Raw genomic sequence first — 222,383 nt, 5'->3', positions numbered from 1 at the left:
GGGCCGCGCCTGCCGCAGTCGAACATCTCGCCAGCCTTGGGGTTGCCTTCGACCGGTGGCCCGACGGTGGGTGGCGGCTTGGCCTCGAAGCCGCCCACGGCCGCAACCGGATCGTGCACGCCACCGGCGACGGCACGGGTCGCGAAATCATGCGTGCGCTGATTGCAGCGGTACGCCGGTGTCCGTCGGTCACGCTGCTGGAGGGCGTCGAAGCGCGCAGCCTGATCGTCGAGGATAACGCCATCAGGGGCGTGCTCGCGGTGAACGCGCAGGGGCCGCTGGTGATCGATACCGGTCGTGTCGTGATCGCGACGGGCGGTATCGGTGGACTGTTCGTCGACAGCACTAATCCTGCCGGCTGCTACGGCCAGGGACTGGCGCTGGCGGCGCGCGCAGGCGCGCTGCTCGCCGATCTCGAGTTCATCCAGTTTCACCCAACCGCCTTCGACGGGCCGTCGCGCCCGATGCCGCTGGTGACCGAGGCCGTGCGCGGCGATGGCGCCGTCCTGATCGACGATACCGGGCAGCGCTTCATGGCGGATCAGCCAGGTGCCGAACTCGCGCCGCGTGACATCGTCGCGCGCGCGGTCTGGCGCCGTCGCGCGGAAGGGCATCGCGTTTTCCTCGACGCGCGCAAACATCCGGGAGCGGAATTTGCAAAACGCTATCCCGTGATCTCCGCCTTCTGCAAAATGGCCGGGGTCGATCCCGCGGCCGATCCGATTCCGGTGAGGCCGGCGGTGCACTACCACATGGGCGGTATCGCCGTTGATGGCGAAGGCCGCAGCAGCGTGGACGGCCTCTGGGCCTGCGGCGAGGTCAGCCGCACCGGGCTGCATGGCGCCAACCGGCTCGCCAGCAATTCGCTGATGGAAGCCATCGTCTGTGCGCAATGGGTTGCAGAGAGCGTCACCGGCGCGAGCCACGGCCCGCTGAAAGCGCGCGTGGCCAACGCACCTGCGCCCGCGTCCGATCCTTCGGCCATACGGCCGATCCTGTCGCAAGGCCTTGGCGTGCTCCGCGACCGGCACGGCATAGAGCGCGCGATCCGCAGCCTCCATCCGCTCGCCAACGGCAGAAGTGCGGCAGCCGATCCCGCGCTGGTGGGATTGATGATCGCGGTCGCCGCCTGGCGGCGCGAGGAAAGCCGCGGCGGGCATTTTCGCACCGACTTCCCCGATGTCCTGCCTTCGGCCGTATCCTCATCCATCTCGCTCGCGGACGCACTCGACGCCGCGCGCGACATCGTTGAAACCGGTTCGCTGTTTGCCGGGAGTGCCCAGCCTTGACACTAACCCCGCTTCTGCCTGTCGTGTACGAGCCGGCGGTTCGAACCGCCCTGCTGGAAGACTTGGGCCGCGCCGGCGATATCACCGCAGACGCGATCGTTCCGGCGGACAAGCGCGCCTCGCTGGTGCTGCGCGCGCGCCACCCCGGCGTCGTGGCCGGGCTCGACATCGCGTGCTGTGCATTTCAGCTCGTCAATCCTGCCATCCAACTCGAAGCGGAGCGCCCTGACGGCAGCGTGGTGGCGCCGGGAGACGTGATCGCCGCGATCGAGGGGCCGGCACGCGGACTATTGACCGGCGAACGGACAGCGCTGAATTTTCTCTGCCACCTCAGCGGCGTCGCGACCGCAGCGGCCTCGCTGGTATCGGCCGCGCAAGGCACCAAGGCGCGCATCGTCTGTACCCGCAAGACGACGCCCGGGCTGCGCGCGCTGGAAAAATATGCGGTCCGCGCCGGCGGTGGCAGCAATCACCGCTTTGGGCTCGACGACGCCATTCTGATCAAGGACAACCATATCGCACTGGCCGGCGATATCAGGATCGCGATCGAACGCGCAAAGGCGCATGCCGGCCACCTCGTCAAGATCGAGGTCGAGGTCGACACCCTGGCGCAACTCGAACAGGCCCTTGCGATCGGCGTGGATGCCGTCCTGCTCGACAACATGGCGGTCGAGGAGCTGCGGCAGGCGGTGGCGATGACCGGCGGTCGGGCGATCACCGAAGCCTCCGGCCGCATTACGGCCGAGACGGCCAAAGCGATCGCGGCAACTGGCGTCGATCTGATTTCCGCCGGCTGGCTGACCCACAGCTGCGCCGCGCTCGATATCGGCCTCGACTATCTCGGACTCAATCGGCAGGCGGCGTAGCTTTGGCGGATCACTCGGCCGCGCGCATTGCCTTGTCCTCGCGCATCAGGCGGTTGTTGCGCTGAACCACCGAATAGCTCGCCAGCGCAAACAGGATCACCAGGCCCTGGATCGACAGTGCTTCCATGGAAGGATTCAGGCCGATCGCTGTCAGAAACGTCGAGCCCTTCACCTCGGTGACCGTGATGATCGCCTGTTCCTGGAACTCCTGCACCGCTTCCCCGATGAACTTGATCGCCATCACGAACAGGAACGCCGAGGTGACGATGAACAGTGGCCGCAGCGGAAGCTTCCGCGCAATCAGGTTGATGAAATAGAACAGCACGGCGAGGCCCACCGTCGCCACCGCAAGCCCGGCGAACAGGCCCGCGCTCCAGCCGCCCTCGGTCTTCGCCAGCGCATGGATGAACAGCACGGTCTCGGCACCCTCCCGGAACACCGCGAGGAAAGCCAGTGCGCCGACCGCCCACACCGTGTCCTGCGACAGCGCGCGGTCGGCTTTATGCGCGAGGTAATCCTGCCAGCCGCGCGGGTCCTGCTTCACCATCAGCCAGCCGCTGACATAGAGCATCAGGGCGGCGGCGGCGAGAATGATGACGCCCTCGAGGATATCGCTGTGGTCGCCGGAGTTCAGCACCGCAAACAGCCAGGCGGCGATGAAGCTGGCGCCGACCGCGGCCAGCGCGCCGCCGTACAGCGCCTGAATGCGGTGGGCGGCACCGGCCTTGGTCAGGTAGCCCGCGAGTGCCGCGATCACCAGCATGGCTTCGAGCCCCTCACGAAGCAGTATGATGGCGGCCTGGATGAAAGCTGACGACATGAAACTGAACCTTTGTTTTGGCTCGTTTTATCGTCCAAACGATTCAAGTAAAGCGGTCGCACGCCACCCAAATGCGTCAAGGCCGTCGCGCAGCAAGAAACCCCTGCAAATCGGGCACTTCCCGCAATGACAGCAGATTAGAATTGCTCAATTTCAGCCGGGCTGTCCGAGCGGCATCGCCAGCTTCTGCCTATCGTGCTCGGTACGCCGCGCAACTAGGCGCTCGGTCTGCAGAACCGCCAGCGTCAGGACCACGATGGCTGTGGCCTGATGCGCCAGCGCGAGATCGATCGGCACCTGATGCAGTAGCGTCAGAATGCCGAGCCCGGCCTGCAGCGCGATCGCCGTCACCAAAGACCAGGCGCCGCCGACCACGGCAACACCGGCCCGTGACCTCACGCTATCGACCGCATGAAAGACCGCCAGCGCCAGCAGTGCGTAGGCAGTCATGCGGTGTTCGAACTGCACAGTGAGCGTGTTGTCGAACAGATTGCGCCACCACGGCTCTTCGAAGAACAGCCGCGCCGCTGATGGAATGAAGGCGCCATCGATCTCGGGCCAGGTGTTGTACACCCGGCCAGCGCGCAGGCCCGCGACCAGCGCGCCGAAATAGAGCTGTAAGAAGGTCAATCCCAGCAAGGCCACCGCGGTTATCTTCAGTCGTGGCGCCGCCGCAGGTTGCGGACGCGCACGCATCCGCCGCAGCGTCCAGATGATCGACGCAAAAATGATCAGCGCCAGCACCAGATGCGTCGCCAGCCGATATTGAGATACCTCGGTCCGTTGGGACAGGCCGGAGGCGACCATCCACCAGCCGACCGCCCCCTGCAGCGCGCCGAGGCCGAAGATCAGCCACAGCCGTTTCTTCAATTCAGCGCTGAACGCGCCACGCCACAGAAAGTACAGGAACGGCAGCAGGTAGACCGCGCCGATCACGCGTCCGAGCAGCCGATGGCTCCATTCCCACCAGAAGATGGTCTTGAACTCGGCAAGGCTCATGCCGGCGTTGAGTTCGCGGTATTGTGGAATGGCCTTGTAGCCCTCGAACGCCTGCGCCCATTGCGCCTCGTTGAGCGGCGGCAGCGTGCCGGTAACCGGCTTCCACTCCACGATCGACAATCCGGATTCCGTCAGGCGCGTAGCGCCGCCGACCAAGACCATGACCGCAATCAGCGCGGCAACCACGATCAGCCACCATCTGACGGCGCTGGCATGCGGGGCCTGCTGTGCGGAACTAGCGGTCATAAAACCCGTCTGAAAATCCATCCTGGCTCGCCCCGAAAGGCGCGCTTGATTGAATTGGCGCGCTCCTTATAGTCCGCCCCTTCCCGCGCGCAACCCGCCACGAGCCTCTGATATATCCGACATGACGATACGCACCCGCAAATTCTTTGGAACCCTCGCTTTGCTGGTGCTGGTCGTGGTGTGGTCGCTGTTGGGCATGACCATCGCCCAGACGCCGTGGTTGGCCAGCTCAGGCCTGCTGCAAGCGATCTTCTATGTCGTGGCAGGGCTTGGATGGGTGCTGCCGGCGATGCCGATCGTGAGCTGGATGTCGCGGCCCGATCGCGCCGCTTAGGCTAGACCCAATTGTCCCGGGCCGGCCTGACCGCGGGAAACATCATCCCTGACAGCAACACCCGCATCGTGCGCAGCGAACCCTGCCGGCCGTCCCAGGCGATCCGCGGCAATGCATGCAGGTTCGTATATCCTTTGGCCTCGACGACGCCAGGGATCGTCGATACCGCGCTGGCGAAACCTGCCTCCTGCGCCATGACGACGTGCTCCCGGCGCCAGGATTGCTGGTCGCCGAACGGATAGGCGAAATGCCTGACGGGCTGGCGCAAGGCGGTCTCCGCAACCGCCTTGCCCATCGTCATTTCGCGCTGCGCGTCCGCCCCTTTCAGGTTGGACAGTGCGGAATAGTTCACCGTTGCGCTGCCGATCGTCACCAGCGGATCGGCTGCGAGCTTGGCCAGATCGTCCCAATCCATCGAGGCGGCGCGCGACAGCGCCGCGAGATCGACGGAGTAGCGCGTGCAGAGGTCGTGGATCGCGAACGAAAGATCCGGCGGCGCCAGCGTCCGCATCCAGTTCGTCAGAAATTCGAACGTGTCATGCTTCTCGGGCGTGCTGCCCGTTGCGAAACGCCGTTCCTTGCGGTCGATCACCAGGCTGATGCGATCCTCGCGCGCGATCATCTCTTCCAGAGCGAGCCACCAGGCTTCGCCGAGCCCATCCGGAAACGCGGTGGGCAGGTGGACGGTGAAGGGCGCGCCCTGCTTCGACAACACCGGATAGGCCTGCGTGATGACATCCTTACAGCCGCCGTCGAACGTCAGGCAGACAAACCGGTTGGCCCTTGGCAGCGTGACCGCCCGCCGGCACACCTCGTCCATCGTGATCAGGTCGAAGTTCCAGCGCTTCAGCGCACGGATCGTCCGGTCGAGAAATTCCGGCGTGATTTCACGCCACCGGTTGGGCTGAAACGGCCGGGAATCCCGCGGACGCACGCGCTCGAACCGCAAAATGACGCCGGCGCCACCGCGCTGCCGCTGCTTCAGCCTGAAATAGCCGCTGAAATAGGCGAGCTCCATCCCGGCCCGCCGCAAAATTCCGAAATCCGACGCCAAACGTACCGCCCTCACCATGCGGTCGCGCTGCCCCCGCCGCGCCCCGCATCGTATTACCCTTTGTTGACATTTCCCTGCGAAGGTCGGCCAAAGCCGAAATCGTAAACAAATTCATATAACACGGGCTCTGCGATGACCATGGCTGCCGCGATTGAAGGCCGGACGGCGGATGCAGATGGGTGGTCGAAGGCGAGCCGTATCGCCGGCATCGACATCGTCCAGGACCTCGCCGCGGCCGAAGCCGTCTGGCGCAACCTGGAAGGTGGGCAAACCTTCTTCACGCCGTATCAGCGGTTCGACTTCCTCAGCTCCTGGCAGCGGCAGGTCGGCGCGCGCGAAGGCCTCGTTCCCTTCATCGTGATTGCCCACGACGCGGAACGCCGTCCGCTGGCGCTGCTTCCGCTCGCACTCAGGCACGCTTATGGCGCGCGCTGCGCCAGTTTCATGGGCGGCAAGCATTCCACTTTCAACATGGCGCTGTTCGATCGCGATTTCGCCGCAAGCACAACGCAAGCCGATCTCGAAGGCCTGATATCGGCGATATCGCAGCGGTCCGAAGCCGACGTCCTCGCGCTGCACCAGCAACCGGTTCGGTGGCGCGATCTGCCCAATCCACTTGCCTTGCTGCCGCATCAGCCGTCCGCCAATGATTGCCCGCTATTGGTGATGGAGCCTGGCGCCGCGCCCGCGGCGCTTGTTAGCAACTCGTTCCGGCGTCGCCTCAAGGGCAAGGAACGCAAGCTCCAGTCCTTGCCCGGCTATCGCAGTCATATTGCGTCGTCAGAGGCCGACATCACCCGGCTGCTTGACTGGTTCTTCCGCGTCAAGCCGCTGCGGATGGCCCGAGCAGAAGCTGCCGAATGTGTTCGCCGATCCCGGCATCGAGGAATTCGTCCGCAGCGCCTGCACCGCGCCGCTCGCCGACGGCAGGCACGCCATCGACATCCACGCGCTGGAATGCGACGAGGAAGTGATCGCGATCTTTGCCGGCGTCGCCGACGGGCATCGGTTCTCGATGATGTTCAACACCTACACGATGTCGGCGAATTCAAAGTACAGCCCCGGCCTGATCCTGATGCGCGACATCATCGACCACTATGCCGCACAGGGTTACCGCGCGCTCGACCTCGGAATCGGATCGGACGATTACAAGCGGCTGTTCTGCAAGAGCGACGAGCCGATCTTCGACAGCTTCATCCCGCTCAGCCAGCGCGGCAAGCTTGCCGCCAGCGTCATGTCGGGCCTCAACCGCACCAAGCGGCTGGTGAAGCACAATCCGGCGCTGCTGGAGATGGCGCAAAAGCTGCGCAGCGCGTTTGGCTAGTCTAGGCAAACGCTCTCACCCGTCATTGCGAGCGCAGCGAAGCAATCCATTTCGCCGCTTGCGGAGGCATGGATTGCTTCGTCGCTGCGCTCCTCGCAATGACGTGGCCACATCACCCCCTCACGCCGCGACCACGCGTGGACCCGGCTCGACGGCATCGGAAGGCTGACACGGTCCGCTCAGCATCGTCACCTCAAAGAAGCCGACCGCCTTGAGCTGATCGCACATCAGCGCGCGCGCGTCCTGCGCCATCGACGCTTCGGGCACCACGACCGCGCGCGCCTGCGACGTCAGGAGTTCGGCCGGCAGATCGGACGCGGTGCCGGCATCCAGCAGCACATGATCGTAGACCCGCAGCAACGCGTCGATCGCAAGCGTCAGCCGCGGTGACTGAAGCTGCGCACGGTCGAAGCTGGGGCGTCCCGCGCTCACGAGATGAACGCGCGACAGCCGGTCCTTGGTGATGATCTGCGCAAACGAGGCCTCGCCCTGCATCAGTTCGGCAAGCCCCGGCGCCACCGGATCGACCGACGCCGCCGTCATCGTCGGCGAGGACGCCACGAGATCGACGACTACGATCTTTGCCTGCTGCGCCATCAGCCGCGCCAGCGTCAGTGCGGTCTGTGTGATGCTCTCGCTCGATGCCGTGCCGAGCACGGTGACCTTGCGCGCCGCGGGGCCTGCGCCAACCAGATCATCAGCCAGTTGCTCGATCTCGCTGTCCCCTGCCGCAGCATCCATGTGAGGGGCGTCGGCATGCGGCTCATTCAACGTTGGCTCTGAAACGTGATCCGCTTCAGCGAGGTTCGCCACGGGAAGCTCGGGCGCGATCGCCGCCGCACGTACCGGTTCCGGCGCAGAAGCCAAGACGACTTCGGGCACGACTTCGGGCACGATTTCGGGTGCAATTTCCCGCACAACGTCCGGCGGAGCAGCACCGGGCGTCCGCGGCGCGGTCATGCGTAGCAATTCACCGGTCGCGATCGCGCCCGAAGTGAGCAGCAGGGTAGCCAGTGTCGCGATCAAGATGATCGGCAGCTTCTTCGGATAGGCCGGGGTGTTGGAAACGGTGGCACGGGAGATGATGCGACCGTCGGCCGGCGCCGCCTCGATATTCTCGCGGGTGTTGGCCTCGCGGTACTTGGCGAGATAGGATTCCAAGAGGTCCCGCTGGGCCTTGGCCTCGCGCTCGAGCGCGCGGAGCTGCACGTCCTGGCCGTTGGTCGAAGAAGCCTGTTTTTTCAACTGATCGAGGCTCGCCGTCAGGCCTTCAACCCGGCCGCCGGCGATGCGGGCGTCGTTCTCCAGCGAGCGAGACACCTTGCCCGCCTCCTCGCGCAACTGCCTATCGAGATCGGCAAGCTGGGCCTTCAATTCCTTGATGCGGGGATGACCGCCGAGCAGCGTCGAGGATTGCTCGGCGAGCTGCGCACGCAGCGTCACGCGCTGCTCGGACAGCCGGCGCACCAGTTCGGAATTGAGCACCTCGGAAGCCTCGATCGGCTTGCCGCTCTGAAGCATCTCCTTGATCAGCCGCGCCTTGGATTCGGCGTCCGACTTCAGCGCGCGGGCGTTGTTCAATTGCGTGTTGATCTCGCCCATCTGCTGGTTGGACAGCGTGGTGTTGTTGGTGCCCACGAACAGGCTCGACTTGGAGCGAAAATCCTCGACCCGCGATTCGGCTTCGGCCACGCGCTTGCGCAAGTGTTCTATTTCGCCCGAGAGCCACTGGCTGGCGGACTTCGCTTGCTGCTGCCGCGCGTCCTGCTGCAGCACCAGGTAACCTTCCGCGATCGAGTTGGCGACACGCGCGGCGAGTTCGGGATCGCGCGACTGGAATTCAATGACAATGACCCGCGACTTGTCGACCGCATAGGCCGTGAAGCGCTCATAATAGGCTTCCAGCACGCGCTCTTCCGGCGTCAACGAAAACGGATCGCGCCCGATGCCGACCAGCGCCAGCAGCGACTTCAGCGGCGACAACCCCTGCAGCACCGGATCGAATTCCGGACGCTCGGCAAGCTTGTTCTTTTTGATGATCTCGCGGGCCAGATCGCGCGATTGCACCAACTGCACCTGGCTGGTGACGGCCTCGGCGTCGAGCGCACTGCGCTCCTCGTTGCGCTCGCCGTTCGGCCGCAGGAAAACGTTCTCGCGCCCGTCGACCAGGATGCGTGCTTCCGACTTGTAGCGCGGCGTGATCATGTTGACCGCGGCCAGCGACAGCACCAGCGCCAGCAATGTCGGAACGATGATCCAGCTCCGCCTGCGCATCAACGCCTGACCAAGCGCATGCAGATCGAGATCGCCGGAATCAGATGCGGCGACGGGCTTCGGCGCCGAAGCCACAGGCCTTGCCATTGCCCGCTGCACCACCGGCTTGTCCTTGCCTGCGCGCCAGAACGCCAAACGCATCGCACACTCCCGTGGACGCAACTATCGGTCCACTCGACAGGGGTCGATTACACTTCATTATGGTTGCCGCTGGGTTAATTTGCCTTGTCTGCGCGCCCGAGCAGCACCTCGCGCGCGCAGTCATTTTTTGTTAACCATCAAAGCCCTTAATCGCGGCATACTTTTCCAGGATACCTGTAATGCGAGGCATGCTTGCCCCTATTCCATATCTGATTGCTGCGCTGACGCTTGCGGGCTGCCTGACCCCGACCGCGCAGGTTCCGGTCGCATCTGAAGGCGGTCTCGATGCCTGTCGTTGACGGTCAGCCGCTTCGTATCCTGCACGCGACGCGCGCGCCGGTCGGCGGCATCTTCCGCCATATCCTCGATCTCGCCAACGGCCAGGTCGACCGCGGCCATCACGTCGGCATCATCGCCGATAGCCTCACCGGCGGCGAACGCGCCGAGCAGGCGCTGGCGGAAATCGCCCCGCGCCTCAAGCTCGGCGTTCACCGCACCGCCATTCGCCGCGAGCCGCTGCCGTCCGACTTTCTGGTGTGGGCCCGGTTCCAGCGCATGATCCGCCAATTGAAGCCGGACGTGCTGCACGGTCACGGCGCCAAGGCCGGCACCTTCATGCGCCTAAAGACCGCTTCCCGCGACAGGATCAGGGTCTACACTCCGCACGGCGGCTCGCTGCACTATCCGCTGTCGACGCTGAAGGGCAACATCTATGCCCGTGTCGAACGCGCCCTGATGAACGATACCGACCTGTTCCTGTTTGAAAGCGCGTTTGCTCGCAACACCTACCAGCGCACCATCGGCACGCCGAAGGGACTGGTGCGATGCGTGTTCAATGGCGTCACCGCCAGTGAATTCGATCCCGTCGTCAAGGCGGAGGACGCCACCGACCTGATCTATGTCGGCGAGTTCCGGCACATCAAGGGCGCCGACCTTCTGATCGATGCGGTAGCGCGGCTGCGCGTCAACGGCCGTCCGGTGACGCTCACGCTCGCAGGCGACGGAGAGGAAAGCGAAGGCCTCAAAGCCCAGGTCGCGCGGCTCGGCCTCGGTGAGGCCGTGCGCTTTATCGGCCACGTCAAGGCGCGTTACGGCTTCTCCAAGGGCTCGCTGCTGGTGGTTCCCTCCCGCGGAGACTCGATGCCCTACGTCGTGATCGAGGCGGCGGCCGCCGGCATTCCGATGGTCGCCGCCAATGTCGGCGGCATCCCCGAAATTTTCGGCTCCCATGGCGATGCCTTGTTCGCGCCGAGCAACGCCACCGCCATGGCCGATGCCATCGAAGCCGCGCTGAAGGATCCGGCCGCGACGATGGAGCGGGCCAAATCGCTGCGCGAACGAATCTTCGAGCATTTTTCGCAGAAGGCGATGGTCGAGGGCGTTGTTGCCGGCTACCGCGAGGCGTTTGCCAATCGTTAACCGAAAATTACCAACGTAACTGTTTCTTCCGATTTGTCCCGTAAGTCCGTGGTGTGGGGAATTCCGCACCGGCGGGCACGTTGCTGTGTGCCCGCTCAAGAACGGACGTGGACCAGTGGAACCGATTAACGCACGCTCGATGCTCGATGCCGCGGCGAACGCCAGCGCCGATCGTCCGCAGATCGAACGGCGCCGCAGGCTGTCTCCGGCGGCGCTCGCCGTCACCAATCAGAAAGTTGGCCGCGCCTATTCGCCAATCGTGATCGCAGGCGTGGTTCGCGTGATCGATTTCGCGATGTTGAGCGCGATCGGCGCCGCGCTCTATTTTGGTTACGTCGTGCCTCTCGGAGGCTTTTCCTGGGAATTTCTCGCGGCGATTTTCGGCGTGGCGGCAACGGCCGTGATCTGCTTCCAGGCGGCCGATATCTACCAGGTGCAGTTATTCCGTGGCCTTCTTCGCCAGATGACGCGGATGATTTCATCCTGGGCATTCGTGTTCCTGCTGTTCATCGGCGCATCCTTCATCGTGAAGCTCGGCAGCGAGATTTCGCGGCTGTGGCTTGCGGCGTTTTTCGTGAGCGGCCTCGCGGCGCTGGTCACGGAGCGTGTGTTCCTACGCTCGCTGGTGCGCCGCTGGGCCCGCCAGGGCCGGCTCGATCGCCGCACCATCATCGTGGGCGCGGACCAGAACGGCGAGGAACTCGTCCAAGCGCTCAAGACGCAGGACGATTCCGACATCCATGTGCTCGGCGTGTTCGACGACCGCAACGACGACCGCGCGATGGACACCTGCGCCGGCAGTCCCAAGCTCGGCAAGGTCGACGACATCGTCGAGTTTGCGCGCCGCACCCGCATCGACCTCGTGCTGTTCGCACTGCCGATTTCGGCCGAGACGCGCATTCTCGATATGTTGAAGAAGCTGTGGGTGCTTCCAGTCGATATCCGCCTTTCGGCCCATACCAACAAGCTGCGCTTCCGTCCCCGCTCCTATTCCTATCTCGGCAAGGTGCCTACCCTCGACGTGTTCGAGGCGCCGATCACCGACTGGGATCTGGTGATGAAGTGGCTGTTCGACCACGTCGTCGGCTTCGTGATCCTCGTGCTGGGGCTGCCGGTGATGGGGCTGGTCGCGCTTGCGGTGAAGCTCGATAGCCCGGGGCCGATACTGTTCCGCCAGAAGCGTTTCGGCTTCAACAATGAGCGCATCGATGTCTTCAAGTTCCGTTCGATGTACCACCATCAGGCCGATCCGACCGCCGGCAAGGTCGTGACCAAGAATGACCCGCGCGTCACCCGCGTCGGGCGCTTCATCCGCAAGACCAGCCTCGACGAACTGCCGCAGCTCTTTAACGTCGTGTTCAAGAGCAATTTGTCGCTGGTAGGGCCCCGCCCGCACGCCGTGCAAGGCAAGTTGCAAAGCCGCCTGTTCGACGAAGCCGTCGACGGCTACTTCGCGCGCCACCGCGTCAAGCCCGGCATCACCGGCTGGGCGCAGATCAACGGCTGGCGCGGCGAAGTCGACACCGACGAGAAGATCCAGAAGCGCGTCGAGTTCGACCTGTATTACATCGAGAACTGGTCGGTGCTGCTCGATCTCTACATCCTGCTCAAGACGCCGATCGCACTGATGACCAAGAGCGAGAACGCGTATTGAAGGATCGCCAGCCGTCATTGCGAGCCATACGGCGGCGCTTTGCGCCGACCGGGTGGCTCGCAGTGACGGAAGCAGCGGTTCGATTGTTTTGTTGAGTTGCGTGAGTATGTGATGGCGTATGCGGCGACAGCCGGGGGATCGCTCCCATCGATAACGGCCGCGCCCGGCGTGCTCGCGCTGCAGCGCGCGCTGGTTTGGCTGGTGGGTGCATCCATCGCCATCGTCTTCATCGAGCCGAGCCCCTATGAGCTGGCGACGCTTGCCGCCTCGGTGATCTTCTTCGCAACGGGCGCGCGGATGCGGCTGGTGTTCATGCCGCTGCTGTTGCTCTTGTTCCTGCTCAACCTCGGCTACAGTATCGGTGCGGTCGCCGTCATGGATCGGCCCAACGTGCCGAGCTGGATTGCGACCTCCTGGTATATGGCGATCACGGTCCTCTTCTTCGCGATGGTGATTTCCGAGGATACCGCGGCGCGGCTCGACATGCTCCGGCGCGGCCTCATCGTCGGCGCGATGATTGCGGCGCTCGCAGGCATCGCGGGTTACTTCAATCTCGTCCCCGGCGGGCGCGACCTGCTGACGCTGTATGACCGCGCCCGCGGCACCTTCAAGGACCCGAACGTGTTTGGCGCGTTCCTGGTCCTGCCGGCGCTGCTCGTGCTGCAAAGCGTGGTCACGGACAAATTCGGCAAGGCGTTCCGCAGCGCGATCGTGTTTGGCATCATATCGTTGGCCATTCTCCTGGCGTTCTCACGCGCTGCGTGGGGCATGCTTGTCATCACCTCGGGCTTCGTGCTGGCATTGATGGTGCTGACCAGCCGCTCGCAGTCGCAGCGCTCGCGCATCATCGTGATGGCGCTCGTTACCGTAGTGCTGGCGGCCGCCCTGGTTGCGGTGCTGCTGTCGTTCGATTCGATTGCGCAGCTATTCAAGGAGCGCGCCAGCCTGGACCAGAGCTACGACGAAGGCCGCTTCGGCCGGTTCGGCCGGCATATTCTCGGCGCAGAAATGGCGCTGGGTCTGCCATTCGGCATCGGCCCGCTACAGTTCACCCGCTACTTCCCGGAAGACACCCACAATTCATACCTGAACGCGTTCATGTCGGGCGGTTGGCTCTCCGGCGTCTGCTATCCGGCGCTGGTCTTCGTCACGGTTCTGACGGGCTTCCGGTATGTCTTCGTCCGCGTGCCCTGGCAGCCGGCCTATCTGGCAATCTTCGCAGCCTTCCTCGGCACGGTCGGCGAGAGCTTCATCATCGATACCGACCATTGGCGGCACTTCTGGATGATGCTGGGAACGATGTGGGGCATGTTCGTCGCCGCCGAACGCTGGAAGGCGGGTGCCGATCCGCGCTCATAGTGCCGACGACCCGTGCGACTACAATCCGAGGCTATTGCTCCACCGTGAACGTCAACCCAGCGTGATCAACCAATCGCTTGATCAGCTTGTGCTGCATCGCTGCACCCGGCGTCCAGATGCCGGCCGGGACATCGGGCGCGTCGCGCAGCAGGCAGATCGCGCATTCGGAGATCATCTTCGAGGTCGAACCGTAGGGATCGCGGTCGCCTTTCACGGATGCACGGACTTGGCCTCCATCAGGCGCGATCGCGACATAGAGCAAATCGTAAAGGCCATTTTCCCGCTCTTCCTTCGACGGCCCCTCGCCCGGCTTGCGTGCATTGGGGCCGGTCTTTTCGTTGTTCGCAGCCATCACAAGCTTCGCGTTCGCTTCTCCCTGATCGCCGGGACCGGTCAATACCATCTCGTCGTAGACGAACTCGCGGCCGTACGGGAATCCCATAAGCATGTTAGAGCGATGAACGTTGCGCGTGTTGATCAAGGCCATCATGAAAGGCGCGGCCCAGGATTGAAGATCTTCTTCGTAAACCGGCTTGTTACCGCGCGGCTGTCGCACGCCGCTGAATCCCGGTGTGAGCGCAAAGGGATCGTTCAGGATGGAGATGAGGCTGAGATCCTTGGCGACAGCATCGAACGTCGCCTTGGCGCTTGCGGCAGTACCACCAGAGAGCGTGCCGCGCATATCGCGCACCCGACCTTTGACGCGAGAGGCGGGCACACCCAACACGCGCTTGGCCTCCGTCTGGACGAAGAACGCGCCAAGTTCAAACGGTAGCGAGTCGAAGCCGCATGAGAACATGACGCGCGCCCCGCTTGCTTTCGCCTGCGCCTCGTGCGCGTCGATCATTTGACGCATCCAGATCGGCTCGCCGCAATAGTCGAGATAATCGGTGCCAGTTGCAGCGCAGGTGGCGACTAGATCGCTTCCGTAAAGCTGATATGGACCGACACCCGCAATCACCGATTTCGTCTGCTCCACCATCGCCTTCACCGACGCAGGATCGGCCGCATCGGCCACGATCAACGGTGTATCCTTGGGCGCGCCGATCGCGTCACGGACGGCAGCGAGCTTGTCCTTGCTGCGACCGGCCATCGCCCATTTCAGGCTCCCGTCACCTTTGTAATGCTCGGCGAGATATTCGGCGACGAGCTGGCCGGTGAAGCCGGTGGCGCCGTAGACGACGATGTCGAATTTCGAAGAGTTCATTCTGGATTCCCTGCTGGTCGATAATTATCGCCGTCATTGCGAGGAGCGAAGCGACGAAACAATCCACTCCCGCCTTGCCGCACCATGGATGCTTCGCTGCGCTCGCAATGACGGCTTCGGCTGCATTTCGCAAGCCTATTTCTTTCCGTAGGACACGCCCATCCCGGCGCGCACGTCGGCCTGAATGCCATAGGGCGCGATCGGATAGCGCAGGCCGTTCTTCGCGAGCTGCTTCATGCCTACGATGGCCTTGGCAAGATGCACCGGCTTGAGCGCGATCAGCATCTCCTCATCAGGCACGCCGCCGTAACGCCGTTCCGCAAAGCACGGCAGCGAGAGCGACGGCTCGCCAGTCTTCAGCGCCCTGCCCCAGGAATCCGCGCAGGCGGTCTCGCCGACCACGCCCCATTCGAATTTCTTGTACCCGGTATATTGCAGGCCGTTGATCAGAATGATCATCTGACCGGGCGTGGCGTAGACCAGACAAATATCCGGCGGATTGAGCCGCCCGCTGGAGAGCGGGCTCACTGCCATTGCTTCATACTGGCCGAAGGGCACAACGTCGAGCGCTTCCTGACGCTTGCGTGCGTCTTCGGCGGTGCCATGCCAGACGCCGACGTAGTTTTCCCCCGCGAGCCACTTCTCGTCCTGCGGAGCAAGCCCGATCACCGCACGGCATTGCGCGCCGACCAGATCGTCGCCGGTGATGCCGACGGTCCAGCCGAGCCGCGAAGCCATGCTGACGATCTGATCGGTGGTATGCACCGCCGAGGGACGCCGGATTTTTGGAATTGCCGTCATCTCCTCGACGCTGGCAAACATCTTGATACCGATCACAGTCGTCTTTAGCCGTAGCAGGCTGTTCAGGTCGGCCACCATGCCGGCCAAATCGAACGCTTCCGGCATCTGCTGTTGCATGGCGTCAACTCCCAAATCGGCGCGCTTAGCCGGCGCCTGTCCTTCGATTGTAGCCCGGCTGGCTGCCCGCTGCTACTTTGCCGGACCCGGCAACAACTCGTCGATCTTGCCGGTTGCGCGGTAAGCGATCAGGCCCATCCATTCGCGCACCGCCACGTCGGTCCGTCCCAGTCCATCGATCGCGATATTGGTGAAGTCAAATACATCGTCACGTCCGCCGACCCGCCAGTCGACGGGATAAGGTTCGACCGCAAATCCCGCCTTCCGGAACAGGCCGATCGATCGCGGCATATGGAAGGCCGAGGTCACCAACAGCCAACGCTCGCCTTCCTTGGGCGCAAGCAAGGCTTTGGAGAATTCCGCGTTCTCCTGCGTGTTGCGGGAACCCCGTTCCATGATCAGCCGCGACTTGTCGATGCCGAGGCTTTCGAAGATGGCGCCAGCGAAATCGGCTTCCCTGGCGTCGTTCGAAATCAGTTTCGCACTGCCGCCAGAGAAAACAATGCGCGCCTTCGGGTAGCGGTGTGCCAGCGCGGCAGCCGCGATCAGGCGGTCGGGCGAGCTGCGCACCACCGGCCTGCCGTGCGCAGTGGAAAGATCGGCTTCGATCGACGCGCCGAGCACGATGATGCCATCAGGCGCGCCGCGCGCCCCGTCCCATGGCGGAAAGCGCTGCTCCAGCGGATAGAGCAGCAGGTTCCCGAGCGGCGACAGTCCGCAGATGACGAGCAGTAGAACGGCTGCGATCACCAGCTTGCGGCCGAGCGATGCAAAGCGGGTGAACATCAGGATGGCGCCGACGAAGCCTACGCCGATCAGCAGATTCGTCGGCAACAGCAGAAAGCCGAGCGTCTTGGAGAGGACAAAAAACAAGGGAAGCCTCTGACAATGTCTGGTACAGCGTCATACGACGCCATTGCAGCAACCAAAAGCCTCCGCATGCCCCATCATCACCTGCATTCCAGCCCCGAAACCTGCCACTGGGGCTTCTTCGAAGCCAAATTGAAGCCCGTCCTGACCATCGCCAGCGGCGACGAAGTCACCATCGACACCGTGACCGGCGGCCCGGACGTGGTGCCTGATCGCAGCAAGTTTCACGTACCTCCCGAGCTTGTCGACATTCACGCGCGAAGCGAGCGGATGCTGCCGGGCCACATTCTCACCGGCCCGGTCGCCGTGGAAGGGGCCGAGCCCGGTGACGTGCTGGAGGTCGAGATTCTCGACGTCCAGCTCCGACAGGATTGGGGCTACAATCTGATCCGTCCGCTGGCGGGGACGCTACCCGACGATTTTCACGAAACGCGGATCCTGAACATTCCGCTCGACCGCGAGCGGATGGTGGGACAGATGCCGTGGGGGCTCGATCTGCCGCTCAAGCCGTTTTTCGGCGTGATGGGCGTGGCGCCGCCACCCGCCTGGGGCCGCATCACCTCGCTGATCCCGCGCGCGATGGGCGGCAATCTCGACAACAAGGAGCTGGGCGCCGGCACCAAGCTGTATCTGCCGGTGTTCGTGCCGGGCGCGCTGTTCTCCTGCGGCGACGGCCACGGCGTGCAGGGCGATGGTGAAGTCTGCGTCACCGCGATCGAGACCGCGCTGCAGGGCCGCTTCCGTCTGACGCTGCGCAAGGACCTGCGGCTCGCCTATCCCCGCGCGGAAACGCCTAACCATTACATGACAATGGCGATGGACCCCGATCTCGATCAATGCGTGGTGCGGGCGTTGCGCGACATGATCGTGCTGCTCGGCGAGAAGCGCAATCTGTCGCGCGAGGATGCCTACACGCTCTGCAGCCTCGCCGCCGATTTGCGCGTGACGCAAACCGTAAACGGCTCCAAGGGCATTCACTGCATGATCGCGAAGGCGGTCGTGCACGGCTGATCGGACGACCTGCGCCTCTTCAAAAAGGAGAGCGCAGCTTCAACCGCGCGTAGAACAATACGCTGGTCTTTCCGACCAACGCAGTCCCCTGCACTTGCGCGCCATCGGCGGCGTATGACCCGCTGAAGCCGCAAGTGACTTCGCGCCCGCCGAACAGCGGCAGCGCGCCAACCGATTTCGTGTGCTCGTTGGTGATCAGTTCACCGCGCCACTTGCCGCGATCTGCGGTGTAAGAGCCCGTGTAATAGAAATACGAGTCACCGCCGGCGATCTTGCCGTCGCGCAGCACAATCACGCCGTGCGCGCGGCCATGCCCGCCGTCCGTCATCTCGATATGAATGGTGTAGAGACCGTTCGTTACCGTCATTGCGCCCTTGCCGCCGTCCCAGGACATCATCGGCATTCCCTGCAGCGCGAAGCAATGGGGAAATGGCCCACACGGCTGGATCGTTTCGCCGCGCCTGTAACCGCCGTTAAGACTGCCGCGCGCTGCGCGTCACGGGCGCTTTGGTTAATCCACAAACCCGGCTTCAGCTTTTAATATGTTTTTTCAAATGGATAGAGAGCTATCCACAAGGCGTTTGACTCATGTGTGTAAAACTAAATAGAGTCGAAATAGTAACTTTTCAGTACAGCGTTTAAAAGTTAGCGTTCCCCATGGCTACAGAAAAAGCCGAAACCGACCGCGTTCCCGTGACCTTGGCGCTCTCGACCATCGCTTATATGGAAAGATTGGTGAGACAGGGCACCCACGGCACAAGTGTTCCCGGCGTTGCAAGGACCCTGATCGAGGAAGGCATTCGGCTCGCCATCAAGGATGGGCTGCTTGCAATCCGCGACAACGGCAAGACGTCCTGACGGGAGCAACGCGGCGGTTTTCACAGAATGTGGAACCGAGAAAATGCTTACGAATGTACCGACCTGGACCACCGATCGCGTCGAACTCCTGAAAAGCCATTTTGAAGCCGGCCTCACCTGCCGCGAGATCGCGGCCAGCATCGGCGTCAGCCGTAACGCCGTGATCGGCAAACTCTCGCGCCTGCAATTGACGCGGGGGCCCGCCCCCGCCGAGCCGCGTCCGACCAAAGTTGCCAGGGAGCGCTCCAGGAAATCCGTCCCCAGGCTGCAGTACCAAGTCCTGCAAGCCGTCTACGAAAACGCGCAGCCGCTACAGGAAGAGCCTATCGTAAGCGAACGCCGCTGCTCGCTATACGAACTCAGCAACGAAAGATGCCGCTGGCCGATCAGCACGCCAGGCGCAGAGGACTTCTGCTTTTGCGGCAATACGCCGGTGGAAGGCATGCCCTATTGCTCGGGCCACACCCGCCTCGCCTACCGCCCGGGTTCGCGTCAGCGCGTCTCGCGCGCGTGAGCAGCGTCAGTTGCCGTGACGACGCGTCCAGAGCTTCGGTTCTGATTCCATCAGAACCGATCGTCCACTACCCGAGCCGCCAGCCGACCTCTTCCGTAAAGCTCTTGAAGAACTCCGGCGTGTAGGCCTTCTCCGGGGCCTGCCGTACCCGCTCGTCGAGCTTGTGCGCATCGTCGCCGACGAGAATCCGCCAGCGCTCGGCCTTGACGCCGTCGAGGATGATTTTTGCCGCAGCCGCCGCCGTGGTCGGCGCCTCCTCGCGGAAAGAGCGCGCGCGGTCGAGCGCGATCTTCTGGATGTCGTCATCCGACATCGGCGCGGTGTCGATGCCCATGCCCTTCAGGCGCTGCCGGGTCGCCAGGATCTCGTTCGGGCTGAGTTCATCGGATTCCGAGCCGCTCTGGATCTTGCGCGAATTGGCAACGATCGAAGTGCCGATATGCCCGGGCATCACGACAGAGCATTTGATGTGCGGGGCGTTGAGCCGCAGATCCGTCATCAACGCTTCGGTAAAGCCTTTCACTGCGAACTTGGCGGCGCTGTAGGCCGTGTGCGAGGCACCCAGGCCCACGGATGCCCAGAAGCCGTTGACACTCGATGTGTTGATGATGTGGGCCTCGTCGGCCTTCATCATAAGCGGCAGAAAAGTGCGAACACCGAGATAGACGCCGCCCCAGCAGATGTTGAAGGTGCGCTCCCATTGCTCGCGCGTGTTGGTGAACAGGCTGCCACCGCCGCCGATGCCGGCATTGTTGAACAACAGATGGATCTTGTCGGTCGCCTGCTGCTCGATCAGTTCGTCACGGAAGCGCTGCAGATGCGCCTCGATGGAAACGTCGGCGACATGGGTGGTGACGCGCAGGCCCCGCGGCAGCCTTTCCGCCTCGCACAGCCGCTTGGTCTCGGCCGTCGCTTCCGGCGAGACGTCGCACATCGCGACATTGCAGCCTTCGGCCACGAGCTGACGCGCGAGCTCGCGGCCCATGCCCGTGCCGCCCCCGGTGATCACGGCGAACTTTCCGGCAAAATCCTTCATTGAGACGCTTACCTCGGTTTTCAATTTTTGAGTTGGGGCCCTCATGGCATGGAGCCCGTGCGGAACGACAGTAACAGGTGGGAGCTGCCGGTAAAGCGGTCCGCGAGACGGGCGGCTCGATTGTCTTACAGGGCGTTTTCGCGCAGCGGAATTACTCTGCTGCCTCGCGCGAGCCGCCGAGCGCGCCCAAACCCTCCAGCGCCTTCCGGATCGCGGCCTGCTGCGCGGGCGATGCTTCCGGCATCGGCGCGCGGGAGAATGTCGTCGGCAGCCCCTGCAACGACTGCGCATAGCGCGTGCATGCCGGCAGATTGTCCGAGACGATCACGTTCCACAGCGTCAGCAGTTTCTTGTGCAGCTCTAGTGCGCGAGCGTGGTTGCCTGCCTTGACCACATTCCAGAGCTCGACGGAAGCATGCGGCGCGGCGCTCAGGATCGCCGCGATCGAACCATGCGCGCCGAGCGTATAGGACGGGTACATCAGCGCATCGACCGCGCTGTAGATCAGTTTGTCCGGCGCCATCATCATGAGGTCGGCAAACAGTTTCAGATCACCCGCACTCTGCTTGACGCCGACGATGAGCGGCACCTCGTTCATGATCCGCGTCAGCAGCGCTGGCGACAGATAGGACCAGGGCACGACGTTGTAGATGATGATCGGCATACCGGTTTCGTCGGCCATGCGGCGGAAATGGTCGACCATCGCCTGCTCGTCCGGCTTGAACAAATAATGCACCGGCGTCACCTGCAGCGCTGCAACATCCATGTCGCGCACCAGCTTGCCGCGCCGGATCGCATCACGGGTGGAATCGACGATGATGCCGGCGATCACGGGCGCGCGCCCTTTCGCGGCCTCCACCGTTGCCGCCACCAGATCACGATATTCCTCGTGATCTAGCGTATGCCCCTCCCCGGTCGAACCGCCGGCCGCCATGCCGTGGCTACCGGCCGCGATCAACCAGTCGACCTGGGGAGCAACGAGTTTGAAATCAATCTCGCCGTCCTTTCGGAACGGCGTCGTCATTGGCGGTATCACGCCGGTGGGGCGCATTTTCATGGCCTGCCCTCGCTGTTTCCATCCGGTACGTGCGGGCGTATCTCCCGCTTTCGCAAACCAAGCCTACCGAAGGTCGGAGCGGCGATCCAGTTGCGGAATCGACACGGCAGAGTAGCGGAAACGCCGCGTCTGCATTTGCGCGTGGTCTCGACCCGCGGGGACCACATGCCGCGTTCCCGGCGGTCGGCCGGCTGAGGCAAGCCTATCGAATGTCGAAGCAGCGTTTCCAACGTCAACGCTGACGGTCAGATCGGCGATAATGCATTGCGAGCCGATGCAGGGCGCACTTCACACATTTCGAGCTGATCGTCTCGGGTCAGTGCTTGCAGATGTCGCGGGTTGCTTGCTCGCCGCGCATGACCTGCATTATTTCGGCCGGGGCAAAACTGCCGAAATCGCCGCCCACAAGCGTACCGTAACGACGGTGGTTCTTGAGCATGAGCAATAAGCGATCGCTGACATTTTCGATGTCGCGTGCGTCGCTGGCTGATATCGCCGGCTTGCCCGCGGAAGCGCTGGTCTGCTTCGCGTAGGCAAAGAACTTTGTGGTGGCTTCTACTGCCGCTGCGCGGTTATCAGGATCGCAGAGTTCGCGATCATCCAGCGCGTAAATGCAGCTCGCCAATTGTCCCCATGTGTTGGCCAGATTGAGTGTCTGATTTTCGGACCAGCGGTCTGACTTGCCAAGCATAGAGGAAACGTTTGCCTGCATACTGCCGGCCTTCAGGACGAAGTACGCCGCGCTCGGCTCCATCTTGTTGGCGTCCGGACCGAGGTCCATCACTTTGAAGATACAGCTTCGCACCACCGGCGCGGTTTCCGGCCGCCCGATACGACTGGTGTCGGCGAACAACGAAACACTGGGCCCGACCGAGACGAAACTTGACATCGCACTCGTTACTTTCGGGCCCCAGATCCACCCGCCGACCACGAGGAAACCTCCGATGAAGGCCAGCATGAGGGTGAGAGCCTGACGGATCAATTTTCAAGCTCCCGCTGCTAAGCCCTGGGGCAGTTGTCGGTCGCGCCCTTGTAGCGATCGAGCATCGGCTTTATTGGCGCCGGGACGGTCCAGCCGAAATCCGCGGTGATCAGGCGGCCATTGCTGGCGTCCTGCATCAAGGCCGCGTTGATCGCGCGATTGCGTGGACTGTCCCAGAGATCTCTGACCGTCGACATTTCGGATTCGCCATATCGCTTGGCGGTATTCATCATCTCATCGAATTTCGCAAAATAGCGACCGATGTAATCGACGATGTAGGCGCGATTGTCCCGCTCGCAGACCGCGTTCGGGTGCGTGACGAGATAGCAGTTCAGCGCCGCCGTCATCTCTTTCGCGCTGGTGAGGTCTCGCCAATCGACGCGATGCTTGTCGGTCGAAAGCTTCGGGAGCTGCCCGTCCCTTTCGAGATGTTCAAGCGCGGGGTAACACGCCTCGCGTATTTTGGCCGCTTTCCACTCGCCCATGCGTTCGCCGCCCGGCAGGTAATCCCCGGAATGGCCCAGGACGAAGTAGTTGATCAGGTTCACACCTAGAAATATGCCGCCTAGAACAAAGGCTGCACGCATCAAGAAATTCATGGCCTCACGCACCTGCAGAGGTTGCAATCGGCTCTATATAGCGGCGTCCGGATGTGCCGGGAAGGTTGGCATCAGTTCGATCTGCCGGTTGGGTTAAGCCGGACTTACTACCTGCCGGCATGCCCCAAGATGCCGCGCGTCTCCGGCCCGTTGGGGATGCGCAGGTATCGAGCTTGGTTGGGTCATGAGAGCCGTGGGGGACTATTTCGCGGTCAGCGTCGCTTGAACCTTGAGCGCGCGGCAGCGACCTACATACCGGAGGCAGTATCAATAAAAACGAACAGGAGGCCGCCATGACCCAGTGGCGCGATACCATGGTTGATCGACCGGAAACGAATGGTGCGGCCTATTTGACGGGCTGGACAGTCAGCGGAATAGCTGTGTTGGGGACCATTGTTGCCGTCTGGGTTCTCGGCATCTAGCAGCGATCACAATCGCCACCCGTGAAAGAATTGGTCGGAGCGAAAGGATTTGAACCTTCGACCCCTAGTCTCCCAGACTAGTGCGCTAACCGGGCTGCGCCACGCTCCGATGCCGTTCCATTAGCTGCGATCCGCGCCCGGCGCAAGGCAGGAGAGCGGCCTCATTGCGGCCGGTTGACCGCCAGTTCCGACCGCCCGCTCAGCCGTCCTTCAGCGCGTTATCCAGCAATTGCTTGCAGGCGATCAGGTCCTGCAGCACCCGCTCCAGGCGCTCGCGGTCCGCGTCCGACGGGCCCGGCTTGGCCCTCGCAAACGGCAGCAAAATGCCGTCGTCGTCGGTGTCGACGAAGCGGTAGTCGATTTCCTTCTCTTCGGTCTCGTAGTCCTCATCGTCGGCTGCGACGGTCGGAATCTCGCCCTCATCGGGCTCCTGCAAGCTGAGGCCGATCGCTTCCTCGACTGCACCGAAGGTGACCGCCGAGGTCTGGTCGGCGAGGCCCTGCACCGATTTGATGCCGTGCTCTTTGAGGATGCGCTGCACGCCGCGGATCGTATAGCCCTCGCCGTACAGCAGACGGCGGATGCCCTTCAGCAAGTCGACGTCGTCGGGGCGGTAGTACCGCCGCCCGCCGCTTCGCTTCATCGGCTTGATCTGGGCGAACCGCGTCTCCCAGAACCGCAACACGTGCTGGGGAATGTCGAGCTCTTCAGCGACTTCGCTGATGGTGCGGAACGCATCCGGCGCCTTGTCCAAGTGCCAGCTCCTCTCAACTTATCTCGTTGGTGAAGACGCGGTACTCGCCTTGCTACGCAGCCGTGCTACTCGATCTCGCTAGTCGGTCTTGTTAGTCGGTCTTGCTTTCGCCGTTGCCGGGCGCGTGACCGTTGATCCGCTGCTTCAGAATAGCTGATGGTTTGAACACCATCACGCGACGCGGCGAGATCGGCACTTCAGTACCGGTCTTCGGATTACGTCCGATACGCTGACCCTTCTTGCGCACCATGAATGAGCCGAACGACGACAGCTTCACTGTCTCGCCCTTCTCCAGGCAATCGGTAATTTCTTTCAGAACGAGTTCGACAAACGCTGAAGATTCCGTCCGCGACAGGCCCACCTTCTGGTAGACCGCCTCGCACAAATCGACACGTGTGACTGTTTTTCCGGTCCCGGTCATCGCCTGCCCCGCACTCTCGGCGAACAAAATTTATTCCCTGAAATTATGAGGTTAGCACGCAATGGTCAACAGCGACCATCATGCAGAAGCATGGAACCGCACTACAATTTTAGACAGTACTTTTGCGCTACGTCTACCAGCGCACCAGCGCGGAACCCCAGGTGAAGCCGCCGCCCATGGCTTCGAACAGCACCAGATCGCCTTTCTTCACCCGCCCGTCCTTGACGGCAACCGCAAGCGCCAGCGGGATCGACGCAGCCGACGTGTTGCCGTGCAAATCGACGGTCAGCACCACCTTCTGCGGCGCAATATGAAGCTTATGCGCCGAAGCATCGATGATTCGCTTGTTGGCCTGATGCGGGATGAACCAATCGATGTCCTCGGCCGTCGTCCCGGTCGCATCGAAGGCGTCCACAATCACGTCCGTGATCATGCCGACCGCGTGCTTGAACACTTCGCGGCCCTCCATCCGGAGATGGCCGACGGTCTGCGTCGTGGACGGACCACCGTCCACGAACAGCTTCGACTGGTGCCGGCCGTCCGAGCGCAGATGGGTCGTGAGCACGCCGCGATCCGACGGCAAACCCGGCTGGTCCTGCGCCTCCAATACGACCGCGCCGGCGCCGTCGCCGAATAGCACGCAGGTGCCGCGGTCGTTCCAGTCGAGAATGCGCGAAAACGTCTCCGCACCGATCACCAGCGCGCGCTTGTAGGCGCCGGAGCGCAGGAAATTGTCGGCGGTGGCGAGCGCGAAGACGAAGCCGGAACACACCGCCTGCAGATCGAAGGCGGCGCCATGATGGATACCGAGCCCGCTCTGGACTGCAACCGCGGTGGCCGGAAAGGTGTTGTCCGGCGTCGAGGTCGCGAGCACGATCAGATCGATCGCCTGGGCGTCGAGACCGGCATGTTCCAGCGCCGCGCGCGCGGCGTTGATCGCCAGGTGCGAGGTGAACTCGCCTTCGGCCGCGATGTGGCGCTCCCGAATGCCGGTACGCTGCACGATCCACTCGTCCGAAGTATCGATTCGGGCCGCCAGTTCGGCATTGGTCAGCACCTTCTGCGGCAGGTAAGAGCCGCAGCCCAGCACCACCGAACGTTTCGCAGTCACGAGACAGCCTCCTGCGCGGTCGGTGCCAGCGCACTGCCGTCGCTATTCATCATCTGATTGATCTTGGTGAGGAGATCGCAGCGGACCATCTCATAGCCAACATCGACTGCGTAGGCAAAGCCTTCGGCGCTGATTCCGCCGTGGCTTTTGACGACCACGCCCTTCAAGCCGAGCAAAACACCGCCATTGGATTTATTCGGGTCGAGCTTGTCCCGCAGCGCCTTGAACGCGCTCCGGGCGAATAGGTAGCCGATCCGGGACAGCCAACTGCTCGTCATGGCCTGGCGCAGGAAGTCCGCCATCTGGCGCGCGGTTCCCTCCGCAGCCTTCAGCGCGATGTTGCCGCTAAAGCCTTCCGACACGATCACGTCAGCCGCGCCCGCGCCGATCCCGTCGCCTTCGACGAAGCCGATATAATTGAGCTGCGACGCGCGCAGCAGCTCGGCGGCCTCGCGGATCTCCTCATGGCCCTTGATCTCCTCGACCCCGATGTTGAGGAGGCCGACAGTCGGCCGTTCCCGATTCAACAGCACGCTCGCCATTGCACTGCCCATCACCGCCAGCGCCACGAGATGGTGCGCGTCGCCGCCGATCGTGGCACCGAGGTCGAGCACGACGGAATCGCCGCGCGCCGTCGGCCACACGCCGGCAATGGCCGGACGATCGATCCCTTGCATGGTGTGCAGGTGGAAACGCGCCATCGCCATCAGCGCGCCCGTATTGCCGGCGGAGACCGCGACGTCGGCCTCGCCTCGCTTCACCGCATCAATCGCAAGCCACATCGACGACGTCTTGCGGCCGCGACGCAGCGCCTGGCTCGGCTTGTCGTGCATGCTCACAGTGACGTCGGTGTGGATCACGCGCGACGCCTTTTGCAGCGCCGGGTACTTGGCGAGTTGTTCGTCGATCTGCTTGCTGTCGCCGTAGAGCAGGAATTCGCTGTCGGGATGCCGCTTCAAAGAAATTGCAGCGCCGGGAATGACGACCGATGCGCCGACATCGCCACCCATGGCGTCAAGCGCGATGCGAACCTTTTGCGGCATGAACGTCCCGGAAACCTGATCTCTGGCGGCCCTCGTAGAGGCCGGCGGCGCACTGGAATGGCACCGTTAGGCGGTGCTCGGCGAAACGCGGTACCGCGCCTCCGCCGGGCCGCGACAATAGCGTGTCCCCGGCCCGACACAACCTCTTGACCGCCGTCTTTTGGCAAAAGCGAAGCGGTGTGGCCCGAAACCGAGAATAAGAAATATATTCAGATAATTCAATATCTTATTGAGGATTCCTGGCGAGATAGTGCAGCTACATCAAACCGAATGCGGCCACATAGACTACTTTAACCACCGGCTACTTGCCTTTGGGCTTCCCGGTGCCGGATTTCTTCGGCGCGGCCTTCAACGCCTTGAGCGCCGCGAATGGGTGATCCTCGGGATCGGCGGCTTCAACGATCGGCTCAAATACGACGCCGGGTTTGCGCGGATATGGATCGACCGCGAGATACAATGCATCGGTGGCAACCCTGCCGAGATCGATCATGCCGTTCTCGATCGGCTCGGGCGGATCGGGCGTTTCCTCGTCGCTTTCTTCAGCGTCATCGACCAGCGCGGCCATCTGCGGGATCTGCTCGGGCGGAGCGAACATCAGGTCGATCGGCTCGTCGACCTCGTTCTCGATCTCTTCCAGCGTCACCACGCAGGTCTGCCCGATCCGCGCCCGCACATGGCCGGCCACATGGAAGCGGCCGCCGCTCTTCGGCGTCACGTCGAAGGAAGCCTGCGCCGATAGCACCTCGCGCAAGCCGCCCGTGTCGGCCATGGCTTTGCGGATGGCCTGATCAGCCTCGATGTCGCGATGCAGGCCCGTCTCGGGGATCTGCGCCACCGCAACGGGAACACGCCACGGATCGGGGTTCTCTGTGCCAGTCTTGCTCATTGCTGCGCGCCTGCTTTCTCCGGCGAGGGAAACTTGCCCCGGCCGCTCACCAGCGTCGCCTCGTCGAGGCTGTCGAGCCCCGCCATTGCCGCCTCGGCGTAGGCGGCAAGCAGTCGGGCCTTTTCGATGTTCTCGCCGTTCAGGATATTCTTGCACATCGCCTGCGCCAGTGCCTCGCGGCCCTCGGTTAGCGCAAGATCATAGGCCGCGGTCCGGCCATAGAAGGCTTCGCCGAAGGCCTGCATGCGCTTCGGCACCGCGAGGTCTCCAACCCCCATCTCACGCAGATTGTCGTCCATATCGTTGCAAAAATGGTCGAATAGCCCCTGCGACAGCGTCGCGCCACCCTCCACCGACTTCAGCCGCCGCAGGACCAGCCACAAGTGCAGGAGAAGCAGGTCAAAACGGCCGTTAACCGTGTCCGGAACCCCAAAGTCCCGATAAAACAACGGTTCTCGCGCCTGCGTCACGATCATGCCATAGATGGCCTCGATGGTGCCGCGCAGCGGCGTCCGGGGTTTCCTGAAGTGATTGAACGGCCAAAGCATTGTGGGTTCCGCAAGCGAGCCCTCCCGGGCCGCGCATGTTGCAATCAAGCGTGCTGCCCGGTACGTCAACGCACCGCGCGATGCAAGAGGACGGGCGAATTCCTGAGATGACCGAAATGAGCCACCTGAGCGCCCGCGTGTCCACGCCGCGCCGCCTGACCGCGCGCCGGTGCGGCTTTCGCGCCGCCGCAGCCATTGCACTGGTCTGCGCGGCGCTCGCCGGATGCACCGGCGAGCAGTTCCAGAAGGGCTACATCCTGCCGCCCAACGCGTTGGAGCAGATTCCGATCGGCGCCAGCCAGGACCAGGTGCTGATCGTGATGGGAACGCCATCAACGGTCGCGACCTTGAACGGCGAGGTGTTTTATTACATCTCGCAGCGCTCCGAGCGCAAAGTCGCGTTCATGAATCAGCAGGTCGTGGACCAGCGCGTGATCGCGATCTATTTCGACAAGAACCGCCAGGTGACGCGGCTCGCCAATTACGGATTGCAGGACGGCAAGATCTTCGACTTCATCAGCCGCACCACGCCAACGTCCGGCCAGGAGCTCAGCTATCTGACGCCGCTGTTCAAGCTGCTCAGCTTTAACTAGCGCCAATCGGTTCTGATTGAATCAGAACCAAGCTCCGCACTTTGTCTTTGCGTTGTCGTTAAGCGAACCGCATCTACTTCGCTCGAAAACGTCATGGCGACTTCGCCTGTTCCGCGAGGCGGAAAACCTGTGCCAAGTCGCCCGCTTGCCCTGCATGCGCGCGTTGCCTAGGCTCGCGGCCAATCAATAATGATTCAGCAGGGAGTTAACTTGTGACGATTAAAACTTTTTCTCGCCGCCGTGTGTTGACCGGAGCCGCGGGCATTTCCGCTGCGGCGATCTTGCCGCGCGCGAGTTATGGCACCGACTGGCGCCCGACCGAGACCGTCCGTCTCATTGTGCCAGCGGCAGCCGGCGGCAGCACCGACGTGATGGGACGACTGTTGGCCGCACATCTGCAGACCGCCTGGGGTCAGTCCGCGGTCGTGGAAAACCGCTCCGGCGGCGGCGGCACCATCGGCACCGCCGAAGTCGTGCGGGGCAAGGCGGACGGCCACGTCATCCTGGTCGGTAATCCCGGTCCGAATGCGATTGCCTACAGCATCTTCCGCAACATGACCTACAAGGCCGACCAGTTGCAGCCGGTCAGCAACATGATCCGGATTCCGAATATCGTGTCGGCGCATCCGTCGACCGGCATCAAGTCGATTCCCGACCTGATCGCCTACATCAAGGCCAACCCGGACAAGCTCACCTATGCCTCCTCAGGCGTAGGCCAGAGCCCTCACCTCACGGGCGCCTGGTTCCTGCAGCTCACCGGATTGAAGATGGTGCACGTGCCGTTCCGCGGCGCAGGCCCCGCGCTGCAGGCGGCGCTGGCCGGCGATATCCAGATCCTGTTCGACAATCTCTACCCGACGCTGCCGCAGACCCAGGAAGGCAAACTCACCGCGCTCGCCGTCACCACGCCCGAGCGCAGCACACTCGCCCCGAACGTTCCGACCATGCGCGAAAGCGCGCCGGAGCTTTCGAAGTTCGACGTCTCCTCCTGGTTCGGCATCTTCCTGCCGAAGGCCACGCCCGCTCCCGCCGTTGAATCGCTCAACAAGGAGATCAAGGCGATGCTGGCGCGGGAGGACGTCCAGAAGACGATCGGGAAGATGGGCGCGACCGCCGACTGGGGAACGCCACAACAGTTCTCCGATTTCGTGCAGGCCGAGACGGCGAAGTTCGGCGAGATCATCAAGCGCGAAGGCCTGCAGATGGATGTGAATTAAAGTCCTGTCCCGGACGCGGTGCAGCGCGCTTCGCGCTGCTCCGCAGAGCCGGGACCCACGCTTTCTACCACAGCGATGGCCCCCGGATCAGCAGCACTCCGGGAAACCCCGGTTGAGCTATCCGAAAGACAAGAACCCCGCGGCTTTCACCGCGGGATTCTTTCGATCAGCTTGTCGCCGCTCAGTGCGTCAGGATCACTCACGGGACACGCGCATCCATCTCCGGCCGCATCACCACGCTCTCTTGGGCAGTCGCTTCGCTGCGCGATCCCACGAAGGCCGACGGCGAGGCAGCGCGATTAACCGCAACGTGCAGAACGCCCGCCGGAATATAGATGTAGTCACCGGGGTGTACCTTTTCGCAGTGCTGAAGCTGGTCGCCGGTCCAGATCTCCAGCTCGTCCCCGCTCATCATGTAGAGCGCCGTCTCATGATGCTCGTGGACATGGGCTTTGGTGCGTCGGCCGGCCGGCAGCGTAATGATGCCGAGCCAGATCATTTTCGAACCGACAGTCTCCGCACTGATCCCCGGCTGATAGTCGGAGCCCTGCTCGGCGCGGTAGCCTTTGCTCCCCTTCACGACAAAGCCATTCCCGCCACCGCCCGATTCCACGCCGTGCCGTTCCCGTACGATCATGTTGCTCATTGCCGTCTCTCCGGTTCGGATTGTCTTACCCAACATGCGCAGGATCACTTGTCTGGAGGGCCGGAGTCTCAAAGATTGGTCCGAAAAATTCCAAATTCTTCCAAAGCTCGGTAAGCTCGCCGCATGCCCAGCGAGCCCTTCACCTTTGGCCCGTTCATGCTTGATATGGATCGCGGAATGCTGTCACGGGACGGCCGACCGGTCGTGGTCGGCCACAGGGCCTCCTGCTGTTGCGCGCGTTCCTGGAGTCGCCCGGCAGAATCCTCGACAAAGCGAGCCTGATGGACGTTGCCTGGCCTGGCGTCGCCGTGGAGGAAAGCAACCTGTCAGTCCAGATCGCGGCGCTACGTAAGCTGCTCGGCACCGCCCATGACGGCTCCGAATGGATCACGACGGTCCCGCGTGTCGGCTACCGGTTTGCTGGGCCGGTCGCTTCTCGGGCGCAGAGCGCCACGCCGCAGCGCGCTGAGAGCAATGCCCAGTCGCGCCCGATTATCGCGGTTCTGCCTTTCGACATCATTGGCGAGGTCGACAAAGAATATCTCGCCGATGGGCTGACCGAAGATATCATCACGGCGCTATCTCGGTTTCGCTGGTTCCGGGTCATCGGGCGCGGTTCTGCCTTTATTTTCAAGGGCAAGCAGATCGATGTGCTGCAAGCCGCTCGCGAGCTTGGCGCGCGTTACGTGTTGCAGGGAAGCGTTCGCCAATCCCCCTTCGACTGCGCATTACGGCTCAGTTCATCGACGCGAGCGACGGCAGCAATGTATGGGCGGAGCGCTACGATCTGGAGATGGCTGATGTCTTTGCGATCCAGGACGAGATCGCCGAGCGGGTCGCGGGTGCGATCGAGCCCGAGCTTCTCAAGACAGAATCCCATTTTGCAGCGTTGCGTCATACCGGCAATATGACCCCTGGGACCTCGTGCGTCAGGGAATGTGGCATTTTCACAAGGTCACCCGCGTGGGCCATCTGGCTGCGCGGACGCTATTTCGTCGCGCATGCGCAATCGATCCGGATCTGCCGGAATCCCACATCTGGCTTGGGCGCGTCAGCGCCGGGATAATCGCCTACGGCTGGAGCGACACGCCCGCCGTGGACAGCAAGGAGGGCGTGGATGCCGCGGCGCATGCAATCACCCTCGATCCGAGAGACCCCTACGCGCACTATGCCTTCGCCATCGCGAACGCTTACAACAACGCACCGCTCGTAGCCGTATCGGCAGCCGAGAAGGCGATCGCATTGAGCTCAAGCTTCGCGTTAGGGCATCTGATTCTCGGCCTGGCCCGCTTGTTCGCGGGTCTGGCGCGAGAGGCAATCGAACCGCTTGAACATGGCCTGACGCTAAATCCGAACGATCCCCAGAACCTCGCTTGGTACAATCTGCTTGCCCATGCTCAGCTTCTCGCCGGAGACGCCGAGAGCGCACTTGCGACCGCCAACAAAGCGCTCGCTATTCGCCCGACATTCCGTCCGACGTTTGAAACGCTGACATGCTGCCATATCGCACTTGGCAACCTGGACGACGCACGCCAATGCGCAAGCCGTATGAGCGAGTTGAGAGAGCCTCAGAGTCATTTCCTCGCACCGCTAAGGCAGTTGCATCCAGAATGGGACGAACGGATATCGCAATTGCTGGATTAGGCTCGGGCATGAAAAAACCCCGCGGCTCGCACCGCGGGGTTTTCGTTTTGATCAGCCTCTCGGCCGGCTCAGTGCGCCAGGATCGCAAGCAGCAGCAGCGCCACGATGTTGGTGATCTTGATCATCGGGTTGACCGCGGGACCGGCCGTATCCTTGTAGGGATCGCCGACGGTGTCACCGGTCACGGCTGCCTTATGGGCGTCCGATCCCTTGCCGCCGAAATGGCCGTCCTCAATGTACTTCTTGGCGTTGTCCCAGGCGCCGCCGCCTGAGGTCATCGAGATCGCAACGAACAGGCCGGTCACGATCACGCCGAGCAGCATGGCGCCGACCGCGGAGAACGCCGCCGACTTGCCGGCCGCGCCGCCACCCGCGATCGCGTAGATAGCGAAGTAGACGAAGATCGGCGACAGCACCGGCAGCAGCGACGGAATGATCATTTCCTTGATCGCAGCCTTGGTCAGCAGGTCGACCGCCTTGCCGTAATCCGGCTTGTCGGTGCCCTGCATGATGCCGGGCTTCTCGCGGAACTGGCGCCGCACTTCCTCGACGATCGCGCCGGCCGCACGGCCGACCGCGGTCATGCCCATTGCGCCGAACAGATACGGCAGCAGGCCGCCGAACAGCAGACCGACCACCACGTAGGGGTTGTTGAGCGAGAAGTCGGGCAGCACACCCTGGAAGTACGGATGCTTCGCAGGATTGGCGATGAAGAACTTGAGGTCTTCATTGTAGGCCGCGAACAGCACCAGCGCGCCGAGACCGGCCGAGCCGATCGCATAGCCCTTGGTGACAGCCTTGGTGGTGTTGCCGACCGCATCCAGCGCGTCGGTCGACTTGCGGACCTCCTTCGGAAGGCCCGCCATTTCGGCAATGCCGCCGGCGTTGTCGGTAACCGGACCGAAAGCGTCGAGCGCGACGATCATGCCGGCCAGCGCCAGCATCGTCGTGGTCGCAATCGCGATGCCGAACAGGCCGGCAAGGCTGTAGGTGATGAGGATGCCGGCGATGATGACGATGGCGGGCATCGCAGTCGCTTCCATCGAGATCGCCAGACCCTGGATCACGTTGGTGCCGTGGCCCGTGACCGAGGACGAGGCGATCGACTTCACCGGGCGAAAATCGGTACCGGTATAGTATTCGGTGATCCAGATGATCAGGCCAGTGACGGCGAGACCGACGACGCCGCATTGGAACAGCGCCATGCCGGTGTACTTCACGCCCGCCAGCTCGCCGAAACCGATCAGCCAGTGGATGACGGCTGCGACGCCGAGCAGCGACAGCACGCCGGTCGCGATCAGGCCCTTGTACAAGGCCCCCATGATCGACTGGCTGGCACCGAGCTTGACGAAGAAAGTGCCGATGATCGAGGTGATGATGCAGATGCCGCCGATGGCGAGCGGAAGGGTCATCATGTTCACCAGCAGCGGCGAGGTCGCGAAGAAGATCGCGGCGAGCACCATGGTGGCGACCGCGGTCACCGCATAGGTCTCGAACAGGTCGGCCGCCATGCCGGCGCAGTCGCCGACGTTGTCGCCGACGTTGTCGGCGATGGTCGCCGGGTTGCGCGGATCGTCTTCGGGAATACCGGCTTCGACCTTGCCGACGAGGTCGCCGCCGACGTCGGCGCCCTTGGTGAAGATGCCGCCGCCGAGACGGGCGAAGATCGAGATCAGCGAGGCGCCGAAGCCGAGCGCTACCAGCGCGTCGACGACGACGCGATCGTTGGCCTTCAGCCCCATTATCTGGGTGAGATAGGCGAAGTAGATGGTGACGCCGAGCAACGCGAGGCCCGCCACCAGAAGGCCGGTGATCGCACCCGCCTTGAAGGCCAGTTCGAGGCCGCCGGCCAGCGAAGTAGTCGCCGCCTGCGCGGTGCGCACGTTGGCGCGAACCGAGACGTTCATGCCGATGAAGCCGGCAGCGCCCGACAGCACCGCGCCGATCAGGAAGCCGATCGCAACCAGCATCCCGAGGAAGTAAGCCAGCAGCGCGAAGATCACGACGCCGACCATGGCGATCGTCATGTATTGGCGGCGCAGATAGGCCTGCGCGCCTTCAGCGACAGCCGCCGCGATTTCCTGCATGCGCGGATTGCCGGCGTCCGATTTCAGAACGGAAGACGTGGCCCAGATGGCGTAGACAATCGAAAGCGCTCCGCAGAGCACAATCACCCACAATGCTGTCATTGAATTTGCCTCAGTTTTTTGTTCGTTCCACCCCCGCGCCGTCACCGCGGGTAGCGGCGGACGCATAAAAAGGAGGCCTTCCCTGCCCAGAAGGGCGGCCTCAAATCGGGCGGGACCATGCCAAAATCGTCCCTCCGGCGCAATGTCACGAAGGGCGAAAACCGTCGATTTTTGAAAGGTGTCACCCGGAATACGTCCAGCCAACTGGCGCCCGGGGGCATCGGGTATTCGGCCCGGCCAAAATACAAGAGCCCGCTCAACCCCGGGAGGGATCGAGCGGGCTCACGAGCCATTCCAGTACATCCGTGAAACGACCGTTTCGAGGCCTTAGACCAGCGACAGGTTTTCCGCGCTTACCTTGCCCCGCATCTTGTCAGTCTTGAGTTCGAACTGAACCTTCTGACCTTCGGCCAGCCCGCCAAGGCCGGCGCGCTCGACGGCGGAGATGTGCACGAACACATCCTTGCTGCCATCGCTCGGCTCAATGAAACCGAAACCCTTTTGACCGTTGAACCACTTCACTGTTCCCGTAGCCATTTTCTCTTCTCCAAAGCACATAGGCTTTTCATTCCGCGCGGCGATCGCACGGATTCAAATCCAATCTCGACGATGTCTCTGGAAAGAAGCCCCGTGGGGCGCGTTCAAAAAGGCACGGCGGTAATCGAATGCGCTACAACCTATAGGTTTTCAGCGAAATTGCAATGGCTGGCACGAAATAAAGCCGACGGCATTATACGCCGCCTTCAAAAATGGCTGTAGGACAGCCGTTCCAGCGCGATTTCCTTGCCCTCTTTGTCGACGAACTTTGGAACTGAACTCCCCGCGACGATCGTTCCGATGGAACTAAGCGCAACCCCTGCGCGCTCCGCGGCAGCTTCGAAGGCTTCAACACGCTCTTCCGGAATCGTGCAGAGGATTTCGTAATCGTCGCCACCGGCGATCAATGTCTCCAGTCCGACAATGCCGCGCGACACCAAACCCCGCGCCGCGTCGGACAGCGGCACCTGCTCCAGATCGACCACGGCGGACACGCCGGACACGCCGCAGAGCTTTGTCAGATCGCCTGCCAACCCATCCGAGACATCCATCGAAGCACTGGCGTATTCGCGAACGATTTCGGCCATTGCCACGCGCGGCTGCGGGACGCGATAGCGCCCGACCAGCATCGCCCGCGCGGCCGTATCGGCGGCGGCATGCACCTTCCCCCCGCGGAGGATAGCCAGCCCCAGCCCGGCGTCTCCGATCGTGCCCGTGACCATCACGCGCTCGCCGGGTTTGGCGCCGCTGCGATGGACCATTCCGCCCGGCGGCACGTGGCCGAATGCAGTCACCGAAACCATCAGCGGCCCCGGCGTCGACACCGTATCGCCGCCGAGCAGCGGACATACGAACTGCCTGATGTCCTCGCCCAGCGCCGCCGCGAACGGTTTTAGCCAGGCCTCATCCGCGGTGCGGAGCGCCAACGTCAGCACAAACCCGGCCGGCGTTGCGCCCTTCGCGGCGAGATCGCTGAGGTTCACCCGCAGCGCCTTGCGTGCGACCGCATCGGGCGGATCATCGGGCAGGAAATGCACGCCCTCGACGAGCGCATCCGTCGTCACCACGAGGTCATCGCCGGACGGCTTCAGCGCCGCAGCGTCGTCGTCGAGACCGAAGGCACCGGGATCAGTCGCAAGCGGCCGGAAATAGCGCGCGATCAGCCAGTCTTCGCCGGACACTGGTTTGCCGCTAGCCACGCGTGAACTCGTCGGCGCGGAACTGGCGCGCGATCTGGTCGAGCACGGCATTGACCATGCCGGTCTCGTCCCTTTCGACAAAGGCATGCGCGACGTCGACATATTCGGATACGACCACGCGGCCCGGCACGTCCTTGCGATGCTCGAGCTCGTAGGAGCCGGCCCGCAGCACCGCGCGCAAAATCGCGTCGATCCGCTTCAAGGGCCAGCCCTTCTGCAGCGCGTCGTCGATCAGAGGATCGAGCCTCGCCTGGTCGCGGACCACGCCCGATACGACGTCGCGGAAGAATGCGGCTTCCGCCGGCAGGTATTTCTCGCCCTCGACCTCGTTGCCGAGCCAGTGGCTTTCAAACTCGGCGAAAATGTCGTTGATCCCGGCCCCCGCGATGTCCATCTGGTACAGCGCCTGCACGGCGGCGAGCCGCGCCGCGCCACGGCGGTTGGCTTTCTTGTCGGGAGTTTTGGCGGGCTTCTTCTCTGCCATCGCCTAAGCCTTTGCCAGCCGGCGTTTGATCCGCAGCATCGCCAGCGCCGCGCGCGCGGCGTCGCCGCCCTTGTTCAACTCGCTGGCGCGCGCCCTCGCCCAGGCCTGCGCCTCGGTATTGACGGTAATGATGCCGTTGCCGAGCGGCACCTTTCGCGCGACCGCAAGGTCCATCAGGGCGCGGGAGGATTCGATCGAGACGATCTCGAAATGGATGGTGTCGCCGCGCACCACACAGCCGAGCGCAATCGCCGCATCATACGGCTTGCCGTTCCGGTCGGCGGCATCGAGCGCGATGGCGATGGCAGCCGGAATCTCCAGCGCGCCGGGCACGGTGATGACGTCGTGCGTCACGCCGGCGGCCTTCAGTTCGGCGACGGCGCCTTCCAGCAGCGCGTCCTGGATGTCGTCATAAAACCGCGCCTCCACGATGAGCGCGCGCGCGCCTGTGATGTCGGTCTGGTCTTTCAGCGGTGCGCGCCGTGCGTCTGCCATCAACTATCTTCCGTCTTGCTAGGTCCTCATCCTGAGGAGCGGCCTCTTGGCCGCGTCTCGAAGGATGGGGTTACTTCCGGGCCCATGGTTCGAGACGGCGCGGGTGCGCCTCCTCACCATGAGGGGTTGGGCCGGCGTTTTAAGCGCCGTATGTTACCCTGTCACTTCATTTCCGACAGCCGCGCCGCGTAGCGGGCCATCAGGTCGACCTCGATATTGACCTCGCTGCCTGCTGCCCAGCCGCCAAGCGTGGTGACGCTGAGCGTGTGCGGGATAATCAACACCGAAAATGTGACATCCTCGACCGTATTCACGGTCAGGGACACGCCATCCAGCGTCACCGAACCTTTGGCGGCGATGAAACGCGCCAGCTCTCGCGTCGTGCGCAGTTCGAACCGGGCCATATCGGGCAGATCGTCGCGCCCGGCGATGGTGGCCACGCCGTCGGCATGGCCTGCAACGATATGACCACCGAGTTCGTCGCCGATCTTCAGCGCACGCTCGAGATTGAGCTTTGTTCCCTTGGCCCAATGCTTGGCCGTGGTCATGCCGAGCGTTTCCGCGGCGGCATCGACGTCGAACCAGGTCTTGCCGCCTTCGACGCCGGAAGCGACTACCGTCAGGCAGACGCCGTTGCAGGCAATCGAGGCCCCGTCGGCGATGGTCGTCTGGTCGTAGCGGCAGGCGATCCGCATGCGATGCAACTGGCCCTGCGCCGTTGGCGTGAGGGCGACGATTTCGCCGATGTCGGTGACAATTCCGGTAAACATTTTTCCACCACGAATTTAGGCAGTGCGCTCGTAAATCGTAAGCGTGTCGTTATCCAGTGTTTCGCTAGCACGTGCCTTGAACGCGGGCGACCCGGTGATTGCCGACAGCGGCAATGCGTCCAGCGCGGGAATGCCGTCAGCGCCGACTTTATCAGGACCGCGCAACAGCCAGATTTCATCGACTAAGCCGCTCGCGACGAAGGATGACGCCACCCGCGATCCGCCCTCGACCATCAGTCTTGTGATGCCCTTGTCGGACAGCGCGTGCAGCACCGCCGATAGATCCAGCCACGGCGGCTGCGCGGTAGCCGCAACGCGTATCACCGGCGCGCCTGCCGCACCGAGTTTCACGGCGGCCGGCGCCTCGGCAAAATCTGAGGTCATCACCCAGAGCGGCGTCTGCCGCGCGGATTGAACCAGCTTACTTGTGCCGGGAATGCGCAGCGCGCGATCCAGCACCACCCGTACCGGCGACCGTGCTTCCATGCCGGGCAGGCGGCAGGTCAGCAGCGGATCGTCCGCCAACACAGTGCCGATGCCAATCAGGATGGCGTCGCATTGCGCGCGCAACAGATGTACCCGCGTTCTCGCGGCCTCGCCCGTAATCGCAACGGGCTTGTGGCCGGCGGCAGCGATCTTGTCGTCGGCGGAGACGGCGAGTTTCAGGATCACATGCGGACGCTTGTCGCGGACGCGGCGGAAATGCCCGGCGTGATCGCGCGCGGCTTCCTGAGCACCGAGCCCGACATCCACTGATATTCCGGCCGCGCGGAGTTTTGCATGTCCCTGCCCGGCCACCTCCGGATTGGGATCCTCGATCGCCGACACCACGCGCGCAATGCCGGAGGCGATCACGGCGTCGACGCAAGGCGGCGACTTGCCGAAATGCGAACAGGGCTCCAGCGTCACATACAGCGTCGCGCCCCGCGCCGCCTCGCCGGCACGCCTTAAGGCTTCCGGCTCGGCATGCGGTCGGCCGCCCGGTTGCGTCCAGCCGCGCCCGATGATGACGCCATCCTTTACGACGACTGCCCCGACGGCCGGGTTGGACCAAGTGCGCCCCAGCCCGCGCCGGCCGAGCGACAGCGCAAGCTGCATGAAGCGCTGGTCCGCCGCTTTGGACTCCCTGATCTTCTGCCCGTACTGGTCTTCCAGGATGCGGAAGATCATTTGCGCAACGTGGCGATCCGCGCTTCGTCCTCGCCCGAGAGCTCGCCGAGCACGGTCTCAAAATCCTTGGCCTCGCGGAAATTGCGATAGACGGAGGCGAAGCGCACATAGGCGACGTCGTCGAGCTGGCGCAGATGCTCCATCACGATCTCGCCGATCGCCTCCGAGGAGACTTCCGCCTCGCCGCCGCTCTCGAGTTCGCGCACGATCGCTGAAACCATCTTCTCGACCCGCTCAGGGTCGACCGGCCGCTTGCGGAGACTGATCTGCAGCGAGCGGACCAGCTTGTCGCGGTCGAACGGCACCCGGCGCCCGTTGCGCTTGATCACGGTCAATTCGCGCAACTGCACCCGCTCGAAGGTGGTGAAGCGAAAGTTGCAGGCAATGCATACCCGCCGCCGCCGGATCACGGCCGAGTCCTCGGTCGGACGCGAATCCTTCACCTGCGTATCGAGACTGTTGCAGCTAGGACAACGCATCCAACGGGACCTTCGACTTGCTAGACCTTACTGATAGATCGGGAAGCGGTCGGTGAGCGCCTTCACGCGTTCCTTGATCGCGGCTTCGACCAGCGGCGCCTTGCCGTCCTCCGACTGCGCCAGCGCGTTGAGCACCTCGGCGATCATGCCGCCGACTTGCTTGAACTCGGCGACGCCGAAGCCGCGCGTCGTCGCCGCCGGCGTGCCGAGACGCAGGCCCGAGGTGACGAACGGCTTTTCGGGGTCGAACGGAATGCCGTTCTTGTTGCAGGTGATGGCGGCGCGCACCAGCGCCTTCTCGGACACGTTGCCCTTCAGCCCCTTCGGCCGAAGGTCGACCAGCATCAGATGGTTGTCGGTGCCGCCGGAGACGATGTCGAGGCCATGGCCGCGCAGCGTTTCCGCCAGCGCCTTGGCGTTCTCGACGACGTTCTTCGCGTAGACCTTGAAGTCCGGACGCAGCGCCTCGGCGAACGCCACCGCCTTGGCGGCGATGACATGCATCAGCGGCCCGCCCTGCAGGCCGGGGAAGATCGCCGAATTCAGCTTCTTGGCGAGCGCCTCGTCGTTGCAGAGAATCAGGCCGCCGCGCGGGCCGCGCAGCGATTTGTGCGTCGTCGTCGTGGTGACGTGGGCGTGCGGCACTGGCGAGGCATGGACGCCGCCGGCAACGAGGCCGGCGAAATGCGCCATGTCGACCAGGAGGTAGGCGCCGACGCTATCGGCGATCTCGCGGAAGCGCTTGAAGTCCCAGGCGCGCGAATAGGCCGATCCGCCGGCGATGATCAGCTTCGGCTTCACCTGCTCGGCTTGCTTCGCCACCTCGTCCATGTCGATGATCTGGTCTTCACGCCGCACCGTGTAGTGCGCGGCCTTGAACCACTTGCCGGACATGTTGACCGGCGAGCCGTGGGTGAGATGGCCGCCGGCCGCGAGGTCGAGGCCCATAAAGGTGTCGCCGGGCTGCAGCAGCGCCAGAAACGCCGCCTGGTTCATCTGGCTGCCGGAGTTCGGCTGCACGTTGGCAAACTGCGCACCGAACAGCTTTTTGGCGCGCTCGATCGCCAAGGTCTCGGCGACGTCGACCCATTCGCAGCCGCCATAGTAACGCGCGCCCGGATAACCTTCCGCGTATTTGTTGGTCATCACCGAACCCTGCGCTTCCAGCACGGCCCGGCTGACGATGTTTTCCGAGGCGATCAGCTCGATCTCATGCCGCTGACGGCCGAGTTCGCCCTTGATCGCGGCAGCGATTTCCGGGTCGGCCTCGGCGAGCGTGGCCGTGAAGAACGAGTCGGGCGCGGAGGCGGTCTTGGCGCTGTTGGGCGAGGAGGTCATTGGGCGAAATATCTCCACCGCCGCAGGCCCTTAGGGGCGAAGCGGGCGGGTCTGGTGTGGCGGTCGAAAGAAGCGCCTGCGAGATACCACATCGGCCGGAATTGGCCAAGCACTTGCGGTACAGGGCTGGTATTTATGCAAGATATGGTGGGAATGAAGCCCCATTTGTCGTCGCCCCGGCCTTGAGCCGGGGCCCATAACCACCGGCGGTACCTGGAACAATAGGTGTCTGCCAGGGTGTCCCTTCCCAGGGCCGCGGCGTATGGGTCCCTGCGGTTCGCAGGGACGACATCGGGGCTACTACGCAAACCGGTATGGCCCGCCCTTGGCGACCGAGCGCTGGAACGCCGGACGGGCGTGCATGCGCTCCAGCCAGGCGGCCAGGTTCCGATATGGCCCGAGCTTGTCGAACACTTTTGCCAGCTCGCCGACAAAACTCATCTGGATGTCGGCGCCGGTCAGCGACGCCCCGACGAAGAACTCTCGCCCGTTCAGCGCGCGGTCGACATAGCCGAGGTGGTTCGCCAGTTCGCCGTCGATGCGCGGATGCAGCGGCGCACCCGCCTCCTTCAGCCGGCCGACATAGAGGTTCAGCATCAACGGCAACATCGCCGAGCCTTCGGAATAGTGCAGCCACTCGTTGTAGGCCTCGTAGTCCGCGCTACCGGGCGCCGGCATCATCGCGGGCTTGTCTTTTCCCTGGCCGTAGCGGCGGATGATGTAATCGACAATGGCGCCGGATTCGGCGATGGTCATCTCGCCGTCAGTGATGACGGGCGATTTGCCGAGCGGATGAACCTCTTTCAACTCCGGCGGCGCCAGCCGCGTCTCGGCGTTACGCTGATAACGCTTCAGCTCATAGGGCGTGTCGAGCTCCTCCAGCAGCCACAAAATTCGCTGCGAGCGGGAGTCGTTGAGATGATGGACGGTGAGCATGGGGCTTCCTCTTGTTAGAGCGTGGCGGTTCACTTGAGGCCGTCATTGCGAGCGAAGCGACGCAACTCTCGATCGTCATCCCCGCGAAGGCGGGGATCCAGTACGCTGCGGCCTATCGGTTCAATCATCGCGGTCTCTGGAAACTGGATCGTCCGCCTTCGCCTTCGCGGACGATGACAACTGGATATGTGGCGGCGATCTCGCGACGCATGGCGCCCGAGGCGGATAATTTTTGCGGGACCGGCTGGACACAACATCTAGCTGATTTGCCCCGTCGGGCGGCGCGAGACCTTTGCCGGCCGCTGCCGTGAACCAGATCACATGCCGCCGTTTCGACTGAGCTTATAACCGTCCGGGGCTGACAGATGGATTTCCCGACATGGAAAGCTCACTCCCACCGAAAGAGCGTCAGGCCAATTCGCGACGCTGGCTGATAACGGCCTTCCTGATCTACGGTACGATGGTCGGCGGTCTTCTGGGATTTTTCGTGATTTTCCCGAATGCCGCCAATGAACCAGAGGCCGAAAACGCACGCACTGCAACGGCAACGAAACCGATGCGAAAGGCGTGATCGTCAACTGGAACCGCTATCGCACAAAGGACGCGCGGGCGGACGCACGGTAACTCGAATTGGCTCAATCGAGAACCAGGCGGCCGGCAGGCTCAGTGCGTTCGCTTCCGCCTTTGACGACGACGATTTCGCCGCTGGCCGGCGAGACGCCGGTGAGCGCCAGAATGTTCGCGCCGTGCGTCACAATGAGGAGGTTTCCGCGCGACGTCCATTTGGCGATGCGCGCACGGGCGCCCGCCGTTAGCGTCTCTCGTTGATCGCGCAGCACCACGACATTACCGAATGTCGCAACGGTTTCGACCGGCCCCAAGTTCAGCAATTTGGCGGTGTCGATGCATCGGCACCACGGCGAGCTCAGGATCGTTTCAAACGCAATCCCTTCCCGCTTGAGCCGCGCACCGATCTTCTCGGCGTCCGCTCGCCCCTTGGCGCTCAAGTTGCGCTGGGTGGCACAATCTTCAACGCGGAAACCGGGCGGATCGCCGAATCCCCCCGGCGCATCGGTATGCCGCATCAGCGCGACATGCCCCCCGGCGCGCAACGCCTTCCAGGCATTGGCGGCTTCGTCGGCAGTGGCGATCTCCGCCGAACTGAACAAACCGACGAGGAGTGCGAAGATGGCAAAGCGAATGCAGGACATGGCAAACCGGCCTTGCTAAAAATACGCAATCAGGCGCCCCGCGCAGATGACGCCGAGCCACAGCAGGATCGATAGCAGTGCAGTCACCTTGGCTGCGCCGGACGCCTTGTCGCCCCAGTGTTCAACATGACGCCATGGAACGGCGTGCGCGATCACGACGTTGATCAGGGCCGCACCGATCAGAAGCAGCTTGATCTGGAACGCGGGATTTTTCACGACATGCGAAGCATCGGCGCTGAACAGCAAAAAGCCCATGCTGATCGCGAGTAGAAAGCCTGCACGCGACACCGGCAACAGCAATTGCGCCATCGGTTGGATGGCAAGCGTGCGCCCGAGTCCCAGCAGCCTCAAGTCGAGCGCCAGGATCGATCCGACCAGGATGACGAAACCGATAATGTGCAGAATCTCGACCGTAGGATAAAGCGCCGGCGAAGAGCGCATCGCATGACCAAGCGCACTTTCCTGCAGGGCCAGGAATATAGATGCGGCCGGCTCGTGTTCCACTTGCGGCTTACCGCAACTCGATGCGCTTGCCGTCGAGCACGATATATTCGATCCGCGCCTCGTCCGGCTTGCTGCTGTGCGGATAGCCGAACACGGTACAGGTCTTGCCGGGCGCGATCAGCTCGCGCGTTGCGCCACGCGCCTGCATGCGCGACGGCGGCGCCAGGACGAAGTGCCAGTGCTTGCCGTCGACCTCCATCTCGATCCCGCAATGCGGATTCTCGAAGGTCGATTTCAGGATCTTGCCGGTCACGGTGAACGATTTCGACGTATCGTAGCCGCCCCAGCCGTGATGGGCGATGGCGGAAGCCGGCACAAGGCCAGCCGCCAGCGACAGAAACAAACGACGCGTGAGTGAGGTCATGGCGAGCCTCCGTCGATCAGAGACGCAAATCTATGGCGGGGCGCGCGAGGCAGCAAGACTACAATCCCGTATACCCCGCCTTCACCGGATCGTTGCTGCCATCGAGCTGGCGTAGATAGGTGAGCCCGCACACCGTCAGCCGGTGCGGATCATTCTCGCCCGCCTCGACCAGCGTGGTGAGATAGGCCGTGACTTTGGCGCGGGCCTCGTCGCTGGCAGCGGCGCTGCAGTTAAGAAGCAGGTCATAGGTCTGCATGATCCGTTCGATCGCGGCTTCCATGGATTCTCCTGAGTTGCGTGAGCGGGTGATCGTCAGACCAATGCGCGTGCTTCGAACGTGGCGATCGCCTTGTTGGCGAGCCTGAGCGTGTTGAATTCGCCGCGCCGGAACAGCTTCACGATGATTGCGAGCAATCGCTCGTCGGTGACCAAGGTATCGGCAATGGCACCGCTCTTGCGAAGGTAGTTTGAGGCGATCGCGTAGGCATCGCCCACCACCTCAAAATTCATGACCTGAATTCCGCGCTCGACCAGCATGCCCTCACCTGTCTTGTGGCCGGGCCGATAATTCGCAGCTGCGAAGATGGTTCCACCGCGAGAAGAAGATGGTTCCAATGCGAGAAATCGCAATTTCTCTTTAGGAAACAGCGATAGCTGCCCGGAAATGCGGAGGATTTTCCTTCAAAAACAAAGCACACCGGAGCCGGAAGACCGGCGCCGATGCGCGTTGAGCAGGGCTCACTGCCTTGCCAGTTTGTCAGCTTGTTGGCTACCGGTCTTCTAGGCGGCCGGCTTACGAATTCTCAGAGCCGATACAGGATCTGGTCGGTCCAGAACCGCTCGAGGCGGTGCAGCGACTTGTTCAGCGTCGCGAACTCCTCATTCGAAATGCCGCCAACCTGCTCCACCGTCTTGACGTGCTTCTGGTAGAGCGCATCGACGATCTTGCGGATTTCCTGGCCTTGCGCGGTGAGGCGAATGCGGACCGAGCGACGATCGACGCGCGAGCGCTGATGATCGAGGAAGCCGAGCTCGACGAGCTTCTTGAGGTTATAGGAGACGTTGGAGCCGAGGTAGTAACCGCGCGTGCGCAGTTCGCCCGCGGTCAGCTCCTTGTCGCCGATGTTATAGAGCAGCAATGCCTGCACCGAATTGATGTCGGCACGGCCGCGGCGATCGAATTCGTCCTTGATGACGTCGAGCAGCCGGCGATGCAACCGCTCGACCAAAGTCAACGCTTCCAGATAGAGCGGCTGCACCGGAGTTTGACCGGCAGAGCGTTCAGCGGTTTCCACCGCCGTTGCAACGGCTTTGATCATGACACTTCCCCTGTCGTCGTTTTTCGACTTATTTCGACGAAACTTCTGTCCCGCCTGATAGCCTCAACTTAAGGGGGCGGATTGAAGATCCGCTTAAATAAGACAATAAAGAGATCATGAATTTAACAGAGTGAATTGTGGATTAAGCCCATGGATCAAGGCTTTTTGCAACATTTCATTGACGCTGGAAGCGCCCTGTTCACGCTTCGTCTGCAAGCCTTGTCGCATTCGGAAACAGGTGCGTCTGAAATCGAAACGCTCGCGTAAGATGTGTGGTGGAACCCTTTACGGCCTTTAACGGTGACCAAATCGTTACGGAAAAACTTTTTGAAAATTGTACGGGATCGCGTCGCGGATTCTGCACGCGGATGGATTATGGCGAAAAACTGACGCGTTGAAGCAACGATGGCTTCGTCCTTCGAGACGCGGCCACTTGGCCGCTCCTCAGGATGAGGTCTAGCTTCAGGACGAGGTCTAGCTCGTCCTTATGGTGAGGAGCGCGGCAGGGCCGCGCGTCTCGAACCATGAGGCCACCGGACGGGCCGCAGGATCCTACGGCGGGCGCTCGCGCGCGGCCATCCAGGCGAGGGCGAGATAGGCGCCGAGCATCACAGCCTCCAGCGCCACCACCGTCAGGCTGCCGCCATAGATGCCTGGAAACATCAGCTCGATCACCGCCGTCGACACCACCGTGGTGAGCCACACCACGGCGCCCCAAGGCGTCGCGAGCCACAGGCCAACGGCGCCGACGAGTTCGATGACAGCGAAATATACGGTCGCGGTCTGCCAGGCCATCGACTGGTTTTCGAACGCCTCTTCCTCGCCGCCGATGAAACCCGTGACCTGCGCCCAGTGGTACAGGCCCTTCATGATCGACACGACCGCCATGATGCGCAGGAACAGCACCAGCCGACGCGTCCACACATTGTCGTCGGGCTCGATCCGCTCCGACGACATCGCCGCCATGGACATCGCATTGTCCCTGGCATGGTCCCGCCCCTGATCGCGCGCCGAAAGGTCAGACATGGAAGCCGACCCGGAAGCTGATCTGGGGGCTGGCCTCGCAACCGGGGCGCAATGCGTGCTGGAATCTCCTCATGGCCTGATGTCTTGGCCCGGCGAGACGGTAAAATCAATTGCCGATGAGATAGATCAAGGCTCGGTGACGGGGCAGCGGCAAGGTGCTAGAATTGGAACAAATCAAAACCTTCCCGCCGCCTCAAGGAGTACCGTTGACATGGCGATCAAGTTCGGGCGTCCGATCGAAATGCGCGACGCACCGCGGCGGCAGACGGCGCTTGCCTCCACCCCGCTCGACCTGACCATCCGCCCCCGCCGCAACCGCAAGGCGGAATGGGCGCGGCGGCTGGTGCGCGAAAACGTGCTGACCACGGATGATTTGATCTGGCCGATGTTCGTGGTCGACGGCCACAATACGCGCACGCCGGTGGCCTCGATGCCCGGCGTCGACCGCCTCACCGTTGATCAGGCGGTGCGCGACGCCGAGCGCGCGGTAAAACTGAACATCCCCTGCATCGCGCTGTTTCCCTATACTGAGCCGTCGCTTCGCGACGAGCACGGCTCCGAGGCGCTGAACCCGAACAATCTGGTCTGCCAGTCGGTGCGCGCGATCAAGAAGGAATTCCCCGAGATCGGCGTGCTGTGCGACGTCGCGCTCGATCCCTTCACCAGCCACGGCCATGACGGGCTGATCGAGGACGGCAAAATCCTCAACGACGAGACGGTGGCGGTACTGGTGAAACAGGCGCTGGTACAGGCGGAGGCCGGCTGCGACGTCATCGCGCCATCCGACATGATGGACGGCCGCGTCGGCGCGATCCGCGAGGCGCTGGACGAGGCAGGTTTTCTCGACGTGCAGATCATGGCCTATGCGGCGAAATACGCCTCCGCCTTCTACGGCCCGTTCCGCGACGCCATCGGCTCCGCCAAAACGCTGACCGGCGACAAGCGCACCTACCAGATGGACAGCGCCAATTCCGACGAAGCGCTGCGCGAGGTCGAACTCGATATCGCCGAAGGCGCCGACATGGTGATGGTGAAGCCCGGCATGCCCTATCTCGACGTCGTGCGGCGCGTGAAAGACACGTTTGCGATGCCGACCTTCGTCTACCAGGTATCCGGCGAATACGCGATGATCACCGGAGCCGCGGCCAATGGCTGGATCGACGGCGACCGCGCGATGATGGAAAGCCTGCTCGGCTTCAAGCGCGCCGGCGCGGACGGGATCTTGACGTATTTTGCGCCGAAGGCCGCGGAGAAGTTGAAGGCGGAGCGCTAAAGTATCCGCTGTCGTCCGTGCGAACGCAGGGACGACGTAATCATTGTCCCCAAACCACCCGAATATTGCACGCTGTTAATGGTCGCAGGCCCTTGGCGAGCCCGCGGCCGGTTCCCATGTGTCGTCAGGGAATATCGGCCTGGAGGACGGACCATGTCTTATAGCGGCTCTGGCAATACTGGCGGCGGGCCTCAAAGTGCTGGCGGCGGCTGGCGGAACGATGGCGGGGTGCCGCCGCATGCGTTCGATCCCTATTCGCAGCCGGAACTGTTTCGCGGCGTGCTGACGCGGCGGGTATTTGCGTTCCTGATCGACCTCGTCGTGCTGTCGGTGCCCGTCATCCTCGGCTACATCTTCATCGGCCTGTTCGGCATCATCACGCTCGGGCTCGGCTGGATGCTGTTCTGGCTGGCGTGGCCCGCCACCATCGTGTGGGCGATCGTCTATTACGGTACCTCGATCGGCGGCCCGCATTCGGCGACGCTCGGCATGCGCGCGATGGATCTGGAGCTGCGCACCTGGTACGGCGAGCCAGGCTATTTCGTGCTCGGTGCCTGCCATGCCGTGCTGTACTGGGTCTCGATCTCATTCCTGACGCCGCTGGTGCTGCTGGTCGGCCTGTTCAACAGCCGTCGCCGGCTGCTGCACGACATCATCCTGGGAACCGTGGTCATCAACAGCTCGGTTCGTACCCAGGTAGTTCCTTCGCCGCGCAGCAGCTATTGAGCGAGCAGCAAACTATTTGACCGCCCGCCTTTCGGGCGCGATGTTAGAGCCGGTCGGGCCCCAAGATGAAATCGGGGCCGGGCCGGCGCTTTTTTCGTTCCGATGCGTTTTCTTAACGCGAACCGGTGTCTACTGCGTTGGAAAGCGCTATGGTTGATTTGTTTCGGAGGCGTGACGACCCGACGTGACCCAACACTCGCGTGATACCCCGCAATTCTACCTGACGGCGCCCTCGCCCTGCCCCTATCTGCCGGGCCGGCACGAGCGCAAGGTGTTCACGCATCTGGTCGGCGACAAGGCCGGCGACCTCAACGACCTCCTGACCCATGGCGGTTTCCGCCGCAGCCAATCGATCGCTTACCGCCCGGCCTGCGACCAGTGCCGGGCCTGCGTCTCTGTGCGCGTCATCGCCAACGAATTCCGCCCCTCGCGCAACTTCAAGAAAGTTTTGGCACGCAACGCCGACATCGTCGGCGAGCAGCGCAGCGCGGTGCCGACGTCGGAGCAATACTCCGTGTTCCGCGCCTACCTCGACAGGCGCCACCGCCATGGCGGCATGGCCGACATGACCGTACTCGACTACGCGATGATGGTGGAAGACAGCCATGTCGAGACCCGCATCATCGAATACCGCAAGCGCGGCGTCGACACCGGCATCACCGGCCGCGGCGAGGAACTGGTCGCGGTGGCGCTGACGGATGTGCTCAGCGACGGGCTGTCGATGGTGTACTCGTTCTTCGAGCCGTCGCAGCACAGCCGCTCGCTCGGCACCTTCATGATCCTCGATCACATCACCCGCGCGCGCCGGCTCGGGCTGCCTTACGTCTATCTCGGCTACTGGATCGAGGGCTCCAAGAAGATGGACTACAAGGGCCGCTTCCTGCCGCAGCAGCGGCTGGCGCCGTCAGGCTGGCTGCGGGTGGATGCGACGGGCGAAATGCTGTCCGAGCCGCAGGATTGACCCTCTGCTGTCATCACCCGCGAAAGCCGAAAGCGGGTGATCCAGTATTCCAGAGACATCAGTGATTGAATCGAGAGGCCGCGGCGTACTAGGTCGCTCGGTCCGCACATCGAGCCGGGCGATGACAGCCGCGTGGCGCGGTTAGCCGAAAAACGCCTCGAACAACAGCTTCACGTTCAGCGCCACGATGATTCCGGCGACGATCCACGCCACGACGGCGACTGTGCGCGGGATGACGAACTTGCCCATCTTGCGGCGGTCGGAAACGAACTTCACTAGCGGGATCACCGCGAACGGCAATTGCATCGACAGCACGACCTGGCTGAACACCAATAATTGGCCGGTGCCGCGCTCGCCATAGAGCGCGGTGACGATCACGACCGGAACGATGGCGACGCCGCGGGTCAATAGCCGCCGCGCCCAGTTCGGCAGCCGCAGGTTCAAAAAGCCTTCCATCACGATCTGGCCGGCCAGCGTCGCCGTTACCGTCGAATTGAGGCCGGAGGCGAGCAGCGCCACCGCGAACAGCGTCGAGGCAATGCCGAGACCGAGCAGCGGCGACAGCAATTCATAGGCCTGACCGATCTCGGCGACCTCGGTCCGTCCGCTCGAATAGAAGGTGGAGGCGGCAACGATCAGAATCGCGGCGTTGATGAACAGCGCCAGCATCAAGGCGATGGTCGAATCCGTCGTCGCCCATCTGATCGCCTCGCGGCGGCCCTTGTCGTTGCGCTCATAGGCGCGGGTCTGCACGATCGAGGAATGCAGATAAAGGTTATGCGGCATCACGGTAGCGCCGATGATGCCGATTGCGATGTAGAGCATCTCCGGATTGGTGACGATCTCGGGCGACGGCACAAACCCCTTCAGGACGGCAGCAACCGGCGGCGCCGCAGCCACGATCTGAATCGAAAAGCAGATCGCGATCACAATTAACAGCGAGATGACGAAGGCTTCGAGGAAGCGAAAACCCTTGTTCATCAGGAGCAGCAACAGGAAGGCATCGAGCGCGGTTATCAGCGCGCCCCAGATCAGTGGAATGCCGAACAACAGGTTGAGCGCGATCGCGGTGCCGATCACCTCGGCAAGATCGCAGGCGATGATTGCCGCTTCGCAGACCACCCAGAGCAGGAAGTTCACGGGCCGCGAGAAGCTGGCGCGGCAGGCCTGCGCCAGATCGCGGTCGGTGACGATGCCAAGCCGCGCGGCAAGCGCCTGCAACAGGATCGCCATCAGGTTCGACAGCAGGATGACCGCGAGCAGCGTGTAGCCGAACTTCGAACCACCCGCGAGGTCAGTGGCCCAATTGCCGGGGTCCATGTAACCGACCGAAACCAGATAGCCGGGGCCGAGGAAGGCCAGCAGCCGGCGCGACCAATGCCCGCCAAAGGGCACCAGGATCGTGGAGTTGACCTCGGGCAGGCTCAGCCGGGCGTCGGCGGCGGCGTCAGCGCGCCAACCGGAGGCGGTCGTATCGGCCATCAGCAAACCCTTGGCTTCCGGGCCCAACTCGGGCGTGCGCGCATCCATTTCAGCAAGATGGCCGATCTTCGTTCTTATTGCAACTCATTTGCAACTGCATCTGGTGATCACGAAAATGATACCACTGACCATGCTGTAAAGTACTGAGGAAGTGCTTTACAGTTGCAAGTATGATAAAGCTTCCGGTCGAACCCCCAACGGCCACGCTGCGATACGCCCTTGCCCCCGACGAGGCCGGCATCGCCGCCATCGAAGCGACCTTTGCCGCCTATGACCGGATGATGGCTATCCTCGCCGAGGTTGCCCCGGTCGGCGCCAACCTCGTCGCCCTCCACGCCCAGGCCTATGAGCGGATCCGCACCAAGACGGGACTGCCCGCGCGTCTCGTGACGCTCGGCCTGCGCGACCGCGCCAGTTACGTTGCCGGCTCCCCCGCGCGCAAAATCCCGCTCGACGACAAGTTGTTTGCGATCAAGGGACCAACTTCACTGACCATTAGCACTGTCCACGGACGTGTCTTGGTGCCGTTTGAAATCCCCGGCTATCTTGCCGGCTGGGATAGTCCTTTCCCGGCTCATTTGGTTTCGGACGGCCGCGCTTACGAAATCCACATCGCCGTGAAATCGAAATCACCACAGCCGGAGGAGAAGACCATGGTTCACGAGGGTATCCTTGCACGTATGGGCAGACTTCTTGCCGCCATTGCCAGCGAGACGATCGACAATGCCGAGAACAGCAACAAGGTCGCGCTGGTCAAGCAGGCGATCCGCGAGATCGACGCCGGCGCCGACGAAGCGCGCCACGCGCTCGGCAAGTCGCGCGCCGAAGAGTTCCGCCTCAAGCGCCGGCGCGAGGAGCTCGACGCCGAAATCGCCGCGCTGACGGACAAGATTCGTCTTGCGGTTGCAGAGAACCGCGAAGACCTCGCGCGCGCCGGCGTTGCACGGCAAATTGATCTGGAATCGCAGGGTACCGCGCTGGAGCGCGCGATGGATTTCATCGAACTCGAAATCGATGAGCAGACCAAGGCCTTACAGGCGATGCTTGGCGCGCGGCGTGAGGCCGAGACCCGCCTCGCCGATCTCGAGGCGAGTCTCGAAAAACACGCGCCGCACGAAACCGGACGCGCGGCTGGCGCGACCAAAACCGTGAGTCCCGATCGGGCGATGGCGGCAATCGCGCGCGTCACCGGCGTGCCGGCTGCAAGCGTGCCCGGCGACAAGGAGCTCGATGAACTCGACCGGTTGCATCGCGAAAAGGAAATCGCGGCGCGGCTTGAAAGGATCAAATCGCAGCAATGAGTGCCGTGTCCGACCTCCTGCTGGCCCCCGACGTACGTCCCTTCGCAATTGCCGCCGCAATCATGCTGGCGCTCGGCGGCATTGAATTGCTGGCGACGCTGGTCGGCTTCTCGATCAGCGAACTGCTCGGCAAGGAAGTCACCGTCGAGGCCGACCACGCCAATGGCCTCGGCGGCCTGTTCCTCTGGATCAATGCGGGGCGTCTACCGCTTTTGATCCTGATCATTCTCGCGCTCGGCACGTTCTCGATCGCGGGATTCTTCCTGCAAGGGTTGGCGCACGGCGTGGGCATCTCTGTCCCTGTCTCGATCGCGGCGCTCGCCGCGGCGGCCTGCAGCATTCCGGCCATCCGCGTCACCAGCCGCGGCATCGCCAAGATCATCCCGCGCGACGAGACCTATGCGGTGGACGAGGCCGATTTCATCGGCCATGTCGCCGAGGTTTCGATCGGGCCGCTCGACCAGGGACTGCCTGGCCGCGTCCGTCTCAAGGATGTCTTCGGCAACTGGCACTCTCTGGTGGCGCGCGCCAGTCCCGAATCCGTACCCCTCCCGGTCGGCGCCAGCGTGCTGCTGGTCGACCGTGATGCCAAGAGCTTTATCGCCATTTCCGCACCAGCCGACCTCATTGCGCAACAACGTTCAGACAGGGCTTGAACATGTGGGAACTTGCAATACCCGTCACGATTGGCGTTATCGCCGTTCTTGTTATTGGTTTACTGCTTGCCAAACTGTACCGCCGCTCGACCCGTGATGAAGCCTATGTCCGCACCGGACTCGGCGGCCAGAAGGTCGTGCTCGACGGCGGCTCGATCGTCCTTCCTCGAGGAGCTGCAGGAGCAGCGCGCGACCTTCGTCAAGTCGGTGCAGGACGCTGTCGGCGCCGACATCCAGAACAACGGCCTTGAGCTCGAATCGGTGTCGCTGACCCGTCTCGACCAGAGCGATATCAAGCATTTCAACCCGAGCAACTTCTTCGACGCCCATGGTCTGACGACGCTGACCAAGATCACGCGCGAGCGCGAACAGGAGCGCAACCAGATCGTCCGCACCACCGAGGTCAACATCGCGCAGCAGGACCTCGTTGCCCGCCAGACCACGCTGACGATCGAGGCCACCAAGCGCGAGGCGGAACTGGCCCAGCAGCGCGACATCGCCAACAAGACCGCCGCGATGCGCGCGCAGACCGCGCAGGTCGCGCAGACCGCGCTGCAGAACGAGGCCGAGTATCGCATCCAGCAGGAACTGGCGGTCGCCAACAAGCAGACCGAAGCCAACCAGTTGCGCGACACCAGAAAGATTGAAGCCGATCTCGCGGTAAAACGACGCAATACCGAAATGGAGCGCGACCTGCAGATCGTGGCGCAGGAAAGTGCGATTGCGATCGCGACCAAGAGCAAGGAGCAGTCGGAAGCGCAGACCGTCGCCGAGACCGCGCGTGCGCTGGCGATTGCGGCCGAGGAAAAGGTCACCACCGCCAAAGCCGTCGAAATCGCCGAACGCGACAAGATCATCAACGTGATCGCGGCGCGCAAGGCTGCCGAGACCGAGGCGATGCCGATCACCGTGATGGCGGAAGCCGAGAACCAGGCAGCGAACAACAAAGCGGAAGCCATTACCATGCTGGCCAAGGCCGACGCCGAGGCGGCGACCACCCGCGCGGCCGGCGTCAAATCGCTCGGCCAGGCCGAGGCCGAGGTGGCGGCGTTGAAGGCGGAAGCGCGCAACAAGCTCTCTCAGGCGATGGTCGACTACGATCTCACCCTGGCGCGCATCAACATCATCCCGAACGCGCTGGCCGAAGCGGTCAAGCCGATCGAGAAGATTTCCGACATCCGGATCTTCGACACCGGCGGCCTGCTCGGCCGTGGCGGCGGCAATGGCGCGATGAACGGCCATAGCAACGGGCTTGTTCTGGGCGATGGCCTTGCCGCGCAGTTGCTGTCGGTTTCGGCGTTCAAGCCGATCATCGACAAGATCCTCGCCGAAGGCGGCTTCGCCGCTGGTCCGGACGCGCTGACCAGCCTGACCAACGCGCTGGCCGCGCCGCAGCTCGCCAGTCCGGCCGAATTGCCCTCCGCTGTAGATGATGATGAGCTGGCGACGCAGCCGGCGACCATCTCGGGAACGGGCAAGGCGACGCTCGGGCCCAAATCGTAGTCGAACAGAAGCAGCCAAAACGCCGTTCAGATCGAGGCCTGCCGCCCATTCGCGCGGCGGGCCTTTTTCCTGGAGTCGTTCTCTCCTGTCGGTCGTCGGGAAGCACGCGGGCTACGGGCTGTCCGCACTTCCTTATTGCAAATGCCTCTCATTCGTGACACCAATTGCAACTAATTCGCAATTGCAACTGAGGGAGCATCCGGATGCGTCAGTTCAAGCGGACTTGGGAGGCACACCAAGACGGAAACGACGATTTTCACTTCGGCGATTTTCTCGGCCACTTTCATGTGCCGCACCGACCGCACGGCTCGCATGGCCCGGGTGAGCACCATGGCCCTCACGGTTGGTCGTGGCCACCGGATCCAAAGCCGGCAAAAATCGAATACCGCAGCTTCGACGGTTCGCAGAACAATCAATCGGATTCCACTCTCAACGCGGCCGGCACTGAATTCGGACGTATCGGCGAGGCGCATTTTGCGGACGGCATTTCCGTTCCGCTCGGAGGCAACAATCCGCGCACCATCAGCAATCTTGTGGTCGGCGCCGGCGACCCGGACGTGCCAAATCCGGAAGGTGTGTCCGCCTTCATGTACGCATGGGGCCAATTCATCGATCACGACATGACGCTGACCCGGACGGACGGCGTCAGCGATATCAGCGTCGTGGTTCCCGCCGGCGATCCTGTGCTCCCCGCCGGCACCATCATTCCGATCACCCGCGCGATCGTCGATCCCACGACCGGTGCGGGCACGTCCAATCCAGCGATGGCGCTCAATTCCAATACCGCCTGGCTGGACGCCTCGATGGTCTATGGGTCCAGCGCCGCGACCGCCGCCAGCCTGCGCACCGCTGACGGCCACATGTTGACGTCGCAGGGCAACAACCTGCCGATCGTCAACGGTATGGTCGTGGCCGGAGACGTCCGCGCCGCAGAAAATCCGGCGCTCACCGCCCTGCACACGCTATTCGTGCGCGAACACAATTATTGGGGCGACAAACTGCACCTCGAGCACCCGAACTGGAGCGGCGATCAACTCTACAATCACGCCCGCGCTATCGTGACGGCGGAAATCGCCAACATCACCTATTCGGAGTTCCTGCCTAACCTCGTCGGCAAGAATGCGCTAACGCCCTACGACGGCTACGACCCCAGCGCCGATCCTCACCTCACGCTGGAATTCGTCGCTGCGGCGTTCCGCTTCGGACATTCGATCGTGTCGGGCGAAACCGAAGGCCTTGCGGAAAACGGCGAAGTCATCGCCGGCTCCGAGGAAGACCTGAAGGATGTATTCTTCCAGCCGGCCGCAAACTTCAACGACAATGGCGGCGCCGACGGACAATTACGCCACCTGGCCGCCGATCCATCACAAGCACTCGACGCGCGCATCGTCGACGACCTGCGCAATTTTCTTTTCGATCCACCGGTGTCTATGGATCTCGCCGCGATCAACATCCAGCGCGCGCGCGACCTTGGCCTCGGCACGCTCAACCAGACCCGTGAGGCACTCGGCCTCGAGCCCTACACGGATTTCAGCCAGATCACGAGCGACCCGGAGACGCTGGCCGGACTGAAAGCAGCTTACGGCAATGTCAACAACGTCGGCCTGTGGACCGGCGGCTTGTCGGAAAATCATGTGCCCGGCGCGCTCGTCGGCGAAACCTTCCAGGCCATCATCACGATGCAGTTCGAGGCGTTGCGCGATGGCGACCGGTTCTGGTTCGAAAATCAGGGATTTGATGCCAAGACGTTGGCCGAGATCAAAGGCACGACGCTGGCAGATATCATTCTGCGCAATACCGATACCGAGCATATCCAGGACGACGTCTTCGTCACCTATGCGCGGCATACCGGCCTTGCCGGCGGCGTGGAGTCCGAAGACCCCGAAGCCCGCCAGATCGTTATCGGCTCCGATGGCAACGACACGCTGATCGGCGGTCCGCAAGGCGATTATCTGTTCGCCGGAACCGGCAAGCAGACGATGACGGGGAATGACGGCGCGGACCGCTTCGTGTTTGATTTCGGAAGCAGCAAAGCTGAGATCACCGACTTCGATCCGGGCGTCGACATGCTGGTGTTTGAGAATGCCGGCCGTTTGGACTTTCGCGACGTGAGGATCTGGGGCGACCACGGGAATACGGTGGTTCAGGTCGGCGACGACCGGATCGAACTGACCAGCGTGCGGCCGCATGAACTGACAAAGCACGATTTCCTGTTCGACGTTTGACGCGAATTCACGAAACAACTTCTGCGGATTGGAGCGATCATTTTTGCCGGGCATCCGCGTTCTGGCAGTCCGGTCATGCCGGAAGGTGAAAAGCCTCCACACGTTCGCGTGTGGAGGTTTTGTTTTTGGAAGAGGTTGTCGGGAAACGGGTGGGTTTGATCGTCCTCGGGCCGGACAATGGATCAAATCGAATCTGTCAGGAAATTTTGCCATGTCACCCGCTCCGACACCGCGCTTGCCCGCGACCTTCAACCGTCTGGCCTGGTCGAACCTCGCCGCGCAATCGGCCGAGCAGATTGCGCTGGCCGCAGCGCCCATCATTGCAGTGCTGCTGCTTGGTGTTGGCGAAGGCCAGACCGGATTGTTGCAGACCGCGCTGACGCTGCCCTTCATCCTGTTTGCGATTCCCGCCGGTCTCCTTGCCGACCGCATCTCGCGGCGCTGGGTGATGGCGGCCTCCGAAGCGCTGCGGGCGGCCGCGCTTGCGGCGACGCTGCTGCTGATCTGGCTCGGCGCAATCACGCTGCCGCTGCTCTCGCTACTCGGCTTCGTCGCTGTCTGCGGCACCGTGGCCTACAGCGTCGCCGCGCCCGCTTTGGTGCCATCGCTGGTCAATTCGGAGCAATTGCCCGCAGCGAACGCGCGCATCGAACTGGCGCGCACGGTGGCGTTTGCGAGCGGTCCGGCGCTCGGCGGCGTGCTGGTCGGATGGGTCGGGGCAGCGCCTGCCTTCGGCTTTGCCGCCGCATTGTCGGTGATGGCCGTCGTGTTGCTGTCGGGCATCTATGAACCGGCACGCGCCCCTGCCCCGCGCCGCCATCCTTTGCAGGAGATCAGGGAAGGCGCCGCGTTCGTGTTGCATCACGCGCTGCTGCGGCCCGTGTTCATTACGCAGTTCATCTTCAACACGGCGTCGTTCCTGCTGCTGGCCGTGTTCGTGCCTTACGCCGTTCGTCATCTCGGCCTATCGGCCACCGGCGTCGGCCTGACGCTTGGCATGTACGGCGTCGGCATGGTGGCGGGCGCGCTCTCTGCCACGCGGGTGATGCAGCGGCTGGCCTTCGGCACCGTGATCGGGCTCGGCCCGGTGACGGGATTCGTCGCCGCCGCCATCATGGCGCTGACGACGATCGTGCCGGCGCCGTGGCTCGCGGCGCTGAGCTTCTTCCTGCTCGGCGCCGGCCCGATCCTGTGGGTGATCTCGACCACCACACTGCGCCAATCGGTGACCCCGCCGTCGCTGCTCGGGCGCGTATCCGCCATCAACATCATGAGTTACGGCGCCCGTCCGCTCGGCTCGGCGCTGGGCGCCATCGTCGGCGGGCTCTATGGCGCAGAAGCCTGCCTCTACATGGCAGCCGCCATCTTCGCGGCGCAGGCGCTGGTGATCCTGCTATCGCCCGCAGTCTCGCTGGCGCGACAGCCGGAGATGGTGGGCGAGCCGGCGCGGTGCTAGCCGTCTGGTCGAAAACCGTCATTGCGAGGAGCCACCGGGTCCGGCCTTCGGCCGGCCCGATGATAAACTCCGCGACGAAGCAATCCAGCCTCTCTTGCGGCCCTGGATTGCTTCCGCCTTCGCGCTAAAGCGCTGCGGCGAACTGAAGCCCTACGAAGCTTGCGCAGTAAGCATAGAAAAATCGCTTCACTCGCAATGACGGTTTTTAGGGCGTGTGCTCATTAAGCGACTGACTAATGTCCGCTCAAGGCACCGAGGCGTATTGTTTCCTTCAAGAAAGAACCTTGCGGAGGAAAGCAAGCATGACGCTGTTGAATTGCCTCGGCCTTTGCAGCGGCGCGAAATGGCTCACACCAGGCAGGATCTTCAATTCCGCTGTCGCGATACTTCGTGCAAGATATTCGGCATGTTCGGGCTTGATGAACTCGTCGTGCTCGCTCTGCACGATCGCAACAGGCACATGGATGTGGGCGAGCTCGCCTGCAGAATAATTCGGTTCGGTCTTCATCATCTGGCCGACAGCTTCAACCAATGCGTCGAACTGGTCCGGCGTGGCTGATAGCTGGGCATAGTCCTTGGCGTGCCGCCCGAAACACCGGTCGAGAACCGGGCTGGGCTCGATTTCTTTTGTGCCGCTGGGGTCCATGTTACAGCCGAAGAAAAACACGCCCGCAACGTGTTCGGCGGCCTTCATGGCGAGGATCAAAGCGGTACAGGCGCCATCGCTCCATCCGACGACGGCTGCCTTGTCCACTTGCAGCGCATTCATCACGGCCAGAACGTCGGACGCCATCAACTCATACGTGAAAGGCCGCGAATCGCGCGTGCTGCGGCCATGGCCGCGGCTATCGATCAGCACGGCGCGATAACCCGACGCGACCAGCGCCGGAACCTGATAGCCCCAGTTGCCGCTATGCCCAAGGCCGCCATGCAGCAAGATCACGGGAGCTCCCGACCCGTACGTCGCGTACCGGATTCGAGCACCGTCGTGTTCCACAAAGCCTTGATTGATCGCGGTGGGCAGGGGCGCAGCGCCATGCGCCTCGAAACATTTAAGGTCGTCGTCGTATGATTCCATTCGGATTTGACCCAAAGCTTGAGATAGGGAGACCTGCAACCGCCGCTGATATCACCCCGACAAACTGTTGACGGTCGATATAGCACCCCGCGACCTAACTGAATCAAATGTCCGCTTCTAGGCGCTTTCTGCTTACTTCCCATAAACATGATAAGCTCCCAGCATGGGAACGTTGACATACGAAGACCGTGCCGTGAAATACCAATGGGCGAGCGATGTCGACTTCGACGGCATTCGCATGGAAGTCCTTTCGGACAGCGGGGATACACTCCTTGATCTCAAGTGTGCCCGATGACGGTCCGATCACCGTTAACACCTTCGGCAAAGAGGTTGCCGCAGCCCTAATCGAAGCAGCAATCGAGGTCGTGCGCCGTTCAAGATAGATATTGGTTGCGGTGCGGACAGGACCACAACGTTCGCTATGGGTCGGTCAAGAACGACAAAGCTCAGGGTGAGCATAATAGGTCCGCTTTCGGGTGCATAGCGTCCGACCCGCTCCTTGGCGGGCCACATTGAGCCGGACTGTCTTGCCGTGAGTCCGCGCCCTCATTGCCCGGAGCCCATTGGTGCTTTCCCATCGCTTTATATGATATATATCATCTCATATAAAAGCGGGAACCTTCATGGCCGACCAGACTGCAGCAATCGACACTGGCCCTCGTTCGGAAGCTTCTTCCACTGTCCTGCAAATCGCGGTGCTCGCGGGCCTCGCCGCCACGGGAACGCTCGCCACCAACATCCTGCTACCGTCGCTGCCGCAGATGGCGGCGTCGCTCAACGTCACGAGCGCGGCGGTCACCGCAGCGATCACGGTATTCCTCGCGGTGTTCGCGATCGGCCAGCTCGTGGTCGGGCCGATCTCGGACCGCTATGGCCGCCGTTGGCCCGTCCTGGCCGGATTTGCAGTCTTCCTTGCCGGCAGCGTCTGGTGCGGCCTCGCCAATGATTTGCCGAGCCTGCTGATTGGCCGTGTCATCCAGGCGGCCGGCGCCTGCGCCACCTCGGTGCTGTCCCGCGCCATTGCCCGCGACCTGTTCTCCGGCGCGGCACTCGCCCGCGCGATGGCGCTGATCATGATCGCGATGGCGGCAGCACCCGGCTTCTCGCCGCTGCTCGGCGGTGCGCTCGACCACATTTTCGGCTGGCGCTCCGAATTCGCATTCCTCGCGGCTTTCGCCGGGCTCGGCGCCCTCGCCTACGGCATGGTGTTTGGCGAGACCCACCTCGCAACACGCACCCCGCTCGATCCGCAGGCGATCGCAAAAACCTACCTCGCCCTGCTCCGCGACCGCCGCTTCGTGGTGCCGGCGGCAACCGTCAGCCTGATCCTGGGCGCTCTGTTCTCGATTTTCTCGGCGGCGCCCCGCGTTCTGATCGAAGCGATGCACTTTGCGCCGATTCAACTCGGTCTGTTCTTTGCGGGCACGGTGCTGATCGTGTTCGCCGCCGGCATGCTCGCGACCCGGCTGGCGCCACGCTATGGGCTCGATCGTTCGATCCGGGGCGGGCTGTTCACCGCCGCACCCGGCAGCCTCGCGATGCTGCTGGTCTCGCTATACGCCCCCTCCTTTCTTTCGTTTCTTGCGGCCATGAGCGTATTCCTGCTCGGCATGGGCATCGTCAGCCCGTTAGGCACGGCGCAGGCGCTGTCCCCGTTCGGCGACAAAGCGGGCGCGGCATCAGCGCTCATCGGCTTCTCGCAGATGATGACAGCCGCAATCGGCGTCTGGCTCGCGGCGACGATTTCCCCCGATGCGCTATTCGCGCTTGGCGTAGTTCTGATGGTGTTTTCGCTGATGGCCGTGGCGCTTTACACACGGCGAGCGAGACCAAATTAGGACACCAGATATCGCTCGTACTTCCCGGCGACCACCTCGTCCGCCGCAATATCCGGATCGAGCGTGTAGAGATCCTGCGCTCGGCCGATGCCGCGCAGTGCGTAGCGGCCGGTGGAGACCAGGTAGTTTCGCCCCGCGGCATCGAGACCTCCGCGGAACGCCGACGACATCAGCAATTCGCGGTCGACCGAGCGGCACATCGAGGCGATGCGGCTGACCTCGTTGACGGCAGGCCCCACCACCGTGAAGTCGAGCCGGTCGTCGCTGCCGATATTGCCGTAAAAGACCTCCCCGACATGCAGGCCAACATGGGCTGATGTGACTGGTCGGTTCTCGGCCGTACGGCGGGCGTTCAGCGCCCTCATGTTGCGGCGGAAACGATGTTCGGCGCGCAACGCAGCGCGGTTTGCCTTCGCCATGTTCTCATGGGTGAACATCGCCAGCACGCCGTCGCCGATCAGCTTCAGCACCTCGCCGCCGGCGTCGTGGATGGCGTCGATCGAGGCCTGCGCATAATCGTTGAGGAACGGAATGATCTCGCCGGGATCGATACTCTCGCTGATCGCCGTCGAGCCGCGCAAGTCGGAGAACCACAGCACCGTGTTGATCCGCTCGGTGACGCCGCGCGTGATGCGGCCGCGCAGCACCTGCTCGGCGGTGTCGCGACCGAGATAGACCCGGCCCAGCGTCTTGGTGATGTCAGCCTGCGCCGCGGATTTGATCGCCAGCCCCAGCACCGGCACGAGATCGCGGAGCGCAGCTAACCCCTGCGCGCCAAACCCCTCGTCGCGCCGTGTCACCCAATAGGAATAGACGCAGTCCATCTGTCCCATGGTGCCGGCCTCGCCGAACTGGTGCACATAGGCGACCAGATGCTTGTGACCTTTCTCGGCGAGCTCGCCCATGAATTTGAAGTTGTAGGAGGTGCGATTGGCGAGGTCGAGCGGCAGTTCTTCATGGCCGTTCTGGAGCATGTAGTAGAAGATCGAACTGCGCCAGGCCTCCGCGGCTTCGCCCTCGTTGGTCGAGCCATATTCGAACGCGTCGCTTTCGTTGGTCTCGGCGTCGTTCCAGCGAAAGCCGCGGCCCTCGAAAATCGGGTGCAGCGTGTCGATGAAGACCATGCCGCGCGACAGGCCAAGCCCCTCGGCGCAGCAGCGTTCGCAGAAACCGCGGATCAGGTCGTTTTGAGGCAGGCCGGTGAGGCCCTGGCCGACCAGCCAGTTCATCAGGCGCAGACGGGGGGTGAGCTCCATGGGGCTATTATGCCGTGCAATGGTGACAGACGGAAGGCTCTGGCCGCCTGCGTTCCCCGGGACATCAAGCGCTTACTTCCGCGTCACCGCCTCGCCGTCTTCCTTGACGAAGGATTCGACCGGGTTGTCGAGCAGGTCGAGCACGAGCTCCGACGGCCGGCATAAGCGGACGCCCTTTGGCGTCACCACGATCGGCCGGTTGATCAGGATCGGATGTTTCAGCATTAGATCGATCAGCTCGTCGTCGCTCCATTTCGGGTCGGCCAGGCCAAGCTCGGCATAGGGCGTGCCTTTTTCGCGCAACAGCTCGCGCGGCGAGATGCCCAGCGCCTTGATCAGTTCGACCAACCGGGCGCGGCTCGGAGGCGTCTTCAGGTACTCGATCACCTCGGGCTCTTCGCCGCTCTGCCGGATCATCGCCAGCGTGTTGCGCGAGGTGCCGCAGGCGGGGTTGTGATAGATCGTGACGCTCATGGTTGCGCCTCCTTCAACACTGCGTGCGCCTTGTCGCTTTCACGAAGCAGCCAGCCCATGAAGATCAACGCGATGATGGCGCCGCAGGTTTCCGCCGCGATGAAACCCGGAAGATCTGTGGGGCGAATGCCCGAAAACGTATTGGTCAGCGAGCGCGCAATGGCAACGGCGGGATTGGCGAACGACGTCGACGCCGTGAACCAGTAAGCCGCCGTGATGTAGAGGCCGACCAGCCACGGCACCGCGGCGCGGTTGAACCGGATACCGGCCAGAATGGTCGCAACCAGGCCGAACGCCGCGACGGCTTCGGCGAGCCATTGCGCGCCGCCGGTTCGCATTTTCAGCGAGGCATCGAGCAGCGGCAGCGCGAACATCGCATGCGCCAGCATGGTTCCGGCAATCCCGCCCGCGATTTGCGCAGCGACGTAGAGCAGCGCCTCGCGCGGCGTCAGCTCGCGCCTGAGCGCAAAAACCAGCGATACGGCCGGATTGAAATGGGCCCCGGAAATGGGACCGAGAATGGTGATGAGGACGACCAGGATGGCACCGGTCGGCAACGTATTGCCGAGCAACGCGAGTGCGACGTCCTTGGTCAAGGTCTCGGCCATGATCCCGGAGCCGACTACGGTAGCGACCAACAATGCGGTCCCGAGCGCTTCGGCAGCGAGCCGGCGCGGCAGATCGAATTCGGACATTAGCTGGCTTTCTCCTGGCCGGACGTCGCGCCGTCGTTGCGGCCGATGTCGCGCAATTTGGTCCCGAGCGACAGGCGGTCGATACTTTGCAGCGGCAGGCTCGTAAAGGCGGCAATTCTGTTTTTGAGATAGCGGAATGCCGCGACGAATGCCGCTTCCTTCTCGATATCGGTGCCCTCGGCGGCGGCAGGGTCCTCGATACCCCAATGTGCCGTCATCGGCTGCCCGGGCCAGATCGGGCAAGATTCGCCGGCGGCGTTGTCGCAGACCGTAAAGACGAAATCCATTACGGGTGCATCGGGCCGCGCGAACTCTTCCCAACTCTTCGAACGCAATTCGTCAGTGGGGTAATCGAGACGGGTGAGAACCTTGATCGCAAACGGATTGACCGTCCCCTTCGGCTGGCTGCCGGCGGAGAAGGCGCGAAAATTGCGGCGACCGTCCTTGCGCAGGATCGATTCCGCCAGGATCGAACGGGCGGTGTTTCCGGTGCACAGGAAGAGTACATTGTAGATGCGTTCAGACATGCGCTTTCCTCCTCGGCTTCGGGGTGCGGCAAGGCGTGAGGTCTTCGATCAATGGACCGCAGATTTCGGGCCGCCCGTCGCAACAATCCCTGAGCATGAACAGCACGACGGACTGAAAGGCCTTCAGATCGGCGCGGTAGACAATCGAGCGGCTGAAGCGGCGCGCTGTAACCAGCCCCGCACGCGACAAGATCGCCAGATGCGACGACATGGTGTTTTGCGGCACGGCGAGCGCCTTGGCGATGTCACCGGCAGGCAATCCCTCCGGCTCGTGTTTCGCCAATAGCCGAAACACGTCGAGCCTGGTCGGTTGCGCCAGCGCCGCTAGCGCCAAAATGGCTTGTTCGGATTCCATATATCCAGACTTATCGATATATCGGGGGCGTGTCAACTTTTACTGTTGCCGACGTAGGCGTGCCGGCTATTTCGATAGTTCTGGAAATACCGTTGACGAGTTGGCGATGTGCATGCCATGATGCCCGCATGAAACTCGATGACGCCGCCGCCCATCTGGAAGCGCTGGGCAATCCGACCCGGCTCAAGATCTATCGTGCGCTGATCCGCGCCGGCGGCGCCGGACTTGCCGTCGGCCGCCTGCAGGAGAAACTGAAAATCGCGCCCTCGACCCTCTCCCACCACATCAAGGCGCTGGTGGTGGCCGGCCTTGTCACCCAGGTGCGCGATGCGACCACGCTGATCTGCCACGCCAACTACGAGGTGATGCGGGAGCTGGTGGGTTTCTTGGTCGCCGAATGCTGCACGGAAAGCGCCGAAACCGCCGATGCCAAGATCAAAGCCGAGACCAATGCCAAGACCGCGGCTTAGCGCGTCGCGCTTTTTCGAACTGTATTTCGATATTTCTAGTTTTATAGGAGAATGCCATGAGTGGAACCAGGACTGTCGCGATCATCGGAGCCGGGCCGGTCGGCCTTGCCGCCGCCGCCCATGTGCTGGAGCGCGGGCTGCAGCCGATCGTGCTGGAAGCCGGCGACAAGGTCGGCCACGCCATGCGGCAATGGGGCCACGTCCAACTGTTCTCACCCTGGGAATACAATGTCGACAAGGCGGCGGCGCGGCTGCTGGCGGCAACCGGATGGAATTCTCCCGAACCGGATCAGTATCCGACCGGCATGGAGATGGTGGAGCACTATCTCGAACCGCTCGCGACCCACTCGGCGCTCGGGCCCCACATCCGCACATCGAGCCGCGTCACCGCGATCAGCCGGGCCGGCTTCGACAGGATGAAGTCGAAAGGCAGAGAAAAGGCGCCGTTCGAAATTCGCTACCAGAACGGACAAGGTCCGAAAGTCGTCAAGGCCGACGCGATCATCGACGCTTCAGGCACCTGGCATTCGCCGAACCCTGCAGGCGCCAACGGCCTTTCCGCCATTGGCGAGGCTGATACCGCCGACAAGATCGCCTATGGGATGCCCGACGTCCTCGGCAAGGAACGCGCGCGCTATGCCGGCAAGACCGTCGCGGTGCTGGGCGCGGGGCATTCGGCAATCGGCACGCTGATCGATCTGGCGAAGCTTGCGGACCAGGCGCCGGGCACCCGGCCGATCTGGCTACTGCGCGGCAGCGATCCGGCAAAGGCTTTCGGCGGCGGCGCGAACGACAAACTGTTGGCTCGCGGTGAATTGGGCGCGGCCTTTGCCGCGTTGGTGACGGCAGGCAGCATCAAGGTCGAAAGCGAATTTCGCGTTTCGCATCTCGTAGCCGACGGCCCTCGCCTCGTCGTCGGCGCCCTGTCCGGCTGCCGCGCCCGGCAGGCCGTGGTCGATGAACTGATCGTCGCGACGGGTTTCCGCCCCGATCTCGACTTCGTGCGCGAGTTGCGCATCCGGCTCGATCCTGCGATCGAATGTCCGGTCGCGCTGGCGCCACTGATCGATCCGAACGAGCATAGCTGCGGCACGGTGCGTCCGCACGGCGCCCGCGAGCTGGCGCAGGACGAGCCCGGCTTCTATTTCGCCGGCATGAAAGCTTACGGCCGCGCACCGACCTTCCTGATGCTCACCGGGTACGAACAGGTGCGCTCGATAGCGGCCGACATCGCCGGCGACCGAGCTGCCGCAGAGCGGGTCGAACTGGTGCTGCCCGAGACCGGCGTCTGCAGCCGCTCGCTCGCGCCAGATACCGGCAATTGCTGTGGCGGCCCCGCAATATCGGATGTTGACGCATGTTGCGTCGCGGATGAAAAAGCAAAGCAACAAGGCAAATCGGGATGTGGTTGCGCGTCCTCGACATGAGGAGTGAATAGAATTTCGCTGGAAGGCCGGTCCGTCATCGTTGTGATGTGTGTAGGGCAGCTCGGCAGCCTGCTCCCGCACGTCGTCGTACCTTCCATCCTTGCCGCATTCTTGATTCCCGAATGGCACCTGAGCGGCGCGCAGGCAGGCCTGCTGGCAGGCTCGGGCGCCGCCGGCTATATGCTGACCGTGCCGGTGCTGGCGACGCTGACCGACCGCATCGACGCGCGCAAAATTCTGATCGCCGGCTCGGCGGTGAGCGCACTCGGCACGCTGCTGTTCGGCGCCTTTGCCACCGGCCTGTGGTCGGGCGCCCTCTTCAACGCGATCGCCGGCATCGGCTTCGCCGGCGCTTACATGCCCGGCCTCAAGGCGCTGACGGACCGTCTCGCGTCCGGCGACTCATCCCGCGCCATCACGCTCTATACGTCGAGCTTCTCGTTCGGCGTCGGCCTGTCATTCCTGGTTTCGCAGCTCGTCGCAGAAGCCTGGGGTTGGCGGAGTGCCTTTTTTGTCACCGCTGCCGGGCCGCTGATGATGCTCATCGTCTGCTTTCTGCTGCGGCCTATCGAACCGAAACCGACATCGGGCCGGCTTCTGGATTTCGCCCCGGTGTTTCAGAACCGCAAAGCCATGGGCTTCGTGCTCGGCTACGGCGCGCATTGCTTCGAACTCTACGGCATCCGGACGTGGATCGTTGCGTTCTGGACGTTTGTCGCCGCGAGGCATTCGGATGCATCGATCCTGACGCCGGTGGTGGTGAGCGTGGCGTTCTCCCTGCTCGCCATGCCCGCGAGCATTTTGGGCAATGAATTCGCGCTCCGGTTCGGCCGCCACCGGGCCATCACGGCGGTCATGCTCGCTTCCGCTGCCGTGGCGCTTCTGATCGGCGTGCTCGCCGACCAGTCACCCTGGCTGCTGCTGCCCCTGATGCTGGTCTATGCCATCACGGTCCCAGCGGATTCCGGCGCGTTGACCTCGGGCATGTCGATGGCCGCGGAGCCTAGCTATCGCGGCACAACCATGGCGATGCATTCCACCGTCGGCTTCAGCCTGTCCGCCCTCGGCGCCTGGGCGGTGGGCGTCGCGCTGGATGCGACCGGCGGGCCGCAAAATGCATCGGCCTGGATGGCGGCGTTCGCAGTGCTGGCAGCGGGCACCCTGCTCGGGCCGCTGGCGCTGCTGTGGTCTAGAAGAGAAACGGTCCAGTGAACCAGCTTCCCATCATTCTCGCCCTCGGCACGACACAGACCCTGGCCTGGGCTTCGAGCTACTACCTGCCGGCGATCCTCGCTGACCCAATCGCGCGCGATCTCGGCATATCCTCGACCTGGATATTTACCGCTTTCTCCGCCTCGCTGGTGATTTCGGCCCTGATAGGCCCGCGTGTCGGACGGCAGATCGACCTGGTCGGCGGCCGCTCCGTGCTGTCGCTATCCAATCTGGTGCTGGCGGCCGGGCTGGCGCTGCTCGGCTTCACATCATCCATCCCCATGCTCGTCATCGCCTGGCTGCTGCTCGGCGTCGGCATGGGCGCCGGCCTCTACGACGCCGCCTTCGCCGCGCTCGGCCGCATCTACGGCGACGCCGCACGGCGCTCAATCACTGGCATCACGCTGCTCGCCGGCTTTGCCTCGACCGTGGGATGGCCGCTCTCCGCATGGGGGCTGGAGACCATCGGCTGGCGCAACACCTGCTTTGCCTGGGCGGCAGCGCACATCCTGATCGGCCTGCCGCTCAACCTCCTGATGCTGCCGGCTGTAAAGGGCGCGAAGGCGGCGGTGGCGGCAGCCGTCAAGCCGCATATCCCGATCGATCGCACCATGATCGTGCTCGCCTTCGTGTTCGCCGCGGCCTGGACCGTCACCGGCGCGATGGCGGCACATCTGCCGCGCATCATGGAAGCGGCCGGCGCGACCACGGCGCAGGCGGTGTTCGCCGGCGCGCTGATCGGGCCGGCGCAGGTGGCCGCGCGGATCTTCGAGGCGGGCTTTCTCAGCCGCTACCATCCACTGGTCTCGACCAGGCTTGCCTGCATCACCCACCCGATCGGCGCCGCCATCCTCGGCCTGGCCGGCGGCGGCGCGGCCAGCGTGTTCGCGCTGTTCCACGGCTCCGGCAATGGCATCCTGACCATTGCGCGAGGCACGCTGCCGCTCGCGATTTTCGGCCCGGAGAATTACGGCTATCGCCTCGGCATCATCGGCGCACCGGCACGCATGGCGCAGGCCGCGGCCCCGCTGCTGTTCGGCCTATTGATCGAAGCCATGGGCGCGCGGGTGCTGATCGTATCCTCGGCACTCAGCATCTCGGCACTGCTGGCGCTGTTTCTGCTGCGAAAGGGATCGCCGAAGCTGCCAGTTGAGACGTGAGCCTACGGCTTCCTGATCTCCGACGTCGCGATCCATATGCCCGCAAACACGGCGATCAGCCCGACAATGAGGTTGAGCGTGATCGGCTCGCCGACGAGCTGGGTGGCAAGCAGCCCGGCGGCAACTGGATTGACGGTCATGGTGTTGGCCACGCGCGTCGGCGACGCCCGCTCCAGCGCCAGCACCCACAGAATGAAGGCGAGAGCCCCGCCGGCGACGCCGAGATAAAGCCCCGCGATCCATTGCGGCGTTCCGAACTGACCGAGCGATGCGACGCTGCCGGTCAACGATCCGACCAGGATCAGGGCCGCCGCGCCGGTGCCCATGCCCACGGTGAGGAAACCGAGCGCGCTGGACCGCTGGATGAACGGCCGGGACCAGACATTGTAGAACGCCATGCACAGCACCGCGCCAGTCATGATCAACTCGCCGCGCCACGCGCCCGCCGGCGCGGCCGACAATCCCGTTGCGAGTGCGGCGGCGACACCCAGCACCGCGATGCAGACCCCGATCGACTTCCGTTTCGTCAGCGGCTCGATGCCGAGCAGAGCACCAACCACCATGGTGTGCAGCGGCAACGTCGCCAGCGCGAGCGAGGCGCGCGCCGCGGTCGTGAACGTCATCGCAATATTGTAGAGAACGAAAAACACGCCGAAGAAGCAGAAGCCGAGGGCGGCGACGGCCGGCCAGTCCGCGCGTTTCGGCCATCGCGCCTTCATGAGCAGCGCCGCCGGCAGCACGCAGCAGAAGCCGATCCCCCATCGCAGAATGGCAAGCGTGATCGGATCGGTGTTACCAGCGAGATAGCGCGTGATCGCCGCGGCGCTGCCGCCGAGGCTGCTCGAGACCAGCGCGATTGCGACCCCGATCCATTCACCCAACGCCGCCCCCTGTCGCCCGCCTCTATCGCGCGGATCATATGGTGTGGGAAATTGCGCACGCGAGGCTCGACGGCGCTCGGATCAATCTTTCTGTCTTGTGCCGCGCGATCTGCACGCAAATGGCGGCAAATGTCAGCAGCAAATACCGATCTCTCGTCTTGCGCGCGAGGCCATGACGGGCTTAGCCTGCTTGCGGGGGAAATCGCAGCCTCCCCGTCAAATGGCGATTCCATTCAAGCGCTGCTCGCTTTTGCGTGGAGCGGGCACATGGATGGAGCGACACTCGAACTGCCGCTGTTTCTTCTTGCGACCTTCGCCGGCGCGGTTGTCTCCGGTCTCTCCGGCTTCGCCTTCGGCCTCGTCGTCTCGGCGATCTGGCTCTACATCCTCACGCCGCTGCAAACGGCGACGCTGATCATTGCGTTCGGGCTGCTCGTGCAGGGCTATTCGGTCTGGAAGCTGCGCGGCGCGCTTGATTGGCGAAGGCTCTGGCCGTTCGTGGCCGGCGCCGCACTCGGCGTTCCGGTAGGCGTCGGCGTCCTGACCTGGGCGAACCCTGCCCATGTGCGCGCGGGCGTCGGCGCGTTCCTCGTGCTCTACAGCCTCTACGCGCTGCTGCGACCGGCCATCCCTGCGGTGAACGCGGGCGGCGCCGCGGCCGACGCCGCCGTCGGTTTCCTCAACGGCGTGCTCGGCGGCATCACCGGGCTTGCCTGAATTTTGGTGACGATCTGGTGCGGCCTGCGCGGCTGGCCCAAGGACGTGCAGCGCACGGTGTTTCAGCCGGTGGCCGTTGCGATCTTCGCCATGAGCGCCCTGTGGATCGGAGCCAGGGGCGCGATCACGCCTGACACGATCAAACTGTTTCTGATCGGAGTGCCAGCCTTGTTCGCCGGCACCTGGGCCGGGCTCAAGCTGTACGGCCGGCTGGATGAGGCGGCGTTCCGGAAGGTGGTGCTGGTATTGCTGCTGGTCTCGGGTGCGGTGCTGATCATCTGATAGCAGCGGGAAGCGAAAAACGGCTCGATCGCGTCCGGTCAATTGAGCGTGAGTCTGCCGATGTCAGCGCGCGACCGCGTTGACACTCCGCGTCAGTGTGGCTGAATGCGGCCATGGGGGTAGTTGCGATCCCCCCACGAGGCGACATGCCCAAGTATCGCGTCCCGGTTTTTCCGGAGGCGCATACGCATGCCCAAAATATTCTCTCATCCATACCCCGACACTCGGCCGCACTGCATCACGCATTGCGGGATGCCGCGCGCTATCCGGTCGATGTTTGGGGCTCGCGCAAGAAGGAGAACGCCATGAAACACAGGCTCACATTACTCGCGCTCGGCGCCGCACTGCTGCTGTCGCATGCTGCCCGCGCCGATGCTATCGACTGGAAGAAGGTGGATGCCGCCCTCGGCAAGACTGCCACAGTGAGCGGTGAAGTGCATCGTTACGCGCTGCCGCGATCAGATCTGCACGTCACGCTGGACGGCGTCGCGATCAAGCCAGCATTGGCGCTCGGAGGTTGGGTCGCCTTCGCTCCCATGCACGGAGAGGCCATGCTGATGGGCGATCTGGTGTTGCTCGAGACCGAGATTACCCCTGTCATGACGAGGCTGCTGGACAGCGGATTGGATATCACTGCCATCCACAATCACGTTCTCCGCGCCTCTCCCGCGACCTTCTACATGCATGTGGCCGGGCACGGCGATCCCGAGAAAATGGCAACCGCGATCCGTGCAGCGCTTTCATCGGCAAGCAAGACGCCGTTCGATCCACCGGCCACCACCTCCACCGCTGCGCCTGCGGTTGATCTCGACACGGCAAAGCTCGACGAGGCGATGGGCGCCAAGGGCACGGCGACTGGCGGTGTCTACCAGTACGGCATTCCGAGGCGTGATCCGGCCAAGGAAGGCGGAATGCAGGTCAACACGCCGCTCGGCGGCGCCAACGCCATCAACTTTCAGCCGACCGGTGGCGGCAAGGCCGCCATAACAGGCGACTTCCTCGTAACCGGCAACGAGGTCAATCCGCTGATCCGGGCGCTGCGTGCCGGCGATATCGAGGTCACCGCGATCCATAGCCACATGCTCGCAGAAGAGCCGCGGATGTTCTTCATTCATTTCTGGGCCAACGACGATGCCCTGAAGCTGGCACGCAACGTCCGCGCCGCGCTCGACAAGACAGCCGTCGCGCAGCACTGATCGCGCAGACGTCAAAGTCTTGTTCGGCGGCTTGATGCGGCGGGACGCGAATAAGGGCGGCGCCGCGGTCGGCGCCGGCAGGCGGCATTCGCGACCAATCTGGCTACGGATTAGAGGTGCACCCCGACCAGATCCGCGAATTATCGCTTCAATCCGTTCCTAAATTTCAATCAATTGCGTCGAACCGGCATAGCTTACCGTCAAGAAGTTTTTGTCATGAGAAGCTAACCGGAACCCCGGTTTCCGGTGGTTTCGAGGCTCCGGCAGGTTGGAGCCTGCAGGCTCTGGAAGTGGCTATGAAGGAAGCGATCCGCTTACGTGAATTGGAAGCCGAGTGCCGTCAACGCGCGCTGAGCGAACCCGACAAGAAATGGTATTGGTTGGCGCAAGCCGCCAAATACCAGGTGCAGGCAAGCCAGCAACTCGCCTTTGACTCGGAAGAGAGCAACACCCCCCACACGCCGGAGATCAAGCTGGCGCAATGGTCGCATGTGCGAGACGAGCGGCGCGTGATGGACCCCCTCCCCGACGGACGGCGATCGCCCTTGTAGTCACGCGAATCGCGTTGACGCGCCGGTCTCCGCATCGCGTGAGAGCGCGCTACCGCCCTTGCTCCTCCGGCGGCTTGATATGGCGGAACGAGAACAGCAAAGCGAGGTCGTAGGCGATCTTGAGCGTGCCGCAAACCACCAGCGGCAACCCGGTAAACGACGTCATCAAGAGCGCGCCGGAGATCGCCGGGCTGACGGCAGACGCGAGGCTGCGCGGCACGGCGGTGACGCTCGCAGCGGCGGGCCGCTCGGCCGGCGTCACCACAGCCATGACGTAGGAGGTGCGGGTCGGCACGTCCATTTGCGACAGCGCCGAGCGCAACAGCAGCAGGCCGAGCGCGACGTAAAGGTTCGGCGCAAATGCCGCCAGGATCAGGAAGATGCTGGATGGGATATGCGTGAACACCATGGTGTTGACCAGCCCAATGCGCTTCGCGATCCAGGCCGCGACCGGATAGGAGAACGCGCTTAGCGTGCTCGACCAGAAGAAAAACAATCCCGCCGCGGACAGCGAAAGATCGAAACGCTCGAATAGCCAGAGCACCAGCAGGGACTGTGCGACAAAACCGCCGGCAAAGGAATCGATGCTGAACAGCGCCGCGAGCTTGTAGACGGTGCCGCGCGAAGGCCCGAGCGGCGTCGGTGGCGCTCTCTCCTCGCCGCGCTGATGCGGCGCGTGGCGATAAAGCGCCACGCAGGCGATGCCGAGCGCGGCATAGGCGTAGAACATCAGGCGGAATGCGGCGAGTTCCGTGCTGCCGCCCGCCACAAGGAAGTCCGGCAGCGAGGCCGCAAGCGAGCCAACCGCGGTGCAGAGCGCGCCGATCAGGCTGTAGCGCGCGAACACCTGGGTGCGGCGGTCGTCGGTGGCGCTGTGCGCCAGCACCGCATGCTCGAGCGGCACCAGCACGCCGAGATCGCCGCCGGAGGCGTTGATGGTGCCGATGAAGGCGACCAGCGCGATCAGAACAAAATGCTCTACGGCGGGAAAGGCGCTGCCGGTCGCCACCATCAGGCAAGCACCCACGATCAGCAGCGGCCGCAGGTCATGGCGCGGCGCGATCCAGCCAGTGATCAGTGTCAGCAGTGCCGTGCCCAGAAGCGACGCCGTCGCGATAATACCGACTGCGATAGCATCGTAGCCCAGCGCGGTCATGTAGGCCGGCAAAATGATGATGGCAAAGCCGTCGCCGAAACCGCGCAGGCCGCGTGCGACATAGAGCAGCTTGATCAGGGCGGCCCCGGTCGACGCCTTCGGGTCGGTCGCGATATCAGTCATTCCAGCGTCCTCACGGCAAAGCGGTGATCGTTACCTGATCGAAGCGCGTCACGCTGTCGGCCTTGGTCCACAGCGCAACACCGCCTGCATCCTTAAACGTACTGTCTTTCACCTCGAACAGTACCGCTCCGTCATAGCTCACTGTGAACCGGTTGCCCTCCGCGCGCAGGGTAAGCACGTGCCATTCATTCGATGTCACGCGATTGTTTGATGTGCCGAGCTGCTGCCGCCGGCCGGCGACGACCCGATAGAAGCGGACGTTATTCTCGAGCGCGTTGGCGCGGGCGACGTAGTAATTGTCGGGGTCCACAAGCCGCACGACAACGCCGCCAGCCTGATCGATCCTGCCTGCAACGGGTTTAAAGCGGACCTGCATGATGAGGTCCTTGGCTGAAAAGTTTTCGTGAATGGCGAGCGGAAAGCGATAGTCGGTGCGGTCGGCGCTCTGTTGCTCGATAGCGCGGCCTGCTTTGGCGGTCGGATCGGCGACCACGCTCCATTCGCCCTGCGCGCCCTGGCCGGTTCGCGCAAACGAAAATCCGGCCGGCGCGGAACCTATAGCCATGCGGTCGATGGCAATCATGACGGCTTCTCCTGCCATGGACGGCGGGAGTCCAGCGCATGCCAGCGCGGCCGCGGTGAGCGCGACGCGCAGTGTTGACCTGATGGAACAAAAAAATATCAGCCCTAAACCATCCATGTGCGCTCCTCCCGACACGTCGGGTGTGCGCAGAGCTTGGACGATGGGCCGTCTGACGGGGAGCCTGCTTTGTCCCCGATGAGGACAATCTAGGCTCGACCACGCCGTGGCGCAAGCGTCGAGTCTGTAGGATGGGTGGAGCGAAGCGATACCCATCATCGGCGGATTGCGGCAATGATTGATGGGTATCGCTTCGCTCCACCCATCCTACAGACCGTTGACAACCATTGACAGCCGAACAGGAGCGCGCTTAATTCCGGCCATGGGGATGTTGCGATCTCCCCACGAGGCGACATGCCCAAGTATCGCGTCCCGTTTCTTTTGACGAGGGCGCAGCCATGTCATCCTACACCACGATATCTCCCGACAAGCTTTCAAAATTGATCGGCACAGCGAACACGCCTGCGCTGATCGACGTTCGTACCGATGAGGATTTCGCCGCCGACCAGCGGCTGATTCCGGGCGCCGTCAGGCGCAACCACGAGGAAGCTGCCGATTGGGGCGAAGAGTTCTCCGGCCGCTCGGCGATCGTCGTCTGCTTGCGCGGCCAGAAACTGGCACAGGGCACCGCGGCCTGGCTGCGCCATCTCCACGTCTCGGCCGAAGCGCTGGAAGGCGGTTTCGAGGGCTGGAAGGCCGCAAAACTGCCGCTGGTGCCGGCAGCAAAACTCCCGGCGCGCGACGCGCAGGGCCGCACCGTCTGGGTCACACGCGCGCGGCCGAAGATCGACCGCATCGCTTGCCCGTGGCTGATCCGCAGGTTCGTCGATCCCAACGCGGTGTTCCTGTTCGTCACGCCACCGGAAGTGCTTGCAGTCGGCGAGCGCTTCAACGCCGCCCCCTTCGACGTCGAGAACGTATTCTGGAGTCATCGCGGCGAGCTCTGCACGTTCGACGTCATGATCGAGGAATTCGGTCTCGCGACACCGCCCTTGCTGCGGCTGGCGGCGATGGTTCGCGGCGCCGACACCGGGCGGCTCGACCTGTCGCCGGAAGCGCCGGGACTGCTAGCCGCCTCGCTCGGCCTGTCGCGCATGTTCGACGATGATCTCGAACAGCTTGAAGCAGGCATGACGCTGTACGACGCGTTCTATCGCTGGTGCCGCGACGCGACTGGCGAGACCCACAATTGGCCGACCAACAAGGCGAAATCGTAATGGGTGCGACGATGAACAAAGTGGCCGAAGCCGATGCCAGCCGGGAAGTTGGTCACGACATCAGCTTCGGTAAAGCCTTTCGCGTCTGGCTGCGGGTCGCCGTGCTCAGTTTCGGCGGCCCAGCCGGGCAGATCGCGGTGATGCACCGCATCCTGGTCGAGGAAAAGAACTGGATCTCCGAGGGCCGGTTTTTGCATGCATTGAACTACTGCATGCTGTTGCCGGGCCCGGAGGCGCAGCAGCTTGCGACCTATATCGGCTGGCTGTTGCATCGGACCGCCGGCGGCATCATGGCGGGCGGGCTGTTCATCCTGCCCGGCATCATCGCCATCATGGGCTTGAGTTACATTTATGCGGCCTATGGCAATGTCGGTTTCATCGAGGCGCTGTTCTTCGGGCTGAAGGCTGCAGTGTTGGCGATCGTGGTCCATGCGGTCGTCCGGGTCGGCAAGCGGTCCCTACGCAATCGCGTGATGATCGCGCTCGCGGCGATCGCATTTGTCGCGATCTTCTTTTTCAACGTCCCCTTCCCGGTTATCATCATCGCAGCCGGCATGATCGGCTATTTCGGCGCGCGCAGCGGGCGGCCGGAGTTTGCCGCCGTCGAGCATGGCAGCGGGAACAAGATCGCGGCGGTCGACAGCCTCCTCGGTGACGAACTGCCCGACCATGCGCGCCCGAGCGTGGCGCGCGCGCTGAAGGTGAGCTCGGTGTGGCTGCTATTATGGGTAGTGCCGGTCGCGGCCCTGCTGATCGGGCTTGGCCAGGCAAACGTGTTCAGCCAGATAGCGCTGTTCTTTTCCAAGATGGCGCTGGTGACGTTCGGCGGCGCCTATGCGGTGCTGGCCTATGTCGCCCAGCAGGCGGTCGAGCATTATCACTGGCTGCAGCCGCGCGAGATGCTTGATGGCCTTGGCATGGCCGAGACCACGCCGGGGCCGCTGATCATGGTGCTGCAGTTCGTCGGCTTCATGGCCGCCTATCGCGACCCCGGCACGCTGTCGCCGATGTGGGCCGCCACGCTCGGCGGATTGCTGGCGACCTGGGTCACCTTCATCCCCTGCTTCCTCTGGATCTTCCTCGGCGCGCCCTACATCGAGACGCTACGCGGCAACAAGGGGCTTGCGGGCGCCCTTTCCGCGATCACCGCCGCCGTGGTCGGCGTGATTCTCAATCTCTCGATCTGGTTCGGATTGCACACACTGTTTCGGCAGACCACGCCGGTCCGCTCGTTCGCCCTGTCGTTCGACATGCCGGTGTGGGGAAGCCTGGATATTGCTGCCTTCGTGCTTGCGGCGGCCGCGGCCACGGCGATCTTCCGTCTTAACGTCGGAATGCTCATCGTTCTTGCTGCTTCATGCATCACGGGCATCCTGCTGCGGTTGGTGGGCGTCATCTAGGGGGAACACTACGGACTAACCGAACTTCACCTGGGGCAGGATATAACCAGGAGAACGAACATGCGCACACGGACGATCTTTCGGGCAACCATCTGGCTGGCGATCGCGGCAGGATTATCACCCGTTTATGCCCTGACACAGGAGGAGCTCATCGCCAAGATTCAGGCGGCTGGCTACTCGCAGGTCAGCGACATCAAGTCGACGGCCGAAGGTACGACCGCGAAGGCGATGAAGAACGGTAAGGAAGTGCGGCTCGTCGTCGACAGCAGCGGCCAGATCAAAGAGCAAAAATGAGGCTTCCCGCAACGTGAACATGTAGAGTTGACGGCAACCTACCCTACGCTCCTTGCTACACCCGCTCCGCCGGCGCCAGCCTGCACGTCTCGCCGCCCGCCTCGATCTGCAGCGTGGAATGGTGGATGTTGAACCGCTGCGAAAGCTCCTCGCACACGCGATGAAGGAAGGCGTCGTCGGTGCCGGCGGGCCGCACCAGATGCGCGGTCAACGCGGTCTCATTGGTGCTCATGGCCCAGACGTGGAGGTCATGCACCTCGGAGACGCCTTCCAGCCTGCCGAGGTAATCCTTCACATCGGAGAGTTCGATGCCGCGCGGCACGCCGTCGAGCGCGAGATTGACGCTGTCGCGAGCCAGACCCCATCCGCTCCAGAACACCACAGCCGCAATCACAAGGCTGATCGCGGGATCAAGCCACAGCCAACCGGTCAGCATGATGATGCCGGCGGCAACCACCACGCCGAGTGAGACGCCGGCATCGGCCGCCATGTGCAGATAAGCGCCGCGAATGTTGAGATCGCCGTGGCGGCCGCGCATGAATAGAAGCGCGGTGCCACCGTTGATGGCGACGCCGAGCGCGGCGACCAGAACGACGGTCCAGCCTGCAACCGGGGCCGGCGCAAACAGCCGGTTGACCGCCTCGACGACGATGCCGCCGACAGCGACCAGCAGCAGGCCGGCATTGAACAGCGCCGCCAGGATCGAGGCGCGGCGATAGCCGTAAGTATGCCGCTGGGTCGGCTGCTTCTGCGCCAGCCACGCGGCGGCCCATGCCAGCAGCAGCGCGATCACGTCGGACAAATTGTGAACAGCGTCAGAGATCAGCGCCAGCGAATTGGCGGCGTAGCCGAAGATCAGCTCGGCGATAACGAAGGCAGTATTGAGCGTAGCGCCGATGGCGAACGCCCAGCCGAAATTGTCGGGCGCATGTCTGTGGCCGGCGTGACCGTGGGAATGATCATGCGCGTGGGAGTGAGTGTGATGGTGGTGATCGTGCGCCATTCCGCCTCGATGAATTTCGATGGCGATTTATATAGCGCGCGGAATTGGGAATACTATTACAGACGGGATCGTAGGGTGGGCAAAGCGAAGCGTGCCCACCATTCGCGGCGAACATGCCGATAGATGATGGGCACGGCGCTCTCGCGCCCTTGCCCACCCTACATTTACTCCACGCCGCGCAAAAACTTGTTCGACTTCGGCAGGCCGTGCGCGAGGCGGCCGGCGTCGGCGCGGTTGCCGCGCCAGTCGGACAATTCCTTGGCGCTCATGCTCTGCTCGCGGCCGGCCGAATCCTTCCAGGTCAGTCCGGCCTTGAACTCGAACACCGCGACGTCGGACAGCTTGGCGCTGGAATACTTCTGCAGGCGCACGCCGCGGCCGCGCGCCATCTCCGGCACCTGGTCGAGCGGGAACAGCACCATCTTGTGGTTGGTGCCGATCGCGGCCACGGTATCGCCTTGCACGGTCGCGATCGCGCAGGCCTCGTTCGGCATGGTGACGTTGAGCACCTGCTTGCCCTTGCGGGTATTGCTGACGCAATCCTCTTCCTTGACCACGAAGCCCTGCCCCTCGCTGCTCGCGATCAGGAACTTGCGCTCGCCCTTGTTGACGAACAGCGAGACGATCGCCGCGTCCTGCTCGAGGTCGATGAACATGCGGATCGGCTCGCCATGGCCGCGGCCGCCGGGCAGTTTTGCCACATCGAGCGAATAGAATTTGCCGTTGGTGGCGAAGAGCAGGAGCTTCGACGTGGTCTCGGCGAAGAAGGTGTGGTCGAGTTTGTCGTCGGTCTTGAAGGCAAGGCCCGAGATATCCTCGACATGGCCCTTCAGTGTACGCACCCAGCCCCTCTCGGAGATCACGACCGTCACCGGCTCGCGCTCGACAAAGGCTTCCTCGATCGCGGCGAGATCATGCTCGGGCGCGTCGGCGAATTGCGTGCGGCGCTTGCCTAGCGGCGTCTTCGGCCCAAAGATGTCGCGCACCTTCCGAACCTGTTCGCCGACCTTGGACCATTGCTCGGCTTCGGACCCGAGCAGCGACTTGATGCCCTTCAATTCGTTGCGAAGGTTCTTGTCCTCGGTGCGGATTTCGAATTCCTCGAGCTTGCGCAAGGAGCGCAGCCGCATGTTGAGGATCGCATCGGCCTGGACTTCCGTCAGCTTGAACGCCTTGATCAGCGCCGGCTTCGGCTCGTCCTCGGTGCGGATGATCTTGATCACCTTGTCGATGTTCAAATAGGCAATCAGGTAGCCGCCGAGTATTTCGAGCCGGTTCTCGATCTGGGTCTTGCGATAGTTGGAGCGGCGCACCAGCACGTCGCGCAGATGGTCGAGCCATTCGCGCAGGCACTCGGCAAGCCCCACCACCTTGGGGATCTTGCCCTTGATCAGCACATTGAGGTTCAACGAAATCTTGCTCTCGAGCTCGGTGAGCCGGAACAGCGATTCCATCATCAGCGCCGGATCGACCGCGCGGGATTTCGGCTCGATCACGAGGCGAACGTCCTCGGCCGATTCATCCCTGACGTCGCCGACCAGCGGCAGCTTCTTCTCGTTGAGCAGTTCGGCGATCTTCTCGACCAGCCGGGATTTCTGCACCAGCCATGGAATCTCGGTGATGACCACGACCCAGGTGCCGCGCGCGCCCTCTTCCTGGGTCCATTTGGCGCGGGTGCGGAACGAGCCGCGCCCCGTCATGTAGGCTTCGGTAATACTTTCCTTGGAATCGACGATGATGCCGCCGGTCGGGAAGTCCGGGCCCTTGACCCATTTCATCAGCGACTTCGACTTCGCCTCAGGCTTGTCGATCAGGTGCAGCGCCGCGTCGCAGAGCTCGGCGACGTTGTGCGGCGGGATCGAGGTGGCCATGCCGACCGCAATGCCCTGCGCGCCGTTGGCGAGCAGGTTCGGGAAGCCACCCGGCAGAACGACCGGTTCCTTGCTCTGACCGTCGTAATTGGCGCGGAACTCGACGCCGTCCTCGTCGATGCCGTCCAGGAGCAGCCGCGCGACCTCGGTCATGCGCGCTTCGGTGTAGCGGTAGGCGGCCGGGTTATCGCCGTCGATGTTGCCGAAATTGCCCTGGCCGTCGACCAGCGGGTAGCGCGAGGCGAAATCCTGGGCGAGACGCACCATGGCGTCGTAGATCGCCTGGTCGCCATGCGGATGGAACGAGCCCATCACGTCGCCGACGATTTTTGCCGATTTCTTGAACGGGGTACCAGGGTCGAGCCTGAGCAGGCGCATGCCGTAGAGGATGCGCCGGTGCACCGGCTTCAGCCCGTCGCGGGCGTCCGGCAAGGCGCGGTGCATGATGGTCGAGAGCGCGTAGGCGAGATAGCGCTCTTCCAGCGCATCGCGCAGCATGACCTCGTGGATTTCGGCCGGTTCTTCCGGCGGTAGCTGTCGTTTTCCCATGGGGAGGCGTTAAACTTTTGCGGTGAATCGGGCAAGACGCGAATCAGCGTAGTTCCACCAACAATTGCTCAGTGCCGGCCGAATATGGCCATCAGCAGGCCTATGCCGCCGAAAAAAGCAATCGGCAGCCAGAACATGATTCGACGGATCAGCGCCCCCTGACGCGCGATCTGCTGCATGCGATACTTCTTCTGCTCCCGCTTGACCGGATCCGTCATGATGCCTCTAGGTAAGGCCTGTGAGAAATGTGCGGCCGAGTCACAACCACTGTCATTCGCAGGTCTGGGGTCGCCTGGGCGGTCACGGAAGCGCCGCTCTGGCGCGCCGCTTCGTCACCGCGTTGATAAATCCGTCCCTCGCGTCGGAATGGCCCTGCCCGCGCGGCTCCAGCACATGGCGGAGCAGGAACAGGCCGGTCAGGCGAAAACCGTCCAGCAGGTCCTGGTCTGACCAACTGTTCGCCCCGGCCTCGCCTTCGCGCAGGAAGGCCGGCAACCGCAGCAGGCGATCCCGATAGGGCTCGCCAGCCTCCCGCGAGACGGCGCCGCCGGATTTCGGCGAGACGTAGATCAGGTCGGAGGTCGCGCCGGTCGCGGCGCAGTTTTCCAGATCGAGGCCAAAGCCGAGCTCGGCGAGCATCGCGAGCTCGAACCGGATCAGGTGCGCCGCCGCGCCGCCGGCGTCGTCGAAGTCGTCCAGCGTGCGGTCGAGCATCTCGTAAATGTCCTCATGCGGGTCACGTTCCGGCAATAACCGCGCCAGCGCGGCCAGATGGGTAACGCCATAGACCGCATGCGAGGACGCGAGCAGCGTTGCGGCGCGCAGCCGCGTGCCCTCGATGGCGTAGATACCGAGATGTTCGTCGAGCCGCGCCCGCCACACGGCGGTGACGCTGTTGCCGGGCTGCAGCAGCGGCCGCATCCGCGAGGAGGCACCGCCGCGCACCAGGCCGAGATGCCGGCCATGGCCGCGCGTCAGCAACTCGACGATGGCGGAGGATTCGCCATGCCGCCGTACGCCCAGCACGATGCCTTCGTCGGTCCATTCCATGGGCGGGAGTTTACAGGATTTGGCTGGGGAGCGCAGCGGTCTCTCCGTTCGTCATTCCGGGATGGTCCGAAGGACCAGACCCGGAATCTCGAGATTCCGGGTTCGCATCTTCGATGCGTCCCGGAATGACCCTGCTAGGCGTTGAACCACCCCACCGCATCGCCGGTGAACGAAAAATACAGTCCGGCCGCAGTCAGTGCGCAGGAGATCACTTCGATGCCGCTGTCGAACTGAATGCCCTTTTCGCCGATCATTTGCGCGAGCGAAATCACCGACAGCACCAGTACCGCCGCCAGCACCCACCGTGGCCAGTTCTTGCGGTGCTCGGCGGCCAGCCGGACGAGATAGACCAACAGCAGAATCAGGCCGGCCGCCATCAGCGTTCCGGTGCCGATCATCTGCTCCGTCATCTTCGGGGTCGGCGTGCGGTCCTGGAACGCCACCGACACCGCATCCAGCATCAGCGACAGATACAGCAAAACCTCAAACCACAGCACGTTTCTCGGTAGGGTCATCGGGCTCGTTCTTGGTAATTGGTGGGTCATGTTCTTGGCCCGTCATTGCCTGCGACAAACGCGAAGCGCTTGTGCAAGGGAGCAAAGCGACGAAGCAATCCATCTTTCTTGCTGCGGCTGGATGCTTCGCCCGCAAAGACATCCCTCGATCATTCCTTGGGGAATTCCAGCCCCATTTCCCTGTAGCGGTCGGGGTCGTCGCCCCAGTTCTCGCGCACCTTGACGAACAGGAACAGGTGCACGGGCACGCCGACAATTTCGGCGATCTCCTTCCGCGACTCCGCGCCGATCGACTTGATGGTTGCGCCGCCCTTGCCGAGCACGATCTTGCGCTGGCTCTCGCGCTCGACAAAGATCGTCTGTTCGATCCGGACCGACTTGTTCTTGCGCTCGGTCCAGCTATCGGTCTCAACGGTCGATTGATACGGCAGTTCCTGGTGGAGCTGGCGGTAGATCTTTTCCCGGGTGATTTCCGCCGCCAGATGCCGCAGCGGCGCATCCGACATCTGGTCCTCGGGATAATGAAACGGACCCGGCGGCACGCTCTTCGCGAGCGTCTTGCGCAGGTCGGCGACACCATCGCCCGACAGTGCCGAGATCATGAAGGTGTGCTCGAATTTCATCCGCTCGTTGGCGGCCTGCGCCAGCGCCAGCAGTTTTTCGCGCGGGATCAGGTCGATCTTGTTCAACACCAGGATTTTCGGGTGTGCAACCGTCGCTAGCTTGCTCAGGATCGCATCGGCCTCCTCATCGATTCCGGCCTTGGCGTCGAGCAGCACGCAGACCAGGTCGGCATCGTGGGCCCCGCTCCAGGCGGTCGACACCATGGCCCGGTCGAGCCGCCGCTTCGGCAAGAAGATGCCAGGCGTGTCGACCAGAATGATCTGCGCATTGTCCTCGATCACGATGCCGCGGATCAGCGCGCGCGTCGTCTGCACCTTGCGCGAGACGATGGTGACCTTGGAGCCGACCAGCGCATTGACAAGGGTGGACTTGCCGACATTGGGGGCGCCGATCAGCGCGACGAAACCGCAGCGGGTCTCGGCAGACGCGCCGGGTGCGGGTTCAACTGTCATTGCTGCCGACGCCCTCGCGTTCGATCATCACGGAGGCTGCGACCTTCTCGGCTGCGCGCTTGGAGCCGCCGACGCCTTCGGCGGGTGCCAGTCCCGGCAAGTCGACAGCGACGCGGAATTGCGGGTCGTGGTGCGGCCCGGTGCGCTCGATCTCGCGATAGACCGGCGTCGGCAAGCCCTTGCTCTGGGCCCATTCCTGCAGCACCGTCTTGGGATCGCGCAGCGGCCGGCGCGGTTTGCGCATCCGCTCCAGCCAGTTGCGCTCGACGAATTGCGACGCCGCCGCATAGCCGCCGTCGAGATAGATCGCCCCGATCACCGCCTCGCAGATATCGCCGAGAACGGATTTGCGCAGGCGCGCGCCCGCCCCTGCCCCCACCGCGCCGAGCTTGATGTCGTCGAGCAGCCCCAGCGACTTGGCGACGTCGGCGCAGCTTTCCTTGCGCACGAGGTCGGCGAGACGTTTGGACAATTCGCCTTCGTCCGCCCTCGGATAGGCGCGATACAGCATGTCGGAGATAATCAGCCCGAGCACGTGGTCGCCGAGGAATTCCAGCCGCTGATAACTGTCGGCGCGATGTCGGGTCGCGGGCTTCAGGGCCGAGACATGGGTAAAGGCGGTCGTCAGCAGCGCCGGATCGGAAAATTTGTAGCCGATGCGCCCCTCGATCGCGGCAGCCGCAGCCTTCGCGCCGGCTTTGCCGCGCTTCTTCTTCGGCGCAGCTTCGCGGGGCGCATCCGCCTGCTGGCCCGTCTCGCCGGAGGCCGATGTGTCAGGAATGATCGCTGTTTCGTCGTTCATCGCACAATTGTGAATAGGCGATTCCAGCGCACCGCAGTCGGCCAGCGCCAGAACATCCAGGCGTGTTCGCCCTCGGCAATGGAGAAGAAGATCATCTGCGCCCGGCCGACGATGTTTTCGAACGGCACGTAGCCCACCGCCGACAGCACGCGGCTATCGGTGGAGTTGTCGCGGTTGTCGCCCATCATGAAGAAATGGCCGGGGGGCACGGTATAGACGTTGGTGTTGTCGTAGAAACCGTTGTCGACGCAATCGAGCGATTCATAGCTGACGCCGTTCGGCAGCGTTTCCTTCCAGCGCTTGACGCGCGCGGTGGCGTCGGAGCCGCAGGGGTCCTCGCCGATGAAGTCGGAAAGCCGCTCGCGCTTGACCGGCTTGTCGTTGATGTGGAGCAGCCCTTCGCGCATCTGGATGCGGTCGCCCGGCAAGCCGATCACGCGCTTGATGTAATCGGTAGAGTCGTCCTTCGGCAGGCGGAACACGACGATGTCGCCGCGGTTCGGCTCCGACCCGAAGATGCGGCCCGAGAACAGTGGCGGCGACAATGGAATGGAATAGTGGCTGTAGCCGTAAGAATATTTCGAGACGAACAGGTAATCGCCGACCAGAAGCGTCGCCTTCATCGATCCCGAGGGGATGTTGAACGGCTGGAACAGGAAGGTGCGGATCACGAGCGCGATCAGGAGAGCATGGATGACGACGCGGATGGTTTCACCCAAGCCGCTTTCAGATTTTGTGCCGGATGTCACGCTCATCGCTTTCCCAATTCCCGCGGGCCCCAGCCCGCGCGGTGGCAGAACGTTTTCCGCACGCGAATCGCCAGATACGTTCGCGTCAGGAAAATGGTCTAGATAACTGATGTTGAGAGCCAATTCCGACGGTAACCGGAATCGGCCCTGGCTCGAACAGGTCGTTGGCGGCGTTTTTAGACGGTTGTTCGTGGGCGCGCAATCAAGCGCCTTGTCAAAACTTCATAATCCATTGATATCTCAATGGTTTTTAGTTTTCCCGCTTCCCCGGCGCAAACGCCTGCGCGGTTCATGATTTGCCGGGTGTGACCGCCGAAATTATGACGAAGGCCTGCGCCAGCGGCCAGTCGTCGGTGATCGACAGATCGATTCGCGCCTCGAAGCCCTCCGGCGTCAACGCTTCGAGCCGGGCCAGCGCGCCGCCGGTGAGTTTCATGGTCGGCCGTCCCCCCGGCATGTTCACCACCCCCATGTCCCGCCACCAGACGCCACGCCGGATGCCGGTGCCGAGAGCCTTGGAACAGGCCTCCTTGGCCGCGAACCGCTTGGCATAGGTCGCGACCACCATTTTTTCGCTGTTGGCGCGGCGCGCCGCCTTGGCGCGCTCGGTGTCGGTAAAGATGCGGTCGAGGAAGCGGTCGCCATGGCGCTCGATCACCTTGGCAACCCGTGTGATGTCGATCAGGTCGGAACCGATGCCGATGATCATGGCCGGCCCGCGACTTTCTGGCGGCCACGGTCCATTGCGGAGCGCATCTGTCGCACAGTCTCGCCAAGGCCGACGAACAGGGCCTCCCCCATCATGAAATAGCCGATGTTGAGCTCGGCGATCTCAGGTAGCGCTGAAATCGTCTCGGCGGTCTGGTAGTCGAGGCCGTGGCCGGCATGAACCTCCAGCCCCGCCGCGCGCGCCAAGGCGGCGCCCTCGACGATTCGCCGCCATTCCGCCTCGGCCTTGTCAGCGTGGCCGTCGACCACGGCGTCGCACCAGCCGCCGGTGTGGATCTCGATCACGGGTGCGCGCAACTTTGCCGCCATCTCGATCTGCGGCGGGTCGGCGGCGATGAACAGCGACACCCGGATGCCGGCATCGTTGAGCCGCGCGATGAACGGGGCCAGCACGTTGTGCTGTCCGACCACGTCGAGCCCGCCCTCGGTGGTGAGTTCTTCGCGGCGCTCCGGCACCAGGCATACGGCGTGGGGTTTTGTCGCTAGCGAAATCCGCAGCATGTCTTCCGTTGCCGCCATCTCGAAATTCAGCGGTTTCGATATTTCGGCCTTCAGCCGGGCCATGTCGCTGTCGCGGATGTGGCGGCGGTCCTCACGCAGATGCGCGGTGATGCCGTCGGCGCCGGCCTCGATCGCCAATAGCGCGGCGCGCACCGGATCCGGCCGCTCGCCGCGCCGCGCGTTGCGCAAGGTGGCGACGTGGTCGACATTGACGCCGAGGCGGAGCGGGGGAACGGGCATGACCGGACTCACAGGCAAGCTTACGGGCGACTTCGATAGCACAGAACGTCATGCGCGGGCGTGACCTGCGCATCCATCTACTTGAGAAGGATGGATTGCCGGGTCGCTTAGTGCAAGAGACGCGCTTCGCGCTTTTGCCCTGCAATGACGATATCGCCTACCCATTGACACGCTCGACCTTGGCGACGACGGCCTTGGCACGCAATTGAGCGATAATTGCACTGAGATGCTTGAGGTCATAGACCTCGAGATCGATGGTCAGCTCGGTGAAATCGGGCGAGCGGCGCGACATGCTGATATTGTCGATATTGCCGTCGTGCTCGGCGATCACGGTGGCGACCTGGGCGAGGCTGCCGGGCTCGTTGACGTTGTGCACCAGGATCCGCGCCGGGAAACGCTGCGGCATGGCTTCATCGATGTCCCAGCGCACGTCGAGCCAACGCTCCGGCTCCTCCTCGAAATCCTTCAGCGCCGGCGACTGGATCGGATAGATCGTGATCCCCTCGCCCGGCGTGACGATGCCGACGATGCGGTCGCCCGGAACCGCACCACCGTTCGGCGCAAATTTCACCGGCAAATCCGAATTGATGCCGCGCACCGGGATCACGGAGGTGCTGCGCGCCGGATGCGGCGGCGACTTCAGCTTCAATTTTACCGCGAGGCTCTTCTTGGCCGCCCCGTACTTCACCAACCGCTCTTCCTTGTAGTCCGGGTACATCGCGCGGGCGACGTCGGAGGCCTTCAGTTCACCACGTCCGACGGAGGCCATCACGTCCTCGATCGAGGCGCGCGCCAGGCGCGGCAATGCACCCTTCAGCTTGTCGTCGGCGTATTCGATCTTGGCGCGGGCAAACAGGCGGTCGACGATGCGGCGGCCAAGTCCCGCATATTGATCGCGCACCGCGGTACGGGTCGCGCGCCGGATCGCCGCGCGCGCCTTGCCGGTGATCGCGAGCGATTCCCAGGCCGAGGGCGGCGCCGACTGCGCCTGCGAGGTCAAAACCTCGACCTCGTCGCCGTTCTGCAATTCGGACGACAGCGGCGCGAATTTGCCGTTGATCTTGCAGCCGACTGCCGAGTTGCCGACATCGGTATGCACCGCATAGGCGAAGTCGATCACATTGGCTTGCCGCGGCAGCGCGATCAGTTTGCCCTTCGGGGTGAAGCAGAACACCTGGTCGTGGAACAATTCGAGCTTGGTGTGCTCCAGAAACTCTTCCGGATTGGCGCTGTCGGAGAGAATTCCGATAGTATGGCGCAGCCAGGCAAAGGCGTTGGATTCGTGCTTGAGCCGCTCGGTCGGCGAGCCCATGCCGTCCTTGTAGAAGGCGTGCGCGGCAATGCCGAACTCGGCGACCCGGTTCATTTCCTCGGTACGGATCTGCAATTCCACGCGCTGGTTGCCGGGACCGATCACGGTGGTGTGCAGCGAGCGATAGTCGTTCTGCTTCGGCGTCGAGATGTAGTCCTTGAAACGCCCCGGCACCACCGGCCAGGTGGTATGCACCACGCCGAGCGCGCGGTAGCAAGACTCGGCGTCGCTCAGAATGATGCGGAAGCCGTAGATGTCCGACAGTTGCTCGAAGCCGACCGACTTGCGCTCCATTTTAGTCCAGATCGAGAACGGTTGCTTGCGGCGGCCATAGACGCGCGCAGTGATGCCGTTCTTCTGCAGGTTCTTGGAGAGCTGGCTTTCGATCTCGCCAATCAGATTGCGGTTGCGGTCGGCAAGCGCGTCGAGCCGCTGCTTCACCACCGCATAGGCTTCGGGATCGAGCACGTGGAAGGATAGATCTTCCAGTTCCTCGCGCATCTCATGCATACCCATGCGACCAGCGAGCGGCGCATAGATGTCGAGCGTCTCCTCGGCAATGCGGCGGCGCGAGGCGTGCGGCACGAATTCCAGCGTGCGCATGTTATGCAGGCGATCGGCGAGCTTGATCAGGAGCACCCGGACGTCGTCGGCGATCGCCAGCAAGAGCTTGCGCAGGTTCTCGGCCTGCTTGGCTTCGCGCGAGACCAACTCCAGCCGCTTCAGTTTGGTGAGCCCTTCGACCAGCGCGCCGATCTCGTGACCGAAGATATTGTCGATCTCGGCGCGCGTCGCCTCGGTATCCTCGATAGTGTCGTGCAGCAGCGCGGCGACGATGGTGGCGTCGTCGAGCTTGAGGTTGGTCAGGATCGCCGCGACCTCGAGCGGATGCGAGAAATAGGGATCGCCGGACGCGCGCGTCTGCGTGCCATGCGCCTTCATGGCGTAGACATAGGCGCGATTGAGCAGGTCTTCGTTGGTATCCGGATTGTACGAGCGGACGCGCTCGACCAGATCGTATTGCCGCATCATGCGCGAGCGCTTCGGCTTCTCCGCCACAGCCGACCCCGGCGCAACCGCGACCTGGCCGGTCGCGGCCTGCATTTGCCAGGAGCTGCGGCGCCAATACGCCATCACATCACTACCTTCTTCCACCAGACGCGGACGGGTCCCGCCGTTTACGTATCTCGTTTACGTATCTAATGCGTTTTCGAACGGCGATACACGCCGCGCGGGCCGCGATACGGTTCAATTTCGCTTGGGCCTGCGGCCATCCAACGCCCAACCCGATGGCCTGTCGGCCCGGCGAGTCAGCCGTTTTCGGCCGCGCCCGCCAAGGACGCATTGTAACCGCAAAAATGTCAACAAAAGCAAAGGCCCGGACTGGCGTCCGGGCCTTTGGCAGATCGGGAGTTCGGGACGGACCGGAAGGTTCCGGGTTACTCGTCCTCTTCGGGCTGCTCTTCCGGCGGCGCCAGGCCTTCCAGCCCCTTGAGGAGTTCTTCCTCGGTCATGCGCTCGACCGCAACCTCGGTGTCGTCGGCATCGACGCTGGCGCCGGCCGAGCCGATCAAAGGCACGGTATCGGGCTCAGGCTCGTCGACCTCGACGAATTTCTGCAGGGAATGAACCAGTTCCTCGCGGAGGTCTTCCGGGGAAATAGTGGAATCGGCGATTTCCCGCAGCGAAACGACCGGATTTTTGTCGTTATCGCGATCAACCGTGAGTTGCGATCCGGACGAAATCATACGGGCGCGATGCGCCGCCAGCAGCACCAGGTCGAACCGGTTGTCGACCTTGTCGATGCAATCTTCCACGGTGACGCGCGCCATAGACTGTCGCTCCGTTAAATGGGGCCAAATATGTCGGTTATGGGCGCTAGTTATAGTGGCAGGCGGCCTTTCGCAAGACCAAATTTGTGATTTGCCTTCCCAACGGGCTCTGATACGCCAACCCTTGGGGCCAGAAGGGCCGGAGCGTCCAGACGCGGCAGGGTTGCCGTACAGGACAAGTAAATCTCTTCATTGCATGTCAAAAGTATAGGTTTTTCGCCCTCGCCTCACCATAATTGCAGTGGTGACTGTCGTGGGGCACGATTCACCGAACTTTAGGCAACAGAACTGGAAAGTGCGCGCGGTCGTTGGCCGCTGCGCTAGAAAAGCTAACAACAACGTGAGAACCATTTGATGTCACCAGCTTCCAACAAGATTGCGCTCTTCATCGATGGCGCCAACCTCTACGCAACGGCCAAGACGCTCGGCTTCGACATCGATTACAAGCGCCTTCTCAAGGAATTTCAGAGCCGAGGAACGCTGTTGCGTGCGTTTTACTACACGGCAATCATCGAGGATCAGGAATACTCCTCGATCCGTCCATTGATCGACTGGCTCGACTACAACGGCTACACCGTCGTCACCAAGGCAACGAAGGAATTCATCGACGCATCCGGCCGCCGCAAGGTGAAGGGCAACATGGATATCGAACTCGCCGTCGATGCCATGGAACTCGCCGAGCATGTCGATCAGATCGTGTTGTTTTCGGGCGACGGCGATTTCCGCTCGCTGGTTGAAGCGGTGCAGCGCCGCGGCGTTCGCGTTACGGTCGTGTCGACCATTTCGAGCCAGCCGCCGATGATCGCCGACGAACTGCGCCGCCAGGCCGATGTCTTCACCGATCTTGTCGAGCTGCAATCAAAGCTGGGCCGCGATCCCTCCGAGCGCCCTGCCCCGCGCGAGCCGCGTCACCACTCGCCGCAATTCCTGCAGCGCGCGACCACCGTGGCGCCACGCGCCGGCGACGACGATTTCGACGATTGAGCATGAGCCAGTACACTGCTAGAGCCTCGGTTCTGATTGAAAACAGAACCGGGGCTTTTTGTTTTGGCGCGCGCATCTGAGGCGAACCGGTATCGACGCCGGATCAGGTCCGTGACTGGATTTCGCTCGAAAATGCTTTGGACTGATGGCTAATCTCCCCGCCCCTGCGGCCGCCGAACCCGACCGCGACTGCCCGCTCTGCCCGAGACTCGCCGAATTCCGCGCGCAGGCTCGTGCCCGCGAGCCAGGCTGGCACAACTCGCCGGTCGCTTCGTTCGGCGATGCCTCCGCGCAACTGTTGATTGTCGGGCTGGCGCCGGGCCTGCAGGGAGCCAACCGGACCGGACGCCCGTTCACCGGCGACTACGCCGGCGATCTCTTGTATGCGACCCTGCTGGAATACGGCTTTGCGAAGGGCGTCTACCAGGCGCGACCGGACGACGGACTGGAGCTCGTTGACTGCCGGATCAGCAACGCGGTGCGCTGCGTGCCGCCGCAAAACAAGCCGCTGCCGGTCGAGATCAGCACCTGCCGGCAATTTCTGGCGACGACAATTGCGACCATGCCCAAACTGCGCGCGATCGTGCTGCTCGGCCGCATTGCACATGACTCGACCCTGAAGGCGCTCGGCCTGCGCAATGGCGCGGCCCCCTTTGCGCACGGCGCTGTGCACAAGGCGGGCAATATCAAGCTCTACGACAGCTATCACTGCTCACGCTACAACACCAACACGCGGGTGCTGACACCGGAGATGTTTCGCGACGTCTTTGCGAAAGTGCGGAAGGACTTGGACACGTAGAGTCGTAAGGGTGGGCAAAGCGAACAGAACACCTTTACCGCGGATTTTCCCTCAGCCATGCCAGTACGTCGGCGGCGTTCCGGTCGGGCGGGAAAACCGGATAGAACACGTGGGCAATGCGCCCATCGTCCACGATCAGCGCCAGCCGCTTGATCAACGTCAGTCCCGCCACCTCCATCGTCGGCAAATTCAGAGCGCGGGTGAGCTTAAGCTTTTCATCCGACAGAACCGGAAACGGCAAATGCAGCCGTGACGCCATTTCGGTCTGGTAGACGTTGTCCTGGGTCGATAGGCCGAACACCTGCCTGGTGCCGGCCGCTTTCAACTCCCCAAACAGATCGCGGAACGAGCAGGTTTGCGGCGTGCAGCCGCGCGCGCCGGGAATCATGTCCCAGTCGTCGACCAGGCTGATCTTGCCCGGCGACCCGGTGCGGGGATAGGCGAACACCACGGTGCGGCCGGGAAGCGCCGAGAGCGTCACCGAACTATCGTCGGTGGCCAGCAGCGTGATCGGCGGAATCGCCATGCCGACGAGATGCGCCGCCGCGCCGTCGTCGACCGGCGGGGGGATCTTGCTCCAGTCGACTTCATGCAGGTTTTTCTGGTTCATTTCAGGCTCCACTTCCGTCGTAGGATGGGTTGAGCGAAGCGATACCCATCAACATAGAGCTCCAATCAACGAGCGCTTTGATGGGTTTCGCTGCGCTCTACCCATCCTACGAACTATTCGCCCTCTATCCTCTCGCCCGCATCAGGCGGCCTTTTTCCCGGCCCCAGTCGCGCTTCTTTTCGCTCTCGCGCTTGTCGTGCAGCTTCTTGCCCTTGGCGATCGCCAGCAACAGCTTGGCGCGGCCGCGCTCGTTGAAATAGAGCTTTAGCGGAATCAGCGTCATGCCTTCGCGATCGACTGCGCCCATCAGCTTGTTGATCTGCTTTCGGTGCAACAGCAATTTGCGCGGCCGTTTCGGCTCGTGGTTGAAGCGGTTGGCCTGCAGATACTCCGGAATATTGGCGTTTATCAACCAGATCTCGCCGTCCTTGGAATCCGCATAGGACTCCGCAATGGTGGTCTTGCCATTGCGGATCGACTTCACTTCGGTGCCGGTCAGCGCGATGCCGGCCTCAACCGTGTCCTCGATTGCATAATTGAATCGGGCCTTCCGGTTTTCGGCGACGACCTTGATTGGGCGTTCGTTCTTATCAGCCACGGCTAGTGCCCTATTCCGAAGTTCGTACAGTAATTGCGGAGCCCGTTATACGAACTTCGGAAGAAGACAAAGGGCACCAGCAAACTTATGATTGCTAGGGCCGCTTTTCGATTTGAGGTCCCCACGCGGACTCGCGGCAAACACTGTGGTGACCTCAAATCGGCGGCACTAGCCCTTCTTGAGCAGATCGCGGATCTCGATCAGCAGTTCTTCCTGTCGGGTCAACTTCGGCGGCGCGGGCGCAGCTTCGTCCTTGCGCTTCAGCTTGTTCATCGCGCGAATAACGACGAACAGCACAAAGGCGACGATGAGGAAGTTCAGCGTCAGCGTAAGGAAATTTCCCCAAGCCAGTACGGCGCCTTGCTTTTTGGCGTCCGCCAGGTTGCTGGCGTTTACCGCCTTCGACAGTGGCGTGAAATAGTTGGAGAAATCAAGACCGCCTGTGATCGCGCCGATGACCGGCATGATGACGTCGCCGACCAGCGAGGTCACGATGGCGCCGAAGGCCGCACCGATGATCACGCCAACCGCGAGGTCGACGACGTTACCCTTCATCGCGAATTCGCGGAATTCCTTCAGCATGTTGGCTTCCCCTCTTCGTTCTTCAGGCGAAGCGGAACCGACCTAGTTGATCAGGCCGGCATGGACCATGGCGCTGCGCACGGCGAGGCGCGTCGGCTCGGTAACCGGCACCATCGGCAGCCGCAGCTTCTCGTCGATCTTGCCGAGCAGCGAGAGCGCGTATTTCACCGGCGCCGGATTGCTTTCGATGAAGAGGTTGTTGTGCAGCGGCATCAGCTTGTCGTGCAGCTTGAGCGCGGTGGCATGATCTCCCTTCTGCCATGCCGCGTGGAATTCGGAGCACAGCCGCGGCGCGACGTTAGACGTGACCGAGATGCAGCCATGGCCGCCATGCGCCATGTAGCCGAGGATGGTGGCGTCCTCGCCCGACAATTGGTTGAAGTCCTCGCCCATCGCCGCGCGCTGCTGCGATACCCGCACCATGCTGGCGGTCGCATCCTTGACGCCGGCGATGTTCTTCAGCGCGAATAGCCGCGTCATGGTCTCGACCGACATGTCGATCACGGAACGGCCGGGAATGTTGTAGATGATGATCGGAATGCCGATGGCATCGTTGATCGCCTTGAAGTGCTGGTACATGCCTTCCTGGGTGGGCTTGTTGTAGTACGGCGTCACCACCAGCACCGCATCCGCTCCCGCCTTTTCCGCATGCTCGGCAAGCTCGACCGCTTCCTTGGTCGAGTTCGAGCCCGCGCCGGCAATCACCGGCACCTTGCCCTTCGCCTCGTCGATGCACCATTCGACCACGCGCTTGTGCTCGTCATGGCTCAGCGTCGGACTTTCACCGGTCGTGCCGACCGGGACCAGGCCGTGGGTGCCTTCGGCGATCTGCCAGTTCACCAAGCCGCGGAAAGCGGACTCGTCGACCGAGCCGTTCTTGAATGGCGTGACCAAGGCGGTGAACGACCCCCGAAATTTTGTCTTGGCTGCCATGGACTTCCTCCAACGCTTAAGAAACGGCACGACTGAAACTGGATTTCAATTCATATCGGGTCTGGCGACCAGACGAAAGGGCCGTGCATCAGGCGCTTAGCGCCTTGTTCCAACACGCTTTCCTGCCGCGGGCCGACATTTGCCTTTCTCGAAGGCCGATAGCCGCGATTTTGCCGCGGTGATGGCGCAAACAGGTCCAACGCGACGCTTTTAGCATTTTGTCCACATATTCAATCAAAATAGACCAAGGCTGGAGCGATTGAATGATTCGCCGCCGCAGAGGAAAGCCGTGATCCCTTCCGCCCGCGCCGCCGCGTTGCGATCGACCGCACTGGCCACAAGCCTAGCGCTGGCGGTCGGACTGACCTCCTTCCCTCTGGAAAGCTGGGCCAAGTCAAAAGTTCCCGTGCCGAAGCCGCGGCCGATTGCCCGCAACGTCGTTCCCAAGTCCGCGCCGACGGCGAACACCGGCACCCCGGCTGCATCGACTGCGCCGGCGCATGCAGCGCCGGCCCCGCCGCCGCCTGTTCTGGCGCCTGCGACCCGCCAGCATGCTGTCGCGCCGCCTCCGCGCAGACACGCCCCAGCCGCAGTGGCCGCGACCTCCTCGACCTCTCAGGCCGACAAGGACGCGCTGGAGAACGTCATCGAATTGGTGCGCAAGCAGAAGCCCGGCGATGCAACGCAGGTGCAAGCCGCGATCTCGGACCCTGTCGCTCGCAAGCTCGCGGAATGGCTGATCCTGCGCAGCGACAACAACAATGCCTCGGTCGAGCGCTACCGTGCGTTTGTTTCAGCCAATCCGAGTTGGCCGTCGCAGACTTTCATGCGCCGGCGCATCGAGGCCGCGCTGTGGGACGACCGCCGCGACGATTCGACCGTCTGGTCGTGGTTCGAGAACGAATCGCCGATCTCGGCCAAGGGCAAGTTCGCGCTGGCGAAGGCGATGCTCGCGCGCGGCGATCGCGCGAATGCCGAACGGCTGGTCCGCGAGGGCTGGCGTCACGACGGCATGTCGGAAGACACCGAGAACGCCGCGCTCGATATGTTCGGCGCGCTGCTGACGGCGGGCGACCACAAGGCACGGATGGAGTCGCTGCTTTACAGCACCGAGCAGGAAGCCGGCGGCATGCGGGCCGCGAAGCGGCTCGGCTCAGGCCACGTCGCGCTTGCGAAAGCGCGGATCGCGGCCAACAAGAAGTCTTCCAACCTCAGGGCGCTGCTTGAGGCGGTGCCGCACGAATTGCACGGCGAAACCGGCTACATCTTCGCGAAAATCCAGCTCCTACGCCGCGAAGAGAAGTTCAATGAGGCCGTGCAGCTCATGCTGAGCGCGCCGAAAGACCCGAATCGCCTGCACAATCTCAACGAATGGTGGATCGAGCGACGCTTGCTGGCGCGCAAGATGCTCGATGTCGGCGAGCATCGCACCGCGTATCTGATCGCGCGGGATGCGGCGCTGCCGACGCGCGACATCTACAAGACCGAACAGGAATTCACCGCTGGCTGGATTGCGCTGCGGTTCCTGAAAGATCCTGCGGTCGCAGCCCAGCACTTCGCGCGCATCGGCGTCGGCAGCGCAAACCCGACTGCATTGGCGCGCGCCGGCTATTGGCAAGGCCGCGCGGCGGAAGCGGCCGGTCGCGCGCAAGAGGCCCGCGCGGCCTATGGGCGCGCGGCCGAACAATCGACCAGTTATTATGGTCAGCTCGCCCGCGCCAAGCTCGGCCTGCCGCAGCTTCAGTTGAATGGCGTCCCGAGCGCCCGCGGCCGCGGCGTCGAGCGATTCGAGATCGTTCGCGCGGTGCAGTTGCTGTATGACCTCGACGAGCGCGAACTCGCGATCCCGATTTTCGCCGACATGGGTGAGAACGGCGATCCCGAAGCCCTGGTGGGTCTCGGTGAGCTCACCTCGCGCCACCACGACGCCCGCGGCATGCTGCTGCTCGGCAAGGCCGCGCTCAATCGCGGCCTGCCGTTCGACGTCTACGCCTATCCCGTCACCGGCATCCCGTCGTTCAAGCAGATCGGGCCCGAGGTCGAGCCCAGCGTCGTCTATTCGATCGCGCGGCAGGAAAGCGCCTTCAATCCGGCCGTGGTCTCACCGGCCCAGGCCTACGGGCTGATGCAGGTGACGCCGGACGCCGGTCGCTATGTCTGCAAGCGGGCCGGCGTCAGCTTTGACCTTCAGCGGATGAAGACGGACTCGGTCTACAACGCCATGCTCGGCGCGGCCGAGCTCGGCGGGCTGCTCGAGGACTATCGCGGCTCCTACATTCTGACCTTCGCGGGCTACAATGCCGGTCGCGGCAGCGTCAAGAAATGGATCGAGCGTTACGGTGATCCCCGCGATCCCAAGGTCGACGCGGTCGATTGGGTCGAGCAGATCCCGTTCTCCGAGACGCGCAACTATGTGCAGCGGATTATGGAGAACCTGCAGGTCTATCGCGCGCGGTTCGGCGGCGGGACCAAGCTTCAAATTGAAGCCGACCTGCACCGCGGCGCCAGCGTCGAATAGCAGCAGCACAGATTTGATGTACGGCGCCAAGGGCGATGCGACTTCTGCCGCATCGCCCCGGGATCAATGTCAGAAGTTACGCTGGGCGCGGAACTGGAGTAGGACCGTGTCCTGATCCTTGAACTCGTAGAGCGCGTTCGGCTTCGGAGCGGTCGCCGTGAACACCGAGGAGCCCGACATCTTCTGGTCGAGATGGAACCACTGGACTTCGCCCGAGAAGGTCAGGTTCTTGACCGGGGTCCAACGGGTAACGACGCCGAGCTGCGAGACGTTGAAGTCGGGGTTACAGGTATAGCTGCCCGCAGCATTCCCGACCAACGCCTGACCCGGGTGGCTAACGTTGAAAGCGGCGCAGTAAGCGCCCTTGGCCGTCGAGGTTCCTGCACCGAGCAGATTGTCGTTCGCGCCACCATCGTACCTGACGGCAGAGTAGCTGCCGAACAGGCTGGTCGACCAGTTCGGATTCCAGTTGTGGTTGAACGCGCCACGGACGCCCCAGGCCGTCGTCAAAGCGATACCGCCGGTACCGGCCGCGCCCGGGAAATAGACGCCGTCGGTGGTCGCGCCGAAGCCGACGCTCTGATAGCCGAAGCCGCTATCGCCGAACATCGCGAAGTTCGGCGAGGTGCCGCTGGTGGCGATAACGTACTTGGTGGCGCCCTTGGCGTAGGAAACGTCGAGCTTGATGTCGTCGCCTGCACCGGTCGGAATGTTCTTGATCTGCAACGCCGCCATCACCGCGCCGCCCCACTTGCTCTCGGGGTGGCCGCTGATTTCGGAAAGTGCGGTCGGGACAGCGCCCGCGCCCAGCGTGTTGTACGAACCGTTCACTTCATGCGCGGCTGCCGAAAGCTGGAACAGACCCCAGGCCTGATCCACCCGGATTCTGCCGACGATGTCGGGCGCGTGGACGCCGGCATAGGCGTTGGACGGAATCCCCACCGCGTTGACTGAACTGGTCGGATTGGTCGCGAGTGCAGTTGGAGTGGCAGCAGTGGCTGGGAAGAGCGCCAAATATCCGACACTGGTGCGATCCCACACCGTCGGGTCGTCGAGACCGATCGAGGCCGACACGCCGTTTCCGAACTCGGCGGTGTACTGGATGTTGTTGACGCCGGTATCGGTGTTGTGACCGCCGAGCAAGGAGGAGTTGATATTGCCCGGGAAACCCTGCCACGGCGTGGCATAGGCTGAGGCGGACTTACCGAAGGTGAAGCCGGCGAACTGGATGAAAACGAATTCGACCGCGACATAGCCGTTGCCCGCGGTGTCAAGAAGCTGCGGGTTGTTGCCGAGGTTAGTCGCGAGGGAGTTGGGGTTGAACGTGCTGCCGCCGAGCGTGGTGAACTGAATGTCAGCCTGGCCGAAGGTGCGGACGACGCCGTATTCGGTAGCGGTGCGGGTATCGACCGTCAGCGCCATACGGGAGCGGGCCACGAAGTAATTAGCGTAGCGGTTCTGCTGACCGATATCACCGTTCCAGGCGGGGGCGCCGTGCGCACCGCCGTTGAACGTGACGTCCGCGCGCAGGTAGCCGCCGAGCTTGATGCAGGTGTCGCTGCCCGGGATGTAGAAGAAGCCGGCGCCGTAAAGCGAGCAGACCCTGACATATTCGACTGCCTTGGCTTTGACCGGAAGGTCGGCCGCTTGTGCGCCGCTCAGGGCGATCAAGCCTGCCGCCGAGCTTAAAATTAAAGTTCGCGCTGTTTTCATTGTTATATATCTCCTGTTCGCGATGCCCCGCGACTTATGCAAGTTGTGTCCCGCGATGCCCCGCGCTTCATGCAAATGCATGCTGCATACGTAATCCAAAAATTTTTGCGTGGAATGACAACGCCGTGAAGAGTTTCAGTTTAACGCGCCGGTGTGGCTGTTCTGCTACGGAGATTCGACTCACAACAAAAGATGTGGGCTGCAATGAAAAACCCCGGCAGTTGCCTGCCGGGGTTCTCCTAGTGTTTCAAGTCTTTCGGGATCAGAAGTTACGCTGAGCGCGAATGTTCAGGAACACAGTGCTCTGGTCCCGGAACTCGTAGGTGGCAACCGGCTTCGGGCTGGTAGCGCCCGGAGCTTGTGCCGTGATCGCACCCGTCATCTTCTGGTCGAGGAAGAACGCACCGACTTCAGCCGAGAACGTCAGGTTCCTGACGGGGGTCCAGCGGGTGACCGCACCCACCATCGCAACATTGAAGTCCGGGTTGCAGGTGAAGTCGCCACTGAAAGAGCGACCCGTTACAGGGGCTGCGAAGGCCGCACAGTAGTTCGCGGTCGCTGTACCATTGTAGCGAACCTGAGCGTAGCTACCCCAGAGGCTGGTCGACCAGTAGGGATCCCAGTTGTGGTTGAACGCACCACGGACGCCCCAGGCATCCGTAAGCTCGATCTCGCCACCCGGGACGTATACGCCGTCACTGGTGTAGCCAAAGCCGTAGCTCTGATAGGCTCCCGCACGGCTAGTATCGCCGAACATCGCAAAGTTCGGCGAAGTGCCGCTGGTGGAGATCACTGACTTGGTGGAGCCCTTGGCGTAGGTGGCGTCGATCTTGAAGTCATCGCCCGCACCGGTCGGCAGATTCTTGATCTGCAAGGCCGCCATCACCGCACCGCCCCACTTCGAGTCGGGGTGACCGGAGATTTCCGACAGAGGCGTCGGCAAGCCCGCCGAGTTCAGCACGTTGTACGAAGGGTTCACGAGATGCGCCAAACCGCCAATCTGGAACAGACCCCAGGCCTGGTCGACGCGGATGTTGCCGACAATATCCGGAGCATGGACGCCACCATAGGCGTTCGGCGCAACTCCGAGCGTCGAGACCGAACTGGACGGATTGGTTGCGAGTGCCGTGGGAGTAGCAGCGGTTGCCGGGAAAGTTGCCAGATATCCGATGGTCGTACGGTTGTACACGGTCGGTTCGTCCAGGCCGATGGTGGCCGACACGCCGTTGCCGAACTGCGCGGTGTACTGGATGTTGTTGACGCCGGTCACGTAGTCCGGACCGCCGATCAGGTTCGAGTTGTTGTTGCCCGGATAGCCGTTCCAGGGCGACGCAAAGGCCGAAACCGACTTACCGAAGGTGAAGCCCGCGAACTGCAGGAAGATCTGGTCGACCGCGACATAGCCGTTGCCTGCTGAGTCAAGCAGGTTCGTGTTGTTGCCGAGGTTAGTCGCCAGCGAGTTCGGATTGAAGGTGGTGTTGCCGAGCGTGCTGAACTGGATGTTGGCCTGACCGAAGGTGCGGACAACGCCGTATTCAGTGGCGGTGCGGGTATCAACCGTCAGCGCCAGACGAGAACGGGCCGCGAAGTAATTAGCATAGCGGTTGCCCTGACCGATATCGCCGTTCCACGCCGGCGAGCCGTAGATGCCGCCGTTGAACGTGGTGTCGACGCGCAGATAACCACCCAGCTTGATGCAGGTGTCGGTGCCCGGGATATAGAAGAAACCCGCACCATACAGGGAGCAGATCCTCACGTACTCGACCGCTTTGGCCTTGACGGGAAGATCGGCCGCCTGAGCTCCGCTCATGGCGATCAGACCCGCCGCTGAGCCGAGAATAAGGCTCTTAACCATCTTCATGTTAAACCTCCAAGTTGCTCTGTAGGGAAGGTTCCGGATCCGCTGGGTGAAAACACCCTAAGGTTGGTTCCCTTGTCCCCTGAAACCCGCTTAGCCACTTCGCGCCTTCGGACACTCCCGCATGAACGCGAGGGACTTAAGCGAACCACCTAAAACGGGACGACCTCGGGATGCCCCCCTCCGTCGCCCGATCACAATTACCGAGGACTTCTGCACAAGCAACAAAGGAACCGCTTCGAACGGCCCGACTCCGCCCCTTTTCCGAAGGGTGTTGCACAAATAACACGTGTTTGTGATCGAAGTTTTTCTGCAAGACTTTGTTTCTAATAGATATTTTTGATTAGTTCTATTTGACACGTGAATAGTTGCGTGGGCGGCGCAGCAAACGGGTTCTGCCCTCCGAGTGATCTCAATTGCGTCGAATCGAATGGTGGGATTCGCCGAATCCGCATCGAACAAACACGCATAGAAAAGGCGACGCGCGGCAGCCGGTTTGGGCGCGAGTCACGACAAGTATTATTAAGACTAAGCCGGCGCCCCCGCCGTCATGGCCAGTTTCGGCCGGCGGCTCCCAGGGAACCAGCTCACGAGGAACTGCCAAAGCCCCGGGATCGAAATGCATTCGCTTCGGGCGAAGATGACGCTTTATATAAGCGCCTGCTCCCAAGCCCCTTGGTCGGGGGCTACATCCCCAGCGCCGAATCGAATGCGAAGCCTTGAAAAGAAGCGGTGTGAGCTGCTCCGCGGGATACGGGATCGACCGGAAGGAACGCCTGCGGCAGCACCGCCACCAAATAGCCCCGGCGTAACCTGAATCTGCCGCTTGCGGCTCGCCCTCGCGTCGGGCATATCCGCCCTCATGGAGCTGTGGCCGAGTGGCTGAAGGCGGCGGTTTGCTAAACCGTTATAGGGTTGTAAAGCCCTATCGAGGGTTCGAATCCCTCCGGCTCCGCCAGCCCGCCTTATCCAGCCCAAGACGTCGGTAGCAGGTCTTGCCTGACGTCGCGCACCCCATCACCGCGCCATTTGCGATGATGCTGGATCGTCTCTTGCCGTTGCGAGCGCATCCGATCAGCATCGGCCCAGCACGCAGTGGAGCGCAGCATGAAAAAGGAAGAACTCGAAGCAATCCTCGGCGATGGCGAGAACACGCCTGATCTCGGCCCGATCGAAGACCACCTTCATGCCATCGCAACGGAAGCAGACCTTCCTGATTTCGCCATCGCGGTTTGTACGGCGAGGATCGAAGAAGCCGCGCCGAAATTGCGCGCCGTCCTCGAGAGCGCTGCGGATGGCGAGGCCTTGTCAGATGATGAAAGCCTGCTGCTGTTCCGCGGGCTTCATATCCTGGGCGGAGCTCGTAACCGCGAAGCGTGCCAGCCGCTGTTGCGTCTACTGCGCCGGCCCTATGAAGATGTCGACTTCCTGCTCGGCGACACCGTCACCGAGAGCCTGGCCAAAATCGTCGCTGGCGTATTCGATGGCGATACCGACGGCTTGTTGGCCTTGATTGCCGACAGCTCGATCGACGGATTCATCCGTGAAGCATTGTTTGGCGCAGCGACCTTCCTGGCATGGGAGCGCCGCATCGATCGCGATCGGCTAAAGGGATTTCTTGTCCGGTTCCATGAGGAACGGCCGGTAGAAGACGGCGATCAGGCCTGGGTCGGCTGGCTGCGGGCGACCGCCCTGCTCGGCCTGCGCGACCTGGTGCCGCTGGTTGACAAGGCCTTCCACGAAGACCGCATTCCCGAGGAGTGGATCGGTCGCCCTGACTTTGATGAGTATCTTGCCGAAGCCGAACGCGCGCCCGACGACATCGACCGGTTCGCGCAAGCCAATCTCGGATACATCGAGGATGTGCTCGAATCGCTGGCCTGGGTGCGCACGTCCGAAGACGACGTGTTCAAAGGAGACGATGAGAAATCGCCGTGGGCCGATTTCGTGTATCCGAACGAGCCGGTCAGAAATCCCTGGCGCCACGTCGGACGTAACGATCCATGTCCCTGCGGGAGCGGCAAGAAAGCCAAGAAATGCTGCCTTGCCAACGGAGAGCCGCCGGCGTGACGCCGGCGACTTTCAATGCGCAGTCATCCACGCACGCGCCTCGCGTTGCGCGGTGGCGATTTCGGCATCTGACATCATGGCGGCCACCTCGCGGCGCATGGAGATTGCATCCGCGCGTCCCTTCAGCGCGGCGAGATTGAACCATTTGTGAGCCGCGACGAGATTGACCACGCCGGAACGGCCGCTCGCCCAGTAAAGGCCGCGCTCGAACAGCACATCCGGAATAGCGGTCGCCTCCACCGGAATTGCGGTGTCGAGATCGATCTGCGCCTGAAACATCTGTAGCTCCCCTTCTTATCGTTGCCGCCCTCCCCCGAGCGCGGCCCCTGTCCACTGTTGACATCCCCGGCGCGCGATCAGCAAAAGTGGAAACCGGTTTTGCGTCCGATCGCGCAGCCCTTATTTAGAAGAGCGCATGATCTGATCGCCAAACCGCCTACACTTTGGCGGATCATGCGCGTGCCGTTTTTCGGTCTGTTGTTGGGATGATCATGGCTGAACAAATTTGAAGGGCAGTTTAAGGTTCGCGATGAACGGGGTGTAAACGCGCACTTTGCGCCGTCGAACACGGAATCGCAGAAGTATCTGCGGCACAGGGAGAAGTGGCCAATCGTGAAAGTCGGTTTACCCTGCGGCTTCGCGGAACGATAACCATTGCGGCCAATGTCGGTGTCATCATTCACCCCGTCACCCGATCGGGGCGTTGACGGTTCCAGCAGATAACACGGCGTCGCGCAGCGCTGCGGCCATGCGAGTTCAAGGCGTGCCGGATAACCGAAACGCGCCAGAACCGGAGCGACAGGCGGAACCGAACCGGCGGGGCCAACAAACAATGAAGGGAGTTTGGAAAACTTCAGCGCCGGACGCCTGATGCGCGGGCTGTCGGAGCGCTCCAGCGAAAGCGGGCGTTCCGGGGGCAAGTACGCCCCAGGGGAACGAGGGCGTCGGCGAACACGTCAGGACCAGATTTCAAGCCGGGCTTTTGGCCCCGATGAAATTGCGGGCAGTTAAGGATACCCGCACCGAACGAAGAAAACCTGTTTCTTCTGCCGGACCGGTTTGAAAGAGCAAGCTCTTCCGAAATACGATCCAGCCGTTTGACCTGATGTCTCGCCGACACCCTCTTTCGTCGACCAGAGCCTTCAGCGTTTCGTCTTGGGGCTCGGGTGACGTGCCGGCATCGAACCGCCGGCAATTTTCAAAGAAGCGAACTTACTTCTTCTTCTTGGCGACCTTGCGGGTCTTCTTCGCAGTCTTCTTCACTGCGCTCTTCGCTTTCTTCGCCTTCTTAGCCTTCTTAGCCATGTTGCCCTCCTAATGTAGTGAGATGGCTCGTTAGTCGCTGCGTGCACTCGGGAATCGAGATGCACTACATCCCGAATACACCAACACATTCAAAAAAACAGCGTCCCACTTAAGGAAGTGTTGACGCAGCGATCGGAGCGCGCGCGAAGCACTTCGTTCGATGGCACAACGATCGATGCGCATGTCGATGCAAAAAGTGCCGCAACGACCGACATCGGCGTTTGTCAAGATTGCAAGAAGCGCCTGTGCCGCAGCACTTTCTTGAATTCGCGCAAACCACGTTCGATGCACACTCGATGTCGTCGCGACTCACTGATGCCGCGGAAACGTCATGTGCGCGGACTCTGAGTCGCAAATTTTGGCAATAAAAAAATTTTCGTGGGTACAGGGTTGGCGTCTCATCGCCGCTCGCCAAAACCGAACTTTTTTGCGAATCGCGAACACCGATTCGCAACTGCGCTATCGGGCGCGCGGGTGAATGTCAGATCGCGATGGACGATCGAAACACGCTCGCGCGCATCAATCAACGACGGAGTCGTCCCGTTACGGGACGCCTCAGATGCCGAGCTTCGTCTTCAGGAGATCGTTGACTGCTTGCGGATTGGCTTTGCCGCCGGACTGCTTCATCACCTGGCCGACGAACCAGCCGGCGAGCTGCGGCTTGGCTTTCGCCTGCGCGACCTTGTCCGGATTGGCGGCGATGATGTCGTCGACGACCTTCTCGATTGCGCCCAAGTCAGTGACCTGCTTCATGCCGCGCGCCTCGACCAGCTCGCGCGGGTCGCCGCCTTCGGTCCAGACGATCTCGAACAGGTCCTTTGCGATCTTGCCGGAGATCGTGCCCTCGCCGATCAGGCCGACGATCGCGGCCAACTGCGCCGCCGACACCGGCGACGCCGTAATGCCATGGCCTTCCTTGTTGAGGCGTCCGAACAGCTCGTTGATCACCCAATTGGCGGCGAGCTTGCCGTCGCGCGCCTTGTCCGCAAGTCCATCCAGCACGGTCTCATAGAAGACCGCGCTCTCACGCTCGGCCACCAGCACGCCGGCATCGTAGGGCGACAGGCCGAGGCTCTCGATGAAGCGCGCCTTCTTCTGGTCCGGCAATTCCGGCAGCTTCGCCTTGAGCTCATCGACATAGCTTTGCGTGAACTCGAGCGGCAGCAGGTCGGGATCTGGGAAATAGCGATAGTCGTGCGCCTCTTCCTTGGAGCGCATCGATCGCGTCTCGCCCTTGTTGGGGTCGAACAGGCGCGTCTCCTGGTCGATCGTGCCGCCATCCTCGATGATCTCGATCTGGCGCCGGGCCTCGTACTCGATCGCCTGGCCGATGAAGTTGATCGAGTTCATGTTCTTGATTTCGCAGCGGGTGCCGAGCGGTCCGCCGGGCTTTCGTACGGAAACGTTCACATCGGCGCGCAACGAGCCCTTCTCCATGTCGCCGTCGCAGGTGCCGAGATAGCGCAGGATCGAGCGCAGCTTGGTCACATAGGCCTTGGCCTGCTCGGCGTCGCGGATATCGGGTTTTGACACGATCTCCATCAGCGCCACGCCGCAGCGGTTGAGGTCGACATAGGACATGGCCGGTGCCTGATCGTGCAGCAATTTGCCCGCATCCTGTTCCAGGTGCAGCCGCTCGATCCCGATGGTGGCGGTTCTGCCGCCGTCGAGTTCGACCACGATCTCGCCCTCGCCCACCACGGGCGACTTGTACTGGCTGATCTGGTAGCCCTGCGGCGAGTCCGGATAGAAATAGTTCTTGCGGTCGAACACCGAGCGCAGGTTGATCTTGGCGTTAAGGCCGAGCCCGGTTCGGACAGCCTGCTTGACGCATTCCTCGTTGATGACCGGCAGCATGCCCGGCATCGCGGCATCGACCAGCGACACATGGCTATTCGGCTCGCCGCCGAATTCGGTCGAAGCGCCCGAGAACAGTTTTGACTTCGAGGTGACCTGGGCGTGCACCTCCATCCCGATCACGACTTCCCAGTCGCCGGTCTGGCCCTTGATCAGTTTTCCCGGTTTGACTGACACGGTCATGCTTTTCCACCTCCGAGCAGCGCGGACACGATCCGCTCCCATTCGGCTTCCAGAGAATCCTTTGCCACCGGCTGGCCGGCCTGGCGGTACCAGTAGCCGGCGTTGCCGAGATCGCCTTCGACCCGGTGCAGATAGGCGTGCACCCAGGCGGCGTTCGCATCGCTCTCGTCCTGAACGATCTTGTGCGCCCGGTCCCAGTCGCCCTTGGCAGCCCACCACAACGCGGCCAGCGGCGGCTCGAGGCCCGGCGCGGGCGCTGCATCCGTCAGGCTGGCGCGGAAATCCGGCATGTCACCACCAGCGCGACGGCGTGAAGCGGCCGGCCGCCTGCTCCACGACTTCGCCGAGCGAGAACAGCGTCTCCTCATCGAACGGACGGCCGATCAACTGCAGTCCAAGCGGCAGTCCCTGCGCATCCTTGCCGGCCGGCACGGCGATGCCCGGCAGCCCCGCCATGTTCACCGTCACCGTGAAGATGTCGTTGAGATACATCTCGACGGGATCGGCGCCGCCTTTTTCGCCGACGCCGAACGCGGCCGAGGGCGTTGCGGGCGTCAGGATCGCATTGATGCCCTTGGCGAAGCAATCTTCAAAATCCTTCTTGATCAGGGTGCGCACTTTTTGCGCGCGCAGATAATAGGCATCGTAATAGCCGGCCGAGAGCACATAAGTGCCGATCATGACGCGGCGGCGCACTTCATCGCCAAACCCTTCCGCGCGGGTGTTCTCGTACAACTCGCCTATGCTGCGGCCCGGCACGCGCAGGCCGTACCGCACGCCATCGTAGCGCGCGAGGTTGGACGAGGCTTCCGCCGGCGCCACAATGTAATAGGCCGGCAGCGCGTATTTGGTGTGCGGCAGCGACACCTCGACCAGTTCGGCGCCGGCCGCTTTCAGCCATGTCGCGCCTTCGCTCCAGAGCTTTTCGATTTCCGCCGGCATGCCGTCGAGGCGATACTCTTTCGGGATACCGATCCTCATCCCTTTCACGGACTTGCCAACGGCGGCTTCGTAGTCGGGCACGACGATGTCGACCGAGGTCGTGTCCTTTGGGTCGTGGCCCGCCATCGAGCGCATCAGGATCGCGGAATCGCGCACCGTGCGCGCGATCGGACCGGCCTGATCGAGCGAGGACGCGAACGCCACGATGCCCCAACGCGAGCAGCGGCCGTATGTCGGCTTGACGCCGACGGTTGCGGTGAAGGCGGCGGGCTGGCGGATCGAACCGCCGGTATCGGTCGCAGTCGCGCCCATGCAGAGCAGCGCTGCCACCGCGGATGCCGATCCACCGGACGAGCCGCCCGGCACCAGCGTGGTGTTGGAACCCTCGCGCCGCCACGGATTGACCACCGGGCCGAAGCACGAGGTTTCGTTCGACGAGCCCATCGCGAATTCGTCATTGTTGAGCTTGCCGAGCATCACGGCGCCGTCGCGCCAGAGCTGCGAGGTCACGGTGGATTCATACGGCGGCACGAAGTTGCCGAGGATTTTCGAGCACGCGGTGGTGCGCACATCTTTCGTTGCGAACAGGTCCTTGATGCCGAGCGGAATGCCGGCAAGCGGCCCGCCCTCGCCCTTGGCAATCTTCGCATCGACGGTACGCGCCATGGCACGCGCCTGGTCGGGCGTTTCCAGCACGAAGGCATTGAGCGAACGCGCCGCTTCAATCGCGGCGAGATGCGCGTCCGTCAGTTCAAGCGAGGTGAAAGACTTGCTCGCGAGGCCCTCGCGGGCCTCCGCGATCGTCAGAGATGTCAGGTCGGTCATTTATTGATCGGGCTGCAGAAGAACGGAGAAAGCGTCTTGTCGTTGGCGGGGCTGTTCGATTCCTGGGCGCGCGCCTTGTCGGCTGCCTCGAGCTGATCGAGCACGGCATCCATCGCCTTGTCGGGATCGGCGGCCTTGCCCTGCCGCTCCATCGCGTCGAGATAGTTCATGTAGGCCTGATAGGCCTTTTCATCGTCGCAGAGCAGACACATCGGACTTCCGATCTAAAACAGAGTAGATGTTATTCCACCACCTTTGGCACCAGGAAGAAATGGTTTTGCGTCTCCGGCGCATTCCTGACGATGTCGTCGGGAATCTCGCCGTCATTGACCGCATCCTGCCGCTTCTTCATTTCCATCGGGGTCACCGAGGTCATCGGCTCAACGCCGTCGATGTTCACTTCCGAAAGCTGCTCCACGAAGGCCAGCATGGTGTTCAGCTCGCCCTGCAGATGGGGAACCTCGGCCTCGGTGACCGCAATCCGCGCCAGATGCGCGATGCGGCGAACGGTGGCGGCATCAACGGACATAAATATAGGCCTCAAACGGGGAATTCGCACCCGCCGTATAGCAGAGGCTGCTTTTGCGCCGCAACCGCGGGAACAGGCGGCCGGCGCTTTCGGTCGCCCTTGCCCTGATGGACAAGATTTCGTGTGCGAAGCGCAGATTTCTTGCGCAAAAGCGCCCCGACGAAACCATTTTTATCGATTGACGTAGTCATCCTGAAACAGTCGGGGGACGAAAGTCGCGGCCGGAACATCGGGAGGCCGTGTGATGTCGACCATCGAAAATGACCGCGCCGGATCGGAAAGCTGGGATCCGGCCCTCTGGTCCATCGGGACCGTTCTCGGCGTCGCGATCATCTACCTCGCCTGCTTAACCTGACCCAAACGGGAGGAGAGCCATGTCCCAGGCTAAAATCTCCCACGCTGAAATCCTGCGGGAAAAGGCGGAAATGTTCGAACGCCGCGCCGAAAATGCGACCGACCCCATCTCCAGGCAGCACTACAAGGAGATGGCCGCACATTACCGGTCGCTGGCCGCGGAGCATCTGGACGTCAGGCGCGACGAACCGGCGCACTGAGCGGCGAACAGGACTTATCCGCTTAGCGCACCGAACCGCGCCAGCGCAGCGCCTGCGAGCGAGCGGGTCAATTCCGCTGCCGGCATTTCGCGGCCCATCCGCACCGCCTGCCCGGCCCACAGACTGGTGAAATCGACCCTGCCGAGTTTTTCGGCCGCCGCCTTCAGTGGCCCGAGCGCGGTTGCGGCGTGCGGGAACGCCGGCGCGTCCGGCGAGATCGGTCCGACCTCGCGCATGACACGGTTGGCAACGCCACGCGCAGGACGGCCGGTCATGACATTGGTGATGACGGTGGAATCATCATGCGCCCGGGCCAGCGCCGTGCGCGCCGGTCCGATCACCCTGGATTCCGGGCAGCGCAGATAGGCGCTGCCGATCTGCACGCCGGATGCGCCGAGCGCGAACGCCGCCGCAATACCGCGCCCGTCGGCGATGCCGCCGGCCGCGATCACCGGCACTTTCACGGCGTCGGCCACCTGCGGCACCAGCGCAAACGTGCCGGGCTGCTGGGCGATATTGTCGGTCAGGAACATGCCGCGATGGCCGCCGGCTTCCGCGCCTTGCGCGATGATGACGTCGGCGCCGTTCTCCTCCAGCCAGATCGCTTCCTTTACGATGGTTGCCGAGGACATCACGAGGCAGCCCGCCGCCTTGACGCGCTTGACCAGCGCCGGATCCGGCAGGCCGAAGTGGAAGCTGACGATTTCCGGCTTCAGTTCTTCCACCACCGCACACATGGCTTCATCGAACGGCGCGCGGTTGGCGGCGTTGATGGGCGCGGCAGGATCGATACCCAATTCCTTGTAATAGGAGCCAAGCCGCGCCTTCCAACCGGCCTCGCGCGCTGGATCGGCATCGACCGGCTTGTGACAGAAGAAGTTCATGTTGACCGGCGCGGTGACGCGCTGGCGGATGATGTTGACCTGCTCACGCGCTTTCTCGGCCGAGATCATCGCGCAGGGCAGCGAGCCGAGCGCCCCGCCCTGCGCCGCCGCGATCACGAGCTCGGCGTCCACGACGCCGGCCATCGGCGCCAGCACGATCGGAAATTCGGTCTTGAAGAGGTCGATGATCCGGCGGTCTGGCCACATGGTTCTGCTCGCTTGAATGTATTGAAGGTGTTGCGGGTCAGGCGGCGACGGAATTCCGTCGTCCGCCCACTATCTGCTCTGCCTCGGTAACGATCCTGTCAACGATCTCGCTGGCCGGCGGGATATCATGAATCAGCCCGACGGCTTCGCCCGCGATGACGGCAGCGATATCGAAATTGCCCGCCGCTCTCGCCGCCGCATATTCGGCAGCGACCGCTTTGAGGTTCTGCATCAGTTCGACCTCGTGTCCCATCCAGCGCCGCGCATGATCGTTGATCAGGCAGCGGCCGGTAAACGGCGCCGGCCAGACATTGTTGCGCGAGAGATCGAAAATGATGCCGCGGACGCTGTTGCCGCTGGTTGCGGCACAGATGCGCCGCTTGGCTTCGTCCGCTCCATCGCATTCCTGGCTGGCATAAAAGCGGGTGCCGAGCAGCACGCCGGAAGCGCCCAGCATCATCATCGCCGCGAGCCCGCGGCCGTCGCCTATCCCGCCTGCTGCTGCGACTGGCACCCGGCCGGCCGCCAGATCAACAATCGCCGGCACGATGTCGATCGTGCTGCGCGAGGCGCCGTGGCCGCCGGCTTCCGTTCCCTGCGCGATCAGAATGTCGGCGCCTGCATCCAGCGCCTGTCGCGCCATGTCCTCGTCCTGAACCTGGCAGATCAACAACGCGCCCGATGATTTGACGCGCGGTGCGAAAGGTGTGGGATCGCCGAACGAGAGCATGATGGCGCGTGGACCGGCTTCAAACGCGACATCCAGTAGCGCCGGCTGCTTGGCAAGGCTCCAGGTGATGAAGCCGATGCCGAAGGGATCGGATAGATCGGCAAGCTTGGCCGTCTCCTGCTCGAGCCACGCCCGGTCGCCATAACCTCCGCCGAGGATGCCGAACCCTCCGGCAGCACTAACCGCGGATGTGAGACGCGCCCCCGCAATCACATCCATCGGCGCCGACAGGATTGGATGCGGGATGCCCAGACGGGCGGTCAACGGCGTGGAGATCGGCATGTCCATTCCCTGCAAACTGGACAGGCAATCTAGGCCGAACTATCATTCTCTAAAAATGAATACTATAGAACTCTGCCATCTCTAGAACAAAACGGAGCTTGCCATGGAGCTGAGCGATCTCGTCACCTTCTCGGCCGTAGCCCGGCTCGGCGGCATCACCCGCGCCGCCAACGAACTCAACACCGTGCAGTCCAACGTCACCCAGCGCGTGAAGGCGCTGGAAGCCGAGATCGGCACCGCGCTGTTCGAACGGCACAGCCGCGGCATGATGCTGACCGGCGCCGGCCGCCGCCTGCTTCCCTATGCCGACCGGATGGCGGCGCTGTCGCGCGAGGCGGTGCTGGCCGCGCGCGACGATGGCGAGCCGAAGGGGCCGCTGTCGATTGGCTCGATGGAAACGACGGCCGCAGTACGCCTGCCCTCTTTGCTCGCCGAATTCCATCGCCGCTTCCCCGCTGTTCAATTGAGCCTGCGGACCTCGACAACGGCTGACCTCGTGGCCGGCGTGCTCAACGGCAAAATTGATGGCGCATTCGTTGCCGGTCCGATCGAGCATGCCGAACTCGACGCGGCGCTCGCCTTCCGCGAAGAACTGGTGCTGGTCACGGCACGGCGCTGGCAGAGCCTCAGCGCTTTACGCGCAGGCACGCCCGGCTCGGGTCCGACCGCCCTGGTCTTCCGCACCGGCTGCACCTACCGGCAGCGGCTCGAACAGGTATTTTCGGAATTCGGCTGGCCGTCGGCCACGCGCTTTGAGCTCGGCACGCTCGACGGTATGATCGGCTGCGTCGCCGCCGATATGGGCGTGACACTGCTGCCGCGCGCCGTGGTCGGGCGGAACGACACCGTCAACGTCCACACGCTGAACCCGGCGCAGGCACGTGTCGAGACGCTTTTCATCACCCGCCGCACGGCCCATCAATACAGCGCCCTGCAGGGCTTTGCCGCCTGTCTGGAAAATAACGGCGAGGTCATCGCCGCCTGATATGCCAGCGCCGCAGCGCGACGCCGGCCCAGATCGCTTCGACCAGCCCGAACGGCCAGGCGCCCTGCAGAAATCCGTACACCGAGCCGAGCGCGCATGCGCCTGCAAAGGCAAGAATGAACCAGTGGCTGCGGTCCTCCAGCGCGTAGGCCACCAGCATCGCGGTTACCGCGAACAGGCCGAACAGGCTTAGCGCATCCACTGAACTGCCCCATGCGTTCCGTTGCGCGAAAATTCCGCTGCCTCAATTCTGCAACAAGTCGAATTGCGGCGCAGCACTCGCGGCCTTCCATCGCAACACACGCATCGGCTCGAAAAATTTCTAGCCGCCGCGCACCGCTACGTTAGTATGAGCCGCTAGTTACCAAAAACCATAACGTCAACATCTGGGAGGAACTGCGATGCGCAACGCATTCGTGTTGTGCTGTTCTATTGCCCTGTTGGGTACGGTCGGAACGGCAAGCGCTCAAGACTGGACGAAATCGAAATGGGGACCGAACGACGAGATCGGCGCCGCCAATTACATGAAGCCCGAACTCGTTGTGAAGGCAGCGGGTTTGGTCAAGACCGGCAAGACCTACGCACTCGGTATCCCCGTCGATTCCAAGACCCCCGCCTATCCACCGCGGGCCTTCAAGATCACCGTCGTGCAGCCCGGCCAGGCCGGCATTCCCGGACTTGGTCCCAACAAGACCACCTATAATGACGACATCATCGAAGGCTGGGTCGGCGTCGGCAGCCAACTCGACGGCCTCGGTCATCTCGGCATCGAGCACGTCTACTACAACGGCAACAAGCTCGCCGACTTCGCCGACCCCACCGGGTTGAAAAAGCTCGGCATCGAGAAAGTCCCGCCGATGGTGACACGGGGCGTACTGCTCGACATGGCGGCTCACTACGGCACCGAGGTGGTCAAGGAAGGCACCGCCTTCAACGTCAAGGAGATTGAGGAAGTCGCGAAGAAACAGGGCGTCGAAATCCGCCAGGGTGACGTCGTGATCTTCCACACCGGCTGGCTCAGCCTGATCGGCAAGGATGACAAGCGCTATGGTGCAGGCGAGCCGGGCCTGGGGGTCGAAGGCGCCAAGTATCTCACCGGCAAGGGCGTGGTCGCAGTCGGCGCCGATACCTGGGGACTCGAAGTCCTTCCCTTCGAGTCGAAAAACGTCTTCGAGGTGCATCAGATCCTGCTGGCGATGAACGGCACCTACATTCTCGAAAATCTCGACACGGCAGAACTCGCCAAGGACAAGGCCTATGAGTTCCTGTTCGTGCTTGGCCAGCCGCGCTTCAAGGGCGGCGTGCAGAGCATGATCAACCCGGTCGCGATCCGGTAAGACCAAGCGCGGCGTGGCGTTCTCGCATGGATGCCACGCTGCGATCGGCTTTGCGTGCGCGCCGCGACGCGTGTTAAGCGGGGCGATGCCCGCCCCCATCCTCCCCTTGATCGACGCCGTCACCCATTGGCCCGAGCGCGGCGCCCTGATCGGCCTCGATCTCGGCACCAAGACCATCGGCGTCGCGGTGTCCGATCCCGATCGCCGGCTGGCGACCGGTGTCGAGACCATCCAGCGCAAGGCCTTCAAGGCCGACGCGGCGCGGCTGCTCGCGATATCGAGCGAGCGCAACGCGGTCGGCTTCGTGCTTGGGCTGCCCATCAACATGGACGGCAGCGAGGGGCCGCGCGCGCAGTCGACTCGCGCCTTTGCTCGCAATTTCTCCAATCTCACCGGGCTTGCCATTGCCTTGTGGGACGAGCGGCTCTCGACCGCGGCGGTCGAGCGTGAGCTGATCGGAATGGACGTTTCTCGCACCCGCCGCGCCGAAGTGATCGACGAGCACGCCGCGATCTTCATCCTGCAGGGCGCGCTGGACCGGCTCGCAAAACTGCGCAGAGATCGCTGAAGATGGCGGTCGTCATCGCGGCGCTGCTGCCGGTGTTTTTGCTGATCGTGCTCGGCTTCATCCTGAAGCGGACCCTGATCCGGCCCGAGACGCAATGGCATGGACTGGAACGGCTGACCTACTACGTGCTGTTTCCGGTGCTCTTGGTACAGACGCTGGTCAAGGCCGACCTGAGCAAGGTGCCGGTGGCCGGCGTTGGCGGCGCGCTACTGCTCTCGGTGCTGCTGATGTCGCTGCTCTGTCTGGCGCTACGGCCCTTGCTCGCCCGCCTGTCGATCGATGGCCCCGCCTTCACCTCGATCTTCCAGGGCGCCACCCGCTGGCAGACCTATGTGGCGCTCGCCGTCTCCGGCAATCTGTTCGGCGACCTCGGGCTGGCGCTGGCTTCCGTTGCGATGATCGCCATCATTCCGCTGGTCAACGTGTTCAGCGTTTCCGTGCTCGCCCACTACGCTTCACCGGAAAAGCGCTCGCTTGGCACCATCGTCGCGACCGTGGCACTCAATCCGTTTATCTGGGCCTGCGTCATCGGGTTGGCGCTCAACGTCACCCACATCCCGCTTCCCAAACTCTGGCACGAGGTGGCCGATGCGCTCGGACGTTCCTCGCTCGCCATCGGCTTGCTGGTGACCGGCGCCGGCCTGCACCTTGAAGGCATGTTCCGGCCGAGCCTCGCCGCCTCGGTCGCGCTGGTGCTCAAGCTCGTGTTGATGCCCGTCATCGCGGTCACGCTGGCGCTCTGGTTCGGAGTTTCGGGTTCGAACCTTGCCATCGTCACGGCCTGCGCCGCGGTGCCCACCTCTTCCTCGGCCTATGTGCTGGCGCGACAAATGGGCGGCGACGCACCGCTGCTGGCCCAGATCATCACCCTGCAGACCATTTTGGCAGCCATTACGATGCCGATCGCGATCGCGCTGGTGGCCTCGCAATGACGGACGGAAGCATCCTACCCCTGCCCCGCCAGCCAGAACGTCTGAATCGTCGCGGCCAGATTATTGATGCCGTGCAGGACGATCGTCAGCCAGGTCGAGTTGGTGCGGTAGCGCAGATAGCCCAGCAGCAGGCCGATCGAAAACACCTCGCCGAAAAAGAACCAATCGTATTGCAGATGCAGTGAAGTCCAGGCCAGCGAGGACAGGAAGATGGCCCCGGCGACGCCGAGCCGCGACTCAGACCAGCCGCGGTAGAGAAACCCGCGCGCGAAGATCTCCTCCCACATAGGCGCGGCGACGGCAAACGCGATCACCAATAGCCACAGCGCGCCGTCGGCTTGCGCTGTTTTGAGAACCTCGCCCATGAAGCCCGGCGTCACCTCGCGCCCGAGCGCCCGCGACAGCAGGTCCCAGCCGCCGACAAGGATGGCCAGCGCCGCGACGCCGACGAAGAAATCGCGCCATGAGATCCAGCGCAGCGCCAGATAATCAGCAAAGGGAATGCGCGTCGGACGGATCGCGACCCACGTCGCCAACAGCACGGCGGGCAATCCCAGGATCACCGAGAGCGAGATGGTCAGGCCGCCGCCGATGACACGGATCGCCTCGGCGATGTCGAACGATCCGCCCTGGCGCAGCACAAAATAGATGATGACCGTAACCTGGCCGAGGAACATCGCGGCGAAGATGAACAGGCCCCACAACGTCGTGCCCCAGAATTTCCAGGCGCGTGGCGGCCGCTGATCTGGTATCGCGGGCGATACTGCAGTGGGACTTGCGGTGCTGAGGGAGTCCATCAAGTGACTTTCATAGCCGGAGGATTATCTTCGTCATGCCCGGACTTGCCGCTGAAGCTTCGGCAAAGCCGACAAGCCCAGCCATGACGGCGAGACGCATTCATGGTCACGGCAGCGCGCGCTCCATAAGGCCGCGGACATCGCCACTATCCAGATCGACCGCGCCATACATGCCGGCGTGGTTGCCGGCAAGGCGCGTGGCTGCGAACAACTCGGCATGCCGCGGCGAAACGGCATTGAGCGCGGCGGCAGCCGCCAGCAGCGCCAGCTTTTCGACCGCCAGTCGCGCCACGCGCTCGCTGTCCGGCCGGTGGAACGCCTTGCCGATGAACGCGGTTGCTTCACCCGCGCCCGGCAATCCGAGCGTCTCGCCAGTCAGTTCATGCACGATGCCGGAGGCTGCGTCGGGCTCGCGCGACAGCGCGCGCAGCACATCGAGGCACATCACATTGCCGGAGCCTTCCCAGATCGCATTGACCGGCGACTCCCGAAAATGCCGCGCCAGAATGCCCTCCTCCACGTAGCCGTTGCCGCCGAGGCACTCCATCGCCTCATAGAGAAAGCCAGGGGCGCTCTTGCAGACCCAGTATTTGATGGCGGGCGTCAGCAGCCGCATATAGGCGGCTTCCTTGGCGTCAAGGAGAGCGCGATCGAACGAACGGCATAGCCGCATCACCAGCGCGACGGTGGCCTCGACATGCAGCGCCATGTCCGACAGCACCGCCTGCATCAGCGGCTGGTCGGCGAGATGTTTCTGGAACACGCTGCGGTGCCGTGCATGATGCAACGCGTGTGCGAGGCCCGATCGCATCAGCCCGGCGGAAGCAATCGCGCAATCCTGCCGCGTCAACTGCACCATCTGGATGATCGTGCGGATGCCCTTGCCCTCGGCGCCGACACGCTCGGCGTAGGCGCTGTGAAACTCAACTTCCGAGGAGGCGTTCGAGCGGTTGCCGAGCTTGTCTTTCAGCCGCTGGAACCGGATCGCGTTGACCGAGCCGTCCGGGGCAAAGCGCGGCATGAAGAAGCAGGTCAAGCCATCCTTGGCCTGCGCCAGCACCAGAAAGGCGTCGCACATCGGCGCCGACATGAACCATTTGTGTCCGGTGATGCGGTAGACGTCCCCGTCACGCTCCGCCCGTGTCATGTTGGAGCGGACGTCGGTGCCGCCCTGCTTCTCGGTCATGCCCATGCCGAGCGTCATGCCGCGTTTTGTCGGCCACGGTGCAAAGCTCGGGTCATAGGAACGCGTCGCGACGACCGGCATCACCTTCGCCAAGAGGTCAGGCTGTTCCGCAAGCGCCGCCACCGACGCGCGCGTCATGGTGATCGGGCAGAGATGCCCGGTCTCGACCTGTGCTGCCATGTAGAATTTTGCTGCGCGCACCACTTCGGAGGCACCGCCGGCCGGTTTACCCTCAGCAGTCCAGGTCGAATTATGCACGCCGGCATGCGCAGAATGCGCCATCAGCTCGTGATAGGCGGGATGAAACTCGACCTCGTCGCGGCGATTGCCCCTGGAATCGAAGGTGCGCAGTTTCGGCGTGTTCTCGTTGGCAACACGGCCGCGCTCCGCCATTGCCGCAGACCCCCAATGCTTGCCGAACTCCGATAACCCGCTCGCGGCCGACGCGCCGCCATTGGCAGCGACAGCATCGACCAGCGGAGGGTCGGCCACGTATAGATCGACATCCCAAAATGGCGGCGACTGGTTGAAGACCTCGTGGGTCGAAAATGTTGCCTGGCTCATGGCTGATCCTGAAACGGCTAAATTACTTCCACGGCGTGATCGGGAAATCATAGGCCCGCCCGCCCACGCCCGGCAGCGAAAAGTGCCACCACTCCTTCGAATAGTTTACAAATCCTCGCCGCGCCATCACCTGAGCCAGCTTCTCGCGCCAGCGGCGTTGCGCCGCGGTGATGGATTTCGCCGCCGTGTGCGACTTGGTGTCGGAACAATCGTAGCCGGTGCCCATGTCGACGCTGCCTTCCGGCGCGCGCAGGTTCACGTTGGCGATGCAGTCGGCATAATCCTTGGCGGGATCGAAGGTTGCCGAATTGTCGGCCTTCAGATCAACCAATGTGAGATCGAGCGCAGCTCCGGTCGAATGCCCGGAACGTTCGGCAATATAGCCCAGGCGAAACAGGTCGGCCTTGCGGAACGATGGATTGTAGCGCTTCTGCGCCGGTGTTTCGCGGCCATCGCGCGACCACGCCACCAGGTCGGCCACCGCGCGCACCGGGCGGTAGCAATCGAACATCTTTAGCGCCAGGTTCTGCAGCGCGAGTTCTTCCTGAACGCTCTTCAAGCGTATGCCGACCTCGCGCTTCACCACGCATTCGGCAGCCTGATAGCCCCGCAGCGGACGGCCGACAAAATTGTTCGAGCCGGCGTAACGGATATCCTGGATGATGGTCGGATCGATATCGCGCAAATATACGAAACCGGCAGGGAGTGGCGCCTGCGCGGCGGCGCTCGCGATGCAACCCGCCGCGAATATCGCCACGAGTGCCACCCGCCTTCCAGCAGCCCTGCCGACGGTCACGCCGGTGCCCACATAGTCCGAATGCATTGAGTGAATTGCCGCACGTTTTCCCCGATGTATCGCGTGCCAATCCCGGCCATTCTAGTAGAATCCCCCAGGCCCGGAACACTGGCGGCCCATTTACCCTGTCGCGGAAGCGCTAGTGGATAAGTCGGCACCTCGGATTTGAAGCTTGCCCTGCATGGCATCTCTGCCTATAGCTCTCGCTTTAATGACCCCTGCATCGAAATCGACCTTCGTCCTCCGGCACCGGCACTTGCTGGGAATCGAGGGGCTTTCCGCTGCCGACATTACCGGCCTGCTCGACCTTTCCGAGGAATATGTCGAGCTCAACCGCCAGGTGGACAAAAAGCGCACCTCCTTGCGCGGTCGCACCCAGGTGAACCTGTTTTTCGAGGCCTCGACCCGCACCCAATCCTCGTTCGAACTGGCGGGAAAACGGCTTGGCGCCGACGTCATGAACATGTCGGTGTCCTCGTCCTCGATCCGCAAGGGCGAGACGCTGATGGACACCGCGGTGACGCTCAACGCCATGCACCCGGATATCCTGGTGGTGCGGCACCACGCCTCCGGCGCGGTGGAACTTCTGGCGCGCAAGGTTGACGGTTCCGTGATCAATGCCGGCGATGGCGCGCACGAACATCCGACCCAGGCGCTGCTGGACGCGCTGACCATCCGCCGGAATAAAGGCCGGCTGGAAGGCCTCGTGATCGCGATCTGCGGCGACGTCATGCATTCCCGCGTAGCACGCTCCAATATCCTCCTGCTCAACACCATGGGCGCGCGTGTCCGCGTCGTCGCTCCCTCCACGCTGCTGCCACGCGGCATCGAGCGGATGGGCGTCGAGGTCGCGCGTGACATGCGCGAAGGCCTCAACGGCGCCGACATCGTGATGATGCTGCGGCTGCAGCGCGAGCGCATGAACGGCTCCTTCGTGCCGTCGTCGGGCGAATACTTCCACTATTTCGGCCTCGACCAGAAGAAGCTTGCTTACGCCAAGCCGGACGCGCTGGTGATGCATCCGGGCCCGATGAACCGCGGCGTCGAGATCGACTCGATCGTGGCCGACGGCGCGCAATCGCTGATCCGTGAACAGGTGGAAATGGGAGTGGCAGTGCGGATGGCGGTGCTTGAAGCACTCGCCCGCAACCTGCCGAACGCGTGAGATCATGCTGACCGACCGACGCCCGATCCTGCTCGCCAATGCCCGCGTCGTCGATCCCTCCCGGGATTTCGACGGCCTCGGGGACGTTCTGATTGCCGATGGCACGATCCGGGATTCAAGGCGCGGCATCGGCGCCGCCGGCGTGCCCGAAGGTACCGACATCGTCAATTGCGCCGGCAAGATCGTCGCCCCCGGGCTCATCGACATGCGCGCCTTTGTCGGCGAGCCCGGCGCCAGCCATCGCGAAACCTTTGCCTCTGCCAGCTTGGCCGCGGCCGCGGGCGGCATTACCTCCATCATCTGCCAGCCGGATACCTCGCCCGTCATCGACAATTCGGCGACGGTGGACTTCGTGCTGCGCCGCGCGCGCGACACCGCCATCGTCAACATCCACCCGATGGCCGCGCTGACAAAAGGCCTCGGCGGACAGGAGATGACGGAGATCGGGCTGTTGAAGGCCGCCGGCGCGGTCGCTTTTACCGATGGCGACAAGAGCGTCACCAATGCACAGGTGATGCGCCGGGCCCTGACCTATGCGCGCGATTTCGACGCGCTGATCGTGCACCACACCGAGGACCCTGATCTCGTCGGCGAAGGCGTGATGAACGAGGGCGAGTTCGCCGCCCGGCTTGGGCTCGCCGGCATTCCCAACGCCGCCGAGGCAGTGATGCTCGAGCGCGACATGCGTCTCGTGGCGTTGACCGGCGGGCGCTATCACGCGGCCTCGCTGTCGTCGATCGAGTCGCTGGAAATCCTCAAGCGCGCGCGCGACGCCGGCCTCGACGTTAGCGCTTCCGTATCGATCAACCACGTCACGCTGAACGAAAACGACATCGGCCCCTACCGCACCTTCCTGAAGCTTTCGCCGCCGCTACGCACCGAGGAGGACCGCCTCGCCCTCGTCGCAGCGGTCGCCTCCGGCCTGGTCGATGTCGTGATGTCCGATCACAATCCGCAGGACGTCGAGGTGAAGCGGCTGCCGTTCGCGGAAGCGGCTTCCGGCGCGGTCGGGCTGCAGACCATGCTGCCGGCGGCGCTCCGGCTGATCCACAACGGCGAGATGGACTTCAAGACGCTGATCCGGGCGATGTCGACCCGCCCTGCGGAGCTTCTCGGCCTGCCCGGCGGGTCGCTGCGGGCGGGTTCCCCGGCCGACGTGATCGTCATCGACCCCGATACGCCCTGGGTGCTCGATCCCGCCGACCTCAAATCGCAGTGCAAGAACACGCCGTTCGACGAAGCCCGCTTCTCGGGACGCGTCGTGCGTACTATCGTGGGCGGGCGGACAGTTTATGAACACGTCTGATTCGTCCGAACCAGCCCGCGTGGAGTAACGGCGATGTCACCTGAAATATGGCTGCCGTTGGCATTCGTTCTCGGCTATCTGCTGGGCTCGATTCCCTTCGGGGTGGTGCTAACCACGGTCGCGGGCACGCAGGACCTGCGCTCGATCGGCTCCGGCAACATCGGTGCCACCAACGTATTGCGCACGGGGCGCAAGGGCCTCGCCGCTGCGACGCTGATCGGCGATATGCTCAAGGGTACGGTTGCGGTGATGATCGCAGGCTATTTCGGCGGCGCCGATGCGGCGATGCTGGCTGCGCTCGGCGCATTCCTCGGTCACCTCTTTCCGGTCTGGCTCAAATTCAACGGCGGCAAAGGCGTCGCCACCTATATCGGCGTGCTGATCGGCCTGTTCTGGCCGGGGGCCGTGATGTTCTGCCTGATCTGGTTAGCCACCGCCTTAACGACGCGCTATTCGTCACTGTCGGCGCTGGTTGCCGCTTTCGTCACCCCGCTGTTCCTGTGGTGGTTCGGCCACCCTGCGTTGGCGTCACTGTTCGTCGTGCTGACGCTGCTGCTGTTCTGGAAGCACAGCGAGAACATCAAGCGGCTGCAGGCCGGAACTGAGGGGCGGATCGGCGCGAGGTAGCGGGGCAAGCCGCCGATCAGGCTGCCTCTTCCTTACGCGTCGGGCGGATCAGTATCTCGGCAGAAATTCCGAGTTGCTCATGCAGACGCCGGATCATATCGATTGACAGGCTACGCCTGCGATTCATTACCTCTGCGACCCGCGCGCGAGTGCCAATCAACGGCTCGAGATCCTTGCGGCTAAGGCCTTGCTGTTCCATCCGAAATTGGATCGCCTCGATCGGATCCGGCGGATCCATGGGATAGTGCTTCGCTTCATAGGCGTCGATCAGGGTCGCCAGCACATCGAGCCGGTCGCCCTTCGCTGTCCCGCTCTTTGCGCCCCAAAGCCGTTCAACCTCGGCAAGCGCGTTTTTGTAATCCGCCTTGGTGCGGATCGGTTTCAGTTCAGTCGCCATATCGCACCTCCGTCACGTCGATCTTGTCGTATGCTTTATGCGTGCCGATCCATTTGATCCAGACGATGCCCTTTTCGAAATCGACAGCCACTACAAGTCGATAGTCATTACCCTTGATGTTGAAGACGATCCGCTCCGCGCTGACGATACTTGCCGTGGCATAGCGACGCTTGACCTCCGCCGTGCTCTTCCACGAAGCCTTGCTCACTTCGTCGAACCATGCATCCAGCGCCGCTTTTACTGCCGGTTGGTCCTTCCTGCCGGAAAGCCTCTGCACGAATTCTCGCAACGTGCGGCGAGCAATAACTCTCATTCGTTATCACATATCATGGTCCCATTATGGGAGCAACAAGCCCATTGGCATTTATTTCCGGGCAAGCGCCCCCTCCACAAACCGCGCCGCCGCCAGTGCCTGGGCATCAGCGCCGTATCTCGCAATCACCTGCACGCCCACGGGCAAATTGACTTCCGCCACAATAGCCGGAACGTTGACGCAGGGTACGCCCATCAGCGTCCATAGCCGATTGTAACGGGCGTCGCCGGTCGAAGCCAAACCCCGCGGGGCAGCACCTGGTGCCGACAAGGTCAGCAGCACATCGACCTCATCGAACACTTTTTCCAACGCTTGTCTGGCGCGGTCCGCTATTCTAATCGCCGCGTCATAGGCGGCGGGCGTTGTGTCCCTGCTCCCGTCCAGCTTGGCCCGCAAGAGCGGCGCCATTTCCGCGTAATGTTCACGATACTCCCAGGCGAGCGCCCGATGCGCCTCAAACTCTTGCACGACCGGTTGCGCCAACCATGCCTCGGCAACAATTTTGGGCAAATCCAATGCGCGCACCGGGGCACCGGCTTTCTCCACCGCCCGCTTCGCAATCCGCAACGCCGCCTCGCCTGACGCTTCCGGCGCGCCGGCGAAATCCTGGATCACGACGCCGATGCGTGGTGTTGAAATCGTGAGCGGAAGAAGCAATTCGGGCCGGCCGGTCATTGCCGATAACCCGCGCGCGAGGTCATCGACGCTGGCCGCGAACAGCCCGACTGTATCGAGCGTCCACGAATAGCATTTCACCCCGACCGTCGGCAGCACGTGGTAGGACGGCTTGATCGCGGCGACGCCACAGAACGAGGCCGGCCGGATCACCGAACCGCCGGTCTGCGTCCCCAGCGCCAGCGGGATCATGCCGGCCGCAACCGCTGCCGCCGAACCCGATGACGATCCGCCGGGTGTATGACCCTTGTTGTGCGGATTGAGCGTCGGCGTCGGATCCAGCGAGGCGAATGCCGTCGTTGTGGTCTTGCCTATGATGCTTGCGCCCGCCTGCTTCAGCATCATCACGACGGCAGCGTCGCCGCGCGATCGATATCCCCGGTAGATCGGCGAGCCCATCTCGGTCGGAAACTCCGCCGTATCCATGATGTCCTTGATGCCCGCCGTGATGCCGCGCAGCGGTCCGGTGCTTGCCGCGCGCAGATTTTCGGCACGGCAGACGAAAGCGCCGATCGTCCTGTCCTGTGTGGCGATCGCTTCCATCGACTGCGCGACGGCGGCATCGGGTGAAAGCTCGCCAGCACCTATGCGGCGCTGGAGGCCGGCGAGCGAGATCATGGGGCGCGGTTCCCTGCGGCTTTTGATCGTGGCGGCTGGATGGAATATGATTGATCCGCCGCTGTCAAAGTTATCCGTGACTCCTGATGCAGCTTGAATCCATCCTGACCTTTCCGCGCTGCAGTCATCAAGCCTGCGAGCAAATGCCAACGGACGCCTGCCAGTTTTTGTATGTCTGTAAAGGCTGCGGCGAGAGGCTGAAACCGCTGGCGGGCGACTGCTGCGTGTTCTGCTCGTACGGCTCCGTGCCGTGTCCTCCCGTTCAGGAAAGCGGCAAAGCTGCCTGCTGCCGCTAACAAGGTCAGGACGTTTTTACGTCAAACAGGTTGATCGCAATCTCAGGTTGGGCAAAGCTGCGTCCGCATGCATGACCGGACGCCACAAACCCTTCACCTCACCGACGCCGAGCGGATCGACCGGCTGCGCCTGATCCGCAGCGACAATGTCGGCCCGCGCACCTTCAACTCGCTCATCAGTCATTTTGGCAATGCTCGCGCGGCGCTGGAGCGACTGCCCGATCTGGCGCGGCGTGGTGGCGCTGCGCGTTCGGGGCGCATCTGCAGCGAGGAGCAAGCTTGGGTCGAGATCGCGGCGGCAAGCAAGATCGGCGTTTCGCTGGTGGCGCCTGGCGAAGCCGCCTACCCGCCGCGGCTGGCGACGCTCGACGATCCGCCACCACTACTCGGCGTGCGCGGTGCGCCCGACGCGCTGATGCGGCCGATGATCGCGATCGTCGGCTCGCGCAACGCTTCCGGCGCCGGGTTGAAATTCGCCGGCCAATTGGCGCGCGATCTCGGCGACGCCGGCTTCGTTGTCATCTCCGGGCTAGCGCGCGGCATCGATCAGGCCGCGCATCGCGCAACGATCGAAAGCGGCACCGTCGCGGCGCTGGCCGGCGGCCACGACCGGATCTATCCGCCGGAGCATCAAGATTTGCTGGCGATCTTGCTGAAACAAGGCGGAGCGATTTCCGAAATGCCGCTCGGCCACGTGCCACGCGCCCGCGACTTTCCACGCCGCAACCGCCTGATCTCGGGCGCCTCGCTCGGCGTCGTCGTGATCGAGGCCGCGCACCGGTCGGGATCGCTGATCACGGCCCGCATGGCCGCCGAACAGGGCCGCGAAGTGTTCGCGGTGCCCGGCTCGCCGCTCGATCCGCGCGCCGCCGGCACCAACGATCTGATCAAGCAGGGCGCGGCGCTGGTCACCGAAGCGAACGACGTCATCAACGCCATTCAGCCGATCCTCGAACGGCCGATCACGCTCGCGGCGCGCGAGGACGACGAGCCGCTCGACTTCGACACCGATCCAGGCGGACGCGAGCGCATCGTTGCGCTGCTGGGACCGAGCCCGGTCAGCCTCGACGATCTGATCCGGATGTCGGGCCTCTCGCCCACCATCGTCCGCACGGTGCTGCTCGAACTCGAACTCGCCGGACGGCTTGAGCGTCACGGCGGCGGGCTGGTGTCGCTGATTTAGTCCTTCTCGCTGCGTGCGTCGAACTTCATCCGCGCGCGTTGGATCTCTGGCTGATGCTCGATCGCCCAGGTGCCGAGAGCTTTCACCGGCTTGGATAAGCCACGTCCCAGATCGGTCAATTCGTAGTCGACACGCGGCGGAATGGTTGGAAACACCGTTCGCGTCACAAGACCATCGCGTTCCAATCCGCGCAGCGTCAGCGTCAGCATGCGCTGCGAGATGCCGCCGATCATACGCTTGATCTCGTTGAAGCGCTTCGGGCCATCGCCAAGCATCATGATCACGAACACGCTCCATTTATCGCCGACCCGCGCCAGCACGGATGCAGCGCCGCGGCAGTCACTGTCGAGGTGGGGACCGGCTGGCAGGGCAGGCACTTTTTTGTGCTCGGGTCTCATGGATGTGCTCGGGTGTAAAAAATGTGCGTTCTTGCGGGACCTTACGACAGTCACTCATATAGCGCCAGTTACAAACGTATACCAAGGGTGACCCCTCATGAAGCTTCTGCATCTCGATTCCAGCGTTCTCGGCCCCCACTCCGTCAGCCGCCAGGTTTCCGCCGCCATCGTCGACCGCCTGCGTCAATCCACCCCCGGCCTCGAAGTCAGCTACCGCGATCTCACGCTGACCCCGCTGGCGCATCTCACCGGCTCACACCTCGCTGCCGGCCAGGGAGCGGCCCCGGAAGCTGCATTGCGGGAGGATATCGCCGCCGGTCAGGCCGTCATGGAAGAGTTTCTGGCCACCGACATCGTCGTGATCGGCGCGCCCATGTACAATTTCACGATCCCGAGCCAGCTCAAGGCCTGGATCGACCGTATCCTAGTCGCGGGGAAGACCTTCAAATACGATGCCCAAGGTGTCCAGGGGCTGGCCGGCAACAAGCGCGTCATCGTCGCGATCTCGCGCGGTGGCTATTACGGCCCGGGCACGCCGGCCGCGCTCGGCGAACATCTCGAAACCTATTTGCGCTGGGTATTCGGCTTCATCGGCATCAGGAATCCCGAATTCATTTCCGCCGATGGCATTCAGGTCGGCCCGGAGCACCGCGAAAAAGCCGTCGCCGGCGCGCTGAGGGCCGCGAGCGATCTGCACGCGGCGTAGTTTGGAGCGAGAGCGGTTGCCGCTGCCAGGCGCGACGGCAGCCGCTCAATCAAAAAACGCCGTTGATGCGGAGGATAACGACGACCAGCGAGATCAGCAGACCGACCCCGGAAAACAGGGCGACTGAAACAAGTTGAGCGGTATCCGAACTTTGCGACGCCGACGAGGAGATGCCAGCGGTTTTCGGCATGACGGCTCTCCGGTTCTTTGATTGGCAAGAACGCCTGCCTCAAAATGTCCTGCAGTTACACCCCGGGTTCAATGCGCGTTCTGGCTCCGCGCCAATCCGCCGCAGGGCGCCGGAGCCTGTCAGCGCGACGGAGATTAGACCGCTGACCGGCTTGGATCATGCCGGGACCTGCTTACCCCCGATAGATTGGCGCACCGCTCGGAGAGGCCGTGGCGCCACCGTCGACGAACAACTCCTGGCCCTGAACATGGGCGGAATCGTCGGAAGCGAGAAACAGGACCGTCTTGGAAATATGCTCGGGTTCGCCGATCCGGCCGAGCGGCGTCGACAACGCGATGCGCTTTTCAAACGCCTTTTCGGCTTCCGGCGTGGCGATCGCCGCCCCCCAGATCGGGGTGCGAATCGCGCCGGGCGCCACCACGTTGACGCGGATGCCACGAGGCGACAATTCCGACGCCATGATCCGCGCCATCGCGCGCACGCCGGCCTTGGCCGCGCCATAGGCCGAATAGCCGGGGATCCCGAGCACCGAGATCACCGAGCCGTTGAGAATGATCGAGGCGTTGTCGTTGAGATGCGGCAGCGCCGATTGCACGGTGAAGAACACGCCGGTCAGGTTGGTGCTGATGACCTTCTCGAACGCCTCAAGGGTTGAGTCACCAAGCGGCGTGCCACCGGCGATCCCGGCATTGGCGAACAGGATGTCATATTTGCCGAACTTTTCGGCCCCCTTCCCGATCGCGGCTTCGGTCGCCGCGATGTCGGTGGCGTCAGCCGCGAGCGCAAGCGCGCTTGGGCCCAATTCCTTCGCGGCGGTATCGAGCGTCGCCTGATTTCGTCCGGTTATGACGACCCGGGCACCTTCGGCCACGAACAGTTTTGCGGTCGCAAGCCCGATGCCGCTGTTGCCCCCTGTGATCAACGCCGTCTTGTTCGCGAGCCTCATGACCATCTCCGATGGTTGCATTATTAAACTAGATTGATTAGCTAGAGCACCTAGTTTAATATTGCAACCACACAAAGCCGTGATCGGTCTCAAACCCGATCGGAGACTGAAATGGTGAAACGAACGAGCTTTGAGCATGACGATTGCCCGATCGCGCGCTCGCTGGATGCGATCGGCGACTGGTGGTCGATGCTGATCATTCGCGAGGCGCTGTTTGGCATCAGCCGCTTCAGCGAATTCCAGAAGAGATTGGGGCTTGCCAAGAACATCCTCACGGTGCGGCTGCGCGCGCTGGTCGACCAGGGCATTCTGAAAACCGCGCCCGCTTCCGACGGCAGCGCGTATCAGGAATATCTGCTTACGCAGAAAGGCCGTGGCGTCTTCCCTGTCCTGGTCGCCCTGCGGCAATGGAGCGAGGAATTCGACGAGCACCCGGAAGAGATCGCCACCATCCTGGTCGACAAGGAAGAGGGTAAGCCGGTTCGCAAACTCGCACTCTATTCGCAGGATGGGCGGCTATTGAGTGCGGGGGATACCGCGCTGAAGCCACGGGCGGTGGTGAAGCAAGGCGGGCGGGTCACGGCGTAGCCGACCTTCTTCTTCCTCTGCCGTTCTTACGAGGAAAGGGAGAGTGCCCCGTGAGAGGCTGCCGTCGGTTCGAACTCTCACGACAGTTTGCGTTTGCTGCGGGTGCGCAGGCGCTCTTCCGCCTCGAGCTGCGCCATGCCCAGCAAATGGCTGAGCACCTCGAGCCGGTGGCGCTCCGCCAGTTTGACCAGTTCGGCAACGGTCTCCGCGATAAAGGCCACGGCCTCGTCGGGGCCGCCCTCCTCACCTCGTTCAGTGTTACGTTCGTCGGGTGGCGAGCCCTTCTTCTTGCCTGAAGCTTTCCGCTTCCGGCCGCCTGCAGCCTTGCTCAAAAAACTTGCATCCAATTGAATACAGTATTGCCCAGAAATAACCCCTTTGGAGGCGCAACTCTAGGGCGCATTTCGCAACTCCTCAGATATAAGTGGACAGCGAAAGGTTCCCTGGCGGCATTTGCCGATTTGACAGGGGCCGCCTCACCACCCATGTTCGGGTCCAATCGGTGGGCCGCGAGTCTCGCGGAACCCGCCTTTATCTTTTCCCGTAAGCCATTGGAATGACATGAATATCGTCATCGTGGAGTCGCCGGCGAAAGCCAAGACGATCAATAAGTATTTGGGCGCCTCCTACGAGGTTCTGGCCTCGTTCGGCCATGTCCGCGACCTGCCCGCCAAGAACGGTTCCGTCGATCCGGACGCCAATTTTCAGATGATCTGGGAGGTCGATCCCAAGGCGGCCGGCCGGCTCAACGACATCGCCAAGGCCCTGAAGGGCGCCAGCCGACTGATTCTCGCAACCGACCCTGATCGCGAGGGCGAAGCGATCTCCTGGCACGTGCTGGAGGTGATGAAAGAGAAGCGCGCGCTGAAGGATCAGAAGATCGAGCGCGTGGTGTTCAACGCAATCACCAAGCAAGCGGTGACCGATGCCATGAAGGCGCCGCGCCAAATCGACGGCGCGCTGGTCGACGCCTATATGGCGCGTCGCGCGCTGGACTATCTGGTCGGCTTCACGCTCTCCCCCGTGCTCTGGCGCAAACTGCCGGGCGCGCGCTCGGCCGGCCGCGTGCAGTCGGTCGCGCTGCGTCTGGTCTGCGACCGCGAACTCGAAATCGAAAAATTCGTCCCGCGCGAATACTGGTCGCTGGTCGCGACCCTGACCACGCCGCGCGGCGACAGCTTTGAGGCGCGCCTCGTCGGCGCCGACGGCAAGAAGATCCAGCGGCTCGACATCGGCTCCGGCGCCGAAGCCGAAGACCTCAAGAAGGCCATTGAAGCGGCGAACTTCACGGTTTCGACCGTCGAAGCAAAACCCGCGCGCCGCAATCCGCAGGCCCCCTTCACGACCTCGACGCTGCAGCAGGAAGCCAGCCGCAAGCTCGGCTTTGCGCCGGCGCACACCATGCGGATCGCGCAGCGCCTCTATGAAGGCATCGACATCGGCGGCGAGACCACCGGCCTCATTACCTATATGCGAACCGACGGCGTGCAGATCGACGGCTCGGCGATCACCCAAGCCCGCAAGGTGATCGGCGAGGATTACGGCAACGCCTATGTCCCCGACGCGCCGCGGCAGTACCAGACCAAGGCCAAGAACGCGCAGGAGGCGCACGAAGCGATCCGCCCGACTGATCTGTCGCGCCGGCCCGCCGAGATGCGCCGCCGCCTCGATCCCGATCAGGCGAAACTCTATGAGCTGATCTGGATCCGCACCATTGCGAGCCAGATGGAATCGGCCGAACTCGAACGCACCACCGTGGATATCGCGGCGAAAGCCGGCTCCCGCGTGCTGGAGCTGCGCGCTTCGGGCCAGGTCATCAAGTTCGACGGCTTCCTCGCACTCTATCAGGAAGGCAAGGACGACGACGGTGACGACGAGGATTCCCGCCGCCTCCCCGCCATGAGCGAAGGCGAAGCCTTGAAGCGGCAGGCGCTTGCCGTCACCCAGCATTTCACGGAGCCGCCGCCGCGCTTCTCGGAGGCCTCGCTGGTCAAGCGGATGGAAGAGCTCGGTATCGGCCGTCCCTCGACCTACGCCTCGATCCTGCAGGTCCTGAAAGATCGCGGCTACGTCAAGCTGGAGAAGAAGCGGCTGCATGGCGAGGACAAGGGTCGCGTCGTGGTCGCGTTCCTCGAAAACTTTTTCTCGCGCTATGTGGAGTATGACTTCACCGCCGCGCTGGAAGAACAGCTCGACCGCATCTCCAACAACGAGATTTCCTGGCAGCAGGTGCTGCAGGATTTCTGGATCGGCTTCATCGGCGCGGTTAACGACATCAAGGATCTGCGCGTCGCCGAGGTGCTGGATGCGCTCGACGACATGCTGGGCCCGCACATCTATCCGCCACGCGCCGACGGCGGCGACATCAGGCAGTGCCCGACCTGCGGCACTGGCCGGCTCAATCTGAAGGCCGGCAAGTTCGGCGCATTCGTCGGCTGCTCGAACTATCCGGAGTGCCGCTATACCCGTCCGCTGGCCGCCGACTCCGAGGCGAGCGCCGACCGCGTTCTCGGCAAGGATCCCGAAACCGACCTCGACGTCACGGTAAAGGCCGGCCGCTTCGGCCCCTACATCCAACTCGGCGAGCAGAAGGACTATCCCGAGGGCGAAAAGCCCAAACGCGCCGGCATCCCGAAGAACATGTCGCCCGGCGACATGGAGCTCGATCTGGCGCTGAAGCTGCTGTCGCTGCCGCGTGAGATCGGCAAGCATCCGGAAACCGGCCACCCGATTACCGCCGGCATTGGCCGCTTCGGCCCGTTTGTGCGTCACGAGAAGACTTATGCGAGCCTGGAGGCCGGCGACGAGGTGTTCGACATCGGCCTCAACCGCGCGGTGACGCTGATCGCGGAAAAGATCGCAAAAGGCCCGAGCGGCCGCCGCTTCGGCGCCGATCCCGGCAAACCGCTCGGCGAGCATCCGAGCCTTGGCGGAGTAGCTGTCAAGAACGGCCGCTATGGCGCCTATGTCACCGCAGGCGGTGTCAACGCCACGATCCCGAGCGACAAGACGCCGGAGACGATCACGCTGGCCGAAGCCATCGCGCTGATCGACGAACGCGCCGCCAAGGGCGGCGGCAAGCCGAAACGCGGCGCCAAGAAGGCCGCACCGAAGAAGGCCGCCGCCAAGACGGCTACCAAGACTGCCAGCAAGGCTGCCGATTCCGATGCGCCGAAGCCCGCCAAGAAGGCGCCGGCGAAGAAGCCGGCAGCGAAGCCGAAATCGGAGGCCGTGAGCAAGGCGCGCGCGCCGGTCGCCTCCGCCGCCAAGACATCGGCGGCGAAGCCCGCTGCACCCAAGACGCCCGCGAAAAAGCGCGCGGGCAAGGCGCGAGGATAAGTGAAGAGAAAACACGACCATGGCTTTCCGGCCCGGGACGCCATCGTCGCCTTTATTCGTGCCCATCCGGGCAAGGTCGGCACCCGCGAGATAGCCCGCGAGTTCGGCCTGAAGAATGCCGACCGCGCTGAACTGAAACGGATCCTTCGCGAGCTCGCCGACGAAGGTGCCATCGCCAAACGCGGTCGGAAGATTCACGAGACGGCCCTCCTGCCCCCAACCGTGATCGCCGACATCACCGGGCGCGACACCGACGGCGAACTGCTCGCCACTCCCACCGAATGGGACATTGAACAGAGCGGGCCCGCGCCGAAGATCCGCATCCACGTCCCGCGCCGTTTGCAACCCGGCACGGCGGCGGGTGTCGGCGACCGAGCCCTGTTGCGGATCGAGAAGGCCGATGATAGCGAAGGCGCCCCCTATCGCGGCCGCGTCATCAAGATCATCGACCAGGCCCGCACGCGCGTGCTCGGCATCTTCCGCAAGCTGCCTGGCGGCGGCGGCCTGCTCGTTCCCGTCGACAAGAAGCAGGCCGGGCGCGAATTGAACATCGCGCCATCGGACACCGCGGGCGCCGAGGATGGTGACCTCATTAGCGTCGATCTGGTGCGCTCGCGCGGCTATGGCCTCGCCTCCGGCAAGGTGAAGGAGCGGCTCGGCTCGTTGTCGAGCGAAAAGGCGATCAGCCTGATCGCGATCCACGCCCACGAAATCCCGCAAGCGTTTTCACCATCCGCCTTGCGCGAGGCCGAGGCCGCGCAGCCTGCTGACTTGAAAGGTCGCGAGGACTGGCGCGATTTGCCGCTGGTGACCATCGATCCGCCTGATGCGAAGGACCATGACGACGCGGTGCACGCCGCGCCCGATTCCGATCCGAACAACAAGGGCGGCTATGTGGTCCATGTCGCGATTGCCGACGTCGCCTTCTATGTGCGGCCGGGCTCGGCGCTAGACCGCGAAGCGGTGACGCGCGGCAACTCGGTGTATTTTCCGGACCGCGTGGTGCCGATGCTGCCCGAGCGCATCTCCAACGATCTCTGCTCGCTGGTGCCGGGCGAAGCGCGCGGCGCGCTCGCGGTGCGGCTCGTCATCGGCCCCGACGGCCGCAAGCGCTCGCACAGCTTTCATCGCGTGCTGATGCGCTCGGCCGCGAAGCTGCACTACGCGCAGGCGCAGGCCGCGATCGACGGGCGGCCCGACGATATCACCGGCCCGCTGCTGGAGCCGATCCTGACGCCGCTCTACGCGGCCTATGCGCTGGTGAAGCTCGCGCGCGACGAACGCGATCCGCTCGATCTCGATCTGCCCGAACGAAAAATCCTGCTCAAGCCTGACGGCACAGTCGATCGCGTCATCGTGCCGGAGCGTCTCGACGCGCACCGGCTGATCGAGGAATTCATGATCCTCGCCAACGTCGCCGCGGCCGAAACGCTTGAAAAGAAGGCGCTGCCGCTTATCTATCGGGTGCATGACGAACCCACCTTGGAGAAGGTTCATAATCTCCAGGAATTCCTGAAAACGCTCGACCTGCCGTTTGCGAAGACCGGCGCGCTACGCCCCTCGCTGTTCAATCGGGTGCTGGGCCAGGTCCGCGGCGAGGATTATGAGCCGCTTGTCAACGAGGTGGTGCTGCGCTCGCAGGCGCAGGCGGAATACTCGGCAGAGAATTACGGCCATTTCGGCCTCAACCTGCGCCGCTACGCCCATTTCACCTCGCCGATCAGGCGATACGCTGATCTGATCGTGCATCGCGCGCTGATCCGCGCGCTCGGTCTCGGTGAAGGCGCGTTGCCGGAGATCGAGACGCTGGAGACACTGAGCGAGATCGCGGCGCAGATTTCGCTGACCGAGCGCCGCGCGATGAAGGCGGAGCGCGAAACCGCCGACCGGTTGATCGCGCATTTCCTCGCCGACCGTATCGGCGCGACGTTTCAGGGCCGCATCTCGGGCGTTACCCGCGCCGGGCTGTTCGTGAAGTTATCGGATACCGGCGCCGACGGGCTGATCCCGATCCGCACGCTCGGCACCGAGTATTACAATTATGACGAGACGCGTCACGCGCTCGTCGGCTCACGCAGCGGTGCCATGCACCGGTTGGGGGATGTTGTCGACGTGCGTCTGGTAGAAGCTGCACCGGTAGCCGGCGCGTTGCGGTTCGAGCTGTTGTCGGAAGGCCAACTCATTCCGCGCGGCAGAAAACGTGACGGCTCGAAGGCATCGGCAAAGCCATCGAAATCGCATCCGGGCCGCAGCCCGCGCGACAAGGTTCGCAAGCCTCACAAGGGCAAGTCGGGCAAAGCCAAGCCCGGCAAATCGAAGAAAGGCAAGTCATGGAAACGGTGAACGCCGCGACGACATGGACCCGGGACACCGCGCAGACCGAGAAGCGCGACCTCTGGACCGCGATGAAGCGCGGCTTCCGTTGCCGCTGTCCGCGTTGCGGCGAGGGCAAGATGTTTCGCGCTTTCCTGAAGACTGCCGATAATTGCTCGAAGTGCGGGCTCGATTTTACCCCGCACCGCGCCGACGATCTGCCGGCCTATCTCGTGATCGTCGTCGTCGGCCACATCGTGGTACCGGCGGCGCTCTGGATCGAGACCAATTTCTCGCCGGCCGTATGGCTGCAGTTGGCGATCTATTTGCCGGTGACGTTCCTCTTATCGCTCGTTCTGCTGCAGCCCATCAAGGGCGCGGTGGTCGGCATCCAATGGGCACTGCGCATGCACGGCTTTGACGAAAACGCCCCTAGCGACATCCCGCCGGTCTAGCTAAAGCACGAGCAACAAGAGCACTAAAATGGGGATGGGATGAACGACGCCGCGACCGCCGTAAAAGAAGAAAAAGAAGCCGATCACCATCCCTATTTCCGGCCCAAGGATGCAGCGACGCTGATCCTGATCGACCGCTCCGGCGACAAGCCGAAAGTTCTGGTCGGCAAGCGCCACGACAAGGTGGTGTTCATGCCGGGCAAATATGTGTTTCCCGGCGGCCGCGTCGACAAGTCGGACAACCGCATTCCGGTCGCCGCACCGATTTCCCCAGAGCTCGAAGCCAATCTGCTCAAAGGTAGTCCGAAGATTGCACCATCGCGGGCGCGCGCGCTGGCGGTTGCTGCGATCCGCGAGGCCTGCGAGGAAACCGGCCTCTGCCTCGGATGCAAGGTCGACAAGCCCGTAAAACTCGACGGCGCGTGGAAACCGTTTGCGGAAGCAGGCCTGCTGCCCGATCCGTCCGGCCTGTTCCTGATCGCACGCGCGATCACCCCGCCTGGTCGCGTCCGCCGTTTTGATACGCGCTTCTTCACGGCTGACGCGTCCGCCATCGCCCATCGCGTCGAAGGCGTAATCCACGCCGATGCCGAACTGGTGGAGTTGGTGTGGGTCGAGATCGGCTCGCAGCCGCTCGCCGACGCGCACGCCATGACCAAGAACGTGCTCGCCGAACTCGACCGTCGGCTCGCGACCGGCCCCTTGCGCCACGACGCGCCGGTGCCGTTCTTTCACTTCTACGGCGGCAAGATGCAGAAGGACGTGCTGGGGGCGTAAGGGCTCCCGGGACGTAAGGGCTCCGCTCTGTCCCCGTCATTGCGAGCCAACGGGGCGCGCATACGCGCGACCCGTTGGCTCGCAATGACGGTATTGCCACCGTCGAATCGTTCTCCGCCTGTCCCTCAAATTGCAAAATTCTTCTGCGCGCCCCTAATGGCACCGCTCTCACCCGTGCATATCTCTTTCCCAACAATAACAGCTACGGAAACGGGGCAATGGCACAGCGGCAACTCAAGCTCGGCGCGTTCATGCGGCCGGTCTCCATCCACACCGGCGCGTGGCGCTATCCCGGCGCCTGGCCCGATGCCAATTTCAGTTTCCCGCGTATCAAGCGACTGATCCAGAAGCTCGAAGCCGGCAAGTTCGACGCGTTCTTCATGGCCGATCATCTGGCCGTGCTGAACATGCCGATCAATGCGCTCAAGCGCAGCCACACGGTCACTTCGTTCGAACCGTTCACGCTGTTGTCGGCGCTATCAGCCGTGACGGAACATATCGGCCTGATCGCGACGGGATCGACGACCTTCGACGAGCCCTATCACGTGGCCCGGCGCTTTGCCTCGCTCGATCACATCTCAGGTGGCCGCGCGGGCTGGAATATCGTCACCACTTCCAATCCGGATGCAGCGCTCAATTTCGGGCTCGACGATCACATGGAGCACGCCGAGCGCTACAAACGGGCGCGCGAGTTTTATGACGTGGTGACGGGTCTGTGGGATTCCTTTGCCGACGACGCCTTCGTGCGCGACGTCGAACAAGGCCTCTATTTCGATCCCGCCAAGATGCACGTGCTCAATCACAAGGGCAAATATCTGTCCGTGCGCGGGCCGCTCAACATCGCCCGCCCCGTGCAGGGCTGGCCGCTGATCGTGCAGGCCGGCGCGTCCGAGGATGGCAAGCAGCTCGCGGCGGAAACCGCGGAGGCCGTATTCACCGGCGGCGGCAGCCTCGCCGACGGGCAGAAGCTCTATGCCGACATCAAGGGCCGCATGGAGAAGATCGGCCGCGATCCGGAGCACCTGAAGATCCTACCCGGTGCCTTCGTCGTCGTCGGCGACAGCGTCGAGGAAGGCAAGGAGAAAAGGGCCAAGCTCGACAGCATGGTGCATTACGACAGCGCCATCGCTTCGCTCTCGGTGCAGCTCGGCACCGACGCCTCCGGCTTCGATCCTGACGGCCAGTTGCCGCCGATCCCCGAAACCAACGCCAGCAAGAGCGGCCGCCAGCGCCTCGTCGATGCCGCTGCGCGCGACAAGCTGACGGTGCGCCAGCTCGCCCAGCGCGTCGGCGGCTATGGCGGACTGTCATTCGTCGGCACGCCGCAAACCATCGCCGACCAGATGGAGGAATGGCTGATGAGCCGCGGCAGCGACGGTTTTAACATCATGTTCCCGTTCCTCCCGGCGGGATTGGACGGTTTCGTCGACAAGGTGGTGCCGGAACTGCAGCGGCGCGGGATTTTCCGCAAAGAGTATGAGGGCAAGACGCTGCGGGAGAATTTGGGGCTGCCGAGGCCGAAAAACCGGTTCTTTGAAGGTTAACGCGCGTATTTTCGCAAAAGTGGGCACCGGTTTTGCGATCAGAGTGCGCGCAAAACATGGATTCTACCTCGAATCAGGCCGGTTTTTGCCCCGAAAACCTTGACTTTGGGCGATCAGAAGCTAGGTTGCGCGGCAAATGCAGGCCGGTTTGGCCGGCGCCTGACACCCCCATTTTTGAGGTTCTGAACATGGCCAAAGCGGTCACCATCAAGGTCAAGCTCGTTTCCTCGGCGGATACCGGCTTCTATTACGTCGCCAAGAAGAATTCGCGCACCATGACCGACAAGCTGGTCAAGAAGAAGTACGACCCGGTCGCGCGCAAGCACGTCGAATTCCGCGAAGCGAAGATCAAGTAAGCGAGCCAATCGCTGACGGTTTTGAACGGGGCCTTGCGGCCCCGTTTTTGATTCCTGGCTATATCCGTGTCCCGGACGCGGTGCAGCGTTCTTCACGCTGCTCCGCAGAGCCGGGACCCACGATAGCCGCGGATGGACCCCGGATCAGCAGCGCACCACGCCGCAAGAGGGCGTGCTGCGCAGCATCCGGGGAAAGCGGCGCGCCCTACGCCGCTTGCACCTGCGGTGGCCCGCTCGGCCGGATCAGCGCGAACGCGACCTGGACAATGCCGCCGGCCAGGCCAAGCGCGACGCCGATCCGCCACGCCATGGTGTAGGAGCCGAGCGCGTCGTACAGCACCCCGCCGCCGAACGCACCGAGGAAGCTGCCGACCTGGTGGCTCATGAAGGCGAGCCCCTGGATCATCGCCTGCCATTTCAGGCCGAACATTTCCGCCACTGCGCCAGCGACCAGCGGGCCGACGCCCATCCACAGAAAACCCATGATGGCGCCGAACAGCAGCGTGGTTGCCGGCGTCGGCGGCAGCGTGAAATACCAGGCGAGCGCGATCGAGCGGAAGATGTAGATGCCGCCGAGCAACGCCAGCTTATTCCAACGCTGGCCGGCCCAGCCGAAGAAGATGCTGCCGAGCACGTTGAAGCCGCCGATCATGCCGAGCGTCTGCGCGCTTAGCATCGGGTCCATGCCGCAGATCGCCAGATAGGACGGCAGGTGCGTGGTGAGAAAGACGAGCTGCATGCCGCAGACGAAATAGGCGCCGGTCATCACCACGAAAGAAGCATTGGAAAACGCCATCTTCGTTGCGGCGGTGGCCGACGCATCGTCGATCTCGTCTTCTGTCGGCTTGGGCAACGGAATCTTGTCCACCCTGCCCGCGTACCAGGCCGCGGGAATCATCAGGAGCGACAGCACCACGAAGCCGACGAGCCCCATCCGCCAGCCATAACCTTCATTGAGCATCTGCCCGATCGGCGCCGACAACAGCGCGCCGAGGGAGCCGGCGCCCGACACCAGGCCGAGCACTGTGGAGCGCACCGACGCAGGAACGGCGCGGGCCGCAACCGACATCGCAATTGCCGCCGCGGTGCACGCAAGCGACGTGCCGATCAACACGCCCCCGCCGATCATGACGGCGAGAACGCCGTTCGCCCCCGCCATCAATGCAAGGCCGGCGACATAGAGCAGCGCGCCGACCACCATGATGGCGCGAAAGCCGTAGCGCACCGTCAACGCCCCGGCGAGCGGCTGCAAAAATCCCCAAGCTAGGTTCTGCACTGCGATTGCCAGCGTGAAATCGGAAATCGATATTTTGATATCCTGCGTCAGCGGCTGCATGAAAATGCCGAGCGACTGCCGCAGCCCCATGCTCAGCGTCAGCATGATGGATGCGCCGATCAGAATGGGTAGCGTCGGACGCAGGATTTGCAGCAGGGCCATTGTTTTTATTCTTCCTAAGGGGCGCGATTCGAACGCCGCGTCCTGCAATTGGCATCTGAAATAGGTACACAGACCTGTGTACCTGGGCTATAAGGGGCGCTGCTGTCAAGCAAACGGTGACCCACGCATTCGCATTGCTACCCTGCCCGCCAAACCGGCGATGAAGGAACGGATTCTGGAAACCGCGGATAGGCTGTTCTATCTGCAGGGAATTCGCGCGGTCGGCGTCGACACCATCGCGGCCGAAATCGGCATCAGCAAACGCACGCTCTACAATCATTTCCCGTCCAAGGACGCGCTGATATCGGCCTATCTGGCGCGGCGCTTCGTGGCGCCGCGGCCATCCGACAAGTCGCCGGTCGAACAGATTCTTGGCACCTTCGATTCGCTGGAGCGGCGCTTTTCGGCGAAAGATTTTCGCGGCTGTCCCTTCGTCAACGCGGTGGCCGAACTCGGCGAGGATCAGTCGGTCCGAAAGGTTGCGGTCGAGTTCAAGGAAAGCCGCCGCCTCTGGTTTCGCGGCCTGCTGGTACAACTCGGCATCCGCCAAGCGGACGCGCTGGCGACGCAGCTCGCTCTGCTCGTCGACGGCTCGATCGCCCAGGATCTCGTCCGCAACGACCCCGCGATGGCGCGCGCGGCAAAGGAAGCCGCAACGGTGCTACTCAGGAATGCGGGGGTGAAGGTGGGTGCTAGCGGCGCCGCGGAGAAGCGTGCGAGAAGACGTCGGTCATGAGTCGGTTACTTGACGACGCCCTCTCCTTCGTCGTCGTCCCTGCGAACGCAGGGACCCATACGCCGTGGCTTTTCAGTGAGGCGATGTGGTAGTTACCCTTTTCACAACTAGCGCCGGTGGTTATGGGTCCCTGCGTTCGCAGGGACGACAAGCAGCGCGAAGCTGCGACAAAGGGAGCGAGCATGGAAGACCTGAAAGTGACCGCAAACGGTTATGACTTCGAACCGGCACGCGCGGCCATGCAGCGCTATATCGACAACAACCTGCTGTCAGGCATTTCCTGGGCGGTCATGGTCGGGCGCGACCTCGTCGACGTGAATTGCGTCGGCTGGGCCGACAAGGAAGCGCAGACACCGCTCCGCACCGATCACATCTTCCGCGTCTTCTCCAACACCAAGCTGATCACCTCCTGCGCCGTGCTCTTGCTGTTCGAGGAAGGAAAACTCAGGCTCGACGACGCAATCGAAAAGTTCATTCCGCAGCTCGGAAATCGCAAGGTGCTGCGGCCCGGCGCCAGCTCGCTGGATGACACCGAGCCTGCGAAGAGCTCAATCACCATCCGTCAGTTGCTCAGCCACAGCTCCGGCCTGAGCTACGGCTTCTTCGATCCCGGTACCGCCATCTACAAGGCGCTCAACGAGCGCGGCGTCCACAATCCCATGACGACGCTGGCCGACATGGTGGACGTGCTGGCCGGCCTGCCGCTGATCTATCACCCCGGCACGTCGTGGGAATATTCGCTGGCCACCGACGTGCTGGGGCGGCTGATCGAAGTCATCAGCGGCCAGAGTTTCGACAAGTTCATCCAAGCGCGCATTCTGGGTCCACTCGGCATGGTCGATACCGGGTTCGTCGTGCCGGAAAAGGATCAGGGACGGCTTGTCGCCTATTACGCCGGTGCGGACCTGATGGAGCCGATGAAGCCGGGATTGACCCGAACCGACAACTCGCCTTTCCCCGGCGCTTATCTGCGCCCGATCGCAAGACTGAGCGGCGGCGGCGGCCTGGTTTCAACCCTGCCCGACATGGTCGCGCTGATCCGAAGCCTGCTGCCCGGCGGGCCGACCCTGCTCAAGCCCGAGACGATCGCGCTGATGCTGTCCAACCAATTGCCCGAGGGCCAGTGGATCCGCTTTGCCATGATGGGAGAGCAGCCCGGCAAGGCGTTTAGTTTGGCCGGCGGATTGATCTTGAAGCCCTCGGCGTACGATCACCCCGACGCCGCAGGCGAGCTCTATTGGGGCGGCGTCGCCGGCACCCAATGGTGGATCTCGCCGAAGCGCAACATGGCGGGCGTGATGATGGCACAGCGCCAGATGGCGTTCGTGCATCCGTTCTCGTTCGAGTTCAAGCGGCTGGCGCATGAAGCGGTGAAGCAGAATGCCGAGGTCGTTGCTTGACGCGACAACCTATCTGCCGCGATCCCTGCGAACGCAGGGACGACAGTTCAGGCCGCCGCTGATACCACCCGGTTGCGTCCGTCGTGCTTGGCGCGATATAGCGCGGTGTCGGCGCGCTTGAGCACGTCGGCGACCGGCTCGCCCTTGTGATCCAGCGTCGCCAGGCCGATCGAGATCGTGACGTCGATCCGCTTGGTGCCCTTGTTGACGGCAAAGGTTTCGCTGGCGATCGAGCGGCGCAGGCGCTCGGCGACCATGCCGGCGACGGTCAGGTCGGTTTCCGGCATCACGATGACGAATTCCTCGCCGCCATAGCGGCAGGCGAGATCGATGCCGCGGATCGACTTGCGGATGCGCACGGCGAATTCGCGCAGCACGTCGTCGCCGGCGTCGTGGCCGTAGGTGTCGTTGATGGATTTGAAGAAGTCGATGTCGAGGATCATCAGCGCGAGCGGCTTGCCGCGGCCCGAGGCCTGCTCGACGAGCGTCGAGAGATGGCTTTCCATGTAGCGGCGGTTGTGCAGCCCGGTCAGCGCGTCGGTGATCGCCATTTCGATCGAGTTCTGCACGTTGTCGCGCAGGTGGTCGGTATAGCGCCGCTTGCGGATTTGGGTGCGCGCCCGCGCCAGCAGTTCGTTCTTGTCGACGGGGCGCAGAAGATAATCGTTGACGCCGATTTCGAGCCCGCGCAGCAGCCGGGCGTTATTGTCGGCGTCGGAGATGGCGAGAATGGGCAACTGGCGGGTGCGCTCCAGCGAGCGCGCCTGGCTGCACAGCCGCAGGCCGTCGTAATTTTCCAGGCTGAGAGAGACGATCAGCAAATCGTAGTTGCCGTCAGCGGCGTGAAACAGCGCTTCCGCTGGATTGATTTCGACGTCGACGGTGTGCTCGGCGGCAAGGATCGGCGCCAGCCGCTCGTAGGACGACGGCCGGTCGTCGACAAGCAGGATCCGCCCGCCGACGCCCTTGTCGGCAATCGCGCTGCGCTCGGGCGCTTCCATGCCGATCTCGAGCGAGGTGATGGCGCGCATGCGCAGCTCATCGGTCATCATCTTCAGCCGCGTCAGTGACCGAACGCGCGCGATCAGAACGATGTCGGACACCGGCTTGGTGAGAAAATCGTCGGCCCCGGCTTCCAGCCCGCGGACGCGATCGGACGGGCTGTCAAGCGCGGTGACGATCACGACAGGAATGAAATGGGTCGCCGGGTTGGATTTCAGCCGGCGACAGACCTCGAAGCCGTCCATGTCCGGCATCATGACGTCGAGCAGGATGATGTCGCATTCGGAGCGCGAGCAGAGGTCGAGCGCCTCGGCGCCGTTGGAAGCGGTCAGCACGTCGAAATACTCGGCCGACAGCCGGGCTTCCAGCAGCTTGACGTTCGCCGGAACGTCATCGACGACAAGGATACGCGCAGACATCGAAACTCACCCCTACCCGATAAAACGCCGTACGGTTTCAATAAACTTGCCGACGGAAATTGGTTTGGACAGATACGCCTCGCAGCCGCCTTCGCGGATGCGCTCTTCATCGCCCTTCATCGCAAACGCGGTGACGGCAACCACCGGAATGGCGCGCAACTCCGGATCGTCCTTGATCCAGCGCGTCACTTCGAGGCCCGACACCTGCGGAAGCTGGATATCCATCAGGATCAGATCAGGGCGCAGCTTGCGGACGAGATCGAGCGCCTCGAAACCATTGCTGGTGCCGGAGGTTTGATAGCCATGCGCTTCCAACAGATCGCGAAAGAGCTTCATATTGAGCTCGTTGTCCTCCACGATCAGGACGGTTTTCGCCATCCCGTCCCTCCCTCATCCCAGGAAACAAGTCCGGCCTTTCGGCACGTCTTGCACCGACGCCGCCCCCTGTCGAAAACTGAATTCAAACTAGCGCCAGATTCGCTCTAAGCCGTTAAATCGATGCGCCAACTTTTACGAAGCGGTTTCGATTGTTGAACACACTTCGCAGACTCGGGCATGATGGTTCCCAAATTAGAGACCATAAGTTAACGGAAAGGCAAACGATCTATTGAAAAAGCCTGTTCACAACCCCCGCGAAGTGGCTGAAATCGTTGCGGTTCAGGCGCTGAGTTTTATTGCCGGCGATCCTGAGAGGCTAGGCTTGTTCCTGGCTGAAACCGGCATCGGTCCGGAGACACTGCGCACCGCTGCGGCCGACCCGCAATTTCTGGCCTCGGTGCTGGATTTTGTGATGCGGGACGACGCAACGGTGAAGGCATTTGCGAGCGCCTCGCAACTGCACCCGACTAATATCGCCGCCGCCCGCCAGGTGTTCGGCGATCCGCATTGGGAGCGCGACGTGCCGTGAGCGCGCAGGCGCCAACCTTCTTGGATGGTCCGCGCGCGTTCTGCCGGGATTGCCTCGGCGACCTCGATATCAAGGCAAGGCGATGCAATGAATGCGGTTCCCCGCGCCTGGTCCGCCACCACGCCCTGCCCTTGCTGACGCTGGCGCATATCGATTGCGATGCGTTCTACGCCACGGTGGAGAAGCGCGACAATCCGGAACTTGCCGACAAGCCCGTGATCATCGGCGGCGGCAAGCGCGGCGTGGTGTCGGCTGCCTGTTATGTCTCGCGGACCTACGGCGTGCGCTCGGCGATGCCGATGTTTAAAGCGCTGGCGCTCTGCCCCCAGGCAGCCGTGATCCCGCCAAACATGGCCAAATATGTCCGCGTCGGCCGCGAGGTGCGGCATGCCATGCAGACGCTGACGCCGCTGGTGGAACCGCTCTCGATCGACGAGGCGTTTCTCGATCTTTCCGGCACACAGCGTGTTCACGGCATGATCCCCGCAAAAGTGCTGGCGCGCTTCGCCCGCGAGGTCGAGCGCGACATCGGCATCACGGTTTCCGTCGGCCTGTCCTGCAACAAGTTTTTGGCCAAGATCGCCTCCGATCTCGACAAGCCGCGCGGCTTTGCCGCCCTCGACCAGATTGAGGCCCGCGAGATGCTCGCCGAGAAGCCGGTCGGCTTCATCTACGGCGTCGGTCCCGCGACCCAGGAAAAGCTGCTGCAGCGGGGGTTTCGCATCATCGCGGACCTGCAGCGCGCCGACGAGATCGAGCTGATGAAGCAGTTCGGCGGCGAAGGCCGTCGGCTGTGGCGGCTGGCGCGCGGCATCGACGACCGCAGCGTGGTCCCCGACCGCGGCGCCAAGACGATATCGAGCGAAACCACGTTCGAAAACGACATCCGCGATTTCGCCACGCTGGAACGGCTGTTGTGGCGGCTGTCGGAAAAGGTGTCGTCCCGGCTGAAGAACGGCAACCTTGCAGGCCTCACCATCACGCTGAAGCTGAAGACCGCCGATTTCAGGCAGCGCACCCGCTCGCAATCGATTCAAGCGCCGACCCAGCTCGCCGCGAAGATCTTTGCGGTGTCGCGCGAAATGCTGGCCAGGGAGATCGACGGCACCGCCTTCCGCCTGATGGGCACGGGCGTCAGCGCGCTGCGCGAGGGGTCGCGGGCCGATGATATCGACATGCTCGACCGCCGCTCCGCCCACGCCGAGCGCGCGATGGATGACTTAAGGAAAAAGTTCGGCAATGCCGCGGTGATCCGCGGCATTGCGTATCAGGGGCCGGCGAAGGAAGAGGATGAGGAGGAGTAGACCGCTCTCACCCTCAGGTACACGCAGAGACGTCAATCGACGACGGCCACTGCCTCAATCTCGATCAACCATTCCGGGGCCGCGAGCGCCGTTACACCGACGAGTGTGCTCGCCGGCGGCTCCATGCCCTCAAAGAAAACCGAGCGCGCTTTGCCGATGATCGGACGGAGCTCAGGCTTGTAGCCGACGACGAAGGTCGTGATCTTCACGATGTCAGCGTAACTCGCACCGGCCGCTTTCAGCGCCAGGCCGATATTCTGCATCACCTGCGTGGTCTGCGCGGCTATGTCACCCTCGCCGACCACCCGCCCCTCCTCGTCGGTGGAGACCTGTCCCGCGATGTAGATCGTGCGCGCGCCCGAGGCGGCGACGACGTGGGAGTAAGCCGGATTGTGGTGAAGGCCGCTTGGCCGAAGTTTTTCGAGCTTGCTCATGTTTGCGCCTCCCTGACGTGCATGGTTCGGCCGAAGCGTATCCGGGTCCAGCGCTCTCGACCAGACTCGTTGTCGCAGGATGCGCAGCACGCGTCCCAGGGCCTGCCCCAAGGACGAGCCCCCTTAATTGCAGGGCTTGGAATCCCTGACGCCGAATTTTCCCACCCCCCAAGGAAGATACTCAACTATGCGGTCTTGAACCGGCAAGGAATGATCAGATTTCTAATGAGTCTCCAACTTGTAGGGGCCCGTAGGTCGGGATGCGTCCACGAAACCCTACGCGGAAGGAGCGGAACATGGCCTTTTTAAAGCGGGAGTTACATCGGCAGGTCAAAGGCCCGGAAACCACCGAACTGGATCTTTGGAACCTAGTCTTCGACACTGACACCAAGCGCTTGTACGTCGAACATGAGTGGACCTACATGGATCCGCGTATTCGCGGGGCGGCGGACTATCGAACGGACGTAATGGATATCGCGGAGTATCTGTCGCAAGGCGGTCAAACCGCGGGCCACCGTGAACTCTGGCGGTTGCTGCGAGCGATCTTCAAGGAACAGTTCGAACCTGAGGAGGATGACCGCCAAGCGGCGCTTTCGGAGCAGCCCCCTGCTCAGGAAGTCGAGCAGAAGTCGCCAAGTCGCTGACGCAGATTGTGATGAGAGCCTCGCCATCGTCACCCGCGCGGCGTCTTTCCGACGCACAACAGGCCTATCCTCATGGCATGACGGCAAAGCCAGCGCTCGGCTTCAGAGACGGTCGACTTGCGCAGCGGCTGTCAGAGCATCTTGCCGACGACCTCGGTCATGTCCTCCACCGAGAAGGCTCGCAACGTCTCGGTGCGAACATTTCCCAAGGCGCCGAGGCTCAAGCTAAGCGTCATGGCGGAAAATTCATCCGGCGCATCGAGGATCGTCACAATGTCGAAGCGTCCCTGCGTCCAGAATAGTTCCTTTACCGTAATTCCGAAGGTCTCGGCCATTTTCTTGAAAGCCTCTGCCCGTTTCGGCGAGTCCTTTGCGCTCCGGACTCCCTGATCGGTGAAGTTGGCAAGCATAACGTAAGTTACCATCCTGGCTCTCCCTAATTGTCGGGCCTAACCGAACCTCCTGGTCGACTGTTCGCGGCCATCCATAGATCAGCGCTCGTGGATGCCCTGCGCACGGCTGTCTCACGAAAACTGCTCAAGGTCCGCTTTGAGCGCTACCAGGAAGCGAGCGGCTTCGCCGCCTGTCACGACGCGATGGTCGAAGGTGAGCGACAACGGCAGGACGCGCCTCACCGCCGGCTGGCCTCGATAGGCGACCACCCCTTGGGTAATCCGGCCGGCGCCTATGATCGCCACTTGTGGCGGTACGACGATCAGGCCGGCGAAGCGGCCTCCGATCATTCCGAAATTCGACAGCGTAATCGTCGCTCCGCGCAACTCTCCCGGAGGTATCGAGCGCGCGACCGCGTCCGCCCGCATCCGGTCAAGGCCGGCTCGCAGGTCCGATATGTCCCGCTCGGCGACATTGCGCAACACGGGAACGATAAGACCACCCCCGGTATCGACGGCGATGCCGAGATCGATACGGTCGATCAGACGCCGTTCACCGGCGTTGGAATTGTACCAGGCATTGAGCGAAGGCTCCGTCTTGCAGGCGACAGCGATCGCGCGCACCAGTCGGATTGTCACGTCCTCGCCGGTTCGCCAATCATCGATATCGGCCTCGTCGGTGACGCTGGCAGGAACGATCTCGGCATGAGCCGCTGTCATGCGCTGAGCCATCGCGCGCCGCAAACCGCGCAACGGTTCGGCAGGTCCGGTATGGGACAAGCCCTTGGCAGCCCGTTCCACATCCGCACGCGTGATGGTGCCGCCGGGTCCTGTGGCTTCGATCAGATCGAGGTCGACATCGAGCTTGCGGGCGAGCGCGCGCACTGCCGGATACACCTGGGCTTTCTGTCCAGCCGCTGGCCCGGAAGGTGCCGCTGCCGCCGGCGGCGGCTCGCCTGCGCCAAGTTCGCCGACAATGGTGCCGGTGTCTTGCTCGGGGCCTTCGGCAAACTCGACAAGCGGTGCGCCTACCTTCACCACATCTCCCTTGGCGCCAAACAGGTGCAGGATGCGTCCGCTCGAGGGTGACGGCACCTCGACGACGGCTTTGTCGGTCTCGACCGAAACCAGTGGCTGATCGGTAACGACGTGATCGCCTTCGTTGACATACCAGTTCACGATCTCTGCCTCTTCGAGGCCCTCTCCCAGATCCGGCAATACGAACTGGCGCATGGGACAAACCCGCTGGCAATCAGCTGAACTGGCACGCCTTGCGCGCGGCCGTGACGATACGATCAACCGACGGCATCATGTGTTGCTCGAGCCGCGCCATCGGAATGACCGTGTCGTAGCCGGTGACGCGGGCCACGGGTGCGAGCAGAGAGGTCAGAGCGCGCTCGGCGATCAGCGCCGCGATCTCGGCTCCGAATCCGCCGGTGCGTGTCGCCTCGTGCACGATGACACACCGCCCTGTTTTTGCGATCGAACCGAGCACCGTGATTTCATCGTAGGGCTTGAGCGTGGCGAGATCGATGACCTCGGCGGCGATGCCGTCAGCAGCCAGCGTGTCGGCCGCCGCCATGGTTTCCTTCAGCATCGCACCCCAGCTTATCAGCGTGACGTCGCGGCCTTCCCGCAGGACAAAGGCGACATCCAGCGGCAAAGCCTCACCGTTATCTTCCACCTCGCCTTTCGCCGCGCGGTAGATGCGGGTCGGCTCCAGAAATACCACCGGATCGGGATCGCGGATCGCGGCGAGCAGCAGTCCGTAGGCGCGCTCGGGCGACGAAGGAATGACAACGCGCAGGCCGGGGATATGGGCGAGCATCGCCTCGGTGCTTTCGGAATGGTGTTCCGGCGCGCGAATGCCGGCGCCATGCGGCGTCCGCAGAACCATTGGGCAGGTGAGCCGCCCCTGGGTGCGGTTGCGGAATCGGGAGGCGTGGTTCACCAGTTGATCAATGCAGGGATACAGAAACCCCATAAACTGGATCTCGCCGACGGGCTTCATCCCCTGCGCCGCCATGCCGACGCAGAGCCCGCTGATCAGGAGTTCGGCAAGTGGCGTATCGAGGACCCGCTCCGGGCCGAAGCGCGTTTGCAGGCCGACGGTTGCGCGGAAGACGCCGCCATTGATGCCGACATCTTCGCCAAGCACGACGACATCAGGGTCATCCTCCATCGCGCGGGCGAGCGCCAGATTGACAGCCTCGACCAACGTCACCTCAGGCATCGCCCTCTCCCGCAAGTTGGCGGCGCTGCGCGGCGTACGTCTCGGGCAGCTCGGCATAGAGATGATCGAACATGGTTTCGGGTCGGCGTGGCTCCGTTGCCAGATAGCACTCAACCGCCGCCTCGACGCGCTCATGGCACTCTGCGGCGAGCTGTTCTTCCTCCGCCTTGCTCCACATTTTTTGGCTCACGAGATAGTTCCTGAGGCGCGCAATCGGCTCTTCTTTCCAACGGGCCTGGACTTCGTCAGCCGAACGATAGCGTAACGCGTCATCGGAGGTCGTATGATCGCCGAGCCGGTAGGTGACCGCCTCGATGAAGCGCGGGCCCCGGCCCTCACGGGCGGCGGCAATGGCGTCTTCGGCCGCGGCGCGCATCGCCACAACATCGCTGCCGTCCACTTGCTCGCCTATAAAGCCGGCGGCGACGGCTTTCTGCGCCAGCGTTTCGCAACCGGTCTGTAGTCGTAACGGGACGGAAATAGCCCATTGATTGTTGGTGGCGACGAACACGACAGGCAATTTGTGCACGCCGGCAAAATTCATCGCCTCGTAGACATCACCCTTCGAAGTGGCGCCATCGCCGAACATGCATACGGCGACACGCGGCTGCTTGCGAAGCTTGAAGGCATAGGCAACGCCGGCGGCATGCGGCGCCTGCGATCCCACGGGAACGCAAAACGGGAAATCCTCGACCGGTCCGGAGAAGCAATTGCCCCGCTCGTCCCCTCCCCAGAACAGCAGGATCTCCTCCAGCTTAACGCCACGCCAGATCAGCGCGCCATTGTCGCGATAGGAGGGCAACAGCACGTCCTCTTCGCGCATCGCACTGGCTACGCCAACCGATACCGCCTCCTGGCCAAGCGAAACGGCGTACGTCCCGAGCCGGCCGGTGCGCTGCAATGCGACAGCCTTTCGGTCAAAGTTGCGCAGCAGCAGCATCGCTCGATAGAGCGCAGTGAGAAGGTTGGTATCGGAGGCGAATGCAGGGAGCGGCCGATTAATCGAGCCGTCTGGCGCGAGGTAATTGCGGTGGCGCACCTCAAAGCGCGCGATGACGGGAAGTCCTCCGTCTGACAATTTTTTGCTGGCCACGTCCTCGCTCCCGGAGCGATTCTGCATCCCACAATTCGTAATTGGTGCTGGGCCGGAACAATACAAGATGGGCACACCCATCTTGTATTGCTGCACCGCGCTCGCGAGGCGGCCTTTACCACCGTGGAAACGACACCGCGTCAGTGGTATATCAAGCCATGGCAAATGGTCAGGTTGTCCTCGTAACAACTGAACCGTTGGGAGGCGGTGCACCCGTTCGCTCGGTCTACTATGTGGCTGAACGGGATCCGGCAAAGGCCGAGGCAATCATCGCAGCAATGATGGCCCCGAATGAAAGGGTCGAGGCCTGGGGGCCGCTTCCGGCGCCGGCTGTCCAGGCGCTCGGATTGAAGCCCGGCGATTTCATGCGCGGGTGACATCAAGAAAAACTGTGAGACGCCCGCGCGATCTCCGGGCGCGACCGTTTTCAGGATGCCGTCACTTGCAAGGTTTGGAATCCCTGACGTCGAACCGGCCCATGGCGCCGGCAATCACGAAATCGTTGTAATCGAGTACCAGCGCGCGGGAGACGCCGTTTTCAAACAGCTCGAACGACATGGCGTAAACCGGCGTCTGCTCGCCGTCTTTCGCCTTGGCGTCGCGGTCGTAATAGCTCACGGTCACGGGCCAGCGGGTCAGCGCCTTCATCTGGTCGTTCACGGTCGACGGATCGGGCGATGCAATGCTTTGGGTGCCCGGGACCGGCTTCCCGATCACCGACAGCGTGTTGTAGACCTTCTCGCCATTATCCGAGCCGTCATAGACCATCAGCTCCAGCACCGACTTGCCCGCGCGCGCGGCGGCGATGATGTGCTGGATCTGCTCGGTCGGGAACACGACCTTGCCGTCGAGCTCGAACGTCTTGGCAACCGGCTGTTTCAGCTTGACCGTGATGCGGTCGCCGACCCGTTCCGCCACGCCGTCGATCGGCGCGGAGTCGGCATCGTTCATGCGGGTGTCGATCTTGAAGCGATAGCTCTTGCCGGCGGCATCTTCCCAGGAACGCGAGCGAAGATCGCTCAGCGTCAGCCTGCCCTCGCCGCTGTCGAGTTCGGACACCTGGCGGAATTCGGAGGTGTAGCCCTCGCAGACGCTGCCTGAAAAATTGTAGAGAATGCGCCCGCGCGCACCCGATATCGCATTGGATCCGCGCGACTTGACCAGCTTCAATTCATACAGCGCCTGGTGGGCGAGAAATGGCCCGCTGGCACCAGCCAGCGCCGGACCGCTTGTGAAGCCTGAGAGCAACGTGGCGGCAGCCGAAAATACCAGAGCACGAACCGGAATCGGGAACGAGCTAGCCATGTTCTATTTTTTCCTCGAGGGAGATTCGATTACATTAGTGACGGGTCCATTGCGCCGCAACTAGGGCGGTGCCATGAAAACGCAAGAATTCGAGGCCGAGGCGCGCCGTTTTTTGGCTTTTCCGGGCACGATCCGCCGCGATCGTCATGCTGGACAGAAGCTCTGCCGTCGCTTGCAAGACAAAGCGCGATGCGCGAAACAATGCGCGCCTGACCGCAGGTCAGGAACGGTCACATCAAAGCGGGGATGCAAACATGGCGGGTACGGTCGAACAGAAGCTGGCGGCACAAGGTATCGTCGTGAACGAGCCGCGCACCCCCATGGCGAACTATGTCGGCTTCGTGCGCTCGGGAAACCTGCTGTTCGTCTCGGGCCAGGTCTGCGCCGACGCCGAAGGCAAGCTGATCGCCAAGGGCAAGCTCGGGGCCGGCGTCACGATCGAACAGGGATACGCTGCAGCGCAGGGCTGTGGCGTCAATCTGCTGGCCCAGGTCAAGGCGGCGCTCGGCGATCTCGACAAGGTCGTGCGCGTGGTCAGGCTCGGCGGCTTCATCAATTCCGCGCCTGATTTTCTCGACGGGCCCAAGGTGCTCAACGGCGCCTCCGACCTGATGGTCACGGCATTTGGCGACAAGGGCCGGCACGCCCGCACCACGGTCGGCGTCGCTTCGCTCCCCTCGGATGCCGCCGTCGAGGTCGACGCGATCTTCGAGGTATCCTGAAGTGGAGCGGCTCTCGTGCGCGCGCCGGACTGGCTGACGGCAAGGCCGGTCGCTCATCGCGGCCTGCATGATATTTCGCGCGGCATCGTCGAAAACATGCCGGCGGCCGCGCAGGCCGCCGTCGACGGCAATTTCGCCATTGAATGCGATATCCAGCTTTCGTCCGACGGCGAGGCGATGGTCCATCACGACAATGCGCTCGGCCGCCTCACCGACGGTTCGGGCGCGTTGCTCGGTATGACCGCGGCCGAACTCAAGGCCGTCAATTTCAAGGATACGCCGGAGCGGATGATGACGCTCGGCGATCTCTGTTCGCTGGTCGGAGGCCGCGTGCCGCTGGTGATCGAGGTGAAAAGCCATTTCGACGGCGATCGCCGGCTGGTGAAGCGGATGGCCAAGGTGCTCGCCTCTTATGACGGCCCGGCGGTCGGGATGTCCTTCGATCCGGATCAGGTGGTGGCGTTGCGCGAACTGATCCCTGGCCGCGCCCGCGGCATCGTAGCCGAACACGACTATACCGCCGAGGAGTGGCCGGAAGCGTCGGCGGAACAGCGCCGCGGCATGACGCATCTGCGCCACGCTTTTCGCACCCGGCCGCATTTCGTCGCCTATTGGGTGAATGAGCTGCCCGCAGCCGCGCCCTGGATCGCCCGCAACGTCTTAGGCCTTCCGTTGTTAGCCTGGACCGTGCGCACACCGGAGCAGCGTGCGCAGGCGGCACGCTACGCCGACCAGATGATCTTCGAGGGTTTCCTGCCGGGAACCTGATGCTGTCAGCGCCACCTTGAACTCGCCTGCCGGATGCACGATCTTTGCAGGGCGTTGGTCGCCATGCGCGATGGCTGATCGCATGATGGGACCGGTTTGAATTTCTAGATGGCATCATCCGAAATCACTCTCGAAGCCGTCCCCTCCGTCAGCGACATCAAAGCTGCGGATTGGGACGCCTGCGCAAATCCGGCGGGCGACCCGAATGGCCTCGATAGCCTGGACACGCTGGCTCCGCGGAACGGCTCCTGCGCCGCTGCAAAGCCGGCCTATAACCCCTTCGTTTCTCATGCCTTTTTTGTAGCCGCGGAAGCTTCTGGCTCGGCCTGCGCCCGCACGGGCTGGGGTCCTCGGCATCTGCTGGCACGGCTCAACGGCGAGATCGTCGGCGTCGTGCCCTGCTATCTGAAAGCCCATTCGCAAGGCGAATATGTCTTCGACCGCGGCTGGGCGGATGCTTATGAGCGCGCCGGCGGACGTTATTATCCCAAGCTGCAGGCCTCGGTGCCGTTCACGCCGGCCACCGGCCCCCGACTTCTGATCCGCGACGGCGTCGACCGCGAACAGATCGGCTCAGCGCTGGCGCGCGGGCTAATGGCGCTGTGCAACGCGACCCACGCCTCCTCCGTGCATGTGACCTTTGCCCGCGAGGCGGAAGCGAAGTTATTGGGTCAGCATGGCTTCCTGCAACGGAACGACCAGCAGTTTCACTGGCACAACGAGGGCTATGGTAGTTTTGACGATTTCCTGAACTCGCTGAATTCGCGTCACCGCAAAGCGATCAAGCGCGAGCGACGCGAAGCGGTGGCCGCCGGCGTCACGATCCACCGCTTGACCGGAGCCGATATCACCGAGGACGCGTGGGACGCATTCTTCACGTTCTATATGGAGACCGGCTCGCGCAAATGGGGCCGCCCCTATCTCACGCGAAAATTCTTCTCGCTGATCGGCGAGAGCATGAGCCGCGACGTGCTCCTGGTGATGGCCAAGCGAAACGGCCGCTGGATTGCGGGTGCCATCAATTTCATCGGATCGGACACGCTGTTCGGCCGCAATTGGGGCGCCATCGAGCATCACCCGTTCCTGCATTTCGAGGTCTGCTACTATCAGGCGATCGATTTTGCGATCGAGCGCGGCCTCAAGGTCGTCGAGGCCGGCGCGCAGGGCGAGCACAAGCTGGCCCGCGGTTACCTGCCGCAAATCACCTATTCCGCGCATTTCATCGCCGATCCCGATTTACGCCGCGCGATCGCCGACTATCTGAAGCGCGAGCGCGCCTATGTGGCCGAGGTCGGACGGGAACTGACCGAGGCCGGCCCGTTCCGCAAGGCCGCCGACGAGACTTGACCGGTTGAGCTGCCGACGTGAGATTTGAGATCAAACCTTGAGGGAAGAAGCCCATGCCCGCCTACGACGCCAACAATCCCTTCGCAAAAATCCTGCGCGGCGAGTTTCCCTGCCACAAGGTTTATGAGGACGACCATGTGCTGGCCTTCCTGGACATCATGCCGCGTTCGCCGGGCCACACGCTGGTGATCCCAAAAGTCCCTGCCCGCAACATCCTCGACATCGCGCCAGACGATTACGCCCACGTCGCGCGCGCCGTCCACAAGATTGCCGCCGCCGCCATGAAGGCGTTCAAGGCCGACGGCATCACCGTGCAGCAATTCAACGAGCCCGCCGGCGGCCAGGTCGTGTTTCATTTGCACATGCACGTCATGCCGCGCCACGATGGCGTGGCGCTGCTGCCGCCCGCGAGCCGCAAGGAAGATGTGAAGGTGCTGGAGGACAACGCGACCAAGCTGATGGCGGCGCTGGGGTAGCTTTCAACCCCCACGACGTCATTGCGAGCGCGTGGAGAAGCCTAATCCCCCTCCACATCCCCGCTCTTCGCCTCCGCCAGCGGCGAGAACTCGCAGCGGTCCGGCTTGACGTCGAGCAGCGGCGTCTCGTCGAGGCAGTCGAGGCCGCGCACTAGGATCGTGTTACCTTCGACGCCGACGAACTTCACGATCGAGGTGCCGATCGGATTGGGCCGCACCGGCGAGCGCAGCGAGAAGGTGCCGCGGGTTTTCCGGTTGTTCTTCGGGCTCTGCAGCACGAGATCGCGGCGCGAGTGATGCAGCCAATAGATCACTTCGAGATTTTCATAGAAGTCGACGCCCTTGATGGCGGGCACCCAGGGCTCGAAAATCTCGAGCCGGCAAACCGGGCCGTCGTGGCGGCCCTGTCGCGGTGTGTCCAGCCGCGACTTCCAGGGCGTCCGGATGCGGCCGATGAAGACCAGCCCGGCATCGCGGGCCGGCGGCATGTCGACGGTAACTTCGCCCTCGCGGAGTTTGGTGTCCTGAACCATTGCCTAATCCAGTGAGATGGGCACCGATCGCGTGCAACCTTTCTTGTCGGGGCGGGACAGTACCGGATTGTGGGCCATGCAATCAACCGAGCCACCATTTCCCGGCCAGAAGGATGATCTCGCCAGAGACCACGCCGGCAAAGATCGAGCGTCGCGTCAGCATGAACACCGCGAAGCCTGCGGCGACCGCGCCATAGCGCAGCCAGTCCGGCACGCCGGCCAGCGCGCCCGGCGGCTGCACCAGGATTTGCGCTATGACGCCGGCGAGAATCGCGGTCGCCACCGCCCTCACCCACACCAGGACTTCCGAGCCCTCGTCGACGCCGGCGCCGAACCACAGCCCGGCCATCCGCCAGATCTCGTTGGGCAGGAAACCTGCAAGCACGAGGACCAACAGCGCGTGCGGGCTGCCGAAAAACTCGCTCATGCGCGCGCCCTCTCCCGCCACCAGTGCACGCCGTAGGCAATGCTGCCGGCGGTGACGCCGCTGATCAGGATGTCGACGCCGGTATGCAGCATCGACACCAACGGAAACAACGAAAGCCCCAGCACCAGCGCCAGCACATCCGATATCTGCTTGCAGTTGCGCGCCGTCGACAGCAGGAACGCCAGCGGCGTCAGCAGCAGGATCGCCGCAGCGAACAGCGGCGGCAGCTTGGCAGCAAGTGCATAGCCAAACGTAGTCGCGATCATGCAGACGGTGACCAGCCCGCAGCCGAGGCCATGCGTGAACGCAATCCGCCGCTCGCGCGGCACTTTTGGCAGCAGCCGATAGCATTCGACCCAAAGCGTGACGGCGATGAAATGCGTCGCCAGCACGAGGTGACGGCGCCTGGTCTTGGACGTCTTCATCAGCGGCAGCACCGATACCACCATCGGAAACAGCCGGATCGCGCTCACCGTCACCGCAATCGCCGCCTGCACCGCGGTCGCCCCGGAGCCGAGCGTCGAAATCAGGATGATCTGCGCCGGACCAGCCCATACCAGCAGCGTGCTGCCGAGCACCCAGCCGAGGCTGAAATGGCTGTCATGGGCCAGCGCGCCGATGCCGAGATAGGTCGCAAACAGCACCAGCGTCAGCACGGTGGATGCGACCGAACTCACGCCCAATGCGAAGGCGCGAAAGGGGCTTTTCCATTGGGGAGAGTCGAGTGGAGGCAGTGCCACGGATGACCGGATGGAGGTTTGAGTCGTCGCGGGGCATAGGGCTGGCGAAAGCCCCTTGCGTCAAGGAACCTAGCTACAGAGCTGTTATGCGTTGGTAAGCCGTTTCCCCGTCATTGCGAGCGAAGCGACGCAATCCATAGCACGGCATACCTGATAGATGGATTGCTTCGTCGCTAGCGCTCCTCGCAATGACGGGATCAAGCCCCGTAATCTGGTCTCATCACCCCGGCACGCCCCTGTTTCTCAGCACAAAACACGCGCCTCCCGCTTTGCGGATGCGGTTGCAGAGGTCGTCGGCCTCGCCGCGTGTGTCGGCGCCGAAGCGCACCTGGTAGAACGTCGCCGGGCCGCGGCTGCGCAGGCGCGAGGCGAGAATGCTGGGGTCGCGATTGCCGATCGCGCTCGAAAGACGAGAGACCGCGCGCCCATACATCGCAAGCGCCTTGTCGCGGGAAAAGCCGGCGGCGAGCTGCACGCCCCACACCTTCGCGGCGGCGAGCTTCACGCGCTGCTCCAGCCCGGCGATAAAGGGATTGGGCGCTTGTTTCAAAAGCGCCATCAATTCGCGGCAGCTCGATGTCGGGATTCGTTGGGGCTGCTTGCCGCCCTTTCCCGCCGCGGCCCACTCCTCGACCGTGGAGCCGGTGATGGCGATCACGTAGCTGCGGGTTTCCTGCGGCATCCCACCAGTGCCGGCCAGCCATTCCTGCACCCGCCGCGGGCCGGCATTGTACGCCGCGGCGGCGAGCCCGAGATTGCCGAACTGGTTGCGCAGCTCGTCGAGAAACTCGGCCGACTTCGGCAGCGCCTGCACGGGATTGAAGGGATCGAGCAGGCCGCGCTCGTTCGCCGTTCCCGGCATGAACTGCGCAATGCCCTGCGCCCGCGCGCCGCTGCGCGTCACCGGCCCGACAGCATCGGACTGAAAGCGGCTCTCCTGCCAGATCACGCGCGCGAAGAACTCCAGCGGCAGGTCCGAGGCCCTCGCCGCCGACTCGATCATCAGGCACATCGCCTCGCGCGCCTCGCTCTCGCGCGCGGTGGCCGGCCTTTGGCTAGGCGTCGCGCTCGACCGGGTAGCCTCACCCGCGTCCTCGGCGAAGGCGTTCGCTACCGAGGACAAAAGCCACAGCGTGCACCATAGGGAGCGAAGAAACCGACCTTTTTGCATGGCAGTTCGCAATCCGGGAATGCGCATTGCGGTGGAAATGTTGGTCAAACGATCATGGCTTGCAGGTGGGTCCGCCGCCTCTCGGCTGCGCGCCGCCTTTTTTGCGTTGCAATTGCTCCTAAATCCCCGCCATCGGAACCGGCGTTAATTTACGTTAACGCCGCATTTTGCGGCGGCCGGACTTTTACCGGCAACAAAGCGGGGTAAAAGTCTCCTCACTTTTTTGGGAGAACTTTCAATGCAGGACCGGCGCGAGAGCGTGCGCGACAAGGTGATGTATGGCGGCGTCGCCGAGATCGGCGAACACGGCGCGACGCGCGAATGCATCGTCCGCAATATCTCCGATCACGGCGCGACCATCGAATTCAGCAATGACATCCAGTTGCCGAAAGAGCAGCTCTCGCTGCGCATCGCGCGCAAGGGTCGCTCCTTCCTCGCCAGGGTCATCTGGTGGCGCGACAATTTCGTCGGTGTCGCATTCTATGGTCAAAGCCCGGCCGAGCCGGTCTCCGATCTCGAGGAGCGGCTGCGCAGAAGCGAGATCAAGAAGCGGCAACTCGAACGCCGGATCGACGAGTTGCTCGGCGAGCGCTGAGCGCCGACGGGTCTTGTAGGCAACACCATAGACGACTTACGGTGCCGCGGCCCAACCACGGTATTGCTGGAGTTAGCATGTCTCCAAAACCGCCAGACGACCTGCCCGTCTATCGCCTGCTGACCGGCAAGGATGACGCTGCCTTCTGCCGGCGCGTTTCCGAGGCAATTGAGCTCGGATATGTACTGTATGGCTCGCCTTCCGTGACGTTCAACGGTGAATATGTCGTGGCCGCCCAAGCGTTGGTTTGGCCGGGCAGTTAGGGCATCAAAAAGCCGGCGGTCTTGCGACGCGCCGGCTCTTCGTTTCGGATTGAGGCCGCTTATGCCTTGACCAGCGGTCCCTTGGACGCAGGCCCCTTGGAGCCGCCGCCCCCGTTGGGGCCGCCCGGCTTCGGTTTGCGCTTGCGCGCCCCCGGCAGCTTCTCGGGCTTCGGCGTGACCGGGCCCTCGACGAACTCGAAGCCGATCTTGTCTTTGCCCTCGGCGTCCTTGACCAGCACGACGCGGACATGGCCACCGCCCTTGAGCTGACCGAACAGCACCTCGTCCGCGAGCGGTTTCTTGATGTACTCCTGGATCACGCGCGCCATCGGCCGCGCACCCATCTGCTCATCGTAGCCATGCTCGATCAGCCAGGCCTTGGCTGGTTCCGACAGCTCGATGGTGACGTCGCGGTCGGCGAGCTGCGCCTCGAGCTGCAGCACGAACTTCTCCACCACCATACCGATGACGTCGGCGTTGAGGTGAGCGAACGAAACGATCGCGTCCAGCCGGTTGCGGAATTCCGGCGCGAACTGGCGGTTGATCGCCTCATGGTCGTCGCCTTCCCGCTTGTTGCGCGTGAAGCCGAAGGCTTGGCGCGCGAGGTCGGCAGCGCCCGCATTCGTGGTCATGATCAGGATCACGTTGCGGAAGTTGACCTGCTTGCCGTTGTGATCGGTCAGCCGGCCGTGATCCATGATCTGCAGCAGCACGTTGTAGAGATCCGGATGCGCCTTCTCGATTTCGTCGAGCAGCACCACGCAGTGCGGATGCTGGTCCACGCCATCGGTCAACAGGCCGCCCTGGTCGAAGCCGACATAGCCAGGAGGCGCGCCGATCAGACGCGACACCGTGTGCCGCTCCATGTATTCGGACATGTCGAAGCGAAGCAGCTCGACACCGAGCGAGGCCGCAAGCTGTTTTGCAACTTCGGTCTTGCCGACGCCGGTCGGACCGGAGAACAGGTAGGAGCCGATCGGCTTTTCCGGTTCGCGCAGGCCGGCGCGCGCCAGCTTGATCGCGGCGGATAGCGACTCGATCGCCTTGTCCTGGCCGAACACCACGCGCTTCAAGGTCTGCTCAAGGTGCTTCAGCACCTCGGCATCGTTCTTTGACACGCTCTTGGGCGGAATCCGCGCCATGGTCGCGATCGTAGTCTCGATTTCCTTGATGCCGATCGTCTTCTTGCGCCGGTTCTCGGCGACCAGCATCTGCGCCGCGCCGGACTCGTCGATCACGTCGATCGCCTTGTCGGGCAGCTTGCGGTCGTGGATGTAGCGCGAGGAGAGCTGCACGGCCGCCTCGATCGCCTCATTGGTGTATTTCAGCCGATGGTAATCCTCGAAATAAGGCTTGAGGCCCTTCAGGATCGCGATCGCGTCTTCCACCGTCGGCTCGTTGATGTCGATCTTCTGGAAGCGGCGCACCAGCGCGCGGTCCTTCTCGAAATGCTGGCGATATTCCTTGTAGGTGGTTGAGCCCATGCAGCGGATGTTGCCCGCGGCGAGCGCCGGCTTGAGCAGGTTGGACGCGTCCATTGCGCCGCCGGAGGTGGCCCCTGCTCCGATCACGGTGTGGATCTCATCGATGAACAGGATGGCGTTCGGATGCGCCTCCAGCTCCTTCAACACCTGCTTCAACCGCTCCTCGAAATCGCCGCGATACCGCGTGCCCGCGAGCAGCGTGCCCATGTCGAGCGAGAATACGGTGGCCGCAGCCAGCACTTCCGGCACCTCGCTGTCGACGATGCGCTTGGCGAGCCCTTCCGCGATCGCAGTCTTGCCAACGCCGGCATCGCCGACGAACAGCGGGTTGTTCTTCTGGCGGCGGCACAGCACCTGGATGGCACGGTTGATCTCGGCATTGCGCCCGATCACCGGATCGATCTTGCCGTCCCGCGCCTTCTTGTTCAGGTTGACGCAATAGGTCTCGAGCGCCTCGCCCTTCTTCTTGGCGTCCTCGTTGCCCTTGGTCTCGGTCTCCTCGTCGACGCCGCGCACCGGGCGCGCTTCGGAGACGCCCGGCCGCTTGGCGATGCCATGGCTGATGTAGTTGACCGCGTCGTACCGCGTCATGTCCTGCTCCTGCAGGAAATAGGCGGCGTGACTTTCGCGCTCCGCGAAAATCGCGATCAGCACGTTGGCGCCGGTGACTTCCTCGCGCCCCGATGACTGGACGTGTATCACCGCGCGCTGGATCACGCGCTGGAAACCGGCCGTCGGCTTGGCGTCATCGGCGCCGTCAGTCACCAGATTTTCGAATTCGGTCTCGAGATAATTGACGAGGCTGGTGCGCAGCTTGTCGAGATCGACGCTGCACGCGCGCATCACCGCAGCCGCATCCGAGTCATCGATCAGCGACAGCAGAAGATGTTCGAGCGTCGCATATTGATGATGGCGCTCGTTTGCAATCGCCAATGCACGATGCAGGGATTGTTCAAGGCTTTGGGAAAAAGTTGGCATTCGCGTCCTCTATGGCCCCCGGTCATCATGATCGCCATTACCCGGTGAGGCAACAACAACCTTCGTCATCCCCTGTCATATAGTTACACACGATCGTGGCGAAAGACCGGTTCCGCAAGCGTAGTTTTCCTCTAAATTCGCCGCACCACGGCGGCGGCACGCGACCCTCTCCCCTGAAAAAACTGCCGGGAATACGGTCGGCGTCCATCAACACCGATCCATGCAATCCCGTTCCTTATTTCCGGCCGGATCGCGAGCCACGCGCGGCTATTTTTTTTCCATCACACATTGCAGTGGGTGCTGGTGCTTGCGCGCAAAATCCATCACCTGCGTGACCTTGGTCTCGGCAATCTCGTAAGTAAACACGCCGCACTCACCGATCCCGTGGTGATGGACATGGAGCATGATCTTGGTGGCCGCTTCGGCGTCCTTCTGGAAGAACTTCTCCAGCACATGAACGACGAACTCCATCGGCGTGTAGTCGTCGTTCAAAATAAGGACCCGATAGAGGTTCGGACGCTTGGTCTTCGGCTTGACCTTGGTGATGACCGATGTTGATGGTCCGCCGGTTCCGGCGTTGCGGTTCTCGTCATTGCTCATTCGGGGAGCAGAGGGTGACTTTGCCGGCACGGACGGACAAGCTTTGAAGGTTGGCTGCAACATGGCTCAGGCGTTCGAAATTCCAAAAGGGGATGACCGGAGGGCGCATCCTGGCCCACACGCGATCGGCTCTGAGGTGAGCCACCGCCTGGTACCCAGTAACGCTTATTCCAGATCGCCGCTCCCGGTCCGACCCGTTGGCCGGATCGGCACCTGGAATATGGGTCCGCCGCCGGATCGCCGCAAGCGCACTGATGTTGCCCTGCCACGTCCCTCGACCGACCCGATTCCCGGCTCGGCTATCCGGAGCAAGGTTAATCGTTTCTCACGGATTTGACAAAGGACGGCGACGGGTCGTTTAGCCGCCGTTGAGCATGCCGGGGTCTTTTGGCGACCGGTTTGGCGGTGCACCGGGTTTGACCCGTTTTTGGCGGAACCGGTTTACCGCCTGTTTAGCGGCCCGGGCGGAAATGCCCGTAAGAAATCACATTTGCGGTGAGGCCATGCTCGATACAGTCGTATTCCGTCGCTTTCGCACGGCTGCCAGCCGGTTTGTCGGCGCCAATGACGGCAACATCGCGATCCTGTTCGGGATCGCGGTAATCCCGATCATCGCTTTCGTCGGCGCAGCGGTTGATTACACCCGCGCCAACAGCGCCCGCTCCTCGATGCAGGCCGCCCTCGATTCCACCGCGCTGATGCTGGCGAAGGACCTGACCGAGGGCACAATCCAGGCCTCTGAAATCTCGGAGAAGGCAGACGCGTATTTCAAGGCCCTCTATACCACGGACGCCAAGTCGGTCACGATCAAGGCAAGCTATACCCCAACCTCCGGCAACGGCGCGACCATCCTGGTCAACGGCTCCGGCGCGGTGGATACCACACTCATGCGGATCGCCGGCTTCCCGACCCTGGACTTCAATACCAGTTCCACTTCGGCCTGGGGCAGCAAGCGCATGCGCGTGGCGCTGGTGCTGGATAATACCGGGTCGATGGATGCGAATGGCAAGATGGGGGCCATGCAAAAAGCCGCCACGGACATGATCACGGACCTGTCCAAATACTGGAAGAAGACCGGCGACGTTTACATCTCCATCATCCCGTTCGCGAAAGACGTCAATGTCGGCACCGCGAATGTCGATGCGTCATGGATCAATTGGGCAGAGTGGGAGGCTGAGCCTCCGATTCTGAACGACAAATCCAAAAGCATTAATAATGCCTTCAGGACGGCCATAGCTGGTTCGGACTGTCCTTTCTCGAAAAGCACGCACGGCTTTGTTTGTATGGACAGGCCCGCAACACAAAGCGGAGCTCAGACCAGAAGCAAAATACCTTCGAACGGCTACATCTGCCCCGGCCTCGATAACGGCCAAAAGGTGTCCGGCAAAGCCAACATTTACTACAATGGGTGCTACACGACCACGACCGGCTCGAGCGCAAGTTGCGGAGCATTCGGACCGAGCAGATGCACGTGCTTCGGGAGCGGCTCAAGCAAGGTCTGTCACTTTTGGCGTGGTGATGACACCGCGGCGACGGCGCCAGCAAGGCCCGCGCGCAGCACCTGGACCGGCTGCATCAACGATCGCGACCAGGCTTACGACACGACGAACATCGCACCGGGATCAAGTGGCGGCAGCCCATCAACGCAGTTCTATGCGGAACAGTGGTCTCAATGCCTTGACTCAACGGTGACACCGATGAGCGAGAATTTTCAAACTCTCAAGGATCAGATCAACGCCATGGTTGCCAGCGGCAATACCAACCAGGCGGTGGGTCTGGCATGGGGCTGGCAATCCGTCAGTACGGATAATGGCCCTATCAAGGCGCCACCGAAAGAAGCCAACTACGTCTACCAGGACTTCATCGTCCTGCTGTCCGACGGACTGAACACCCAAAACCGCTGGAGTTCATCCACGTCGAGCATTGACGCCCGTCAAAAGATCCTCTGCCAGAACATCAGGGATGATAAGTTGCACCCCGTCACGGTGTTCACGATTCAGGTCAACATCAATAGCGCCGATGCGGAGTCCCAGGTGCTGAAGGAGTGCGCGACTCCCGATGGCAGCTTCCAGATGATCACGAGCGCCACTCAGACTTCGGATGCATTCAAGAACATCCTCACGCAAATCTCCAGGCTCCGCGTCGCGAAATAAGCGCCGCGAAAAGCTCACGAAAAAAGCCCGGCCGTTACGGCCGGGCTTTTTGTTTTCGAAATAGGGAGCCGCGAATTAGTGCGCGGCCGGGGTGAACTTCGCGACCAGGCCTTCATAGGGCTTGTAGGCCTGCTTGGCGAGGTCGGTGTAGAGGCCCGCAATCTTCTGCGACTCCGCGACGAAGGTTTCGTAGGAAGAACGCGCAAATTCGGTCTGGGCTTCGAGCGCCTTGTCCAGCGACTTCACGCCGGAGAGCTTTTCGACAAACGACTTGGTGTCTTCGAACGATTTCTTGGCGTAGTCGCCGTAGGCGGTGGCGATCGCCTGAACGCCGCTCTGCACGTTGGTTGCGGAAGCGGCAACCGATTCGAGATGCTCTTTGCCGTAGTTCTGAATGTCTTCAATTTTGACCATCATGGAGTCCTTTCCCAGACTGAGCGTTCCTATTGCCGGGAGGTCCCGGCTCCCTGACCACAACGCCCCTATATGTGCACCGCACAATAAAGTCAAGGATTCTTGTGCGGCGCACAAATATGGTCAATTAACAAAAACCCCGGGGTCTTACGCAACGGTTAATTAATCTTTTGGAAACTCGCTCCGCCTAACCTGATTCCTGGACTTGTTCGTCTTCCGACAGACAGCCCGAAAGCTGTTTGTGAACAGCATCTTAGCTAGAAAAGCGACCTGATCGGCCACTCCAGCCTCGCACCATGGCCGGACCGGCGCTTCGAACGGGGAACCATCAGCGGCTGGTGGGCACAATTTTGCCTCACGAGCCGGTGATCAAGACTGAAATTGGGACGGGGAAGTAAATGCTTCGTACAACCTTGGCTTCCTCGCGCGCATTGCGAATGTGCGCCCTCGGACTGGTTACCTTCACGACAGCAATATTGATCTCGAGCGAGAGCGCCGAGGCGCGCCGCTCCAAGCACCGTCGCCACCATCACGTCGCGCGCGAAAGCTATAGCCCGCAATTCTCCTCCATCATCGTCGACGGCAATTCGGGCGCGGTGCTCGCCTCCAACAATCCCGACGGCATCCGGCGCCCGGCGTCGCTGACCAAGATCATGACGCTCTATCTGCTGTTCGAGCGCCTGGAATCCGGCAAGATGAAGCTCGACACCGAGATGGAAGTCTCCGAGCACGCCTCCGAGCAGGCGCCGACCAAGCTCGGCCTGCGCCCGGGCCAGACCCTGAAGGTCGAGGACGCCATCAAAGGCCTAGTGACGCGTTCCGCCAATGACGCCGCTGTCGTGGTCGCCGAAGCGATTGCCGGCGATGAAGCCGAATTCGCCAGGCTGATGACGCGCAAGGCGCGCGCGCTCGGCATGAGCAAAACCACCTATCGCAACGCCTCCGGCCTGCCCAACGACGAGCAACTGACCACCGCGCGTGATCAGGCGACCCTCGGCCGCGCCATCCAGGATCGCTTCCCGCGCTACTACCGCTACTTCGCGACCACGGTGTTCAATTATCGCGGACAGTCGATCCGCAACCACAATCGCCTGCTCGGCAATGTCGAAGGCGTCGATGGCATCAAGACCGGCTACACCCGCGCGTCCGGCTTCAACCTCGTAAGCTCGATGCGCCGTGGCAACCGCCACCTGATCGGCGTGGTGCTGGGCGGCCGCAGTGGCGGTTCGCGCGATGCCACCATGCGCAACCTGCTGGCCGAAAACCTCGAGAAGGGCGCGACCAAGCGCACCGTCGTTGCGATCACCGAGCGCAATCCCGCCGACGGCACCGTCGATGTCGCCGCAGCCGAGACCGTTGCGCGTCCGGCCGAAACGGCTCAGTCCGGCGGCGCCCTCGCCGCCGCCGAGCCGGGGCTCGCCGCCATGCCGGCCACCCGCTCGATCGCGCCGGCCAAGCCGTCGCTGATGGCGGCCGCAGCCGCTGCCCTGCCCCCACCGCCCGCCAAGGTCGAACAGAGCAAGTTCGAGCAGCAAGCCAGGCCCGAACCCGCACCATTGACCAACGGCGTCATCCAGACCCAGCCGATATCAGCGATCCCCGGCTCGGCCGAGCCGATGAAGCCGGTCAAGGTCAAGACGGTTCAGGTCAAGGCTGGACCGATGAAGCTCGCTTCAGCCGGCCCCTCGCAGCCCGCGGCGCCGCCGATCACCAACACCATTCCGGCCCGCCCTGAAATCGCCGAGACCTCCAGCGCCGTCGTCGCAAAGGTCGCGGAGACCAAGGCCGAAGCCGCCAGGGTCGCGATGCCGCCGCAGCCTGCCAATCACGGTACCGGACAAGGCGTGCTCGGCGTGTTGCCCGCTTCCAGCCTGACACAGCCCCCCTCGCAAGCCCCGCACTCGCAGGCGCTGGCCTATGCCGATCCGGCACCCCACACCCAGCCACCGGCCGTCCAGCAGAACAGCGCCGTCAAGCCGGCCGCGCCGGCCGTGGTCCGCACCGGCTGGATCATTCAGGTTGGTGCGCTCGAAAGCGAAAGCGAGGCCAAGCAGCGGATCGATCTCGCCCGCACCAAGGCCAGCGCGCTGCTCAGCAAGGCCGATCCGTTCACCGAGCCGGTGGTCGCCAAGGACAACCGCACGCTCTATCGGGCCCGCTTCGCCGGTCTCGATCGCGATCAGGCTGAAGCGGTTTGCAAGACCCTCAAGCGCGCCGACATTTCCTGCATGACCGTTCGCAACTGATCTGGACGGTTCCTTTGAATTTGGCAAAGCCGGCGCCGCAAGCGCCGGCTTTGTTGTTTTCCAAGCACAGTCGCAACGGCTCTCGCGAGATCACGCCCAAGGCGGTCCGCGAAAACTTCTCGTCAAGAATTTCCGGTTAGGTTTCCCTGCAATGAACGATCGACCACGCCGGACAACGGCGGGCGATATGGGGCGTCAGTCAGAGAACGGCATGGAAGCAACTCGCGGTTTGTAGCGTCGGTGGCGTGAGCCGGAGTTAGCTAGAATGCGTGCGAAGAAGAGTATCCTTGGCCTCGTTTACGCGGGCAGCGAGGTACGTCGAGCCCCCCTGGTCGGGATGCAGTTTCTTCATCAGGGCGCGGTGCGCCCGGCTGATGTCGTCACGCCCCGCCCCCGGCTGCAGGCCAAGGATCTGATAGGCTTCCTCGTCCGTCATTTTTCCGCTCGCCGCCGTGCGGCGCTGCCCCCCTGCCGCATCGCCTTGCGCGTTCTGACGCCAAGCGGGAAACCGGCGGTCAAGATAGCTTTCAAGTAAGGCGACGCTCTCGGCGTCGAAGGCCGGTATCATCGCGATCAATTGCGGCAGATCGAACTCGCCGAGCGAACGCCCGGCATTCGGCCCGTCCACGATCCGCCCCGACAGTTCGCCGCTGTCGTGATCGAGACTCATGTCAAGAAACTGCGAGCGGACGCGCGAGGCCTGCCCCGACGAACGCTGCGCGCCGCCGCCGAATATCCCGCCGATATTGCTGAAGCCGCCCGGCCCGAACGGCGACCAGCCGAGCAGGCCGGCGCCGAAGATGCCGAGCGGAATTGCCACCGCAAGCTCGCCGCGCAGCCCGGTGAAAGCTGCGACCGCCAGCGCCACCACGCCGCCCACGATCTTGATCACGCGCGCGAGCACGACCGGGTTGGCTGCACGAAACATCTGCAGCAGCAAGTACAGAACGACAACGGCGATAACGCCGGCAATCAGGGTTGCCATGGCTCCAATATAGCGGCACTGGCGCCGAAAAGCATGGCGCTGGGCCTGGTCGCAACCAAAGTCGTAATCACTTCATCTGGCCGATCAGCGCGGCCGCGCCGCTTGTTGTCTTCGACAGCCGCAGCAGCGCTTCGCGCCCGCCGGCGGCGTAGGCTGCGGCGGCGCGCAGCAGTTCGCGCAACTGCGCCGCGGCGCCAGGGTCGAACCTGCACCATGCGCCGCCGGTGAGCCGCGCAATCTCCCGGAACGCCTGCTCGGCGGTCGGGTCGTGGCCTTCCTGGAACATGAACACGGGTACCTTGAGCAGGCCGAGTTCGCCGGCCTTGGCGCAGAGGTCGTCGACGGATTCCTCCATGGCATCGCCGACGAACACCACGGCGCGCACGCCGGACGCCACCGCCTCGCGGCGCGCCTCCGACAGCACCTTGCCGATTTGAGTGTTGCCGCCCTGGCAACCGATCTTGCTCATCAACCTTGCCAGTTGCGCGGAATCGGAGATCCAGCCCGTGGCGCGGCATTCGTTGAAGCCGCGGTAATAGACCAGCCTTATGTCGAGGCTGCCGAGCGAGGCCGCCTCGCGAAACATGTCGGCCTGCAGCGCGCAGGCCATGTCCCAGGTCGGCTGCCGGCTCATGGTGGCGTCGAGCGCAAACACCAGTTTTCCCCTGGCGCCCGGGCGGTGCGGCGACATCGCGCGCGCTTTCGCCACGAAGGCTGCGATGTCCTCCGACGCCGACGGCTTGGCCTCCGGCAATGGACCGCCTTTACGTGTCTCGGCCTTTGCCGAAGCAACATCGCCTGCCGATTTTGGCTTGATGGGTTCGCCGGCCATGAGCGCTCGCGAGTATGTAGCAAGCTCTATGTGGGACGGTGCACGGCGCCGGTCAATGCGCCGGACGGTGGCGCAGCCGCAAACGCACGATAGCGGTCAGTTGCCTAGTTCGTGACGGACTTGTTCTTCGGCGCTGGGTTGCTGGCCAACGGCACGGACAGCGGCACCGGTCCCGGGCTGCTGGTCAGAACGTCCGGTATCTTGGTCGGCACGGGCTTCAACGTGCCGCTCTTGTCGGATTCGTCTAGGAACTTGTCGAGCATCGACTGGATCGAGGATTTGGCTGCGTCAGGGCCGGTGTCCCGCATATCGTTGTGCTGGAAGCCAGTGTTCACGACGGTGATGCCGGCCTGCTCGCATTGCTCGTCGTCAGGCACGACGCCGGGGTCCGCTTTGAAATGCGTGTCCTGGGAGCGGAACGACAGGATCTTGAACTTGCCGTCGGTCAGGAACGGCACGCGCAAATTGTCCAGCGTCACGACTTTCTTGATCTCATCGGGATACTGCTTGGCGAAATACATCGAGATGTCGCCGCCCATCGAATGGCCGACCATGGTCACCTTTTCATAGTCGGCATTAGGCTGGATCTTCTTCATTTCGTGGACAGCGAAATGGATGTTGGCGACGCCGCGCTGAATCTGCGGCAGACGGCCGACATAGGGTTCACCGATCTTGGTTACCATCGGCGGATCGGTCGGTAGATCGTGCTGCGGGCTGACCGCAAGATAGCCGCGCCAGGCGAACACGGTCGAAAGGAATGAATACTCGGTGTTCTTGACGGTGTTGCCGTGATTGAGGATCGCAACCGGCAGCTTGATCAAGCCGGCATTGGCCTGCATTTCCTTGTCGCGGCGAACGGCGATGCTGACCGCCACTAGACGATTGTCGCGGACGGGATCATGAAACGCGATTGTCTCGTGCCGGATCGCCCACTTGTTCGCGGTGAAAAACGCGACAGCGACCAGCACGGAGAGTGAAAGCAGAACGAGAATTCCACGTTTCATATTTGTCTTCGTCCTCGCGCCCGCTAGGGGCTCAACCCTGTTTGAGACTCTTTCGGTCTCTTGTTGATGATATATGTCACGATGGCGTGACATAAAGGCCAAATGTTGTGTATTGACCGCCTGATCATTGTGCGGTGCATCCATCAATTATGCAGCCGCTCAGTTCCACAAATTCGGCCTCCTTTTTACTTTAAGACGTCTCCTTTCAAGCTTCGGTTCGAGCATCCGATAAAAGTCTAATGAAAATGGCGTAGTGGCGCCCAAGTAACGGCGTAGTGCCGCCCAAGTTCCCGGGAACCCACTGCGTTCACGGTGCATCACGGTGCAGAAATACCAGTGACTTAGACCGTAGTGTAGATGACAAGCTTCAAGGCCGGGTCGTCATTGGCCTGGAAACTCGCATACTCGAGTTTCAGTCGGCCCTTCTTGGGATGGGTCAAGGATTTTCGTCCTGCCGCGACGCCGCTAACGTCGTGGGCTTCCCACCAGCCGATAAATTCCGGACAGCCTTCACGCAGTCGCGCTAGCAGATCGCGAAAGGCTGGATCGCCGGCCCACAGGTCATGCGTCGCCCTGAACTGGGCAACCATGCGCTGGGCCTCATCCGTCCATGACTCACCGAACAGCCGCCTCGTCGCGGGATTGGTCAGTACCGAGAGCAGGCTGTTGCGGTCGGCTTCCGCAAGCCGGCTGAACGCAAAGATTTCGTCGGCGGCTGCATTCCAGGCGAGAATGTCCCAGCGCCGGCCAGTGACATAGGCCGGCAGGTTGAGTTGCTCGACGGTGCGGCGGACGGCGGGCGGAACGGTCTCGCGGACAAAGGCGCGCCGGTCGGCATTTTGCGTCAGCTCTCGCAGATGCCGGTGTTCGGCCCTGGTCAGCCGCAGCGCGCGCGCCAGCGCATCGATCGTTGCTGCCGAAGGGCTGACGGATCGTCCCTGCTCGAGACGGATGTACCAGTCGACGCCGATACCGGCGAGGTCGGCCACTTCCTCCCGCCGCAGGCCGGGCGTGCGCCGCCGACGGCCGCCGGGCAGCAGGCCGGCCGCCTTCGGAGTCAGCTTCTGCCGCCGTGAGCGCAGGAAGTCGCCGAGTTCGCTTTGCCTTGAATTCGTGCCTGGTTCTGCCATGCGCGCCGCGCCCCGAGGAAGAGTTCCTTAGTCCTAGGATAATACCAGGTCTTGTTGGGGCGATGAAGCCTGCGAGAATTCGGCTTCATCAAAACGAGGAGGTCCCATGAAGGCTGCCGTTCTGAACGCGTTCGGATCGCCGCTTGCGATCGAGACCCTTCCCGACCCGCTGTTCGGCACCGGCGAGGTTATCGTCGACGTCATGGCGAGCCGCGTGCTGGCCTATGCCAACGAAGTGCTCGGCGGGCAGCGGAAATACCTGATGGAACTACCCATGGTGCCCGGCCCCGGCGCGATCGGCCGTGTCCGGACCACCGGCCCCGACGCGACCCGCCTTCGCCCTGGCGATTGGGTCTATTGCGATCCGACCGTGCGCTCGCGCGACAACGCACTATCGCCCGACATCGCCCTGCAGGGCCTCACCGCCGGCAGCGAGGGCGGGCTGCACCTGCAACGGTATTTCCACAACGGCGCCTGGGCCGAGCAGATGCGCGTGCCGACCGAAAACGCGGTTCCGATCGGCGACATCGATGAGAAGGATGCAGGTCGTTGGTGTGCGCTCGGCACCTTGCTCGTACCCTTCGGCGGCTTCCTTGCCGCACAACTGCAAGCCGGAGAGATCGCGCTGGTCAACGGCGCCACCGGCAGCTTCGGCAGCGCGGCCGTCGCCGTCGCATTGGGGCTGGGCGCGCAATGCGTGGTCGCGACCGGGCGGAACGAGCAGGCATTGGCTGAGCTAACGCGGCGGTTCGGTGGGCGCGTCCGGACCGTGCCGATGCGTGGCCACGAGGCCGACGATCGTGCCCGCATCCTGCAGGCGGCGCCCGGCCCGATCGACTGCGTGCTCGACATCCTCCCGCCGGCGGCCAACGCCGCGCAGGTGCGAACCGCCATCATGGCGGTGCGGCCTTACGGCCGGGTGGTGCTGATGGGCGGCGTCGGCCTGCTCGGCGGCGTCGGCCTCGATCTGCCCTACCCCTGGATGATGCGAAACTGCATCACCCTGCGGGGGCAATGGATGTACCCACCGCATGCGGCCGCGCTGATGACCGGCCTGATCTGCGCCGGCCTAGTCAATCTCGATCATTTTGAGATCACCGTGTTCGGTCTGGACCGCGCCAACGAGGCGGTCGCGCATGCCGCCGCACACGGTGGTCCGTTCAAAATGACGGTCATCCAGCCGCGATAGGCTGAGCCGGCTGCCGATGGAGATCAGGCGCTGATGATGTCGCCAATGATGTCGTGGACTTCGAGCGGCTTGTCGACCTGGGTGAACCATTCAGCGCGGTTGGCGGCGCGGCGGCGGCCGCGCTCGTCGAGCGGCAGTTTGAGCTGGCGCAACAGGCTGGTCACTTCCTCGCGTGCCGTGACATGGCCCATGCTGGGCCGGGTGCCGAGGGTAGCCTCGTCGATGTTGTCCAGGGCCGTCAGTCCGCGCGGGAAGAATTCGCGGTAGACCACCCGCTCGGCGAATCCATCGATGGAACGGAAGCCGAGCCGCAGCGAAAGGTCCTTCAGGCTGTCGGCGACGAGCTGCTTGTTGCGCGATCCGATCATCGACAAGCGGTTGCGCACCACGATCCAGTCGGTGGTGGCGCCGTCGAGCTGGCGGCGCTTGCGCCTGGTGTCGCGCACCATCTCCGCATAATGGCTCTCGCCGGTTACCGTGTAGGTTGCGGGATCGACGGTGCCGAGCACATCGAAATCGAGGAAGCTGTCGTTGATCGGGGTCACCAGCGTGTCGGCCATCGAATGCGCCAGCCGCATCAGGTAGGAGTCCGAACCGGGCGTATCGATGACGATGAAGTCGAAAGCGCGCTCGACCGTGCCGACCGCCGCCGCGAACTGCTGGAACTCGGAGTTTTCGTTGTCGGCGATCTGCATCGTCTCGCCGAGCTTAATGCAATAGTGCACGGGGATTTCGAGATCGAGACCGGTGCGGCGGGCCCACGCGCTCCGGTTGGCGATGTAGCGGGTAAAACTCTGCTGGCGGCAGTCGAGGTCGATGGTGGCGACGCGCTGCCCGGCCTTCAGCAGGGCAACTGCGATATGCAGGGCGGTGGTGGATTTTCCAGAACCGCCCTTCTCGTTGCCGAGCACGACGACATGCGCCGAACCAAATTGACCCTGACTCGCCTGAAGCAACATGATTCAACCCCCGCTCGATATCTTCAAATCACAGCGCGGCTGCGGTCAAGTGAAATGCGTGACGACGCATTCAATTCGCTCGCGGTGTGTCTTAATCATGAATCCGATGGTGCGGATTTCGTTCCGTTGCAGCGATCTGCTCGCAGCCTTTTCGATCAGCGCGGCGGACACATCTAGCTTTCGCGTTTGAGCTGCCGCAGGCTTGCCATTCCCGAGTAACCTTGGCGGCAAAGCTCTGGCCTTATAAGGTCGGCGCGCCCGCCGAAAGTATCGGGGCCACCGGCCCCCTCACCCCGTCACAAGCTGCAAGAGATCGAGGCCAGATGTCGCGAAGTCCCATGGTCGTCCGTACCGTTCCCGCATTGCGCCGCGCCGTCGAGGCCTTGCGCGCCCGCAAGGCCGCCGTCGCGCTGGTGCCGACCATGGGTGCGCTTCATGACGGACACATGTCGCTGGTCCGGCTCGCCAAGCGTCGCGCACAGAAAGTCGTCGTCTCGATCTTCGTTAACCCGACGCAGTTCGCGCCGACGGAGGATTTCGGCTCATACCCGCGCACCTGGAAGGCCGACCTCGCCAAACTCACCGCCGAGAAGGTCGACCTGGTCTGGAATCCGGACGTCAAGGCGATGTACCCGGACGGCTTCGCCACAAGGATCGTGCCCGAAGGTCCGGCCACCGCCGGGCTCGAGGATCGTTTCCGACCGCATTTCTTCGGCGGCGTCGCCACAGTGGTTGGCAAACTGTTCACGCAGGTCCGGCCGGACGTCGCGATCTTCGGCGAGAAGGACTTTCAGCAACTGCGGGTGGTGACGCAGATGGCCGCCGATCTCGACCTCGGCGTCAAGGTGATCGGCTCGCGCACCGTGCGGGAACGCGATGGGCTGGCGATGTCCTCGCGCAACGTCTACCTCTCGGCCGAGGAACGGCAGACGGCACCGACGCTCCATCGCGCCATGAAGGAAAGCGCAAAACGGCTGAAGGCAGGCGAGGATTTCGAGGCCGCGATGGCGGTCGGCCGCGAACTGATCACCGCCGCCGGCTTCGCGCTGGACTATTTCGAGGCCCGCCACGCCGGAACGCTGGCGCCGATCGCATCGATCAAGGACGGACCGGTGCGGATCCTCGTCGCCGCGAAGCTCGGCACGACCCGCTTGATCGATAACATCGGCGTCTAGGACGTAGCCGCAGCCCCGGTCAGAGCAGCCCCAGATCGCGCAATTCGCGCCGCATCGGTTCCGGCATCGCGGCGACGCTTGCGGCGGAGGATTTGGTGAGGTCCGGAGGTGCTGCGTCCTCGGTCAAATAGCGCCAGCCCTGGAACGGGCGCATCGGCCGCGGTGAGACTGCAAACACCTTGGGCTGCATCACCAGGCGGCACCGCCCGATACCGTCCTTGTCGCGGAACGGTTCGATCGCGATGATCTTTTCGCGGGCGGCGATTTCACCCTTGATGACCCAGTAGAGCGAACCACCGGCGAGGATCTCGCCGTCGCGCTTCGGCGTCATCCGCGTGATGTGGACGTGACGAAGCGGCAGGCCCTTTTTCTTGGCGGTTGCCATCCGTTCGGCAACCCACCCTTTGAGTTCTTTGACCGACTCGCAGCCAACGGCGAGCTTGATGAGATGAAGCGGCATGATCCCGCCGATGTAGCGGCCCAAGCGCGCTTTGAAAAGATCACTGCTTGTGGAGATCACTGCTCGTTGTCGGCAGCCCCCGAAGCCGACGGCGCGAGCTGGACCGGCGCCGCAGTGGACGGGGACGGCCGCTTCGGCGCCGGCGGCGGCTTCTTGGCAGCCGCGAGTGCGGGCGAAGGCGCGGGCGACGGCGGTGTCGCCGCGGCCGGTCGCGGCGCGGCTGGCGATGCCGGCGCAGCAGTGGCCGATGGCGACGGCTTCGCCGGCGGCTCGGGCGTCATGATGCTAACCGGCGGAGTAGAGGCCGAGGTCGGGAATTCGGCATTGGTCGGCTTCCCCGTCGGCTGGGAAGGCGGTAGCGCCGCCATCATGCCGGCCGCAGTCTGCGGCGGCGCGTTCCACGACGCCGCGTGGCGCATGACCAGGCTTTCGTAGACACGGTCTTCCATGTTGGCCGCGACCTGGCGCGTATCGGTCAGCGAGCTGAACGCGCGGCAGGCCGCTGGCGTACAGCGGTCGCGCGCGGTCAGCACATAGGCCATCAACCCGTAACGGTCGCGTTCGACGGCGCGGCGCAGCGCCAGCAAATCGGAGCCGGCCCCCTTGTTCGCGGTGGCGACATCGCCCAGCGAGGTCAACAGGGTGATCTGCGAGGCGGCGTAGGCGACCGCCGCCGCCACCGACTCAGCCGAACCGAACAGTGCCTTCTCGCACGCGGCCAGCACGGCATCACCGGCAAGCTCGTCGATACAGGAAAGCTGCGGCAATGCGGCGGTGGCCGTCAGAACCGGCCGAGCCTCCGCCGGCTGAACCGCGTTTGCAGTGCCGAACCCGCGGAAGGTCACGGCTCCCGCGACGCCGATCGCCAACAGCGTGATGAGCGCCAGCACGCCGTTGGCCACGGATCTCTCCGAGCGCAGCAGCGTGATCAGAACCACAAGCCCGACAAAGCCGGCCGTGGCCAGCGTCAGGTACAGCGGAAGGTTCGCCGAGCGCCAGATCTGATCCAGCGAAGCAGCCCAAGCCCAGTTCATGCGCAGTGTTCCTCAACGCAGCATCAAACGCGATCGAAAGGCGAATGCGTCTTTATCGCATTCGCTTTTCGGCAGAATGGTTCTGCGAACGGGGCCTTTTGACGGCGCTTTGAACGGAACTCCGTCAGCCGGCTGCTTGCGCACAACTGTTTCAGGAAATCGCGAGCTGGCTTTCCTTGGCGACCCGTTCGAAAGCTTCGGTCGAGCTTTTGATGCGATACTGGCAGTCGTCGCCATCAGTCGGCAGCAGCCGGATCACCTCATAGGTGCCGCTGGCGGCCGGACGGGCCACGTTGCTGGCAGTAAAATAGACAGTCTCTCCAACGGAGTACTTATGCTTCAACGCCCTCTCCATTACGCAAGAACGCCGGCCGCGCTCACGGTCCCGCTAGCTTTCGGCCGACTTGAGAACCCTGTGGCAACATAGCACAGGCCATCGCCCAAAAGCCAGCGGCATCGAGGCATGGCAAATGCGCAAATTCTGCATGTTTTTCAGGGCGATAAACGCCAATCCAGGGGGTTCCCGGTCATCCGCCTACCCGGCATCGAAGCCGTCTTTCCCAAAATCGGACAGTCCGGCGGCGGATTGATCGAGGGCCGCAAGCCGCGGGCGGAGCGCAGCACCCGCCGGCTCGCTCCGTCGTCAGACCGTCTCGAACCGATCGATGACAAGCGTTTCGGCAAGGCCGGCGCGGGTCCATTCCTGGAATGCCGGCAACGACATCATCGCATCGAAATAGTGCCTCGCCTCGCCCTCCACTTCGATCGCATAGGTGCGGAAGCGATGCACCACCGGCGCAAACATCGCGTCTGCCCCGCCGAACGCGCCGAACAGGAACGGTCCATCCTTGCCGTAACGGCGATGACAATCGGACCAGATCTCCTGAATGCGCGCCACATTGGCGCGTGCATCGTCCGACAGATCGACGGCACCGATCGGGCGGTGCAGGTTCATGCCGCATTCGTTGCGCAGCGGCATGAATCCCGAATGCATTTCCGCCGAAATCGAACGCGCATGCGCCCGGCGGGCGCGGTCTTCCGGCCACAGCTTCGCCTGCGGGTATTTCTCGGCGAGATACTCGATGATTGCGAGCGAATCCCACACCGTGACATCGCCATCGATCAACGTCGGCACCTTGCCTGAATCCGAAAAGCTCAGGATCCGGTCCTTGTCCGCCTTGTCGTTGGTGTAGAGCGGGATGAACACCTCCTCAAAGGGGATGTCATTGGCGCGCAGCGCCAGCCATGGCCGCATCGACCATGACGAATAGTTCTTGTTGCCGATGACCAGTTTCAACATTAGCGGGGAAATCCTGTTGGGACGGGCATCTTGCCATAGTGCGCCGCACACGTCCAACCTGTACATCACGATCGCACAAGCCATCATCGGAGATGCCGCCACATGGGCGCCTATTGGGTCGATATCGCCGCCGTCGCCTTCTTCGTCGTCGAGTGGCTGGCCTATGGCTTCACGCTCGAACACACGGCTTACGGCCGCGACAGCCTGTCGGCGCGCATGAATACCTACCGCGAGGTCTGGGTGCGCAACATGCTCGATCGCGAGGCACGCATGGTCGACATGCAGATCATGGCCTCGCTGCAAAACGGCACCGCCTTCTTCGCCTCCACCAGCCTGATCGCGATCGGCGGCGCGCTGGCGCTGCTGCGGGCGACCAACGACGCCTTGGCCGTGCTTCGCGAGCTGCCGGTCGATCTCACCCCCTCGCCGGCGCTGTGGGAGATCAAATGCGTCGGGCTGATCCTCATCTTCATCTACGCCTTCTTCAAATTCGCCTGGTCGTATCGCCTGTTCAACTATGTCGCGATCCTGCTCGGCGCGATGCCGCCCTCGTCGCAGCGCGACACGGCGGAAGCAGAAGCCCATGTCATGCGCACGACGCGCCTGTTCGAGGCGGCGGGACGGCATTTCAACCGCGGCCAGCGCGCATTCTTCTTTGCGCTCGGCTATCTCGGCTGGTTCGTCAGCCCCTGGCTGTTGCTGATTACGACCGCACTCGTCGTGATCGTGACCTGGCGGCGGCAGTTCGCCTCGAACGCCTGGCGCGCGATGGGGAACTGACGGGCCGGCGGGCTTTATTGATGCCTCAATCCACCTGTGTTATTCCTCCGGCCACCATGATGATGATCCGCATCTTCAATATCGCTTCGGCCTTTTTCCTCAGCCGCTAACGGCTTGCCCGCGCCGGCGGGCGGAAACGAGCGCGTCGGTGCCGCTTTCGGCGCCAGCGCGATTCAAAGGACCGAATGAGCCGCCCCATTCTCGCTGCGCGCGATGATGCTGGCTGGCCAAGCGATATGAGGATTTCATGCCTTCGAATACCAAGCGACACGTGCGCGCGCTCAGCGACGCACAACTGAACCAGTTTGTTCAAGACGGGTTTGTCCGACTGGACAACGCTTTCCCCGAGCAGCTTGCCGAGGAAGGCCGCGCCATTCTCTGGCGCGACACCGGATGCGATCCCTTCGACAAGAAGACCTGGACGCGGCCGGTGATCCGGCTCGGCTATTACGGACAGGACCCGTTTCGGAAAGCGGTGAACACGCCGGTGCTCCACACGGCCTTCGATCAGCTCGTCGGAAGCGGCCGCTGGCGGCCGCGCGCGGACCTCGGCAGCTTCCCGGTACGCTTCCCGCATGCCGAGGATCCCGGCGATACCGGCTGGCACGTCGACCTCAGCTTCCCCGGCCCGTCGGACGATCCGAACGAGCGCAACGATTTCGCCTCGTGGCGAGTCAACGTGACGTCGCGTGGCCGCGCGCTGCTGATGCTCTTCCTGTTTTCCGATATTGGTGAACTGGATGCGCCGACCCGTATCCGGGTGGGCTCGCACCTCGATATGGCGCGACTGCTCGAACCTGCGGGAGAAGCCGGCATGTCGCACCTGATGCTCGCCGACGTGGCGGCCGATCTGCCGGAAGCGCTGGCCGTCGGAAAGGCCGGCACGGTCTATCTATGTCATCCCTTCCTGATCCACGCCGCGCAACCGCATCGCGGTTCGAGGCCACGCTTCATGGCGCAGCCGCCCCTCCATCCGGCCGAACCTATCCGGCTTGAACGGGAGGACGGCGAATATTCGCCGGTCGAAATGGCGATCCGGCGCGCGCTGCAGGAACATCCGGACTGAGAAGCGAACCGATGCCGCCCGGGTCGGGACTTCCGAACCGGGCGGTATTCACGATGGTCGCTAGCCGCTCGTAAAATCCTGCGGCGTAAAGGAGAGGTCGAGCACCTGCCATTCGCCGTAGCGCTCCACCGGCAGCATGGCATAGGGCTGGCACGCCGAAAGCGCGCGGATGGCGCCCTGCATCAGCTACGGTCGCCAGAATAGCGTTCGGCGGCGCGGCTCCTCAATCCCATTTCGGCGCGAAGCCGAAATCCGTGAGCCGGCCGCTGGCGCTTCCCATGGCGGAGATCTCCTGCATGTCCTCGTCCGACAGCTCGAAATCGAAGATCTCGATGTTCTCCGAGAGCCGTTCGAGTTTCGAGGTGCGTGGAATCGCCGCCACGCCCTGCTGCACCAGCCAGCGCAGGCAGATTTGCGCCGCCGTCTTGCGATAGCGGTCACCAATCCGCTGCATCGCGCGATCGCTTTTGATGCGCCCCTTGGCGACCGGGCTATAGGCCACCAGCGCCATGCCGTAACGTGCGCAAGCCTCCGTCACCTTGGTCTGGTCGAGATAGGGATGATACTCGACCTGGTCGCAGACCAGCGGTTCCGGGCATGCCGCCACCGCCTCCTCGATCAAGGCCACGGTGAAATTGGATATGCCGATGTGGCGGGCGAGGCCCTGCTGCCTGACCCGTGCCAGCGCGCCCAGCGTCTCCACCAGCGGCACCTGCGGGTTCGGCCAGTGCAGCAGCAACAGATCGACCTCGGTCAGGCGCAGCCGCACCAGGCTTTCCTTGGCGGAACGTTCCAGGTCATGGGGCGCGAAATGCGAGGGCCAGACCTTGGTGGTGAGAAAAACCTGATCACGCTTCACGCCCGCAGCCCGCAGCCCCTCGCCGACCTCGCGTTCATTGTCATACGCCTGTGCAGTGTCGATGTGCCGATAGCCGAGCCGCAATGCCTGCTCGACGATCCGCGCGCAGGTGCGTCCACGCAATTCCCAGGTACCCAGCCCGATCGCCGGGATTTTTGCGCCATTGGCTTCGACAAACAGCATTGGTTGTATCCGCGGACCGTTCCCATTATGGGCTGCGGAAACAGCCGTGCCAACAGATAGCGCTTCGAGCGGAGCGAATTCCGGTACGCGTGAGAACGCGCCAAGTAAGCGCTAGGCGGGCTCCGGTTCCGTGGCCAGCGCGGCGAAAACGGTTTCCGGCGAATGGGCGATCACCGCGAGCAGCGCCCGCGCCGGTCCGCGCGGCACGCGCTTGCCCTGCTCCCAATTCCGGATGGTTTCGACGGGCACGCCGAGCCGTGCCGCGAATTCGATCTGGGTCAGGCAGGCGCGACGACGAAGGTCGCGCACGGCGGGCAGCGCGGCGGTTTCGCCCGGCGTTGCGTCAGGCATGACGGTCGCGGTTGAAGGCGGCGCCGGCGCGAGGACGGGCATCGTCGGCGCGATCGGGAACTCCTGCCCGTCACGCAGTTCGACGATCCGTCCGTCCGCTTTCAGCCGCAACCGCTGCATGTTGACCTCGTGAGCCAACATCATCGGCGAAGCGCCTTAAGGTCCGATTAACGATAAATGAGACCTCGTTTTGCTACTTCAGCCCGAACCACAGCGTGGCGATGCCGAGAAACGAGAAGAAGCCGACCACGTCGGTGATCGTCGTGACGAACGTTCCCGACGCCACCGCCGGATCGGCGCGCACCCGGTCCAGCACCATCGGGATCAGGATGCCGCCGAGCGCGCCGGCCACCAGGTTGCAGATGATGGCGAGGCCGATCACGACGCCCAGACCGGGGATCTTGAACCATGCCACCGCCGCGACGCCCGTGATGACGGCAAAGGCGAGACCGTTGACGAGGCCGACCATCGCCTCGCGCATGACAACGCGGAGCGCGTTGTTGGAACCGAGTTCGCGGGTCGCCAGCGCCCGCACCGCCACCGTCATGGTCTGGGTCGCGGCATTGCCGCCCTGGCTCGCCACGATCGGCGCGAGCACGGCGAGCGCCACCATCTTCTCGAGTTGGCCCTCGAACAGGCCGAGCACGGAGGACGCCAGAAAGGCGGTCGCCAGATTGACCAGGAGCCAATTGAATCGGCCGCGCGCGATGGTCCAGACATTGTCGGACAATTCTTCGTCGCTGGTGACGCCGCCGAGCGCCTTCAGGTCTTCATCAGCCTCTTCCTCGATCACGTCGACGACGTCGTCGATGGTGATGACGCCGACCAGCCGGTTGGTGGTGTCGACGACGGGGGCCGCAACCAGATTGTACTTGCCGAACATCCGCGCGACCTCTTCCTGGTCGTCGAGCACCGAGACGCGGCGGCGGTCTTCCTCGATCAGGTCGACAAGCGGCACCGGGCGGCGTGCCCGCAACAGCGTGTCGAGCGAAACCGCGCCCTGCCAGTGCTGTTCGGAATCGACCGCGTAGATCTCGTAGAAGCGGTCAGGCAGATCGGGTGTGTCACGCATGTAGTCGATCGCCTGCCCGACCGTCCAATCCGGCGGCACCGAGATAAACGCGGTCTGCATCCGGCGGCCGGCGGAATTTTCCGGATAGAGCAGCACGCGCTCGATCGCGACGCGTTCGGGCGGCGGCAGCTTTTCGAGGATCTCCTCCTGGTCCTCCTCGTCGAGGCCCTGGAGCAACTGGACGGCGTCGTCGGACTCCAGTTCGCGAACGCCCTCCGCAACCGTTTCCGGCTCGAGCTCCTCAAGGATCTCCTCGCGGACGGCGTCATCGACCTCGTTCAGCGCCGAGAAGTCGAAATCGGTGCCCGTGATCTCGACCAGGGTGACGCGGTCCTCGGGCTCGAGGGCCGCGATCAAATCGCCGAGATCGGCCTCGTGTAGTTCCGCCACCACCTCGCACAACAACGGCCGGTCGGCAGCATGGATCGCGCGCGCAATCTCCTCGACAAACTCGCGGCGGAGCTGCCCTTCCTCGTCCCGCATCAAAAGATGGTCGAGCACCGATCCCTGGTCCGGTCGCGCTTCGGCGGCTTGGGCAACGTCGATATTCTCGGCCATGCCGCGCCTCGCCGGTTTGACAGAATGAGGGAACTCGTCTGAGCTACGCTTGACGCATTACCCAATCGGCTGCGCCATGCGCAATGCCAAATATCACCAACGGCAAATGACCCTGAAATTTGGTGCGGCGCTGTGCTCGGCGGTCGCGATATTGATGACCTCGGCTGTGGCAGCGACGGCTGCCGAATGTCCCCGCAAGGACGCGCTCGGCACCTCACGCGTTCTCGCGGTGGATGCCGCTACCTACCCGCGCGTGGGCCTCAAGAGCTTTCCACAGACGCTTCCGCTGGAAGACCGCGAAGTGGTGCTGACCTTCGACGACGGACCGTGGCCGCCGACGGACCAGAAGATACTGGCTGCACTGGCGCAGGAATGCGTGCGCGCCACCTTCTTCCTGCTCGGAAGGCGCGCCTCCGAACATCCCGAACTGGTGCGAAGAATGGCCGCCCAGGGCCATACCATCGCGCACCACACCTGGACTCACCACAATCTCAAATACATGAAGCCGGAGGCTGCCATCGGCGAGATCGACAAGGGCATCGCGGCGGTCGAAACGGCGCTGCACCGCGCGGCCACCACGACCCCGACCACGCCGTTCTTTCGCTTCCCTTATTTTGAAATGACGCCCGCCACGCTGGAGACCTTGCAAAGGCGCGGCATCGCCGTGTTCGGCGCCGATCTATGGGCCAGCGATTGGAATCATATGACGCCGGCGCAACAGTTGAAACTGCTCACCGACCGGCTGCAAATTGCCCGCAAGGGCATCATCCTGCTGCACGATCCGAAAGCGCAGACCGCGGCCATGCTGCCGGCCTTTCTGCGCTACCTCCGCGACAATCACTACCGCGTGGTCCACCTCGTCCCGGCAGATGCCAAAACCGTGTCCGGCAAGGCACATTAGGGCCAAAATCGGCATGAAGTTCAGTCGATTAAAGCACGATTCATCGCGTCTCGTGTAAGCATGGCCCGCCTGAAAGATTGAACCTTGGTGCTGGTCGTCGGAACCAAGGTTGGAATGAAGCCGGTGTTCAATGATTGTTAGCGTATTCGAAGGCCCCCGATCGCGGCCATGGGCTGCTTTGTGCATGGGAGCGCTGACCTGCCTCACCGTACAAACAGCTTCCGCCGCCGATTGCCCCGGTCATCCCGACGCCATCGGCACGTCACGCACCATCGTGGTCGATCCGCGCGCCCATCCCATCATCGGCACCATGCAATACCGCAAGACGCTGCCACTCGAAGACCGTGAGGTGGTGCTGACTTTCGACGACGGACCGCTGCCGAAATACAGCGACCAGATTCTCGCTATTCTCGCCGCCCATTGCGCGAAGGCGACCTTCTTCCTGGTCGGGAGCCAGGCCAACGCCAGTCCGGAAGGCGTGCGCAAGGTGCGCGATGCCGGCCACACGGTCGCCACCCACACCCAGAACCATCCGGGCGGCATGGATCGCCTGCCGTTCGACCGCTCCAAGCAGGAGATCGAACAAGGCATCGCATCGGTGACCGCGGCGCTCGGCAACGGCACCGCGCCGGCGCCGTTCCTGCGCATTCCCGGCCTGCGCCGCACCGACGAGATCGAGGAATTCGCCGCTTCCAAGGGACTTCAGCTCTGGAGCGCCGATTTCCCGGCCGACGACTGGCGCGATGTGTCCGCCAATCGCGTCTATGAGCTCGCGATGCAGCGGCTTGAGCGAAAGGGCAAGGGCATCCTGCTGCTGCACGACATTCAGCCGCGCACCGTCACGGCGCTGCCGAAGATCCTGAGCGAACTGAAGGCACGCGGCTATCGCATCGTCCATGTGGTGCCGGCGACGCCGGAGCGGCCGGCGACGCCGACCGAGCCGCAGCAATGGCAGTTGCGTCCGCCGTCGGAAGTGGTGGCGATTTCGCGCTGGCCGAAGGTCTCGAAATTCGCTGCTGCCGGCCCCGCCGCGCTGCCCGTCCCGGCCTTGTCCAATCTCGACTGGCACACGGCCGATCTTGGTGCGCACGCCCGGCGACGCGGGCGCGGTGTATCCCTGTCGCCGGCAACGCCGTGGCCGCGCCAGACGAGTTTGCCGCCAGTCGGCACGCTGGCCGCGCTGCCGATTCCGGCGGAGAGTATTTTCAATATCCCGGAATCGACGCGCGTAGCCATGCTGGCCTTGTCCGCGCGGCGGACGACGTCGATTGCGCAAGTTCGGTCAACGGAAGTCTCCTCGGCAAGGCTCGCCGGGAAATCCCGTCGCCACGACCGCGCAGCGACCGCTCAGCCGCCGGTACCCGCCGGACAGACCGCGCAGGCCCCGGAGGGCGCCAGCGGGACCGCGCCGAAGCCCGCTGCACAAGCCAAGCGGAATGCGCGGTCGGTTCGCGTTGCGGGCTTGAAAAAGCGCTGATCGGCCGCGGTCCCGCCCGATCTATTTTCCTGACGCTGGCCGCCATCGCGACAAAGGCTCAACTGGCCACGATCTTGGCAATGCAGAGCAGGATGACGATGGCGAGAAACAGCAGGTCGATATAGGCCTTGATCTCACCGGCTTGGCGAAGCCCGCTGACTTCGGCGATCACCTGCTTGCGCGTAGACGTCGAATTCGGCCCCTCGCCCAGCGCCGCCACCAAACGGCGGGCCTCCAGTTCCAGCCGTTCGATGCGCTGGAAGAAGTGAAACGACCGCAGCGCGGATGCCGCATGCATGCCGGCATAGACCAGCACGAGAACCGCGACGACCACGCGATGCTGGTACTTTTCTAGGAAATTCAGAGCAAAATAGACCAGCGCCAGGAACACGAAGTTGGAGAGGAATCGATAGGCGTAGCTCAGAAACAGCATGAAGATGCTCCGGGTGGTCTTGGTAGTCTCGAACGTCCTGGAAGCGCCGAACCGCGGCGAAGCCGGCGGGAATCAGCAGCCGGCAGGCTCATTCAGTTTACGCGAACGGTGCGACGGCAGGGGTATCACCCGCGCCCCGTCCCACAGGAATTGCTGCGGCGTGTCATTGCGGACACGCACCTGCCTCACCTGAACCGATTGTGCAGAAAAAATCTGCAACTTTTGGTCTGAGCGCAGACCGACCGATCAGGCGTGCGGCCATCGCAGCACTGACGCGGTGCGATCCCTATTGCAGGATACCGCAAAGGAGACCCGCCATTTGCGGCGGGTACAAGTTTAGGGAGGAGACTTCAAAATAAGCTGATTCGTGGCACCAGCCGTGTGCCGTAATTCACACACGCTATTCAAAAACAGGTCTTCCCGTCGGGACGACCAAGCTGATCGATGTTCCGGATGGCTCAACGCGGCTATGGCTTGCCTTCGACCATCTTGAGTTTGACGGTCTCGCAGGTCTTCCGCACCTGTTCTGTGAAGATCGAGCATTCCTCGATGCGCTTGAAGATCTTCTTGGCTTCCTCACGATACGAGGCCGCGGTGTCGCGCATGAAGGCAATGGCATTATGCACTTCGGCAGTCATTGCCTCGCATCTCTTCGCCGCGCTGATCAGCTCTGCTCCCATGGCTTCAATTTCCTTGGCGGCGGCTTCATAGTCACGCACCACGGCCTCGGCTGTGAGCGCGCCGACGCGGGTGACGCCCTCTTCATGCTCGACGTAGTCCGGCATCGGCCCCGATGGAGCCGCCCTGATCGCAGGAAGGCTCCCTACGACATCTTCCTCAAGTTTGGCTAAATCCAGCGGCGCAGTTTTGTGAAGTCGTTCGATACTCGCCATCGGTCATTCTCCATCACTCGATGAAAAACCCCAGCGCATGAGCATGGCGACCGATTCGTGGCGAAATCCCGCATGGAAGAAAGCAACGAAAAGGCAGACGTGTGAATGCAAACACCGTGGGATAGTGCCGGGTCGCTTCTGTTGATCCGAAGCGGCACTGGCTCACGCATTAACCATGCCGGCGCATCAGGCTGCGCGTGGCCTACGCTTAATGCGCATTTAACAGTTTTGCATCATTGATTGAGGATCAGCGCAAACTCCTTCAAGCCGCAAGAATTGCGGGCAGCACTCAACCTCTTCAGGAGGATCGATTGAGGACGCTCCTTATTTGCGCGCTGGCTGTCGCCTTGGTCGGTTGCAGCAGCCAACCACCAACACAGCCATCCTGCGTTGGCCTGAACCCGTTAGCCTGTCTGACCGCGGTTCATGTGCCGATCGAACCTGAGTCGTATGAGAGCGATTCTGCCGCAACGAAACCGGTGTCCGCCGTCGCCTTGCGTGGCGACAGGCCGCCCCGATCTCACGCGGACCACGCGGTCCGTCGAACACCCAAGCCAATCAAGGTCGCGGCGAAAGCTACCATTCCCGTTCCGGTTCCTTCTCCGCAAGCGAAACCAGCAGACGACGGGCAATGCCGTTGCTTCCCAAGCGCCTCCAGCAAGCGCCACAGATCCGCATCCAACGACTGACGTTCCGCCAACCCGAACGACAGAGGAGCAAGTGGCGGCCGCATCTGCCGTCGCGGAGCGAATGTCGGTCCCGACATTGGATGCGTCGCTGAACGCTCTCGTGGCCGTCCTCGTGACAGGTCCCGACGTCAAGTCGGTCCCCGACCTGGCCGGCAAGACAATTGCGATCGACGATAGATATTCCGAGTCGTCGATCAGCCGCGTCAGGACCGCGATGGCGGCAGCGGGTGCGCCCGACGTCCAACTGACCAAAGGTCAAACCACGGCGATCAGCCGGCTGGTCGGCAAAGAAGTTCCGGCCGCGGTCGTCGGGTTAGTCTCTACCAGAGCCGCGGACAGCTTTCCTGAGATCGCGCGATACAAGACGTTCCAAATCCCGCTCAAACCTCGATCGAGCCCGGCCGAGCCGTGACGGGTTTGCCCCTTGCACCCAAACCGTAAGGTGCCCATCAAGGCCCACCCCGGGAGGAAAGCCTGGACGCAGCTGGATTTTTACGTCGAGACTAATTATGACTACTGTAGTCACATCCGATCGAGGGTCGTCATGCGTGAAATTCAGCTTCGGGACGCGAAGTCCGGCCTGTCGGCACTGGTTGATAAAGCCGTGGGCGGCGAGCCAGCCGCCATCACGCGGCACGGCAAGCGAGAGGCCGTGATCTTGAGCTATCAGGAATGGCAGCGGCTGTCGCAAGTGCCCTCTTTCGGCCGCCTACTCATGGCGGCGCCACTCGCGCCGGACGATCTGCCGCCTCGCGACACCGAGCCGCTGCGTCAAACCGAGTTCTAGTCGTCTTGTATCTAGTGGACGCCAATGTGATTTCAGCGGGCGCGCCATTGAGATCGGCATCACCCGCGTTGATAACGTGGATGGATGACCATTCCGCTCATCTCTATGTGTCGGCGGTGACCATCGCCGAGATCGAGGACGGCATCGCAAAGGCACGGCGCGAGGGCGCGACACACAAAGCGGCCGACCTCGACGCTTGGCTCGAGACGCTGCTGCATCTCTATGGCGAGCGTATTCTCGCCTTCGATACCGCGACCGCTCGACGTGCGGGAGTCCTGTCGGATCGCGCGCGCGGACAAGGGCAAGCGCCGGGTTTCGCCGACATCATCATCGCCGCGACCGCGCTCCAGCACGGACTGACGATCCTGTCGCGGAATCTGAAGCATTTCGTACCGCTCAGCGTGCGCGTGCTCGATCCTTTCGCCGCGCTGCCGCCGGCATCTTGTCCCTGATCAGACAGAGACTTTAGACGCTCTTGGCGATGACGATCCAACGCCAACTGCGCCACGAAGAAACGCCAGACGAAAGCCGCCGAAAATTGATGTACCGGCGGAATTCTCCGATCAGGCGATCGTACATTTTTGAGCATCGTGCGCTCGGAGGGCGGTCGCATGTCCATCGCGCCTTCCTCGGGCGTATTTCGATCGCGGAATCGCCTTGCGGTACTTCTCCGCGCATCGTAATTTCAACTACACGTAGCTCGTTCGAAAGCAATCAATCGGGTTCGGCCTAGCGGGAGAGAGCGATGGCGGACGTCCCATGGCACCTTTCCGGTGACTACTTCGAGAACTGCAGTTGCAGCATCGTGTGTCCCTGCCTCGTGTCGGCGGCCCCTCCGTTGACCTCGCGACCGACCGAGGGCTTCTGTAACGTCCCGCTGATCTTCCACATCGAAAGCGGCCGCTATGGCGACATCACGCTCGATGGACTCAATGTCCTGATCATCCTCCACGCACCTGGGGTCATGGCAGACGGAGATTGGTCGCTGGCCGCCTATATCGATCAGCGCGCCGACGATCAGCAGACCGAGGCCCTAGCTGCGATCTTTACCGGCGCTGCCGGTGGTCCTATGGCCGCGTTCACACCGCTGATCAGCAAGAACCTGGGACTGCGCAAGGTCCCAATCACATTCAGGATCGACGGCAAGACGCGGTCCGCTGAGATCCCGGGCATTCTGCACATGTCCGTCGATCCGTTGCCGACCATGCATCCGAGCGGGGAAATGTGGGCGAACATCGGCCATCCGGTTAGCCCCGACAACATGGTGTTGGCAGCCGGCGCCTCCGGCAACACGTTCAGCGATCATGGCATGCGCTGGGATAATTCCGGCAAGAACGGCCTCTATGCGCCGATCCGCTGGTCGAACCAAGCGTGATGCAGTTCCTGGTACGGCCCTGTAACAAGGCCAGCAACATCAGTCGCAAATGACCGACAGCACCCTGGAAATCGTGCTGCGGCGCGATCGCTGGGTCGTCGGCGGCGCGATCGGGATCATTGTCGCGCTGGCATGGGGCTATATGCTCTGGCTCGCCAATGACATGGACATGGGCGGCATGGACATGACCGGGTTCCGCATGATCCCGGCCGGAATCGGAATCATGTTGCCGGCCAACGAGCCATGGCGAGCGATCGAGTTCGCGTATGTGTTCCTGATGTGGGCGGTGATGATGGTCGGAATGATGGCACCCTCGGCAGCGCCCATGATCCTCATGTACGCCCGCGTGGGTCGACAGTGGAAAGCGCAGGGCAAGCCGTTCGCCGCGACCGGCTGGTTTGCGGCCGGTTATCTCCTCGTCTGGAGCGGCTTTTCGCTGGCAGCCACCTTTCTCCAATGGGTGATCGAACGGGCAGCCCTGCTGGATTGCCGGATGACGATCGCCAGCAACCTGCTCGGCGCAATCGTGCTGATCGCGGCGGGAGTCTATCAATGGACACCGCTCAAGGACGTCTGTCTCGCCCAATGCCAGTCGCCGTTTCAGTTCCTGATGCGCCACGGCGGCTTTCAGAACCACCTGCGAGGCTGCTGCCTGCTGCTGGGGCTTCGGCACGGAGGCTATTGTGTCGGCTGCTGCTGGGTTTTGATGGCGCTTTTGTTCGTAGGCGGAGTGATGAACGTGCTTTGGATTGCGCTTTTGGCGCTGCTTGTCCTTTTGGAGAAACTTACGCCGGTTGGACGCTGGATCGCGCGTGCTGCCGGCATTGCATGTGTGGCCGCGGGCGCTTGGCTGCTAGTGTCGTAGCCGCCGTGATGAGAACCTGCTTGCTCAGTTCGAATTGCCATCAGCAACACCGCAAGTGCAACTCGACCTTACTGTCCCTCCATTGCTTTCTGTCCGCGCCTACGAGGTGAGAGCATGGCAACGCCTTCCGGAGCGAACCCGCGGTTGCCAACGCAATCGAGATGAAGCTCCAGGTCATTGTCATGCCTGTTGCGGACGTGGATCGCGCCAAGCCGCCGGCTAACCGCTGCGTGTACGAAATCGCGTGGCGCTCGTTGGTGGTGACGCTCGTTGATGAGAGTGCGAACCCGCCGATTTCTACGCTGGGCTACACCACTGCCCTCTCGTGACCAAACAACGGTTTTCCTTGGCGGGGCATTGGTACAAAGAAGGCTGCGACGACTACCAGAGCAAACGCTCGGCCGGGAGATCAAACATGGAAGGTTAGCGGAAGAGCACTCTAGAATTCGCTGCGGGTAACAACGTGGGAATAGAAAGATCACGAAAACATTTTTCGTATCAATGTCTTATTGCCTTGGTGCGCTCGGAGGGACTCGAACCCCCACGATGTTACTCACTGCCACCTCAAGGCAGCGCGTCTACCAATTCCGCCACGAGCGCTTGGGATACCGGCTGGAAGGATTGCAGCCCGCCGGATCAACGGCTGCGATGTAACAAATCAGGGATGGAGGGACAAGGAAGTTTTGCGCCCCGATAACTACCTGACATCAGGGGATTTCGGCAGCATTTGCTTGACTTCGACCGCGATGCGGTTGCGATCGACCAGCACCACGCCGGAGGCAATGGGCAAGTTATTGGCGAGGATCTTGACCTCGTCCGCCTCGGTGGCGTCCAGTTCGATAATGGCGCCGCGGGAAAGCCGCATCACCTGGTGGATGGGCATGGTGGTGGTGCCGAGCACCACCATGAGATCGACGCTGACTTTATCGAGGGTGGCCACTTCTGAACCGCCAAAGGGGACTAATTGGTGTGGTTCCCACCTGAACACGTTATGGTTAGCCAATGGTTAATGACCGCCAAAGCCTTGATTTAACGACCTTCGCGCAAGCCCAAGGCGGCGGCGGGGTCGAATGGCGGATTTCGGCGGAACCGGTACCCTATCCCGAGGCCGTGGCTGCAATGGAGGCCCGCGCGGCCGAGATCGCCGAGCGGAAGGCGACCGAATTGGTCTGGCTCCTGGAGCACCCCCCGCTCTATACCTCCGGCACCAGCGGCAGGCAGGACGACCTGCTCGAGCCGCGCTTCCCGTTGTTTACCACCGGCCGCGGCGGACAGCTCACCTATCACGGTCCAGGCCAGCGGGTGGCCTATGTGATGCTCGACCTCAAGCGGCGGCGGCCGGACGTGCGCGCCTATGTTGCCGGCCTCGAAGAGTTGATCATCCGCACGCTCGATGCCTTCAACGTGCGCGGCGAGCGCCGCGAGGATCGTGTCGGCGTCTGGGTCAGGCGGCCGGACAAGGGTGTCGGCCACGAAGACAAGATCGCCGCGATCGGCGTGCGGTTGCGGCGCTGGGTGTCGTTCCACGGCATCGCCATCAATGTCGAGCCGGAGCTTTCGCATTTTTCCGCCATCGTTCCCTGCGGCGTCGCCGACCCGCGTTACGGGGTGACCTCACTCGTGGACCTCGGCCTGCCCGTGGCGATGGAAGACGTCGACATCGCGCTCCGGCGGGCATTCCAGGAAGTGTTCGGAACGACCATGGCAGACCTGCCCGCGACAACGGCCTGAAATTGTCGATCGGTACCGCTTCTATCGCGGCTCTCTCTTGAGGTCTTCCGCCACGGCGAGTGCGGCCACATATCAGAGGCAGGCGGTGAACAGCGGAGGTCGCGGTGATGTCGCACAGGCTTCCCTTCGAGAACCGATGGACCAACAGCACGCACGCCTGGGAATGGAATTGCGCACTTGACCGACTGGGCGTGGCGAACGTGCGCGCCATGTTCGCGGATCACGAACTGCATCATCCGACCAGACTTAGCGTCACGATGAACATTCCCGCCGGATTCGTTCGCGACTGGCTGGCATTCCACGATCGCCGCGCGGCGCGTCAGCAACTGCTTTGGCGAGCCACCGTGATTGCGCTCGCGCTTGTCGCAGCAACCGCGGCCGTGCTGGATGTGCTGATCGTGTGAAGCGGAGAGCCGCTCGGCGGACGAACCGCGATGCCGGCGTCGCGCTCGGGCGCGTTCGAAGGTCTGTTCGGCGCCACGAGTCGCGCCTGCGCGTGGAAGCGGCTGTCCAACCGCCGTCAAATGCTCGCCTTAAGGAAATCAACGAAAGCCCGAACCCGCGGGATGGTTTGCCGCCCCGGCAGGATCAGGGCCGTGATCGGTTGCGGATCGGGATCATGGCAGTGCGACAGCACCGGAACCAGCCTGCCGTCCTTCACGGCCGCCTCCCCCAGAAAGTCGCCAAACCGCACGAGACCTGCGCCGGCGAGCGCAAGGTCGAGCAGGAAATCGGCGCTATCAGAGCGGATCGATCCTTTCACCGGCACGATGATCCGTTTGCCTTGCTCGAACATCGGCCATTGCGCGAGCCGCGAGAAGCCGCTGAGCTGCAGGCAATTGTGTCGGGCGAGATCGGCGGCTTGTTCGGGAATGCCATGGCGCTCCAGATATCGTGGGCTGCCGGCGATGACGCGCCTGACTTCGCCGAGGCGAACCGCGATCAGCTCGCTATCGCCAAGCGGCCCGACCCGGATCGTGACATCGACCTGGTCGGCGATCGGATCGATGCGGTGATCGCTCACCGAAAGATCGACTGCTATTTCTGGAAACCGGTCCATGAACGGCGGCAGCAGTCGCGCAAGCCGGTGCCTTGCGAACGCGGTGCCGCTGTTGATCCGCAGGTGGCCGCGCGGACGTCCATGGACGGAGGCGACATCGGCTTCGGCGGCCTCGACCGCAGCCAGGATACTTCTCGCGTGAACCAGGAACGTTTCGCCCTCCTGCGTCAGCACCAGCCGCCGCGTCGTCCGATGCAGCAGTTTGGCCCCGATGCGGCGCTCCAGTCTCGTCACGATCCGGGAGACGCCCGAGGCGGTCAGTTCGATTTCGGCGCCCACGGCCGCAAAACTCCCCAGATCGACCGTTCGGACGAAAACCGTGAGGTCTGACATCGGGTGCATCAGCATATTCATGATTTTTCGGTATCAGTGTCTCGCAAAATCGAGAATTTATCTCTTTTCTTAGCACGAATAGGACGGAGCTCCCAACGATTTGGAGGTCTTCCCATGCCCCTCGCCCGCATCGCCGTTCCGGCCCATCTTGCACCGGCCAGAATTCGCGCCCTTGCCGACGCCGTGCACGAGGGTCTCGTCGAGACCTGCGGCGTGCCGCCCAAGGATCGGTTTCAGCTCGTTTCGACCTACGCGCGCGAAATGATGTTCATTGACCCGACATTCCCGGATGTCGCGCGCACATCGGATGCGTCGATCATCGAGATTTTGTTTCTCGCAGGGCGCACGGTCGATCAGAAGAAAAATCTGTTTCGGTGGATTGCGAATCGGGCCGTCGACGCCGGATTTTCAGCAGACGACATCATGATCGCGCTGACTGAAAATGCGCCGGTCGACTGGTCGCTTGGACGCGGACTTGCATTCGGCGACCACCACGCGCCGATGGCAACCAGCCCAGCGGCCGCCCGCTAACAGCAAGCCGTGCGGACGCGCTCGCGCCGTCCGCACGTCGATCTTCACGCCGCAGCCTTCCGCGGCGCGACTTCGAGCTGGCCGGCGATGTAGCGGCACTCCTGGGTGAGGCCGCCGAAGCCGTAGGCATCGCCCTTCACTTCATCGACATGGGCGTAGCTCTCCTCGTGCAGCGGCCCGAGCAATTCGCCCATGCGCTGGAATAGCGCGGCGAGATAGGCTGCCTTCTCGTCCTTGGTGTTGGTGCCTTCGCTGACGTGAACGTCGAGCCAGAAACTAGCGAGGCTCTGCTCGGCGAGCGATTTGCCGCCGGCGAACCAGTCGGCGGCATCGACTGACTTCACGATGACGGCAGTAACCTTCGGATCCTTGCGCAGGATTCGCGCGGTGAGATCGCTGACAGCAGACGCAATCTCGGCCTGCAGCGACGGGGCCTTACGGACGCTGGAATAGGTGACGGTGATGAGCGGCATGGTCGTTCTCCTTGAGTTGGCGCGCTGGCATTGCGCTTCCCTCTAGCTAGACCCGCGGTCATCATTTTGGTATCTTATCTTTATTCATATCAATGATAAGTCATGTTGATGATGCCGTGAGCACGCTGGATATCGATACAGTGCAGGCGTTCCTGCTGGTCGCCGAACTGCAAGGTTTTACCCGCGCCGCCGAAGCGCTTGGCACGACGCAGGCCGCCGTCAGCATGAAGCTGCAGCGGCTGGAGAGCGTCGTGGGCCGGCGGCTTGTCGAGCGCTCGCCGCGCACCGTCGCGCTGACCGCCGAGGGCGTTGCGTTCCTGCCCCACGCCCGTGCTTTGATCGAGGCGCATGACCGTGCGCTGTCGGGCGACAAGCCCGCGCGTCCCCAATTGTCGCTCGGCATCTCCGATCACGCCGCAGGGCCCGAACTGGTGCCGTTGCTCGAACGGCTGCATGCGGTGTCGTCGCAACTGGCACTTTCCGTGACCATCGGCTTCTCGCGCCAGATACTCGACGCCTATGATGCCGGCGAATTCGATGCCGTGGTGGTCCGCCAGGAAGGCAGCCGCCGCGGCGGCGAGAAGCTGACTGAAGACGGCTTCGGCTGGTTTGCCGCCAAAGCTCTGGCCTGGCGCCGCGGCGAGACGCTGCCGCTGGCGATGCTGGCGCCGCCCTGCGGCGTACGCGCGCTTGCCGTCCGCGCCCTCGACAAGGCCGGCATCGCCTGGAACGAGAGCTTTGTCGGCGGCGGTGTCAGCGCCGTGGCCGCCGCGGCATTGGCCGGCCTCGCGGTAGCGCCACTGGCCCACCGGATCGCGCCACCGGGCCTGGTCGATATCGGGCCGGCCGAAGGACTGCCGCGGCTCGCTTCCTCGAAGGTGATGCTGCACTCGAAGGTCAGCGACCCAGCCAAGCTCGCGGCGCTGCGGACGCTGGCGGCGACATTCAGACGCGTGGCCGCAGCGCGGTAACCCACCATTTCGTTAAAAACCCAAGCGGCCGTGGAACCAATCGGCAGGACATGCGTTTGCGCCAGTTAAATGGGCAGGTCGGATGTTCAAAAAGGATCAGCAGCAGCAGCAAAGGGATCTATTCGAAAGCGAGCGCAACTTCCGACTCCTGGTTGAAGGCGTTTCCGACTACGCGCTCTACATGCTGGATCCGACCGGCGTGGTGACAAGCTGGAACATCGGTGGCCAGCGGATCAAAGGTTACGCCCCCGCCGAAATCATCGGACAGCATTTTTCCTGCTTTTATACCGACGTCGACCGCGCGAATGGCAAGCCGCTTCGCGCCTTGCGCATTGCCCGGGAACAGGGCCGCTACGAGGAGGATGGCTGGCGCGTTCGCAAGGACGGCACGTTCTTCTGGGCCAGCGTCGTCATCGACCCGATTTACGAGGACGGCAAGCTCGTCGGCTTCGCCAAGATCACCCGCGACATTACCGAGCGCCGCGAAGCCCAGCTCAAGCTCGAACGGATGCACCAGCAGCTCGCGGAATCGCAGAAGCTCGATGCGCTCGGCCAACTGACCGGCGGCGTGGCGCACGATTTCAATAATCTTCTCATGATCGTCAGCGGCAGCCTTCACACGTTGAAGAAAGCGGTGGGCAACGATCCCAGGTGCCTGCGGGCGCTGTCGGCGATCGAAGGAGCGACCAAACGCGGCGCCTCCCTCACCAGCCAGTTGCTGACATTCGCGCGGCGGCAGAGCGTCAATCCGCAGGCCGTCGACGTCGCCGAGCAGATCGATGCGATGCGCGAGGTGCTCGACAGCGGCGTCGGCAACGCGGTGAGCCTGCAGATCGCCGTCGACCCGGGCGTCTGGCCGGTGATGGTCGACGTCACCGAGTTCGAGACGGCGCTGGTCAACCTCGTCATCAACGCGCGCGACGCCATGACCGGCGGCGGCGTCATCACGATATCGGCGCACAACGACACGCCAGGTGAGGCCGGGACAGAACATGTCGCGATCTCGGTGGAAGATACCGGCACCGGCATGGCGCCCGATGTGCTCGGCAGGATCTTCGATCCCTTCTTCACCACCAAGCCGATCGGCAAGGGCACGGGTCTCGGACTATCGCAGGTTCACGGCTTCGCCCACCAGGCCGGCGGAACGGTCAAGGTGGCGAGCGAGCTCGGCAAGGGCACGAAGATCACAATCCTGCTGCCGCGAAAGGAGCCCGCTGATGCTGCCGGGGATGTCGACGCGGTTGAAACCGGCGGAAGCGGCACCGTGCTGCTGGTGGAGGACAATCCTGATGTCGCAGCCGTCAGCACCGGGCTGCTCGAACAGCTCGGCTACACCGTGCGCAGGGTAGCGAGCGCCGAGGCCGCGTTGCGCGAAATCGAACTCGACGGGATAGACCTCGTCTTCTCCGACATCGTGATGCCCGGCAAGATGGACGGCCTCGGCCTGGCGCACCACTTGAAGGCCGTCAGACCCGGACTGCCGATCCTCCTGACCAGCGGCTATAGCGATTCCGCGCGGAACGTGCGCGGCGACTTTCCGATTCTGCGCAAGCCCTACGAAATCCACGAACTCAGCCAGGCGATCGCGAAACTGCCGCGGTGATTGCAGCGGTTGCTGTCCCACATGCGGGCGAGCCACCCTTTCATTGCGCGAGAACGGGTATCGGAACACATCTCGCCCTCCTCACAGAATCGCCTCGAAGGCGCTGCGCAGCGTTTCATGCCGGAACACAAAACCGTTGCTGAGCGCCTTGTTCGGCAACACGCGCTGGCCGCCCAGCAACAATTCATTGGCGAAATCGCCGCCGATACGACGCAACAGCCCGCCGGGGATGCGGAACACCGCAGGCCGGCGCAGGCGACGGCCAAGCTCTTCGGTGAATTTCAGATTGGTGACCGGGATCGGCGCCGTCGCGTTGACCGGTCCTGAGATCTCGGGGCGCGCGATCACATGGGCGATCAGGCGGATCAGGTCGTCGCGCTCGATCCACGACATCCACTGCCGGCCCGAACCGAGCGGCCCGCCGAGGCCGAACTCGAACGGCGTCAGCATTCGCGTGATGAAGCCGCCGTCGGTGCCGATCACGAGGCCGATCCGCAAGTAGACCACCCGCACGCCGTACTCTTCCGCCGGACGCGCTGCCTTTTCCCAGGCGTCGCAGAGTTCATGGCTGAAGCAGGCATGCGACTTGGCCGATTCCGTCAGCACTTGGTCCTGCCAGAGCCCGTACCAGCCGATCGCCGAGCCTGAGACCATCACCGCCGGCTTGCGCTCGAGCCGCGCGATCAGACGGATGACATCGCCAGTCATGTTGATGCGGGAATCCAGGATTTTGCGGCGCTTGGCTTCGGTCCACAGCCCGTTGCCGATCGGCTCGCCCGCGAGATTGACGATCGCATCGATACGGGTGTCGGCCGGAAGCTGGTCGAGGCTCGTGATCAGCGTGACCGGCGGCGGCAGCATCTCGATCTTGGCGGGGTTGCGCACCAGCGCGATCACCTGATGCCCTGCCTCGCTCAGGCCTGCCACCAGGCGGCTGCCGATGAATCCGGTAGCGCCGGTGACCAGCACCGTCTGCCGGTCGGGCAGTTTTTCGACCAGGCTTGCCGCCGGCGCACTCGTCATTCGCGAAAGGCGCTTTGACGCGGTGAAATCGCGCAGCCCGCACAAGGCGGCGCCGACGGCCGCAGCCGCCGCGATCAGGCTTAGCCATCCTGTGTAAGCCGATTTGACGCCGGTCGGCTGCCCCGCCCAACCGATCAGGACCGGCAGCAGCAGCACCAGAATGGCGCCGTAATTGATCGCGAGCAGCGTGTGATTGATGCGTTCGCTGGCCGGCAATTTCCGGCTCATGTCCTCCTCAACGAAATCCATCAGCGTGATGACGATTTCCGCAACGAGCACCACGATGATCAGCATGGCAAAGACGCCGTGCACTTCCAGCCAGCCCAGCACCAGGAACAAGAGGGCGTAGAGCATGTTGCGCAACGCATGAAGCTGCAGCTCATAGCGCTGCGATGGTCGCCATGCGAGCCGCTCGGTCAGCTCATGGTGGTAGAACGTGTCGAACACGCCCATCACGACCTGAATGGCGATCAGGATCCAAAGCAACGACGTCATGATGCGGCCTCCATGAACACGGCGGACTGACGAATGAGCCTGCCAAGGCGGGGGTGAACGATCTCGAGCGTGAAACGGAACGTGCCGCCGCCGAGGTCGGAATGGGTCACGGTGAGATCGCCGGGCGTAAGCCAGGGTGGAAGCGGCAACCGCAACGGCCCGATCTGCATGGAATAGCCGACGCTGCGAAACACCAGGGCTTCGTGCTCGACCGCTATGCGCAACGCCATGCTGACGCCGTAGCCGACATATTCTTCCAGCCCGGTGGGCCCGGCGAACCGTTTCGCCGAGTGAATGACCTGCGGAAAGCCGTTGCTGCGCGCGCAGATCCGGGTCCAGATCTGGCCGCCGCTCGCCGCATCTTCGGTCACCATCACGGCCATCGAGACGCCGGTCTCAGTGCATAGCGGAAACGGCCCGCCGATCACGCGCGCGAGCTGCGCCAGCCACCAGCCGGCGCGGCTAAAACTCGCCTCCTCCACCGTGCCGACATAGACGACAGTTTCGCCATCGGCGAAGCGCTTGGAAAATCGCCGCCAGATCGCCAACGACAGTCGGCCCCACTCCTCGTCGGGCAACAGATCGTGGAAGCGGTGGTCGTCGAGCAGGATCGAGGCAGGCGTTGCGGGAAACCCGGGTACTCTCGTGGACACCATCACACGCTCCTGCTCTGCCCCTCTGCCCTATTTGGTTTTCCCCGCCGGCAAGAAGCTGACGATCTTCTCGCCAAGCTTGATCAGCGCGGCCAGCCTCGGCCGCGGCACGTTGAGCATCTGCGCGTACCAGCGGTCGACCAGTTCGGTGAAAGCCAGCATTTCCTTCAGCCGCTTGGCCGCGACTGGGCTGATGGTCGGATCGTCAGCGGCGTCGGAAACGCAGGCACGCAGCGCATCGATGGCCGGATCGATCTCGCGCTCCTTGCGGCGTGCGGCGATCCGCGCCGCCACTTCCCAGATGTCGGTTTCCGCCTCAAAATGATCGCGCCGGTCGCCGAGAATCGGCACCCGCCGGATCAAATTCCAGGCCAGCAGTTCTTTGATGGAATTGGACACGTTGGACCGCGCCATGCCGAGCGTCTCGGCGATATCCTCCGCGGTCATCGGCGCCTCGGCGAGATACAGCAGACCGTGTATCTGGCTGACCGAGCGGTTGACGCCCCACTCGTCCCCCATATCACCCCAGTGCAGGATGAACCGCTCGACCACGGCAGGAAGTTTCTTTTTGTCGGTCTTTTCTGTCATGACAGAAATATCTGACGTTACTGTGCGGCTGTCAAGGCCCCTTGCGGTTTGGAGGACCCTGATCCGCGCATCGAGCTTTCCAAGAGGGTCTTGGTTCCCGAAATGGAACTTGGGTTCGTAGTTCCGTGTTTTCCCGGTCAGCTCGTTAACCGCCCAGTACCGGTCGCGTCTTAGACTCCGCTGGCACGCTGCCAGCAACGAGGTCTGGCGCGGCATCAAGGCACGGAATGCCCCATCGAAATCCCCCAGACCCCGGCGGGCCGCTGCGGCGGGTGACATCGACGTCCCTGGTCATCGCCTTTGCGCTGGTCATGACCGCCTGCATCCTCGGCGTCATGGCCTGGAAGGTGCTCGACGCCAAGAAGGCGGCGCTGGCGAGCGGCCGCTCCGAGATCCAGAACCTCGCGCATTCGCTTTCCGAGCATGCCTCGCACACCATCCAGGCGGTCGATATCGCGATGGGCGGGATGGTCGACTTGCTGAAATACAGGGATCCCGATCCAGACCGGTTCAACAGATACCTCGCTGAAACGGCGAAAACGCTGCCCCAATTGCGGAGCATCGGCGTCACAGATGCCAAGGGCAACTGGACTTATTCGTCATTGGCGGAGACACCGCGCCATACCGTCTCGGATCGCAGCTATTTCGCCTACCATCGTGACAAACCGGACAACACGCTTCGGATCAGCGAACTGATGCAATCCCGTGTGGACGAGCAACCCTCCATGATCGTTCTTTCGAAACGCATCACCAAGCTCGACGGCAGCTTTGGCGGGGTCGTCGCAGCAGCGATCGAAAAGGATTACCTCAATAGCTTTTACCGGACATTCCAGCTCGGCCCCGACGGCGGCATCAGCCTGATACGGAATGATGGTGCGCTCCTGATGCGCTGGCCGCAGTCGGACAAGAGCACGGATCTCTCCAAGACCGACCTATTCAGGAAGCATCTCAAGCAAAGTTCTGTCGGATACTACAAGATCATCTCGCCGTTCGACGGCATCGTGAAGCACCTTGGCTATGAGGAGACACCGCACTACCCGATGGTGGTCACCGTGGCCATATCGGAAGACTGGCTGCTTTCCGAATGGTGGAAGGGATTGCGGACCGACGCCATCGTCGCCGGCGTTCTGCTCTGCATGATCCTGATGCTGGCGGCGTTGGTTGCCCTGCAATTCCGCTTCCGCAGCAAGACGGAGCGCGCGCTGCGCGAGCGCGAGGCGCATTATCGCCTGCTGGCCAACAACATCGCCGATATCATCATCCTCATCGATGCCAACAGCCTGCTCCGCTATGTTTCCCGATCGGCCGAGCCGGTGCTGGGATTGCGTCCAAAAGATCTGGTCGGCAAGTCATGCTTCGACCTGGTCCATCCCGACGACAGGGACAGCGTCAAAGCGGCGACCATCCGGCTCGACGGCGCCGATAGCGTCAGTACGGTCGTGTTTCGGCACTATCGGGGCGACGGGACGCTGGCGTGGGTGGAAAGCAAGTTCAAGATGGCCTCCGCAACCAGCGACCCGGCGCGGACGGAATTCCTCTGCGTCATCCGCGATGTGACTGAACGGAAGCGGATGGAGGATGAGCTGACCCAGCTCAACCGCCGCCTCACCCAGCTCGCCGCGACCGACGGGCTGACCGGGCTCACCAACCGCCGCACCTTCGATGGCTTCCTGCGGCGCGAATACGGAGCCTGCGAAGAGATTTCGGTGCTGCTGTTGGATATCGACAATTTCAAGGGCTACAACGACACCTACGGGCACCAGGCCGGCGACCGTTGCCTGCAGGCGGTTGCAAAAGCCATCGGCAATGCGACCGACAACACGTCAGGCCTGTCCGCGCGCTATGGCGGCGAGGAATTCGCCGTCGTATTGCCGAACAGCTCGGGAGACGATGCCTTGAAGGTTGCCGAATCCATCCGGCTGACGGTTCGGGCGCTCGGCATTCCGAACACGGCCTCGAGCCGAGGCCACATTACCATCAGTGCAGGCGTTGCCGCAAAAACCCGTTCGACGATCGACGAGGCCGCGCTGGTGGGAGAAGCCGACATCGCCCTCTACGAGGCAAAGCGCCTCGGCCGCAACCGCAGCATCGTGTATTCCTCAGTCGATTTGCAATATGTCGACAGCGCCTCCATCCAGCACGACGGCGAGTTCGCGCCGGGCGAACGGACGCATTAGCCAGGGCGCGGAGCTGTCATGTAGCTGTGCAAAAAGCAGCTCGCTCAATATCCGCCTGCTGGACGCGAAAAGCCAACACCGGCCCTACTCCACGATTTTCCAATAGGAGTCCTTGCGGATCACCTTCCCGTTGCGAAACGTGTAGAAGTCACAACCTCGGACCTCCTTTCTCGTGCCCTCGCGGCTGGTGCCTGTGAGTGTCCATTTTGAGATGCCGGTCTCGGCAGTCGAATCCACAAAATGCTCATCGTTGCCGTAGTGGACGTCAGGCAGACCTTCGAAGCGTGTTGCCAGCGCTTCCCGTACGTTCCGTTTGCCCTCGAAACGAGTCCCCCAAGGCTCGCTTCCCCGCGGCATCTCCAGGACGCAATCGTCAGAAAAGAACGCCATGATGCGATCAAGATCGTGCGCGTTGAAGGCATCACATAAACCCGTCAGCGTCGATCGAATGTCCATCGCCCGTCTCCGCCCAGTCGGATGGTTGATATTTGCTCTATGCGTTCGATCTCCGAATAGGCCATTGGCGACTGGGTCGGTCAAGGTCGGAGGCCCCCCCGCGAACGGGCCCTGGTTCAAACAGCCACCGACGTTATATCGTCGGGAGCACCGAGAACCGCTCCCCTGCCCGCCGCAGCTTCAGCATCTCGGGATTGCCGGCGTCGTCGTGTACCGCCTCGACCCGGGCCGATGATGGCCCTCGCCGGCAAGCCGAGATCATCGCGGTCACCGGCTCCGCGGGACCTGCGAACAACGCCTCGACACGGCCGTCCCTGCGGTTGCGCACCCAGCCTTCGAGATCGCGTGCCCGTGCGGTGTCATCGACCCAGGCGCGATAGCCGACGCCCTGCACCCGGCCGCTTATCGTGACATGACGAATTGCATCGCTCATTTTTTCTTCAACCCGAGAAATGCGCCGGCGCGCGACTTTACTTCGGCATCGCGCATGGCCCGGCTGGTCAACTCGGCAGACGCAAGGCCGTTCAAATTTTTCGGCGAGGTTCCCTCACGCAACGCCTTCAGCGTCTGGTAGACGGCCTGCGTCGCGGCGGCGAATGGCGCGTGGCCCTGCAGCGCGATCCGCACGCGCTGACCGGCGAGATAATCCAGCGCCGTCATGTCCTCGGGCGCACCACCGAGCACGATCGGCAATCTCGTCGCGGCGGAAATCGCTTCCAGCTCGCCCCGGCTCTTGATGCCGGTGAAGAACAGCGCATCGACGCCGGTAGCTTCATACGCTTTCGCCCGCGCGATCGCGTCGTCAAGGCCGGTGACAGACACGGCGCCGGTGCGGCCGATGATGACCAGCGAGGAATCGCTGCGGCCGTCGAGCGCGGCCTTCATCTTGCCGACGCCCTCCTCCAGCGGAATCAATTGCGTTCCGGCCTGCCCGAACGCCTGCGGCAAGAGCGTATCCTCAATCGTGAGGCCAGCGGCGCCGGCAGCCTCGAGTTCATGCACGGTACGGCGAACATTGAGCGCATTGCCGTAGCCGTGGTCGGCGTCGACCAATACCGGCAGTGTCGAAGCACGCGACATCCGGCGCATCTGCTCCGCGAGCTCGGTCAACGTGATCAGGGCGATGTCGGGATCGCCGAGAACGGCCAGCGAGGCCACCGACCCGCCGAACATGCCGAGCTCGAAGCCGAGGTCTTCCGCAATGCGGATCGAGGTCGCATCATAGACCGATCCCGGGCGGATGCAGGTGAAGCTGCCGAGGATGGAACGCAGAGCTTCGCGGCGTTTGCGGAAAGACATCAGGAGGCTCCTCATTCGTCATTGCGAGGAGCGCAGCGACGAAGCAATCCATACTTCCTTTGCCGCACGATGGATTGCTTCGCTGCGCTCGCAATGACGGGAGTTTCGTCTACGCAAACTCCAAAATCAACGCGTCCACCGCCAGTGTGGCGCCGGCCGCGGCATGGATCTTCTTCACGGTGCCGTCGCGTTCGGCGCGCAACACGTTCTGCATCTTCATCGCCTCGACCACGGCCAATGTCTCGCCGGACTTGACCTCCTGCCCTTCGGCGACCGCAATCGACACCACGAGCCCGGGCATCGGGCACAGCAGCTTCTTGCCGGTGTCGGCCGCCGAGTTCACCGGCATCAGCCGCGCGGCGGCAGCTTCGCTTTCAGTGAAAACGTTGACTGCAACTTCAAAGCCCTGATGCGCGAGGCGGAAGCCGTTCGGGATCGCGCGCACCTGCATCGCGACCAAGTGGCCGTCGATGGTGCCGTGCCAGACCGGCTCGCCCGGCGTCCAGGCCGAGATCAGGTTGTGCGGATTGCCGGGCAGACCGTCGGCGCCGATGAAACGCACCGCGATGCCGTCGGCCTCCCGCGCCACATCGAGCGCGATTTCGTCGCGGTCGAGCCACACCGCGCGGCGGCGTTCACGCTGCACCAGGCGGCCGGTCAACTGACCGGAAATCTGGCGCTTGCGCTCGCCGAGCACGTGATCGATCGCGGCACCCACGGCGGCCAGCCGCCGCGCGATCTCGCCTTCCGGCGGACGCGCCGAAAACCCTTTTGGAAATTCCTCTGATATGAAGCCGGTGGAAAGCTTGCCTTCGCGCCAGCGCGGATGGTTCATCAGCGCCGACAGGAACGGAATGTTGTGACGGATGCCGTCGACGTAGAACGCGTCGAGCGCCGTGGCCTGTGCCTCGATCGCGGCGGCTCGTGACGGCGCGTGCGTCACGAGCTTGGCAATCATCGGATCGTAATGGATCGAGATCTCGCCGCCCTCCTGCACACCGGTGTCGTTGCGGATGGTAACGCCGTCCTGGCTCGCTTCCGCCGGCGGCCGGTATTTCACCAGCCGGCCGATCGACGGCAGGAAGTTGCGGAAGGGATCCTCGGCATAGACGCGCGATTCCACGGCCCAGCCGGTCAGCGTGACGTCCTTCTGAGTGATGGAAAGCTTCTCGCCGGCCGCGACCCTGATCATCTGCTCGACCAGGTCGATGCCCGTGACCAGTTCGGTGACGGGATGCTCGACCTGCAGACGGGTGTTCATCTCCAGGAAGTAAAAGCTCTTATCCTGGCCGGCGACGAATTCGACGGTGCCGGCCGAATCGTAATTCACCGCCTTCGCCAGTGCCACTGCCTGCTCACCCATCCTGCGGCGGGTGGTTTCGTCGAGCAGCGGCGACGGCGCTTCCTCGATGACCTTCTGGTTACGGCGCTGGATCGAGCATTCGCGCTCGCCAAGATGGATCACATTGCCATGCTTGTCGCCGAGCACCTGTATTTCGATGTGGCGGGGATCGACGATGAACTTTTCGATGAAGACGCGGTCGTCGCCGAACGAGGATTTCGCTTCCGCCTTGGCGAGATTGAAGCCCTCGACGACTTCCTTCTTCGAGTACGCGATCCGCATGCCCTTGCCGCCGCCGCCGGCGGAGGCCTTGATCATCACGGGGTAGCCGATCTCGTCGGCGATCTTCACCGCGTGCTTTTCGTCCTCGATCACACCGAGATGTCCCGGCACGGTCGAGACTTTTGCCTTCGCGGCGGCCTTCTTGGATTCGATCTTGTCGCCCATCGCGGCAATGGCGCCGGGATTGGGGCCGATGAAGACGATACCCGCCTTGGCGAGCTCGCGCGGAAACGCCTCGCGCTCGGAAAGAAAGCCATAACCGGGATGCACGGCCTCTGCGCCGGTCTTGCGGCAGGCGTCGATGATCCGTTCGATCAACAGATAGCTCTCGGCCGCCGCCGGCGGGCCGATCAGCACGGCCTTATCCGCCATTTCGACGTGGAGCGCATCGCGGTCCGCTTCGGAATACACCGCGACCGTCTCGATCCCCATTCGGCGCGCAGTCTTGATGACCCGGCAGGCGATCTCGCCGCGATTTGCGATCAGAATTCTCTTGAACATGTTCTTCTTGCTTGAGCTTTGGGCGGGATCCTCCCCCGCAACGAGACATGCGGGACGCGGGTAACACACCCGTCGTACAGCAAAAATCGATGGAGGCAACGGTCTCGTACCGGCTTCGCGGCGCCGCCCGGCGCTAATTCAGCCGGAATAGGAGTTGAAGCGGCCCCGCGCATAGGCATGGGATACCGCTTTCATCAGCTCGCCGACCTCGGATTCCAGATAGTCGTTGGCCACGATCAACGCGCGGATCGTCGCCCTCATATCCCCACCACAGGCAGAAATCGCCTGATCTACAGCGGCTTCCAGCTCGTCGTTCTCTTCGGACTTCGGCTGTGAAGAGGACGACATGGCAATATTCCGTGTTGAGCGAGGGCCCCATGTTCTTATTTTGTTCTTGTGAAGTCAATGGTGCTCTCATCCCCTTTAGTAGGAGCTTCGATATCGAGAGGACGATCAAATGGATTTATCAGCGATCATCAGAAGAGCGATTGAAATTGGCGACCAATACGGGTTCATCACGTTTGACCAAATTGACGAGCTCGTGCCGTCATCTGCCGACAGGCTTGAGGCCGAAATCATCGAAGCTCTCTTCGAGGCCTTGAGCGTCCGAGGAATAAACGTCAGAGAGGCGTAAGGCCGCCGCGCTTGGTTCCTTGACGCCAGCATGTGCTAGAACGCATCGGTGCGAAATCTATTTAAAGTGAAACAGATGCGGTCACGAATTTTTCTGGTTGCGGCGTTGCTGTCGATCGCCCTTCCGGCCAGCCAGAGTTTGGCCGCAACGGCCACCATTCGAGATGGCAGCTCGCTTCAGCTCGGCAACATTACCTACCGGCTCGACGGCATCGATGCGCCCACCGTTGATCAACTCTGCATCGATCAGAATGCCGATAGCTGGACCTGCGGGATTGAGGCGCGCGATCAACTGACCAAGTTGATCGGCGGCAAACAGGTTCGCTGCGACGATCTGGGTCCCGATCCTACTTACAAGAAACGGCGCATCGGCGTGTGCAAGATCGAGGGCGACACGACCAGTTTGAGCCAACTCCTTGTCCGCAACGGCTTTGCACTGAATGTCGAAGTCTCCGCCAGCGGTCGCTTCCAGGTGGACGAGGCCCGCGCCAAGGACGACCGCCAGGGACTCTGGAAAGGCTGCTTCGTCGCGCCGCGCGAGTTCCGCGCCGGGAAGAAAGACGCTCCCTTGCTCGGCGCCGCGTGCCGCGTCGATCGCGACCGCGAAATCCGCGAGGCGCTGTTCCCCGAGGATCTCGTGATGCCGGCGAATTGCAACATCAAGGGGAGGTACGCGGTGCGCGCGCGCGTCACCGGGAACCTTGGCATCTACCACCTGCAGGCATGCCGCTCCTATCCGGGACTGACCAAGCCGGATCGCTGGTTCTGTTCCGAGGAAGATGCGCAGGCCGCCGGGTTCCGCAGGGCCTATAACTGCCGGTCAACCACCAAGAGCAAATGAGGCTGGCTAACGCGCCGGCTCTTGTGTGAAAGTGCCGCCAGAGGTTGCCGGCACGCATGACACCTTCCGACACCACGAACCTCCTGCCTGAAGCTGCCGCCGCCGAGCGCTTGCGGCAATATCTGCAGGAAATCGCAAGCGAGCGCGACAGAGCCCATCGTGCTTTGCAGGAGCGCGAAGCGGAGCTGGCGCGTATCCAGCGCATCGCCGGCGTCGGTGGTCTCGAAATCGATTTCCGTGACGGCGTCAAGAACCGCCGCTCCCCCGAATATCTTATCGTTCACGGGCTGCCGCCCGAGGCGGCCAACGAGACCTATGAGGAATGGGTCAGTCGAATCCATCCCGAGGATCGCGAGCGAACGGTCCAGCACCTGTTCGGCGTATTGAAAAGCCAGAGCGAGGATTACTCGGCCGAATACCGCATCGTGCGGCCGAACGACGGCGCGGTCCGCTGGATCCGCGTCGTCGCCAAGATCGAGCGCGAGGCCGACGGCCGCGCGCTGCGCCTCGTCGGCGCCGATTGCGACGTCACCGATCAGATGCTGGCGCAGGCAACCTTGCGCGAAAGCGAGGAGCGCTTCCGCCTGATCGCCAACAGCGCGCCGGTCCCGATCTGGGTCACCAAGCTCGACCGCACGCGTTCCTTCGCCAACCAGGCCTATGTCGATTTCCTTGGACTGCCGTTCGAGGAAGCCATCGTGTTCGACTGGCGCAAAAGGCTGCATCCGGACGACGCGGCGCGCGTCGTCCAGGAATCCGTCGCAGGCGAAGCATCGCTCAAGCCGTTCGTGCTGGAGGCCCGCTATCAGCGCGCCGACGGCGAATGGCGGTGGCTGCGCTCGGAATCCCAGCCGCGCTGGGATCCGACCGGCAAGCACATCGGCTTCATCGGCGTTGCCCACGACGTCACCTCGGCCAAGCAGGCCGAGCACGATCTGCGCCGGCTGAACGAAATTCTCGAGATGCGGATCACCGAGCGGACGGCGCAGCTCGAATCCAGCGAAGCCCAGATGCGGGCAATCTTCGAGACCAGCCATCAATATCAGGCGTTGCTCAACCAGCACGGCGAGGTGCTCTATGCCAACAGGACGGCGTTGGCCGGCATCCACGCCGACGCCGGCGCGGTGGTCGGCCAGCCGTTCTGGGAAACGCCATGGTTTGCCACGACCCCCGGCATGCGCGACGCCGTCCGCGACGCCTTCATCACGGTCATGCAGGGCGAAGAGGTCAAGATTGAAATGCTGCTGCACCTGCCGATCGGCGACCGCTATTTCGATTTCGCGATGCGCCCGCTGCACGACCGGCGCGGCACCGTCATCGGGGCAGTGCCGGAGGCCATCGACGTCACCGAGCGCCGCCAGGGCGAGGAAGCGCTTCGCCAGTCGCAGAAGATGGAAGCGGTCGGACAGTTGACCGGCGGCGTGGCGCACGATTTCAACAACCTGTTGACCATCATCCGCTCCGCAACCGATTTCCTGCGCCGCCGCGAGTTGCCGGAAGAGCGGCGCCGGCGCTACATCGACGCGATCGCCGAGACCGTGGAGCGCGCCTCCAAACTGACCGGACAATTGCTGGCGTTCGCCCGCAGGCAGCCGCTCAAGCCGCAGGTGTTCAACGTCGGCACCCAGGTCGAATCAGTCGCGCAATTGATCCGTCCCCTCGTCGGTGCCCGGATCAGGATCGACGTCGAAATCGCCGATCTCAATTGCTTCGCAATCGCCGACGTCGCGCAATTCGAAACCGCGCTGATGAATCTCGCCGTCAACAGCCGCGATGCCATGGACAGCGAGGGCCGGCTGACCATTCAGGTCCGCAAGGTGGATGCGATTCCGCCGCTGCGTGCCCAGCCCGCCCGCCGCGGCGACTTCGTCGCCATCACCGTGACCGACACCGGCTGCGGCATTGCCCCTGCCCTGCTCGAGACGATCTTCGAGCCGTTCTTCACCACCAAGGAAGTCGGCAAGGGCACCGGCCTCGGGCTGAGCCAAGCGTTCGGTTTTGCCAAGCAATCCGACGGCGATATCGCAGTTGCAAGTGAGCCCGGCCAGGGCGCGACGTTCACGATCTACCTGCCGCAGGCCGCGGTGCCGGCCGATACGAGCGAAGCCGCCGCGACCGCCAGCGAGCCTGCTGCCCGCGGCCGCGGCTACCGCGTCCTCGTCGTCGAGGACAATGACGACGTCGGCCAGTTCTCCACCGAACTGTTGGAAGATCTCGGCTACACCGTGCGCCGCGTCGCCAGCGCGGACGCCGCGCTCGCAATCCTGGCCGAGGACGAGTTTTCCGCCGACCTGGTGTTTTCCGACGTCATCATGCCCGGGATGAACGGCGTCGAGCTCGCCGGCATCGTGCGCGAACGCTATCCCGGCCTGCCCGTGGTCCTGACCAGCGGCTACAGCAACGTGCTGGCGGAGAGCGCCCACCGCGGCTTCGAGCTGATCCAGAAACCCTATTCGGTGGAACTGCTGTCGCGAATTCTCAGGAAGGCGATTTCCGAGGCGCGCCGCTAGGGAAGCTCACGCCGCGGCGTCGACGCCGGCCTCCCCCGATGCCAGGAGCGCGCGGATTTCCTGCGCAGGGCGCGCGACGCTGAACAGATAGCCCTGCATCTGCGTGCATCCGAGACTCTGCACGGTCTCGCGCTGCTGCAACGTCTCGACGCCTTCGGCAGTCGTGATCATATTGCGGTCGGCGGCGATGCCGACCACCGCGCGGATGATCGAGGCCGACGAGGAATTGCGCGTCACTTCCTTGACGAAGGAGCGGTCGATCTTGATCTTGTCGAACGGGAAGCGCTGCAGATATTGCAGCGAAGAATAGCCGGTGCCGAAATCGTCGAGTGCGATGTGAATGCCGAGCGCGCGGAGCTGGTTCAGCGCCGCGAGCGCGGCGTCATCGTCCGCCATCAGGACGGCTTCCGTGATCTCCAGCTCCAGCCGGCGCGGATCGAGTCCGGTCTCGGCAAGGACAGCCGCGACTTTCACCGACAGCGTTTCCGACCGGAACTGGATCGGCGAAACGTTGACGGCGATTCGGACATGGGCTGGCCAGGCGGCGGCTTCGGCACAGGCGGTGCGCAACACCCACTGCCCGATCTCCTCGATCAGGCCGGTCTCCTCGGCGACCGGCACGAAATCGGCGGGCGAGATCATGCCGCGCACCGGATGCCGCCAGCGCAATAGCGCCTCGCAGCCGGTGACGCAATCGCCGCGCAGATCGACCTGCGGCTGATAGTGCAGTTCGAACCCGCCCTGCACCAGCGCCTCGCGCAAGTCTGCCTCCAGTTCGCGGCGATGATTGGCCTGCTGCTCCATCTCCGGATCGAAGAAGCGATAGGTCCTGCGGCCGGCGGCCTTCGCCGCATACATCGCGAGATCGGCGTTCTTCAGGAGATCGAAAAGGTCCGAGCCGTCGCGCGGGGCAATCGCGATGCCGATGCTCGCATCGCTGGAAAGCTGATGGCCATGGCAGTCGAACGGGGTACGCAGCGCCTGATAGATCCGCGCGACCAGCGCGTGAACGTCCTCGGCGCTCTCGATGCCGTGCTGAAGGATAGCGAATTCGTCCCCGCCCAGGCGGGCGATGAAATCCTCAGCGCCGACCGACTGGCGCAACCGCTCCGCCACGCCCTTCAGGAACTCGTCCCCGATCAGATGTCCCAGCGTGTCGTTGATGCGTTTGAACTCGTCGATGTCGATATAGAGGATCGCGAATTCCTGGCCCTCGGTTTCCAGCAGCAGTCCCTCCGCATGGCGCTGGAACAGGGTGCGGTTCGGCAGATTGGTCAGCGCGTCGTAATGGGCGAGATGTTCGATCCTGGCCTGGTCGCGCCGCCCTTCGGTGACGTCTTCCAGCGTCGCGGCCCAGCCGCCGTCCGCCGAGCGCTTGAAGATCAGCCGGATCGTGCGCCCATCCGGCGTCGAGGTCACGGTGTCCTGAACGAGACTGCCATTGGGATCGAGGAAGCGGTCGCAATAGGCGTCGACGTCGCCGAGAAAGGAGCCGCGTTCCTGACGGTGCCGGATCAGGTCGCGCAGATGACAGCCGGGTTTGACGACTTCCGGCGAGAGCCCGAACATATCGATATAGCGCCGGTTGCAGATCACGAGACGGCCCGAGGAATCGAACAGCAACAGCCCTTGCGTCATGTTGTTGATGGCGGTGTCGAGATGCTGGCTCTTCTCCGAAAGCTTGCGCTGCGCGGCGGCATGCTGGCGGCGGAGCTGACGCACGATCAGGAAGACCATGCCGATCACGACGATGACCGCCAGCGCCGCCGCGAAAAATTGCAGCCTGGTCTGCGCCCGCCAGTCGGCCAACGCAGCCTCCGTTCGGGTGGTCGCCACGATCAGGATCGGGAAGTGCATGAGCGACTTGACCGCGCCGACCTTGTCTTCCGCCAGCCTCGCGCTGGTGAAGCGCCCGGATATGTTGCCATCCACGGCCAGCGCGCGCCGAAAGGCTTCGCTTCCGGCGACATTGAAGCCGATCACGCTGTCGTCCTTCGGATAGCGGGCAATGATGGTGCCGTTGCGGTGAATCATCGAGATCGCGGTATCGCTGTTGAGCTCCAGCGATCCGACGAAGGCCTCGAAATGCGACGGTTCGACGCCGCGGCTGGCAAATCCGATGATCTCGCCGTTGCGGCCGACAATCTTGCGCGCAAATAGCGTGGTCCAGTTCCTCGTCACCTTGCTGACGACCGGCTCGACGATCACATCGGTGGTCGGTTTTCCCGACGTGAACTCCTTGAAGTACTGACGGTCCGCGATGCTGAGATCGGGGACCGGCCACATCTCGGAGGAATTGATCAGCCATCCCTTGACGTTCCACAGGTTCAGCGCGCCGACATGGGGCAGCGCCGAAAGCTTGCCGCGCAGCATCTCGTGCGCGCTCAAGGTCGACATCCTCTGTTCGAATTCTTCCGACGTATCGACCCCGTCGGCCCGCATGCCGGATACGACGTCCTCATGCACATGCTGGAGATCGTTCAGTTGCTGGTCGAAATGCCGTGACAGCAAGAGCGCGCTGTTGTTGAGTTCGCGCTCGGCGACTTCCAGCGCCCGCTCGCGGTATTGCATGGCGAAATAGCCGGTGCCGAGCATGATCGCGATCACGATCCCCGCAGCACTCAGGATCAGCCACTGGATCGCGCCCAGCCTGATCCGCCACGGCATGCCGCGACCGAACAGCGGCTGGCTCTCCGCGATGACGTCGTCCGATGGATTATTCAGCATTTTCGCTGCCCCCACAGGCGCTCGTTGTAGGGACCACAAGCCAAGGGGGCGTTAGCAAAATGAGTTATCGGGAGGTTAAAGCGGCCGCGGAATCAGGCGGATTCCGCCATCTCGTCTTCCTTGAGACTGCACTCGATCAGCGCCCCGTCGATCGTGAATTTCGAAAACAGCGAGCCCGGCGTCGACGCCAGCAGCGCCGCAAAGAACTGCGAGTCTCCGGGACTGCGCAGGAAAAACCGGATGTGGCTCGCCGACATCGTATCCCTCGACAGCCATACGATGCCCGAGAACAGCGCCACCATCGTCTGGGCGTACTGACCGGCATCGGCGATGCCGAGTTCGTAAACCGGCGACACCACGATAAAGCGCGCGCGGAGGATGGGATCCGGAAATTTGCTCATCATCAGGCGGCTGACCTGGCAGGCCGCATGGATGCGCTCGCCATCGGACAGGCAGTACAGGCTGGGGTGATCGCCTTCCTTGGTCAACCCGTCATAGGCCGCATAGCTTCCCGTCGAAAAGGTCGAAAAGTCCTCGCCGACGCTTTCGGCGTCCTTCTTCCACTGGCCCTTGATCGACCGCCAGGACCTGTCCGGCTCTTTCATCGGCAGAAGGCGCATGACTAACCGGAGGTTAATGCACAAGTTGATGCCGGCATTTTACGGGCAGCGGCTAAACGTTTGCTTACGCTGGCGCCCCGCGCGCAAATAATTTGTGCGACCCGCGAAACGACTACCTCGGCGATCGTTTTGCTGCCGTGTTTCCCTACGGTATCGAACTCCGGCGGGAGCCATGAGGCTCTGGTCCGGAAGTCGAAACAGATTGCCAAGGTGCTCACCTGGACGCCGACGACCCCGTCTGCAGCCTACACCCTTCGAGACGCCCGCTCTGCGGGGCCTTAGGTTGAGGGTTTGAGCAGCTATGACGCGGTAGAACTAGTGGCTCTAGGCCGCGGCCTCGTAATTGACCTCGGTCTCCGCGATCTTGGTCAGGGCTTCGTCTGTCTTTTTCTCTTCGGCGAGCGTCTGATCGATCAGCTTCACGGCTTGCGGATTGTTGAGCTTTTGTGCCCAGGCTTTCAGGGTGCCGTAACGAGAAATCTCGTAATGCTCGACCGATTGGGCGGCGGCCAACAGACCGGCATCGAGCGCGGGCGTGTCGGCATACTGCTCCATGATGTCTTTGCCTTCGTCGATGATGCCCTCGATCGCTTCGCACTTCTTGCCGCGCGCCGGCTTGCCGAGAAGCTCGAATATCTCTTCCAGCCTTTCGACATGCGCCTCGGTCTCTTCGTGGTGCTTTTCGAAGGCGGCCCGCAGATTGTCCGAGGTGGCAGCCTTCGCCATTTTCGGCAGCGCCCTCAGGATCTGCTTCTCGGCGTAGTATATGTCCTTCAGCGTATCCAGGAACAATTCATTTAGGTCCTTGTCAGGCATGGCTTCCTCCATTGATGGGTGCGCCAACAACATGAGACCGAATGAAATGGTTCCTAAAGCGCTCGTCGGATGCGCTACCCGTCCCCCGCCGCAAGATCGATGAGGGCAATTCCGAGGTCGGGCCTCTTCTTGCGTCGAAGCGCTGCCGGCGCTTCGGTCAAGATCACTTCGAGCGTCGGCCTGACGGTTGCTGCCAGCAGATGGCCGCCGCGCGTCGAGCCATCGGCAAGGCCGAGCACGACGTGAACGTGCAGGCTGGGCTTGCCGTCGTCGCCGGCGGCAACATCGCCGATCGCGCTGAGGACTTCGCACTGTTCGTCGACCGCGATCTTCCGGTAGTTCTTTGCGGCGACGTCGAACCAGCCGACCGTCGCCCGTTCGAAGGCGCCGATCGCGGTCAGCGAGGCCGCGAAGACCCCGGATTCGGCTGCGAACCGGGTGAGCGCGGCAAACGCCTCCTCGCCGGTGTCCAGAATGACGACGTGAACCTGCGCCTTGTCGTCGGCGCCGATACGCTTGCTCTTCATGGCGACCTCGCAAATGGCGGTCAGGCTGCGCTGCCGGCTTTTTTCAGCCGATCACGCGGCACTTCGAGTTCCGACTGTTCAAAGCCGTGCGTTACCAGAATTGCGATTTTCTTTCCGTCGAGATCCGTCGGGTGCTCCCTGGGAGTGAGCCGTCCCGGTCAATCGGCACTACAGGGCATCGTTCCCGTCGATCCGAATCCGGCGCCTCTGGCCCGAGAGGCGAGCCGGCGCGGGAACTCGCTATTCCCCGAAAAGTTCGCTCGACCGGCGCTGATCCAATCAAGCCAGACGCCGAAGCTTTGACCGGAAGCGCGTCGCGATCGCCTGACTAGATTCTAGATTGACCGACGAACCAGCTCGCACACGGATTGTAATTTCAACTCTTCGGAGCTGCGTGATCAGGCTCGCTATTGCGGTTGTGCCCCAGCAATCGATCGTAATTGTTACGAACTGTCTCATAGCACTCGCAGGCGCTTTCCCGTAGCGCTTCGACGTTTGTGATCTCGATCTTGCCTCGCCGGTATCGGATCATTCCTGCAGCTTGCAGCGTATGCGCCACCGGGGAAACGGTGGTTCGCCGGACACCCAGCATCTCCGCGAGAAACTCCTGCGTGAAAGGGAGCGTATCGTTTCCTGAGAGGTCGCGCGCACGCAGCAGCCAACGGCACAGCCGCGCCGTCGAATCGTGGAGGATGTTGCAGGCGGCGGACTGCTGCGCCTGGCCATAAACCGTCTGCTCGTGACTGATGATCATCGAAAGCATGCCCGGGCGGTCGAGCGCCACGCGCTTGAATGCGTCGGGCTCACACACCACACCATGTCCGCCGATTTGAACGATCGCGCGATTGAGGGCCAGCTTGCCGTCCAAAGCCGCCGAAGCGCCGACGACACCATCGCGGCCAACCATGGCGGCTTCAACGGTTTCTCCGCCCTCAAGCAGCACCACGAGCGAAATCACCGCATCGAATGGAAAGTAGACCCCGCTAATCTTCTCCCCGGCTTCATGCAGGATCTTGGTGTGCTCCAGCACGACAGGCCTGAGGTGAGGCCGCAATGCCTCGACATCCGGCGGGGCGAAAGACGACAGCAGCAGATTACTCGAAAACGACTGCATGAGAACTCCCGGATTGGCGGGAGCACTTGCGTCTCTCAGTCACGCGGCCGCCGGAGGGTTACCGCTGATTTTAAACGCTATCCTTTTCTCGGGAACGGCGTCTGTCCGGCACCCGACATTGCAAGTCGCTCCATGCTGAACCGCAAGGGCCAATCCGATCGTTGCACGCTGGAGAAGGGCCCGACGCAGTCGGCGCGCGGGGGATCATTGAGGATTGTCGTCTCCGGGATCGCCCAGCTCATGACCGCGAGCATTGATGGATTCAGTGCGCGAAAAATGCCCGACTACCCGGCTGCGAAACTATGGTGCGTTTTGCTGATTGAGCGCCTTGGCAAAACTGGAACGGAAACCTCACATCCGTTTGAAGCGAACCGATCACGATATCGGAACGGTCATAGGCGCCCCCGGTTGGCCCACTGTTGGTACAACGGAGGCAACTCATGAACTTGAAGCTCCTCGCCGCAGCGGCGGTTCTTTCAAGTGCGGTCGCAGCGCCGGCACTGGCGCAGGATGCTCACGGACGGTCGGATGCCATCCGTAAACCGCAGACTCAGGACCGGATCTATCATCGTCACGGCGGATTCTGGCCAGGTGAAATAGCCGCCGGCGTGGTTGGCGGCGCGATCGGCACGGCCGGCGCGATTGCGACGGCGCCGTTCCGAAACGACGTCTACGCCTACAATTATGGCTACGGGCCGCGCTACTACAATAGCGGCTTCGTCTGTCAGCCCGGAACGACATTCATCGGTGCGGACGGCCGGCGCCATATCTGTCAGTAGCTGACAACGGGCATTGGAGAAGAGTCGGTCCAACACCGCCTCTTCTCTTGTTTAGCGATTGCCTGAAGGCTTCTTCCCAGGCGGATCGCCGCCGCGGTCGACCCGGCTCACGCGCTGGGCCCGCTCCTTGTCTTTGGGTTGCTCCTGTCCCCGTTGATCACGGACGATGCCCTGATCATCGTTGCCATCGGATGATCCAGGATCAGCCGGTTCGGGCGCTGTCGCCTGCCGATGTTGCTCCTTACCTTCCCGGACCAGCAGGTCGTCGCCGAGCATTTGCCCGATGATCTGTTTGGTCTGAGCCTCGACCTTCTCATGAAACTTGCTCATGGCGGGCCTCCTTCCATCGAAGAACGATGTCAGGCTGCAATGTTTCCATGTGTTTCCAGGCAGGATTTTGCCCGCCCCGGGGCACTGAGGCCGGTTCCGCACAAATGTAAAATCGTGTCGCAGAGCAAAACTAAACGGGACCCCGCCGCATGTTTATCTGGCTACCCGATGAGCCAATGACCCTTGTGGATATCGAACTTCACCAGACCTTCGTCGCGCATCTTCAGAAGCAGCGATTGGCAGGCTTCCTCATTGGGGAGATTGGCACGCCGCATGAGTTGGTAGGCCTTGAGCGGCTTCTCGCGAAGCGCATTCAGGATGTTCTCGCGATCTTTCAGCATGACTGGTCCTGTAGTAATCCAAAATTGACGTTGATCATGAACTGCTCAGGCAGCCATGACGAGTTTGATCTGGCCGTCTTCAAGATTTCCAGCCGCGAGCGCATCGCGCGCCATCTTTTCGATAACAGGCCAATTTGCGAGAAGAAATTTTTGCGCCAGCGCCTTCGTCGGCAACTCGGTTTGCAGAATGCAGCGCTGCCGCGCAGTTCCGTTCGCGATCTGAAAAGACACCGCTTGCGGCCCCTCGATGATCTCTTGTTCGGTGGGCTTGGCAGCTATCCGCATCCGTTATTCCTTTTTGAGCGTCCGATTAGGTCAGGCTATCGGGATCGATAGTAGCCACCGCGCCTAGTGTGTTTCTTGGCTATTGCGAATGAGCGGCTAGCTAGGACTGATCGTCCTCCGCCTCGGGGGCGCGTTTCGGCTTGTGATCCGCGATTGGCTGCGTATTGCGCACTGCCTCGGTCAGCATCAGGCGCAACTCATCCTTTGTCATCGGTGGTTGCCGCGTGGTTGACGATTTCCATTGTGCCATCAAGTTCATATGGGGTGCCCGAGCGAGAATTAAACCCTCGTGACTCGCTGAATCCGCGGACAATGCGGCCAGGACCGGGCGACCCAGTATTCCAGTGATTGAACCGATAGGCCGCAGCGTACTGGATCCCTCGCATGCGCAGAGGATGACACCAGAGGACCGACGCAGGACTTCAAAACAAAAACGGCGGGTACTGCCCCGCCGCCTTGAAACCGATGATCGCCAAATGAACCTACAGCAGCCCCATATCCAGCATGCCCGGCAGTTGCGCGAGCGGCAGCGCGGCGGCGCCGACCAGGGTAGCGACCAGCGCGGCAAGCCGACGATTGCTATGGCGCTTGCCACGCATCTGGCTGGCGATCCATTCCAGCACCTTGGTGTCGATGTTGGCGGCCTTCACCGGCGCCCAGCTCTCGATCGGCGTATCCGGCGACAGCGCCACCGTGCGCGGCGGCACCGGCAGGCCGGACTCGGAAGCGGCATGGTGGGCGACCGCCTTGGCCAGCAAATCGTCGAAACGTCCGTCGTCGGTGCGTTCCGCAGCCGCATCGCTGATTTCGAACAACGCTTCGATTTCGGCGCGGCTCACCGGCTCATGCTCAACGGCGCTCACGGTGAGGATGCGTGCGCACCAGGCGGCGTCATCGGCATCGAGCGCGCGGGAGAAATGGATACGGCCCTTGGTCGTCGGGCCCTCGCCGGTGATCACACCGTCGCGCACGATGGTGAGCGCATCAGCGGCGGTCTTGCGGCAGGATGGTTGGAGCGATATTTCAGCAGTCGGGGCAGACATAGTTGCACTTCTCAATTTCAATTCCAGTTAGCATTTCCATACGGGCCATGAACGAGCGGTTAACGATTCGAAACCCGCATTTCGAGATTTTTACATGGTTGCCAATTGGTCGCTGTGAGGTCGGTCACGGTTCAGATCAATGCATTCCCGGGTGCAAAGCGGCCGGCGTGATGCGGGCCATAAAAGGCAATATCGGGGCAGCGACGGCAAGAAAGTGGAACGGTTGTGAAAACAAAAGGATGGCTCCCAAATCTGGCTTCCGCCATCGAATGCAGGCCCGCCGGTTCTTTTCGTCGCAGAGGCGCGGACCAAGAGAAGATGCTAGGAGTTCCGGGCTCGCGGAGAAGGATCTCACCTTTTTCGCTAACCGGTTCACTTAACCGCTTCAGACTCCTATAATGTTAAAGGCAAATTTCCCTGTAACTTGAACAACATGAGGTAAAACCATGGCACTTCCGATAGGCGCTGTCGCCCCCGATTTCGAAGCCGAAACCACTGAGGGAAAAATTAAATTCCACGACTGGATCGGAAATAGCTGGGCGATGCTGTTCTCGCACCCCAAGGATTTCACCCCGGTCTGCACCACCGAGCTCGGCTTGCTCGCCAAGCTGAAACCGGAATTCGACAAGCGCGGCGTCAAGCTGATTGGCCTGAGCGTCGATCCTGTCGAGCGCCATTCCAAATGGTCGGAGGACATCAAGGAGACGCAGGGTGCTGCGCCGAACTATCCGATGATCGGCGATACCGACTACAACGTCTCCAAGCTTTACGAGATGCTGCCGGCTTCGACCTCGGGCGATCCCCTCACCCGCACGCCTGCGGACAACCAGACCGTCCGCAACGCGATCGTGATCGGCCCCGACAAGAAGATCAAGCTGACGATCGTCTATCCGATGACCACCGGCCGCAACTTCCAGGAGATCCTGCGCGCGATCGACTCGCTGCAGCTGACCGCAAAGCATCGCGTCGCCACGCCGGCCGACTGGAAACAGGGCGAAGACGTCATCATCGCGGGCTCGGTGTCTGACGACGAGGCGAAGACGATCTATCCGGCCGGCTGGAAGGCGCCGAAGCCCTATATCCGGATCGTGCCGCAGCCGAAGTGACCCGCAGCGGTCATCCCGGAATGGTTCGAAGGACCATATCCGGGATCTCGAGATTCTCTGGTGCGCAATTGCGCACCAGAGTCTGGTGCTAACGCACCATCCCGGAATGACAAACTAAGTTTTCGGCACCGGCTTCCGGTTTCGCGGGCGGCGTGATGCACCGCCGTGACTGCCTCGTCAGGCGGCGCGGACGCGGTCGAGGAATTTTTCGACCTCGGCCTTCAGGTGCAGGCTTTCGCTCGACAGATTCTGCGCAGAGGCAAACATCCGGCTCGAGGTCTCGCCGGTCTCGTCGGCGCCCTGCGCGGCGTTGCGGATGTTGGCGGCAACATCGGCCGTGCCGCTCGCCGCCGCGCGCACGCTCTGCGCGATGTTCTGGGTCGCGCCGCGCTGCTGCTCGACCGCCGCCGAGATCGAGGTGGCGATATCGCTGATGCGCTCGATGGTCTGACCGATCGCCTTGATCGCGCTGACCGACTCTTCGGTCGCAAGCTGCATGCTGCCGATCTGGCTGGAAATCTCTTCCGTCGCCTTCGCGGTCTGGCCGGCGAGGCTCTTGACCTCCTGCGCCACCACGGCAAAGCCGCGGCCGGCATCGCCTGCCCGCGCCGCCTCGATGGTGGCGTTGAGCGCCAGGAGGTTGGTCTGCTCGGCGATCGAGGTGATCAGCTTCACCACGTCGCCGATCCGGGCGCCGGCTTCCGACAATTCGTTGATGCGCTGGTCGGTGGCGGCGGCCTGCTTGACGGCGTCGGCCGCGATGCCGTTCGATTCCTGGACTCGGCGGGTGATTTCGGCGATCGAGCTGGAGAGCTCGTCGGAGGCGGCCGCCGCGGTGCGGACATGCTCGGAGGCGGTCTCAGAAGCGCCGGCCGACTTACCGGACAGGCTTGCGGTAGTCCGCGCGGCGTCGGTGAGCTGCCGCGCGACACGCTCGAACTCGCCGGAGGAGTTCAGCACCTTATCGAGGATGCCGCCGATGCTGGTCTTGAACTCGTCGACGAAGCCGCGCAATTCCGACTTGCGCTGCTCGGCAGCGGCCGCGGCAGCCGCGGTCTGCTCGTCGCGCAAGCGTCGGCGTTCGACCGAATTGTTCTTGAACACCGCAAGCGTACGCGCAATCTCGCCGATCTCATCCGTCCGGTCGTCGCAGTCGATTTCGACGTCGGCGTTGCCGTTGGCGATGGCGGTAAGCGAGGCCGTGACCGACGTCAGTGGCTTGGTCACCTGGCGCACGATCAGCATCGTCAGCATCATCACCAGAAGCGCGGCAATGCCGGCTGCGATCGCCATGTTCTGAATGGCATGCGACAGCATGCTCTCGTAGTGAGCCATGGGAATGCCGACATACAGCAGCCCGATCACCTTGCCGGCCGGATTCAGGATCGGGTAGTAGGCCGTCATGAATGTCTTTCCGAACAGCGTCGCCGGGCCCCGATAGGCCTCTCCGCGGCGCACCACCGCCTGTCCGGGGTGATCGGCCGCGAGCTGGGTGCCGACGGCGCGGTCGCCGTTCTCCTTCTTCACATTGGTGGTGCGGCGGACGTACTGGTTGCTGGCGTCGTCATAGACGAAAAGCGTCGCGTTGCCGCCGGCATAGCCCACCGCGCGATCGACGATCGCATGGTCCTTGAACTCGGGCATCTTCGGAATTTCGGCCCGGGCGACCGCCCCATCCTTGAGTGTGATCTTGGCGTCGCTGTAGGTCTCGGCAAATGCCAGACCCAGCGTGCGCAGGTTGACCTCGATGTCCCGCAGCGCCCGGTCGCCGAATTCGGAGGTCAGCGACCAATGGGCCGCCCCGACCACCAGCGCGGTATTCACCGCGATCAGGAGGATCGCACAGATGACAGCCTTGGTACCGAGGCGCAGCTTGAGCGCCGGCAGGAACTTTCCAGTGGATTGCGTGGTCATGACGAGAAATTCCCCCAAAATCGCACCCAATCTGACCCGTTTTGCTTACGATCGCCTTAATGGGCACAACCCAGGGAAAATACTGATATGCTTCATGAAATTTATGCGTGCAGGAAAGGCAAACGCTCTACTTCAAACTGAGCGGCGGTTGACCACCAGCACGGCCGCCGCGCAGGCGGCCATGCCGGCGATCGAGACCGCGTCCAGCCGCTCGCCGAACAGCACGTAGGCCATCAGCGACGTCACCGCGGGCACCAGATAGAACAGGCTCGCTACCGACGTCGCGGCCGAGCGCCGGATCAGCCAATAGAGCAGCCCGATCGATCCGATCGACAGCACGACCGCAAGCCAGGCCAGCGCCAGGATGAACTCGGTGGTCCAATGCACCACATTGGTCTCGAACAGCCATGCGCCGAGACCGAACAAGATCGTCACCGCGAGGTATTGCACGAGATTGCCGGACCGCCAATCGATCGCGCTGCAGTAGCGGCGCTGGTAAAGTGTGCCGAGCGTGATGCTGATTAGCGAGACAGCCGAGGCGAGCCACCCCCAACCCGCCTCTCCGCTCATCGGCCTGTCGTGCAGGATCAGCACGACGCCGGCGAGCCCGAGCAGCAACCCGCTCCATTGCAGCGGCGTGACGCGCTCGCCGAGCCAGCGGCTCGCAAGCGTCGAGGTGAGGATCGGCTGCAAGCCCGGAATCAAAGCCGAGAGCCCCGCCGGGATCGAGTGCGCAATCGCGATCGCCGTGCCGCCGAGATAGATGCCGTGCACCAGAATGCCGGCGACGGCGCTGTGTGCGATGCCGATGCGATCCGGCCAGCGCGGCCGCGCGACTACGACGATGATCGCCATCAGTCCCACCACGAACGCCATTCGGATCGCGAGATAGGTCAGCGGCTCGGCACTGTTCAAGACATATTTGGTGCCGATAAAGCCGGTGCTCCAGAGCACGACGAAGATCGCGGGCGCCGCGCGCGCGGCAATTTTTTCGAAGTCGCCAGTCATTTGCCGCCCGTGTTGCCCTATCGCATGTTGTGCGGCAAGATTGGTCACGCGGGACCGCCGGCGCGACTTCAGATATCGAAGAAGGAATTGTAAAGCGCAGCGACCTTATCGCGGCATAGTCACGTTCTAGGGGCTTGCGAAATTGGTAAGGGGGCGATCACCACTCTTCCGGACAGGGATCGACGATCCTCCAGAGCTCGCGGCCGTTCCTGATCTTCTTCATCTCGGTGGTGAGCCCGCCGTTGCGGCGGATCCAGTCCTTCACCGTTTCCGGATAATAGGACATCAGGTCCGACGTCCCTTCAGCACTCGTGACCTTGATGCCGAAAGTGAAGGCCTTGTCGTAATAGGCCTGGTGGAAACCAACGCTCGCCTTCGGCGTGACGCAGATCTTGTTCATCGGCACGATGCCGAATACCAGCGTGCAGGCCGAGTTGCAGATGCCGTCGATGATGACCCGCTCCTTGCGGTCGCGGATGCGCTTGTACTTGGCCTTGTACTCCTCGACATAACCGCCGTGGTCGCGCGTGATATGCAAGTCGGCGCGCGCCGGGCTCGCGACCAGGACCGAGAGGGACAGCAAGGCAAGAGACGTGATGCGCATGGGTCGATCGGGAACCGGATAGCCTTTATTAGACGCGGATTGGTCGGCCCTTGAAGTCGGACCGGACAGAACTCTGGCCGGACTGTGTTGGGAATTCGTTAAGCATCCCTTGAGGCCAAAAATGGGCGCGTTAGGATGGCTTTTCGCAGCATTTCTGCCCGATTCTCCTAGAATGGGACGTTGGATCCGCCAAAATGGGAGGGGTTACGGGCTTCGATCGAACCACAGCTTGGGCTTCTATCTTCTTGTTTTAACGCGCTTTCTTCGCACGAATTTCTGCCCGTTCAGATCGAATCACGACAGTTTCAGTGGGACCTCCGGAGAATCGAAATGACCAAAGCAAAGTTTATCGTTGCCGCCGCCCTCCTCGCCACCGCGGCCCTCGCCCCAAACTTGGCGGACGCCCGCCATAATCGGCACCTGCACAATTGGGGCCTGCCTTACGCCATCAGCTTCCTGCACAATTACGGGCCCGGCCCGCAGCCCGGCACCTTCGCCTATTATGACGGTCCCTCCACCATCCTCTGCCGCCAGGGCGCGGCCGCCTATATCGGCCAGGACCGCCGGCGGCATCCCTGCAACTAACCTCCGCTACTGGCTCTGTCAGGCCAAGTCTGATACGAGCCACCGCAGGCGCTCGTAGCTCAGCTGGATAGAGCATCGGATTTCGATTCCGAGGGTCGGGAGTTCGAATCTCTCCGAGCGCGCCATTTCGGTACAGAACTGGGCACACCAAAGCCAGCCGTTTTTGCGCTTGGGGCGGCGACGAGCGTACGCAGAAGTACGCTTTTCGATCCCATGATGCGCAGCTCCTTCTGATCGACTTCGACGCGCTGGGGCGAGCACGCGGAGATGATCACGACGATAGCCGCCGTTCTCGGTCCGCATGCGCTTGCGCGCTGTCCTGGCAAACGTCTTAAGGGTCTGCGGCGTGATGATGGGGCCCGCGCGATCAATCGCGTTCTCGGCCCGCACTGCGTCAAGGCGGGCCTGGTCGCGCGTGGCCTTGAGCTCGGCGACACGGTCTTTCAGTTGGGGATCAGAAAGATCGGCGACACCATTCTCGATGGCGTCATAAAGCCGCCTGAGTTTGGCATCTGCCTCGGCCGCCCGTTTGCGTAAGTCGGCGACATGCGACTTTCGGCGTTCGGCGCGCTCGGTGCGGCGATCGAGCACGTGTGAAAAAAGTCGCTCAAGACGGCTCGGCTGTAACAGACGCTGTTCGATGTACTCCGCAACGAGATTGTCCAGCTTTTCCATGGGAACAGTGCGGCCTTTGCAGCCGGTCTCGCCCTGGCGGGCCTTGGTGCAACAGGTGTAGTAGCGATAACGGCCGCTCTTGCCCGTGCGCAGCGTCATCGCTCCACCGCAAGCAGCACAGAAGCAGATTGGGGCGCGCCGAAGATACGCGAGCGGCTGGCCCGGCTTTATCCGGATGTCCACACCCCGGCGACCCGATGCCGGCGCTCCTCAGCGGCCCAGGCCCGCGCCCGACGCCCACGCCAGCCTGCTGAAGCTGCCACCCCCTCAAATTATTTTTTGTGCCGCGACCCCCGGCGCCGGGTTTGCGCCCTCTTGTCTGGGTGAATGCGCCATAGCGGCGCGTCACGAACCGGAGCACAGAACCATGTGGTATAGGAAGAACGTTGGCGGGTGGGAGCGCGCGGCCAGGCTGATCGGCGGGGGCTTGATGCTCATCTGCGGCGTGGTTGCGCTGCACGCTTCGCCGCTCGGGCTACTGCTCAGCGGCGCGGGTGTCGTGACGCTGGTCACCGGCGTGTTCGGCTATTGCCCTGCCTGCGCCATCGCCGGGCGCGAGCCACTAAAGGGGTGACTGCCTTGGCGCGCGTATCAGACGATCTCTTGCTCGCGGCACGGTCGGGTGACCGGCACGCGCTGACACAGCTATTGGTGGCGCTGCAGCCGGACATTCGACGCTACGCCCGGCGCCTTTGCTACCGCACCTCGGTTATCGAAGATGTGGTGCAAGAAGCACTCATCGTCGTGTACCGGCGCGTGGGCACGATCCGCAGTCCAGCCGCACTCGCCGGCTGGCTGCTGACCGTCATCGCGCGCCTTTGCATGCTGCCGGCGCTGATGCTGATGCGCGGAGTCGAGGAGCTGGCCAGCCTGGAAGAGTCACGCGAGCTCGCAAAGGTCCCGCCGGACGAGTTGCGCATAGACTTGGTCAATGCGATCGAGTCGCTTTCGCCGTCCCATCGCGAAGTGCTGCTGCTGCGAGATCTCGAAGATCTGACGATTTGGGAAATCGCCGGGCGGCTCGGCGTGACGCGCGAAGCGGCCAAAAGCCGCCTGCGCCGCGCCCGCGCACTGGTGCGCGAATACCTGCTCGGCACAAAGGACAGCGGACGAGAGAGCACATGAATTACTTTCGTGGAGTCGGCATGTTCGGGAGCGCCTTCCTGGGCGCACACCTGATGCGCGGCGCAGTTGCGGCGGCGCTACTCGCTTGGGCCATCGTCCACCAGACCGCGCACCCTTGGCTATCCTTGGGCGCGGGCGTTGCCGCCCTCGTCGCGCTACGCGGATGCCCGATGTGCTGGACAGTGGGTCTGGTCGAGACGCTTTCGCAAGGCCGTCGCGATTCAACCGCTGAACGCGCTGACCGGACATGGCTGCATTAACATTGCGACAGGACGGGAAGGAGGTGCCGTGCGGAAAACGATCGCGGTATTGGGCTCTGCCATCTTCTTTGCGGTTGCGCCCAGCTCGGTGGCGGGGCTCGTTCCCTGGTGGATTACGCGTTGGGAGTTTCGGCCGCCCTTCTTCGATCTCGACGCGACGCGCGCCGTCGGGATCCTGTTGATCGTCGCCGGTCTACCCGGGCTTGTCGACTCGTTTGCACGCTTTGCGCTGCAAGGATTGGGCACGCCGGCGCCGATCGCACCGACGCAGAACCTCGTGGTGACGGGTCTCTATCGCTATGTGCGCAATCCTATTTGCTAAGCTATTCTTGTCGGGTCGTGGGAGCACGCAATGTCGAAAGCAATTGCCGTCTTGGGCTCCGCTCTGTTCTTCGTCATTGCGCCGTTGGTGCTGGCAGGCTTCGTGCCCTGGTGGGTCACGCAGTGGGAATTTCGGCCAGCTTTTTTCGGCGTCGATCTAACCCGCATCCTCGGCGGTATATTGATCATCGTCGGAGTGCCCGGACTTGTGGATTCATTTGCCCGTTTTGCGCTGGAGGGGCTCGGGACGCCCGCCCCGATCGCGCCGACACAAAAGCTCGTAGTGACTGGCCTTTATCGCTACGTGCGAAATCCGATCTACATCGCGGTCGTCGCAGTCATTTTTGGTCAGGCCCTTTTGTTTGGTGACTGGCGTCTCCTCTGGTACGGCGCGCTACTCTGGCTTTTTTTTCATGTCTTTGTGGTGATGTACGAAGAACCGACGCTCAAGCAAACATTCGGCACGGAGTACGAGAGCTTTCGGACTAATGTGCCGCGCTGGATTCCGCGGTTGACGCCATGGCGAGCCGCATAAAGGAATCGCTGCAAGCGGCTCGATGCCGGCTGCAACAAACAGTGCGAGACGGCGAAGCGTAGCAAGCGCGCCTAGCGGCCTCGCCCCGGAGGGCCCACTACCTTAGCCGCCAGGTCGAAATAACGCATGGGCCGGGGCAACTGCTCCGCACGCCGTGTCTTTCCGATCCCGGCCGTCTGCGCCTGCGCATTATGAGGACCGAATCTGGCCCATAGGAGAAGAATCCTGATCGTGGCAAATAGGGCTGCTTATTGGGGTACTTCCCCCATCGCCGTGGGCGCGGGCCCGTGATCGCAGATGCGGCACACCGTGACTGCGTGTGGAGGCCGCAATCGCGGTGATGAAGCGTAGCGCTTAATCGTAGGCC

The 222,383-nt window shown here is 63.0% G+C and carries 235 protein-coding genes, 4 tRNA genes and 5 pseudogenes (1 of these 244 cut by a window edge); 104 read left to right on the top strand and 140 right to left on the bottom strand.

Going from position 1 to position 222,383, the window contains the following annotated elements:
* A protein-coding gene (locus V1278_RS20425; RefSeq protein ID WP_334382024.1) for an L-aspartate oxidase crosses the window boundary here: on the top strand, positions 1–1,289 show its 3' portion. It extends 265 nt beyond the left edge of the window; 1,289 of the gene's 1,554 nt are visible here — the last part of the coding sequence; its start codon lies off the left edge, out of view; it ends in the stop codon at positions 1,287–1,289.
* Entirely contained in the window at positions 1,286–2,155 is an 870-nt protein-coding gene (gene nadC, locus V1278_RS20420) for a carboxylating nicotinate-nucleotide diphosphorylase (protein WP_334382023.1), read from the top strand. Before V1278_RS20425 ends, nadC begins: the two co-directional genes overlap by 4 nt.
* A gap of 10 nt (positions 2,156–2,165) precedes the next feature.
* Here the strand turns inward: nadC and V1278_RS20415 are convergent.
* Together V1278_RS20415 and V1278_RS20410 are read right to left on the bottom strand one after the other, a co-directional pair.
* Positions 2,166–2,978: pseudogene (locus tag V1278_RS20415) on the bottom strand (FTR1 family iron permease); the annotation flags it as partial.
* A 150-nt stretch (positions 2,979–3,128) separates the two neighbouring features.
* Positions 3,129–4,220: a COX15/CtaA family protein gene (locus tag V1278_RS20410; protein WP_334382022.1), complete on the bottom strand. Its 1,092-nt coding sequence runs from the start codon at positions 4,218–4,220 to the stop codon at positions 3,129–3,131.
* A 121-nt stretch (positions 4,221–4,341) separates the two neighbouring features.
* Between V1278_RS20410 and V1278_RS20405 the strand changes: the two genes are divergently transcribed.
* A complete protein-coding gene (locus tag V1278_RS20405; RefSeq protein ID WP_057844248.1) occupies positions 4,342–4,554 on the top strand; it encodes a DUF2842 domain-containing protein in 213 nt (70 codons plus the stop codon).
* Between the two features lies 1 nt (position 4,555).
* Here V1278_RS20405 and V1278_RS20400 read toward each other — a convergent pair whose 3' ends face one another.
* Positions 4,556–5,572, bottom strand: coding sequence for a polysaccharide deacetylase family protein (locus V1278_RS20400; protein ID WP_334382021.1), 1,017 nt, complete (start codon positions 5,570–5,572; stop codon positions 4,556–4,558).
* Between the two features lie 168 nt (positions 5,573–5,740).
* Here V1278_RS20400 and V1278_RS20395 point away from each other — a divergent pair.
* Positions 5,741–6,932, top strand: a pseudogene (locus tag V1278_RS20395) (GNAT family N-acetyltransferase).
* A gap of 120 nt (positions 6,933–7,052) precedes the next feature.
* Here the strand turns inward: V1278_RS20395 and V1278_RS20390 are convergent.
* Positions 7,053–9,347: a GumC family protein gene (locus tag V1278_RS20390; RefSeq protein ID WP_334382020.1), complete on the bottom strand. Its 2,295-nt coding sequence runs from the start codon at positions 9,345–9,347 to the stop codon at positions 7,053–7,055.
* Positions 9,348–9,632: 285 nt separating this feature from the next.
* On the opposite strand from V1278_RS20390, the gene V1278_RS20385 reads away from it, so the two are divergent.
* The 3 genes from V1278_RS20385 to V1278_RS20375 all read left to right on the top strand — a co-directional run bounded on the left by V1278_RS20385 (position 9,633) and on the right by V1278_RS20375 (position 13,779).
* On the top strand, positions 9,633–10,766 hold the full coding sequence (locus tag V1278_RS20385) for a glycosyltransferase family 4 protein (RefSeq protein ID WP_334382019.1): 1,134 nt from the start codon (positions 9,633–9,635) through the stop codon (positions 10,764–10,766).
* Between the two features lie 115 nt (positions 10,767–10,881).
* Complete coding sequence (locus V1278_RS20380) at positions 10,882–12,420, top strand: undecaprenyl-phosphate glucose phosphotransferase (RefSeq protein ID WP_334382018.1); 1,539 nt, start codon at positions 10,882–10,884, stop codon at positions 12,418–12,420.
* Positions 12,421–12,531: 111 nt separating this feature from the next.
* The gene (locus V1278_RS20375) at positions 12,532–13,779 is read left to right on the top strand and encodes an O-antigen ligase family protein (protein WP_334382017.1); all 1,248 of its coding nucleotides are present in this window, start codon (positions 12,532–12,534) and stop codon (positions 13,777–13,779) included.
* A 31-nt stretch (positions 13,780–13,810) separates the two neighbouring features.
* On the opposite strand, the gene V1278_RS20370 is transcribed toward V1278_RS20375, so the two are convergent.
* The 3 genes from V1278_RS20370 to V1278_RS20360 all read right to left on the bottom strand — a co-directional run bounded on the left by V1278_RS20370 (position 13,811) and on the right by V1278_RS20360 (position 16,777).
* Positions 13,811–14,986 carry a saccharopine dehydrogenase family protein gene (locus V1278_RS20370; protein ID WP_334363050.1) on the bottom strand — a complete coding sequence of 392 codons (1,176 nt, stop codon included), beginning with the start codon at positions 14,984–14,986 and terminating at the stop codon, positions 13,811–13,813.
* A gap of 135 nt (positions 14,987–15,121) precedes the next feature.
* Positions 15,122–15,904 (bottom strand): DUF169 domain-containing protein, encoded by a 783-nt coding sequence (locus tag V1278_RS20365; protein WP_334382016.1) that lies wholly within the window; start codon positions 15,902–15,904, stop codon positions 15,122–15,124.
* A gap of 72 nt (positions 15,905–15,976) precedes the next feature.
* Positions 15,977–16,777, bottom strand: coding sequence for a YdcF family protein (locus V1278_RS20360; RefSeq protein ID WP_334382015.1), 801 nt, complete (start codon positions 16,775–16,777; stop codon positions 15,977–15,979).
* A gap of 66 nt (positions 16,778–16,843) precedes the next feature.
* Between V1278_RS20360 and V1278_RS20355 the strand changes: the two genes are divergently transcribed.
* Positions 16,844–17,785 carry an acetamidase/formamidase family protein gene (locus V1278_RS20355; protein ID WP_334382014.1) on the top strand — a complete coding sequence of 314 codons (942 nt, stop codon included), beginning with the start codon at positions 16,844–16,846 and terminating at the stop codon, positions 17,783–17,785.
* 19 nt (positions 17,786–17,804) lie between these two features.
* On the opposite strand, the gene V1278_RS20350 is transcribed toward V1278_RS20355, so the two are convergent.
* Entirely contained in the window at positions 17,805–18,182 is a 378-nt protein-coding gene (locus V1278_RS20350; protein WP_334363055.1) for a GrlR family regulatory protein, read from the bottom strand.
* Between the two features lie 260 nt (positions 18,183–18,442).
* Between V1278_RS20350 and V1278_RS20345 the strand changes: the two genes are divergently transcribed.
* On the top strand, positions 18,443–18,643 hold the full coding sequence (locus tag V1278_RS20345; RefSeq protein WP_057845825.1) for a hypothetical protein: 201 nt from the start codon (positions 18,443–18,445) through the stop codon (positions 18,641–18,643).
* 43 nt (positions 18,644–18,686) lie between these two features.
* Positions 18,687–19,157, top strand: a complete 471-nt coding sequence (locus V1278_RS20340) for a GcrA family cell cycle regulator (RefSeq protein ID WP_334375009.1) — start codon at positions 18,687–18,689, stop codon at positions 19,155–19,157.
* Positions 19,158–19,224: 67 nt separating this feature from the next.
* Here the strand turns inward: V1278_RS20340 and V1278_RS20335 are convergent, their stop codons facing one another.
* From V1278_RS20335 to V1278_RS20320, 4 genes are all read right to left on the bottom strand, one after another.
* Positions 19,225–20,193 carry an SDR family oxidoreductase gene (locus tag V1278_RS20335; protein WP_334382013.1) on the bottom strand — a complete coding sequence of 323 codons (969 nt, stop codon included), beginning with the start codon at positions 20,191–20,193 and terminating at the stop codon, positions 19,225–19,227.
* Between the two features lie 151 nt (positions 20,194–20,344).
* Positions 20,345–21,250 carry a dihydrodipicolinate synthase family protein gene (locus V1278_RS20330; RefSeq protein WP_334363059.1) on the bottom strand — a complete coding sequence of 302 codons (906 nt, stop codon included), beginning with the start codon at positions 21,248–21,250 and terminating at the stop codon, positions 20,345–20,347.
* 316 nt (positions 21,251–21,566) lie between these two features.
* Positions 21,567–22,232 (bottom strand): hypothetical protein, encoded by a 666-nt coding sequence (locus V1278_RS20325; protein WP_334382012.1) that lies wholly within the window; start codon positions 22,230–22,232, stop codon positions 21,567–21,569.
* Between the two features lie 17 nt (positions 22,233–22,249).
* Positions 22,250–22,819 (bottom strand): hypothetical protein, encoded by a 570-nt coding sequence (locus V1278_RS20320; RefSeq protein ID WP_334382011.1) that lies wholly within the window; start codon positions 22,817–22,819, stop codon positions 22,250–22,252.
* 305 nt (positions 22,820–23,124) lie between these two features.
* On the opposite strand from V1278_RS20320, the gene V1278_RS20315 reads away from it, so the two are divergent.
* A complete protein-coding gene (locus V1278_RS20315) occupies positions 23,125–23,253 on the top strand; it encodes a hypothetical protein (RefSeq protein ID WP_334363062.1) in 129 nt (42 codons plus the stop codon).
* A 31-nt stretch (positions 23,254–23,284) separates the two neighbouring features.
* Here the strand turns inward: V1278_RS20315 and V1278_RS20310 are convergent.
* The 7 genes from V1278_RS20310 to V1278_RS20280 all read right to left on the bottom strand — a co-directional run bounded on the left by V1278_RS20310 (position 23,285) and on the right by V1278_RS20280 (position 28,016).
* Positions 23,285–23,362, bottom strand: a tRNA-Pro gene (locus tag V1278_RS20310).
* 90 nt (positions 23,363–23,452) lie between these two features.
* The gene (locus tag V1278_RS20305; RefSeq protein WP_334382010.1) at positions 23,453–24,007 is read right to left on the bottom strand and encodes a MerR family transcriptional regulator; all 555 of its coding nucleotides are present in this window, start codon (positions 24,005–24,007) and stop codon (positions 23,453–23,455) included.
* Positions 24,008–24,098: 91 nt separating this feature from the next.
* Positions 24,099–24,428, bottom strand: coding sequence for an integration host factor subunit alpha (locus V1278_RS20300; protein ID WP_057845762.1), 330 nt, complete (start codon positions 24,426–24,428; stop codon positions 24,099–24,101).
* A gap of 133 nt (positions 24,429–24,561) precedes the next feature.
* On the bottom strand, positions 24,562–25,539 hold the full coding sequence (locus V1278_RS20295) for a beta-ketoacyl-ACP synthase III (protein WP_334363064.1): 978 nt from the start codon (positions 25,537–25,539) through the stop codon (positions 24,562–24,564).
* Positions 25,536–26,582 (bottom strand): phosphate acyltransferase PlsX, encoded by a 1,047-nt coding sequence (gene plsX / locus V1278_RS20290; RefSeq protein ID WP_334363065.1) that lies wholly within the window; start codon positions 26,580–26,582, stop codon positions 25,536–25,538. The genes V1278_RS20295 and plsX overlap by 4 nt, the downstream gene beginning before the upstream one ends.
* Positions 26,583–26,883: 301 nt before the next feature.
* Complete coding sequence (locus V1278_RS20285) at positions 26,884–27,468, bottom strand: YceD family protein (protein ID WP_334382009.1); 585 nt, start codon at positions 27,466–27,468, stop codon at positions 26,884–26,886.
* Entirely contained in the window at positions 27,465–28,016 is a 552-nt protein-coding gene (locus V1278_RS20280; RefSeq protein WP_334382008.1) for a ubiquinol-cytochrome C chaperone family protein, read from the bottom strand. Before V1278_RS20280 ends, V1278_RS20285 begins: the two co-directional genes overlap by 4 nt.
* A gap of 80 nt (positions 28,017–28,096) precedes the next feature.
* Here V1278_RS20280 and V1278_RS20275 point away from each other — a divergent pair, with 80 nt between their 5' ends.
* Together V1278_RS20275 and V1278_RS20270 are read left to right on the top strand one after the other, a co-directional pair.
* Positions 28,097–28,609, top strand: coding sequence for an outer membrane protein assembly factor BamE (locus tag V1278_RS20275; protein WP_334384219.1), 513 nt, complete (start codon positions 28,097–28,099; stop codon positions 28,607–28,609).
* A gap of 212 nt (positions 28,610–28,821) precedes the next feature.
* Entirely contained in the window at positions 28,822–29,826 is a 1,005-nt protein-coding gene (locus V1278_RS20270) for a Bug family tripartite tricarboxylate transporter substrate binding protein (protein WP_334382007.1), read from the top strand.
* 199 nt (positions 29,827–30,025) lie between these two features.
* On the opposite strand, the gene V1278_RS20265 is transcribed toward V1278_RS20270, so the two are convergent.
* Positions 30,026–30,463 carry a cupin domain-containing protein gene (locus V1278_RS20265; protein ID WP_334384218.1) on the bottom strand — a complete coding sequence of 146 codons (438 nt, stop codon included), beginning with the start codon at positions 30,461–30,463 and terminating at the stop codon, positions 30,026–30,028.
* A gap of 239 nt (positions 30,464–30,702) precedes the next feature.
* Here V1278_RS20265 and V1278_RS20260 point away from each other — a divergent pair, with 239 nt between their 5' ends.
* On the top strand, positions 30,703–31,383 hold the full coding sequence (locus V1278_RS20260) for a winged helix-turn-helix domain-containing protein (RefSeq protein ID WP_334382006.1): 681 nt from the start codon (positions 30,703–30,705) through the stop codon (positions 31,381–31,383).
* 25 nt (positions 31,384–31,408) lie between these two features.
* On the top strand, positions 31,409–32,116 hold the full coding sequence (locus tag V1278_RS20255) for a tetratricopeptide repeat protein (RefSeq protein ID WP_334382005.1): 708 nt from the start codon (positions 31,409–31,411) through the stop codon (positions 32,114–32,116).
* Between the two features lie 68 nt (positions 32,117–32,184).
* Here the strand turns inward: V1278_RS20255 and V1278_RS20250 are convergent, their stop codons facing one another.
* The 10 genes from V1278_RS20250 to V1278_RS20205 all read right to left on the bottom strand — a co-directional run bounded on the left by V1278_RS20250 (position 32,185) and on the right by V1278_RS20205 (position 41,713).
* Complete coding sequence (locus V1278_RS20250) at positions 32,185–34,305, bottom strand: sodium-translocating pyrophosphatase (RefSeq protein WP_334382004.1); 2,121 nt, start codon at positions 34,303–34,305, stop codon at positions 32,185–32,187.
* Positions 34,306–34,632: 327 nt separating this feature from the next.
* Positions 34,633–34,842, bottom strand: a complete 210-nt coding sequence (locus V1278_RS20245) for a cold-shock protein (protein ID WP_028345703.1) — start codon at positions 34,840–34,842, stop codon at positions 34,633–34,635.
* Between the two features lie 206 nt (positions 34,843–35,048).
* On the bottom strand, positions 35,049–36,041 hold the full coding sequence (gene thiL / locus V1278_RS20240) for a thiamine-phosphate kinase (protein WP_334363071.1): 993 nt from the start codon (positions 36,039–36,041) through the stop codon (positions 35,049–35,051).
* Complete coding sequence (gene nusB / locus V1278_RS20235) at positions 36,034–36,525, bottom strand: transcription antitermination factor NusB (RefSeq protein WP_334363072.1); 492 nt, start codon at positions 36,523–36,525, stop codon at positions 36,034–36,036. The genes thiL and nusB overlap by 8 nt, the downstream gene beginning before the upstream one ends.
* 3 nt (positions 36,526–36,528) lie before the next feature.
* The gene (gene ribH / locus V1278_RS20230; RefSeq protein WP_213255539.1) at positions 36,529–37,020 is read right to left on the bottom strand and encodes a 6,7-dimethyl-8-ribityllumazine synthase; all 492 of its coding nucleotides are present in this window, start codon (positions 37,018–37,020) and stop codon (positions 36,529–36,531) included.
* Positions 37,021–37,181: 161 nt separating this feature from the next.
* Positions 37,182–37,790 carry a riboflavin synthase gene (locus V1278_RS20225; RefSeq protein WP_334363073.1) on the bottom strand — a complete coding sequence of 203 codons (609 nt, stop codon included), beginning with the start codon at positions 37,788–37,790 and terminating at the stop codon, positions 37,182–37,184.
* A gap of 15 nt (positions 37,791–37,805) precedes the next feature.
* Positions 37,806–38,960 (bottom strand): bifunctional diaminohydroxyphosphoribosylaminopyrimidine deaminase/5-amino-6-(5-phosphoribosylamino)uracil reductase RibD, encoded by a 1,155-nt coding sequence (ribD, locus tag V1278_RS20220; protein ID WP_334382003.1) that lies wholly within the window; start codon positions 38,958–38,960, stop codon positions 37,806–37,808.
* The gene (nrdR, locus tag V1278_RS20215) at positions 38,957–39,439 is read right to left on the bottom strand and encodes a transcriptional regulator NrdR (RefSeq protein ID WP_028345697.1); all 483 of its coding nucleotides are present in this window, start codon (positions 39,437–39,439) and stop codon (positions 38,957–38,959) included. Before nrdR ends, ribD begins: the two co-directional genes overlap by 4 nt.
* A gap of 27 nt (positions 39,440–39,466) precedes the next feature.
* A complete protein-coding gene (gene glyA / locus V1278_RS20210) occupies positions 39,467–40,777 on the bottom strand; it encodes a serine hydroxymethyltransferase (RefSeq protein ID WP_334382002.1) in 1,311 nt (436 codons plus the stop codon).
* 300 nt (positions 40,778–41,077) lie between these two features.
* A complete protein-coding gene (locus V1278_RS20205; protein ID WP_334382001.1) occupies positions 41,078–41,713 on the bottom strand; it encodes a glutathione S-transferase family protein in 636 nt (211 codons plus the stop codon).
* A gap of 379 nt (positions 41,714–42,092) precedes the next feature.
* Here V1278_RS20205 and V1278_RS20200 point away from each other — a divergent pair, with 379 nt between their 5' ends.
* The gene (locus V1278_RS20200) at positions 42,093–42,284 is read left to right on the top strand and encodes a hypothetical protein (RefSeq protein ID WP_334363077.1); all 192 of its coding nucleotides are present in this window, start codon (positions 42,093–42,095) and stop codon (positions 42,282–42,284) included.
* Between the two features lie 64 nt (positions 42,285–42,348).
* Here V1278_RS20200 and V1278_RS20195 read toward each other — a convergent pair whose 3' ends face one another.
* The 7 genes from V1278_RS20195 to V1278_RS20165 all read right to left on the bottom strand — a co-directional run bounded on the left by V1278_RS20195 (position 42,349) and on the right by V1278_RS20165 (position 46,137).
* Complete coding sequence (locus tag V1278_RS20195; RefSeq protein ID WP_334382000.1) at positions 42,349–42,924, bottom strand: histidine phosphatase family protein; 576 nt, start codon at positions 42,922–42,924, stop codon at positions 42,349–42,351.
* A gap of 15 nt (positions 42,925–42,939) precedes the next feature.
* Complete coding sequence (locus V1278_RS20190) at positions 42,940–43,428, bottom strand: hypothetical protein (protein ID WP_334381999.1); 489 nt, start codon at positions 43,426–43,428, stop codon at positions 42,940–42,942.
* Positions 43,429–43,435: 7 nt separating this feature from the next.
* Positions 43,436–43,792 carry a DUF6152 family protein gene (locus V1278_RS20185; protein ID WP_334363081.1) on the bottom strand — a complete coding sequence of 119 codons (357 nt, stop codon included), beginning with the start codon at positions 43,790–43,792 and terminating at the stop codon, positions 43,436–43,438.
* Positions 43,793–43,850: 58 nt separating this feature from the next.
* A complete protein-coding gene (locus V1278_RS20180) occupies positions 43,851–44,072 on the bottom strand; it encodes a hypothetical protein (RefSeq protein ID WP_334363083.1) in 222 nt (73 codons plus the stop codon).
* Between the two features lie 32 nt (positions 44,073–44,104).
* Positions 44,105–44,329 (bottom strand): hypothetical protein, encoded by a 225-nt coding sequence (locus V1278_RS20175; RefSeq protein ID WP_334381998.1) that lies wholly within the window; start codon positions 44,327–44,329, stop codon positions 44,105–44,107.
* 266 nt (positions 44,330–44,595) lie between these two features.
* A complete protein-coding gene (gene ldtR, locus V1278_RS20170; protein ID WP_028345688.1) occupies positions 44,596–45,111 on the bottom strand; it encodes a transcriptional regulator LdtR in 516 nt (171 codons plus the stop codon).
* Positions 45,112–45,663: 552 nt separating this feature from the next.
* The gene (locus tag V1278_RS20165; protein ID WP_028345687.1) at positions 45,664–46,137 is read right to left on the bottom strand and encodes a DUF6163 family protein; all 474 of its coding nucleotides are present in this window, start codon (positions 46,135–46,137) and stop codon (positions 45,664–45,666) included.
* A gap of 211 nt (positions 46,138–46,348) precedes the next feature.
* Here V1278_RS20165 and hemB point away from each other — a divergent pair, with 211 nt between their 5' ends.
* The 3 genes from hemB to V1278_RS20150 all read left to right on the top strand — a co-directional run bounded on the left by hemB (position 46,349) and on the right by V1278_RS20150 (position 49,097).
* Positions 46,349–47,410, top strand: a complete 1,062-nt coding sequence (gene hemB, locus V1278_RS20160) for a porphobilinogen synthase (protein WP_334381997.1) — start codon at positions 46,349–46,351, stop codon at positions 47,408–47,410.
* Between the two features lie 153 nt (positions 47,411–47,563).
* Positions 47,564–48,136, top strand: a complete 573-nt coding sequence (locus tag V1278_RS20155; protein ID WP_334381996.1) for an RDD family protein — start codon at positions 47,564–47,566, stop codon at positions 48,134–48,136.
* Between the two features lie 184 nt (positions 48,137–48,320).
* Positions 48,321–49,097, top strand: a complete 777-nt coding sequence (locus tag V1278_RS20150) for an arginyltransferase (protein ID WP_028345684.1) — start codon at positions 48,321–48,323, stop codon at positions 49,095–49,097.
* A 141-nt stretch (positions 49,098–49,238) separates the two neighbouring features.
* Here V1278_RS20150 and V1278_RS20145 read toward each other — a convergent pair whose 3' ends face one another.
* Positions 49,239–50,627 (bottom strand): Nramp family divalent metal transporter, encoded by a 1,389-nt coding sequence (locus V1278_RS20145; protein WP_334363089.1) that lies wholly within the window; start codon positions 50,625–50,627, stop codon positions 49,239–49,241.
* 122 nt (positions 50,628–50,749) lie between these two features.
* Here V1278_RS20145 and V1278_RS20140 point away from each other — a divergent pair, with 122 nt between their 5' ends.
* The 5 genes and pseudogenes from V1278_RS20140 (at position 50,750) to V1278_RS20120 (ending at position 57,720) form a co-directional block, all read left to right on the top strand.
* Positions 50,750–51,880: a PspA/IM30 family protein gene (locus V1278_RS20140; RefSeq protein WP_334381995.1), complete on the top strand. Its 1,131-nt coding sequence runs from the start codon at positions 50,750–50,752 to the stop codon at positions 51,878–51,880.
* Positions 51,877–52,536 carry an OB-fold-containig protein gene (locus tag V1278_RS20135; protein WP_334381994.1) on the top strand — a complete coding sequence of 220 codons (660 nt, stop codon included), beginning with the start codon at positions 51,877–51,879 and terminating at the stop codon, positions 52,534–52,536. The genes V1278_RS20140 and V1278_RS20135 overlap by 4 nt, the downstream gene beginning before the upstream one ends.
* A gap of 2 nt (positions 52,537–52,538) precedes the next feature.
* Positions 52,539–54,039: pseudogene (locus tag V1278_RS20130) on the top strand (flotillin domain-containing protein).
* Between the two features lie 203 nt (positions 54,040–54,242).
* A complete protein-coding gene (locus V1278_RS20125) occupies positions 54,243–56,264 on the top strand; it encodes a peroxidase family protein (RefSeq protein ID WP_334381993.1) in 2,022 nt (673 codons plus the stop codon).
* 211 nt (positions 56,265–56,475) lie between these two features.
* The gene (locus V1278_RS20120; RefSeq protein WP_334381992.1) at positions 56,476–57,720 is read left to right on the top strand and encodes an MFS transporter; all 1,245 of its coding nucleotides are present in this window, start codon (positions 56,476–56,478) and stop codon (positions 57,718–57,720) included.
* Between the two features lie 271 nt (positions 57,721–57,991).
* Here V1278_RS20120 and V1278_RS20115 read toward each other — a convergent pair whose 3' ends face one another.
* On the bottom strand, positions 57,992–58,798 hold the full coding sequence (locus V1278_RS20115) for an alpha/beta fold hydrolase (protein ID WP_334381991.1): 807 nt from the start codon (positions 58,796–58,798) through the stop codon (positions 57,992–57,994).
* A 623-nt stretch (positions 58,799–59,421) separates the two neighbouring features.
* Between V1278_RS20115 and V1278_RS20110 the strand changes: the two genes are divergently transcribed.
* Positions 59,422–60,636, top strand: a complete 1,215-nt coding sequence (locus tag V1278_RS20110) for a multidrug effflux MFS transporter (protein WP_334381990.1) — start codon at positions 59,422–59,424, stop codon at positions 60,634–60,636.
* Here V1278_RS20110 and V1278_RS20105 read toward each other — a convergent pair.
* The 5 genes from V1278_RS20105 to V1278_RS20085 form a co-directional block, all read right to left on the bottom strand.
* Positions 60,633–61,892, bottom strand: coding sequence for an adenylate/guanylate cyclase domain-containing protein (locus tag V1278_RS20105; protein WP_334381989.1), 1,260 nt, complete (start codon positions 61,890–61,892; stop codon positions 60,633–60,635). The genes V1278_RS20110 and V1278_RS20105 overlap by 4 nt on opposite strands.
* Before the next feature lie 72 nt (positions 61,893–61,964).
* Positions 61,965–62,366 carry an arsenate reductase (glutaredoxin) gene (gene arsC, locus V1278_RS20100; RefSeq protein WP_334363095.1) on the bottom strand — a complete coding sequence of 134 codons (402 nt, stop codon included), beginning with the start codon at positions 62,364–62,366 and terminating at the stop codon, positions 61,965–61,967.
* The gene (locus tag V1278_RS20095; RefSeq protein WP_334381988.1) at positions 62,363–63,061 is read right to left on the bottom strand and encodes an MIP/aquaporin family protein; all 699 of its coding nucleotides are present in this window, start codon (positions 63,059–63,061) and stop codon (positions 62,363–62,365) included. Before V1278_RS20095 ends, arsC begins: the two co-directional genes overlap by 4 nt.
* Positions 63,061–63,588: an arsenate reductase ArsC gene (locus V1278_RS20090; protein WP_334381987.1), complete on the bottom strand. Its 528-nt coding sequence runs from the start codon at positions 63,586–63,588 to the stop codon at positions 63,061–63,063. Before V1278_RS20090 ends, V1278_RS20095 begins: the two co-directional genes overlap by 1 nt.
* Positions 63,581–63,943, bottom strand: a complete 363-nt coding sequence (locus V1278_RS20085) for an ArsR/SmtB family transcription factor (RefSeq protein WP_334363099.1) — start codon at positions 63,941–63,943, stop codon at positions 63,581–63,583. Before V1278_RS20085 ends, V1278_RS20090 begins: the two co-directional genes overlap by 8 nt.
* A gap of 128 nt (positions 63,944–64,071) precedes the next feature.
* Between V1278_RS20085 and V1278_RS20080 the strand changes: the two genes are divergently transcribed.
* Genes V1278_RS20080 through V1278_RS20065 form a run of 4 tightly spaced genes read left to right on the top strand, consistent with a single transcriptional unit; the run spans position 64,072 to position 68,212 of the window.
* Entirely contained in the window at positions 64,072–64,413 is a 342-nt protein-coding gene (locus tag V1278_RS20080) for an ArsR/SmtB family transcription factor (RefSeq protein WP_334363100.1), read from the top strand.
* A 56-nt stretch (positions 64,414–64,469) separates the two neighbouring features.
* Positions 64,470–65,840 (top strand): NAD(P)-binding domain-containing protein, encoded by a 1,371-nt coding sequence (locus V1278_RS20075; protein WP_334381986.1) that lies wholly within the window; start codon positions 64,470–64,472, stop codon positions 65,838–65,840.
* Positions 65,841–65,885: 45 nt separating this feature from the next.
* Positions 65,886–67,052, top strand: a complete 1,167-nt coding sequence (locus tag V1278_RS20070; protein WP_334384217.1) for an MFS transporter — start codon at positions 65,886–65,888, stop codon at positions 67,050–67,052.
* Positions 67,049–68,212, top strand: coding sequence for an MFS transporter (locus V1278_RS20065; protein ID WP_334363102.1), 1,164 nt, complete (start codon positions 67,049–67,051; stop codon positions 68,210–68,212). Before V1278_RS20070 ends, V1278_RS20065 begins: the two co-directional genes overlap by 4 nt.
* A gap of 2 nt (positions 68,213–68,214) precedes the next feature.
* Here the strand turns inward: V1278_RS20065 and V1278_RS20060 are convergent, their stop codons facing one another.
* Positions 68,215–69,093, bottom strand: coding sequence for a DMT family transporter (locus tag V1278_RS20060; RefSeq protein WP_334381985.1), 879 nt, complete (start codon positions 69,091–69,093; stop codon positions 68,215–68,217).
* A 267-nt stretch (positions 69,094–69,360) separates the two neighbouring features.
* On the opposite strand from V1278_RS20060, the gene V1278_RS20055 reads away from it, so the two are divergent.
* The 4 genes from V1278_RS20055 (at position 69,361) to V1278_RS20040 (ending at position 71,839) form a co-directional block, all read left to right on the top strand.
* Positions 69,361–69,810 (top strand): sulfite exporter TauE/SafE family protein, encoded by a 450-nt coding sequence (locus V1278_RS20055; protein WP_334381984.1) that lies wholly within the window; start codon positions 69,361–69,363, stop codon positions 69,808–69,810.
* Positions 69,811–69,816: 6 nt separating this feature from the next.
* Positions 69,817–70,092 carry a hypothetical protein gene (locus V1278_RS20050; RefSeq protein ID WP_334381983.1) on the top strand — a complete coding sequence of 92 codons (276 nt, stop codon included), beginning with the start codon at positions 69,817–69,819 and terminating at the stop codon, positions 70,090–70,092.
* Between the two features lie 305 nt (positions 70,093–70,397).
* A complete protein-coding gene (locus V1278_RS20045; protein ID WP_334381982.1) occupies positions 70,398–71,288 on the top strand; it encodes a DUF1259 domain-containing protein in 891 nt (296 codons plus the stop codon).
* A gap of 296 nt (positions 71,289–71,584) precedes the next feature.
* On the top strand, positions 71,585–71,839 hold the full coding sequence (locus V1278_RS20040; protein ID WP_334381981.1) for a hypothetical protein: 255 nt from the start codon (positions 71,585–71,587) through the stop codon (positions 71,837–71,839).
* A 49-nt stretch (positions 71,840–71,888) separates the two neighbouring features.
* Here the strand turns inward: V1278_RS20040 and V1278_RS20035 are convergent, their stop codons facing one another.
* Positions 71,889–73,118: an MFS transporter gene (locus V1278_RS20035; RefSeq protein WP_334381980.1), complete on the bottom strand. Its 1,230-nt coding sequence runs from the start codon at positions 73,116–73,118 to the stop codon at positions 71,889–71,891.
* A 10-nt stretch (positions 73,119–73,128) separates the two neighbouring features.
* Positions 73,129–73,836 (bottom strand): hypothetical protein, encoded by a 708-nt coding sequence (locus V1278_RS20030; RefSeq protein WP_334381979.1) that lies wholly within the window; start codon positions 73,834–73,836, stop codon positions 73,129–73,131.
* Positions 73,837–74,156: 320 nt separating this feature from the next.
* On the opposite strand from V1278_RS20030, the gene V1278_RS20025 reads away from it, so the two are divergent.
* From V1278_RS20025 to V1278_RS20015, 3 genes are read left to right on the top strand one after another with little or no spacing between them, the layout of a single operon-like run.
* Complete coding sequence (locus tag V1278_RS20025) at positions 74,157–74,975, top strand: chromate resistance protein ChrB domain-containing protein (RefSeq protein ID WP_334381978.1); 819 nt, start codon at positions 74,157–74,159, stop codon at positions 74,973–74,975.
* An 11-nt stretch (positions 74,976–74,986) separates the two neighbouring features.
* Positions 74,987–76,375, top strand: coding sequence for a chromate efflux transporter (chrA, locus tag V1278_RS20020; protein WP_334381977.1), 1,389 nt, complete (start codon positions 74,987–74,989; stop codon positions 76,373–76,375).
* A gap of 60 nt (positions 76,376–76,435) precedes the next feature.
* A complete protein-coding gene (locus tag V1278_RS20015; RefSeq protein WP_334363110.1) occupies positions 76,436–76,669 on the top strand; it encodes a hypothetical protein in 234 nt (77 codons plus the stop codon).
* Positions 76,670–76,724: 55 nt separating this feature from the next.
* Here V1278_RS20015 and V1278_RS20010 read toward each other — a convergent pair whose 3' ends face one another.
* The 12 genes from V1278_RS20010 to rpoZ all read right to left on the bottom strand — a co-directional run bounded on the left by V1278_RS20010 (position 76,725) and on the right by rpoZ (position 88,898).
* The gene (locus tag V1278_RS20010) at positions 76,725–77,672 is read right to left on the bottom strand and encodes a cation diffusion facilitator family transporter (RefSeq protein ID WP_334381976.1); all 948 of its coding nucleotides are present in this window, start codon (positions 77,670–77,672) and stop codon (positions 76,725–76,727) included.
* A gap of 164 nt (positions 77,673–77,836) precedes the next feature.
* A complete protein-coding gene (parC, locus tag V1278_RS20005) occupies positions 77,837–80,092 on the bottom strand; it encodes a DNA topoisomerase IV subunit A (RefSeq protein ID WP_334363112.1) in 2,256 nt (751 codons plus the stop codon).
* Positions 80,093–80,160: 68 nt separating this feature from the next.
* Entirely contained in the window at positions 80,161–80,310 is a 150-nt protein-coding gene (locus V1278_RS20000; protein WP_213251992.1) for a hypothetical protein, read from the bottom strand.
* A gap of 82 nt (positions 80,311–80,392) precedes the next feature.
* Complete coding sequence (gene recO, locus V1278_RS19995) at positions 80,393–81,142, bottom strand: DNA repair protein RecO (protein ID WP_334381975.1); 750 nt, start codon at positions 81,140–81,142, stop codon at positions 80,393–80,395.
* A gap of 134 nt (positions 81,143–81,276) precedes the next feature.
* Entirely contained in the window at positions 81,277–81,657 is a 381-nt protein-coding gene (locus V1278_RS19990) for a hypothetical protein (protein ID WP_334363115.1), read from the bottom strand.
* A 149-nt stretch (positions 81,658–81,806) separates the two neighbouring features.
* Positions 81,807–82,733, bottom strand: a complete 927-nt coding sequence (gene era, locus V1278_RS19985; protein WP_334381974.1) for a GTPase Era — start codon at positions 82,731–82,733, stop codon at positions 81,807–81,809.
* On the bottom strand, positions 82,723–83,535 hold the full coding sequence (gene rnc, locus V1278_RS19980) for a ribonuclease III (protein WP_334363117.1): 813 nt from the start codon (positions 83,533–83,535) through the stop codon (positions 82,723–82,725). Before rnc ends, era begins: the two co-directional genes overlap by 11 nt.
* Positions 83,532–84,290 (bottom strand): signal peptidase I, encoded by a 759-nt coding sequence (lepB, locus tag V1278_RS19975; RefSeq protein ID WP_057845708.1) that lies wholly within the window; start codon positions 84,288–84,290, stop codon positions 83,532–83,534. The genes rnc and lepB overlap by 4 nt, the downstream gene beginning before the upstream one ends.
* 283 nt (positions 84,291–84,573) lie before the next feature.
* Entirely contained in the window at positions 84,574–84,993 is a 420-nt protein-coding gene (gene acpS, locus V1278_RS19970; protein WP_334363119.1) for a holo-ACP synthase, read from the bottom strand.
* The gene (locus V1278_RS19965; protein WP_334363120.1) at positions 84,990–85,754 is read right to left on the bottom strand and encodes a pyridoxine 5'-phosphate synthase; all 765 of its coding nucleotides are present in this window, start codon (positions 85,752–85,754) and stop codon (positions 84,990–84,992) included. The genes acpS and V1278_RS19965 overlap by 4 nt, the downstream gene beginning before the upstream one ends.
* A gap of 157 nt (positions 85,755–85,911) precedes the next feature.
* The gene (locus V1278_RS19960) at positions 85,912–88,200 is read right to left on the bottom strand and encodes a RelA/SpoT family protein (RefSeq protein WP_334363121.1); all 2,289 of its coding nucleotides are present in this window, start codon (positions 88,198–88,200) and stop codon (positions 85,912–85,914) included.
* 305 nt (positions 88,201–88,505) lie between these two features.
* Complete coding sequence (gene rpoZ / locus V1278_RS19955; RefSeq protein WP_024512695.1) at positions 88,506–88,898, bottom strand: DNA-directed RNA polymerase subunit omega; 393 nt, start codon at positions 88,896–88,898, stop codon at positions 88,506–88,508.
* Between the two features lie 354 nt (positions 88,899–89,252).
* Between rpoZ and V1278_RS19950 the strand changes: the two genes are divergently transcribed.
* Both V1278_RS19950 and V1278_RS19945 read left to right on the top strand, forming a co-directional pair.
* A complete protein-coding gene (locus V1278_RS19950) occupies positions 89,253–89,882 on the top strand; it encodes a LabA-like NYN domain-containing protein (RefSeq protein WP_028345653.1) in 630 nt (209 codons plus the stop codon).
* Between the two features lie 145 nt (positions 89,883–90,027).
* Positions 90,028–90,681 carry a uracil-DNA glycosylase gene (locus V1278_RS19945; protein WP_334381973.1) on the top strand — a complete coding sequence of 218 codons (654 nt, stop codon included), beginning with the start codon at positions 90,028–90,030 and terminating at the stop codon, positions 90,679–90,681.
* Between the two features lie 34 nt (positions 90,682–90,715).
* On the opposite strand, the gene V1278_RS19940 is transcribed toward V1278_RS19945, so the two are convergent.
* The 4 genes from V1278_RS19940 to dapA all read right to left on the bottom strand — a co-directional run bounded on the left by V1278_RS19940 (position 90,716) and on the right by dapA (position 93,404).
* Positions 90,716–91,291: a peroxiredoxin gene (locus V1278_RS19940; protein ID WP_334381972.1), complete on the bottom strand. Its 576-nt coding sequence runs from the start codon at positions 91,289–91,291 to the stop codon at positions 90,716–90,718.
* 124 nt (positions 91,292–91,415) lie between these two features.
* The gene (gene smpB / locus V1278_RS19935) at positions 91,416–91,889 is read right to left on the bottom strand and encodes an SsrA-binding protein SmpB (RefSeq protein WP_057845702.1); all 474 of its coding nucleotides are present in this window, start codon (positions 91,887–91,889) and stop codon (positions 91,416–91,418) included.
* A gap of 168 nt (positions 91,890–92,057) precedes the next feature.
* Complete coding sequence (mscL, locus tag V1278_RS19930; protein WP_334363126.1) at positions 92,058–92,471, bottom strand: large conductance mechanosensitive channel protein MscL; 414 nt, start codon at positions 92,469–92,471, stop codon at positions 92,058–92,060.
* Positions 92,472–92,513: 42 nt separating this feature from the next.
* Positions 92,514–93,404: a 4-hydroxy-tetrahydrodipicolinate synthase gene (gene dapA / locus V1278_RS19925; RefSeq protein WP_334363127.1), complete on the bottom strand. Its 891-nt coding sequence runs from the start codon at positions 93,402–93,404 to the stop codon at positions 92,514–92,516.
* Between the two features lie 289 nt (positions 93,405–93,693).
* On the opposite strand from dapA, the gene V1278_RS19920 reads away from it, so the two are divergent.
* Positions 93,694–95,922, top strand: coding sequence for a lytic transglycosylase domain-containing protein (locus tag V1278_RS19920; protein WP_442893754.1), 2,229 nt, complete (start codon positions 93,694–93,696; stop codon positions 95,920–95,922).
* Positions 95,923–95,991: 69 nt separating this feature from the next.
* Here the strand turns inward: V1278_RS19920 and V1278_RS19915 are convergent, their stop codons facing one another.
* Both V1278_RS19915 and V1278_RS19910 read right to left on the bottom strand, forming a co-directional pair.
* Entirely contained in the window at positions 95,992–97,635 is a 1,644-nt protein-coding gene (locus V1278_RS19915) for a porin (RefSeq protein ID WP_334381971.1), read from the bottom strand.
* Between the two features lie 262 nt (positions 97,636–97,897).
* Positions 97,898–99,496 carry a porin gene (locus tag V1278_RS19910; RefSeq protein WP_334381970.1) on the bottom strand — a complete coding sequence of 533 codons (1,599 nt, stop codon included), beginning with the start codon at positions 99,494–99,496 and terminating at the stop codon, positions 97,898–97,900.
* 861 nt (positions 99,497–100,357) lie between these two features.
* Here V1278_RS19910 and V1278_RS19905 point away from each other — a divergent pair.
* Positions 100,358–100,451 (top strand) — tRNA-Ser (locus V1278_RS19905).
* 149 nt (positions 100,452–100,600) lie between these two features.
* Positions 100,601–101,563, top strand: a complete 963-nt coding sequence (locus tag V1278_RS19900) for a DUF1186 domain-containing protein (RefSeq protein WP_334381969.1) — start codon at positions 100,601–100,603, stop codon at positions 101,561–101,563.
* 12 nt (positions 101,564–101,575) lie between these two features.
* Here V1278_RS19900 and V1278_RS19895 read toward each other — a convergent pair whose 3' ends face one another.
* From V1278_RS19895 to gatC, 7 genes are all read right to left on the bottom strand, one after another.
* On the bottom strand, positions 101,576–101,842 hold the full coding sequence (locus tag V1278_RS19895; RefSeq protein WP_334381968.1) for a hypothetical protein: 267 nt from the start codon (positions 101,840–101,842) through the stop codon (positions 101,576–101,578).
* A 77-nt stretch (positions 101,843–101,919) separates the two neighbouring features.
* Positions 101,920–102,483, bottom strand: coding sequence for a hypothetical protein (locus V1278_RS19890; protein WP_334381967.1), 564 nt, complete (start codon positions 102,481–102,483; stop codon positions 101,920–101,922).
* Positions 102,484–103,423: 940 nt separating this feature from the next.
* On the bottom strand, positions 103,424–104,908 hold the full coding sequence (gatB, locus tag V1278_RS19885; RefSeq protein ID WP_334363132.1) for an Asp-tRNA(Asn)/Glu-tRNA(Gln) amidotransferase subunit GatB: 1,485 nt from the start codon (positions 104,906–104,908) through the stop codon (positions 103,424–103,426).
* Positions 104,905–105,198: a hypothetical protein gene (locus tag V1278_RS19880; protein ID WP_334363133.1), complete on the bottom strand. Its 294-nt coding sequence runs from the start codon at positions 105,196–105,198 to the stop codon at positions 104,905–104,907. The genes gatB and V1278_RS19880 overlap by 4 nt, the downstream gene beginning before the upstream one ends.
* A gap of 1 nt (position 105,199) precedes the next feature.
* Positions 105,200–106,675 (bottom strand): Asp-tRNA(Asn)/Glu-tRNA(Gln) amidotransferase subunit GatA, encoded by a 1,476-nt coding sequence (gatA, locus tag V1278_RS19875; protein ID WP_334381966.1) that lies wholly within the window; start codon positions 106,673–106,675, stop codon positions 105,200–105,202.
* Complete coding sequence (locus V1278_RS19870) at positions 106,672–106,887, bottom strand: hypothetical protein (RefSeq protein WP_057850177.1); 216 nt, start codon at positions 106,885–106,887, stop codon at positions 106,672–106,674. Before V1278_RS19870 ends, gatA begins: the two co-directional genes overlap by 4 nt.
* Before the next feature lie 29 nt (positions 106,888–106,916).
* Positions 106,917–107,204, bottom strand: a complete 288-nt coding sequence (gatC, locus tag V1278_RS19865; protein WP_334381965.1) for an Asp-tRNA(Asn)/Glu-tRNA(Gln) amidotransferase subunit GatC — start codon at positions 107,202–107,204, stop codon at positions 106,917–106,919.
* Between the two features lie 374 nt (positions 107,205–107,578).
* Here gatC and V1278_RS19860 point away from each other — a divergent pair, with 374 nt between their 5' ends.
* Positions 107,579–107,758 (top strand): hypothetical protein, encoded by a 180-nt coding sequence (locus V1278_RS19860; protein ID WP_334363137.1) that lies wholly within the window; start codon positions 107,579–107,581, stop codon positions 107,756–107,758.
* Positions 107,759–107,772: 14 nt separating this feature from the next.
* Here V1278_RS19860 and V1278_RS19855 read toward each other — a convergent pair whose 3' ends face one another.
* Positions 107,773–108,849, bottom strand: coding sequence for an NAD(P)H-dependent flavin oxidoreductase (locus V1278_RS19855; RefSeq protein WP_334381964.1), 1,077 nt, complete (start codon positions 108,847–108,849; stop codon positions 107,773–107,775).
* Positions 108,850–108,886: 37 nt separating this feature from the next.
* Positions 108,887–109,861 carry an NAD(P)H-dependent flavin oxidoreductase gene (locus V1278_RS19850; protein ID WP_334363139.1) on the bottom strand — a complete coding sequence of 325 codons (975 nt, stop codon included), beginning with the start codon at positions 109,859–109,861 and terminating at the stop codon, positions 108,887–108,889.
* Positions 109,862–109,964: 103 nt separating this feature from the next.
* On the opposite strand from V1278_RS19850, the gene V1278_RS19845 reads away from it, so the two are divergent.
* Complete coding sequence (locus V1278_RS19845) at positions 109,965–110,846, top strand: LysR family transcriptional regulator (RefSeq protein WP_334363140.1); 882 nt, start codon at positions 109,965–109,967, stop codon at positions 110,844–110,846.
* On the opposite strand, the gene V1278_RS19840 is transcribed toward V1278_RS19845, so the two are convergent.
* Positions 110,833–111,048 carry a hypothetical protein gene (locus V1278_RS19840; protein WP_213286452.1) on the bottom strand — a complete coding sequence of 72 codons (216 nt, stop codon included), beginning with the start codon at positions 111,046–111,048 and terminating at the stop codon, positions 110,833–110,835. The genes V1278_RS19845 and V1278_RS19840 overlap by 14 nt on opposite strands.
* Before the next feature lie 199 nt (positions 111,049–111,247).
* Between V1278_RS19840 and V1278_RS19835 the strand changes: the two genes are divergently transcribed.
* From V1278_RS19835 to V1278_RS19825, 3 genes are all read left to right on the top strand, one after another.
* Positions 111,248–112,183 (top strand): cyclase family protein, encoded by a 936-nt coding sequence (locus V1278_RS19835; protein ID WP_334363142.1) that lies wholly within the window; start codon positions 111,248–111,250, stop codon positions 112,181–112,183.
* An 85-nt stretch (positions 112,184–112,268) separates the two neighbouring features.
* Positions 112,269–112,751 (top strand): Holliday junction resolvase RuvX, encoded by a 483-nt coding sequence (gene ruvX / locus V1278_RS19830; RefSeq protein WP_334363143.1) that lies wholly within the window; start codon positions 112,269–112,271, stop codon positions 112,749–112,751.
* Positions 112,752–112,753: 2 nt separating this feature from the next.
* Complete coding sequence (locus tag V1278_RS19825) at positions 112,754–113,683, top strand: AEC family transporter (protein ID WP_334363144.1); 930 nt, start codon at positions 112,754–112,756, stop codon at positions 113,681–113,683.
* A 14-nt stretch (positions 113,684–113,697) separates the two neighbouring features.
* On the opposite strand, the gene V1278_RS19820 is transcribed toward V1278_RS19825, so the two are convergent.
* From V1278_RS19820 to V1278_RS19810, 3 genes are all read right to left on the bottom strand, one after another.
* Positions 113,698–114,480, bottom strand: coding sequence for a CPBP family intramembrane glutamic endopeptidase (locus V1278_RS19820; RefSeq protein WP_334363145.1), 783 nt, complete (start codon positions 114,478–114,480; stop codon positions 113,698–113,700).
* Between the two features lie 106 nt (positions 114,481–114,586).
* Positions 114,587–116,230: an acyl-CoA dehydrogenase family protein gene (locus tag V1278_RS19815; RefSeq protein WP_334363146.1), complete on the bottom strand. Its 1,644-nt coding sequence runs from the start codon at positions 116,228–116,230 to the stop codon at positions 114,587–114,589.
* Positions 116,231–116,252: 22 nt separating this feature from the next.
* Positions 116,253–117,053: a M15 family metallopeptidase gene (locus V1278_RS19810; protein ID WP_334363147.1), complete on the bottom strand. Its 801-nt coding sequence runs from the start codon at positions 117,051–117,053 to the stop codon at positions 116,253–116,255.
* Positions 117,054–117,237: 184 nt separating this feature from the next.
* Between V1278_RS19810 and V1278_RS19805 the strand changes: the two genes are divergently transcribed.
* Genes V1278_RS19805 through plsY form a run of 3 tightly spaced genes read left to right on the top strand, consistent with a single transcriptional unit; the run spans position 117,238 to position 120,124 of the window.
* Positions 117,238–118,191 carry an aspartate carbamoyltransferase catalytic subunit gene (locus tag V1278_RS19805; RefSeq protein ID WP_334381963.1) on the top strand — a complete coding sequence of 318 codons (954 nt, stop codon included), beginning with the start codon at positions 117,238–117,240 and terminating at the stop codon, positions 118,189–118,191.
* 4 nt (positions 118,192–118,195) lie between these two features.
* Entirely contained in the window at positions 118,196–119,497 is a 1,302-nt protein-coding gene (locus tag V1278_RS19800) for a dihydroorotase (RefSeq protein WP_334363149.1), read from the top strand.
* Positions 119,498–119,530: 33 nt separating this feature from the next.
* Entirely contained in the window at positions 119,531–120,124 is a 594-nt protein-coding gene (gene plsY / locus V1278_RS19795; RefSeq protein WP_334363151.1) for a glycerol-3-phosphate 1-O-acyltransferase PlsY, read from the top strand.
* A gap of 16 nt (positions 120,125–120,140) precedes the next feature.
* Here the strand turns inward: plsY and V1278_RS19790 are convergent, their stop codons facing one another.
* The 3 genes from V1278_RS19790 to V1278_RS19780 form a co-directional block, all read right to left on the bottom strand.
* Positions 120,141–120,521, bottom strand: a complete 381-nt coding sequence (locus V1278_RS19790; RefSeq protein WP_334363152.1) for a helix-turn-helix domain-containing protein — start codon at positions 120,519–120,521, stop codon at positions 120,141–120,143.
* On the bottom strand, positions 120,511–120,798 hold the full coding sequence (locus V1278_RS19785) for a type II toxin-antitoxin system HigB family toxin (RefSeq protein ID WP_334363153.1): 288 nt from the start codon (positions 120,796–120,798) through the stop codon (positions 120,511–120,513). Before V1278_RS19785 ends, V1278_RS19790 begins: the two co-directional genes overlap by 11 nt.
* An 87-nt stretch (positions 120,799–120,885) precedes the next feature.
* The gene (locus V1278_RS19780; RefSeq protein WP_334363154.1) at positions 120,886–122,127 is read right to left on the bottom strand and encodes an amidase; all 1,242 of its coding nucleotides are present in this window, start codon (positions 122,125–122,127) and stop codon (positions 120,886–120,888) included.
* Between the two features lie 86 nt (positions 122,128–122,213).
* Between V1278_RS19780 and V1278_RS19775 the strand changes: the two genes are divergently transcribed.
* A complete protein-coding gene (locus V1278_RS19775) occupies positions 122,214–122,423 on the top strand; it encodes a GDCCVxC domain-containing (seleno)protein (protein ID WP_334363156.1) in 210 nt (69 codons plus the stop codon).
* A 67-nt stretch (positions 122,424–122,490) separates the two neighbouring features.
* Positions 122,491–123,606 carry a DNA-processing protein DprA gene (gene dprA, locus V1278_RS19770; RefSeq protein WP_334363157.1) on the top strand — a complete coding sequence of 372 codons (1,116 nt, stop codon included), beginning with the start codon at positions 122,491–122,493 and terminating at the stop codon, positions 123,604–123,606.
* On the opposite strand, the gene V1278_RS19765 is transcribed toward dprA, so the two are convergent.
* Positions 123,603–124,004, bottom strand: coding sequence for a winged helix-turn-helix transcriptional regulator (locus tag V1278_RS19765; RefSeq protein WP_334363158.1), 402 nt, complete (start codon positions 124,002–124,004; stop codon positions 123,603–123,605). The genes dprA and V1278_RS19765 overlap by 4 nt on opposite strands.
* Positions 124,005–124,101: 97 nt before the next feature.
* Between V1278_RS19765 and V1278_RS19760 the strand changes: the two genes are divergently transcribed.
* On the top strand, positions 124,102–124,710 hold the full coding sequence (locus V1278_RS19760; RefSeq protein ID WP_334363159.1) for an FMN-dependent NADH-azoreductase: 609 nt from the start codon (positions 124,102–124,104) through the stop codon (positions 124,708–124,710).
* Positions 124,711–124,759: 49 nt separating this feature from the next.
* Here the strand turns inward: V1278_RS19760 and V1278_RS19755 are convergent, their stop codons facing one another.
* A complete protein-coding gene (locus V1278_RS19755) occupies positions 124,760–124,900 on the bottom strand; it encodes a hypothetical protein (protein WP_176721964.1) in 141 nt (46 codons plus the stop codon).
* Positions 124,901–125,072: 172 nt separating this feature from the next.
* A complete protein-coding gene (locus V1278_RS19750) occupies positions 125,073–125,846 on the bottom strand; it encodes an SDR family oxidoreductase (protein WP_334381962.1) in 774 nt (257 codons plus the stop codon).
* 111 nt (positions 125,847–125,957) lie between these two features.
* Here V1278_RS19750 and V1278_RS19745 point away from each other — a divergent pair, with 111 nt between their 5' ends.
* A complete protein-coding gene (locus tag V1278_RS19745; RefSeq protein WP_334381961.1) occupies positions 125,958–126,434 on the top strand; it encodes a winged helix-turn-helix transcriptional regulator in 477 nt (158 codons plus the stop codon).
* A 77-nt stretch (positions 126,435–126,511) separates the two neighbouring features.
* Here the strand turns inward: V1278_RS19745 and V1278_RS19740 are convergent, their stop codons facing one another.
* Positions 126,512–126,766, bottom strand: coding sequence for a hypothetical protein (locus tag V1278_RS19740; RefSeq protein ID WP_334381960.1), 255 nt, complete (start codon positions 126,764–126,766; stop codon positions 126,512–126,514).
* Positions 126,767–126,995: 229 nt separating this feature from the next.
* On the opposite strand from V1278_RS19740, the gene topA reads away from it, so the two are divergent.
* The 6 genes from topA to rpmG all read left to right on the top strand — a co-directional run bounded on the left by topA (position 126,996) and on the right by rpmG (position 135,218).
* Complete coding sequence (gene topA, locus V1278_RS19735; RefSeq protein ID WP_334381959.1) at positions 126,996–129,773, top strand: type I DNA topoisomerase; 2,778 nt, start codon at positions 126,996–126,998, stop codon at positions 129,771–129,773.
* Complete coding sequence (gene rnr / locus V1278_RS19730; protein ID WP_334381958.1) at positions 129,774–132,116, top strand: ribonuclease R; 2,343 nt, start codon at positions 129,774–129,776, stop codon at positions 132,114–132,116.
* A complete protein-coding gene (locus tag V1278_RS19725) occupies positions 132,104–132,541 on the top strand; it encodes a DUF983 domain-containing protein (RefSeq protein ID WP_334381957.1) in 438 nt (145 codons plus the stop codon). Before rnr ends, V1278_RS19725 begins: the two co-directional genes overlap by 13 nt.
* A gap of 39 nt (positions 132,542–132,580) precedes the next feature.
* Positions 132,581–133,318, top strand: coding sequence for an NUDIX hydrolase (locus V1278_RS19720; RefSeq protein ID WP_334381956.1), 738 nt, complete (start codon positions 132,581–132,583; stop codon positions 133,316–133,318).
* Between the two features lie 218 nt (positions 133,319–133,536).
* Positions 133,537–134,862: an LLM class flavin-dependent oxidoreductase gene (locus tag V1278_RS19715; protein WP_334381955.1), complete on the top strand. Its 1,326-nt coding sequence runs from the start codon at positions 133,537–133,539 to the stop codon at positions 134,860–134,862.
* A 188-nt stretch (positions 134,863–135,050) separates the two neighbouring features.
* Positions 135,051–135,218: a 50S ribosomal protein L33 gene (gene rpmG, locus V1278_RS19710; protein ID WP_007603295.1), complete on the top strand. Its 168-nt coding sequence runs from the start codon at positions 135,051–135,053 to the stop codon at positions 135,216–135,218.
* A 205-nt stretch (positions 135,219–135,423) separates the two neighbouring features.
* On the opposite strand, the gene V1278_RS19705 is transcribed toward rpmG, so the two are convergent.
* The gene (locus V1278_RS19705) at positions 135,424–136,656 is read right to left on the bottom strand and encodes an MFS transporter (protein WP_334381954.1); all 1,233 of its coding nucleotides are present in this window, start codon (positions 136,654–136,656) and stop codon (positions 135,424–135,426) included.
* A gap of 160 nt (positions 136,657–136,816) precedes the next feature.
* Between V1278_RS19705 and V1278_RS19700 the strand changes: the two genes are divergently transcribed.
* On the top strand, positions 136,817–137,392 hold the full coding sequence (locus V1278_RS19700) for a TetR/AcrR family transcriptional regulator (protein WP_334381953.1): 576 nt from the start codon (positions 136,817–136,819) through the stop codon (positions 137,390–137,392).
* 182 nt (positions 137,393–137,574) lie between these two features.
* Positions 137,575–138,792: a serine hydrolase domain-containing protein gene (locus V1278_RS19695; RefSeq protein ID WP_334381952.1), complete on the top strand. Its 1,218-nt coding sequence runs from the start codon at positions 137,575–137,577 to the stop codon at positions 138,790–138,792.
* A gap of 47 nt (positions 138,793–138,839) precedes the next feature.
* On the opposite strand, the gene V1278_RS19690 is transcribed toward V1278_RS19695, so the two are convergent.
* Together V1278_RS19690 and V1278_RS19685 are read right to left on the bottom strand one after the other, a co-directional pair.
* Positions 138,840–140,213 carry a PleD family two-component system response regulator gene (locus V1278_RS19690; protein WP_334381950.1) on the bottom strand — a complete coding sequence of 458 codons (1,374 nt, stop codon included), beginning with the start codon at positions 140,211–140,213 and terminating at the stop codon, positions 138,840–138,842.
* 12 nt (positions 140,214–140,225) lie between these two features.
* Positions 140,226–140,591 (bottom strand): response regulator, encoded by a 366-nt coding sequence (locus V1278_RS19685; RefSeq protein ID WP_027538546.1) that lies wholly within the window; start codon positions 140,589–140,591, stop codon positions 140,226–140,228.
* Between the two features lie 229 nt (positions 140,592–140,820).
* Here V1278_RS19685 and V1278_RS19680 point away from each other — a divergent pair, with 229 nt between their 5' ends.
* Positions 140,821–141,120, top strand: a complete 300-nt coding sequence (locus V1278_RS19680; RefSeq protein WP_334381949.1) for a DUF3572 domain-containing protein — start codon at positions 140,821–140,823, stop codon at positions 141,118–141,120.
* The gene (locus V1278_RS19675; protein ID WP_442893755.1) at positions 141,099–142,424 is read left to right on the top strand and encodes a DNA polymerase IV; all 1,326 of its coding nucleotides are present in this window, start codon (positions 141,099–141,101) and stop codon (positions 142,422–142,424) included. The genes V1278_RS19680 and V1278_RS19675 overlap by 22 nt, the downstream gene beginning before the upstream one ends.
* A 32-nt stretch (positions 142,425–142,456) precedes the next feature.
* Here the strand turns inward: V1278_RS19675 and V1278_RS19670 are convergent, their stop codons facing one another.
* Positions 142,457–142,858 carry a RidA family protein gene (locus tag V1278_RS19670; RefSeq protein ID WP_334381946.1) on the bottom strand — a complete coding sequence of 134 codons (402 nt, stop codon included), beginning with the start codon at positions 142,856–142,858 and terminating at the stop codon, positions 142,457–142,459.
* Positions 142,859–143,154: 296 nt separating this feature from the next.
* Here V1278_RS19670 and V1278_RS19665 point away from each other — a divergent pair, with 296 nt between their 5' ends.
* Positions 143,155–143,502 (top strand): hypothetical protein, encoded by a 348-nt coding sequence (locus tag V1278_RS19665; protein ID WP_334381945.1) that lies wholly within the window; start codon positions 143,155–143,157, stop codon positions 143,500–143,502.
* A 131-nt stretch (positions 143,503–143,633) separates the two neighbouring features.
* Here the strand turns inward: V1278_RS19665 and V1278_RS19660 are convergent, their stop codons facing one another.
* The 5 genes from V1278_RS19660 to V1278_RS19640 all read right to left on the bottom strand — a co-directional run bounded on the left by V1278_RS19660 (position 143,634) and on the right by V1278_RS19640 (position 148,525).
* On the bottom strand, positions 143,634–143,927 hold the full coding sequence (locus V1278_RS19660) for a GYD domain-containing protein (RefSeq protein ID WP_334381944.1): 294 nt from the start codon (positions 143,925–143,927) through the stop codon (positions 143,634–143,636).
* Between the two features lie 99 nt (positions 143,928–144,026).
* Positions 144,027–145,127, bottom strand: a complete 1,101-nt coding sequence (locus V1278_RS19655) for a dihydrolipoamide acetyltransferase family protein (protein WP_334363181.1) — start codon at positions 145,125–145,127, stop codon at positions 144,027–144,029.
* A gap of 19 nt (positions 145,128–145,146) precedes the next feature.
* Complete coding sequence (locus V1278_RS19650) at positions 145,147–146,127, bottom strand: alpha-ketoacid dehydrogenase subunit beta (protein ID WP_334363182.1); 981 nt, start codon at positions 146,125–146,127, stop codon at positions 145,147–145,149.
* The gene (gene pdhA / locus V1278_RS19645) at positions 146,120–147,433 is read right to left on the bottom strand and encodes a pyruvate dehydrogenase (acetyl-transferring) E1 component subunit alpha (RefSeq protein ID WP_334381942.1); all 1,314 of its coding nucleotides are present in this window, start codon (positions 147,431–147,433) and stop codon (positions 146,120–146,122) included. The genes V1278_RS19650 and pdhA overlap by 8 nt, the downstream gene beginning before the upstream one ends.
* Positions 147,434–147,658: 225 nt before the next feature.
* On the bottom strand, positions 147,659–148,525 hold the full coding sequence (locus V1278_RS19640; RefSeq protein ID WP_334381940.1) for a cell envelope integrity EipB family protein: 867 nt from the start codon (positions 148,523–148,525) through the stop codon (positions 147,659–147,661).
* A 254-nt stretch (positions 148,526–148,779) separates the two neighbouring features.
* Between V1278_RS19640 and V1278_RS19635 the strand changes: the two genes are divergently transcribed.
* The 4 genes from V1278_RS19635 to V1278_RS19620 all read left to right on the top strand — a co-directional run bounded on the left by V1278_RS19635 (position 148,780) and on the right by V1278_RS19620 (position 151,838).
* Positions 148,780–149,247, top strand: a complete 468-nt coding sequence (locus tag V1278_RS19635) for a RidA family protein (protein ID WP_028345595.1) — start codon at positions 148,780–148,782, stop codon at positions 149,245–149,247.
* Positions 149,248–149,262: 15 nt separating this feature from the next.
* Entirely contained in the window at positions 149,263–150,015 is a 753-nt protein-coding gene (locus tag V1278_RS19630) for a glycerophosphodiester phosphodiesterase (protein ID WP_334381937.1), read from the top strand.
* Positions 150,016–150,123: 108 nt separating this feature from the next.
* Entirely contained in the window at positions 150,124–151,362 is a 1,239-nt protein-coding gene (locus tag V1278_RS19625; RefSeq protein ID WP_334381935.1) for a GNAT family N-acetyltransferase, read from the top strand.
* Positions 151,363–151,415: 53 nt separating this feature from the next.
* Positions 151,416–151,838: an HIT family protein gene (locus tag V1278_RS19620; RefSeq protein ID WP_334363190.1), complete on the top strand. Its 423-nt coding sequence runs from the start codon at positions 151,416–151,418 to the stop codon at positions 151,836–151,838.
* Positions 151,839–151,879: 41 nt separating this feature from the next.
* On the opposite strand, the gene tsaA is transcribed toward V1278_RS19620, so the two are convergent.
* From tsaA to V1278_RS19600, 4 genes are all read right to left on the bottom strand, one after another.
* A complete protein-coding gene (gene tsaA, locus V1278_RS19615) occupies positions 151,880–152,371 on the bottom strand; it encodes a tRNA (N6-threonylcarbamoyladenosine(37)-N6)-methyltransferase TrmO (protein ID WP_334381934.1) in 492 nt (163 codons plus the stop codon).
* 82 nt (positions 152,372–152,453) lie between these two features.
* Positions 152,454–152,798: an AzlD domain-containing protein gene (locus V1278_RS19610; RefSeq protein ID WP_057845843.1), complete on the bottom strand. Its 345-nt coding sequence runs from the start codon at positions 152,796–152,798 to the stop codon at positions 152,454–152,456.
* A complete protein-coding gene (locus tag V1278_RS19605; RefSeq protein WP_334381933.1) occupies positions 152,795–153,538 on the bottom strand; it encodes an AzlC family ABC transporter permease in 744 nt (247 codons plus the stop codon). Before V1278_RS19605 ends, V1278_RS19610 begins: the two co-directional genes overlap by 4 nt.
* 220 nt (positions 153,539–153,758) lie before the next feature.
* On the bottom strand, positions 153,759–154,709 hold the full coding sequence (locus V1278_RS19600; RefSeq protein ID WP_334381932.1) for a lytic transglycosylase domain-containing protein: 951 nt from the start codon (positions 154,707–154,709) through the stop codon (positions 153,759–153,761).
* 238 nt (positions 154,710–154,947) lie between these two features.
* Between V1278_RS19600 and V1278_RS19595 the strand changes: the two genes are divergently transcribed.
* Positions 154,948–155,304 (top strand): PilZ domain-containing protein, encoded by a 357-nt coding sequence (locus V1278_RS19595; RefSeq protein WP_334381931.1) that lies wholly within the window; start codon positions 154,948–154,950, stop codon positions 155,302–155,304.
* A gap of 77 nt (positions 155,305–155,381) precedes the next feature.
* Positions 155,382–155,567, top strand: a complete 186-nt coding sequence (locus V1278_RS19590) for a DUF1737 domain-containing protein (RefSeq protein WP_028345587.1) — start codon at positions 155,382–155,384, stop codon at positions 155,565–155,567.
* A 59-nt stretch (positions 155,568–155,626) separates the two neighbouring features.
* Here V1278_RS19590 and clpA read toward each other — a convergent pair whose 3' ends face one another.
* Positions 155,627–158,029: an ATP-dependent Clp protease ATP-binding subunit ClpA gene (gene clpA, locus V1278_RS19585; RefSeq protein ID WP_334363199.1), complete on the bottom strand. Its 2,403-nt coding sequence runs from the start codon at positions 158,027–158,029 to the stop codon at positions 155,627–155,629.
* A gap of 267 nt (positions 158,030–158,296) precedes the next feature.
* Entirely contained in the window at positions 158,297–158,629 is a 333-nt protein-coding gene (gene clpS, locus V1278_RS19580) for an ATP-dependent Clp protease adapter ClpS (RefSeq protein WP_028345585.1), read from the bottom strand.
* Positions 158,630–159,132: 503 nt separating this feature from the next.
* Here clpS and V1278_RS19575 point away from each other — a divergent pair.
* On the top strand, positions 159,133–160,782 hold the full coding sequence (locus V1278_RS19575) for a TadE/TadG family type IV pilus assembly protein (RefSeq protein ID WP_334381930.1): 1,650 nt from the start codon (positions 159,133–159,135) through the stop codon (positions 160,780–160,782).
* A gap of 75 nt (positions 160,783–160,857) precedes the next feature.
* On the opposite strand, the gene V1278_RS19570 is transcribed toward V1278_RS19575, so the two are convergent.
* Positions 160,858–161,196 (bottom strand): phasin family protein, encoded by a 339-nt coding sequence (locus tag V1278_RS19570; RefSeq protein ID WP_028345580.1) that lies wholly within the window; start codon positions 161,194–161,196, stop codon positions 160,858–160,860.
* Between the two features lie 398 nt (positions 161,197–161,594).
* Here V1278_RS19570 and V1278_RS19565 point away from each other — a divergent pair, with 398 nt between their 5' ends.
* Complete coding sequence (locus V1278_RS19565; protein WP_334381929.1) at positions 161,595–163,442, top strand: serine hydrolase; 1,848 nt, start codon at positions 161,595–161,597, stop codon at positions 163,440–163,442.
* 256 nt (positions 163,443–163,698) lie between these two features.
* Here the strand turns inward: V1278_RS19565 and V1278_RS19560 are convergent, their stop codons facing one another.
* The 4 genes from V1278_RS19560 to V1278_RS19545 form a co-directional block, all read right to left on the bottom strand.
* Entirely contained in the window at positions 163,699–164,427 is a 729-nt protein-coding gene (locus V1278_RS19560; protein WP_334363203.1) for a DnaJ domain-containing protein, read from the bottom strand.
* Positions 164,428–164,494: 67 nt separating this feature from the next.
* Positions 164,495–165,259, bottom strand: coding sequence for a VWA domain-containing protein (locus V1278_RS19555; protein WP_334363204.1), 765 nt, complete (start codon positions 165,257–165,259; stop codon positions 164,495–164,497).
* A 104-nt stretch (positions 165,260–165,363) separates the two neighbouring features.
* Positions 165,364–166,263: an alpha/beta hydrolase gene (locus V1278_RS19550; RefSeq protein WP_334363206.1), complete on the bottom strand. Its 900-nt coding sequence runs from the start codon at positions 166,261–166,263 to the stop codon at positions 165,364–165,366.
* A 341-nt stretch (positions 166,264–166,604) separates the two neighbouring features.
* A complete protein-coding gene (locus V1278_RS19545) occupies positions 166,605–167,393 on the bottom strand; it encodes a helix-turn-helix transcriptional regulator (protein ID WP_334381928.1) in 789 nt (262 codons plus the stop codon).
* Positions 167,394–167,499: 106 nt separating this feature from the next.
* On the opposite strand from V1278_RS19545, the gene V1278_RS19540 reads away from it, so the two are divergent.
* Positions 167,500–168,582, top strand: coding sequence for a zinc-binding alcohol dehydrogenase family protein (locus V1278_RS19540; RefSeq protein WP_334381927.1), 1,083 nt, complete (start codon positions 167,500–167,502; stop codon positions 168,580–168,582).
* A 23-nt stretch (positions 168,583–168,605) separates the two neighbouring features.
* On the opposite strand, the gene V1278_RS19535 is transcribed toward V1278_RS19540, so the two are convergent.
* On the bottom strand, positions 168,606–169,541 hold the full coding sequence (locus V1278_RS19535) for a division plane positioning ATPase MipZ (RefSeq protein ID WP_213286404.1): 936 nt from the start codon (positions 169,539–169,541) through the stop codon (positions 168,606–168,608).
* Between the two features lie 323 nt (positions 169,542–169,864).
* On the opposite strand from V1278_RS19535, the gene panC reads away from it, so the two are divergent.
* Positions 169,865–170,716 carry a pantoate--beta-alanine ligase gene (gene panC / locus V1278_RS19530; RefSeq protein ID WP_334363211.1) on the top strand — a complete coding sequence of 284 codons (852 nt, stop codon included), beginning with the start codon at positions 169,865–169,867 and terminating at the stop codon, positions 170,714–170,716.
* A gap of 19 nt (positions 170,717–170,735) precedes the next feature.
* Here panC and V1278_RS19525 read toward each other — a convergent pair whose 3' ends face one another.
* From V1278_RS19525 to V1278_RS19510, 4 genes are all read right to left on the bottom strand, one after another.
* A complete protein-coding gene (locus tag V1278_RS19525; RefSeq protein WP_057848543.1) occupies positions 170,736–171,176 on the bottom strand; it encodes a DUF1489 family protein in 441 nt (146 codons plus the stop codon).
* 56 nt (positions 171,177–171,232) lie between these two features.
* Positions 171,233–172,210 (bottom strand): hypothetical protein, encoded by a 978-nt coding sequence (locus V1278_RS19520; protein ID WP_334363213.1) that lies wholly within the window; start codon positions 172,208–172,210, stop codon positions 171,233–171,235.
* A gap of 151 nt (positions 172,211–172,361) precedes the next feature.
* Complete coding sequence (locus V1278_RS19515) at positions 172,362–172,565, bottom strand: hypothetical protein (protein WP_108517906.1); 204 nt, start codon at positions 172,563–172,565, stop codon at positions 172,362–172,364.
* 288 nt (positions 172,566–172,853) lie between these two features.
* Positions 172,854–173,510, bottom strand: a complete 657-nt coding sequence (locus tag V1278_RS19510) for a glutathione S-transferase family protein (protein ID WP_334363214.1) — start codon at positions 173,508–173,510, stop codon at positions 172,854–172,856.
* Positions 173,511–173,612: 102 nt separating this feature from the next.
* Between V1278_RS19510 and V1278_RS19505 the strand changes: the two genes are divergently transcribed.
* Both V1278_RS19505 and V1278_RS19500 read left to right on the top strand, forming a co-directional pair.
* The gene (locus V1278_RS19505) at positions 173,613–174,290 is read left to right on the top strand and encodes a DUF599 domain-containing protein (RefSeq protein WP_334381925.1); all 678 of its coding nucleotides are present in this window, start codon (positions 173,613–173,615) and stop codon (positions 174,288–174,290) included.
* Positions 174,291–174,537: 247 nt separating this feature from the next.
* Positions 174,538–175,356 (top strand): phytanoyl-CoA dioxygenase family protein, encoded by an 819-nt coding sequence (locus tag V1278_RS19500; RefSeq protein ID WP_334381924.1) that lies wholly within the window; start codon positions 174,538–174,540, stop codon positions 175,354–175,356.
* A gap of 60 nt (positions 175,357–175,416) precedes the next feature.
* Here V1278_RS19500 and V1278_RS19495 read toward each other — a convergent pair whose 3' ends face one another.
* The 4 genes from V1278_RS19495 to mgtE form a co-directional block, all read right to left on the bottom strand.
* Positions 175,417–175,539 (bottom strand): hypothetical protein, encoded by a 123-nt coding sequence (locus V1278_RS19495; protein WP_334384341.1) that lies wholly within the window; start codon positions 175,537–175,539, stop codon positions 175,417–175,419.
* Between the two features lie 40 nt (positions 175,540–175,579).
* A complete protein-coding gene (locus V1278_RS19490) occupies positions 175,580–176,398 on the bottom strand; it encodes an aldo/keto reductase (RefSeq protein WP_334363220.1) in 819 nt (272 codons plus the stop codon).
* A gap of 111 nt (positions 176,399–176,509) precedes the next feature.
* Positions 176,510–176,869: a helix-turn-helix domain-containing protein gene (locus V1278_RS19485; protein WP_334384216.1), complete on the bottom strand. Its 360-nt coding sequence runs from the start codon at positions 176,867–176,869 to the stop codon at positions 176,510–176,512.
* A gap of 73 nt (positions 176,870–176,942) precedes the next feature.
* A complete protein-coding gene (mgtE, locus tag V1278_RS19480) occupies positions 176,943–178,379 on the bottom strand; it encodes a magnesium transporter (protein ID WP_334381923.1) in 1,437 nt (478 codons plus the stop codon).
* A 106-nt stretch (positions 178,380–178,485) separates the two neighbouring features.
* Between mgtE and V1278_RS19475 the strand changes: the two genes are divergently transcribed.
* Both V1278_RS19475 and V1278_RS19470 read left to right on the top strand, forming a co-directional pair.
* Positions 178,486–179,280 (top strand): polysaccharide deacetylase family protein, encoded by a 795-nt coding sequence (locus tag V1278_RS19475; protein ID WP_442893756.1) that lies wholly within the window; start codon positions 178,486–178,488, stop codon positions 179,278–179,280.
* Positions 179,281–179,464: 184 nt separating this feature from the next.
* Positions 179,465–180,757 carry a polysaccharide deacetylase family protein gene (locus V1278_RS19470; RefSeq protein WP_334381922.1) on the top strand — a complete coding sequence of 431 codons (1,293 nt, stop codon included), beginning with the start codon at positions 179,465–179,467 and terminating at the stop codon, positions 180,755–180,757.
* Between the two features lie 58 nt (positions 180,758–180,815).
* On the opposite strand, the gene V1278_RS19465 is transcribed toward V1278_RS19470, so the two are convergent.
* Together V1278_RS19465 and V1278_RS19460 are read right to left on the bottom strand one after the other, a co-directional pair.
* A complete protein-coding gene (locus V1278_RS19465) occupies positions 180,816–181,190 on the bottom strand; it encodes a hypothetical protein (RefSeq protein ID WP_028345561.1) in 375 nt (124 codons plus the stop codon).
* Between the two features lie 467 nt (positions 181,191–181,657).
* Positions 181,658–182,083 (bottom strand): hypothetical protein, encoded by a 426-nt coding sequence (locus V1278_RS19460; RefSeq protein ID WP_156908435.1) that lies wholly within the window; start codon positions 182,081–182,083, stop codon positions 181,658–181,660.
* A gap of 720 nt (positions 182,084–182,803) precedes the next feature.
* On the opposite strand from V1278_RS19460, the gene V1278_RS19455 reads away from it, so the two are divergent.
* From V1278_RS19455 to V1278_RS19430, 6 genes are all read left to right on the top strand, one after another.
* Entirely contained in the window at positions 182,804–183,184 is a 381-nt protein-coding gene (locus V1278_RS19455) for a hypothetical protein (protein ID WP_334381921.1), read from the top strand.
* 132 nt (positions 183,185–183,316) lie between these two features.
* The gene (locus V1278_RS19450) at positions 183,317–183,559 is read left to right on the top strand and encodes a type II toxin-antitoxin system Phd/YefM family antitoxin (protein WP_334381920.1); all 243 of its coding nucleotides are present in this window, start codon (positions 183,317–183,319) and stop codon (positions 183,557–183,559) included.
* 5 nt (positions 183,560–183,564) lie between these two features.
* The gene (locus V1278_RS19445; protein ID WP_334381919.1) at positions 183,565–184,011 is read left to right on the top strand and encodes a type II toxin-antitoxin system VapC family toxin; all 447 of its coding nucleotides are present in this window, start codon (positions 183,565–183,567) and stop codon (positions 184,009–184,011) included.
* Between the two features lie 293 nt (positions 184,012–184,304).
* Positions 184,305–184,934: a DUF1326 domain-containing protein gene (locus tag V1278_RS19440; protein ID WP_334363230.1), complete on the top strand. Its 630-nt coding sequence runs from the start codon at positions 184,305–184,307 to the stop codon at positions 184,932–184,934.
* A 49-nt stretch (positions 184,935–184,983) separates the two neighbouring features.
* Entirely contained in the window at positions 184,984–185,799 is an 816-nt protein-coding gene (locus V1278_RS19435) for a DUF2182 domain-containing protein (RefSeq protein WP_334381918.1), read from the top strand.
* A gap of 161 nt (positions 185,800–185,960) precedes the next feature.
* Positions 185,961–186,128 carry a hypothetical protein gene (locus V1278_RS19430; protein WP_334363232.1) on the top strand — a complete coding sequence of 56 codons (168 nt, stop codon included), beginning with the start codon at positions 185,961–185,963 and terminating at the stop codon, positions 186,126–186,128.
* A gap of 186 nt (positions 186,129–186,314) precedes the next feature.
* Here V1278_RS19430 and V1278_RS19425 read toward each other — a convergent pair.
* Both V1278_RS19425 and V1278_RS19420 read right to left on the bottom strand, forming a co-directional pair.
* Positions 186,315–186,399, bottom strand: a tRNA-Leu gene (locus tag V1278_RS19425).
* Between the two features lie 97 nt (positions 186,400–186,496).
* Positions 186,497–186,739 (bottom strand): FliM/FliN family flagellar motor switch protein, encoded by a 243-nt coding sequence (locus V1278_RS19420; protein ID WP_027583831.1) that lies wholly within the window; start codon positions 186,737–186,739, stop codon positions 186,497–186,499.
* Positions 186,740–186,801: 62 nt separating this feature from the next.
* Here V1278_RS19420 and lipB point away from each other — a divergent pair, with 62 nt between their 5' ends.
* Both lipB and V1278_RS19410 read left to right on the top strand, forming a co-directional pair.
* Complete coding sequence (gene lipB, locus V1278_RS19415; protein ID WP_334381917.1) at positions 186,802–187,530, top strand: lipoyl(octanoyl) transferase LipB; 729 nt, start codon at positions 186,802–186,804, stop codon at positions 187,528–187,530.
* A 107-nt stretch (positions 187,531–187,637) separates the two neighbouring features.
* Entirely contained in the window at positions 187,638–187,934 is a 297-nt protein-coding gene (locus V1278_RS19410) for a hypothetical protein (RefSeq protein WP_334363235.1), read from the top strand.
* Between the two features lie 116 nt (positions 187,935–188,050).
* On the opposite strand, the gene V1278_RS19405 is transcribed toward V1278_RS19410, so the two are convergent.
* Positions 188,051–188,944: a LysR family transcriptional regulator gene (locus V1278_RS19405; protein ID WP_334381916.1), complete on the bottom strand. Its 894-nt coding sequence runs from the start codon at positions 188,942–188,944 to the stop codon at positions 188,051–188,053.
* 93 nt (positions 188,945–189,037) lie between these two features.
* On the opposite strand from V1278_RS19405, the gene V1278_RS19400 reads away from it, so the two are divergent.
* Positions 189,038–189,454, top strand: coding sequence for a tautomerase family protein (locus tag V1278_RS19400; protein WP_334381915.1), 417 nt, complete (start codon positions 189,038–189,040; stop codon positions 189,452–189,454).
* Positions 189,455–189,498: 44 nt separating this feature from the next.
* Here the strand turns inward: V1278_RS19400 and V1278_RS19395 are convergent, their stop codons facing one another.
* Positions 189,499–189,927, bottom strand: coding sequence for a tautomerase family protein (locus V1278_RS19395; protein ID WP_334381914.1), 429 nt, complete (start codon positions 189,925–189,927; stop codon positions 189,499–189,501).
* Between the two features lie 116 nt (positions 189,928–190,043).
* Between V1278_RS19395 and V1278_RS19390 the strand changes: the two genes are divergently transcribed.
* Both V1278_RS19390 and V1278_RS19385 read left to right on the top strand, forming a co-directional pair.
* Positions 190,044–190,898: a LysR family transcriptional regulator gene (locus tag V1278_RS19390; RefSeq protein ID WP_334381913.1), complete on the top strand. Its 855-nt coding sequence runs from the start codon at positions 190,044–190,046 to the stop codon at positions 190,896–190,898.
* Positions 190,899–190,980: 82 nt separating this feature from the next.
* Positions 190,981–192,501 (top strand): ATP-binding protein, encoded by a 1,521-nt coding sequence (locus tag V1278_RS19385; protein ID WP_334381912.1) that lies wholly within the window; start codon positions 190,981–190,983, stop codon positions 192,499–192,501.
* Between the two features lie 81 nt (positions 192,502–192,582).
* On the opposite strand, the gene V1278_RS19380 is transcribed toward V1278_RS19385, so the two are convergent.
* The 3 genes from V1278_RS19380 to V1278_RS19370 are packed head-to-tail and all read right to left on the bottom strand — an operon-like array spanning position 192,583 to position 195,260.
* Positions 192,583–194,019, bottom strand: coding sequence for a TIGR01777 family oxidoreductase (locus tag V1278_RS19380; RefSeq protein WP_334381911.1), 1,437 nt, complete (start codon positions 194,017–194,019; stop codon positions 192,583–192,585).
* The gene (locus V1278_RS19375; RefSeq protein ID WP_334381910.1) at positions 194,016–194,675 is read right to left on the bottom strand and encodes a DUF4166 domain-containing protein; all 660 of its coding nucleotides are present in this window, start codon (positions 194,673–194,675) and stop codon (positions 194,016–194,018) included. The genes V1278_RS19380 and V1278_RS19375 overlap by 4 nt, the downstream gene beginning before the upstream one ends.
* A gap of 27 nt (positions 194,676–194,702) precedes the next feature.
* Positions 194,703–195,260, bottom strand: a complete 558-nt coding sequence (locus tag V1278_RS19370) for a GbsR/MarR family transcriptional regulator (protein ID WP_334368934.1) — start codon at positions 195,258–195,260, stop codon at positions 194,703–194,705.
* Between the two features lie 272 nt (positions 195,261–195,532).
* Here V1278_RS19370 and V1278_RS19365 point away from each other — a divergent pair, with 272 nt between their 5' ends.
* Positions 195,533–197,437 carry a diguanylate cyclase gene (locus V1278_RS19365; RefSeq protein WP_334381909.1) on the top strand — a complete coding sequence of 635 codons (1,905 nt, stop codon included), beginning with the start codon at positions 195,533–195,535 and terminating at the stop codon, positions 197,435–197,437.
* Positions 197,438–197,521: 84 nt separating this feature from the next.
* On the opposite strand, the gene V1278_RS19360 is transcribed toward V1278_RS19365, so the two are convergent.
* The 5 genes from V1278_RS19360 to V1278_RS19340 all read right to left on the bottom strand — a co-directional run bounded on the left by V1278_RS19360 (position 197,522) and on the right by V1278_RS19340 (position 201,665).
* Positions 197,522–197,893 (bottom strand): nuclear transport factor 2 family protein, encoded by a 372-nt coding sequence (locus V1278_RS19360; protein ID WP_334381908.1) that lies wholly within the window; start codon positions 197,891–197,893, stop codon positions 197,522–197,524.
* Between the two features lie 133 nt (positions 197,894–198,026).
* On the bottom strand, positions 198,027–198,326 hold the full coding sequence (locus tag V1278_RS19355; protein WP_334363244.1) for an acylphosphatase: 300 nt from the start codon (positions 198,324–198,326) through the stop codon (positions 198,027–198,029).
* Complete coding sequence (locus tag V1278_RS19350; protein WP_334381907.1) at positions 198,323–199,192, bottom strand: isocitrate lyase/PEP mutase family protein; 870 nt, start codon at positions 199,190–199,192, stop codon at positions 198,323–198,325. Before V1278_RS19350 ends, V1278_RS19355 begins: the two co-directional genes overlap by 4 nt.
* Positions 199,193–199,301: 109 nt before the next feature.
* The gene (locus V1278_RS19345; RefSeq protein ID WP_334381906.1) at positions 199,302–201,317 is read right to left on the bottom strand and encodes an acetyl/propionyl/methylcrotonyl-CoA carboxylase subunit alpha; all 2,016 of its coding nucleotides are present in this window, start codon (positions 201,315–201,317) and stop codon (positions 199,302–199,304) included.
* A gap of 138 nt (positions 201,318–201,455) precedes the next feature.
* On the bottom strand, positions 201,456–201,665 hold the full coding sequence (locus V1278_RS19340) for a hypothetical protein (protein WP_334363247.1): 210 nt from the start codon (positions 201,663–201,665) through the stop codon (positions 201,456–201,458).
* A 109-nt stretch (positions 201,666–201,774) separates the two neighbouring features.
* Here V1278_RS19340 and V1278_RS19335 point away from each other — a divergent pair, with 109 nt between their 5' ends.
* The 3 genes from V1278_RS19335 (at position 201,775) to V1278_RS19325 (ending at position 205,301) form a co-directional block, all read left to right on the top strand.
* Entirely contained in the window at positions 201,775–201,951 is a 177-nt protein-coding gene (locus tag V1278_RS19335) for an RNA polymerase sigma factor region1.1 domain-containing protein (protein ID WP_334381905.1), read from the top strand.
* 75 nt (positions 201,952–202,026) lie between these two features.
* Positions 202,027–202,791: a thermonuclease family protein gene (locus tag V1278_RS19330; RefSeq protein ID WP_334381904.1), complete on the top strand. Its 765-nt coding sequence runs from the start codon at positions 202,027–202,029 to the stop codon at positions 202,789–202,791.
* 56 nt (positions 202,792–202,847) lie between these two features.
* On the top strand, positions 202,848–205,301 hold the full coding sequence (locus V1278_RS19325; RefSeq protein ID WP_442893757.1) for a PAS domain S-box protein: 2,454 nt from the start codon (positions 202,848–202,850) through the stop codon (positions 205,299–205,301).
* A 6-nt stretch (positions 205,302–205,307) separates the two neighbouring features.
* Here V1278_RS19325 and V1278_RS19320 read toward each other — a convergent pair whose 3' ends face one another.
* The 6 genes and pseudogenes from V1278_RS19320 to V1278_RS19295 all read right to left on the bottom strand — a co-directional run bounded on the left by V1278_RS19320 (position 205,308) and on the right by V1278_RS19295 (position 211,105).
* Positions 205,308–207,968, bottom strand: a complete 2,661-nt coding sequence (locus V1278_RS19320; protein WP_442893834.1) for a bifunctional diguanylate cyclase/phosphodiesterase — start codon at positions 207,966–207,968, stop codon at positions 205,308–205,310.
* Between the two features lie 152 nt (positions 207,969–208,120).
* Positions 208,121–208,648 (bottom strand): hypothetical protein, encoded by a 528-nt coding sequence (locus V1278_RS19315; RefSeq protein WP_334363254.1) that lies wholly within the window; start codon positions 208,646–208,648, stop codon positions 208,121–208,123.
* Between the two features lie 324 nt (positions 208,649–208,972).
* Complete coding sequence (locus V1278_RS19310; RefSeq protein WP_334381901.1) at positions 208,973–209,464, bottom strand: YciE/YciF ferroxidase family protein; 492 nt, start codon at positions 209,462–209,464, stop codon at positions 208,973–208,975.
* Between the two features lie 74 nt (positions 209,465–209,538).
* Positions 209,539–209,991: a PPC domain-containing DNA-binding protein gene (locus V1278_RS19305; protein WP_334363257.1), complete on the bottom strand. Its 453-nt coding sequence runs from the start codon at positions 209,989–209,991 to the stop codon at positions 209,539–209,541.
* A gap of 29 nt (positions 209,992–210,020) precedes the next feature.
* A pseudogene (locus tag V1278_RS19300) lies at positions 210,021–210,098 on the bottom strand (protease); the annotation flags it as partial.
* Between the two features lie 269 nt (positions 210,099–210,367).
* Entirely contained in the window at positions 210,368–211,105 is a 738-nt protein-coding gene (locus tag V1278_RS19295) for a Crp/Fnr family transcriptional regulator (RefSeq protein WP_334381900.1), read from the bottom strand.
* Positions 211,106–211,545: 440 nt separating this feature from the next.
* Between V1278_RS19295 and V1278_RS19290 the strand changes: the two genes are divergently transcribed.
* Positions 211,546–211,884, top strand: coding sequence for a hypothetical protein (locus tag V1278_RS19290; protein ID WP_334363260.1), 339 nt, complete (start codon positions 211,546–211,548; stop codon positions 211,882–211,884).
* A gap of 51 nt (positions 211,885–211,935) precedes the next feature.
* On the opposite strand, the gene V1278_RS19285 is transcribed toward V1278_RS19290, so the two are convergent.
* Complete coding sequence (locus V1278_RS19285; protein ID WP_334381899.1) at positions 211,936–212,214, bottom strand: hypothetical protein; 279 nt, start codon at positions 212,212–212,214, stop codon at positions 211,936–211,938.
* Between the two features lie 149 nt (positions 212,215–212,363).
* Between V1278_RS19285 and V1278_RS19280 the strand changes: the two genes are divergently transcribed.
* Positions 212,364–212,891: a hypothetical protein gene (locus V1278_RS19280; protein ID WP_334363262.1), complete on the top strand. Its 528-nt coding sequence runs from the start codon at positions 212,364–212,366 to the stop codon at positions 212,889–212,891.
* 431 nt (positions 212,892–213,322) lie between these two features.
* Here V1278_RS19280 and V1278_RS19275 read toward each other — a convergent pair whose 3' ends face one another.
* The gene (locus V1278_RS19275; protein ID WP_334363263.1) at positions 213,323–213,883 is read right to left on the bottom strand and encodes a hypothetical protein; all 561 of its coding nucleotides are present in this window, start codon (positions 213,881–213,883) and stop codon (positions 213,323–213,325) included.
* A gap of 446 nt (positions 213,884–214,329) precedes the next feature.
* Here V1278_RS19275 and V1278_RS19270 point away from each other — a divergent pair, with 446 nt between their 5' ends.
* Entirely contained in the window at positions 214,330–214,989 is a 660-nt protein-coding gene (locus tag V1278_RS19270) for a peroxiredoxin (RefSeq protein WP_334363265.1), read from the top strand.
* A gap of 177 nt (positions 214,990–215,166) precedes the next feature.
* Here V1278_RS19270 and V1278_RS19265 read toward each other — a convergent pair whose 3' ends face one another.
* From V1278_RS19265 to V1278_RS19255, 3 genes are all read right to left on the bottom strand, one after another.
* The gene (locus V1278_RS19265; RefSeq protein WP_334381898.1) at positions 215,167–216,903 is read right to left on the bottom strand and encodes a methyl-accepting chemotaxis protein; all 1,737 of its coding nucleotides are present in this window, start codon (positions 216,901–216,903) and stop codon (positions 215,167–215,169) included.
* A gap of 132 nt (positions 216,904–217,035) precedes the next feature.
* Positions 217,036–217,911 (bottom strand): DMT family transporter, encoded by an 876-nt coding sequence (locus tag V1278_RS19260; RefSeq protein ID WP_334381897.1) that lies wholly within the window; start codon positions 217,909–217,911, stop codon positions 217,036–217,038.
* Between the two features lie 157 nt (positions 217,912–218,068).
* The gene (locus V1278_RS19255) at positions 218,069–218,515 is read right to left on the bottom strand and encodes a hypothetical protein (protein ID WP_334363268.1); all 447 of its coding nucleotides are present in this window, start codon (positions 218,513–218,515) and stop codon (positions 218,069–218,071) included.
* A gap of 330 nt (positions 218,516–218,845) precedes the next feature.
* Here V1278_RS19255 and V1278_RS19250 point away from each other — a divergent pair, with 330 nt between their 5' ends.
* The 3 genes from V1278_RS19250 (at position 218,846) to V1278_RS19240 (ending at position 219,637) form a co-directional block, all read left to right on the top strand.
* On the top strand, positions 218,846–219,100 hold the full coding sequence (locus tag V1278_RS19250) for a hypothetical protein (RefSeq protein ID WP_334381896.1): 255 nt from the start codon (positions 218,846–218,848) through the stop codon (positions 219,098–219,100).
* 48 nt (positions 219,101–219,148) lie between these two features.
* Positions 219,149–219,225, top strand: a tRNA-Arg gene (locus tag V1278_RS19245).
* A 142-nt stretch (positions 219,226–219,367) separates the two neighbouring features.
* Positions 219,368–219,637, top strand: coding sequence for a hypothetical protein (locus V1278_RS19240; RefSeq protein ID WP_334381895.1), 270 nt, complete (start codon positions 219,368–219,370; stop codon positions 219,635–219,637).
* 162 nt (positions 219,638–219,799) lie between these two features.
* Here the strand turns inward: V1278_RS19240 and V1278_RS19235 are convergent.
* Positions 219,800–219,874: pseudogene (locus V1278_RS19235) on the bottom strand (hypothetical protein); the annotation flags it as partial.
* A gap of 268 nt (positions 219,875–220,142) precedes the next feature.
* Here V1278_RS19235 and V1278_RS19230 point away from each other — a divergent pair.
* The 5 genes from V1278_RS19230 to V1278_RS19210 are packed head-to-tail and all read left to right on the top strand — an operon-like array spanning position 220,143 to position 222,016.
* Positions 220,143–220,349, top strand: a complete 207-nt coding sequence (locus tag V1278_RS19230) for a YgaP family membrane protein (protein ID WP_092512150.1) — start codon at positions 220,143–220,145, stop codon at positions 220,347–220,349.
* A 5-nt stretch (positions 220,350–220,354) separates the two neighbouring features.
* Positions 220,355–220,900 (top strand): RNA polymerase sigma factor, encoded by a 546-nt coding sequence (locus tag V1278_RS19225; protein WP_334381894.1) that lies wholly within the window; start codon positions 220,355–220,357, stop codon positions 220,898–220,900.
* Positions 220,897–221,160, top strand: coding sequence for a hypothetical protein (locus V1278_RS19220; protein ID WP_334363273.1), 264 nt, complete (start codon positions 220,897–220,899; stop codon positions 221,158–221,160). Before V1278_RS19225 ends, V1278_RS19220 begins: the two co-directional genes overlap by 4 nt.
* Positions 221,161–221,188: 28 nt before the next feature.
* Positions 221,189–221,482, top strand: coding sequence for a hypothetical protein (locus V1278_RS19215; protein ID WP_334381893.1), 294 nt, complete (start codon positions 221,189–221,191; stop codon positions 221,480–221,482).
* A gap of 30 nt (positions 221,483–221,512) precedes the next feature.
* Positions 221,513–222,016 carry a methyltransferase family protein gene (locus tag V1278_RS19210; protein WP_334363275.1) on the top strand — a complete coding sequence of 168 codons (504 nt, stop codon included), beginning with the start codon at positions 221,513–221,515 and terminating at the stop codon, positions 222,014–222,016.
* The last annotated feature ends 367 nt before the right edge of the window (positions 222,017–222,383 follow it).

It is taken from the genome of Bradyrhizobium sp. AZCC 1577, assembly GCF_036924575.1.
Lineage (GTDB): Bacteria > Pseudomonadota > Alphaproteobacteria > Rhizobiales > Xanthobacteraceae > Bradyrhizobium.
The sequence above is the reverse complement of the archived record's forward strand: the minus strand, read 5'-3'. Positions and strand labels throughout refer to the sequence as shown.

Bases quoted from the DNA above. Each gene is read 5' to 3' on its own strand.
- V1278_RS20410 (WP_334382022.1), bottom strand. From the start codon at position 4,220: ATGACCGCTAGTTCCGCACAGCAGGCCCCGCATGCCAGCGCCGTCAGA.
- V1278_RS20405 (WP_057844248.1), top strand. From the start codon at position 4,342: ATGACGATACGCACCCGCAAATTCTTTGGAACCCTCGCTTTGCTGGTG.
- V1278_RS20400 (WP_334382021.1), bottom strand. From the start codon at position 5,572: ATGGAGCTCGCCTATTTCAGCGGCTATTTCAGGCTGAAGCAGCGGCAG.
- V1278_RS20390 (WP_334382020.1), bottom strand. From the start codon at position 9,347: ATGCGTTTGGCGTTCTGGCGCGCAGGCAAGGACAAGCCGGTGGTGCAG.
- V1278_RS20385 (WP_334382019.1), top strand. From the start codon at position 9,633: ATGCCTGTCGTTGACGGTCAGCCGCTTCGTATCCTGCACGCGACGCGC.
- V1278_RS20375 (WP_334382017.1), top strand. From the start codon at position 12,532: ATGGCGTATGCGGCGACAGCCGGGGGATCGCTCCCATCGATAACGGCC.
- V1278_RS20370 (WP_334363050.1), bottom strand. From the start codon at position 14,986: ATGAACTCTTCGAAATTCGACATCGTCGTCTACGGCGCCACCGGCTTC.
- V1278_RS20365 (WP_334382016.1), bottom strand. From the start codon at position 15,904: ATGCAACAGCAGATGCCGGAAGCGTTCGATTTGGCCGGCATGGTGGCC.
- V1278_RS20355 (WP_334382014.1), top strand. From the start codon at position 16,844: ATGCCCCATCATCACCTGCATTCCAGCCCCGAAACCTGCCACTGGGGC.
- V1278_RS20350 (WP_334363055.1), bottom strand. From the start codon at position 18,182: ATGATGTCCTGGGACGGCGGCAAGGGCGCAATGACGGTAACGAACGGT.
- V1278_RS20345 (WP_057845825.1), top strand. From the start codon at position 18,443: ATGGCTACAGAAAAAGCCGAAACCGACCGCGTTCCCGTGACCTTGGCG.
- V1278_RS20340 (WP_334375009.1), top strand. From the start codon at position 18,687: ATGCTTACGAATGTACCGACCTGGACCACCGATCGCGTCGAACTCCTG.
- V1278_RS20335 (WP_334382013.1), bottom strand. From the start codon at position 20,193: ATGAAGGATTTTGCCGGAAAGTTCGCCGTGATCACCGGGGGCGGCACG.
- V1278_RS20330 (WP_334363059.1), bottom strand. From the start codon at position 21,250: ATGAAAATGCGCCCCACCGGCGTGATACCGCCAATGACGACGCCGTTC.
- V1278_RS20320 (WP_334382011.1), bottom strand. From the start codon at position 22,819: ATGCGTGCAGCCTTTGTTCTAGGCGGCATATTTCTAGGTGTGAACCTG.
- V1278_RS20315 (WP_334363062.1), top strand. From the start codon at position 23,125: ATGACCCAGTGGCGCGATACCATGGTTGATCGACCGGAAACGAATGGT.
- V1278_RS20300 (WP_057845762.1), bottom strand. From the start codon at position 24,428: ATGACCGGGACCGGAAAAACAGTCACACGTGTCGATTTGTGCGAGGCG.
- plsX (WP_334363065.1), bottom strand. From the start codon at position 26,582: ATGCCGCAAAAGGTTCGCATCGCGCTTGACGCCATGGGTGGCGATGTC.
- V1278_RS20285 (WP_334382009.1), bottom strand. From the start codon at position 27,468: ATGAGCAAGACTGGCACAGAGAACCCCGATCCGTGGCGTGTTCCCGTT.
- V1278_RS20280 (WP_334382008.1), bottom strand. From the start codon at position 28,016: ATGCTTTGGCCGTTCAATCACTTCAGGAAACCCCGGACGCCGCTGCGC.
- V1278_RS20275 (WP_334384219.1), top strand. From the start codon at position 28,097: ATGCAAGAGGACGGGCGAATTCCTGAGATGACCGAAATGAGCCACCTG.
- V1278_RS20265 (WP_334384218.1), bottom strand. From the start codon at position 30,463: ATGATCGTACGGGAACGGCACGGCGTGGAATCGGGCGGTGGCGGGAAT.
- V1278_RS20255 (WP_334382005.1), top strand. From the start codon at position 31,409: ATGTGGCATTTTCACAAGGTCACCCGCGTGGGCCATCTGGCTGCGCGG.
- V1278_RS20250 (WP_334382004.1), bottom strand. From the start codon at position 34,305: ATGACAGCATTGTGGGTGATTGTGCTCTGCGGAGCGCTTTCGATTGTC.
- V1278_RS20245 (WP_028345703.1), bottom strand. From the start codon at position 34,842: ATGGCTACGGGAACAGTGAAGTGGTTCAACGGTCAAAAGGGTTTCGGT.
- nusB (WP_334363072.1), bottom strand. From the start codon at position 36,525: ATGGCAGAGAAGAAGCCCGCCAAAACTCCCGACAAGAAAGCCAACCGC.
- ribH (WP_213255539.1), bottom strand. From the start codon at position 37,020: ATGGCAGACGCACGGCGCGCACCGCTGAAAGACCAGACCGACATCACA.
- V1278_RS20225 (WP_334363073.1), bottom strand. From the start codon at position 37,790: ATGTTTACCGGAATTGTCACCGACATCGGCGAAATCGTCGCCCTCACG.
- ribD (WP_334382003.1), bottom strand. From the start codon at position 38,960: ATGATCTTCCGCATCCTGGAAGACCAGTACGGGCAGAAGATCAGGGAG.
- nrdR (WP_028345697.1), bottom strand. From the start codon at position 39,439: ATGCGTTGTCCTAGCTGCAACAGTCTCGATACGCAGGTGAAGGATTCG.
- glyA (WP_334382002.1), bottom strand. From the start codon at position 40,777: ATGACCTCCTCGCCCAACAGCGCCAAGACCGCCTCCGCGCCCGACTCG.
- V1278_RS20205 (WP_334382001.1), bottom strand. From the start codon at position 41,713: ATGCTCACCGTCCATCATCTCAACGACTCCCGCTCGCAGCGAATTTTG.
- V1278_RS20200 (WP_334363077.1), top strand. From the start codon at position 42,093: ATGGAAAGCTCACTCCCACCGAAAGAGCGTCAGGCCAATTCGCGACGC.
- V1278_RS20195 (WP_334382000.1), bottom strand. From the start codon at position 42,924: ATGTCCTGCATTCGCTTTGCCATCTTCGCACTCCTCGTCGGTTTGTTC.
- V1278_RS20185 (WP_334363081.1), bottom strand. From the start codon at position 43,792: ATGACCTCACTCACGCGTCGTTTGTTTCTGTCGCTGGCGGCTGGCCTT.
- V1278_RS20180 (WP_334363083.1), bottom strand. From the start codon at position 44,072: ATGGAAGCCGCGATCGAACGGATCATGCAGACCTATGACCTGCTTCTT.
- V1278_RS20175 (WP_334381998.1), bottom strand. From the start codon at position 44,329: ATGCTGGTCGAGCGCGGAATTCAGGTCATGAATTTTGAGGTGGTGGGC.
- ldtR (WP_028345688.1), bottom strand. From the start codon at position 45,111: ATGATCAAAGCCGTTGCAACGGCGGTGGAAACCGCTGAACGCTCTGCC.
- V1278_RS20165 (WP_028345687.1), bottom strand. From the start codon at position 46,137: ATGTCTGACCTTTCGGCGCGCGATCAGGGGCGGGACCATGCCAGGGAC.
- hemB (WP_334381997.1), top strand. From the start codon at position 46,349: ATGGCGATCAAGTTCGGGCGTCCGATCGAAATGCGCGACGCACCGCGG.
- V1278_RS20155 (WP_334381996.1), top strand. From the start codon at position 47,564: ATGTCTTATAGCGGCTCTGGCAATACTGGCGGCGGGCCTCAAAGTGCT.
- V1278_RS20145 (WP_334363089.1), bottom strand. From the start codon at position 50,627: ATGGATGCGCGCACGCCCGAGTTGGGCCCGGAAGCCAAGGGTTTGCTG.
- V1278_RS20140 (WP_334381995.1), top strand. From the start codon at position 50,750: ATGATAAAGCTTCCGGTCGAACCCCCAACGGCCACGCTGCGATACGCC.
- V1278_RS20135 (WP_334381994.1), top strand. From the start codon at position 51,877: ATGAGTGCCGTGTCCGACCTCCTGCTGGCCCCCGACGTACGTCCCTTC.
- V1278_RS20125 (WP_334381993.1), top strand. From the start codon at position 54,243: ATGCGTCAGTTCAAGCGGACTTGGGAGGCACACCAAGACGGAAACGAC.
- V1278_RS20120 (WP_334381992.1), top strand. From the start codon at position 56,476: ATGTCACCCGCTCCGACACCGCGCTTGCCCGCGACCTTCAACCGTCTG.
- V1278_RS20115 (WP_334381991.1), bottom strand. From the start codon at position 58,798: ATGGAATCATACGACGACGACCTTAAATGTTTCGAGGCGCATGGCGCT.
- V1278_RS20110 (WP_334381990.1), top strand. From the start codon at position 59,422: ATGGCCGACCAGACTGCAGCAATCGACACTGGCCCTCGTTCGGAAGCT.
- V1278_RS20105 (WP_334381989.1), bottom strand. From the start codon at position 61,892: ATGGAGCTCACCCCCCGTCTGCGCCTGATGAACTGGCTGGTCGGCCAG.
- arsC (WP_334363095.1), bottom strand. From the start codon at position 62,366: ATGAGCGTCACGATCTATCACAACCCCGCCTGCGGCACCTCGCGCAAC.
- V1278_RS20095 (WP_334381988.1), bottom strand. From the start codon at position 63,061: ATGTCCGAATTCGATCTGCCGCGCCGGCTCGCTGCCGAAGCGCTCGGG.
- V1278_RS20090 (WP_334381987.1), bottom strand. From the start codon at position 63,588: ATGTCTGAACGCATCTACAATGTACTCTTCCTGTGCACCGGAAACACC.
- V1278_RS20085 (WP_334363099.1), bottom strand. From the start codon at position 63,943: ATGGAATCCGAACAAGCCATTTTGGCGCTAGCGGCGCTGGCGCAACCG.
- V1278_RS20080 (WP_334363100.1), top strand. From the start codon at position 64,072: ATGAAACTCGATGACGCCGCCGCCCATCTGGAAGCGCTGGGCAATCCG.
- V1278_RS20075 (WP_334381986.1), top strand. From the start codon at position 64,470: ATGAGTGGAACCAGGACTGTCGCGATCATCGGAGCCGGGCCGGTCGGC.
- V1278_RS20070 (WP_334384217.1), top strand. From the start codon at position 65,886: ATGTGTGTAGGGCAGCTCGGCAGCCTGCTCCCGCACGTCGTCGTACCT.
- V1278_RS20055 (WP_334381984.1), top strand. From the start codon at position 69,361: ATGGATGGAGCGACACTCGAACTGCCGCTGTTTCTTCTTGCGACCTTC.
- V1278_RS20045 (WP_334381982.1), top strand. From the start codon at position 70,398: ATGAAACACAGGCTCACATTACTCGCGCTCGGCGCCGCACTGCTGCTG.
- V1278_RS20040 (WP_334381981.1), top strand. From the start codon at position 71,585: ATGAAGGAAGCGATCCGCTTACGTGAATTGGAAGCCGAGTGCCGTCAA.
- V1278_RS20035 (WP_334381980.1), bottom strand. From the start codon at position 73,118: ATGACTGATATCGCGACCGACCCGAAGGCGTCGACCGGGGCCGCCCTG.
- V1278_RS20025 (WP_334381978.1), top strand. From the start codon at position 74,157: ATGTCATCCTACACCACGATATCTCCCGACAAGCTTTCAAAATTGATC.
- chrA (WP_334381977.1), top strand. From the start codon at position 74,987: ATGAACAAAGTGGCCGAAGCCGATGCCAGCCGGGAAGTTGGTCACGAC.
- V1278_RS20015 (WP_334363110.1), top strand. From the start codon at position 76,436: ATGCGCACACGGACGATCTTTCGGGCAACCATCTGGCTGGCGATCGCG.
- V1278_RS20010 (WP_334381976.1), bottom strand. From the start codon at position 77,672: ATGGCGCACGATCACCACCATCACACTCACTCCCACGCGCATGATCAT.
- parC (WP_334363112.1), bottom strand. From the start codon at position 80,092: ATGGGAAAACGACAGCTACCGCCGGAAGAACCGGCCGAAATCCACGAG.
- V1278_RS20000 (WP_213251992.1), bottom strand. From the start codon at position 80,310: ATGACGGATCCGGTCAAGCGGGAGCAGAAGAAGTATCGCATGCAGCAG.
- recO (WP_334381975.1), bottom strand. From the start codon at position 81,142: ATGGAATGGACCGACGAAGGCATCGTGCTGGGCGTACGGCGGCATGGC.
- V1278_RS19990 (WP_334363115.1), bottom strand. From the start codon at position 81,657: ATGACCCTACCGAGAAACGTGCTGTGGTTTGAGGTTTTGCTGTATCTG.
- era (WP_334381974.1), bottom strand. From the start codon at position 82,733: ATGACAGTTGAACCCGCACCCGGCGCGTCTGCCGAGACCCGCTGCGGT.
- rnc (WP_334363117.1), bottom strand. From the start codon at position 83,535: ATGAACGACGAAACAGCGATCATTCCTGACACATCGGCCTCCGGCGAG.
- lepB (WP_057845708.1), bottom strand. From the start codon at position 84,290: ATGAGCGTGACATCCGGCACAAAATCTGAAAGCGGCTTGGGTGAAACC.
- acpS (WP_334363119.1), bottom strand. From the start codon at position 84,993: ATGATCATCGGCATCGGTTCCGACCTGATCGACATCACACGGGTTGCC.
- V1278_RS19965 (WP_334363120.1), bottom strand. From the start codon at position 85,754: ATGCCCGTTCCCCCGCTCCGCCTCGGCGTCAATGTCGACCACGTCGCC.
- V1278_RS19960 (WP_334363121.1), bottom strand. From the start codon at position 88,200: ATGGCGTATTGGCGCCGCAGCTCCTGGCAAATGCAGGCCGCGACCGGC.
- rpoZ (WP_024512695.1), bottom strand. From the start codon at position 88,898: ATGGCGCGCGTCACCGTGGAAGATTGCATCGACAAGGTCGACAACCGG.
- V1278_RS19950 (WP_028345653.1), top strand. From the start codon at position 89,253: ATGTCACCAGCTTCCAACAAGATTGCGCTCTTCATCGATGGCGCCAAC.
- V1278_RS19945 (WP_334381973.1), top strand. From the start codon at position 90,028: ATGGCTAATCTCCCCGCCCCTGCGGCCGCCGAACCCGACCGCGACTGC.
- V1278_RS19940 (WP_334381972.1), bottom strand. From the start codon at position 91,291: ATGAACCAGAAAAACCTGCATGAAGTCGACTGGAGCAAGATCCCCCCG.
- mscL (WP_334363126.1), bottom strand. From the start codon at position 92,471: ATGCTGAAGGAATTCCGCGAATTCGCGATGAAGGGTAACGTCGTCGAC.
- dapA (WP_334363127.1), bottom strand. From the start codon at position 93,404: ATGGCAGCCAAGACAAAATTTCGGGGGTCGTTCACCGCCTTGGTCACG.
- V1278_RS19915 (WP_334381971.1), bottom strand. From the start codon at position 97,635: ATGAAAACAGCGCGAACTTTAATTTTAAGCTCGGCGGCAGGCTTGATC.
- V1278_RS19910 (WP_334381970.1), bottom strand. From the start codon at position 99,496: ATGAAGATGGTTAAGAGCCTTATTCTCGGCTCAGCGGCGGGTCTGATC.
- V1278_RS19900 (WP_334381969.1), top strand. From the start codon at position 100,601: ATGAAAAAGGAAGAACTCGAAGCAATCCTCGGCGATGGCGAGAACACG.
- V1278_RS19895 (WP_334381968.1), bottom strand. From the start codon at position 101,842: ATGTTTCAGGCGCAGATCGATCTCGACACCGCAATTCCGGTGGAGGCG.
- gatB (WP_334363132.1), bottom strand. From the start codon at position 104,908: ATGACCGTGTCAGTCAAACCGGGAAAACTGATCAAGGGCCAGACCGGC.
- V1278_RS19880 (WP_334363133.1), bottom strand. From the start codon at position 105,198: ATGCCGGATTTCCGCGCCAGCCTGACGGATGCAGCGCCCGCGCCGGGC.
- gatA (WP_334381966.1), bottom strand. From the start codon at position 106,675: ATGACCGACCTGACATCTCTGACGATCGCGGAGGCCCGCGAGGGCCTC.
- V1278_RS19870 (WP_057850177.1), bottom strand. From the start codon at position 106,887: ATGTGTCTGCTCTGCGACGATGAAAAGGCCTATCAGGCCTACATGAAC.
- gatC (WP_334381965.1), bottom strand. From the start codon at position 107,204: ATGTCCGTTGATGCCGCCACCGTTCGCCGCATCGCGCATCTGGCGCGG.
- V1278_RS19860 (WP_334363137.1), top strand. From the start codon at position 107,579: ATGTCCCAGGCTAAAATCTCCCACGCTGAAATCCTGCGGGAAAAGGCG.
- V1278_RS19855 (WP_334381964.1), bottom strand. From the start codon at position 108,849: ATGTGGCCAGACCGCCGGATCATCGACCTCTTCAAGACCGAATTTCCG.
- V1278_RS19850 (WP_334363139.1), bottom strand. From the start codon at position 109,861: ATGCCGATCTCCACGCCGTTGACCGCCCGTCTGGGCATCCCGCATCCA.
- V1278_RS19845 (WP_334363140.1), top strand. From the start codon at position 109,965: ATGGAGCTGAGCGATCTCGTCACCTTCTCGGCCGTAGCCCGGCTCGGC.
- V1278_RS19835 (WP_334363142.1), top strand. From the start codon at position 111,248: ATGCGCAACGCATTCGTGTTGTGCTGTTCTATTGCCCTGTTGGGTACG.
- ruvX (WP_334363143.1), top strand. From the start codon at position 112,269: ATGCCCGCCCCCATCCTCCCCTTGATCGACGCCGTCACCCATTGGCCC.
- V1278_RS19825 (WP_334363144.1), top strand. From the start codon at position 112,754: ATGGCGGTCGTCATCGCGGCGCTGCTGCCGGTGTTTTTGCTGATCGTG.
- V1278_RS19820 (WP_334363145.1), bottom strand. From the start codon at position 114,480: ATGGACTCCCTCAGCACCGCAAGTCCCACTGCAGTATCGCCCGCGATA.
- V1278_RS19815 (WP_334363146.1), bottom strand. From the start codon at position 116,230: ATGAGCCAGGCAACATTTTCGACCCACGAGGTCTTCAACCAGTCGCCG.
- V1278_RS19810 (WP_334363147.1), bottom strand. From the start codon at position 117,053: ATGCATTCGGACTATGTGGGCACCGGCGTGACCGTCGGCAGGGCTGCT.
- V1278_RS19805 (WP_334381963.1), top strand. From the start codon at position 117,238: ATGACCCCTGCATCGAAATCGACCTTCGTCCTCCGGCACCGGCACTTG.
- V1278_RS19800 (WP_334363149.1), top strand. From the start codon at position 118,196: ATGCTGACCGACCGACGCCCGATCCTGCTCGCCAATGCCCGCGTCGTC.
- plsY (WP_334363151.1), top strand. From the start codon at position 119,531: ATGTCACCTGAAATATGGCTGCCGTTGGCATTCGTTCTCGGCTATCTG.
- V1278_RS19790 (WP_334363152.1), bottom strand. From the start codon at position 120,521: ATGGCGACTGAACTGAAACCGATCCGCACCAAGGCGGATTACAAAAAC.
- V1278_RS19780 (WP_334363154.1), bottom strand. From the start codon at position 122,127: ATGATCTCGCTCGCCGGCCTCCAGCGCCGCATAGGTGCTGGCGAGCTT.
- V1278_RS19775 (WP_334363156.1), top strand. From the start codon at position 122,214: ATGCAGCTTGAATCCATCCTGACCTTTCCGCGCTGCAGTCATCAAGCC.
- dprA (WP_334363157.1), top strand. From the start codon at position 122,491: ATGCATGACCGGACGCCACAAACCCTTCACCTCACCGACGCCGAGCGG.
- V1278_RS19765 (WP_334363158.1), bottom strand. From the start codon at position 124,004: ATGAGACCCGAGCACAAAAAAGTGCCTGCCCTGCCAGCCGGTCCCCAC.
- V1278_RS19760 (WP_334363159.1), top strand. From the start codon at position 124,102: ATGAAGCTTCTGCATCTCGATTCCAGCGTTCTCGGCCCCCACTCCGTC.
- V1278_RS19755 (WP_176721964.1), bottom strand. From the start codon at position 124,900: ATGCCGAAAACCGCTGGCATCTCCTCGTCGGCGTCGCAAAGTTCGGAT.
- V1278_RS19750 (WP_334381962.1), bottom strand. From the start codon at position 125,846: ATGAGGCTCGCGAACAAGACGGCGTTGATCACAGGGGGCAACAGCGGC.
- V1278_RS19745 (WP_334381961.1), top strand. From the start codon at position 125,958: ATGGTGAAACGAACGAGCTTTGAGCATGACGATTGCCCGATCGCGCGC.
- topA (WP_334381959.1), top strand. From the start codon at position 126,996: ATGAATATCGTCATCGTGGAGTCGCCGGCGAAAGCCAAGACGATCAAT.
- V1278_RS19725 (WP_334381957.1), top strand. From the start codon at position 132,104: ATGGAAACGGTGAACGCCGCGACGACATGGACCCGGGACACCGCGCAG.
- V1278_RS19720 (WP_334381956.1), top strand. From the start codon at position 132,581: ATGAACGACGCCGCGACCGCCGTAAAAGAAGAAAAAGAAGCCGATCAC.
- V1278_RS19715 (WP_334381955.1), top strand. From the start codon at position 133,537: ATGGCACAGCGGCAACTCAAGCTCGGCGCGTTCATGCGGCCGGTCTCC.
- rpmG (WP_007603295.1), top strand. From the start codon at position 135,051: ATGGCCAAAGCGGTCACCATCAAGGTCAAGCTCGTTTCCTCGGCGGAT.
- V1278_RS19705 (WP_334381954.1), bottom strand. From the start codon at position 136,656: ATGGCCCTGCTGCAAATCCTGCGTCCGACGCTACCCATTCTGATCGGC.
- V1278_RS19700 (WP_334381953.1), top strand. From the start codon at position 136,817: ATGAAGGAACGGATTCTGGAAACCGCGGATAGGCTGTTCTATCTGCAG.
- V1278_RS19695 (WP_334381952.1), top strand. From the start codon at position 137,575: ATGGAAGACCTGAAAGTGACCGCAAACGGTTATGACTTCGAACCGGCA.
- V1278_RS19690 (WP_334381950.1), bottom strand. From the start codon at position 140,213: ATGTCTGCGCGTATCCTTGTCGTCGATGACGTTCCGGCGAACGTCAAG.
- V1278_RS19685 (WP_027538546.1), bottom strand. From the start codon at position 140,591: ATGGCGAAAACCGTCCTGATCGTGGAGGACAACGAGCTCAATATGAAG.
- V1278_RS19670 (WP_334381946.1), bottom strand. From the start codon at position 142,858: ATGAGCAAGCTCGAAAAACTTCGGCCAAGCGGCCTTCACCACAATCCG.
- V1278_RS19665 (WP_334381945.1), top strand. From the start codon at position 143,155: ATGGCCTTTTTAAAGCGGGAGTTACATCGGCAGGTCAAAGGCCCGGAA.
- V1278_RS19660 (WP_334381944.1), bottom strand. From the start codon at position 143,927: ATGGTAACTTACGTTATGCTTGCCAACTTCACCGATCAGGGAGTCCGG.
- V1278_RS19655 (WP_334363181.1), bottom strand. From the start codon at position 145,127: ATGCGCCAGTTCGTATTGCCGGATCTGGGAGAGGGCCTCGAAGAGGCA.
- V1278_RS19650 (WP_334363182.1), bottom strand. From the start codon at position 146,127: ATGCCTGAGGTGACGTTGGTCGAGGCTGTCAATCTGGCGCTCGCCCGC.
- V1278_RS19640 (WP_334381940.1), bottom strand. From the start codon at position 148,525: ATGGCTAGCTCGTTCCCGATTCCGGTTCGTGCTCTGGTATTTTCGGCT.
- V1278_RS19635 (WP_028345595.1), top strand. From the start codon at position 148,780: ATGGCGGGTACGGTCGAACAGAAGCTGGCGGCACAAGGTATCGTCGTG.
- V1278_RS19625 (WP_334381935.1), top strand. From the start codon at position 150,124: ATGGCATCATCCGAAATCACTCTCGAAGCCGTCCCCTCCGTCAGCGAC.
- V1278_RS19620 (WP_334363190.1), top strand. From the start codon at position 151,416: ATGCCCGCCTACGACGCCAACAATCCCTTCGCAAAAATCCTGCGCGGC.
- tsaA (WP_334381934.1), bottom strand. From the start codon at position 152,371: ATGGTTCAGGACACCAAACTCCGCGAGGGCGAAGTTACCGTCGACATG.
- V1278_RS19610 (WP_057845843.1), bottom strand. From the start codon at position 152,798: ATGAGCGAGTTTTTCGGCAGCCCGCACGCGCTGTTGGTCCTCGTGCTT.
- V1278_RS19600 (WP_334381932.1), bottom strand. From the start codon at position 154,709: ATGCAAAAAGGTCGGTTTCTTCGCTCCCTATGGTGCACGCTGTGGCTT.
- V1278_RS19595 (WP_334381931.1), top strand. From the start codon at position 154,948: ATGCAGGACCGGCGCGAGAGCGTGCGCGACAAGGTGATGTATGGCGGC.
- V1278_RS19590 (WP_028345587.1), top strand. From the start codon at position 155,382: ATGTCTCCAAAACCGCCAGACGACCTGCCCGTCTATCGCCTGCTGACC.
- clpA (WP_334363199.1), bottom strand. From the start codon at position 158,029: ATGCCAACTTTTTCCCAAAGCCTTGAACAATCCCTGCATCGTGCATTG.
- clpS (WP_028345585.1), bottom strand. From the start codon at position 158,629: ATGAGCAATGACGAGAACCGCAACGCCGGAACCGGCGGACCATCAACA.
- V1278_RS19575 (WP_334381930.1), top strand. From the start codon at position 159,133: ATGCTCGATACAGTCGTATTCCGTCGCTTTCGCACGGCTGCCAGCCGG.
- V1278_RS19570 (WP_028345580.1), bottom strand. From the start codon at position 161,196: ATGGTCAAAATTGAAGACATTCAGAACTACGGCAAAGAGCATCTCGAA.
- V1278_RS19565 (WP_334381929.1), top strand. From the start codon at position 161,595: ATGCTTCGTACAACCTTGGCTTCCTCGCGCGCATTGCGAATGTGCGCC.
- V1278_RS19560 (WP_334363203.1), bottom strand. From the start codon at position 164,427: ATGGCAACCCTGATTGCCGGCGTTATCGCCGTTGTCGTTCTGTACTTG.
- V1278_RS19555 (WP_334363204.1), bottom strand. From the start codon at position 165,259: ATGGCCGGCGAACCCATCAAGCCAAAATCGGCAGGCGATGTTGCTTCG.
- V1278_RS19550 (WP_334363206.1), bottom strand. From the start codon at position 166,263: ATGAAACGTGGAATTCTCGTTCTGCTTTCACTCTCCGTGCTGGTCGCT.
- V1278_RS19545 (WP_334381928.1), bottom strand. From the start codon at position 167,393: ATGGCAGAACCAGGCACGAATTCAAGGCAAAGCGAACTCGGCGACTTC.
- V1278_RS19540 (WP_334381927.1), top strand. From the start codon at position 167,500: ATGAAGGCTGCCGTTCTGAACGCGTTCGGATCGCCGCTTGCGATCGAG.
- V1278_RS19535 (WP_213286404.1), bottom strand. From the start codon at position 169,541: ATGTTGCTTCAGGCGAGTCAGGGTCAATTTGGTTCGGCGCATGTCGTC.
- panC (WP_334363211.1), top strand. From the start codon at position 169,865: ATGTCGCGAAGTCCCATGGTCGTCCGTACCGTTCCCGCATTGCGCCGC.
- V1278_RS19525 (WP_057848543.1), bottom strand. From the start codon at position 171,176: ATGCCGCTTCATCTCATCAAGCTCGCCGTTGGCTGCGAGTCGGTCAAA.
- V1278_RS19520 (WP_334363213.1), bottom strand. From the start codon at position 172,210: ATGAACTGGGCTTGGGCTGCTTCGCTGGATCAGATCTGGCGCTCGGCG.
- V1278_RS19515 (WP_108517906.1), bottom strand. From the start codon at position 172,565: ATGGAGAGGGCGTTGAAGCATAAGTACTCCGTTGGAGAGACTGTCTAT.
- V1278_RS19510 (WP_334363214.1), bottom strand. From the start codon at position 173,510: ATGTTGAAACTGGTCATCGGCAACAAGAACTATTCGTCATGGTCGATG.
- V1278_RS19505 (WP_334381925.1), top strand. From the start codon at position 173,613: ATGGGCGCCTATTGGGTCGATATCGCCGCCGTCGCCTTCTTCGTCGTC.
- V1278_RS19500 (WP_334381924.1), top strand. From the start codon at position 174,538: ATGCCTTCGAATACCAAGCGACACGTGCGCGCGCTCAGCGACGCACAA.
- V1278_RS19495 (WP_334384341.1), bottom strand. From the start codon at position 175,539: ATGCAGGGCGCCATCCGCGCGCTTTCGGCGTGCCAGCCCTATGCCATG.
- V1278_RS19490 (WP_334363220.1), bottom strand. From the start codon at position 176,398: ATGCTGTTTGTCGAAGCCAATGGCGCAAAAATCCCGGCGATCGGGCTG.
- V1278_RS19485 (WP_334384216.1), bottom strand. From the start codon at position 176,869: ATGCAGCGGTTGCGGCTGAAAGCGGACGGACGGATCGTCGAACTGCGT.
- mgtE (WP_334381923.1), bottom strand. From the start codon at position 178,379: ATGGCCGAGAATATCGACGTTGCCCAAGCCGCCGAAGCGCGACCGGAC.
- V1278_RS19475 (WP_442893756.1), top strand. From the start codon at position 178,486: ATGACCCTGAAATTTGGTGCGGCGCTGTGCTCGGCGGTCGCGATATTG.
- V1278_RS19470 (WP_334381922.1), top strand. From the start codon at position 179,465: ATGGGAGCGCTGACCTGCCTCACCGTACAAACAGCTTCCGCCGCCGAT.
- V1278_RS19465 (WP_028345561.1), bottom strand. From the start codon at position 181,190: ATGCTGTTTCTGAGCTACGCCTATCGATTCCTCTCCAACTTCGTGTTC.
- V1278_RS19460 (WP_156908435.1), bottom strand. From the start codon at position 182,083: ATGGCGAGTATCGAACGACTTCACAAAACTGCGCCGCTGGATTTAGCC.
- V1278_RS19450 (WP_334381920.1), top strand. From the start codon at position 183,317: ATGCGTGAAATTCAGCTTCGGGACGCGAAGTCCGGCCTGTCGGCACTG.
- V1278_RS19440 (WP_334363230.1), top strand. From the start codon at position 184,305: ATGGCGGACGTCCCATGGCACCTTTCCGGTGACTACTTCGAGAACTGC.
- V1278_RS19435 (WP_334381918.1), top strand. From the start codon at position 184,984: ATGACCGACAGCACCCTGGAAATCGTGCTGCGGCGCGATCGCTGGGTC.
- V1278_RS19430 (WP_334363232.1), top strand. From the start codon at position 185,961: ATGAAGCTCCAGGTCATTGTCATGCCTGTTGCGGACGTGGATCGCGCC.
- lipB (WP_334381917.1), top strand. From the start codon at position 186,802: ATGGTTAATGACCGCCAAAGCCTTGATTTAACGACCTTCGCGCAAGCC.
- V1278_RS19410 (WP_334363235.1), top strand. From the start codon at position 187,638: ATGTCGCACAGGCTTCCCTTCGAGAACCGATGGACCAACAGCACGCAC.
- V1278_RS19405 (WP_334381916.1), bottom strand. From the start codon at position 188,944: ATGAATATGCTGATGCACCCGATGTCAGACCTCACGGTTTTCGTCCGA.
- V1278_RS19400 (WP_334381915.1), top strand. From the start codon at position 189,038: ATGCCCCTCGCCCGCATCGCCGTTCCGGCCCATCTTGCACCGGCCAGA.
- V1278_RS19395 (WP_334381914.1), bottom strand. From the start codon at position 189,927: ATGCCGCTCATCACCGTCACCTATTCCAGCGTCCGTAAGGCCCCGTCG.
- V1278_RS19385 (WP_334381912.1), top strand. From the start codon at position 190,981: ATGTTCAAAAAGGATCAGCAGCAGCAGCAAAGGGATCTATTCGAAAGC.
- V1278_RS19380 (WP_334381911.1), bottom strand. From the start codon at position 194,019: ATGACGTCGTTGCTTTGGATCCTGATCGCCATTCAGGTCGTGATGGGC.
- V1278_RS19375 (WP_334381910.1), bottom strand. From the start codon at position 194,675: ATGGTGTCCACGAGAGTACCCGGGTTTCCCGCAACGCCTGCCTCGATC.
- V1278_RS19370 (WP_334368934.1), bottom strand. From the start codon at position 195,260: ATGACAGAAAAGACCGACAAAAAGAAACTTCCTGCCGTGGTCGAGCGG.
- V1278_RS19360 (WP_334381908.1), bottom strand. From the start codon at position 197,893: ATGGACATTCGATCGACGCTGACGGGTTTATGTGATGCCTTCAACGCG.
- V1278_RS19355 (WP_334363244.1), bottom strand. From the start codon at position 198,326: ATGAGCGATGCAATTCGTCATGTCACGATAAGCGGCCGGGTGCAGGGC.
- V1278_RS19350 (WP_334381907.1), bottom strand. From the start codon at position 199,192: ATGTCTTTCCGCAAACGCCGCGAAGCTCTGCGTTCCATCCTCGGCAGC.
- V1278_RS19345 (WP_334381906.1), bottom strand. From the start codon at position 201,317: ATGTTCAAGAGAATTCTGATCGCAAATCGCGGCGAGATCGCCTGCCGG.
- V1278_RS19340 (WP_334363247.1), bottom strand. From the start codon at position 201,665: ATGTCGTCCTCTTCACAGCCGAAGTCCGAAGAGAACGACGAGCTGGAA.
- V1278_RS19335 (WP_334381905.1), top strand. From the start codon at position 201,775: ATGGATTTATCAGCGATCATCAGAAGAGCGATTGAAATTGGCGACCAA.
- V1278_RS19330 (WP_334381904.1), top strand. From the start codon at position 202,027: ATGCGGTCACGAATTTTTCTGGTTGCGGCGTTGCTGTCGATCGCCCTT.
- V1278_RS19325 (WP_442893757.1), top strand. From the start codon at position 202,848: ATGACACCTTCCGACACCACGAACCTCCTGCCTGAAGCTGCCGCCGCC.
- V1278_RS19320 (WP_442893834.1), bottom strand. From the start codon at position 207,968: ATGCCGTGGCGGATCAGGCTGGGCGCGATCCAGTGGCTGATCCTGAGT.
- V1278_RS19315 (WP_334363254.1), bottom strand. From the start codon at position 208,648: ATGCGCCTTCTGCCGATGAAAGAGCCGGACAGGTCCTGGCGGTCGATC.
- V1278_RS19310 (WP_334381901.1), bottom strand. From the start codon at position 209,464: ATGCCTGACAAGGACCTAAATGAATTGTTCCTGGATACGCTGAAGGAC.
- V1278_RS19305 (WP_334363257.1), bottom strand. From the start codon at position 209,991: ATGAAGAGCAAGCGTATCGGCGCCGACGACAAGGCGCAGGTTCACGTC.
- V1278_RS19295 (WP_334381900.1), bottom strand. From the start codon at position 211,105: ATGCAGTCGTTTTCGAGTAATCTGCTGCTGTCGTCTTTCGCCCCGCCG.
- V1278_RS19290 (WP_334363260.1), top strand. From the start codon at position 211,546: ATGAACTTGAAGCTCCTCGCCGCAGCGGCGGTTCTTTCAAGTGCGGTC.
- V1278_RS19285 (WP_334381899.1), bottom strand. From the start codon at position 212,214: ATGAGCAAGTTTCATGAGAAGGTCGAGGCTCAGACCAAACAGATCATC.
- V1278_RS19280 (WP_334363262.1), top strand. From the start codon at position 212,364: ATGTTTATCTGGCTACCCGATGAGCCAATGACCCTTGTGGATATCGAA.
- V1278_RS19275 (WP_334363263.1), bottom strand. From the start codon at position 213,883: ATGTCTGCCCCGACTGCTGAAATATCGCTCCAACCATCCTGCCGCAAG.
- V1278_RS19270 (WP_334363265.1), top strand. From the start codon at position 214,330: ATGGCACTTCCGATAGGCGCTGTCGCCCCCGATTTCGAAGCCGAAACC.
- V1278_RS19265 (WP_334381898.1), bottom strand. From the start codon at position 216,903: ATGACCACGCAATCCACTGGAAAGTTCCTGCCGGCGCTCAAGCTGCGC.
- V1278_RS19260 (WP_334381897.1), bottom strand. From the start codon at position 217,911: ATGACTGGCGACTTCGAAAAAATTGCCGCGCGCGCGGCGCCCGCGATC.
- V1278_RS19255 (WP_334363268.1), bottom strand. From the start codon at position 218,515: ATGCGCATCACGTCTCTTGCCTTGCTGTCCCTCTCGGTCCTGGTCGCG.
- V1278_RS19250 (WP_334381896.1), top strand. From the start codon at position 218,846: ATGACCAAAGCAAAGTTTATCGTTGCCGCCGCCCTCCTCGCCACCGCG.
- V1278_RS19240 (WP_334381895.1), top strand. From the start codon at position 219,368: ATGATCACGACGATAGCCGCCGTTCTCGGTCCGCATGCGCTTGCGCGC.
- V1278_RS19230 (WP_092512150.1), top strand. From the start codon at position 220,143: ATGTGGTATAGGAAGAACGTTGGCGGGTGGGAGCGCGCGGCCAGGCTG.
- V1278_RS19220 (WP_334363273.1), top strand. From the start codon at position 220,897: ATGAATTACTTTCGTGGAGTCGGCATGTTCGGGAGCGCCTTCCTGGGC.
- V1278_RS19210 (WP_334363275.1), top strand. From the start codon at position 221,513: ATGTCGAAAGCAATTGCCGTCTTGGGCTCCGCTCTGTTCTTCGTCATT.